The following is a 230,686-nucleotide window of genomic DNA, read 5'->3' as shown; positions in this document are numbered from 1 at the left end:
TTAAAAGGAATAGATTTGAGTGTAAAAAAAGGAAAATTAGTCTCTTTGCTCGGACCATCAGGCTCTGGAAAATCGACTCTTCTTAATATTTTAGGGGGTATAGAGTCGATTGACGAAGGAGAAGTTATAGTTTTTGAAAACAACTTAGCTAAAATGAAGAAGAAAGACTTGGAATTATACAGGAGAAAGCATGTCGGATTTGTCTTTCAATTTTACAACCTAATAGGAAATTTGACCGTTAGAGAAAATATTTTGACTGGGGCATATTTATCTGACAATCCTTTAGATATTGATTTGGTAAGCGAGAGTTTACATATAAAAGATCAACTCTTCAAATTTCCCAATCAAATATCGGGGGGACAAGCTCAGAGGACATCCATAGCTAGGGCTATGATAAAAAGGCCAGATCTTTTGATTTGCGATGAGCCGACTGGAGCCTTGGACTTTGAAAATGCAAAGAGTGTTTTAGATTTGATTGAATTTTTAAACAATGAATATGACACTACTATCATCCTTGCGACTCACAACACTCAGATTGCAAAGATGTGCGATTTGATTGTAAATTTGAGAGATGGCAGGATTAAAAGTGTAGAGGAAAATGCAAATAAAGTGGCTGCGAAGGAAGTGGTATGGTGATGAGAAATCCCATTAATAAAAGAATCTTTAGATTGTTACTAAAAAAGCCTGCCTCATATTTTCCTATTTTTATAGTATCTCTTATATTTGTGACCTTCACCTCGTCTTTTTTTCTAGCACAAAACTCAGTCGAACCTCTTTACTACAAAGGCTTGGAAGAGGGCAAGGTGGAAGATGGCAATTTCATCATGGATAGGAAATTGACCTCAGATGAGATAAAAGATTTGCAAGAAGAAAATGTAAAGATTTATCCGAGCTTTTATAAGGAGATTTCGTACTCTTATAAGGGAAAGGACAATCAAGAGGCGATTTTAAGAGTTTATCAAAATAGAAAACAAATAAATCTTACATATTTTAACGAGGGCAGAGAACCGAGGATGCCAGGTGAAATAGCCATTTCTGCTAATGCTGGTCTAGTAAATAAGCTAGCCATAGGAGATTTTTTGGACATTTCTAACAAAAAATTTAAGTTGGTAGGGTTTTTTGCAAGCCCTGATTATTCAACTGTTTTAAAAAATCAATCTGACATGGTTATGGATACCAAACATTTTTCCTTGGCCTTGATGACTAAAGAAGACTTTGACAGTTTTGAAAAAATAAAAACTACTTACCAATACTCCTACCACAGCGAGAGCAAATTAAAAGAAGACGACTCGATGGATAAGCTGGAAAATATTATGACAAGAGCTAGCAAGTATGGCCTTGTATTAGGTGGAGTAGATTTTTACAACAATCGCTGCATCCAATACTTTATTGACGATATGGGCGGAGATGTCCCCATGATGACAATTGTAATGGTCATTGTCTTTATAGCCTTGGGATTTATGACAACTATCCAATCTAAAAGTTTGGTAGAAGATGAGTCAGCTGTCATAGGATCTTTATTGGCATCTGGATATACAAGTAAGAGCTTGATTTTTCATTATACACTTGTGCCGGTGTGTCTTGTAAGTTTGGCTGCTGTTGTGGGTAATATAATTTCTTATTTAATTGGTTACAAAATCTATGCCAATCTCTACTATGAAAGCTATAACATAATAAAATTTGTGCCAATATTTTCTTTAAAATCCTTTTTCGTCACAAGTCTTGTGCCAGTTTTGATTGTATCTATTTTGAATCTTTTGGTTTTGAGCAGGTATTTTAGGCTGTCTCCACTCAGGTTTTTGAGAAAAGATTTGAAGAAGAAGAGCAAGAACACCAGGTTCAAATTAAAAAACACAGCTTTTAAAAAAGCCTTTAAAATAAGAGTATTTTTAGACAATTGGGTCAACATTGCCGCACTTTTATTTGGAGTTTTTGTCGCCAACCTACTAATAGTATATGGAATAAGCATGAAGCCCATCATAAAAAATTATGTAGAGCAGATGAAAACGGAGATGAAATATAAAAATATCAGCGTCTTAAAGGCGCCGATGGATGTTTTGCCTGAAGAAATGAAGGGCAAGATAATCGATTTAAAATTCAAATTGCCGGATGAAAAAATTGATGACAATAAAAAACTTGAAATATATGGTCTAGATAAGGGATCACGCTATAATGAGAAAGGTTTGGATGATTTAAAGGATAAGGAAGTTATAATTTCAAATGCCTTTGCAAAAAAATATAAATTATCTCTAGGAGACCACTTCTTTATCAAAAAACCCCATAGTGATACCTATAAAGAAGTAGAGGTAAAAGAGATATTTGATGATATCTATTCTATGAAGGCCTTCATGCCCCTCGCAAACTTGAACAAAATTCTAGAAAAGGCACCAGATGATTTTAATGTTTATTTTAGCGACAAAACTCTAGATTTACCAGAAAATTTACTCCTTACTGAAATCAATCAGAAAAAAACTGGAGACTATCTAAACAACTTCATAAATAATTTTGATGGAGTCTTTAAATCAATACTGGTGGTGGCTTTTGTATTTTATATAGTCTTGGTATTTACAGTAAGCAAACTCATCTTAGAAAAATCCAGACTGAATATATCTTATCTAAAAATTTTCGGCTACAAGGACGATGAGATTACTAAAATTTATATGAGAGGCATAATTTTTGCCTTGCTCTTGTTTGAAATAATAAGTCTACCCATCTTTGACAAACTCATGGTTTATATGTTGATTTTGGCATTGTCAAAAATAGATTTTTATATAGTGGCAGAGATTCCAAAAATAGCTTATATTTACATGATATTGGCAGGAGTTTTGATTTTTATCATAGTCCAATTTTTGCAAAGAAGAAAAATTTCTAGATTGAACATGGTTGAAGAACTAAAAAATATAAATGGATGAGAAAAAGAATGACTAAAATGTGAAAAATATCTAAAAAATGCAGACGTTTAAAGTATATAGCTTGTAAAAATTAATGGAACTTGATACAATAAATGGGAACAGTAAAAACCATGCGGGATAAATTCGGAGGTAGTATGAAAAAAGTTGCCATTATGGGCTTTGGAAGAATAGGAAGAGATATATTAAGAGAACATCTCTTAAAAAGAGATGATAAGTTTGAAATAACTCATGTAGTTGATATTTCAGCCAAGGGAAAGATTGACTTTTTTGCCAATCTATTCAAGTATGATTCAATCTATGGAAAATACCAAGGTCAAGTTAGCTCGGATGCAGAACATTTGATAGTTGATGGTAAAAAGATTAAATTCTTATCTGAAGGTGACCCCTTAAAGATTAATTGGGCAAAAGAGGGGGTTGATCTTGTAATAGATTCAACAGGTGTTTTTAGAACAAGAGAAAAGGCCCAACTGCATTTGGATGCTGGAGCCAAAAAAGTAATCATAACAGCTCCAGGGAAAAATTCTGATGCCACAATAGTTATGGGAGTAAATGACAAGGATTATGACCCTAAGAAGCACAACATAATTTCAAATGCATCTTGCACGACAAATTGCCTTGCACCCATAGTAAAGGTCTTGAATGATAACTTCAAAATAAAAAGAGGTTTCATGACAACTGTCCACGCCTATACAAACGATCAAAACATTCACGACTCCTACCATTCTAGCGATTATAGAAGGGCAAGAGCGGGAGCTGTAAATATTGTGCCCACATCGACAGGAGCAGCCGAAGCGGTTGCCTTGGTTGTGCCTGAAGTGAAGGGAAAATTGACAGGATATGCCTTGAGAGTGCCAGTTATAACGGGTTCTATTGTGGACTTGTCAGTCGAACTCGAAAAAAATGTGAGCGTTGAAGAAGTAAATGCCGCTGTGAGAAAGGCTGCAGAAGGAGAGATGAAGGGTGTCTTGGAATATTGCGAAGATCCGATAGTTTCTTCCGATATAATAAAAAATGACCACTCAAGCATCTTTGATGCAAAACTTACTAAGGAAATTGATGGACTAATCAAAGTCGTATCATGGTATGACAACGAGTGGGGATACTCTAGAAGAGTAGTAGACCTTACAAATTTGGTTGTAAGCAAGATGTAGTAAAAAGGATTAAAGTGCAGACTGAGAAGTCTGTACTTTTTTTATTTTTACGATGATTGCAAATAAAATGGGGACACTAAGCTCATGTAAAAATAATTTAAATGAAGTTCGATAATTTAGGAATTTTCTAGGACTTTTATCAAAACCCATTAAATTTTTAATAACATCTATAGACAGTTCTGCCAAATCCGTCTTTTTTGGATAATACTCTCTTAGAAAATTATTAGAATTTTTATTACTTCATCTTTGCCATGCTGAATATAAATAAGCGAAGCAAAAGTCTATTCCGAGTTTTTCAACTTCATCAAAGAAAGCAAATTCTACCTCTATCAGATGCGAAGCTTTTTAAAGATTCTTTGGGTAATGAATTATTAGTTTACTAATAGTTTCAAACATAGAATTTTAATAGATGTAGCTATGTTGAATCTTCCTCTTTTCTCTTTGTTTTTTCTAGATTTACCTTTTCTTCTTAATTTGGACATATAAAAGTTTATTATTCCCGAATATCACCAATTATATATTGTTTTAAAGCTTAATTTGCCTTTATAAATAGTGCCTGCTATTTGCTTTGGTGACCACCTTATACTCAAATTTTCTGGATTTTGGCTGCAGTCTTTCGCTTTTTGAAACGCTTGGGATATGTTAAAATGTTTTCCATGAAAAGAGTGTACTATTTTTTTGGATTCATCTTGCTTATGTCTATTATTGCAGGAATTTACTATCCCAAATATAAGAATAAAGAGATTATAGAAATTGAAAACAAAAAATTAAAATTGCTAGACCAAGAAAATTATGGCAAACTTTGCAAGCTAGATAATTTTCCTAACGCCAAAATTTTTGCTGACAAGGATGTATATATCTTTGTTGTAGATGGATTTTCAAAGGATAAAGAAGACAAATGTAAATTTTTTAAAGAATTAAAAAAAACTGGTACTTACTTCAAAAATTATTATCAGGCTTCTTCTTTGGGACATATAGATGATGTTAATATGTCAATCCTCTATTCCATTTATCCGAGAGTAAAAAGTGACAACAAAAACATAATAGCGGCTTCTTCCTACAAATCTCTGGCTACTTATTTAAGAGATATGTCCTATGAAAGTGCTGGATTTTTACCTGAAAAAGACTATTTGAATTATGAAGATTTAAAGTTTGACATCTTGCTAAAGCATGAGAAGGAAATTTTAAATTTTATAAAAAATGGCAATAAGAAAAAATTTCTCTATGCCAATTTCAAGGTGAAAGACTCCAAGTCCATGGCAGATTTTGACAAGCAGATGCAAGACATAATTTCAAATCTCAAAGAACATAAAAAATTGAACAGCTCTCTTATAATATTTCTAGGAGCAAGCTCTAAAAAAGCGAATGAAGAAAAAGATGAGAACTTAAACATGCCTTTAGTTATGACAAGTTGTCCGGCATATGTTAAAAATGATTACATATCAAATCTGGATTTGCTTCCAACTATCCTTGGAGGTATGCAAGTTAAAGAAATCTACCCATTTTTTGGCAAGTCAATATTTTCGAAAGATTTCAGAGCCTTGACAATTTTAAAGTCTTATAAAAAAAGAGAGATCTATTCTAAAAAGTTTAAAATATCTTCAAAAGCTTGTCTGGGGAAAACTCAAATAGAAGCAAGAGACGCCAAGGGGCAAGAAATCAATTTAGCTGAAAATGAAGTTTTCTTGAGGGCATCTCACTATATGACTGATCTATCGGAATATCTAACAAGTGGTAAGGCGGCAGAGCAGGTCTTTAAAAATAGAAATAGAGCCATCTCTTTTGATAAAATAAAAGATGAATTTATAATAATGCATGCAGGTGGAGAGATTGCAGGTATTAGCTATTGCAATTTAAAAGAAGCAATAGACAAGCACTATGATCTTGGAAAAAGATATTTTGAGCTGGATTTTCAAAGGAGTAAGGACGGAAAAATAATTTTATTGCACGATTTTGGAGGTTTTGTAAAAAAGTTTTTTGAAGTAAAAGAAGATGTACTCTATTCAGAGGCAGAATTTATGAATTTCAAGTCAACTCATGGCTACAAGCAGATGAATATCTATACTTTAAAAAAATGGCTGGAAAATCATAAGGATGCCTATATAGTGACTGATATGAAAAATGATAATATAGCCATGCTTAAAGAACTAAAGGAAAAGCTCGGCAATGCTTGGGTCAATATACTTCCTCAAGTCTATTCTTTTAAAGAATATCAAGAAGCAAAAAATCTTGGATTTGAAAAAATAATCCTCACCATGTACAAATTAAACGAAAAATCCAGTAGTATATTAAATTTTATAAAAAGAGAAGATCCCTTTGCCATAACAATGAATGTGAAACTTGTTGACACATACCTGGGGCAAAGCATTCTAAAAACGGCAAAAAGAGTCTTTGTCCATACAGTAAATGATAAAAAAGAGTTAGAGAAGCTAAAAGATATGGGAGTAGATGGATTTTATACAGATAGACTTTGAAAAACGTTAAAATGTGATTGAAGTCTTTGAAATATTCAATTTTAAAATTAAAATATTTAAAATATCAAGACAAATTATAAATATTAGTCTAAATACATGGCAAAAACAAGCCTTTTAACTTGAAATCAATACCTATATATGCTAGAATACATCTGTTATAAATAAGTGAGGGGGAAGAAAATGAACACATTACTTTCAATTATAATTGTAATTACAAGCATAATAATTATAGTTGCTGTGGCAATGATGGAAAGCGAACAAGCTGGTCTAGGCACTCTAGACGGCAGCGTAGAATCTCTCTGGGGCAAGAATAAAGGCTCAGGAAAAAAAGAGATTTTAAACAGGACTACCATAGTAGCATCCATAATCTTTGCGATTGCTCTAGTTGTCATGTCAGCAATCTAAAAAAGCGGGAGGATTAGATGATAGTAGAAAATATTTTGTATGTAGCTCCAATTGTTGGTGTTATTGCACTTCTATTCGCTCTTTTTAAGTCAAGTTTTGTAGCAAAACATGATGCAGGAAATGAAAGAATGAAGGAAATTTCATCATATATACATGATGGGGCTATGGCTTTTTTATCAAGAGAATATAAGGCATTATTAATTTTTGTAATCGTATTATTCGTTATACTGACTCTTGGTATTAACCTAAAAACAGCTATTTGTTTCATTTTTGGTTCCTTATTCTCTGCAATCGCAGGCTATATAGGAATGCAAGTTGCAACAAAGGCAAATGTTAGAACTGCTCAAGCAGCAAAGACTCATGGCTTGGGAAGAGCACTTGATGTTGCTTTCTCGGGTGGCGCTGTAATGGGCATGTGTGTAGTAGGACTTGGAATCATAGGTATTTCAATTGCTTATTGGATTTTTAAAGATGTAAATATAATAACAGGCTTCTCCTTGGGAGCTTCTTCAATCGCTCTTTTCTCAAGAGTTGGTGGAGGAATCTATACCAAGGCAGCAGACGTTGGAGCAGACCTTGTAGGTAAGGTTGAATCAAACATCCCTGAAGACGACCCTAGAAACCCAGCTGTAATAGCCGACAATGTTGGAGACAATGTTGGAGACGTTGCAGGTATGGGAGCTGACCTTTTCGAATCTTATGTTGGAGCTCTTTTATCTGTAATAACACTTGGTGTTGCAGCCCATGAAGCCATAGGTGTAGCTTATGGATTGGGAATTGCAGCTGTCGGAATATTGGCATCAATAATCGCAGCCTTCTTTGTAAAGGGCGACAAAAACCCACAAAAGGCTCTAAACGGGGGAACTTATATAGCTTCTATTGTAACAATTATAGTAGCTTTCTTCATGTCCAAACATTTATTTGGAGATTTCAAGGCTTTCGTACCTGTAATAGCTGGTATTTTGGTAGGTCTTTTGATTTCTAAATTCACTGAATACTATACATCAGATGAACATAAACCAGTAAAGCATATAGCGGAAGAATCTGAAACTGGCCACTCAACAAATATAATAGCTGGTCTTTCGGTTGGTATGATGTCAACAGTAGGCCCTATAATAATGGTTGCAATCGGCATTATCGTAGCCTATGCAGGTGGTGGCGGAACAAGCAATCCTATAGAAGGTCTATATGGAATAGCACTTGCAGCAGTAGGTATGCTTTCAACAGCTGGTATGACAATTGCAGTTGACGCTTATGGTCCAATAGCAGACAATGCTGGTGGTATAGCTGAAATGTGCGAGCTTCCAGAAGAAGTAAGAGAAATCACAGACTCTCTTGACTCAGTAGGAAATACTACTGCAGCTATTGGAAAGGGATTTGCAATCGGTTCAGCCGCTTTGACAGCCCTTGCTCTTTTCGTATCATATATCGAAGCAACTAAGCTTCCAAATATAAACATAGTAAAACCTGAAGTAATAGCAGGAGCTTTTATAGGTGGTATGCTTCCTTTCGCATTCTCTGCTATGACCATGAGCGCTGTTGGTAATGCAGCCTCAGCTATGATTGACGAAGTAAGAAGACAATTTAGAGAAATCCCAGGCATCATGGAAGGAAAGGCTAAACCGGAATATGCTAAGTGCGTTGACATTTCTACATCAGCAGCTCTTAGAGAAATGATTGTTCCAGGTCTTATAGCAGTAATTGTTCCAGTTTTAGTAGGAATTCTTTTGGGAGCAGAAGCTCTTGGAGGACTTCAAGCCGGAGCTCTTGTAACGGGCGTTCTAATGGCAATCTTCATGTCAAATGCCGGTGGAGCTTGGGACAATGCTAAGAAGTATATAGAAGGTGGCACTCACGGCGGAAAGGGCTCTGATGCACACAAGGCCGCTGTAACAGGAGATACAGTCGGAGATCCATTTAAGGACACTTCAGGTCCTTCCTTGAACATCCTAATAAAACTTATAACTGTAGTTTCATTAGTGTTCGCACCCCTATTTATAAAATTTGGAGGAATACTCCTTAAATTCTAAAAAACAGAAAGAGGCCTTCGGGCCTTTTTTGTTTCCGAGATAAAATTGTAGTTGAGGCTTGATTTAATATAATAAAGCGTCTATCCAGAGGTGTTACATGAAAATAAAATTTGATTTAAATAGTGCAATTCTACTCTTCATAGGTGCCATAATATGGGGATTTGCTTTCGTTTTCCAAGCAAGAGGGATGAATCATATAGGACCTTTTACCTTTACCGCTCTAAGGTCTATAATAGCGTTCCTATTCTCCTTGATAGTAGTAGTGATGCTGCCAAGCTTATCCAAGACCCAAAGAGAAAAGACCAAAGAAAATTATTTGAGTAATATAGCAGCTGTGAGAGGCGGAATTTATGCTGGTATTGTAATATTTATTGGAATGAGTTTCCAACAAGTTGGTATTATCTATACAAGCGCCGGCAAGGCTGGGTTTATAACTGCCCTTTATATTGTAATGGTTCCCATTCTCGGGCTTATTTTCAATAAAAAGATGCTTCCCATAAAGGTCTGGTTATGCCTTTTGATTTCAATTATAGGCTTTTATCTTATAAGCATAAGAGGTAAAGTGCACATATCAAAGGGGGATCTCTACGTCTTTATAGGTTCTTTGTTTTATGCCGTTCACATATTGATTCTTTCACATTTCTCCCCGAGAACAGACGGTATAAAGCTAAATGGTATGCAATTTTTAGTGGCAGGGATTTTATCTCTTTCTGTTGCCGTCTTTAAAGAAAAAATAGATATAAAGTCCATATATGAAGCAGGTTTAGACATCCTCTTTGTGGGGATTTTATCTTCTGGTGTAGCCTATACCCTTCAAATTATCGGACTAAAGAAAATGGATCCGACCTTGGCGACTATGATATCTTCTACCGAGTCAATTTTTGCGGTGGTGGGAGGAGTTTGGATTCTAAAAGAAACTCTTACAAGTACAGAGTTTATAGGATGTTTTTTGGTATTTTTTGCGACCATATTCGCCCAGCTGCCAGAAGGATTTTTAAAGAAAAATAAAATTTCTAAATCAGCAGATTAGATTTTCGATCTGCTGATTTTTTATTGAAATGGCAGTACAATTTATATAATATAAAGCTAGAAAGGAGCAAGAAATGGAATTTACTAAAATAGAAAAAGCCTACGAAAGGATAGGCAAAAAGGTTAAAAAAACGCCTTTGATACCTTTAAAAACCATAGGACAAGACGCTTATATAAAAATGGAATCACTTCAAATTACAGGCTCTTTTAAAATAAGGGGAGCTCTAAATAAGATTTTAAGTCTTTCAAAGGAAGAACTGGAAAAAGGAGTTATCGCTTGCTCTGCAGGAAACCATGCTCAAGGGGTCGCCATGTCTGCTAGAGAGCAAGGCATAAAGTCTACAATTTGCATACCAAGCATAGCGCCAATTTCAAAAATTGAAGCGACTAAGGCCCTAGGAGCCGAAGTTGTTTTGGTGCCAACGACCTTTGATGATGCCAAAAAAAGGGCATATGAACTTGCAAAAGAAAATGGATATACCTTTATTCACCCTTTTGATGACGAAGAAGTAATTGCAGGTCAGGGGACTATTGCGATAGAAATTTTGGAGCAACTTTCTGATGTTGATATAATAGTAGTACCCATAGGTGGTGGAGGACTTATATCTGGAGTTGCTCTTGCAGCCAAAACTTTAAAGCCAGAAATTCAGATAATAGGTGTTGAGGCTGCAACAGCTGCATCCATGAATGAGTCAATAAGACTTGGAAAAATTATAGAACTTACAAGTGCCTCTAGTATGGCCGATGGGATAGCTGTAAAAAGACCAGGAGAGCTTACTTATGCCATAACCAAGCAATACGTCGACAAGATTGTCTTGGTATCCGAGTCGGAAATTTCAGGAGCAGTCTTGGCTCTTATGGAACAAGAAAAAATAGTAGCCGAGGGTGCAGGAGCTACTAGTGTGGCTGCTCTTATGTATAATAAATTCGATTGCAAGGACAAAAAAGTAGTCTGCCTTTTATCCGGAGGCAATATTGATATGACGAGAATTTCCAAGGTAATAGAAAAGGGACTTTATAAGACCAAGAGGACTATGGAAATCATAATAAACTTAAATGACTATCCCGGTGAAATGAATAAGCTCACTAAGCTTTTTGATGATATAGGAGCCAATATTGTAGGAATAAATCAAGAAGTGGACTTGTTTGGAGATTTTATAGATACAATGAGGGTAAGAGTTAAGCTAGCAACAAGAGATCTGACCCACCAAGATGAGATTAAGCTCGCTCTTAGCTCGGCAGGATATGAATTTTCTTGACAAATAAAAATAAAGCGGATATACTTTTAATGTTAATTATCCTTGCACTGGTCTATTTGTGTAAAGACAAATTGGATGGTGCCATTTAGTCCATAGGGAGGTGAAGAGATGAAACACTACGAAGTTGTTTTAATGTTTTATCCTAAGTTTGAAGAAGAAAAGAGACAACAAGCTTTCGACAGATTGAAATCTATTCTTGAAACTGAAGGCAAAGTAAACAAAGTTGACGACTGGGGTATGAGAAAGTTAGCTTATGAAATTCAATATAACAAAGAAGCCTACTACACACTTGTAGACTTTGAAGCAAATGCTCAAACAGTTAAGGAATTTGATAGAGTTGCTAAAATTCTTGATCCAGTTATGAGACACATGATTGTAAACTTAGATAAATAAGGAGTCTAAAATGAACCTTGTAGCCTTATTCGGAAGATTAGTAAGAGATCCAGAGCTCAGATATACTCAAAGCCAAATGGCATATTGCAGATTTACTGTAGCTGTGGATAGAAGAATGTCAAGAGAAAAAAGACAAGAAGCGGAATCAAACAATCAGCCAACAGCAGATTTTATAGGCTGTGTGGCATGGGGAAAAACAGCAGAAATCATTTCACAATATTTTCAAAAGGGCTCTCAAATTGCCGTAGATGGCAGGATCCAAACTGGGTCTTATGAGAGAGATGGAAGAAGAGTCTACACAACTGATGTTGTTGTCAACAATTTCAGCTTTATAAACTCTTCTCAACCAGGACAAGCTGGAGGCCAAAAGCCTCAAAGACAAAATCCAGCTCCACCTGTAAATTCTGCCTATGATCAAGGCGGAAGCTTCGGAGATGACGACATGAGTGGTTTTTATCCCGTTGACAATGATGAGATTCCATTCTAAGAGCATAGAAAGGATTTTAAAATGCAAAGAAGATTTAGATCTAGAAGAAAAGTTTGTGCATTTTGTCAAGATAAGGAAAAAGAAATCGATTATAAAGACGTGCAAACTCTAAAGAGATTCATTTCTGATAGAGGAAAGATTCTTCCAAGAAGAATCACTGGATCTTGTGCTAAGCACCAAAGAAAGATCACTCAAGAAATTAAAAGAGCAAGACAAATCGCACTTTTACCATATAGTGCTGAATAAAAGTAGATTCAAAGCCAGGTCTGATAAATTCGGGTCTGGTTTTTTATTTGTTTAAAGTCATAAAAACAAAAGATGCTTTTTTAAAAATAAATTAAAGAGTATAAAATAAAAATAAAATGGACTTACAAAGCTTAGAGCCATAAGAGGTGAGTTTTGTTTTATATAAAAATTGCTCAAGATGTGTTAAACTTAGTATGAGGTGATAGATTGGAATTTTTTAGCAAAAATTTGAGAACGAATCTTTTAATAATTCTCAAATCTATTATGATTGCAATCGGGGGAATGTTTTTCCCTATTTTATACATTTTCTTTCCCAATGACATTTTATATGTCGGGGTCAAAGAAGGAATAGTAAAAGGAGTATTCGTATTTATTTGCGTAATGGGTTTTGTCGGAGTAAGTCTTGGCGTAAATTTTGCTATGACCTTGATGACTATATTTTTGCCTGCAATAATTTTAATGCATTATATGATTTCAACTAAAAGAAAGGCTAAAAACACCATCTTGGTAGGAGCCTTGAGTATATTTGTCTGCACAGGTCTTGTACTTTATTCAAGTGGACTTAAACCCGAATACTTTTCATCTGGAAAGGCTTTGGAAGATTTTTTACATTTAACTGAGTCTGTGAATTTGAAAAATTTTAAGTTAAATGCCTCAACTCAGCTGGCTTTAACCGAGCTTTTTAATGCTTTTGTTTCAACTCTTCCTGCAACTTTACTGTGTATGGCTCTTCTAATATCTTATTTGAGTTTGAGTTATACTGGAAGGAAACTTCTAATTGAAGGGCAAGCAATAAATCAGCCACATAAGTTTAGTTATCTAAAGTTTCCAAGAGCCTTGGGCTTTATCGGCCTTATCATTGGCATCTTGAGCCTTGCTTTTGCTGATAGCTTAAAAGCTTATGAGACTTATGTTTTGAATTTAACCTTGATTTTGAATTTTATATTTATAGCTGAAGGGTTGGCTCTTGCTTTTTTTCAATTGGACAAGATAAGAGCACCAAGATTTGTAAAATTTGTACTTTTTCTGCTTATAATTTATTTCAACCCTTTGCAGATAATGGTAGCTTTTTTGGGAATGCTTGACTCCGTTTTAAACTTTAGAAAGCTTCCCGATGAGGTGATTTGATATGGATGAAGATTTAAAACTTAAAGACTTTATAGGATATTTTATAGCTAGCGGAATTTTGGTTGTAATTTTAATTATATTAAAGCCAATTCTGGGTCTTGTAGGTCTTATAGCCTATGTGGCTGGCATTTTTTATGTTGCTAAGACCATAGAAATAAAAAACAAGCTCAGTAAGGAAAATCAAAAAAGACTTGTGAAGGGGACGGATTCTCTTGCTAAAAAGGCTGTCTTTAATATGCCTTTTCCTCTTGTAGTAACTGACAACAAGGGCAAAATCCTCTGGCACAACACAAATTTTCAAAAAATTTTTGGAGAAGATTCCCTAGTGGGTATGGATTTTAAAAGTCATATAGATTTGGGCGGGGATGATACAGAGAAAAAACTAGACCAGGGCAAGGCTGCGGATGTGGTGATAAAGGACAAGCACTACTTGGTATATCCTGCCTATTCCAAAGATTTAGAAAATGACCAACTTGGTATGTCGCTTTTTTATTTTATAGATCAAGACGACTACGAGAATTTGAAAGAAACCTTTGATGCCTCATCTCCAATAATTGCAAAAATTCAAGTTGACAATTATACAGAGGCAATAGATTCTTGCGATGAAATCAAACAACCGATTTTAACAGCTGAAATAGATTCCACTATTAGACTTTATTTTTCCGAGTACAATTCCCTTGTAAAAAAAGTAGACCAAGATGAATTTTTAGTTTTGATGAATGCTTGGGGCTTAGAACAAATAAAGGCCAAGAGGTTTGACATACTCGATGATATGAAAGAGCTTTCGGTTGGCAACTCTATACCTATTACTCTTTCGATAGGCGTTTCTTGTAAGAGCTTTGATTTTAAAAGTGCCTACGAAGAAGCCGACACATCTTTAGATATAGCCCTTGCAAGAGGTGGAGATCAGGCAGCTATAAGAAGCGGAGAGTCATACGAGTATTTTGGGGGCAAATCCAAGGCTGTTGAAAAGAGAAACAAGGTAAAGGCTAGAGTCCTAGGCACAGCCCTTAGGCAACTTATAGATCAGGCGAGTGATGTTTACATCATGGGTCACAAAAATGCTGACATGGATGCAATAGGATCTGGGATAGGGGTCTTGGCTGCAGTTAGAAATAGGCAGAAGAAGGGATACCTAGTACTGGACAAGTCTAATCCTTCAATAGATAATTTAATTTCCAGAATGCAGCTTGAAGAAGCAGACCTTTATACAAGAATCATAACTTGCGAAGAAGCAATAAACAATATAAGCTCCAATTCACTAGTTATAATGGTAGACAACCACAAACCGTCATTTACAGAATGCCCAGAGATTACAAATATGGGAAACAAGATCGTAATTATAGACCATCACAGGAGAGGCTCGGAATTTGTAATTGACCCTGTGCTTACCTATATAGAACCTTACGCATCATCAACCTCTGAATTGGTTACAGAGATGCTCTCATATATGGCAGATGACTTTGTGCTTAGTCAATTCGAAGCTGATGCCCTTATGAGTGGTATAGTCGTAGATACTAAAAACTTCACCTTCCAAACGGGAGTAAGGACATTTGAAGCGGCATCTATTCTAAGAAGATATGGGGCTGATATGCAAAGGGTAAAGGCCCTTTTTCAAGATGACTATGACACCATAAGGATGAGGGCAGAGGTTGTAAATGCTGCTCAAATTTATAAAAATGACATAGCAATTTCAACTTTAGAAAGGGAGTCTGGCAACTCAATCTTAATAGCAGCTCAAGCAGCCGATGAACTTTTAGATATAAATGGAGTGATGGCATCTTTTGTCATAACAAGAGCCAAAGACAAAAACCACATCTCGGGCAGATCTAAAGGCGAAATCTCGGTCCAACTTATCCTAGAAAAGCTGGGTGGGGGCGGACATTTTAACATGGCTGGGGCCCAAGTTGATGGAAGTATAGAAGAAGCTAAAAAAGCGCTCATAGGCGCTATTGACCAATACTTATTAGAAGGTGAGGAAAAAGCATGAAAGTAATATTATTAAAAAATATAAGTGGACTTGGAAAAGAAGGAGACTTGGTGGATGCTAAGGATGGCTATGCCAGAAATTTTTTATTTCCTCGCAAGGCTGCCATAGAAGCAAATCCAGAAAATCTGGCAAAGTGGAAAGAGGACAAGAAAGAAGCCGAAGCCAGAGAAAGACAAAATATAAAAGAGGCCCAAGAGCTAAAAAAAGTGCTTGAAAAAAATATTGTTCACATAGAAGCCAAGGGCGGCGAAAAAGGCAGACTTTTTGGTGCTATCACATCTGCTGATATAGGAAAAAGACTAGAAGAAGAATATAAGATAGAAGTCGATAAAAGAAAGATAGAACTAAAAGACAATATAAAACAAGCTGGAGAGTATAAAGTTCCATATAAAATTTATCAGGGAGTAGTTGCAGACTTAAGAGTACACATATCGGTGAAATAAGATGGACGATTTAGCACTAAAGATACCACCACATTCAGAGGAGGCAGAAGTTTCTCTTTTAGGAGCCATGATGCTTTCCAAAGAAGCTATTACATCCGCTGTCGAGGTACTAAGAGCAAAGGACTTTTATTCAGGAGCACATTCTGATATCTATACAGCTATGGTGAGTCTTTATAATTTAAACATGCCTGTGGATATAATCACAGTTTCCCAAGAACTAAAAAAGTTTAATGCTCTGGAAAAAGTCGGTGGCTTTACCTATCTATCAGATTTGTGTTCAAGTGTAGGAGCTGTTGGAAATGCTCCCTACTATGCAAAGATTATAAAAGAGAAATCTACCCTAAGAGAACTTATAAAAACTGGAGACGACTTGGTTAGCTCATCTTATGATCCGGCATCCACATCCGAGTCTGTACTTGAAAGAGCAGAGCAGAGTCTTTTTAACATAACACAAGATGCGAACAAGCAGGGTCTAGTTCCAATAAAAGAAGTTCTACTGCAAAACTTTTCGGAAATGCAAGAAAGAGCCAAGAATAAAACGGGGCTTACAGGTCTGACAACAGGATTTGCAGATTTAGACCTAAGACTATCGGGGCTACAAAAATCAGACTTGATTCTCTTAGCCGCAAGACCTTCTATGGGAAAGACTGCTCTTATGGTAAATATTGCATCAAATGCAGCTCTAAAAGCAAATGCCAAGGTTGCCATGTTCTCGCTCGAAATGAGCAAATCACAACTTACTCAGAGAATAATATCATCCAACACCCATTTGAATCTACAAAAAATCATATCGGGAGATTTGAATAGCGAAGAATGGACCAAGGTAGTGGACATCTTGCCAAAACTTTCCACCTTGGATATAGAAATAGATGACACTTCGGGCATATCGCCTATAGAACTAAAGGCAAAATGCAGAAGACTTAAAATGGAAAAGGGCTTGGATTTAATAGTAATAGACTATTTGCAACTCATGCAAATGGGAGGTAGAGTCGAGTCTAGACAACAAGAAATATCCGCCATATCCAGAGCCTTAAAAGGAATAGCTAAAGAGTTGGAAGTGCCAGTCATAGCCCTATCACAACTCTCAAGACTACCGGAAACAAGAGCAGACCACAGACCCATCCTCTCTGATTTAAGAGAATCGGGAGCCATAGAACAAGATGCTGACGTAGTCATGTTTTTGTATAGGGACGAGTACTACAATGCAGATACAGAAGAACCAAATGTTGGCGAAGTAATAATAGCCAAGCATAGGAACGGCCCAACAGGGACAGTCAAGTTAGTTTTTTTGCCAGAATTCACCAAATTTGTAAATATGAAAAAACAATAAACTAGCGACAAAGATACTCGCTAGTTTATTTTATAATCTATTAATTTATTTAAAATTTTAGAAATCAGTCATTTTTATAACCCAAAAAATTTGCAAACTTTTTAAGTTCATCGGGATGAGCTTGAAAAACTTTGTTTATTTTCATGTAATGGACTTTATAAAAGAAATCTCTAATCTTACTAAGAAGTGGCAGTTGTTCAAAAGAAAATATCAACTTATCTCCCAAATCTTTTTTAACCACAAAATCAGTAATAATAACCTCGTAATCAGAGTTTTTGATTTCTTCAAAATCAATTTGAAAATTACCATAAACATCTGTGTGTATATAGTTTGGCGACATAGTGTTTATAAGATCTGCAAGAGTCCTCGCATAGTATTGATCATAGCGACTCACAATCAAAGCCTTTGTAACAGATTGTGCTTTTATAAGCTGGGGTATAAGATTTGGCCAGAGCGTATAAACTGTGTAGATAAGGTTTTGGACCTTGTGCTGTGCTTTTGGATAGAACCTACACATATATTCTGTCAAAAAGACTTTAACATCATTATGGAAATCTATATTAAAGAATTTTAGATAATTCAATGAGTACTCCGAGTGATCGAGGAAAAAGTCCTCAGCGTCTACATTTGAAATTTTAAATCTGAAAAAAGTTGCTAGATCCTTATAGAATTCTAAGGAGTCTGGGATTTCCAGATTATATTTTTTTTGAAGGAAGGAAATTTTTTCCAGATAAAATTCATAGTTAGCCTTTGCCTTCATAAAATTTTTAAGCCGGTAGTCCAAATCATAGAAAAAGAAGAAGAATTCCTCATTCAAGAAGTAGGACATAATCTGATATGCTGTAAAAGTTTTATTTGCTCTAAACTCTGGGAAGGCCCTTTCTAAAAAGGCGCTAATCTCAGGCTTTTTGGCCAACTCTTCGATTTTTTGATACAAGTCATCATCTGTGGAGCTGATAGAAATTTTGTGAGATTTTTTTAAACGGATTGACGCAACTGCAAGCACAACCTTTATATATTCAAATTGGTCAGGATATATGCGATTTTGCACATAGTTTGTTATATGCCTTGCAAATGCGTTAGCCTCTTCTTCTCTCATAAAATCTTCAAATGGCCAATAGAGAGGATCTGGATTTGTTTCAATAAAAAGATTTACATAAAATTTTTGAATTTCACTTTCAGAACCTTCAAATTGCAATTTTGAATAAGAAAAAGTCAGATCATAAAAATCTGGAAGGCCATTGTTTAAAGTTTGTATAGCTCGAAATATAGAAGATTCACTAGTATTTAGATCAATTGCCAGATCTAATTTCGATTTATAGTCGCAGAAAAAAGTGCGTTTCAATATTCTGACAATAAGTGACTTATCAAGGAAAATCCTTTGCATAGTGACAAGACCGAAATTTGAATCAAATTTAACTCTTACCATAGACCCAGTATAATCAAATTCACACAAGTCGAAGAAAAGATCGTGCAATCGGTCTATATATGAACGAAGTGTTTTTTTGGATGTTCCAATATATAAGACAAGCTCATTATATTTCAACCACTTTCCGTTATTTCTATAAAAACAAGTTATAAGTTTTATAATCTTTTTTTCCTGTTCAGTAAACAACATGTTCATACCTCCGTAAAATGGTATCATAATTATTTTTCTATAATTTTAAAAAAAAATCAATTCAAAAATGTTTTTATTATGGAAAAAATTGAAAAATAAAAGTACATAAAATTTGTGCAAATATCACAAATAATTAAACTTAAATAAAAAATCTTTTATGATTTTTAATATTCTTCAGTAGAATAAAAAATATTTTATGCTGTTTCATATTTTTTAGTAAAATAAAAAATCTCTTATAATTTCTCGCATTCTTTAGTAAAGTAAAAAAATTTTCAAAAAAAATTCTAGCTAGACTGCTAGAATTTCATATTATAAGTTATAAACCTTTATTTAGTCAAGAAGTCCACCCTTGGTGTAAAGTTTATAGTAATATCCCTTTTTGTCCATCAACTCGGAGTGCTTGCCTCTTTCTACAATGCCATTTTCAGTCATGACTAAAATCAGATCTGAATTTTGGACTGTGGTAAGCCTATGGGCTATTGTAAGAGTGGTGCGACCCTTGGAGAGTTCTTCTAGAGATTTTTGTACTATCATCTCGCTCTTGTTATCCAAGGCTGATGTGGCTTCATCCAAAATTAAGATGGGTGGATTTTTCAAAAACACTCTGGCTATGGATATTCTTTGTTTTTGTCCGCCCGATAGTTTCACGCCTCTTTCTCCACAGTAGGTGTCAAATCCATTAGGCAGGTCCATAATAAAATCGTAGGCACCTGCCATTTTGGCAACTTGGATGACTTCTTCAAAGCTTGCATCTTGACGACCATAGAGGATATTATCTCTTATGGTTCCGGAGAAGAGGTATACATCTTGTTGGACTATACCTATATTTTCACGCAGAGATTTGATGGTCACATCTCTTATATCCTTTCCATCTATTAGAATTTGTCCTTCATCTATATCGTAAAATCTTGGGATTAGGTTACAAATTGTGGTCTTGCCAGACCCTGATGGGCCTACCAGGGCGACATTTTGTCCGGGTTTTATCTCGAAGCTCAAATCTTTAAATACATAGTCCAAGTCTTTTGAATATTTGAAAGAAACATTTGAAAAAATCAAATCCCCCTTTACATTTTTTATGTCTTTGGCATCTTTTTTGTCTGTGATATCTGGCTTTATGGCCATAATCTCTGAAAATCTTTCGATGCCTGTTATGCCTTTTTGGAACTGCTCTGTAAATTCGACCACTCTTCTAACAGTGGCAAGCATAGAAGATACATACATTACATAGAGAATCATATCGGATGGATGAAGCCTATTTCTGTACATGAAGTAGCCACCAGTCAATATAAGCGCTAGGTACATAAGCCCGTCAAATGTTCTAGTGACAGTCATAAAACCTGCCATGGACTTGTAATAATCTTTTTTTATGCCGAGAAAATACCTGTTGGACTTTTGGAATTTTTTGCGCTCCAAATCTTCGTTAGTAAAGGAGCGAACAACTCTAATGCCAGATATGGAATCTTCTATTTCTGAATTCAGATTGCCTATATGAATCCTCTGATTTTGTTGGGCATTTTTCATCCTCGTTCTGTAAGTTGATGCCATTATTATCATAAGTGGGATGATGGCATAGATTATAAGTGTCATAGGAAGATTTATACATGCTAAGATTATAAAAGATGCCAAAATTTTTAAAAATCCGATGAAGTATTCCTCTGGGCAGTGGTGGGCAAACTCTGTTATATCGAAAAGATCGTTAGTTATCCTAGACATGATTTGACCAATTCTACTTTCATTATAGAAAGAATCGGACAGCCCTTGCAAGTGGGAGTAGATGTCCCTTCTCATATCAGTTTCGATTTTGGCACCCATTATATGACCTATGGATGCCATGTAGTATCCAGAGATTATGTCAATAATTTTTATAAAAACAAAAATTGCTGCGAGTTTTAAAATGTAGGATATACCAAAAGCTGACGGATCATTTATGGCTTTTGATGATAGGGCTCTTAAAATAAGTGGCAGAACAATTTCTGCTATTGTCGTAAAACCGGCACAGCCTAAGTCCAAAAATAGAGTCTTTTTATATTTTTGGAAATAAGGCAGAACTTTTTTAATCGTCTTAATCATTTAATTACCTCCAAATTACAATTATAGCATAAGAAAAAGCCATTTCGTTTGACAAAGACGGCAAAAATTAATATACTCTTATTTGAAATTGGAGGAAATATGGAAAATTCAGCTAAGAAAATTGCTAGGTCAACCTTTGCAATTGTTTTTTTTGCTCTTATCGGGAAAATCCTGGGGCTTTATAGAGAAATAAAAATAGCGTCGATTTTCGGCTCGGGTATAGAAAAAGATGCCTTTACCCTTTCACAATCAGCGACAGCTATCATATCCGCCCTTATAACAGCCGCAATAGCTACGACCTTTATACCAGGTCTTCAGAGAATGGAAATGGAGCTTGGAGAAGGACACAAGCTTAAATATACCAATAATATGCTCTCGACAGTGACAATAATTTCTGGACTTGTCACTATTATAGGAATCGTCTTTGCAAAATATGTATCCATGTTGACAGCCTTTTTGGCGCCAGAAGAAACATTCAACTTAACTGTAATACTTACAAAAGTGGGCATGCCTGTTATGATTTTTTCTGCAATAGTTGGAGTGTTTACAGGCTTTTTGCAATATCAAGGAAGGTTTGCCGCAGCAGGTGCCATAGCCATCCCCCTAAATATAGTCTATATTGTGTATTTGGAAATATTTGCCAACCATAAAGGGGTCATAGGTTTGACTGTGGCTGGGGTGCTTGGAATTTTGGCTCAAATTATATTTTTGCTGCCAGATGCTATAAAAGAAGGATACAGGCCACAGCTTGTTGTAAATTTCAGAGATAAGTATGTAAAAGAAGCCTTGATACTATCTATCCCCGTTCTCATATCCACATCTATAAATGATTTGAATGTAATTGTAAATAGGACAATAGCAGGTGGACTAGGAAAAGGGGCTCCGTCTAATCTGGACTATGCCAACAAGCTCAATTTGATGATACTTGGCATATTTATAACAGCCATAACAGCTATTATATTTCCAATTTTGAGTAGGGAATTTGGATCTGGCAATATGATCCATGGAAAGAGAGTCATGAATGCCGGCATTAAGACAGTTTTATTTATAACTGTTCCTGCTACTGTGGGCCTTATTATTTTAGCAAGACCCTTTGTAGATATAGTCTATCTAAGAGGAAGATTCACCTTAGAAGATGCAAGAGAGGTCACATCTACTTTAAGATGCTACACCATAGCTTTGATTTCAATTTCTGTGTCAAATGTCTTAAATCGGGTCTACTACTCCCTTCACGACACCAAGACGCCCTTTGTAATTGGAGCTATAAATGTAGTTGTAAATGTGCTTTTGAATCTTCTTGTCGCTCATAAATTTGGCATTCAAGGTCTGGCATCATCAGTTTCTATAGCAACTACTATTGCAGTCTTTATATCTTTTGTACTATTGAAGAAAAAAATTGGCAATTTGGGGACCAAGTCTTATGTCAGGGCTTTGATTAAAACAATCATGGCATCCTTTGTCCTTGGCATAATCTGCCTGGCATATTTCCCCTTGGAAGCACCAGTTGTTGCAGTTTTAGGAGGAATTTTGGGAGCTAGAATAGCCAAACTCTTCCTCTTGCTTGCTCTTGTTGTGCTTGCTATGATAGCCTATGCTGGCACCTTATACATCCTAGGAGTAAGAGAAATAAAAGACCTTGTTAAGATAGCAAAGCTTAGAATGGCAGAAAGAAAAAATAAAAAACAAAAATAAGAACAAAAATAAAAAACAAAGATAAAAAACAAAGATAAAAAAGCCTCTCCATACCAAAAGGGTAGTGGAGGGGCTTTTATTATATTAGATTTCAAATTCCTGACCATCGTTTTTAATTACATGAATTTGACAAAAGTCGTAGTCTGATTGGAGCTTGTTTTTGAATTTTTCAGATATGGAAAATTCGCCCCACATATGCATAGGAAAAAAATGCTTGGGCCTTAGGGTCTTGATGTAATAATCGCCAGCGAGCCAATACGCATCCTTCATACGGGGGTCAACTGGAGCCATTACAAGGTCGAAGTTTTCTTTCTTAAACTTATCCACTTCGCCCTTGAACCAAATCTCCATCCTCTCGTGTTCTTCTTTAGAGTACCTATCCCAGACCCACCAATTGTGGTCGCCAGCAAAGAGGATATGTCTTTTCTCAACTTCCAAGCTCAAAAGGACTCCCTCATCGGTGGACTCTTCAAAGTGAAGTTTTAAATCATCCAGCTCGATTTCATCTTGAGGCTTTACTAGACGGATATTTTTTGGAAAAGATGAATCCACTTCTATATCGTCGCTTAATATATAGCACTTGGCATCATAATCAAAGATGACCCTGTCAAAGTGGTCTGCGTGCCTATGAGATGAGATAAAATAAACCTTTTTATCTCTAGGTAGACGGAGATTTCCCTTCCCAAAATAATCAAAGACCAAAAAATTATCCTCCAGTTCAATCGTAAAACAGGAGTGGTGAATGAATTTTACTAGCATATTTCCTCCAATTAACATTTATCTATCTTATAATTTATAATTTTTCATCACAACTATTACACATATACCCATTAAAATGGGTACCATAGATATGAAAGGGGAAAATAAAATGGAAGATCAAAAAAATGATTTACAAAATTTTGAATATACCTACAAAAAAAAGAAAAGAGAAAAGGGCAAAGTAAGCGTGATATTGGCTCTGGTACTCTCTCTTATCGGAGGAGCAGTTGGAGGCTCGCTTGGATATTTTGCAGCTGCAGAAAATTTCAAATATAAATATCAAGTAACAGAACAAAATATACAAAGCGCCGCTGCAAAAGATGAGTCTAAAAAACTTGTGGTCAACACATCCACAAGCCCGGTATCGGCAGTTGCCAAGAAGGCTATGCCATCAATAGTAGGAATCACAACCACTATGATAGAGGAAAAAGACACCATGTTTTTTGGAAGGGTAACTCAAGAAATCCCTGCTACTGGCTCTGGAATAATATTAAATAAAGAAGGATACATCTTGACAAATGCTCACGTGGTAAATGACGGAAAGGTGACAGATTGCAAGGTAATGCTAGATGATGGCACCTATGTAGACGGAAAAGTCGTCTGGACAGATAGGACCTTGGATGTGGCCATAGTAAAGGTAAAAACAGATCATGAACTTGTGCCAGCAAGCCTTGGAGATTCGGATAAAATTTCCATAGGTGATTTGGCAGTAGCAATAGGTAATCCAATAGATCCTGCTTTTCAAAGATCTGTAACATCAGGAGTTATATCTGGTCTAAATAGAGTTGTCGGTCAAGTATCAGGCGGAGGATATATGACAGGGCTTATCCAAACAGATGCAGCCATCAATGGAGGAAACTCTGGCGGAGCCTTGCTAAATGCAAATGGCGAGGTGATAGGTATGAATACTGTCAAAGTGTCAACAGCAGAAGGTCTTGGATTTTCTATTCCAATAAATTCAATAAAACCAATAATAAAAGAAGTGCTAGAAACAGGCACCTATAAGCCACCAGTTCTAGGCATTGACCAATACGATGTCGAAGATGCCCAAAGATTTATGAGAAAGGATTTGGGAGCGGAAAAAGGCGTTTTGGTAATAAATGTTTACAAGGATTCACCAGCCCACAAGGGCGGTATCAAGCCAGGAGACATAATCACCAAAGCAGGAGATGTGGATGTAGTAAATACAGACTCCCTAAAAACGGCAGTCTACAAGGCCAAGATAGGCGACACCATGAAATTTAAAGTTCTAAGAGACGGAAAAGAAGTTGAACTTGAAATAAAATTTGAAGAATATCAAATTTCTAAAGACCAAAACAAGGACCAAGTCTTTACAATAAAATAGTTAAAGGGTCTATAAGGACATGCCCTCTTTACCGAAAAAATGGTGAAGAGGGCATTTTTATATTTTTATATAATTTATAAGCCATCTTCATGATATAATTAAAAATACTGACAGATTAAGAACTTGAAGATGCTATTTAAAATTTTTGCAGGTTTGTAAAAAAGCGGATTCAGCAATGAGTGTAAAATGAAAGTAAGGTGATTTAATGAATGATAAAATTCAAAACTTTTCAGAAATTGGAAAACTAAAAAAGGTCATACTACATCGCCCAGGCAAGGAGTTGACCAATCTGGCACCTGATCACATGGATGAGTTGCTTTTTGATGAGTTACCATTTTTAGATGCGGCCATAAAAGAGCATGATTATTTCGCCAAGGTATTGGAAGATGAGGGAGCGAGAGTTTATTATCTCGAAGAGCTCGCAGCAGATTCCATAAAGGATGAGGAAATAAAAAAAGAATTCATTGAAGAATTTTTAGAGCAAGCCGATATAGAGGTCAAAAGAGAGAAGGCCTTTCTAAGAGATATGTTAATGGAGCTTTCCCAAGAAGACTTGGTACTCAAAATGATGGAAGGCACGAGAAAATCAGAACTTAAGCCCTATGAAAAAAGATATCTACACGAGATTTTGGATCAGGACGCATTTTTTGTGACAAAACCAATGCCCAATCTTTACTATACCAGGGATCCATTCTCACTTGTGGGAAATTCGGTGGGCATTTTTAATATGTGGTCCAAGACTAGAAAGCGGGAAAGTATTTTTGGCAAATATATCTTCAAATACCACGATGAATTTAAAATTGCAGATCAAGATTTGCTCTATACCCCAGATATGCCAGCCTCAATAGAAGGAGGGGACATACTCATACTATCAAAAGAAGTAATAGCAGTGGGGACATCTCAAAGGACTGGAGCAGTTGCCATAGAAGAGTTTGCAAAAAGAGTGCTAAGACATTCAGACTTCAAAAAAGTTTTGGTATTTTCCATTCCCAAGAAAAGAGCCTTTATGCACTTGGATACGGTATTTACTATGGTCGACAAGGATTTATTTACCCTGCATCCAGAAATCGAAGAATCCCTTTGCATCTATGAAATAAGTCTAAAAGACGGAGAAATAAGCGTAGTAAAAGAAGAATCCAAGATAGAAGATGTCTTGAAAAAACATCTTGAAATCGACAGAATTGATATAATCCGTCAAGGAAAAGGAGGACTTCTTGATGCGTCAAGGGAACAATGGTCTGATGGCTACAATACCCTTGCAATAAGCCCGCGTGAAGTTGTGGTATATGATAGGAATGTAGTTACCAATCAAATCTTAGAATCTTATGGAGTAAAACTTCACATAATAAAATCTGGAGAGCTCTCAAGAGGAAGGGGAGGCCCCAGATGCATGTCAATGCCAATTGTAAGAGAATAAAAAAAAGACTACTTTTAAATAAGTAGTCTTTTTTTACATACTCAAAAAATTCACCAACAAAAAAACATTGGTCTTTGGTTTTACGTGCATACGAGGTATCGCCAAGGGATTGATTTTATTTATCTTTCCAGGAAGCTTCTTGGCACCGACAAAGCCAAGCTCAAGGCCGGACTCTCTAGTCGCCTTAAAGATAATGTCATTTACCATGGACCCTGGATAGGCAATAGCAAAAGGAAAATCAGAAGTGCCATATCTATAAATCACTGAGTTATTCCAGATTAAATCATTTTTCAACTTCAAAAAATAATGCTCGTCACTTTCCCCGTCTAGAGGAGCACTCATGAGAGTCTTGCCCTTGTTGGGGCCATCATAGAAAGGATCGTGAAGATTGTAAGAATGAGACTCTATGTCAAAACATCCACTCTCATACATCTCTCTTATATCTTGCCATGACAGATATCCCGGCGTGCCGACCTTGGAGCCAATCACAAAAACAGTAGCTCTTGCCTTGTACTTTTTTAAAATAGGCAGGACATTAGTATAATTATCCTTGTAGCCATCATCAAAGGTAATTAGCAAGGATTTTTTATCAATAGACTTTTTAGAAAGGGCATCTTTTACATCTCTCATAGAAAGAAATTTAAAAGATCTATTCGAAAGAGCCTCTATAATTTTTTCAAATCTTTCAGGCTTCATAACATACTCATTAAACTCATCGCTATCCCTTACGCTGTGAAAAGTGATGACTTTCAAAGTCGAGTCCATCCTAAATTTCAAAGCGATAAATCCCAATAAGATGACTACAATAAAGCCAAATAAAAATTTCTTTTTCAAAATATCACCTAAAATATCCTATCATATCGGTTTAATAAAATCACCTAATAATATACAATTGTCATATGAAGAAAAAAAATAATATCCAAGTAAAAGTAGAAAAAATTGAATATCCAGCGTGGGGTTTTGGCACATTCGAAGATAGGGAGTACAAATTTAAAGGAGCCATACTAGGACAAAAAGTCGAAATAAAAAGAACAAGGGGAAAAAAGGCAAAACTCATAAAGATTTTAGAAAAATCAGACCTAGAAGAAAAATCATCTTGTCCTCACAGCGATTTGTGTGGAGGATGCAGCTACCAAACTCTTTCCTACAAGGCGGAAAATAATTACAAGAAAAAACTCCTAGAAGACTTGCTAAAAAATAACTCAATAGAAACAGACCTAGACTTTCAAGAAAGCCCAGAGCATGAAGGCTACAGAAACAAAATGGAATACACCTTTGGAGACGAATATCTGGGTTCAGACTTAGCCCTGGGCCTGCATAGAAAAGACAGATTCTATGAAGTAGTAAACACTGACGGATGCAAGATAGTTCATAGAGATTTTGACATAATAAGAGAAAAAGTCAGAAAATATTTTGACGAAAAAGGCTTTAGCTTCTACAACAGGAAGACCCACCAAGGGATTTTAAGACACCTTGTAATAAGAAGGGGATTTTCTACAAGAGAAATAATGGTAAATCTAGTAACCACAAGAGAGGCTGAAATAGAAAAAAGCTTCATAAACTACCTCTTATCACTCGAATTAGAAGGACAAATAAAAACAATCATCTGGACCAAAAATGACTCCTGGTCAGATGCTATAATCCCACAAGAAGTAGAAATACTATATGGCGAAGGATATATAAAAGACAAAATAGAAGACAACATCTACAAAATATCCCCCTTCTCCTTCTTCCAAACCAACACCCAATCAGCAGAAAAACTATTTAGAATGGCAATAGATATGATTGACCCCAAAGACAAAACAATCTATGACCTTTACTGTGGCGCAGGCACCATAGGCATATCCATAGCAAAGCACGCCAAAGAAGTAATAGGATGTGAAATAGTAGAAGAAGCAGTAAAATCAGCAAGAGAAAATGCCATCTTAAACGGACACGAAAACATAAGCTTCTATGCAATGGACGTAGGAGAATTTTTGCAAGAAAAGGGAACAGGCATGGACCTTGCAATAGTCGACCCACCAAGAGAAGGCCTCATGAAAAAAGCCATAGAAAATTTACTAAAATATAAGCCAAAAGAAATCCTATATATATCCTGCAATCCCGAAACCCTTTGCGATAACCTAAAAGACTTCAAAGAAGCAGGCTACGAAATAAAAGCCTTAAAAGGCCTAAACCAATTCCCCCGCACCCGCCATGTTGAGAGTGTAGTATTGATGTCAAGAAAATAATATAAGAGGTTATAAGACTGTTGAAATCAATGGCTTTTGGGGTTTTAGAAGAAATCCTAAAAGCCATTTTTCTATTTGAAAAATACCTTGTGGGAACATATTAATAGTAAAAATCGTAGGGGTGTGTAGACAGGATAGATATTTATAGGGAGAGTGAACAGAATAGATATATAAAATATATTAAAAAAAGAGCTAGCCAAAAATAAATAGGCTAGTTCTTTTAGTTAGAAAGGAATCTGATCATCACTTGGAAAATCAAATCCTGAATTAGAATCATCAGTAAAATCTTTATTGTATTCACTGTGGTCGCATAAGATTCCATCTATAAAAAATCTTGTTTTAGCCCCACAAGTTTCGCAGTATCTGGCATTACTTGGGTTATGATGTATTTCACCAATATCATCAAAGCCATTAAAATTCTGAGTATGAATTCCTTCACAATCATTATATAAGTTCGTTCCACATATTTTGCAAAATAATGCATCATCACTAAATTCTTCGTTTCCACATTTAGGACAAATTTTTACTTTCATTGTTGATTCATCAAATTCTACACCATCTTCATAAAGCATATCTCTTTCACCTCTTTTTTCTGTAATCTCTTTAATATAATCTTTCATTGTAGTGGGACTTCCACATGTTGAGCAGTAATAATCAGTTAATTTAACATCATGATCCTTGTTATCAGAACAAGAGTTATATATAGGAACCCCACATATAGGACAAAATTTTGCATGACGATTAAAGTTGTTATGACCACATATAATACAAGTACTATACTTAATAGAATTGTTACTATCAGATAAACGCTTATATTTAAATCCAAAAGCTAAAGATTTAGAACCACAATTAGCACAATAGTCTGTTCCTTTTTCGTGTTCAACACCACATTCAGGGCAATATATACTGAGAGGATTAAATGTGTTTTTAAAGAAAGAAAGCATAGAATTAGAAAAATCTCTTAAGTCTCTTGAAATATATTGTAATCTAACCTCAGCAGCTGGGACAGTTATGCTAAATAAATCAGATAGTGTGCTAGGATTTTTCTTTTTTTCAAACATAACAACTTGTTCAGCAAGAGGTGCAGGTGATAATAGATTCCTAGCAAAATTATTTGCTTCTTTTTCAAGTTCTTCGTATTTGTGTTTACCAACACCTTTTCTGGATAGAACATCAACACCATACATTTGGTGATGACCAATAAAAATATGTCCTAGTTCATGAGCTATGGTAAATCTAATCCAGTTATCAGTTTTATCTACGTCATTATAATAAATAATATACTTATTTGTATCGTGCCTATAACTACAGGCACCTAAATCGCTATCGAAAAAATCAATCACATCTTGTAAAGAACAGTTAGCATCATTCATATATTCAGAGTAAGTTTTTACACTGATTTCATTGCTAAAGCAATCAATAATTTTATTTAAATCAATAGGAATTTCAGAGATTTCGGCATCTTCCAATAATTCATATGATTTCTCTAGGGAAATCTTGTAATCTGGAGCATACCTCACTATTACATATCTCCATTTGCATCGCCAAATTCTTCTTCAAAATGCTTCTTTAATACCTTTAACATCTCTTCTTTTTTTCCTTGATCCATGTTTCTTGCTGCTCTTTGAATAATACGAATTTCTGGTTCATCATCTATTTGCTTATTTAAGGCAAGCAGATAGTTATAGTCGACTTGTAGAACTTCAGATATAGCCTTAAGAGTGTTATTATCTGGAGTTATTTTATCATCGTTTTCAATTCTCGAAACAGTAGAATTACTAATTTTTACTTTTTTTGCCAATTCACGCTGAGAGATTCCTAGTTCTTCACGTCTATTGGATATAACCTTTCCCAAAGTATCTTTCATAAAACTTCCTCCTTGTAATAAAATTATACCACAAGTGTTGCACGAAATCAACACTTGTGGTATAATTTATGTTGAATAGATGGAACGAGATAACTTCTATATTTTTTTAAGCTGTGCGTTCCATTAAATCAACAATAAGGAAGAAGTTATTTTATCACAAGCCAAAATATAAAGAAAGGAAGATGCCTATTAAAGAAATTCAAGAAGTAAAAGATGCAAATAATAAACTTATTTGCAAAATTGAAGCGGAAACTGGGATATTACAAAATATCTATAAAAAACAAGAAATTAAAGTTAGACTTGAAGTAGGACAAAGTATTCAACTAGCTAGAGGTGGATGTATCACCTTAGTTAAAAGAATAGATAAAACAGAGTACGACATAAAGAGTTACAAAAAATCAGCATAAATTTTTAAGAGCTGCAAGACGGCCTAATTTATCTTAACGGATGAATTAGGCTTTTTTTATTACAAATTATATCAAGCCTGATTAGCTATAAGGGCGTGAGATACACATATAAACTAATTTCAATCAATTTTGAAAGAAGTATATGGAGTACCTCTAGTTTCTTATAGCCTTTTTTAGGTCAAAGACAACTATGCTCCATAAACTGTAGGTAATATTTGTATTTCTCGCTCCTTGCTATCAGGCAAGAAAGCGAGGAATATTTTGAAAATTAGAAAGACTAGATCGGACGAAAGAACCACGTATGTTTATAGGTTTGCAGATGAAACAAAATTGGAATTAAAGCCAGGCGAAGATGGGATTACAGAAGTGGACATCAAAAAACTACATGCTTTAGATGATAGTGAAGTTTACTATAACAACAAGAATCTAAGACCTGGACGAAGTAAAGAAGAGAAAGCTGGAATAGATGCGTGGAAACAAGAATTTATAAGCGACTTTAAAAAGAGTCATGGATATGAACCTAATGAGGACATGTTAAAAGGAGAAGTGGAGGAAAGATTCCCAAGAAACTATAACTTATCTCTTGATTTCGATAACGATGGGGATATTGATCCAGATAAAAGATTAATAGCAACTATTAAATTCAAAGACATGAATGAAGAATTTGAATGGTCGGAGCATATGGAAGATATACTTTCTTTATTAACGGATAAACAGCGATTAGTAATCAAGTTGATGTATGTAGACGGATACAAGCAGTCAGAAATTGCAGATTTAATGAACATATCTTCAGCTGCGGTTAAGAAACATTTGGACAAGGCGAAGGAGACAATTAAAAATAATTTTTAAATATTTTAGGACGAGGTTAAAAACTCGTCCTTTTTCTTTGCCTGTGATTTGTAAGGGAGATGACCCTTTCAGAAAGGAGGCAAACATGAGGCACAAAATAATCATCAATGTAACAAATGAGAAAGGACAAAAGACAAATGTCCTTAAAGGTGCAGTCGGAAAAATTCCAAACAGATTAATAAAATTTTTGTTTGGAGACTACAGACAAATTTATCTATTAGACCCTGGTATGACAGTTGATTCAGTGGATGTTAGAGAAATCGAGAAAGGAGAAAAAAGTGTCAAGAATAAAGCTACTGATGGAAATCAAAGAAGATGCAGAGAATCTTGCATCTAGTATAGGTGTCCTTCTCACAGCATTAGAAAGTGATGAGGAACTGCCTAAAGAAGAAAAGGTAAAGCAAGAAGAAAAGACATATGAGATTGAAGATGTTAGAAAGATACTAGCCGATAAATCAAGATTAGGTCATACAGCTAAAATAAGAGAACTCTTAGAAAAGTATGGGGCTAAAAAGTTATCTGAAATTGATCCAAGTAAATATAAAGACTTGGTAGCAGATGTGGAGAAACTCTAATGAGTGCTCACGCAATATTGTCTGCCTCAAGTAGTTCACGTTGGATTCACTGCCCACCAAGCGTTAGGCTTTCTCAAAAATATGCAGATGAGGTTAGTCCTTATGCGCTTGAAGGCACATCGGCTCATGCCTTAGCAGAGTATAAACTAAAGAATTTATTAGGCTTGAATATCAAAAATCCTACTGATGACTTGGATTTTTATGATGAAGAAATGGATGAGCTAACTGAAGGATATGCCTCATACGTAGCAGAAGTTATAAGTAGATACGAAAGCCCAGCCGTCTTTGTGGAAGAAAGACTTGACCTATCAGACTATGTTAAAGAGTCATTTGGAACAGCTGACTGTGTAGTTGTTGGAGGAAAAGAACTTCATGTAATAGATCTAAAGTATGGTCAGGGAGTTTTAGTAGATGCTAAAGATAATTCACAACTCATGTTATACGGACTTGGTGCATTGACTCTCTTTGATGGAATTTATGATATCGAGAAAGTAGTACTTCACATCTATCAACCAAGAAGATGCAATATCTCAACTTATGAAATTAAAAAGATAGAACTTTATGAGTGGGGAGAATCCGTACGAGAGATAGCGGAGAAAGCATATAGAGGCGAAGGAGAATTCTCTTGTGGAGAATGGTGCATATTCTGTAAAGCTAAGAATAAATGTAGGAAGAGGGCAGAAGAGAATCTGAGACTAGCACAAGAAGAATTTACCCTACCACCAGAACTATCAGATGAAGAAATTGAAGAGATTCTACCAAAACTAGATGAACTGGAACAGTGGACCAAAGACATTAAGGCCTACGCTTTGGAAAGAGCGATGAAAGGTCATAAGTGGAAAGACCTAAAACTTGTCGAAGGTAGATCTAATAGAAAATACCGAGATGAAGATGAAGTTATTAACAAAGTAAAAGAACTGGGATTTAATCCCTTTGAAGAAAAGTTACTTGGCATCACAGCTATGACTAAGTTACTAGGTAAGAAAGTCTTTGATGAAAATATCAGCGACTTATTAGAAAAACCAAAAGGAAAGTTAACCTTAGTAAGCATTGATGACAAGCGAGAAGAAGTAAAAATTGACAATGTTAAAGAAGAATTTGGAGGTAAATAATATGTCAAATATGAATAAAACAAAAGTAATTACAGGTGAAGTTAGATTAAGCTATGCAAATGTTTGGGAACCAAAGTCAATCAATGGTGGTAAAGAAAGATACTCAGTATCCGTCATTATTCCAAAGAGCGACCAAAAGACAATTGAGAAGATTGAAAAAGCAGTAGATGCTGCTATTGATGAAGGACTTTCTAAATTCAATGGAAAGAAGCCAAATAAAAAGTCAATCAAACTTCCATTAAGAGATGGTGACACAGAAAAAGATGATGAGGCTTATGCAGATGCATACTTCTTAAATGCCAACTCTATGACAGCACCTCAAATTGTGGATAGAAATGTAGAACCAATTCTTGATAGAAGTGAAGTTTACTCAGGAGTTTATGCGAGGGTATCTCTTAACTTCTACGCCTACAATGTAAATGGCAATAAAGGCGTAGCGGTTGGGCTAGGGAATATTCAAAAACTAAGAGATGGTCAACCTCTAGGAAATAGGTCTAATGCAGCAGATGACTTTGACGCCATGGACGATGATGACGAAGATTTCTTAGCATAGGAGGAAGAAATGGACTATTTAATTACAGCGATAGTTTTAGCTATTTGGTCCTTTTTATGGTATAAGCTTGGATTTTTACAAGCTCAGCTAAAAGAACTAGATAGAGATATCAGAAAAATAGAAAAACAAATAAAAGAAGATAGAAAAAATAATTTAGCAGAATTAACAAAGCTTAGTGATAGCTATGAAGAGATTGTCCATAGATCTTGAGACCTATTCTTCATTTGATTTAGGCAAAAGTGGTGTATATAAATATGCCGAGAGTGAGGATTTTGAAATCCTCCTCTTTGCCTATTCTATTGATGATGGAGAAGTTAAGGTAATAGATTTGGCAAGTGGAGAGATTATTCATGAAGAAATATTACAAGCATTAAAGGATGAATCTATTGAAAAGTGGGCATTTAATGCAAACTTTGAAAGAGTGTGCCTATCAAGATTCCTTGGCGAAAGGCTAAAACCTCAAGGTTGGTACTGCACCATGATTTGGTCAGCCTATCTAGGGTTACCTCTATCGCTTGAAAAAGTAGGAGAGGTTTTAAAACTTGATAAACAAAAGATGAATGAAGGGAAAGCTCTCATAAGATATTTCTCTATTCCTTGTAAACCTACTAAGACCAATGGTATGAGGACAAGAAATTTACCACATCATGATTTAGAAAAGTGGTCTACCTTTATGGAATATAACCAAAGAGATGTGGAAACAGAAATGGCTATAAAGAAAAAACTATCAGCCTTTCCTATGCCTCAATCAGAATGGGAAAACTACTGTATAGATCAGAATATCAACGATAGAGGAATTTTAATTGATGAAGTTTTAGTTGATTCAGCAATTAAATTCGATGAAATATTACGAGAAGAAAATATGGACAGAGCCATAGAATTAACTGGTCTTGAAAATCCAAATTCTCCCTTACAGCTAAAAGAATGGCTAAATAAAAAGGGATTAGAGATAGATTCCTTAGCTAAAAAAGATGTAGAGTCTGCTCTTAAAAATGCTGAAGGAGACATAAAAGAAGTATTGGAACTTAGACAAGAATTATCTAAGTCCTCAGTTAGAAAATATGATGCTATGAAAAATGTAAAAGGAAAAGACAATCGAGCAAGAGGTCTGATCCAATTTTATGGGGCAAATAGAACTGGTAGATATTCAGGCAGACTTATTCAAGTTCAAAACTTAAGGAGAAACAATCTAAAGGATTTAGAGCTTGCTAGGAGTCTTGTAAAAAATGGAAATTACGAAACTTTGGAAATTCTCTATGAATCCCCGTCTGATATTTTATCCCAATTAATAAGGACAGCCTTTATAGCAAAAGAAGGCACAAGGTTTATTATTTCAGACTTTTCAGCAATAGAGGCCCGTGTCCTTGCATGGCTTGCAGGAGAACAATGGGTACTAGATGCATTTGAAAATGGAGAAGACATTTATTGCAGAACAGCATCAAGAATGTTTGGAGTGCAAGTTGAAAAGCACGGAATAAATGGACATCTTAGACAAAAAGGAAAGATAGCGACTTTAGCCTGTGGTTATCAAGGGGCCTTAGGCGCTCTAAAAGCAATGGGTGGTATTGAGATGGGTTTATCAGAAGATGAACTTCAATCAATAGTTGATTCCTGGCGAGAGGCTAATCCAAATATAGTGTGTCTTTGGTGGGACATAGATTCAGTCGTAAAAAGAGTTGTAAAGACTAGAACTAAGGAAGAATATAAGAGCCTAGTTATCAGCTATGAAAAAGGCATCCTATTCATAGAACTACCCTCAAAAAGACGACTTGCTTATCCAAAGGCAAAAATCGGGATGAATCGATTTGGTGGAGAATCAATTGTCTATGAAGGAATTGTAGTAGGAAATAAATGGGACAAAATAGAATCCTATGGTGGTAAATTTGTAGAGAATATAGTTCAAGCAATAGCCAGAGATATTTTAGCAGAGGCTATGATGAGACTTGAGAAGAAAGGATTTAATATCGTCATGCATATCCATGACGAAGTTGTAATAGAAAGTGATTCATCTAGTATCGAGGAAGTAAATGAAATCATGTCCGTTGTTCCAGAATGGGCGGATGGACTTATCTTGGATGCAGATGGATTTGAAAGTGAATTTTATAAAAAAGATTAAAGAGGGGGTTAAAAATCTCCTCTATTTCTTTGCCTGTGATTTAGGAGGGAAACCTCGAAAAAATTTACAGGAGGTAATTCAATGAAGGAATTAATACCAAAGAACGATTATGGAATATTTGCAGATCACAATGATATTGCTAGAGTGGACAGTAGATTTGTAGCAGAATTTTTTGAAAAAAGGCACTCTCATGTTATAAGAGATATACAAACAATCACTCAACCCAAATCTGGGCTCAGTGAAGAATTTATTGAACTCAATTTTGAGCTCAGCAGTTATAAGGATGTAACTGGAAGAAATCTACCATGTTATTTATTAACTAGAGATGGATTTACTATTTTAGCTATGGGTTACACGGGCAAAAAAGCCATGAAATTTAAAGAGCTCTATATTAAGAAATTTAACGAGATGGAAGAATTCATAAAGACTCTAGTATCAGCTAGAAATGAGTTCCCTCTTTTAACTGAGAATATAAGATTGCTTCATGACAATCCAAAAGCTTATCACTTTAGTAATGAGTGTAACATGCTGAATCGTATCGTTTTAGGTAAGAGTGCAAAAGAATTTAGACTAGAAAATGATATACCAAAAGGAAAAAGTATAAGACCATATCTGAATCAATCACAAATAGAGATGATTGAAACCTTGCAAAAGGTAGATATTGGTTTATTAGTAGCATTTCCTAATTATAAAGATAGAAAGAAACACCTTGAATGGTACAAGCAAAAATTGGAGGTACAAAATGTTTTATGTGAAAGAAAAAATCAATGATTCTATGGAAATAAGCATTGAAATAAATGATGAGAATGTCTTTTGCACCTGTCCAAAGTGTGGAAAAGAAGTTCGAGTCGATTTAGTTGAAGTATTGGAAGATGGCGATTTATTTTCTACTCAAGTTTGCTGTAATACTTGTAGTGAAACAATGAGGGATATTTATGAATAAAAAACTATACAATAGGAGTGGGTACAAGGATCCCACTCCTTATCAAGCAATTAAAAATACAGAGAAGAGATATTATCCCTTGGTATATATCTGCAGTCCATTTTCTGGAGATGTAAAAAATAATGTCATCAAGGCAAGAACTTATTCTCGCTATGCCTTGGATAGAGGAAATATACCAATAGCACCACATCTTTTATTTCCTCAGTTTATGAGTGATGAAAGTGAGAGAAGACTTGCAATGCATTTTAATTATGTCCTTCTTGGAAAATGCGAAGAAATCTGGGTCTTTGGTGACAACATAAGTCCTGGAATGGCTGAAGAAATAAGAGTTGCTGAGAAGAGAAAAATGAAGATTCGCTATATAAAGGAGGTATCCTAATTGAAAATATACACCTCAAATTTAATAGGAGTTGAGTCAAATTGTGTTTATCCAAATGAGGTCAATGCAGTAGATGTTAGGTCTTTTGAGAAAGCTGCGAGTTTTGACCATGTAATGGCTAAGTATAAAAATTCCTACAGGTCCAACGATAATTTTATAGAGTCAGAATGTGTTCCCATGGATATAGACAACGACCATTCAGAAAATCCAGATGATTGGATTTCAGCTAATGATTTAAAGAGAATATTTGACGGAGTTAAATTTGCCATAGTTTATAGCAGAAACCATAGAAAAGAAAAAAATGGAAAAGCTGCAAGACCAAGAATGCACATATATTTTCCAATTCCAAAGGTCACAAATTTAGCTGAATATGTAGGCATCAAAGAAAGATTGTCAGAGACTTATACTTTCTTTGATGGCAATGCCTTAGATGGAGCGAGGTTTTTCTTTGGAGTTAAGAATCCTGCTGTTGAAATAATTAGGGGGAAGAAATATATAACTGATATTTTAAAAGATAACTTTGAAAATTTTGATAACTCTCAAGACTTGATTCAGGAAGGCTCTAGAAATTCAACCATGAATCATTTTGCAGGTAGGATTCTAATTCGATATGGAAATACAGATGAGGCAAGAGAGTTATTCGATAAAAAAGCCAGCCTTTGTTCTCCACCATTAGCAGATGAGGAGTTAGAACAAATCTGGAGGTCAGCTTGTAAATTCTATAAAAAGGTAGCAGCAAGTGAAGATTATATACCACCTGAAGAATACACTGAAGGAATAAATTTGAGACCTTCTGAATTTTCAGACATAGGTCAAGCAGAAGTTTTTGTTAGAGAATACCAAGACAGAATTCGTTTTTCTCCTTCTACAGGTTTTCTTGTTTACAACGACTCTTACTGGGAGGAATCTGAACTAAAAGCACAAGGATACTCTCAAGATTTAGTTTTAAAACAAATAGAAGAAATAGACAATGAACTTTTGAAAATGGATGAAGACATTAAGAAATCAGGAATTAGGGATATTATGTCTTCTATGAGTGAGAAAAAGGCAATGGAGGTTTTTGATAAAAATCAAAAATCTATTTATTATAAATTAACTTTGCTTGAGGCATATAAGAAATATGCTGTAAAACGAGGAGACACCAGAGCCATCCATGCAACTTTAAAAGAATCAAAGCCAATGCTTGAAATAGACCAAAGAGAACTTGATGTGGATGAGTTTTTGTTAAACACTCCGTCATTTACAGTAGATTTGAAAACTGGAGAGTGTAGAGAGCATAAGGCAGATGACTATATAACCAAAGAAACCTCTGTAGATCCAAGTAATGAAAATATGGATATATGGCTTGATGCCTTGAATACCTTTTTTGTAAATGATAAAGAACTTATAGAATATGTGCAGAAAGTGGCTGGTATTTCTTTAATCGGAAAGGTCTATATTGAGGCTCTAATTATAGCTTATGGTGATGGAAGAAATGGCAAGTCCACATTTTGGAATACTATCTCAAGAGTTCTAAATCTTTACAGTGGGTCAATCTCTGCAGATATTCTTACAGTTAATTCTAAGCGAAATGCTAAACCAGAACTTGCTGAAACAAGAGGCAAAAGGCTTTTAATTGCAGCTGAACTTCAAGAAGGATTAAGGTTAAATACTTCAAACGTAAAACAGCTTTGTTCTACGGATGAAATTGTAGCAGAGAAAAAATATCGAGATCCGTTTAAGTTCATACCTTCTCATACCCTTGTCCTATATACTAACCACCTACCAAAGGTGGGTGCCTTAGATGAAGGAACCTGGAGAAGACTCATTGTAATTCCATTTGAGGCAAAGATAGAGGGCAGTAGTGATATTAAAAACTACACTGATTATTTAGTAGATAAGGCTGGGGGAGCAGTTCTCAAGTGGTTAATCGAGGGTGCTAAAAAGGCTATTGATGAAGATTTTAAATTCAGCCTACCTAAAAAAGTAGCAGATGCCATCAATGAATATAAGGAATCAAATAACTGGTTCAAGCATTTCTTAAATGAGTGTTGTGAGATTGATTCATCCTATGAAGAAAAGTCTGGAGAAGTCTATCAAGAATATAGAGCCTATTGTTTAAGAACTGGAGATTATGTAAGGTCTACAACAGATTTTTATTCTGCTCTTTCATCCAATGGATTTATGAGGAGAAAAACTAATCAAGGAATTGTGATTAATGGACTTAAATTAAAGTCAGATTTTGTGTAAAAATACAAGAAGTGCAGGTCGTGAATGTCATATATATAACTATTATATAGTAAGTAAATTAAATTTTAGTTATATATAAAGGTTATATAATAGAGTTTCACGACTTGCACAATGTCTAAAAATAGAGGTTTATATGTTAGAAAATGAAATAGAAAAAGCATTGGTAGATAAAGTGAAACTCCATGAAGGTCTTTGTCTTAAATTTACATCTCCATCAATGACGGGAATACCAGATAGGATAATACTTCTACCTAAAGGTAAAATCGGATTTGTTGAAACAAAAAGACCTGGAGGAGAACCAAGACCAATTCAGAAAAAGAGAATAAGGCAATTTAAAGATTTAGGTTTTAAGGTTTATGTTCTTGATTCAAAAGAAAACATTGATGAAATAATGAAGAGAATCGGAGGTGACTAATTGGAATATACTCCACATAAATATCAAAATTATGCTACTGAATTTATAAAAGAAAATAAGGAATCTGCACTTCTACTGGACATGGGTCTCGGCAAGACGGTTATAAGCTTATCAGCTATAAAAGATTTACTCTTTGATTCTTTTGAAATTTCTAAAGTTTTAATCATAGCACCACTAAGAGTTGCCAGGGACACTTGGAAGGAAGAAATAGAAAAATGGTCTCACCTTGATATCTTAGAATATTCAGTAGCAATAGGAAGTGAAAAAGAAAGAATAAAAGCATTAGAAGAACAAGCAGATATTTATCTAATCAATAGAGAAAATGTAGACTGGCTAATAAATAAGAGTGAAATACCCTTTAACTACGACATGATCGTAATTGATGAACTATCATCCTTTAAATCTCATAGGTCAAAGAGGTTTAAAGCTTTGATGAAAGTTAGACCAAAGGTAAAAAGAATAGTTGGTCTTACTGGAACTCCATCATCTAACGGCCTAATGGATTTGTGGGCTGAGTTTAGGCTCCTTGATATGGGAGAGAGACTTGGAAGATTTATTGGTCAGTACAGGGAAATCTACTTCAAACCAGATAAGAGAAACGGACCAATCATTTATTCCTATAAGCCACTTCCTTTTGCTGAAGATGCAATCTATGAAAAGATATCAGATATCACAGTTTCTATGAAAGCTGAAGACTATCTAAAAATGCCAAAGAAGATAAACAATGAAGTTTTTGTAAATCTATCAGATAAAGAAAGAGATATCTACGAGACCTTAAAAAAAGACTTGGTTGTTAATATTAAGGATAAAGATATAGATGCAGTTAATGCTGCTGCACTTTCTAATAAGTTACTTCAAATGGCGTCAGGTTCTGTTTATGATGAAGATAAAAATATGATTCATATTCATGATAGAAAGCTTGATGCCTTGGAAGATTTAATAGAAGGCGCAAATGGTAAACCAGTATTAATAGCTTATTGGTACAAGTCAGATTTGAAAAGAATAAAAGATAAGTTTGATGTAAGAGAACTTAAGACAAGTGAGGACTTTAAAGAATGGAATCAAGGTAAGATTCCAGTTGCCATTATCCATCCAGCATCTGCTGGTCATGGACTTAACCTACAAGCGGGAGGTTCAACACTTATTTGGTTTTCTCTTACTTGGTCCTTAGAACTTTATGAACAAACCAATGCCAGACTTTATAGACAAGGACAGAAAGAAACAGTTGTGATTCATCATATCTTAGCAAAAGGAACTATTGATGAAGATGTTATGAAAGCATTAGAAAATAAGAATAAAACACAAGCTGCACTTATTGATGCAGTAAAAGCAAATCTAAAATGAGTAGAGGTTCTATAGAGAACTTACCTCAATACTTATGGAGGTAAGAAATGAATGCAAAAGAATATTTAAAACAAGCTTTTTATTTAGACAAGAGAATTAACAGTAAGCTAGAGCAAGTTGAAAGTTTAAATGCCTTAGCTACAAAAGCTACATCGACCTTATCAGATATGCCCAAGAGTCCTAGTAGAGGAACATCTAAACTTGAAGATACTATTGTTAAGATTGTAGATCTTCAAGAAGAAATTAATAGGGATATAGATAAACTTGTAGATTTGAAAGCAGAGATGGTTGGAACAATTAAACAAATTCAAAACAAGGAACTTCAAGTCATTCTTGAAAAAAGATATCTTTGCTTTGAGACTTGGGAGAAGATAGCAGTTGATATGAATTATGATATTAGACATATTCATAGACTTCACAATCTGGGGTTAAAAGAAACTTCAAAGCTAATCAAATCCTGTCATGAAATGTCATAGAATGTCACTATGGAGTTGTAGTATTATTAAAATAGCAAAAGAATAATTAAAAGAGCCTTGGAGATTTAATCTTCAGGGCTTTCTTTATGGAGTGATAAAGTGCCGAGAAAACCTAAGAGACCATGTTCACATCCAGGTTGTCCTGAATTAGTTGATGGACGATTCTGCAAGAAACATGAGAAAGAATACAACAGAAACTATGAAAAATATAAAAGAGATCCTAAAACTCATAAGCGTTATGGAAAAGCATGGAGACTTATACGAAAAAGATATGTAGCAGAGCATCCACTTTGTGAGATGTGTTTAAAAGAAAATAGAATGACAAAGGTAGAGGAAGTACATCACATACTTCCTCTTTCACTTGGTGGAACTAATGACGAGGACAATCTTATGAGTCTTTGTAAATCTTGCCACTCAAAGATTCATGCAAGGAGTGGAGATAGATTTGGAGGATAGTTTTACGTGGGGAGGGGGAGTCTTAATCTCTACGACTTATTTCCCTACCAACGGTGCCGCCCTCTCACGCACAAAAAAACGGGTTCAAAGGCCCTATTAAAGAAAATAATAAACATAGGAGGTGATAGTATCGCTAAAGACGGAACATACAGAGGTGGAAGACGAGTAAAAGCAGGAGGGAAACCACAGCCTGCTGTTGAAAAAATAGAGAAAGGTAAAAAAGTAGAAATATTAATGAATGATATTCCAACATTTACTCCAGAAGAAATAGATGCTGTTGACTTACCAGACGGAGCAGTCCTTGATGGAGCAGATATGCCAACACCTAGTGACTATCTATCTGCAAAACAAAAGAATGGCATACCATTAGGTGCAGATGAAATATATAAAGAGACTTGGAGTTGGTTAAAACAGAGAAACTGTGAAAACTTAGTAAATCCAAGATTATTAGAATCCTACTCCCAGGCTTTTGCAAGATACATTCAATGTGAAGAGGCAATAAGTCAATTTGGACTTTTAGGAAAGCATCCTACAACTGGTGGAGTTATTGCATCTCCATTTGTGCAGATGTCTAGTCAGTTTCAAAAAACAGCTAATCTTTTATGGTATGAGATTTACGACATTGTAAAAGAAAACTGCACGGAAGTCTATGAAGACTATGGAGAAGATATGATGGAAAAATTACTTAGAAGCAGAAAGTGAGGTAAAGATATTGTTTGAAAAAGTAAATCCAAAGCATCCAGATAAATTGTCGGATTGCATCGCTGGTGCAATTGTAGATTTAGCATATAAAGAAAAGGACAATCCTAAAATAGCAGTTGAAGTATTGCTAGGGCATGGAAATTGCCATGTCATTATTGAAACGGACTGCAAGTTAAATAAAAAAGAAATTGAAGCAGCGATTAGGAGAATAACGGGAGAAGTAAAAGTCGATGTAAAAATTGTAGAGCAAGACATTCACTTATCGAACAATCAAAAAGAAAAGATAAGATGTGGTGACAATGGAATTTTTAAGGGAGTACCCACATCAGATGAAGAAAAGAAACTATCTTTAATTGCTCGTGAAATTTATTCTAATTATCCCTACGATGGGAAATACATCCTTGATGGAGATAAACTCATCATCTGTCAGTCAAATGTACCAACAGAAATTTTAAAATCGATTTATCCAAGAGCAATTGTAAATCCATTGGGGGATTGGACTGGGGGATACAATGTTGATACTGGAGCGACCAATAGGAAACTCGGATCTGACATGGGAAGAGCAGTAACTGGTGGAGGTCTTCATGGTAAAGACCTATCCAAGGCTGATGTATCAGTCAATATTTATGCCCACCTAAAGGCACAAGAGGAAAATAGAGAGGTTGAATTATCCTGTGCAATCGGGGATGAAACTGTTGATGGTAAACCATATTCAGAAATTGTAGAAATTGCTAGAAACTACATTAACTCTATTGGTGGTTTTGAGGAATTTGCTAAGTGGGGGCTAATATGATTACAACAAAAGAAATGAAATTAGTTGATATCGAAAAACTTGTTCCCTATGTAAATAATGCAAGAACTCACTCACAAGACCAGATTAATAAACTACGCTCATCAATTCGAGAGTTTGGTTTCATCAATCCTGTAATTATTGATAAAGACTATGGAGTTATTGCAGGCCATGGAAGAATTATGGCAGCAAAGGAAGAAGGTGTAAAAGAAGTACCTTGTGTCTTTGCAGACCATCTAAATGATGCACAAAAGAAAGCATATATCTTAGCTGATAACAGAATGGCTCTTGATGCTGGTTGGGATGAAGAACTATTAAGGGTAGAAATTGAATCCCTAGAAGATTATGGTTTTAATGTAGAACTTACTGGTTTTTCACCAGATGAACTATCTAATATTTTTGACTTAGGAAACGATACAGAAGATGATGACTTTGATGTAGATGAAGAATTGGAAAAACCTACTTTTTCAAAGGTTGGAGATATATGGACTTTAGGTAAGCACAAACTTATTTGTGGAGATTCTACAGATGAGACTATTTATGAGAAATTAATGGGAGAATCACAAGCAAATCTTATCATCACAGACCCTCCATACAACGTAAACTATGAAGGATCAGCTGGAAAAATTAAAAATGACAATATGGAGCAAGGTAAATTCTATGAATTTTTACTAAGCTCCTTTTTAAATATGGAAAAGTTCCTCGCAGATGATGGCTCGATATATGTTTTTCATGCAGATACAGAAGGACTTAATTTTAGAAAGGCATTTCAAGATGCTGGATTTTATTTATCTGGTACTTGTATTTGGAAGAAACAGTCCCTTGTACTTGGAAGAAGTCCCTATCAATGGCAACATGAACCAATCCTCTATGGCTGGAAGAAAAAAGGAAAACACAACTGGTACACAGGAAGGAAAGAGTCTACCATTTGGGAATTTGATAAACCAAGAAAAAATGGCGACCATCCCACTATGAAACCTATCCCACTTTTATCTTATCCAATTAAAAATTCATCAATGACAAACTCCGTTGTACTTGATCCATTTGGTGGAAGTGGAAGTACACTAATAGCTTGTGAACAGACTTATAGAATTTGTAGGATGATAGAACTTGATGAAAAATTTGTAGATGTCATTGTAAATAGGTTTATTGAATTGGTTGGCAGTGATAAAGATGTAAGCCTTTTAAGAGATGGAAAAGAGTATAAGTATGAAGATGTTTTTAATCTGACTTGATATAAATCCTAGATTTAGTGATATATGTATGTGAGGGGATTAGATGATTTCAAGGGAAATTATACAAAAATTAAAAGAGACATATCCAGTAGGTACAAGAGTAAAACTAATCCAAATGGAAGATGACCAAGCACCTCCAGTTGGAACTTTAGGCACAGTTTATGGGGTGGATGCCATTGGATCAATCCTAGTAAAATGGGATAATGGTTCGATGTTAAATGTAATTTTCAGAGTGGATAGAATAGAAAAAAATATCGAGTAAAGGTTGAGATATAGCCATTATATTCTCTAATTAACTTGACTTATTTTTGACAGTACGGTTATATGTACATACAAAAAAAGGTAAGGAGAAAAATATGGCATACAAATACATGAAAACACAGGAAGATTTAAATGAGTTAATCAACTCTTCAGCAATTACAATGCTTGGACTTTATGAAGGAGAAAATGGAGACTTAGCTTTTCAAGATTATTTAAAAGACTACCTTGAAGATGACACAATTTACATCACGATGGGAAAAACAATCAACGAATTTTATGGAACTAGCCTTCCTGAAGACTTAAGGATAGTAAGTTTAAAATACAATAAACTTGGAAGACTTCCAATGATAAGGATTGAGATTGGAGCAAAGTGGTTTGACGACTTTATAGATAATCTCCAAAAGAAAAAGAAAATAGGAGTAAGATAAATGACAAACCAAGAATTGAAAAGACAATGCTTTTTAGAAGCCACCAAAAGAATTAATGAAAGAAGAGATCGAGCACTTTTAGAAATTGCAAAGACAATGCTTTTTAGAAGCCACCAAAAGAATTAATGAAAGAAGAGATCGAGCACTTTTAGAAATTGCAAAGAAACATTCTTATGCAATAGAAGAAAGAGGAGACTTAGAAAAAAGAAACAATGATTCAGAAGACTTTTTAGAAGTTTCAGTATGGTCATTAAAAGAAATGTTAAAAGAGGCTTATGAATTAGGAAAACAAAATAATTAAAAACCAAGAAATTGAGCGAAGGCTCTTTTTCTCGTAGTGAACTAGCTAGGGCTAGTATTTTTTATATTCAGTTTTAGAGGAAGGAGGTCAAATGAAATATAAACCAACAAAATTTATGCTACCTACATCTCACTATGATAAAAACAAAGCAGATTATGCCGTTACCTTTATAGAATGCCTTAAACACACAAAAGGTAGATGGGCAGGTAAAGACTTCAAGCTTATTGACTGGCAAGAAGAAATAATTAGAGACTTATTTGGAATTGTAAAAGATACAGGATACCGACAATTTAATACAGCCTATATTGAAATACCAAAGAAGATGGGAAAGTCTGAACTTGCAGCTGCCATAGCACTCCTCCTTACTTGTGGTGATGGAGAAGAAAGAGCAGAGGTATATGGATGTGCTGCCGATAGACAGCAAGCAACTATTGTCTTTGATGTTGCAGCTGATATGGTAAGAATGTCTCCAGCCCTTTCTAAAAGAGTAAAGATTCTAGCATCACAAAAGAGAATGATATATAAACCGACAAATTCTTTTTATCAAGTCTTATCTGCAGAGGCTTATTCTAAACACGGATTTAATATTCATGGTGTGGTCTTTGACGAACTTCATACCCAACCTAACAGAAAGTTATTTGATGTCATGACAAAAGGGTCTGGTGATGCGAGAACCCAACCCCTATATTTTCTTATAACAACTGCTGGAACAGATACAAAATCAATCTGCTACGAAACACATCAAAAAGCAGTCGACATACTTGAAGGCAGAAAAACTGATCCAACTTTTTATCCTGTTATTTATGGAGCAGATAGAGAAGACGATTGGACAGATGAAAAAGTATGGCATAAGGCAAATCCGTCTCTTGGAATCACAGTTCCAATAGAAAAAGTAAGACAAGCCTGTGAATCTGCTAAGCAAAATCCAACTGAAGAGAACTCCTTTAGACAGTTAAGATTAAATCAGTGGGTCAAACAAGCAATTAGGTGGATGCCCATGGGAAAATGGGACTTATGTAACTTTGCTGTTAATGAAGAAGAACTAAGAGGAAGAGTTTGTTATGGAGGTCTTGACCTATCATCAACAACAGATATTACGGCCTTTGTTTTAGTCTTTCCTCCATTAGATGAAGATGATAAATATCAAATATTACCCTACTTTTGGTTGCCAGAAGATAATCTTGACCTAAGAGTAAAACGAGACCATGTAAACTATGACATATGGAAAAAACAAGGCTACATTCAGACAACAGAGGGTAATGTAGTCCATTATGGCTTTATTGAAAAATTCATAGAAGACTTAGGTGAGACATATAACATCCGAGAAATAGCCTTTGATAGATGGGGAGCAGTTCAGATGGTTCAAAACTTAGAAGGGATGGGTTTTACAGTAGTTCCCTTTGGTCAAGGATTTAAAGATATGTCTCCACCAACAAAAGAATTAATGAAACTTACCCTTGAAAGAAAAATAGCCCATGGAGGACATCCCGTTCTAAGATGGATGATGGATAACATCTTCATACGAACAGATCCTGCTGGAAATATTAAGGCGGACAAGGAAAAATCTACAGAAAAGATTGATGGTGTAATTGCTACAATTATGGCACTTGACAGGGCTATAAGGTGTGGTAATGATATAAGTGAATCGGTCTATGATGATAGGGGATTACTTCTGATATAACCAAAATAGAGTTTAATAACAATTATGATTTGATATAATGGAATAAAGATGAAAATACAAAATTCAGGAGGCACAAATCATGAGACCAAAGTTCAGTTATTGGATTATTTTATATCCTTTTATTAAAAGTTATTTAAAGTCTCGATTTCCGAAAAACCAAGTTCGTGAGATATTTAAAAATGCAAAGCGAGAGTATAAAAATTTGATGGTAAAATCTGAGGATATAGGTGAAGATAATCCTATGGCATCAAATTTATATTACTCAATCTTGTTTTTTTCATTCTTGTACGGAAATCCATCTTTAATAAACAAAAGCATTCTGGCAGAATTAATGGAGTATGTTATCACTCATCCAATAATAAACAAATTGAATAAAAAGGATTTCAATAATAGTAAAGACATGGAAAAGTTTAAAGAAAAGATGATAGAAAATTCGAAATGGGCAGATGAAAACCTAATTAAATATCCAAGTACATGGAAGTTTAACTTTGATGATTCTCATCAAGACGGTTGTTATTATTATTTTACAAAATGTCCAATTGCTAAATATTTTAAAGATAATGGTTTAGAAGAATATACACATCTATTTTGTGAGCTGGATTATTTGACTATAAAGGCATGTAAGGGTAAGTTAATTCGACATAATACATTAGCAGATGGTGATGAAATATGTGATTTTTGGATTTTAGGAGACCAAGCAGATTATCCAAATTAATTTATAATCTTTAGAGCATCTACATTAGTAGGTGCTTTTTTCATACCTACTTTTAGGAGGTGGTAATATAAACATTTTAAATTTAATATTCACCCATAAGGGCACAGGTAAGTCGAGAGACAAACCTAAAGACGGGGAGAGGATATCTTCATCGTCTTTTTTATTTGGGAGAACAACGGCAGGAAGGAATGTAACCGAATTTACTGCTATGCAAATGACGGCAGTTTATTCATGTGTGAGGGTTCTTGCTGAAACCTTAGCAGGACTTCCACTTCATCTATATAAAAGGGGAGATTCTAATTCAAAGGAAAAAGCAAAAGACCACGCCATATATTTTCTCTTACACGATGAACCTAATACTGAGATGACTTCATTTGTATTTAGAGAAACACTAATGACTCATCTTCTTTTATGGGGTAATGCCTATGCTCAAATAATTCGCAATGGAAGAAATGAGGTCATCGGACTTTATCCACTAATGCCAAATAAGATGACTGTTATGAGAAGTGAAGATGGAGAAATCTTTTATAAATACAATCATAAATCAGAAGAAGTTTATCTTTTAAAAGAAGATGTTCTTCATATACCTGGACTTGGTTTTGATGGTCTTATTGGTTACTCGCCAATTACCATGGCCAAGAATGCAATTGGTATGGCTATGGCTTGTGAAGATTACGGCGCTAGCTTTTTCCAAAATGGAGCACAACCAGGTGGGGTTTTAGAACATCCAGGCATAATTAAAGACCCAGAGAGAGTAAGGGAGTCATGGAATGCAGCCTTTCAAGGGCCTAAGAACGCCAACAAAGTGGCTGTACTTGAAGAAGGGATGAAATACCAACCGATTGCTATTGCACCAAGTGAAGCCCAGTTTTTGGAAACTAGAAAGTTTCAGTTAAATGAGATAGCAAGAATATTTAGAATACCACCTCATATGATTGGTGATTTAGAGAGGTCGTCATTTTCAAATATAGAACAGCAGTCACTTGAGTTTGTTAAATACACACTTGATCCTTGGATTGTTCGTTGGGAACAATCTTTGGAAAGAGCACTGCTAACAAAAAAAGAAAAAGAATCCTACTTTATTAAATTTAATCTTGATGGACTTCTAAGAGGAGACTATGAATCAAGGATGAATGGATATGCTGTAGGAAGACAGAATGGCTGGATGAGTGCAAACGACATAAGAGAACTGGAAAATTTAGATAGGATCTCGGCTGAAGAAGGTGGAGACCTATATCTTGTAAATGGAAATATGCTACCACTTGATAAGGCAGGTAGTTTTTATCAGCAGAAAGGAGAAGTGATAAGTCCTAATGAAGAACAATAAAATATTTTGGAATTGGAAAAAGGATTCAAATGAACTCTATATAGATGGAGTTATTGCAGAAGAGTCTTGGTTTGATGATGAAATCACACCAAGGCTCTTTTTTGAAGAATTAAAAAACAAAAGTGGAGATATAACTGTGTGGATCAACTCCCCTGGTGGTGATTGTATAGCTGCATCGAGAATTTACACCATGCTTTTAGAGCACAAAGGAAATGTGACAATTAAGATTGATGGGCTTGCAGCATCAGCAGCATCTGTCATTGCCATGGCAGGAACTGAAGTATTGATGAGTCCAACATCATTAATGATGATTCACAACCCTTTAACTGTAGCTATTGGTGACTCAAAAGAAATGCAAAAAGCCATAGATATGTTAAAGGAAGTTAAGGAGTCAATCATCAATGCCTATGAGATTAAGACAGGTTTATCCAGAGAAGAGATTTCTAATCTAATGGATGGAGAGACTTGGTTTGATAAGAATAAGGCCATCGAGATGGGTTTTTGTGATGGAACTCTCACTGACAAAAGAAAAGATGAAAAAGTTACGAACATGGTCTTTTCAAGGCGAGCAGTTACAAACTCCCTTTTAACAAAGATAAATAAAGAAGTGAAAACTCACTCAATGAGTGAGGTCGAAGGCAGATTAAACAATATTAAAAATACTTGGAGGTAATTATGAATATTAAAGAACTTTTAGAAAAGAGAAGTAAAGCTTGGGATGAGGCAAAAGCATTTGCTGAGTCTAAGACAGATGAAAAGGGTCTAATGTCTGACGAAGATTTCAAGACATATGAAGAGATGGAGAGAACTATCGAGAATTATACTCGTGAAATCGAAAGAAAGAAGAGGGAAGAAGAAATGGATAAATCCTTGGAAAAACCTACTACTCAAGCACTAACAAATGAACCTGCTACTTTTAATGAAGAAGAAAAGCCAATGAGAGCAAGAAATACCTATAAGAAATCCATGATGAAGGCATTAAGAACTAACTTTAGAGATATTTCCAATGAATTAAAAGTTGGTACAGATGAAAGTGGTGGATACTTAGTTCCTGAAGAGATGGAAGCAGATATTGTAAACGGTCTTGAAGATGAAAATATTGTAAGAAAATTAGCTACAAAAGTTCAAACTTCTGGTCTTCATAAAATTAATATTGCAGCTACAAAGCCTGCTGCTCTATGGGTAGAAGAAGGTGGTCAACTTACCTTTGGAGATGGTACATTCGACCAAGTATCTCTTGATGCACACAAACTTCATGTTGGTATTAAAGTAACTGAAGAACTTCTCTATGATGCAGCCTTTAATTTAGAAAAATACATCACTGAAGAATTTACTAGAGCACTAGCAAATGCTGAAGAAGATGCCTTCTTAAATGGCGATGGAGTAAATAAGCCTACAGGAATTTTTGACTCTAAAAAGGGTGGAGAACTTGGTGTGACAACAAAGGCTCAAACAATTACTGCTGATGAATTAATTGATTTAGTTTACTCTCTAGACAGACCGTATAGAAAGAAAGCAGCCTTCATTTTAAATGATGCAACAGTTGCTCAAATTAGAAAACTTAAGGATGTTAATGGTGCATATATTTGGCAACCATCACTTAAAGATGGAGAACCAGATAGACTTTTAGGATATCCTGCTTATACATCTGCCTTTGCTCCTAAAGCTGAAAAAGGAAAACTTGCAGTAGCCTTTGGCGATTTTTCTTACTACAAGATTGGAGACAGAGGAAATAGGTCATTCCAAGACTTAAAAGAATTATTTGCTGGTAATGGAATGGTTGGTTTCTTAGGTAAAGAAAGAGTAGATGGAATCCTTGTATTAAGAGAGGCAGTTAAACTATTAAAAATTGGTGCTACTGCCTAAGGAGTAGATTATGATTACTCTTGAGGAGGCAAAGTCATATTTAAGGGTGGATTTTGATGATGAGGATGAGATGATTGAATCTCTCATCCAATCATCAATAAAGCACTCCATGGATGTAGCAAGGGTTGATAGTGAAGAAGACCTTTCTAAAAATCCAAATGGAAATATAGCTGTCTTATATATGACTGCTTATCTTTATGAACACCGAGAAGAGGCAGATTATTCTGAATTAAACTTAACTCTAAGGGCTTTATTATTTGGAATGAGAAAGGCTGAGTTCTAATGAAAATATCGGATTTAAATAGAAAAATTACCTTTCAAAATAAAAATGTTGAGGTGGATGGAATTGGTAACCATAAATCGGTATGGGCAGATTATCTAGAAACATCAGCCTATATATCATTTCAAGGTAAAGGAGAAGAAGTTTTTCTTGGGATGGAAGTAGATAGGTCAGACATTTCTTTTACTGTAAGATTTCAAAATAGGTTGAAGAAGATTAACACTTCAGAATATAGAATTCTATTTGAAGACGAAATTTACAATATCATCTCTATTGACTTTATGAACTACAAAAATAGATTTATAAAGTTTAGGTGTAGGAAGGTGAGTAGATGAATGTAAAAATTGAAAACCTCACCAGTGAAATAATGAAGGGCTTAGAAGAATATTCTGATATGGCAACAGATGAAGTCAAAAAGGAAGTAAAAAAAGCTGGTAGCAATATTAGAAAAGACATACAAGAAAATGCACCTGTAGGAGAAACAAAGAAATATTCTAAATCTTGGTCTGTTAAAACAATGAAAGAAACTTCAAACTCAATAGAACTCGTAGTCCATTCAAGAAATAGATATCAACTGGCGCATTTGCTTGAGAAAGGGCACGTCCTAAGACAGGGTGGAAGAGTATCTGCTAGGCCTCATATTGGACCAGCTGAAAAGAAAGGATTCAGAGAATTGGAAGAAAATATAATGAGGAAATTACAAGATGGATAGGTTATTAAAGATAATTGAAAAGATAGGACTTCCATTTGCCTACTCACATTTTGCTGAAGGAGAAAGCCCTGCTCCACCATTTATGGTCTATCTATTTCCAAAGAATAAACACTTTGGTGCAGATGGAGTAGTTTTTTACAAAAACACCCAGATTGACTTAGAACTTTACACTGATAAGAAAGATTTAAAACTAGAAGAAAAGATAGAAGCGATCCTTGATAGAGAAGAAATCTATTATGAAAAATCTGAAGTTTGGATTGAATCAGAAAGACTCTATGAAGTTTTGTATGAATTCACACTTAATTTAAAAATTACGGAGGTAAATAACAATGGCTAATAAAGTTAAATTTAATATTTGTAACGTACATTACGCTCTCTTTGATAAAACCGAAGAGGGCGTTATTAAATATAAGACACCAGTGCCAATGCCTGGTGCTGTTTCGATTTCATTAGATCCAAATGGAGAACCTGAAAGCTTTTATGCAGATGGAATTGAATACTACACTATTTCAAACAATATGGGCTATGACGGAGATTTAGAAATCGCCCTTATTCCAGAGTCCTTTAGGACTGATGTTTTGATGGAAAAATCAGATTCTAACAAAGTTCTAATTGAGTCATCAAATTCTGAAACTGCAAACTTTGCACTGTTATTTGAGTTTGATGGCGATCAAAAGAAAATCCGTCATGTCATGTATAACTGCTCAGCAGCAAGACCTACTCTCGAAGGAGAAACTAATGAAGAATCAAGAGAAGTTCAACCGGAAACCTTGTCAATTCAAGCAAGACCACTTCCAAATGGAAATGTAAAGGCTAGAACAGGTGAAGAAACTACGAAGGAAACTTACGATGGTTGGTACAAGTCGGTCTATATGCCAACAGAAACGACAGTAACACCTTCAAGAGCAAGTGTTGGAGGTAAATAAATATGGCACTAACCAAGAAAATTCAAATCGATGGGAAAGAAGTTGTTTTCCGTGCATCAGCAGCTATCCCAAGAATCTATAGGCTTAAATTTGGAAGAGATATCTTCAAAGACTTAATGGAATTAGAAAAGTCCATGAAGAAAAATGATGAAGATAAATCTAATCTTGATATAGGTTCACTTGAGTTATTTGAAAATATAGCCTATGTAATGGCTAAACATGGAGATAAATCTGTGCCAGATAGTCCAGAAGAATGGTTGGATAATTTCTCAACCTTTTCAATTTATCAAATTCTACCTCAGCTAATTGAGTTGTGGGGACTTAATATAAAATCGGAAGAAGTCCCTAAAAAAAAGTAAGACCAACAGAAAGACCAATGACCACACCCTTGTTTCTATTAAGGGCTGTAGAATTGGGTCTTTCTGTTTCTGATTTATCTCTACTAACAATTGGACTTGTAAATGATATGTTCACAGAAAAGAATAATGACGACTATAAATACAAAGAAGTAGCTACGCAAGAAGACTTTGATAAGTTTTAAGTCATTACGAATGATATTGACAAACAAAAATTATTGTTTTACAATAATAAATAAAGATAATTATCGTTTTACAATAATTCAATGGGGAGGATCATAATGAGAAAAAGATTTTTAATAATGGCTATTTTTCTTGTTTTTTCTATAGTTTTAACTTCTTGTAGTCCAAATACTACAACAGAACAAACAAGTAGTAAAAAAGAAGAAAAGATTGAAATATTTGATTCTAACAATAAAAAAATTGTTGAAACAGAAGAACAAGAAGTTTTAGACTACTTTGGCAATTTAACAGGAATGAGCGTAGCAAATATTAATGATAAAAACTTCGACAATTATTTTAAAGAAATACCAGATGATGCAATAGAGTCTTACCATTTCATATTAACCAGCAAGAGAGAGGATAAAAAAGCTACAAAGATAGATTTTTATATTTATGAAAATTATCCATATATTACAATGGAGGGAATGCCCTTGATGCCATCATCATTAACCTGGGAACTTTCTAAAGAAGATTTAAATGATCTGAAAGATAAAGTACAAGAATGGAAAGATGTAGATGATAATAGATAAACGAAAGTGTTGAGGAGAAGTTATGAAGAGTTTTATTTTTAAAATAGCGATTATATTATCTAAGGTTTTAAGATATATTTCATATTTAGGAGCAGGTTTTACCTTGCTTGGAAGTGTATTAACTCTGATTTTTAAAGATGATGTAATACAAGTAGTTGAATCTAATCAATTTAATCTACAAGAAGTTTCACTTCCTTTTATTATTTATTCATGCTTGAGTGCTCTTATGATATTCATTATTGCTGGTTTCTCATTGGATAAATTTGAGAAGATTTTAGTGAATTTAGAGAAGAAAGATTATTTTTCAGACTTAAATTCAAAATATTCGAGAGATATATTAATAGCACTTATAATTCTGACGATTTGTCAAATTATTTCTATGCTAGTTTTCAATTATCTTAAAGTGGACAATATTAGCAGTGTTTTTAATTTAACTATTAAGGATTATTTAACGAATATAATTTTGATGGTTATAGCATTTTCATCAATGATGATATTTAATTCGGGAAAATCCTTAAAAGAAGATTCGGAAAGTATAATTTGAAGATGAAGGCTCAAATAATTATAAATCTGGATCAAGTATTAAAAAACAAAAATATGACATCAAAAGAGCTCGCAGGAAGGATAGGAATAACCGAAGCAAATTTATCAATATTAAAAACAGGAAAGGCCAAAGGTATCAGATTTAATACTTTAGCTAGCATTTGTAAAGAGCTTGATTGTCAACCAGGTGATTTATTGGAGTACGTTTATAACGAAGAGTAATAACGTATTCAACGTATAATATAATGACAATGTGTTGACTACGCACGAATTTAGTCATATAATAATCTCAAAGGAGATGATGAAATGGCTACAACAAATTTGAATATAAGGACAGATAAAGAAATAAAAGAAGCAGCAGAAAAAATATACTCTAGTTTAGGTTTAAATATGACCACTGCAATTAACATGTTTTTAAGGGCGAGTATTAGAGAAAGTGGCATTCCCTTTGAATTAAAACTTGATGTTCCTAGTGATGAAACTATAAAAGCGATTGAAGAAGGAAGAATGATAGCTAAAGATACGAATGTGAAATCCTATGACAATATGGATGACTTGAGGAAAGCCCTTGAAGTATAAAATAAAGTTTACAAAGAGATTTAAAAAAGACCTAAAGCAGGCTAAAAAACAAGGGAAAGATATTGAAAAGTTGTTTGATATTATTGAAAAAATAGCTAGAGATGAAACTCTTGATGAAAAATATAGAGATCATTCATTAACGGGAAATTACAAGGGGACTCGTGAATGTCATATAGAGCCAGATTTTTTATTAATATATGAAAAAATAGAAGAGGTTTTAGTATTATCTCTAGTAAGGACTGGCTCACACTCTGAATTATTTAAGTAACAACGATGAATTTAAAAAGATAGTGATGGAATTAAATGGTAAAAAAGAAATTATGGTTGATACTAGCAATAATTGCATTTGTCACACTTATATTATCAATATACATGTCACATAAAACTGGAAAAACAGAGTATGCGTGGATAATTGGTTCTATGCTTTTTGGTATAGGGTGTGGTAGCAAATACGCCAATGAGAAGAACACTAAATAACTACTAAAGACTATAAGCATCTATCAAAATGGTAGGTGCTTTTTTGATGCTCAAAATTAAGGAGGTGAGATATTGGCAAATAGAATAAAAGGGATAACTGTTGAGATTGGTGGGGATACTACCAAATTACAGACAGCTTTAAAACAAGTTAATACAGAGATTAAACATACTCAATCGGAACTGCGTGATGTTAACAAACTTCTTAAACTTGATCCTGGAAATACTGAACTTATCTCCCAAAAGCATAAGCTATTAGGACAGACCTTAGAAGAAACAAAAAATAAACTAACATCATTAAAAGAGGCACAAAAACAAGCTGAACAGGCTCTTGCAGAGGGTAAAATTTCACAAGAACAATATGATGCCCTTAAACGAGAGATTATTGAAACAGAACAAGCTCTTAAATCTTTAGAAAGGCAAGGGGCAACCACTAATCAAACTCTGCAAAACATAGCTATTACTGGAGAAAAATGGCAAAACACAGGGCAAAATATAGAAAATGTAGGAAGAAAAATGATGCCAGTATCTCTTGCAGTAGCAGGTCTTGGGGTAGCGGCAGTAAAGACTGCATCAGATTTTGACTCTGGCATGTCAAAGGTAAAAGCAGTATCTGGTGCAACAGGGTCTGACTTTGATGCTCTGAGGGAAAAGGCTCGTGAAATGGGAGCCAAAACAAAGTTCTCAGCATCTGAAGCGGCAGAGGCTATGAACTACATGGCCATGGCTGGTTGGAAAAGTAAAGATATGATTAGTGGTATTGAAGGAGTCATGAACCTTGCTGCAGCTAGTGGTGAGGACTTAGCTACTACTTCAGATATCGTAACAGATGCCCTTACAGCCTTTGGTTTAAAAGCAGAAGACTCTTCTCACTTTGCTGATGTTCTTGCTGCTGCATCATCTAATGCCAATACCAATGTTTCATTAATGGGTGAAACCTTCAAATATGCTGCGCCTATTGCTGGGACACTTGGCTATTCAGTTGAAGATACAGCAGTAGCTATAGGTTTAATGGCTAACGCAGGAATAAAAGGCTCACAAGCAGGGACAGCTTTAAGGTCTGGACTAACAAGACTCGCATCACCAACTAAAGAAGTTATTAATGGAATGTCCATGTTGGGATTATCTATTGAAGATGTACAGGGGCTTTCACTTGATGAGACTCTAAGCACCTTTAGAGTTGCCTTTGCTAACTTAGACGGAACTCAAAAAGCACAAGCAGCATCCATGATATTTGGTAAAAATGCCATGTCTGGAATGTTGGCAATTATAAATGCCAGTGAAAAAGACTATAACAGTTTGAGTGATGCCATTTATAACGCAGATGGAACAGCAGAAAAAATGGCTGCTACTATGCAGGATAACTTAGCTGGTCAATTAAAGATTTTACAATCTGCCTTAGAAGAATTAGCTATATCCTTTGGAGAACTTTTAATGCCTGCTGTTAGAAAAGCAGTAGATATATTAACAAAACTGGTAAATGGACTTAATGCCCTTCCAGGACCAGTAAAAGGTATTATTGCAGGTATCGGTCTTTTTATAGCTGCTCTTGGTCCAGTTCTTATGATTGTAGGAAAGCTTGTCTGGTCAATAGGAACTATTATGACCAAAGGACCTCTAATAATAGGAGGAATTACTAAGATAGTTGGAATATTTACAGGCACACTTATACCAGCAATCACTGCAGTAGTATCAGCCATTGGTATTGTTCCTATTGCTATTGGTGCAGTAATAGCGGGTCTAGTTCTTTTATGGAAGAAGTGCGACTGGTTTAGAGAAGGACTTATCTCTATTTGGGATACTATCAAAGAATCAACAGTTGCTATTTGGAATGGAATAAAAGAATTCTTCGCCAATCTATGGCAAGGAATATCTGATTCATGGACAAGCACTTGGACTGAAATTACTACTTTCTTATCAGAATTCTGGTCTGGATTTATTGAAGGTGTTAAGACTACTTGGAAAGGCATCAAGGACTTCTTTGCCAACCTATGGAATGGACTTTCTGAAGGATGGAATACTATCTGGACATCTATAACAACTTTTCTAACTGAATCTTGGAATACCTTTATTGAGGGAGCCAAGAGTTTATGGCAAAGTTTAGGAGAATTCTTTACAAGCCTTTGGACAGGAATTAAAACTATTTTTACCAATATATGGACAGCTATTTCAACTACAACTACAGAAGTATTTACAGCAGTTAGTGAGTTTATCAGGACTACTTGGGAAAGTATTAAGACTTTAATTTCAACAGTTCTAGATGCAATCAAAGTAAAAGTAGAGACTATTTGGAATGGACTAAAAGAGTTTTTAACAACAGTTATTACTGCTATTGGAGAATTTATTTCTACATCCTGGACAAACATAAAAACTACAATTGAGACTATCTTGACTTCTATTAAGGCAGTTCTTGAATCAGTCTGGAACGGGATAAAGACCTTTATGTCATCAACAATGAATAACATTAAGTCCTTTGTTTCATCTGCTTGGAACTCCATAAAGTCGACTATTTCATCTGCAGTGAATACTGCAAAGTCAGCAGTATCATCTGCATTTAATTCCATGAGATCAAGTATTTCATCAACCATGTCAAATATTCAGTCCACTATTAGAAATGGATTTAATAATGAAGTTAATCACATTAAAAATTTGGCATCCCAAGCTTATACATGGGGAGCCGATATGATTAACGGAATTGCTAGAGGGATTAGAAGTGCAATTAGCAATGTTACATCGGCTGTATCGAATGTAGCATCAACTATTAGGTCTTACCTGCACTTCTCTGTTCCAGATGTTGGTCCACTTACTGACTACGAATCATGGATGCCTGATTTTATGGAAGGTCTATCTAAGGGGATAGAAAAGAGCAGAAGATTAGTTCAATCTTCGATGGAAAATGTAGCAAGTGATATGGTTTTAAGTCCCAATATATCATCTCTAGGTATTGGGAGACACGATAAAGAACCTATTGTAAATGGAATTGATATAGGAAGACAAATATCCGATGCACTTGCAAACATCAATTTAAAATCGGAAAATTCTGGAGATATAGTCATACCAGTTTATCTTGGAGGGACTCTCCTTGATGAAGTTATTGTTAATGCATCTATGCGTAAGAATTTAAGAAGTGGAGGTAGATAATGACCTAACCCAAAATCTGTGATTTTGTTGGTAGGTCAGATGCAGTCTCACCCCATGAACAAGGAGCAAAGCGACGCAGTGAATGGAGGTGTAGTCGTATAATGAAATATCAATCATATTTAATTATTGAAGGAGTAGACCTACCTCTACCAAATTCTTATGATTTGGAGTTTAGAGATATTGAGGCAGATACTGGAGGAGAAACAGAGGCAGGCACTATTCAAAAGGATATTGTTAGAAATAAAGTAGCAAGTATTTCTGTAAGTTTTTCTTGTAGTCCTAAACTTGTAAAGACATTGAGTAGTTTTGCTAATAATTCTAATCTTAAAGTTAAATACTTAGATACAGAAACACTAGAACTAAAAGAGTCACAAATGTATATAGACAAGTTTCAAGTCAAACTAATAAAAGATACTTCTTATAAAGGATTGTGGGAAGTATCTTTTTCATTGGAGGAGTACTGATGCATCCAACAAGCAATGAATATAAAACAGCAATCAAAAAGAATTCTCGTAAATTTTATTGGACGGGAAATATCATCTTAAAAGATGAAACCATTATTCCCTTTACCAATAAAGATATTCTTAAAGGATCTGGATACATTCATCGTTCATGTTCTGGATCTTCTGAACTTGAAATAGGTACAGTTTATGCTGGAGAGTTTGGAATTAGCCTTTTTTCAAATATAGATAGGTATTCTTTAGAGGATTCAAAGCTAGAACTTTTTTACCATCAAGAATTAGAAAGCAAAAAGATAGAAACTATACCAATGGGAATCTTTGATGTTACTGAGGCAAATAGGTCTAAGAAGATTTTAGAACTAAAAGGCTATGACTATATGCTTAGATTTGATAAGAACTTCCCTGTAACCGATACCTTTGGCACAGCCTTTGAATTACTAAGTCTTTCATGTGAGAAGTGCAAGGTAGAACTGGGTATGACAGAAGATGAGGTAAAAGCTTTTGTAAATGGAGAGGAAGTTCTGGCAATTTATCAAGACCATGATATAGAAACTTATAGGGATTTTATTCACTATATAGCATCTACCCTTGGTGCTTTTGCGGGGATTAGTCGTGATGGGAAATTAATTTTAAAGAAGTATGCAGAAAGCATATCAACTGAAATTAAAACGAGAGAAAGATTTTCTTCATCAATATCAGATTTTAAGACAAGATATACAGCCATCAACTCAACAAACGCAAAGACTAAAATAGCTGAATACTATGCTTTAGAAAATGATGATGGGTTAACTATGAATCTTGGAATAAATCCTTTAATGCAATTAGGACTTCCAGAAAAAAGAAAAAGAATGTATGAGGCTCTTCTTACTGAAATTTGCAAAATTCATCACACACCTTTTGATATGGTAACAATAGGAGACCCAAGTCTTGATGTAGGAGACAGAATAGCTATTTCTTACGAAGAAGAAAAGATTGAAGGACTTATTACTGACATAGAGTACAAGATAAATGGTAAGCACAGGATTTTAGGAGTTGGAAAGAATCCATATCTATCAAAGGCCAAAAGCAAGAATGATAAAAATATAGTAGGACTTTTAAATCAGATTGAATCGGAAAAGTTGGTAGTTCATGCCTATTCAAATTATTCTGCCTTTAATCTTTCTACTACAGACACGTCGATAATTCGTATAGAATTTGCCTCTAATAGAGAAACGGAGGCAATTTTTAATGCCTCTATCTTGTTAAATATAATTTGTGACACTGAAGAAAAAACAAGAAAGATATCAAGGAAGGTTAAGAAACAAGTAGAGATTTTAAATAATGATAGGAAATCCTATGATCCTCCAAGGTTTGAAGAAAAAGAAGAAGTAGAGGAATTAGACTTTATTGAAAACATAGAAATACCAACAAGGATAGTTATTACTTATGTTTTTAATGATACGAAAATAGAACATCACATTCCAAAAGAAACCTACTTAAGTGGTGACCACATTCTAAATCTTTTTTATCCATTAACCAAACTTCAGGAAAAGACGATGAACAACTTTTCAGTGCTTATTAGACTTGAATCAGGACAAGCTATGATAAGTAAAGATAATGCTATCGCAGCTATATCTGGTCAGTCTCTTGGTTCTACAGAGGCTTGGGATGGAAAGATTAAGATTGATGAATCCTGGAAGAGAATAGAACTTAGTCATTCATTTCTACTTAGGAAGTTGAAGGATGAATACAAAGTAGAAAAACAAGTCCCAAGACCACTAGTATTTAATGAAAAGGTAGGAAGATTTAAATATCGAGGATTGATGCTAGGAAAACATACAGAAGAAATTACTACAGAATTTAAAGATAAGGAGGAAGGAAATGCTCAAGGGTAAATCAGTCATCGAACTAACTGATGTGAGGACAAATAAGAAGGAGATTTATGAAGATGAAAACCTAATAACCAATGCAGTCCCAGATTTATTAAGACTGAATCCATCAGGACTTATGTATCCCTTAGATAATGGAACAGTTAAGTTTAAAGATGAAATATTTCCCATAGCTAATAAATGTTATGGTGGGATTCTGCTATTTGAAAATCCTTTAGAAGAGGATCAGAATAAGATAATTGCACCCTCAGACAATCCAATTATTGGTTATGCATCAAATGACGTTAATGAAACTGACAATGCCAAAGGAGGATCTGCGAACTTGACGGAATCCAAACCAATAGATAGAGGATATAAATTTGTATGGGACTTTTCAACTTCACAAGGAAATGGAAGGATTTCATCCTTAGCTTTAACTCATTATAGAGGAGGCAAAAGCTTTTATGGGAACTCTTATGACAGAGAATCAGGAATTCTTATGTTAAATAAGGTTAGTACAAAAACAGACAAGGCTGTTCTATCTTATTATGCAGGTCTTGTTGAAGTAAACTTAAAAGACCAAAGTTTTTATTCTATTTGGCCTATGCCCGATAGACAAATTCAAATAGCTAAAATTAGGGAGTCATTTTTTAATTTAGGACTTAATGATACGATTCTAGATATGCCTACACAAGATATTGAAGTAAATTACATTAAACCTGAAAAATTTTTCCCTAGTAGATATAGCATTAACTGTTCTTTCCATGATGGGGAAGATGGATATTGGTATGGATTTTCAACGGTAGGGGAAACGAACAGCAGGGGAAATGCTGAAATATATACGATAAAGATTAAGAAGGAAGATTTTTCATTTACAGAAGATAAGTGGGTGTTAGAAAATGTACAACTGCAAATAATAGGTAGATATCCAAGTTCTGAAAATGAAAGCCATTATAGGACGATAGGGAGTGTGGTTAGAGGTAAATATTTGTATTGTTTAAATTACAAAAAAAATGGTGTTTATAAAATAAATATTAATAATCCAGTGGACATTACATTGATTAATTTGGAAAGCGAAGTTGATATATTAAGAGGAGAATATACAAATCAGTATTTTTACAAATATGGGGATTATATAGGAACCAGACAATTTTTAATTGATAAAAATGATAATGTTATTTATACAGCTACTGTTGATATGAAGTTTTTAACTTCACCTTTAATTAATATTGGTCCATTTATGATTGGTTTTGATACAGATTCTGGTTATGGGAGTTATACTCTTTATAAACTTCTATTCCTTCACACGCAATATCTTGGAACAATTAATAACCTATCAAGTCCAATATTAAAAACGGCAGATAAGACAATGAAAATAACTTATACATTAACTGAGGAGGAATAAAATGAACAAATTCTTTGAAATACTAAAAGTATGTTTTACAGCTATCGGAGGATGGTTGGGATTTTATCTTGGAAGTGTAGATGCTTTTATATACACACTACTTGCTTTTGTGATTGCTGACTATCTAACAGGAGTTTTAAGAGCAGGGGTTGAAAGAAAGCTATCCTCATCCATAGGATTTAAAGGGATAGCTAAAAAGATTATGATTTTTATAGTTGTAGGAATAGCAAACCTATGTGATGTAAATTTAATTAAAGGTGATGGAACAATGATAAGAACAGCCATCATCTTTTTTTATATAGCAAATGAAGGTCTTTCTATTTTAGAAAATTCTGTAGCTTTAGGTTTGCCAGTACCAGAAAAATTAAAAAGAGTATTGGAACAATTCAAGGAGGAAAAATAAATGAGTAATAGCCCATTAGTACAAGCAACAATTCTCTCACCTAACCATAGCGGTAGAAGAAATCAAAAGATTACTAAAATAGCTATCCACCACGCAGCTGGAGTTATAAATGGTAGAAATCTTGCTGGAGTATTTGTGCCAAGGTCAAGACGAGCATCAGCTAACTACAACTTAGGTTCAGACGGAGTTATTGTTTTAGGGGTTGATGAATCTAACAGAGCGTGGACAACCTCATCTTCCTGGTGTGATAACCGAGCAGTCACAATTGAAGTAGGGAACTCTACAAGAGGTCCTCAGTGGTTAGTTTCTGATTATGTTTTAAAAAGACTAATTGATTTAGTAACAGACATCTGCAGGAGAAATGGAATCTATCCTTGTACCTATACAGGAGGTAAGGATGGCGTTCTTCAAAAACACGAGTGGTATAAAAACACTAACTGTCCTGGTCCATATCTAGGAAGTAAGTTTCCATATATAGCAAATGAAGTTAATAAAAGACTAAGAGGCAATAATACTGTTAGTAAACCAACAGATGGACTATATAGAGTTAGAAAATCTTGGTCTGATGTAAAAAGCCAGAAAGGTGCATTTAAGAATTTAGAAAATGCCAAAAGATGTGCCGATAGATTCAGATTAAAAGTATTCGATGCTAATGGCAAGATAGTATATCCAGTCGGAAAGACAATCGACCAATTAGCAAGAGAAGTTATAAGTGGAAAATGGGGGAATGGAGAAGAGAGAAAAAGAAGGTTAACTAATGCTGGATATGATTATTATGTTATTCAAAAAAGAGTAAATGAATTAATTTAATACAATAATTAAAGCCTGATAGATTTCTAATTTAGAAGTTTATCAGGATTTTGCTTTTTTAAAAATGATAAAACCCTATTTTCGACCAGTGTATTGAAATTAATTATCTACTGAGTCAAAATAAAACTGACTGTAGCGTCGGAATTATTTACTGACAGGAGATAAAGTTTTGAATGATAAAAAATTGAAAGTAGGAGAAAAGAGTAAGTTAGTCGCATAAACTATTAAAAGTGTTGCCTCAAAAAATGAAAGTATATGAGGCTTGTTTGCTATGCACATTTTTTAAGTTTTGTTACTTGAAAAAATTTTAGAAAATTTTTAAAAATAACTATTGACTTCCTTAGTTGGTCTACAAAAGAATAATTAGAGTAGCAAGCGTTAAGCGTGTATTAAAATTATTAATGATTATATCATAATTAAGTATGATTTTCTATTATTCATATTGACATAAAGAAGATAAGTGTATACAATGATAACAAAGTTATCATTGTTCCGCAAAATTATAAATTGAGCAATTAGTCGAGGCGGTGAGGATATGACAGAAATTACTGGTTATGATTTAACACATAAAAAGATTATGGATAGTGGCAAAGTTAATTTTTTAAATGATGGCTATGAACGAGCTAATTTAAGAAAAATTTGTAAAGATGCTGGAGTTACAACGGGTGCTTTTTACAGGCATTTTAATGATAAAGAAGATTTATTTATCAGTTTAGTTGATCCATTGGCAAAAGAACTTTTGGGTTTTTATAACAAGTTTGAAGAGGAATCTTTTCAAAACATAGAAAAAAATTGTGGAGAAGATTTATCAAAAATTAACATTGAAGGGTCAATTGAATCTGCATTATATATGTTTAGCAAAAAAGATTTATTTAATCTCTTAATATATAAATCATATGGTACGAAATATGATAATTTTATAGAGCTTCTTGTGGAAAAGGAAGATATAAATAGACATAAAGCGTTTCATATTATTTCAAAGAAAAAGAATATAAAATCAGAAGTCCCTAAAGATGCAATGCATTTGTTAAACCATGCTTATATTAATGCATTGTGTGAAATTATAATGCATTCTCAAACAGAAGAAGAAGTAAAGTTAAACACAAGAATAATTTCGAAATTTTTTTATGATGGATGGGAGAAATTGAGAGGTTTTTAAATATAAGGGAAAGGGTATTAAACACCCTTATATTTTTTAAAGTAAAGATAACTAAGTTAGCTAATATAGTTATCTATCATATGGAGGTGTTAAAGATGAAAGAAAAAAGGAAAGGAGATTTCCATTGAAAAATAATTATATGAAACGCCTATGGCAGCTGGCAGAAGGAGAACATAAAGGCCTCAAGCTTTCCATTTTCTTGGCAGTTATTGGGGTTCTTTTAGGTATGTTGCCTTATTTTGGCGTAAGCAAAATTGTTTATGGTTTGTTTGTTGGAAATAAAGATTTTTCCTTCTACCTACCTTGGTGTTTTCTAATCTTGATTGGCTATTGCTTAAAACCAATTTTTTACGCCAAGGCCTTGGCAGAGTCCCATAAAGCAACCTTCTCTGTTCTAAGAAATGTACGAATCATGCTCTTGGAAAAGCTGCCTAAAATGCCTCTTGGTACGATTATTGACACCCATAGTGGTGATTTAAAGACAACCATTGTTGATCAAGTAGAAAAAATGGAACGACCTTTGGCTCACTTATTGCCTGAGATGACGGCGAATATTTTAGGGCCTGTATCCATCTTCATCTATCTATTAATTTTAGATTGGAGAATGGCTTTATTGTCACTCGTTTCAATTCCGGTAGGTATGTTTTTTATGTCATTAATTATGAAAGGTTATGCAGAAGATTATAGTAAGTCGGTTGCGACCAATACCGAAATGAATAAAACAATTGTTGAGTATGTTGGCGGAATTGAAGTGATTAAAACTTTTAATCAAGGCGAAAAATCCTATGGGAAATTCACCGATAAAGTGATAGCTAATGCTTCATTTTATTATCATTGGATGAAAAAATGTCAAATGCCAGTGTCCTTATCCAAGAACATTTCACCAACAACTTTGATTACGGTATTACCTGTTGGTTGGATCATGTTTATTAATGGAAGTTTAGAGATGTCAACCTTTATTACGGCCATCATCCTTTCTCTTGGTATAGCCGGTCCCTTACTAGCTGCTATTAACTTTGTCGATGCCTTAGCTCAAACAGGGACAACTGTCGGACGAATTGATGAAATCTTAAATGGGACAGAACAAGTTCATCGTAGAGAAAGAGTTCATTTAAAAAATCATGACATTGCTATCAAGAATCTACATTTCTCCTATGAACCAGGAGAAGAAGTTATTAAAGGAATCGATATGGTAATTCGAGAGCGAAGTTTAAATGCCTTTGTTGGTCCAAGTGGTTCAGGAAAGTCAACCATTGCCAAGTTAATTGCTGGTTTCTGGGACGTAGAACAGGGAGAAATATCGATTGGCGGAATTAATTTATTCAATATTCCACTTGAACAACTCTATGATTTAGTTGCTTTTGTTTCGCAGGATATTTTCCTTTTTAACGATACCATCATGGAAAATATTCGAATGGGCAAGCCTTCGGCTAGCGATGAAGAAGTGATTGAAATTGCCAAAGCTTCTGGTTGTCATGATTTTATTATGGCTTTAGAGCATGGATATCAGACCAAAGTAGGGAGTGGAGGAAACCATTTATCAGGCGGTGAAAAACAGAGGATCACCATTGCTAGAGCCATGATAAAAGATGCTCCAATTATCATATTAGATGAAGCGACGGCTTATATTGATCCTGAAAATGAGCAAGTTTTACAAAAAGCAATTAATAAGCTTATTCAGGGAAAAACTATCATTATGATTGCTCATAGGTTATCAACAATAACCAATGCAGACCAGATTTATCTCATTGATCATGGCAAACTTGTAGCAAGTGGCAATCATGAAGAACTTCTTAAAGAAAATAAGCTTTATCAAGCCATGTGGGAAGCACATATCGGTGGAAAGGAGGTGGCTTAGATGTTAAGTGGACTTCGAAAGATATGGGCATTTGCAGATAAGGAACGAATAAATTTAAACAAGTCTGTTATTTTTGAATTTGTGTATGCCATCTTCAATATGTTGCAAATAGGAGCCATTTACTTTGTGCTCCAAGCCTTGGTGACAAAAGATTTTAATTCCTTTATAGCACTGAAGGTTTTTCTTATGCTGTTGGTAAGTATTGTCGGAAGGTCTTATGCCAACTATTTTGCTCAATTAGATCAAACGCATGCTGGGTATTTTATGGTAGCTAATCGAAGAATAAGTATAGGAAAAATGCTGAAGACGGTTCCAATGGGATTCTTTAATGAAAATAATATTGGAAAAGTGACTGGTGTTTTAACAACTGTTCTAGATGACGTTGAGAACACAGCTCCTATGGTTTTAGTTGTTATGATGAGTGGCTTCATTAACTCATTTGTGTTCACCCTGATGATTTTATTTTTCGAGTGGAGAAATGGGCTGATTGTTATAGCAGGAACGGTTTTATATCTATATATTACTTCTGTCATGGAAAAAAAGTCGAGGACACTTGCTCCAAAAAGGCAAGAGGCACAATCTCTTTTAGTAGAAACGATCTTGGAATATATCCAGGGAATGCCGATCATTAAATCCTTTAATTTAACAGGAAAAGGAGACCAAACCGTACGCTCGGCACTAGAAGAAAGTCGCTCAGCCAATCTAGCCTTGGAGAAATTATTTACACCCTATACCATCGGGCAAGAGCTCGTTTTAAGAATTTCCAGTGTTGCCATGATTGTCCTTTCACTTTATTTTTATATCAATGGCACCATGGATTTATTGAAAGCAATTATGTGTATCATCATGTCATTCCTGGTGTTTGCAAGTATTCAATCCGCAGGATCCGCCATGGCGACATTAAGAGTTGCAACAAGTTCTATAGAACAAGTAGAAACAACAGAAAATATGCCTCAGATGGATATTGAGGGCCAGAAGATTACGCCTCATCATACAGATATTGAATTCAATAATGTTAGCTTTTCTTATGATAAAATACCTATTTTAAGGGAGGTTTCCGTTCATATTCCGGAAAAGGCTATGACAGCCATTATTGGACCAAGTGGATCTGGTAAGAGCACCATGTGTTCGCTTATTTCTAGATTTTGGGACGTGGATCAAGGCAGCATATCGATTGGAGATGTCAATATTAAAAACTACACGCTTGAATCCTTAATGGATTTAATTAGCACCGTATTCCAAAATGTTTATCTTTTCCAAGATACCATCGAAAATAATATAAAATTTGGCAAACCACAAGCTAAGAAGGAAGAAGTCATAGAAGTGGCAAAAAAAGCCCAATGCCATGACTTTATTATGAATTTGCCAGAAGGCTATCAAACCATCATAGGCGAAGGTGGCACATCTCTTTCAGGCGGAGAAAGACAAAGAATATCAATAGCAAGGGCTATGATAAAAAATGCCCCGATTATTATTTTTGACGAAGCTACAGCAAATGTTGATCCAGAAAATGAGGATAAACTTCAACAAGCCATAGAAAGTTTAACAAAAAACAAAACGGTTATAATGGTTGCTCATAGGTTAAAGACTGTTAAAAATGCGAATCAGATTATAGTTCTTAAAGACGGAAAATTAGAGGAGGTGGGGAAACATGAAGATTTAATTAGAAAAGAAGGCACTTATAAGAAATTTATAGAAGCAAGAGAAGAAACAGAAAGCTGGAAGATTAAACAAAATAAGGAGGATTTCAATGAAGAATCGATTAACAGCAAAGGATTTAATTAACGTAGGAATTTATACGGCTATTTATTTAGTCATATTTTTCGTAACAGGAATGCTAGGGGCTGTGCCAATACTTTATCCTACCATATTTATATTAATCCCAATATTAACAGGTATTCCATTTATGCTATTTCTAACCAAGGTAGAAAAGTTTGGAATGGTATCTCTAATGGGAATCATTTTAGGAGTATTTTGGTATTTTATGGGTTACACTTGGTTAGCACCAGCCGTGTATATTCCAATGGCAATTATTGCTGATGTAGTTATGAATACTAAAAAGTATAAAAGTTTTAAAGTTAATACAATAGGATTTTGGTTGTTTTCATGTGCTGAGTTAGGCTGTCAGATGCCAATGTGGGTTATGGCAGATACCTATATGGAAGGAGTAAAACAACAAATGGGTGAGCAATTTGCGACCGATTTAGCGAAATATATGCCACCATGGATGGGAATTGCTGCAATTGGCATCATGTTTGTTGGAGCAGTGATAGGTGCTAATCTAGGCAAGAAAATGTTGAAAAAACATTTTGAAAGAGCTGGAATTGCTTAATGGAGGCTTACAAAACTTATGTTCCCCCAATAAAGAAAGGCTTTTATTTAGATCCGAGAACAAAAATATTATTTATGGTATTCATTAGCACTATAATGTTTTTTGTCTATGACAATATAGGTATAGATATAGCGATAGTTTCTATCGCTATATTCTTGCTTGTATCTAATAAAAATTACAAAGCTGCAACCATATATGGAATTTTATTTGTTTTGGCTGTTATTTCAAGCAAAACTAAAAATATGTATGAATTACCATCCATATTAAACATGATTAATGTATTGCTCAACTCATTAGTCATAAGGCTTTTTCCTATTTTCATGATGGGATACTATACGATTAGTTCCACCAAACCAAATGAATTTATAGCAGCTATGGTAAAGTGGAAAATTCCAAATGCGTTTATTATTCCTGTTTCTGTAGTATTTCGTTTCATACCTACTCTAAAGGAAGAAAATAAGGCTATATCAAATGCTATGCGAATGAGGGGGATACGATTTAATAGTAAAAAAACAAAAGCCAATCCATCATTGTTTTTAGAGTACAGAATTATCCCGCTCCTGTTTTCTGTTGTCAAAATAGGTGATGAACTTTCTGCATCAGCATTAACAAGAGGATTAGATAATGTTAAAGGCAGAACGAGCCTTGTTGAGGTTAAATTTAGCAAATATGATTTTTTGATTTTTCTATTGATTATAGGATTGATAGTTTGGTCTTTAGTATGAGGGGGAAAGAGATGATAAAATTTAACAATGCTAGCTTTACCTATAAGAGCAAAGAAAGACAAGGTGGCGTTTTTAATATAAGTTTATCCATTGAAGAAGGAGAATTTGTGCTACTAACAGGTGAGTCTGGATGTGGGAAAACTACTCTTACGAGACTAATTAATGGCCTTTCCCCTGAATATTATACTGGAGATTTACAAGGTGAAGTGGAGATTAATGGAGAAAAAGTAGGACAAACTAGCATTCAATCACTTTCAAAGGTAGTCGGCTCTGTATTTCAAAACCCAAAATCACAATTTTTCAATGTGGATTCTACAAGTGAAATAGCTTTTGGACTTGAGAATATGGGTGTTGATAGAATGGAGATGCTTGACAGGATAGGAAAGATAGCTTATGCATTAAACATTCATGAACTGTTAGATAGGAATCTATTTAATTTATCAGGTGGTGAAAAGCAAAAAATTGCTTGTGCATCTACAGCTGTGATGGAAGCCCCTATTTTAGTTTTAGATGAGCCTTCATCAAATTTAGACATTGAAAGCATTGATGATTTAAAAAATATACTTAAATATTGGAAACAACAAGGCAAAACAATTATCATAGCTGAACATAGGTTATATTATTTAATGGACTTGGTCGACCGAGTTATTTATATGAAAGATGGTCGAATTAGCAAGGATTATAGCATTGAGGAATTTAAGGATATTTCAGACAAGAAGTTGCACGAGATGGGATTAAGATCTTCTCATATTCCTAAGTTTGAGAGTAAAGACATTGAGTATACCAATGAAATAGCACTTGATAATTTTTGTGTATATTACAATAAAGTGGTTGGATTAGAAATCAATCATCTAGATCTTCCTAGAAAACATATAATAGGAATTCTTGGGAAAAATGGTGCTGGAAAATCTACCTTTGCCAATTGTCTGTGTGGTATTGCAGAAGAATCAACAGGGATAATGACCTTAGAAGGAAAAAGCTACGATAGCAAAGAAAGGCTTGAGATTTCTTATATGGTCATGCAAGATGTGAATAACCAACTCTTTACAGAGAGTGTCAAAGAGGAAATTTCAGTTAGCCTTAGTTCAGATGAAATAAGTGGACAAGTAGATGAGATTTTAGCTCAATTAAATTTGCTGGAATTAAAAGAGCTCCATCCCATGTCGCTATCTGGAGGACAAAAGCAAAGAGTAGCTTTAGCTAGTGCCCTTGCTTCAAATAGTCGCATACTAATATTAGATGAACCTACCTCTGGTCTGGATTATCATAATATGTTAGATGTGGCTCAAAGTTTAAAGCAGATGAAAGATAAAACTATTTTCCTCATCACTCATGATCCTGAATTACTAAAGGAGTGTTGTGATTATTTTATTTTTTTGGAAAACGGATATGTGGAATGGTCAGGAAACTATACTGAAGAAAATATTCACAAATTAAATGATTTCTTTAAAACATAAAGACAAAAAAAGAATGTAAGAAACATAAATGACAAAATAATATTACCTTTATGTCGGTGGGCGAAAAATCAAAGTAAGCGAGCATATATACAAAGTCTACTGGCAAGAAAGAGAACATGAAAAATATTTAGAGCAGGTGGACAAGAAAAACCACCTGTTTTTTCTTTTCCTATTTGGATCATGATGGATATTTTATAGATAACATCACTGATGAAAGCGTTGATGTAGAAAAGATTGTTGAAATACAGATGATGATTGAGGCAGTCAGAAATGCTATATCAAAACTAAACGATGAGACGGTAGCTAGTAATACAGGCCCTTTGGGCCGCATGAGAAAAACCTACGGCTAGGCCGGGGGATATTTATTTTGTTTCAAAATATGCTATAGAATATGATCTTTCGTGTTTTCATAAATTGAATATGGGCAGTAGATGGATGACATCTAAATGAAGATACCAAGATTTTTTTCATCATTTTTTTCACTCTTGGTAATATAATATATTGCCAAATTTGGAGTTGATTCAATTTTATTCTTGCAAATAACACCAGTTGTATTAGTAGCTTTTGCAATCTGGTTTATTTTATTTGTTACATTTGAAAGCACCATTGTAGGTTTCTAAATGGTTCTAAATCTACTACATAAATTTCTTTTTCTAATACGCACTTTCTAAGAAAGTGGGACATTGTTTTGCGATTTGCAAGTTTAATTTTCTTTTCAAAAACTTCTTTTTCTTCTTTAGTTAGCTTAATTTCTATTCTTTCATTTCTAAATCTATTTGTCATTTTATTCTCATTTATAAAATATATTTTGAGGTCTTAGGGTTCTCCCTAACAAGGTAAAAATTAAAAAAATGGAGCATTCCGTAAATGATGTGTACCCAGAAAACTGGACACATTAATATTTAGTTTACATTTATGGATGCTAACCTATACAAAGTAGGTGGCATCCATTTTGTTTTCTTCTGAATCCTTTCGTTGTTGTAGTAGTATATATATTCATCAATTGCTTTTGAAAACTCTTTACTCAAAAATACTCTCTTTGTCCTAAGGAATATAGAGGAAAGAAAATTAAGGTTAAAAATAGCCTTAATTTCTTTGCCTGTGATATAGGAGGTGGAGCATGAGAGTAGAAAAGCTTGAAGGTAGAAAAGAAATTTTAAAAACTGAATACACTGATAGGGATTTAAAGGCAGAGCTTAATTTCTATCTATCGGATAAGTTTATCCAGGATCTCTTTCTTTTAGATGAAATTAGCCTTGAAGAATATAGGAAAATCAGGAGAGAAAATATTAAAAAATTTAGACCTATTCTTTCAAAATTAATGCTATAAGACTTGATATATACTAATTTGTACGGGAATATAGCACTGAGAGAAATAGAGGTGAGACAATGAAAAAGATAACAAAAATAGAAGCAAATCAAAAAGAAGAATCTATATTAAGAGTAGCGGCCTATGCAAGAGTATCGACAGATGAGGAAGCTCAGCTTGTGAGTCTTAAAACGCAAAAGGCACACTACGAAAAGATGATATCTGAGAACAAGTTATATAGTTTTGCAGGCCTATACTTTGATGAAGGCATCACTGGAACAAAGAAAGAATGTAGAGACGGACTCTTAAAAATGTTAAAAGACTGTGAAGACGGAAAAATAGATTTTATTCTAACCAAATCCATCTCAAGGCTTGCAAGAAATACAACAGACTGTTTGGAAATAGTAAGAAGACTCCTCGATTTAAACATTGGTATCTATTTTGAAAAAGAAAACATTGATACCAGAACCATGGAAAGTGAGTTGATGTTATCCATTCTGTCATCCCTTGCAGAAAGTGAATCCAGGTCTATTTCAGAAAATAACAAGTGGTCCATAAAGAAGAGATTTCAAAATGGAACTTTTATTATATCAAGCCCACCCTATGGCTATGAGAATGTAGATGGAAAGATGGTAGTGAATGAAGATGAAGGAAAAATAATAAAAGAAATATTTAAAAAGTATCTTTCAGGTAAGGGAACGCATAAAATTGCAGAAGACTTAAATAAAAGAAAGATTAAAGGACAAAAAGGAGCAAGATGGCATGGATCAACTATAAACGGCATCTTAAAAAATGAAAAATATATAGGCGATGTCATCTACCAAAAGACCTATACAGATGAAAATTATAATAGACATAAAAATAATGGGGAAGAAGACCAGTATAAGATTATAGATAACCATGAAGCTATTGTAAGTAGAGAGGACTTTGAGAAAGTACAGGACTTAATCAAGATAAGGGCTATAGCGAAAGGAAATGGAAAAAACACTAAAAAATATCAAAATAGATATAGTCTATCGGGGACAATAAAATGCGGCGAGTGTGGATCAACCTTTAAAAGAAGACATCACTATAATGGCAAAGATAAATATATAGCTTGGACTTGTAGTGAACATCTAAAAGATATCAATAAGTGTTCTATGAAGTTTATTAAAGATAAGAATATAAAACTAGCTTTTGTGACTTTAGTAAACAAGCTAGTCTTTGGAAAAGATAGTATTCTAATTCCACTCTTAGAAACATTAAAGAGAGTGGACAGCAAGGAAGAAGTCGAGAAGATAAATAAAATAGAAGAAAACCTAGAAAAACTAAAGGATAGAAAAGAGGTTCTAAGCAAACTAATAACTTCAGGAGTTTTAGATGCAAGTATTTACGCAAAAGAAAGCAGTGAAATTTCAAGTGAAGAAAGTTATCTAGTCAAAGAAAAGGAAAGATGTAAAAAAGCCATTCTTGGAAATGATGAAGAAATAAGAGAGCTTGAAAAACTAATAGGAATTTTAGATAAAAGTAAAATGCTAGATCACTTTGAAAGTGAATTGTTTGTAGAAATCATTGACCACATACAGGTAATTAATAGAGAGATTCTGGATTTTTATTTAAAGTGTGGACTTGTACTTAGAGAGGAAGTGAAAAATAATGTCTAGACTATGTTATGGCTATACCATAATAGACGGAAGATTAGAAGTTAAAGAAAAAGAAGCTGAGAATATAAGAAAAATCTTTAAAAACTATCTTGCAGGTAATGCCCTTATAAAGTCTGCAGAACTTGCAGGTTTAAAGAAAAATAGTTCCAGCGTTAAAAGAATATTAACCAATAAAAAGTATTTAGGCAATGACATCTATCCTAAGATAATAGATGAAGAAAGTTTTGAAAAGGCAGGTCAAATGCTAAAGGAAAGGGCAGTGGCTATGGGACGAGTTTGGGAAAAGGAAGAAGAGATTATTAAAGTTCCCTGCAAGTTTAGGTATAAAGAGGAAGGAGTTCTACCAATAGATCCCCTTGAACGAGCAAGCCACCAGTACAATTTAATCGAGGTGATAGATGATGAATAGTAAGGTTATAGTCATACCAGCGAAAAAGAAAAAAGGAAACTCCATCAAGGAATCAGAAAAGAAAAAACTAAGAGTGGCAGCTTATGCGAGGGTATCAACAGATAGCGATGAACAAGCAACCTCTTATGACACTCAAGTAGACCATTACACAAACTATATTAAGAAAAATCCAGAATGGGAATTTGCGGGGGTTTTTTCTGATGAAGGAATCAGTGGAACATATACCAAGAAAAGAGCTGGATTTAATAAAATGATTGAAGAAGCCATGGAAGGAAATATCGACTATATCATCACAAAGTCTATATCGAGGTTTGCTAGAAACACATTAGACTGCTTAAAGTATATACGTAAACTTAAAGAAAACAACATACCAGTCTATTTTGAAAAAGAAAACATCAATACAATGGATGCCAAGGGAGAAGTCCTACTTACTATTATGGCATCTCTTGCTCAACAGGAAAGTCAGTCTTTATCACAAAATGTGAAGTTAGGCTTTCAATATAGATTTCAACAAGGTCAAGTCCAAGTAAACCATAATAGGTTTTTAGGCTATACAAAAGATGAAGACGGAAAACTTGTCATCGTTCCTGAAGAAGCAAAAATAGTAAAAAGGATCTACAGAGAATACTTGGAAGGGTCAAGCCTACGAGACATAAAGGTAGGACTTGAAAAAGACAAGATAGTAAATGGTGCAGGAAATAAGAAGTGGCATGTATCAAACCTCAATCAAATTTTAACCAATGAGAAATATATGGGGGATGCCCTATTACAAAAGACTTATACAGTGGATTTTCTAAATAAGAAAAGAGTAAAAAATGATGGAATAGCACCTCAATATTATGTAGAAAATAGCCATGAAGCCATCATACCAAAAGAAATCTTCATGCGAGTTGGAGAAGAAATGTACAGACGAACTAATATGGTAAGTGGCAAAGGTAAAAGAAGAATTTATTCAAGCAAATACGCTCTTTCAAGTATTGTCTACTGCTCTAAATGCGGGGATATTTACAGGAGAATAGCATGGAATAATAGAGGAAAGAAATATACTGTTTGGAGATGTTGTACAAGAGTAACTCATGGACCAGATGCCTGCTATGCAAGAACCATAAAAGAGACTGATCTACAAGAGGCAGTTGTAGAATCCATTAATCAGCTTATATCTGAAAGCAGTGAATTAAAAGAAATAATAAAAGAAAATATTGAAAAAGCCATCACAGGTGATGGAAGTAGCCAGATAGATGAAATAGACAAAGAAATGCTGGAGGTTCAAGAAGAGCTTTTAAAAGTTGCTAATGCCAAGAAAGACTACACAGACCTCGCAAAAAGGGTTGAAGAATTAAGGAATGAAAAGGAAAAGATACTCTTGAGTATTGCAGAAGAGAAGAATATACAAAGCAGGCTAAAGGAATTAGAAGAGTTTTTAGATAATCAAGAATTAGAAATAGAAAGCTATGATGAAGATTTGGTAAGGAAACTTATAGAGAAGATAGTGGTTTATGAAGAGAAACTGAAAGTAATATTTAAATCTGGACTTGAGGTTGAAATAGAAAATTGACAAAGATAAAAAGTAAATATACAATAAAAATAACAGTACCCGACACGCCTCTTAGTAAAATGCGGACCAAGTCGGGTCTTTTTATAATGACACATATAGAAAAAGTATGCATCTAATAATTATATTCAAAACCATAAATTTTTTTATAAGCAATATATTTTTTCTTCAAAATGTGGTATAGTTTAGATAAGAGGAGGTATTAAAAATGGATGCTAAGAAAATTGCAAAATGGTTTTTAAGTAAGGAATCAATGTCTCCTAAGAAGATACAAAAATTAGTGTATTATGCGTATTCATGGTATCTTACTCTAATGAATGATAGCGTTGAATATTTAAATAATAAATTATTTGATGAAGAAATCAAAGCCTGGGTACATGGTCCTGTTGTAAATTCAATTTATCAAGAATATAGAGACTATAAATTTAATGAAGTTCCAAAGCAAGAAATTGATGAAAACGAGTTTGATGAGGATACTCTTGATGTGCTCAATCAAGTATGGGATGTGTATGGTCAATATAATGCAAACGAACTTGAAAGTATTACCCATCAAGAAGAACCTTGGATAAGTGCAAGAGGGGATTTGAGTCCACTTGAAAATGGTTACGATTCTATTGATGATAGAATTATATTTGAGTACTATTTAGGCCAAATGGAAGAGGACTAAATTGGGCAAGAAAAGTAAAAGAATTAGAAATAATACAAGTCCTAAAAACAACGTTAAAAAGGTAAAAACGCCTTTGAAGAAAGAAGAATTAGTTATTTCTATGTCTTATAAAAATTGGATAAGAGGCTATAGAGGAAAAGATATAACAACTTATACAGAAACAGAAGAGGAATTTGTAAATAATTTAATGTATATAATATATACGTTAATACCTTATGTTTATAAAAACTGGGGTCAGAGAATGCCGCATTGTCATTCTATAAATGAAGAAAATGGTAAAGAAGCTCAGGGTAAATATATTGAAGTTATCAAAAATATTCATCCTGAGCTGTTAAATTTATCAGAAATTAAGTCTGAAGCAGATAAGTCTAAAAATAATATAGATAGAATAGAATATGGAACTGGACAACTTGAAGATTTAGAGTTATATCAATTAGGATTAAATGGTTCAGTAAGAGTTATATGTGGGAAAGTAGGTAATACACTTTATCCATTATTGATAGATCACCATCACTTAGGCTATGACAGTCAAAAATATAATCAGCGTGATACAAATAATTTTGATTATTGCCCTATTAGTTGTGGATTAACTAAATAAATTATTAGTCATGTAGTCTGTTTTAATAGGCTACATTTTTATTATATAGTTATTAACATATTCCCACATACGAGGCTTTTAAAAAATAGCAAGTTTTATCCATACTGACTACTCAAGCCATGTGGAAGCTATAGCGTTGATACAAAAGATGCAAATTTAGAAATCCTGCATTTTAAGCAGTTTTATAAGCATTTTGTCTTCGATAAAGATGAATAAGGATACGTCAAAAAGACCCAAAAAAACTACATGGACGTAAGAGTAGTTTTACAACTGGTATGAGGAAACACAAAGAAAAATTTAATAAGATAAACCCGTTTTGTACTTTCTATAAGAGTGGCTTAAAAGGCTGCTCTTTTTTTATTAAAGGGAGTAAGGATTCGTTACATCCTTTTCAAAATATGAAACAATCACAACCTAACTTTACATATTCGCTTTAATAATATATAATAAAAGCGTAAACGAGAGGAGACGGACTATGAATACACTTAAAGAATATATACAAGAAAATTTAGTAATAACTAACAAAGAAGCAGAAGAACTTGGATATACTAGGCATAATCTATCAGAATTAACAAAAATAGGACAACTAGAAAGATTAAGACCAGGACTATATCAATTAAAAGGAAAAGTAATAGACGATTTTGTTTTAATATCATCTAATAGAAATCGAATTATATTTTCCCATCAAACAGCCCTATACCTCCACGAACTATCCGACAGAACTCCAAATGTATTTCATATATCTGTACCCCAAGGCTACAATGCAAGCCATATAAAAAAGCGATATGAAGATTTACAAGTTCACTATGTAAAAAAAGACTTATACGAAATTGGAAAGACAGAAATAAAATCACCCCAAGGCAATCTTATACCAGTTTACGATATCGAAAGAACAATTTGCGATATCATTATCGACAGAGAAAAAATAGATAAGCAAATTTTTACAGAAGCCATAAAAAGATACTTTAAATTATCAAATAAAAATCTAAGACGACTCATAAAATACAGCAGACTATTTAAAATAGAAGATGAAATTAGGAAATATATGGAGGTATTATCGTGATTAATATCGAGAGCATAAAGGGTAAGATAAGAAGTCTGGCGGAGAAGAAAAATTTGAAGTCGCAAGAAGTTTTGCAAATATATTTCTTTGAAAGATTTTTAGAAAGGCTATCTACATCAAAATACAAAAATAATTTCGTAATAAAGGGAGGATTCCTTATATCATCCTTAATTGGCATTGAAAATAGAACAACTATGGACATGGACACAACCATTAAAGGTATAGCTCTAAAAGAAGAAAAAATAAAAGAAATAGTTCAAGAAATTATAAATATCAATGTAGATGATGGAATAAGATTTGAAATAAAAGACATTAGTTATATTAGGGAAGAGGACGAGTACGAGAACTTTAGAATATCACTAATAGCAAATGTTGGAAAGACCAAAAACCCGATGAAACTAGACCTAACAACAGGAGATGCAATAACACCAAGGGAAATAGAATATACCTATCCATGTATCTTTAGCAAAGAAAATATAAAAATAATGGCATACCCATTAGAAACAATTTTAGCTGAAAAATATGAAACCATAATCAGAAGAAATATAGCAACGACACGAATGAGAGACTTCTACGACCTATACACTCTCTACAAGCTAAAAAAAGATGAGATAAACTATAAAATTTTAAAAGAAGCAATACAAAGAACCTCAAAGAGAAAAGGAAGTCAGGAGATAATTCAAGACTATAAGGAAATAATCGAGGACATAAAAGAAGATTCATACCTAATATCCTTATGGGAAGTATATCTCAGTGAAAATAAATACATTGGAGATTTGACCTTTGATAAGGTTGTTGGTGTGGTTACAATTTTATCAAATAGAATTTATGAGATGTAATTTAACATACATTGTCTGGTAAATCATAGACAATAAAATATTAAGTAAAAGAGAAGTGGAATTATTCTACTTCTTTTTTATAATTCAAATATTACTTTGAAAGAGACTATTTTCAGTCTTTAAAAAAGATTTAATGGTATAATATAATAAATATAATTTTTCTACGGAGGGTATAGTGAGAACTTTTAGTTATAAAAGATTATTTAAAAAACTCATTGATTTAGATATGACAAATAATGAATTGATGGAAAGGGCAAAAATAAGTAAAAGCACATTTTACAAAATGAAGAATGGGCAGAATATAACGACGGATGTTTTACTTAGAATTTGCAATACTTTGGATTGTGGTATTGAAGAAATTATGGAGTGTAGTGATGAATATAGATAGTGAAGAATTTGAACCAATATTTATGGATATTAAGGAACGATACCTATCAGGTGTAAATTTCCCCAAATTAATAGTTGGAACAGGGCTTTCTATTGCAATGAATATTCCGGGAATGTCAAAATTGGCTGAAAAATTGGAGGAATCGTTTGAAAGTATCGGTGATTTAGAGTTACAGAAGCAGTGGAACAAATATAAGGGGAAGATCAAAGATGAAGGATTAGAAGCAGCCTTATTAGATGTTTCAATAAGTGAAGAATTGTTTGTGGAAATAATTCGAGAGATAACGAGTGAATTTATTTTAGATGAAGAATATAATCAGCATAGTGATATATTAAATGAAATTTCCGGATTTGAAAAATTATTAAAGTACTTATTGGGAACTGTAAGTGTAAATAATCAAGTAATCGATATAATGACTCCTAATTATGACAGAATTATAGAACTAATTTGTGATAAATTAAAACTATCAACTACATTAGGATTTTCGGGGAATATGTATCAAACTTTTAATGAAAATATACTAAAGCAACCTTATGATTTTTTTTCTAAAAGCGTTCCTTTAGTAAGATTATTTAAGCCACATGGATCAGTTAATTGGATAAAAAAGAATGAGAGAGAATATCAGATTAATGATTATAAGTTACTAAAAGATAATAAGTGCTATATAGATATTATTACACCAGGCAGTATGAAATATAAGTTAGGAATGATTAACGGTATTTTTAGATGTCATAGGGAAATTTTTAATGAATTGATAACAGACTCTAAAAAGAATTTTTCTATATTTATTTATGGATATGGATTCAATGACCAGCATTTTAATACAGTATTCGAGGATACTCAAAAGGATGTGATTGTCTTGACAAGGACTATTAAAAAATCATTTTTAGATAGAGCAATGAAAAACGAAAACTGGACTTTATTTTATAAATATGAAGATAAAGAAGAAAATACAGAAGAAAATACAGAAGAAGGAAATTATATGGTATATAAAGGTAAAAAATATAATATAAATAAGGAATTATGGGATATAAATGTATTTTCGGAAACTTTTTTAGGATAGGAGAAAATTATGGAAGATATTCAAAATTATTTAAATCAAGAAGTTGGAGTTGTTCAAAATGTTGATACCAAGAAAGTATCTGTATCAGTAGAAAAGGAAGAAATTTTAAATAGGCTAAAAATAAATGATATAGTTGTTTTATCTGGAAATAATGCAGATGAAAAACTAATTGGAATAGTAACTAGGGTGAGCAAAAAGAGAATTGATATTGATGACGAAGAAACTGAAGAACAAGAGTATTCATATAACTTTTGCAATATAACTTTAGTAGGTACATTTTATAAAAAATTGTCTTCAACTAAACAAAATATTTTCAAAAGAGCAGTTAACACTTATCCTGAAATCAATAGCAAAGTTTATTTGGCAGATGGTAAAGCTCTATCTATTATTATGAACTCTCTTGAAAATGAGATATCTTCAGAAAAAAGATTAATTATTGGCAAATATGCAAGTAATAAAACTGTTGAAGCTATTTTGGATGGAAATAGATTTTTTCAAAGACATGCAACAATAGTAGGAAGTACTGGAAGTGGAAAATCTTTTACTGTAGCAAATATTCTTGAAAAAGCAAATGAGTTGGAGCACGCTAATTTAATTGTTTTTGATTTGCACGGTGAATACAATGAATTAAGTTATGCTGAACAGATAAAAATTTGTGACTCTGAGGATGGGTTACATATTCCTCTGTGGTTTTTCAATTATGAGGAAATTCATTCATTGTTTATTGAATCTTCTGAAGGGACATCTACAAATCAAAGGGCAGCAGTAATTAAATATATTTTAGAGCATAAGAAAAGGTATCTTGAAGAAAATATGACTGAATTTTCATCCGAAATAATTACAGCAGATACGCCGATTCCTTTTTCAGCAAAAGGGTTAAAAGCATATTTAGAGGATGAAAATATAAAGGAAGAAACAACAGGTGAAGTATATAAAACCGGAGACAAAAAAGGACAAGCAAAGACGAAACAAGGTCAATACTATGGGAAATTAACAAACCTTATTACGAGACTTCAGACAAAAATAGATGATAAAAAATATGGGTTTGTATTTAATGAAGATAATACTGTAAGAGCTGACTATCTGAAAGAATTTGTTGATAAAATAATGGGACTAGATAAAAAGATAAAAGTAATAGATTTATCAGAAGTCCCATCAGATATGTTACCTATAATAATAGGGATTGTTACAAGACTGGTATATGAAGTCCAATTTTGGATGTCGCCTAAAACAGATGAGACTAGGCATCCTATAGCCTTTATTTGCGATGAAGCACACTTATATATGCCGAGAGATACAACGAAATTGAAAGCGGTTGAGAATAAATCGCTGGAGATATTTGAAAAAATATCTAAAGAGGGGAGAAAATATGGTGTTTCATTGGTGATTGTTTCTCAAAGACCTGCAGAATTAAATTCTACTATAATATCTCAATGCAATAATATTATAAGTTTGAAAATTACGAATGATAGAGATAAATCGGCAGTAGCAACTATGTTAACTGATTCATTGGTAGGTTTGGTTGAAACATTACCTAATCTTGATGTTGGAGAATGTATTGTTATTGGAGATTCAATTAAATTACCTACTAAAATTATTTTAGACAAACCTAAGGAAGAGCCCAAAAGTTCAACTATTGATTTTTGGGACAGATGGATAGATGGAAAAGGTACAGTTTTCAATATTGATGAAGCAATTAAATGTATGATTAAACAGACAAGGTAGGGGGAGAAGAGAATATAGGAAACTATCTCTCCATCTCCTTACCCATATAAATTCCATAGTTCTTTCGTATTTGATAAAGCTCGTCCATTGTAGGTTTTGTAGAAGAATACTCTTGCATAAGGGTATTCTTTTTATCTTGTAATTTATCAAGATTAGCTAAAATATCCTTTGAATTTGGGAGTTTGGAATAAGTCGTTTTAAGTTCAGAAAGAGCATTTTCATAGGGGGTAATCTGAGCTTTATATTCCTCGAAAAATGCCCTATCAGACGGATTCACCTTATATTCCTTGTAATAGGCACGATATTTTTTGACAATATGAACTTGCTCCATTGTAGTGGATAACTGTTCCATTTTCTTATCAATCGCCTTGATTTTATCCTGCAAATTTTGTCTTTCATCAGCAGTTTTTTGAATAAATTCATCAAGTTGCTGGACAGATTTTATGCCATGTTCTCTGATAAAGATAACGGATTCTGCCATTGTATTCAGATTATGTTTCGTCGCCCAGTATTCATAGCCTTTGCTTTCCTTTACCTTTGCATTGGTGTTCATGTCAATAACATTGCCGATGCGTTTTTTGACGGTGGGAGTATTGATAAACTCTCTTTCTGCAATTCGTTCTTTTAATCTTTCTTCGGTATAATCTTCTCCGATAGTCTTTGCTCTTGTAAATCTTTGCTTATCTTTATGTCGAAAAGCAATGTGTTTACCAAACTTAATTTCATAATCAAGAGATTCCATATTTTCTAAAAATTCTTCCCACGATTTAGACTTATTAATCATTCTATCTATATCAAATTGTAGTTTAGCTTTCCAAGAATTTCCTTTCTTGTTTTGGTCATATTCGTACCAAGACTTACCAGCAGTTTTATATTTTCTTTTGTAAGCTTCATAATATTCATCAATGACTGAGAGCTTATTTTCTTTACATAATTCATCACTTTGATACCTAATTTTGTGGTAAGATTTTTTGTTAGATTGATAGCATTTACCAGTCTTGTAATTAACATTATTAAAGATTATATGGTTGTGGATATGCCCTCTATCTATATGGGTTGCAAGAACAAATTCATAATCTTCCTTTAAAATTTTCTTACATAATTCCATTCCAATTTCGTGAGCTTTTATAGGATCAACCTCTCCTGGTAGAAAAGATTGGATTAAATGCCTAGCCAAAACTGTACCTTTAGTATCATTATCTTCTCGTGTTTTAATAAATTGAATATGTGCAGTAGATGGATGACATTTGAATGAAGATACCAAGACTTTTTCATCAGTTTTTTCACTCTTAGTTATATAGTCTATTACCAAATTAAGAGTTGATTTTATAGGATGTATTTTTGTAATTGCAATACTAATCACCAGAACTTTCTTTTGATTTATTAAGAAGTAGGGAATGAATCTGTCATATTTCTTTTGATAATTTTTCTATCTGTTTATTAATTGATTCGATTTCATTTTTGTAAATAACACCAGTCGTATTAGTTGCTTTTGCAATCTGATTTATGTTATTTGTTGCATTTGAAAGTAACCATTGTAGATTCCTAAATGGTTCTAAATCTACTACATAAATTTCTTTTTCTAACACACATTTTCTAAGAAAGTGGGACATGGTTTTGCAATTTACAAGTTTCATTTTCTTTTCAAAAACTTCTTTTTCTTCTTTAGTTAGTTTTATTTCTATTCTTTCATTTCTAAATCTATTTGCCATTTTATTCTCCTTTATAAAATATATTTCGGGGTCTTAGGGTTCTCCCTAACAAGGTAAAAATAAAAAAATGGAGCATTCCGTAAAGGTATGCTCCATTAATTTTTTCGTAAGTGTCCGTACACTTACTGTGCTTGCTACATAAGAATAAATTAGATATCAATCGTTAAGCAAGTTTTGAATTTATAGCTATATTATACCAAATTATAATGGTGTATTCAATTTTAAGCCATCTGTGAATATAAAAAATAATATTCATTGACATATATGGGAAGAAGAGTTACAATATCTATGAATAAAAATTATAAGATTCATAGACAAAAAAACCACTCTCGGAGGATAAAAATATGGGAAAGGCATTTACAGAAGAAGAAAAGATAAAAATCAAAGAAAGTATTATGGAAACAGCTCTTGATTTATTTCATGAGAAAGGGACAAAATCACTTAGCATTTCGGAATTGACAAAAAGAGTCGGAATAGCTCAAGGGAGTTTCTATAATTTTTGGAAAGATAAAGAATCTCTTGTCATTGATTTAATGGCATATAGATCAATACAAAAATTGGAGAACATTGAAAAAGAATTTTCAAATTCACTTACGAATCCTAAAAAATTCCTTTCAGAGGTAATTTTTAAGTATTCAATAGACATGACTGAGAAAATTAGAAATCAGCAAATTTATCAAGAGGCATTTAGAATATTTGCGAGTCAAGATTCAAAGAAAGTGAATAGAGTAGAAAATCTATATGGGGATTTTTTGGATAGGTTAATAGATTATTGGTACAAAAACAATGTAGTAAAAAGCGTAGATAAGCAAGGTTTATCAAATGCCTTTGTTGGAAGCTTTGTTCTATGTTCAAATTATTTCCATTTTAATGAAGATACATTTGAGGAAGTACTTAATATTTATATACAAAGCATTGTTTTTAAATATATAAAAATTTAATTGTAAAAAGGAAGGTGATAGAAATGATTCTGGATTTTAATGAGATAAAAAAGGAAGATGTATTAATTGTTGGAGGTAAGGGAGCTAATCTTGGAGAAATGACTTCGGCTAAAATAAATGTTCCAAGTGGTTTTGTTATAACAGCAGACGCATATAGAGATTTTTTAAAAGTAAATGCTATTGATAGCCTCATTGAAAATGGAATTAAAAAATCAGCAGATGATGAAAACATACTTCTAAATGAAGCTGAGCATTTTAGAGGAAAGATAAAGTCTGGGAAATTTCCTGAGCAATTGGAAAATGCAATAAGAGAAAAATATTTTAATCTTGGAAATAATACAAGAGTTGCAGTGCGTTCTTCAGCAACGGCAGAAGATTTACCGGATGCCAGTTTTGCAGGGCAACAAGAAACTTATTTAAATGTTCAAGGTATTGAAAGTGTATTAAATGGGGTGCGTAATTGTTATGCTTCACTTTGGGGGAATAGAGCTGTAAGCTATAGATTTCATCAAGGTTATGATCAAACTTCAGTTTCTATTGCAGTTGTTATTCAAGAAATGATAGAGAGTGAAAAATCAGGAGTTTTATTTACTGTAAACCCAGTAAACAAAAAAGAAAATGAGATGCAAATAAATGCAAGCTTTGGCTTAGGAGAAAGCGTTGTAAGCGGAAGAGTTACAGCGGATAGCTACATTATTGACAAATCAGGAAATATAATCGAAGTAAATATTGGAAGCAAGGAAACTCAGATTATATACGGGGATAAGGAAACTGTTGAAGTATCGGTAAACTCTGATAAAAGAAAAACTCGTGCATTAAATGATAGAGAAATACTTGAACTTATGAAGTGCGGTTTAGAGATTGAAAAACACTATGGTATGCCTATGGATATTGAATGGGCTATCAAAAATGATATTGTCTATATTTTACAAGCGAGAGCGATTACCACATTAAAAAATTCCAAGAATGATATAACTGACAATGATTTAATAGAGAAGTATATAAAGGGTAAAAAAATCAAAAAGGATACACAAGAAGTAATGTCATTCTTTTTAGAAAAAATGCCTTTTGCACATAGAGTCCTTGATTTCGATTATTTGATGGCAATTAATGATCAGAAAGTAAACATTTTGTCAGAAGGTGGAATTATTTTACCAAGAAATCCAATTATAGATGATGATGGTATACAAACTTTTTCTGATGACGGAAAGCGAATTGGAAAGAATATTTTTAAATTTTTTAATATTTTAAAGAACATGAAAGATTTTGAGTTCTGTTATAAGAAGTGCAAAGATTTTATGAATATATATGAAGTTGAAATAGAAGAAATCAAGCACTTAAATTTTGAAAATATGACATTAACGGAGTGTGGAAATTTCTTAGAAGAAAGTTATGTTCTTTTGCAAAAGCTTGCTTATGATAGATTCAAATATGCATTATTTCCATCAGTTTTAAATAGCAAGAAATTTACCAAAATAATAAAAAAAGTAAATAGCAATTATTCATCATTTGATTTTTATTGGGACTTAGATAATAAAACATCAGTGGTTACAAATGATGTCTATAAAATGGCTCGTGAGATAAGAAAAAATGAAGCTTTAAAAAAAGCAATAATCTCCGGAGATAATTTTAAGGAATTATATAAAAAGTATAATGATTTTAAGAATATATCAGATGAGTTTATGAAAGATAATGGTTTTAAATCTGATTATAATTGTTATTGTTTATCTGCAAAAACATTTCTTGAGGATCCTGATAGGCTGATAAATATATTACGACCTATATTAAATGAAAATAGTAATGAAAGTAACGATATAAAGGATTTTTCTAAGCTTATGGAGAGCGTAAAGGAAATCTATGGTAGAAAGTATCAGGATGTAGAAAAACAGATAAAATATTTTAGATATTTTCATGTGGTTCGTGAAGAAAGTCAATATTTGTGGGAAACACTATTTTATTATGTGAGAAAGTGTGTTAGAAGAATTAACTTTATACTCTTGGGTGATGAAAACATAGAAACTGGAGTGGCTAATCTTTTTCATAAAGAACTGTTGGAAGTAATTAACAGAGGTAATTTAAATGAATCAGATAAGGAAAAAATAAATAGGAGAAACGAAAAATTTCCTTTAGCAGTGAAAGCATGGGAAGCTTCAAAGTTATTGATTTTTAAAACGGATGGTGATGTCTTAAAAGGAGTAAGCGGAAGCACTGGTATTGCAGTTGGAAAGGTGTGCCTGATAAATAGTCCCAAAGAATTTTATAAAATGAAAAAAGGAGATATATTAGTTTGTCATCTTACAGATCCTGAATGGACTCCATTATTTAAGCTGGCAAGTGCTGTTGTGGCAGATACAGGTTCTGCTTTGAGCCATGCTGCAATTGTTGCAAGAGAATATAATATACCGGCAGTTCTTGGAGTTGGTTTTGCAACTACCAAATTCAAAGACGGAGATACCATACAAGTAAATGGTAATATCGGCGAGGTCAAAGGTTGCTGATATGAAATCAAAAAATCAAATAGATCAAAAAGAATTGAGAAGGCAAAAGATTTTAAGTGAACCACTTTTACCTTTGATAGTAAAAATGTCTGTTCCGACAATTGTTGGTATGCTAATTATGGTTATTTATAGTTTGACAGACACATTTTTTGTCGGACTTTTAAATGATAAATCGATGACAGCCGCTATTGGTATTGTTTTTAGCTTCGTGAGTATTATTCAGGCTATTGGTTTTTGGTTTGGATATGGTAGCGGTAATATTATGTCTAAAAAACTTGGAGAACAAGATGAAGAAGAGGCAACAATTATTTCTTCTATAGGAATAGCCTTTTCTATTATAAGTGGATTTTTGATAGCTATACTGTCGTGGATTTTTATATCAGACTTGACAAAGTTCATTGGTGGGAATGCTTCTGTTAATTTATTTAAATTTACTACTCAGTATATAAAGGTGATTATAATAAGCGTTCCATTTAGTCTGTATTCAATTACTATTTATAATCAATTACGACTTTGTGGAAATGTAAAAGATGGAATGATAGGTTTGCTTTTAGGAATGTTTAGCAATATGATTCTTGATCCTGTATTTATGTTTATATTCAAGTTCGGGTTTGTTGGAGCTGGATATGCAACTTTGACAGGTCAAATAATTGCTTGTATTTCACTTACTATGTTGGCAAAAGGAAATGGTAATATTCCTGTTTCTTTGAAAAATGTCAAATGTAGTAAAGAACGCATATACCATATTCTTGTAGGAGGAATGCCTAACTTTTCAAGGCAAGTAATTACAAGCGTTTCTCTCATTTTATTGAATAGAGTTGCAGCGAACTTTGGGGAAAGTATTATTGCAGCATTAACCGTTAGTTCAAGAATAGTTGCCATAGCTTATATGATTATGATTGGATGGGGGCAAGGGTTTCAACCTATTTGTGCAATGAATTATGGTGCAAAAAAATATGGCAGAGTTAGATCAGCATTTAATTTGACAGTTGTTGTTGGAACTATATTTTTGATTATATCAGCAGTGGTGCTATATATTTTTTCGGAACATTTTGTTATTGCGATGTCTAAAGATAGTGAAGTTATTTCTATAGGAGCGCAACTACTTAGAATGCAATGTATAACAATCCCATTGTTAGCCTATTATGCGATAAGTAGTATGTTGATGCAAAACATAGGTAAATATTTTTGTTCGTTGATAATTTCGATTTCAAGGCAAGGTATTTTCTACATCCCTCTTTTATATTTACTTACTAATTTATATGGGAAGTTTGGGATATATTTGCTCCAACCAATAGCGGATATTTTGTCATTTGTTTTAGCTGTTATTGTTGTTTATAAAATAAAAAATGAACTAAAAAACGAAGGGAATATACATTATATGAATTAGCAACAGGTTGAATAGTTGGAGGAAATTACTATGTATTATTTTAGGTCTAATGCTTATATAGAAAAAATTTACAGATCTTTTTGATATTAGTAATTATAATAAAAAATTAAATACAAATAACAATCGAAAAAGTTTCTTTCATTTTAGAGGATTTATGCCTAGTAGCATAAGTCCTCTTTTTATGTCCAAATTAATAAATAAATAAAACTCAAATATTATAAAAAAATATAAATCTGGTTACCAAAGAAGGCGAATTTCACTTTATAAAGTGAGTGGTATTTTGTCATCTTTCTATAAAAATCTAAATTCTTTGAAGTGTGAATATTTCTAAATTTCTTAGGTGAGATTAGTATTTTTCAAATTTAATCCATCTATCAAAGTAAAAAAATTAACTTACATAGGAGGTTAAAATGCAAGCAATAAAGATTTATAGTATGAGAGTTGCTATGTTATGCAGACTTTATGAGCTTAAATTAATTAATGATAAGGAATATGCAAAAATAAAAAATAGAATAGAAAATGATTATAAGAAGATGGATAGAAAGTAATTGCTCTTGCGATATAATAACACTGTAGAAAGATATAAATGGGAAGGAGGTAAAATGAATACTAAAGCAAGAGTAATAAAAGCTTCAAATACAAGAGCAAGAAATAGAAATGCACTACATTTAGATTTAAAACGTGTTGCAGCATATTGTCGATTAAGTACAGATAGTAAAGACCAACCTGAATCATATAAATCTCAAGTTGATTATTATACAAATCTAATAAAAAATAATAAGAACTGGACTTTGGCTGGCATATACGCAGATGAAGCAACCACAGGGACAACTGCTACTAAAAGAGCTGATTTCATGAGACTAATTAGCGATTGTCAAAATGGAGATATAGACATGATAATTACTAAATCTATATCAAGATTTGCTAGAAATGCATTAGATACCTTAAAGTATGTAAGACTATTAAAGGAAAACAATGTTGGTGTAGTATTTGAAGAAGAAAATATAGATACTTTGACAATGGATGGAGAGTTACTATTAACAACATTAAGTTCAGTAGCTCAACAAGAAGTAGAAAATACCTCAGCCCATGTGAAAAAAGGACTGAAAATGAAAATGGAAAAAGGAGAACTTATTGGTTTTCAAGGTTGCCTTGGATATGATTATGACCCTACAACAAAAAGCATCTCTATAAATGAAGAAGAAGCCAAAATTGTTAGATATATCTTTAAGAGATATTTGGAGGGTAATGGTGGTTCAGTCATTGGTAGGGAACTAGAAGAACAAGGATATCTTACCCCTAGAGGTAAAACAAAATGGTCTGATACTACAGTGTTAGGAATAATTAAGAATGAAAAGTATATTGGAGATATATTAATGGGAAAGACTTTTACAGTTGATCCCATAACAAAAAGAAGACTAGCAAACTTTGGTGAATCTGATAAATATCAAATTGAAAATCATCACGAGCCAATTATATCAAAAGAAGATTTTGAAAAAGCACAGGAGATTAGACTCAGAAGAGCACAAAACAGAAACACAATTGCTAATAAGGATAGGAAGAGAGAAAAACTATCAAGGCAATACGCTTTTTCAAGTATGCTGGAATGTGGATTTTGTGGAGATATACTTTCAAGAAGAACTTGGCATACAAGTTCAATTTATAAAAAAAATAATTGGCAATGTGTAAAGTCAACAAAAAAAGGTAAAAAATATTGTCCTCATTCAAAGGGAATACAAGAAGCAGCAATAGAAAAAGCTTTTGTTGAAAGCTACAGACAATTATGCCACACAGATTCAACAGTAATAGATGACTTTTTAAAAATTGTAGAAGAAGAAATAAATGATAATACTTTAGTCAAAGATTTGAAAAAGTTAGAAAACCAATTAAGCAGAATCATTAGTCAAGAAAGAAAGTTAGTTGATCTTCATTTAGAAGATAGTATAGACGAAGAAGTTTATGCTAAAAAGTATAAAAAACTTACAAAACAAAAAGAAGAATTAATTGATGAAAAGAAAACACTAGAGCTAACTATCAAAGATGAAAACTCTATTAAAGAAAGACTAAAGCAATTTAAAAAGGTCTTAGAAAATAGAGAAATTATAGAGGAATTTAACAGAACAGTGTTTGAAAGCATAGTTGATAAAGTCGTGGTTGGAAGAATTGACAAAGACGGAACAGTTCATCCATATGACCTGACATTCTACTTCAAAACAGGAATTAAAGATAGTCAAGATTCTAATAACTTTAAAGATAAAAGAAAAAATGCCAAAGACAATGACAGTGATAAATTGTGCTCCTACAAGAAAGACGAGGATAAAAAATTATGTTCCCAAGCAAAAGACAACGCACGTTGAAGCCCTAGCCGTACTTATCAAGGAGCGAAGCGACGCTGAGAAGTAGAGGCAGGTCTCATGCAAAGATTTCCCAAGGGAAGCGACCGATTAGGGAGCTTCGATTGGCAGAAATCGACTGCTGAGTGTGTGTTTGATGGAAAGAAAATAAAAAGTTTAAAAATTACTATAGGAAGTGAATATGGAAGGCAATTTTTTAGAAAATGTATGGATAGATTCAAAGATTATTGAAGATTGTATTATTGGCAGGGTTGTAAATGTTGGTAAAATTTATGGGTTAAATAGTGCTTATGAAATATGGAATGAAGCAAATAATACTATACTAAATTGTAATGATAATAAAGAAAAGCTAAACCAGGGATTCTTATCTCTAAAAAGAGCCTTTAATGTAACGTCAATGGAGTTAAGAAAAAATTTAGGGATTGACAATATAAAATACAGTTCTAAAAAGAAAACCAAAGATTTTTTAGAGGATTTAGAATATTTTGAAATTATAAAAACACTGACATTAAATAAGTATCTTAATCTTAGAAATCTTATAGAACATGAAAATCATTCTCCACCTTCAGTTGAAGATTGCTTATCTTTATCAGAATATATATGGAATTATATTGGAAATACAGCTAATATTCTTAATCAATTTACAGAATATATTAGTATTACTAGCGATAATAATAAAATTTTATTTGAATATATTATAGAAGAAAAGAACAATATGTATTTTCCTCATTTGTATGTTACAGCTTTTGTAGAATCAAAATTTGTTTCATATCTTTATAAAGAGAACTCAATAAATGTAGAAAAAATAAACTTGTTAAACAAATTTGATTTACAGAAAGAAATAGAGTTTGAAAAAGGATCTGAATATATAGACGATTTAAGGCATATTGCTATTAAAGGAGAAATTCTTGATCAAGATATCATTGCTGAGTACATTAAAGTATTGATTTTACCAGAATATGGAGGTTTAGATGACATATCAATTCAATCAATTTTCTCAAAAGCATGAGATAATTGATTTTGAAATTTTTTTAACGTCTGATTGTGAATATGATGATATTATGCTAGGAAGAATAGATTTTTTCGAATATTTATGGCAAGACGAGGTAGAAGTTAAAAAGTTTATAGCTAGTATAAGCTTTTATATTTTTAATATTTATAATATTGAAGATATGTTATTATTAGCTGATAGTATTTCTGGTGATTTAGAATATGTAGCAAGTGCTTATAATACCTATTGTAATGAAGTTAGAGGAATAGGATCCGTAGCTATAATAGACGAATTTAATTTAGCAGATGAGGCGGAAGATTTTTATGGTAAAATACAAATTATTAAATACTTTTTAGTAAAAACAATAGAGAAATTACAAATAATAGGTACAGGGACATTGCTTTTTATGTCCAAGGCTTTGATTTTAGATATTAACAAATCAGATAGAATATACTTAATAAATGAATTACTAGATATTAATTGCATACCAATATATCAAGATGAAAGCGATGTTGTTTTAGCTAGAAATTTAGACTTAACAGTATAAGCTCAACAAATATTGATTGACACCACATATATAGACTAAAATAAAATTTATCACGTGAAACTTAGCATAGCAAGAGAAGCAATGATTTAAGAACTAATATATTTCTACAAGATTAAGTTGAAATAATAATCGACTTGAAATACAATGGTGAATTTAAAGTAGTATATAAATAAGTGGAGAGTAAATATGACTAAAGAAATTAAAACAACGAAAGAAGATATATATGAGTACTGGTTTTCTAGAGTTGATGAAAGCAACTTAAGAGTCGATGCATCTGAAGCATTAGAAAGATGTTGGAGATGTGGATCAAAAAGAAGTCTGGAGAGATGTCATATAATTCCAAGATCCTTGGGTGGTAAAGATATTCCATCGAATTATGTGCTACTTTGCAAAAGATACCATTTAAAAAATCCTAATGTTTATAACCCTGAAATTATGTGGGATTGGTTAAGAGCATATAAGGAATGTTACTATGATACATTTTTGATAAACCTAGGGTTGGAAGAATACGATAGAATCTATAAAAGTAAGTTTAAAAATGATATTGCCATATTTAATCAATATTTAACTGAGAAGTAAGTTAAAGAAATTTTAGTAGATGATATAGATGGATATGCTACGCATCATTTTGGTCAAGCATATTTGAATTCTGCCACTATAGCTGGATTAATGAGAATCTCAATAAAAAAATTAAGAGCAAAGTATAAAATTGGCAAATAACTTAACGATATATTATATGAGTAATAGTACCCGACACACCTCTTATTATAATGCGGACCAAGTCGGTTTTTTTGATTTTACTTAATAGACTTAATATAATTGGTATAATATTATCATAAGCAATTGAGGATAATCGTGATCAAATAAAAAATAAGTAGTTAACTTAACTACTTATTAGGAAATCCTGAAATTGCAAATATGGCATCAATTGATATACTAGTAAATTTATCTTCATATTTATTTTTGATGGAGCTAATTGATGAGATTAAAGATTGGTATTCTTTTTCGGGAATAACTAGTTTAAGGACCAATATTAAATCATGTAAATTTTTTCCAGTATAATTCTCATCAAAAAACTTTTCAAATATAGCGGTTTGACCAGTTTTATTCAATGAGAAAGAATACATGACTTCATCATGGGCACAAACATTTCTGAAAAAATTACAGATTTTAATTATGTCTATAAGTTCAGTTTTACTAATTTTTTCTTTAGACTGGTAACTCTCTTTATATCTTTCACCAAAATCTCTAGCAATTTTATTTTGAAGAGATTCATCTAGGGAATTATAAAAATAAGATATATTTCCTAAAGTAAGGAAATTTACAAGAACCCAAAGAGGAATATGGTCATGCTTTTTTATATAATGCTTAATAGGTTTCTTGCCATTTGAATTTTTATTTTCTCTACTTATGGCATTGGATAATGTCCCTATATTTTTCAAAACATAATTTAGTTGATGCTTTGATGCAGAATAATTTTCAATTTGTAAGTAAGGATATAGTCCATCTCTGTGTAAGTCTGAAAAATGATAAGCACAGGATGTTTTTAGAAGTTTCTCAAAACGGAGCAGAGAAGAAAAAACCACTTCTTTTAATTCACGATCCATTTCATGAAGGGCATAAATTTCTTCAAAACTACTACCAGATTTATATACATCTTCTTCCCCATTAGAAGAGGTATTATCTAAAAATGGAGTTTTATAGCCATTGATAAGGTTATAATAATTAACTTGTGATAAAATAATTTTAGCATATTCTGGATTATTAATGTCTAAACTTCTATTTGAGAGTATTTCAATTTGTTCATCATAAGTTTTAAACGGTTTACTCATATACACGCCTCATAAAAAAACGCCCCGCCACGTATGGCAAGGGCTTGTTCCTTAACTAAATTGTAGCAGAATTATACTTAAAGTCAAGGATTGTAAGAAATAATTTTTTATGATGTATAATCAGAGATGGATATATTCCCACATACGAGGCTTCCCTAAAAAATTAAATTTTATCCATACTGACCACTCAAACCATGTTGAGAGTGTTGTTTTGATGTCAAGAAAATAAGATAAGAGGCTCTAAGACTGTTGAAATCAATGGCTTTTAGGATTTCAGAAGAAATCTTAAAGGCCATTTTTCTTTTTGATAAATACCTTGTAGGAACATATCGATGGTAAAAATCGTAGGGGTGTGTAGACAGGATAGATATTTATAAGGAGAGTGGAGAAGAAAAACTGAAAGTAATCTTTAAGTCAAGGATTGAAATTGATATCAACAAGTAGTAGATTCGTAAAGGGTCTGTTTTTACTTATAATGGCAATGGTGTTAAACTAAATTGAGTGTATTTTTGTACTTATAATGTATAATCTAACATAGATTAAATGATTTTTAGGAGATTTTATATGAACAAGATATTACTATTAGAAGATGACAAGAGCCTTATTTATGGGTTGTCATTTTCTTTTGAAAAGCAAGGGTTTGACGCTGATATAGCTAGAACTATAAGCGAAGCTTTAGATTTATGGTCAAAAAACAAATACGAATTATTAATTTTAGATGTATCTCTTCCTGATGGATCAGGGTTTGAATTTTGCAGAAAAGTCAGAGAAAACTCTGATGTACCTATTATTTTTCTAACAGCCTCTGACGAAGAAACAAGCGTAATTATGGGTCTGGAAATTGGTGGAGATGACTATATAACTAAGCCATTTAAATTGAGTATTTTAATCTCAAGAATAAATGCACTTCTTAGGAGAACAGAAAAATATAATAACCAAAATATCGAATCAAATGGTATAAAAATTCATTTATCAAAAAGTGTTGCTTATAAAAATAGTCACGCTTTAGATCTAACGAGTGGTGAATATAAACTGCTTTGTTTATTTATGAAAAATCCTGATATTGTCCTATCTAAAGATCAAATTTTAGAGAAATTATGGGATATTAATGATAATTATATAGACAATAATTCCGTAACTGTATATATTCGTAGACTTAGAGTGAAAATTGAAGACAATCCTAGCCATCCCAAAATGATACAAACTATTAGAGGCCTGGGATATAAGTGGAACATATCTTGTTGAGGTAAACAATGATGTCAGTATTTTCAGATGAAAACAATAAAAGATATTTCAAACATATCTTTACAGTGAATATCTTATTCGCCTTATCAATTCAAGTATTTACTTGGAAAGAATTCAAAACTATTTCTACTCCTTTAATTTTTATAAGTCTTATTTTTATTTTTTTGACACCTGGTATATTTTATCTTTATTTAAAACGCCAAGAAAAAATTATAGAAAATGCAGAAGCACAAATCAATATGTATCTTGAAGGCAATCATAATGCTCAGATTGATTCTGACAAAGAAGGGACAATTTATAGGTTATTTAATTCCATAAATCAGATGGTTTCAATATTAAATGCCCGAGCCAAGAATGAATCTAAAGAGAAAAAATTTCTAAAAGACACTATATCTGATATATCTCATCAATTAAAGACACCATTAGCAGCTTTAAACATATATAATGAACTTATTTTTAATGAAGTTGATAAAGATTATCCCATTAAAGTTTTATGTGAAGCGTCAGACCATGAGCTTAATCGAATGAATACATTAATACAAAACCTTTTAAAGTTAGCTAAGTTTGATGCAGGTGTGATTGTTCTTAAAAAATTGAATGAAAATGTGTATGCAATGATTAAAGATGTAGAACTCCGATTTACATACCGTGCAAAAAGTGAAAAAAAACATCTACAAGTTTCTGGAGATGAAAAAATAAATCTTATTTGTGATAGAGATTGGCTATTGGAAGCAATAAATAATATTGTCAAAAACGCTTTTGACCATACTGAAAGCGGTGATGTAATTAAAATTGAATGGGAGCAATTCTCGTCGATTTTACAAATTAAAATTACTGATAATGGCTTTGGTATACATGAGGATGATCTTTATCATATTTTCAAGCGTTTCTATAGAAGTAGACATTTAACAGATTCACAAGGGATAGGCTTAGGACTACCCTTAGCAAAGTCTATCATCGAAGGACATGGTGGCACAATTGAAGTTTCTAGTGAATTAGGTTATGGGACTACTTTTATATTAACTTTTAGAAATCCTACAAAATTGTAGGATTTTAGTAATTTAAGTGTAGGAATGGAGTGTTATTCTTTAATAAATAGAATAGGATCGAGGTGTTTTATGAGTTTATTAGAAGTTAAATCTGTTTCAAAAATATATGGAAAAGGCGACAATGCAGTGCATGCTTTAAAAGATATTAAATTTTCTGTAGATAAAGGAGAATATATAGCTATAGTAGGAGAGTCAGGTTCTGGGAAAAGTACCCTACTGAATATAATAGGCGCGCTAGATACTCCTACTGAAGGTAAAGTTATTATTAATAATAAAGATTTGTTTTCAATGAAAGATAGCGAGCTTACAGTATTTCGCCGCAGAAATATAGGTTTTATTTTTCAGGGATTTAATTTGATTCCAGAGTTGACTGTGGAACAAAACATAATCTTTCCAGTTTTATTGGATTACAAGAAACCAGATAAAAAATATCTTGAAGAACTATTAAATATATTAGGACTACAAGAGAGAAAGAATCACTTGCCAAGTGAACTTTCTGGTGGTCAGCAACAGAGGGTTGCTATCGGTAGAGCACTTATAACAAAGCCTTCTCTAATTCTAGCAGATGAACCAACGGGAAACCTAGATTCTAAAAACAGTTCAGAGGTTATCAGTTTACTAAAAGAATCTTCACAGAAATATGAACAAACTATAATTATGATTACACATAGCCGTTCGATAGCTCAAGCAGCAGATAGAGTTTTAAGAGTTTCAGATGGAATACTATTTGATCATGGAAGTGCTACAAATGAAAAGTTATCTTAGTTTAATTCCAATATCAGCTAAAATTCGTAAAAAACAGAATCATTTAACTATAATGTGCATAGCTATTTCAGTATTTTTGGTAACAGCAATTTTTAGTATGGCTGAAATTGGCTTACGAATGGAAATTGATAGATTGAAGTTAAAGCATACTGGTTTTAGTTTCAACGATGTATTAAAAAGTAACTTGGGGCAAACTTTAATTCCTGTAGTTATGTTATTATTTATTTTGATACTTGTAGCTGGTGCTTTAATGATTTCTGGAAGTATTAATAATAGTGTTGCTCAAAGAACTAAGTTTTTTGGGATGATGCGCTCTCTTGGGATGAGCAAAGGTCAGATTAAAAAGTTTGTAAGGTTAGAGTCACTAAATTGGTGCAAAACAGCTATTCCTATTGGTACGTTAATAGGTGTTGTTTCAACTTGGATTCTTTGTGGTGGACTAAGATATATAGTTGGGGAAGAATTTTCTAACATACCTATTTTTACAATAAGTGTAACTGGTATTCTAGCAGGTGTTCTGGTAGGACTTGCAAGTGTTTTAATTGCCGCACAAATACCTGCGAAAGAAGCCTCTAAGATTTCTCCAATTGCGGCTCTTTTTGGAAATACAGAATCTAATATAGGAAATAAACAATTAGTATATAATAGATTCTTTCATATTGAAAAATCACTAGGAATAAATCATGCTATAGAAAATAAAAAGAATTTATTTCTAATGTCAGCTTCCTTTGCATTAAGTATTATCTTGTTTCTAACATTTATAGTTTTCGGACAATTTGTAAATTATATAATGCCACAATCTTCTGCCAGAGCAGATATAGAGATTACAAGTAAGGATATTTCAAATAATATTGATCCAAATTTGTTGAATAAATTAAAAGAAGTAGATGGAGTAAAAAATGTATATGGTAGAAGAAGCGCTTTTGATGTAAATGCAATTTTAGAATCTGAATCTAACCGTAGAGAAAAAATAGATATTATCTCATATGATGATTTTGATTTAAAAAGTCTAAAAAAAGATAAAGCCCTAAAGAGAAAAAGTGATTTATCGAATGTATTTGGCAATAGCCATTATGTTTTATCTACTTGGGATAGAGATAGCAATAATAAAATTGGAGATAAAATAAAAATTAAAGGAGAAGATTTTGAAATAGCTGGACTATTGAAATACGATCCATTTACTAGCGATGGTGAAACTGGAGGTAAAACTACAATAATAACTTCAAATGAAACATTCAAACAGATAACAAATGAAAATGGATATAACTTAGTCATGTTACAGACTGATGAGAATTTTTCAAATGAAAGTATAAATGAAGTTCAAAAGATTATGGGGAACAAGAATACAATAAATGATCGTAGAGAACAAAAGACAACAGGAACATATATGGCATTTATGTTTTTTGTATATGGTTTCATAGCGATTATCGGTCTTGTAAGTCTATTAAATAGTATCAACAGCATATCCATAAGCGTATCATCAAAAATAAAACAATATGGAATGATGCGTGCAGTCGGTATGGATAAGCTTCAAATTAAGAGAATGATTAAAGTAGAATCAGCAACCTATGGTTTCTTTGGCTGTTTTATAGGGATTATTGGTGGTGTTTTGCTGAATAAAATTATATTTACAAAATTGATAGAAAATCATTTTTCCTATGCCATTTGGCAGTTTCCAATTTTGCCGGTAATAATTTCGATAGGTTTTATATTGACTTCAGTAATCATTTCAACATATAAACCTATTAAAAGAATTAATAAGATGTCCATAACTGACAATATAAATGAATTGTAAATTATTCTTTCTTATAGCTATATTTGCAGTTCATCTTAGTAGTATTATGACTAGTTCAATTAGAGGGTTTAAACAGCTCTTTTATGGGCTGTTTTTTCTTAACTCTAAAATGATATAATGAATTATAAGATGTTTATTGATTAACATATTCCCACAAACGAGGCTTTTGAAAAACTTTGAAATTTATCCACACTGACCACTCAAGCCATGTTGAATGTATAGTATTGATGTTAAGGAAATAAGTTCAATATAAATGTGCTTATGATAATATATATTAAAAGGAGTGTTGAAAGTGATTGATAAAAGCAATAAAAAATTTTGGGATAGATTTGCAAAGCTATATGCTCCATTTATGAAAAAAGATAAGGGGGTTTATGATAAAGTTTGCGAATACATTCGCCCTCATTTGAATAAAGATATGGATGTGCTTGAAATAATCATACCGAAATGGATACAAGATGTAGGCAAAATTAAAATGTTTGCCTTTGCGGTGTAAAAGCTGCTCTTGCGGTGTAAACGGAAATCCGGGGTTTGCCCGGTTATTTGGTTGCCGGTGTATTTAAAGGATCACAAGAAGTCATAGGAGGGGCATAATTAAATTGAAGTGGACAAATGAGATGATAAAGAAGATAGCTATGCAGCAATCTGCTATAGATTCCAATTGCCGTGTCGAGGATTTTATTTGCGGTAAGAACGTTGTGGCAATTTCAAAAGAAAACAAATCAGCAAGAAAATATTTAAATCTTCCGCACATATGCAACTTGATATCCTATGGAGATAATATTGTTGCCAGCGTTTCAGAAAAATATAAAGACGTTGTAGAATACTATATCAATAAATATCCGATCGAGCATTGTTTTGAAACACCGAATATGCACGTGTTAAATGATGCTTTTCAAAAAGAAGGATCTCGTGTGTGTTTTATGGCTGAATATTTTTTGCCTGATATATCTGTTTTGACTCCGTTGCCTTGCGATCATGAGTTAAAGATATTATATCCGGAAGATTTTAAAGGGCTGTACACAGAAACGTGGAGTAATGCTTTATGCGAAAAACGCAAGGAGTTAGATATTCTTGGAGTTGGAGCATATCGTGATGGCACATTGATAGGGTTAGCGGCGTGCAGCGCAGACTGTGAAACTATGTGGCAGATCGGAGTTGACGTACTTCCTGAACATCGAAGGAAGGGAATAGCATCGGCATTGACCAGCAGATTGGCAATAGAAATATTAGAAAGCGGTAAGGTTCCATTTTATTGTTGTGCATGGTCAAATCTGAGATCTGCAAGAAATGCAATAAAAAGCGGATTTCGTCCGGCTTGGGTCGAAATGACAGTAAAACCTGCTTCAACGGTAAATGAAATGAATATGTGATCGCAAGATATAAATGAATAATTAAAGGAGAACAAATGATTATCAGAAAATATCAGCCGTCAGACTGCAAAGAATTGGCAGACCTGTTTTATAATACTGTCCACACAGTCAACGCAAAAGATTACACAAAAGAACAGTTAAATGTATGGGCGACAGGACAGGTGGATTTAGAGCAATGGAATAAGTCGCTTCAAGAACATTTCAGTGTTGTTGCGGTTGATGATGAAATCATTGTGGGTTTTGGGGACATAGATAAAACAGGCTACCTTGACCATCTATTTGTTCATACCAGTTATCAGAGAAAATGTATTGCAAGTGCTATTTGCAATCAACTGGAGCAAGCTGTTCAAGGAGATATTACTACCCACGCTTCTATTACAGCGAAACCTTTCTTTGAAAAAAGAGGTTACAAAATTGTCAAGGAACAGCAGGTAGAACGACAAGGAATTTTTCTTACAAATTTCTGTATGAAAAAAACCAGATGAAATTAAATGTATAGAACTTGCTTGTGGATCGGGGCAATTTTCTTTTAGTCTTTCGAGGCTTACTAAAAGTTGGATTGGTACAGATTTTTCCGAACAAATGATTATGGAAGCGAAAAAGCATGAAAAACACGAAAGCCTCACATTTGAAGTAGCCGATGCAAGTTCGCTATCTTTTGCTGATGAAAAGTTTGATAGCGTTCTAATTGCTAATGCACTTCATATTATGCCTAATCCGGATGAGGCAATGAAAGAAATATATCGGGTGCTAAAGTCTAATGGCACTTTGTTTGCCCCTACTTTTCTATGGAAAGAGGGAAAACAAAATTATTTTATAAAAAAGTTGATGTCTATTTCAGGTTTTAAGATGTATAAAGAATGGAATAAAAAGCAATTTGAAGATTTTATTGAAGGGCATGGATTTTTGATACGTGAAATGAAATTGGCCTATGGGGGTCTTGCGCCGATTGGTGTTATGATTGCTCAAAAGGTATCTTAAAAGATTTTGTTTTTTGAATTTTAAAATAGAGAAAAGCCAAGTTTTATAGTCGGAATTTAAAAATATAAAATTGCAAAATCTCCTTGATTAATCTTCGTTATGCAAAGTTTAGTGTTTAAATAGTCCTCGAAAAAGAATCCAGATGTAGTTTTTTCACTTCTTTTATCAAGTTGTAAAAGTCAAAAAATATGGTGGATTTTTGGGGGTCTATCATCTTTTTGTGCTTATTACGTCATTGCAGGTATTTTTCTAGAAGTCAAGAAAATGAAATAATAAGTTTACTAATATAAAAGTCTGATTCAAAAATTTTAAAGTGTCTATATTTTCCCGCAAATAAAAAGAGTCCAGTTTCCCGAACTCTAAGTTTTTAATATTTGGTAAAATAATATCCGCTATCTAAGCTTTTAAAGTACAGTTTAGTTCCAGATTTATCTAAAACCCATTCCTCATTAGGTAAATATGGTGTTTGACCTTTGAAATATCCCGTGTCTCCATAAATTATTTCTGATTCATCAGGAAATTCTATAATATTTGTTGAATTATTAAAGTATCCAATTTGCTCGCAATAAAATTCTGAACTAGGATCACTAGATAGAATAATTCTAGTTGTTATTTTGTATAAATTGTCGCCCAGACTTTCGATATATTTGTAATTTCTAACATTAACAGTAGAACCATTGAAAGTAAGCTTACCAGATGAATACCAAGTTCCTACAAGTGGATCTGATGATGGGCTTATATATTTTGCATCCTTAAGTTTCATATCATCTGGGACATTTGATTTGTTTGCATTCGCTTTTGGTTTACTTGTGTCAGTTTTTGGTTTACTTGTGTCAGGTTTTGTCTTAGAAGAGACATCGTTAGAATTTGAACCGATAACTGAATATAAGCTGTCGTAAACAGAATTTACAAGTTCATTTATTGTTTTATACTCTTTTTTATTACCATCTATATCCTCGCTCTTCTTAGCAATATTTATAGTATATTGCGACATCATTTTGTCTTCTTTTCCATAATAGTAAACGATTTTGTAGAAGGCATCATATTTTGGATTATCACCAATATATACAGTTCTATACTCATTCGAATAATCTACCTTTTTGCCAAAAGCTTCTGCTATTGCACGAAGGGGCACAAAGGTTCTGCTGTTTTTTATTTCAGGAGATGAATCCAGCTTAACATCTTTGCCATTGACCTTCATATTATCTGAACCTATTTTAAGCTCCACACTAGTTTCTGATGAATTCATGGTAACCATTTTTTCTTTTGAATCCCATTGAACATCGTAGCCAAGTTCTTCAGCTATAAATCTAATAGGCACATAAGTTCTGCTATTTTTGATATATGGCTCTGCATCGCTGTAGACTATGTGATCATTTACGATGATTCCATTTAGTGCTGGATTTTTTCTTTCGTTTTTTGCTGCATAAACATTTACAGATGAAAGCATCAGCATAACTATTAGTGCAAGACTAGCGACTGTCTTATTTTTTTTCATTTAATCCTCCTTATAACCTTTTGATTCTCTAAACTCCTTGGAAATAAAATAAATTTCAAATCTTTTGGATAATTGTGGCGAATATGTACTGCAATTTTATTTCCTAAAATACATTCTCTCTTAAATAAATAATATCATAACTATATTGCTTTATCCATTACTTTTGATGCAGTAATTTGTTTTAAAAAAGACTAAAATAAATTTGAAATTAAGTATAATAATCAATGTGCAATTAAACTAGAGTGTCCCCTTTCGCCTTCATAGCCTTTATGAGTTATGCTGGGGTTTTAATCTTAGCCCGAAAAATTTCGGGTTCTATCTATAAAAAGCTCAGCATTACCTTAAATAAATAGGTAGCTTATCAAATTGTAAAATAAGATGAGACTTAATTAAGTTAAATCATACGCAATTTATCAAGTCTAAATATCAGTATCTAGTTTTATGTGATTTACGGATTCCAAGTAAGACTTTATAATAAAATAAAGAAAAGAGGACGAAAATTTGATAAATGAGAATTTGAAAGGATATTGACATGATGGAGAAGTTAAAAAAGAACATAGTTTTCTATTTGCTATTTTTGATAGACTTTTATATCATTCCTTTATTCATAAAAGACACAGCAAGTGCAATGGCTCTTATGCTAGTAATTATCCCACTAATATGTTTAATAATTTCTGTTTTTTATGGCATTAGGGAGGGGTTTGATTTTTGGTATATTTTTAGTGTAGCAATTATATTTATCCCATCTATATTTATATTTTATAACTCAAGTGCATGGGTCTATGCAGTGGGATATGCGGTGATTGCATTGTTTGGAGATTTAATAGGATTATCATTTAGGGAAGATAAATAATGTAAGTCGATAGCTGTTTTTTATAAATATCAAATTAATGGGGAAATTAATATGTTATAAAATTTGCGAGAAGAGATTTTTTAGATAATTAATAAAATGAGTAATACAAACTTACAATTATAGATTATTAAATTTTAGCATCTACAAAAGTAGGTGCTTTTTTGTAGTTGGAATGTTAAATTTAGCATTAAATCAAAAAAGCTGAATCAAGCCGGATAAGATAATAAGGGGCGCTGGAAAATTTTATTCCAACAGCCCCTTTTTTTATTTGTTTTCGTATTTTAGAAATCTATTTGAAAGATATAGAAAGATTATTAATTCGCCTAGAGCAAATAGGACCAATAATGCCAAGTCGTGTGCATTTATAAATCTAAAGTTGTTTGCTTCTATTGCTAAGAAGCTTATGCCTATTATTTTTAGAGATTTGTAAGCTGAAGCGAAGCCGAGTATTGTAAGGATGGTGGATAAGAGGATTATTACTCCAAAGGATTTTATCCTTATGGCGAGGGCTCCAAAAATTCCTATAATAGGAAGTGACAATAATATGCTAAGAGCTATATAGTAAAAATATATACTAAAGTCTATGCTTGAGAAATGTCCTATAAATTTTCCGCCTGCATAAAATAAAGCTAAAAAATATATCTGACAAAAGCTAACTATTATAAAAGCTAAAATTAACTTAGCTAGTACAAATGCCATATTTTTCTTGGGGCTTAGTCTAATGAATTTAAGTCCTGCTTTGTGTTCTGGTGACCATAGACTAGCTGTTACGATTGCTATAAGGGGCACATAGAAAAATGAAAAGTAGAACAGACTTACTTGGGTCCACAATGATTGCCATTCGTGGGTCAAGGTCTCCCTATTTCCCATATAATTTATAAGGCCAAAGGCGTTGGCTAGTAGGGGAATTATCAGACTTACTAGCAAGATATTTGTAAATTTTATTTTTTTAAATTCTAATTTTAACATAAGTCCTCCTAGTCCTTGTATAGATTATAAGTTTTCATTGCCTTTAAGTAGCCAAGGCAGACTATTAAAAGAATAAGGGCAATTATTAAGGTATAGAAATTTGTTGGGTTTAGCACTTGGATAAATGAGCCTTCTTCTTTTATATAAGAAGTGTTTAAAAGGCTTGCCATCCAAGCAAAGGGATTCAAATAAGTGAGAATTTTAGATGTGAGCATACATATTACTCCTGTGAGACCTCCTATTATTGAAATAAATGATAGGGTGTAGACTTTTTTGCTCTTTATCTCGATTATCATAAATAGCCCCAGAAAAAATAAATTTATTATTAAAGCCGATAAGTTTACTGTCACAAATCTCAAAAGCATTTCGCTATTTAGGCTAAAATGATCTGAATGCATGGCTATTTTAATAAATCCTAGAGCTTCTATAATTTGCAGTACAATTAGCTTGAAAGATAAATTTTTAAACTTATAAAGAAGAATAGAATTGACTTTTTCGCCAAGGATTATTTGCATCTGCCACATCTTGTTTTTTTCTTCAATTTCCATTACTTTTTTTACAAGCGATGATATTAATATTGGATTTATAAGTAGAGATATAAATAAATATGTGTCCAATATCTGAGCGAGGGGATAGGGACTTTTTGAAAAAGAATTAGAAAAGCTTACACCTTTTACCATCAGCATTTGAGCAACAAATACTAGTAGTATCAAGAAATTTATTCCCAGTCTTTTATATTTTTTTCTTTCTAAGTTTTTCATATCAAGACCTGCTTTCTTCGATAAAGAGCTTTTCTAGACTTTCTTTTTCTTCCTCTACCCTATATATATCTACTTTGCCATTTAAAAAGTTTACGATATCTGCAATCTCTTGGTTAGATTTTTTGCCTAAGATTATCTTTTTTCCGTTCATCCTATCCTCATCAAGGTCTAAAAGTTCTAAGGCTTTTTTGTTGTCTGATGTGCGTAGTGATATAAATGGTGGATGAAGCCTTCTATAATCTTCTAAGCTGCCATTGTAGGTTAAATTGCCATCTTTAAGAATTCCTATATGAGTAGATATCTTTTCTATTTCGTCAAGGATGTGAGAAGAGATTAAGATGCTTGTGGAAGAGTTTCTTACAATATTTCTAAATAGATTTCTCATTTCTTCGATTCCTTGGGGATCGAGTCCATTTATAGGCTCATCTAATATTAAAAGCTTGGGACTTCCTATCAATGCCATAGCTATGCCAAGTCTTTGCTTCATACCTAGTGAATATTCCCTAGATTTCTTTTTCCCTACATTATTTAGACCTACAAGATTTAAAGTTTTTAAAATTTCTTCTTTTTTTATGCCCTTTAACTTACATATTATTTCCAAATTTTCATATCCAGTTAGATGATCATAAAATGAAGGGTTTTCAATCAAAGCGCCGAGATTTCTATTGAATTCTTTTTGATTTTTTGAATTTATTTCCTGTCCAAAGACTTTGATAAGGCCATCATCTTTTTTTACAAGACCGAGTATGAGTTTCATAAGAGTGGACTTGCCAGCACCATTTTTGCCTATTAAGCCATAAATAGAGCTCTCTTCGATATCCAAAGAGTCGATATCCAAGACCTTTTTATTGTTATATGATTTTTTTAGATTTTTTATTTCCAATATTTTTTTCATAATCATTCCTCCTAAAAATAAGATAGCAGGTAGAGATAAAAATAAAGTTTAAACAAGCTCACTTTTACATCACAAAGACAAATAAATTAAAAAACTTGTGTATAATAGGGTTAATGAGGTGGCACAAATGGATTTTAGGGAAAAATTTTCTATATTAATAGTTGATGATGAAAAAAGCTTGTTAGAAAATTTGTACAACTTTTTAAAGAACAATGGGTTTAAGGATGTCTATACTGCAAAAAATTTAAAAGAGTCTAGATTCAAATTAAAAAATTTTAAAATTGATTTAATAGTTTTGGACGTGATGCTTCCTGATGGAAGTGGTTTTGACTTGTTGAAGGAAGTTAGACAGAATTCTAATGTGGCAGTCATAATTCTATCTGCCCTCGATGGGATAGACGATAGAAGAGAAGGGTTTGAGAACAAGGCGGATGACTATTTAGTAAAGCCTTTTTTCCCGGATGAGCTTCTCTGGAGAATTGATGCAGTTTTAAGAAGAAGTAAGAAGATTAAAAGTGAAGAAAAGATAAATTTTGGCAAGGTGATTTTCTATAAATCAAAGGGTATTCTCGAAAAAAATGGCAAAGAGATAGCCTTGACAGCCACCCAATTTAAAATCTTAGACTACTTATCTGAAAATATGAATAAGATAGTTTCAATAGATAGGATTTTAGAAAATATTTGGAAAGATTCTTATGGTTATGAGAACACACTGATAACTCATATTTATAGATTAAGAGAAAAGCTAGAGGATAATCCAAGAGATCCTAAAATCTTGATAACTATAAAGGGGCTTGGATACAAGCTTGTCAAAGAGGATTAAGAATGTTTAATTATATTTTAAAAAGGTTTAAAAAAATTGTCATTAGAATACTCGCCTTGATGTTTTTCCTGATATTTTTTCTTATGATCTTTCTCTACCTAAACTATAGGTTAAATAATAAATATCCAAATCCTAATTCTGTTTATTCCTATGTAGAAAGTAATAAAACTGATGAATACTTAAATGAAAATAATAGAGAGTTTTTAAAAGAAAAAGATATTTGGGCGATAAGGCTTGATAAAGACGGGAAAGTCATAGAAAGTTTTAATAAGCCCAAGGAAGTAAAAGACAAATTTGATCTTACAGATGTCGCAAGATTTAGTAGATTTTATTTAGCTGACTATCCAGTATTTACATACATTGTAGGAGATGGTCTACTCATATTTGCCTATCCCCAAAACTCCTTGGATAAGTTCCCATCAAATTATTATAATTACAACAAGTTCCTTTTTAATCTGGGCCTAGTTTTGTTATTTTTTATTTTATTTTTGCTCTTTGTTTATATAATTTATAGTATTGACATAAAAGCCATAGTAAAAAATCTATTGCCCTTTCAAAAAGCGATAGATACTCTATATGAAAATGATTATGAAAAGTTAGACGAATATGGAGAATTAAAAGATTTGGCATGTAGCATAAATAAGGCAAATGAAAAGTACAACAACTTAAAGGCATCTCAAGGTAAGTGGATTAGAGGTCTAAGCCATGATGTGAGGACTCCTCTTGCAAAAATTTCCTGGGAACTAAATAAAGAAGCTCCCAATAGGAAAGATATAAAAGACCAAGTCTTGAAAATTTCAGATATCCTCGAGGGACTAAATCTCACCCTGTCCCTCTCCAATCTAGACAAGGAAGATTTTAAAGAAGAAAGTCCCATAAAAGTAGCAAGAAAACTTATAGTAGATAAACTAAATGAAAATCCAGATAGAGAAATTATTTTTGAAAATATCATAGACAATCAAGATGTAAAGATTAAAATGGAGCCAAACTTATTTTACAGAATGCTCGAAAACATTTTAAAAAATGCTCTCATCTACACCAAATCCAAGATCAGACTTAAAATTTCAGACTCTAATGAAAGCTTAATTATTACAATATTAGACGAGGGCAAAGGCCTATCTGAAAATATTATAAAAAAAGTCGATGAAGAAGATCTGACCAATATTACAAGCCATGGCTTGGGCATTTTTATTTCTAAGCAAATAGCCGAACTACATGGTGGTGTCTTTAGCATAAAAAATAAGTATCCAGGACTAGAAATATCTTTCATCTTTTATAAGGAAAATTAAAAGTTAGTAAGAATAACTAATATTTTAAGAATAACACAGGTTGCCAAGATGGATTTACCACACTAATAAGCAGTGTTTCATAAAGAGATGGCACAATAATACAGGAAAATGCAAGAAAAATATATAGAGAAACCTTTTATTATCGTCAATATTGAAAACTGAAGCAAGAAGAAACGACAAACACTATGTTATAATAAGGAACAAAAGCCAAGTGATTTTAAATTTTATATTGATCTAAATAGTTATATCAGAAATCCATAGATGGATATTATAAAGATGTGTATGCTATGAAAATCTTAAAAGACAGCAAAAGATGAGCATTACAAAAATAAATAGTATAGCCACAAGAAAACCGAGAGATAGAAAAGAGGCTATATTTTTGGTATGATTATATCGATTAGACTTTGAAAATATGATGGAGATTTAGCTTACAAGCTGTAAGCCAAATGAAATAATCGATTGGAATTTATTATATAAATATAGAGGAGATTTCATGAAAAAATTAATATGGTATATTTTAGCGGCATGTATTTGGACAATTGTATTTCCTGTTACTGCAATAACTGCATGGGCTTTCATGATAAGCGGGCCTCTTGTTGTAGTGGCAATTATTTTAAAAGTTATTTTAATAGTACTTGGAATAGATGCGACTTGGATTAGGACTTCATCTTTTAGTTTTGGAACCTTTCCCGATTTGATCATAGCTTTAAGTCTAGGACTTGTCTTAGCTATTTTGGGATTTTTACTCTGGAAACTCACAAAGAAAATATATAGATGGCTAGACTCTCTAAATCCAAGCAATTATCAAAAACAAGCTGGTGAATGAGGACAAGCTCTATGAGCTTAAAATTTTTAAAAATATAAATTAGGCTAGGTGTCTTATGTATATGATTTATTAAAAGCTCCTATTTATGAGAATTTCTTAGAAAAGTTTGAGTAAACAAAGGATAATTAGGCGGATAAATACTAGTTTTTTAAATCCACATATCAAAAATACTATTTGAATTTAATAAAATTTTGAAACATATATTTTAAATTGATATATAATAACAATAAGAAGTATCAAGTAAATGGTTTTGTTTGAAATGGCTTTTAATACATACAAGATCTTAGCTATATTAAAAGGCCTCTCATTTTTCGAGGTGCATATGCTTTTAGTTGAAATAGTTATTTTATGTTTTTTATTTTTCATCTTGTGTCTTGCGGGAACGGGGACAGATGACAAAAATTTAAAAAATTATGAGTCTTATCCCGATGAAGTTCAAAAGAGAATACGTGAGATACCTGAGTACGCTATAAAGATTAAAGAAAAAAGCAAATGGGCAACATTTGTTATGAACTTAGTTTTATTTTTAGTATTATTTTTTATTTGTGGAATTTTCATAAGAGAAAAATATTTTTGCCACAACTTTGTATCTATTTTGATACTTGGTCAGGTACTAAATGTCTTTGATTTATTGGTGATTGATTTATTTTGGTGGCGCAAGACAAAAAGAATCAGATTTTCAAAAATACCGCAAAAAAAATTCTATCAAAATCCTAGGAAGCACATCGAATCTTTTTTTAGAGCTCTTGTTATGTATTTTTTAGTTGCAGTGATAGACGGGTATTTGTTGACTTTGTTTTGAAAATTTTGTAAGAGTAGTTATTAAATAAAAGGACTTTTGAAATTTTTGATTTCGAAAGTCTTTTTTTGTAAAAGTTGGAACTATTGTTATAAATGAGGTTCTTAAAAGGCCGGGCATAAATTGCATTTTAGGCTTATTTAATTTGAAAGCTATAAAATAAAAAGAGAGACCACCCCTTGAGGTGGTCTATGAATTCTCATTTTCTATTTTTTTTATCTTTTACTTTTTTTAGCCTAAAGAAGTCTTCTCTTTCTTTTTCCTGCAAGATGTTTTCGATTTCTTTTACTATTTTTGTGTACTTGGGGATTTGTATTTTGTCCAAGGCATTGGCTCTTTTTTGTGTTTTTTTAATTTCTTTTGCCAATTTGAATACTGAATTTTCAACTTCTGCCAACTCATAGATCATATACTTTACTTCATGTAAATCTATGCTCGCCTTATCGAAGGCTGATGTAGTTCTGTGAAAGGAGTACTCTGCTCGATTTTCTTTTTCCTTGTATTTCACCTTGGGAAGCTCTACACCCATGACAGATCTAAATTTAACTTCATAGTCTTCTTCTAGGGGGACTGCCTTTGATATTTCGAAGATTGACTCTGTTCCCATTGTGATGGTTGCATCTTCAAGGGCCCGATAGGTCTTTTCGAATTCTACTACTATTTTATTTTGGATTTCAGCAGCTTTTTTATTAAGGTCCATCATTTCTTTTATGAGGACGGTCCTTTTTTTATCTAGTAGGTCGTAGCCTTTTTTTGCAAAGTCCAAGGACGATTTTGTTTGTAAAAGATTTGCTTTTGTAGGTATTACTTTTGTTGCCATTTTTTCCCTACTTTCTCTATCTCTATATGCTATCTTTTATTTCTTCTTGCAATTTATCGTTTGAGCCATCTTTTTTTAGATATTTTTTCTTGAGTTCAGGATCTATTCTATCTAGGCTTTCTTCGGGCAGTATCTTTAAAAGTTCCCATCCTAGATTCAAGGTTTCTTCTATATCTCTATTTTCATCAAATCTTTGGCGCAAGAATCTTTTTTCGAATTCGTCTCCAAAATCCAAGATTTTTTTATCCGAGTCGGAAAGGTCCTCTCTACCTATTATTTGAGACAGGGCTCTTACTTCTTGGACTTTTGAATAGGATGCGAAAAGCTGCGAGGACAAGTCTGCATGGTCTTGTCTTGTATATCCTTCTCCTATGCCGTCTTTCATAAGTCTTGACAAGGATGGCAGTACATTTATTGGAGGATATATTCCAGAGCCGTGAAGGTCTCTTGAGAGTACGATTTGGCCTTCTGTTATATATCCAGTTAGGTCGGGGATGGGATGAGTGATGTCATCATTTGGCATGGTAAGGATGGGAATCAATGTAACTGATCCGTCTATGCCTTTTATCATTCCGGCTCTTTCATATAACATGGCAAGGTCTGAGTAGAGATGACCAGGATAGCCTTTTCTGGAGGGGACTTCTTCTCTTGATGAGGATACTTCTCTTAGGGCTTCGCCGTAGGAAGTGATATCTGTCATGATAACTAGAACATGCTTATGGCATTCATAAGCCAAGTATTCGGCGCAGGTCAGGGCGCACTTTGGAACGATTAGTCTTTCCATTATTGGGTCATCGGCATAGTTTATATACATGACTACATTTTCTGATACTCCTGCACTGTTGAACTCTTCTCTAAAGTAGTCGGCTTCGTCATGTTTTACTCCTATTGCAGCAAATACTATTGCGAAGTTGTCTTCTTTTTGAGCGTTGGATATTTTTGCCTGTCTTACTATTTGGGCAGCTAGTTCATTGTGAGGTAGGCCTGATCCTGAGAAAATGGGCAATTTTTGTCCACGAATCAAGGTCATCAGAGCATCTATTGCCGATATACCTGTTTGGATAAAGTTTCTCGGATAGAGTCTTGCTACTGGGTTTATGGGTCTGCCATTTACATTGTAAAATTTATCTGCATAGATTTGTCCGCCCTTGTCGATAGGTCTTCCAAGTCCGTCAAAGACTCTTCCCAAGACTTCGTCTGTTAAGGGTATCTCAAAAGGTCTTGCCTCAAATGTGACTTCCATATTTTTGGTAGAGCTACCCAGCAAATCGCCAAAGACTTGAATAGTGGCCTTGTCTTCATCTACTTTTACAACTGTTCCAACCATAGATTTTTTTCCATCTCTGGTTTTTATTTCTACTACTTCATCGTAGGAGACATGATGAAGGTTTGAAAGGTCAATCAAGGAACCTTCTATTTTATCTAGTAATAAATAATTCTTTTTCATCTATTCACCTACATTTTCATCCATGAGTTTTCTGTAAAACTCTTTGATTTCGTTATTTATCTCTACTATTTTAGATAGGTCATCGTTGGGGATGTCATATTTCATATTGATTACTTTGCCATAGAGGGCGTCGTTTTTTATTTGAGATATGGGTATTTGTTTTTCGACTGCTTGACATCCCAATTCATAGAGCAAATCTATGGTCTTTAGCATTTCGAATTGCTTTTCAAGGGGGACATAGGTATCAGTTGGATTAAAAGCATTTTGTTGTAAGAATCCAACCTTGATTACTCTACAAATTTCTAGCACCAATCTTTGATCATCTGGCAGCACGTCTTCTCCAACTAGCATTACAATTTCGTTTAGCTTGGCTTCTTTGTGAAGCAGGTCTAAAAATTTGGCCCTAAGCTCTGGAAGGTCCCCGTCTAGATGCATGTCATAGTAATTTTTTAGCATCTTCACATAGCCTGAATAAGAGTTCATCCAATTTATGGCTGGATAGTGTCTTGCGTAAGCCAACTCTTTATCCAAGGCCAAGAATACATTTACGAATCTTTTAGTATTTTCTGTTACTGGTTCGGAGAAGTCTCCGCCTGCAGGGCTTACTGCTCCTATCAAGGTTACTGAGCCTTCATTACCAGAAAAAGTTTCTGCGTAGCCAGCTCTTTCATAAAACTCTGCAATTCTAGATGGAAGATATGCTGGATAGCCTTCTTCTGCAGGCATTTCTTCAAGTCTTCCTGAAATTTCACGAAGAGCTTCTGCCCATCTTGATGTGGAGTCTCCCATCAGAGCCACATGATAGCCTTGGTCTCTAAAATATTCAGCTATGGTGACACCTGTATAGATAGAAGCTTCTCTAGCCGCAACTGGCATGTTAGAAGTATTGGCTATTAGGATTGTCCTATCCATCAGAGGCTTTCCTGTGTGGGGGTCGATTAGTTTTGGGAAGTCTTCTAGGACTTCTGTCATTTCGTTACCACGTTCTCCACATCCGATGTAGACGATTATATCCGCATCACAATATTTTGCGATTTGGTGTTGAGTCATGGTCTTTCCCGTACCAAACCCTCCAGGTACTGCTGTCGTACCACCCTTAGCAATAGGGAAGAATACATCGAATACTCTTTGACCAGTTACAAGAAGTCTATCAATTGGCAACCTATTTTTAACTGGTCTTGGAATTCTGACTGGCCATTCTTGGTACATCTTGACTTTGTGGATTATACCATCCTCGTCTTCTACCTCTAAAAGGTCTGTTTCTATATTATAGCTACCGTCTGGAAGTATGGATTTTATTTTACCATTCACATCCAAGGGAATTAGTAGTCTATGAGTGATGATTTCTGTTTCTTTTACGCTGCCAAAAATCATGCCACCCTTTACAAAATCTCCTAATTTGACTTCGAATTTGACATTCCACAGCTTTTCTTCGTCAAGGGATATAAGGCCGATGCCTTCAGGCATAAAGTTGCCATAATCGTCTTTTATTTTTTGCAGAGGTCTTTCTATACCATCAAACATATTTGATATTAGTCCGGGACCCAATTTAACTGAAAGTGGCGATCCTGTTGGTATTATTTTTTCGTCCCTTTTCAAGCCCGATGTTTCTTCATAGACTTGGACGGTTCCCAAATCTTTTTCAATGGTTATGACTTCGCCTATAAGTTTTTTGTCGCCGACTACAACCATTTCTCTCATTTTAAAATCCGCCATATTTTTGCCAACAACTACTGGACCATTTATTGATTTAATTAATCCTTCTTTCAAAATATCACCTAACCTTCAGTGCGAAGTGAAGCATTTTGCCAATTTCGTACTTATTGTCTTCAAGTATTTTATAAAGAGATTTATCTATGCTATAAGTCATGGCTTCGTCTAGAATTATAAATCCGCCCAATTTTTTGGGATTGAGGGAAAGAAATTCAAGTTTGATGCCCTTTTCTTTTGCCAAATCTTCCATAGCTTGTCTAAGTTCCTTATCAGAATCAAGAATATGGATGATGTAGCTACCTTCATTCAAAGTATCCAGAAGAGCTTTAAATCTCTTTATTTGTTCTTTATTGTAAGAATCTTCCTTAACATAAGACTTTATTTTTTCACAGACACCATCTATTAAAAGTCCCACCAACTCATCAGCTTTTTCAAGCTTCTTGATCCTTTTCATTTCGTTGGTCTTGCCAATCATTTCATATTTTTTCTCCTTGGCAAGGTGGATACGTCTTTTGATGAGGTCTGTTTTCATATCTTCGAGTTCTTTTTTCTTCTTTTGCAGGGTAGATTCTATTTCTTCTTTGCTAGCCTTTATCCTAGCTTCACAGTCTTTTTCTCTTTCCAAGTATACGATTTTATTAAAAATCGCAATTTTATTTTCAAGTAAAATCATATTTCCCCCTTTAGAGTTTGATGCCTACGGATTCTTTGACATACCTCAATATGAAGTCCTTGTCTTCGATTCCCTTAGGACCAGGGATAGTAACAACTAGGGGAAGAGTGCCGCTTAATTTTTTTTCTATGACATCTTCTTTTATTTCATTAGAGTCTCTCTCAGTTAAGATTATTATACCGAGGTCTTCTCTGTCTTTATTTTTTTTAAATAAAGATTTAAGCTCAGCTGTATTTTTACAAAACAATCCGTCTATTCCAGATAGCCTAAGCCCTGTTGTCACATCTCTATTTCTAGAAATCACAAGAGATTTCATTATAGTCTACCCAGAATCATAATTGAAATGATAAGTCCATAGATGGCTATACCTTCTGATAGACCGAGGAAAATCATGGTTTTACCAAGTATCTTAGGATCTTCTGAAACAGCACCTATTGCAGATGAACCTACATTTGCAACTGCAAGACCAGCACCTAGAGCTGCAAGACCTGTTGAAAGTCCTGCTGCTATAAAGCCTAGACCTTGAGAGGATCCTCCTTCAGTTTGAGCGCTTACAAAGCCTGGCACAAGAGTAAAGACGGTCATGAACAAAAGAGGCAAGAAAAATACCATATTAAATCTTAAAAACATACGAAGCTTTTTTTGATTTGTAGTGGTTCCCTTGTACATGTAATAAACTCCTGTTGTGATTGTCGAAAGCACAAATATAAGTGCTATAATTATTAATTTTTCCATTATTTATCCTCCAAACGTATTGTTGTTGGGACGAATTCGTATCCGTCTCCTGTGTAATATTTACTAAACATTTCATAGTATTCAAGTCTTAGACTTTGAATAAATACTATAAGTCCTTCCAGACCTATTATTACTATATTTCCTACTATAAGTGAGATGAGTTTTGCACTTGGTGTGCCTATCATCTGACCGATTGTTTTAAATGCTATGAATAGACCAACGTGGTTTATTGCAAATGCACCGACCCTGATAAAGGAGATTATATTTGAAACGACACTTAATATGGTTTCAAGTAGTCCGAACACAGCTCCTATATAGTAGCCGCTTTCTGTCTTAATCTTTTTCTTAGTTACAAAAGACATGATGACTTTTGAAAGTATCATGGCTAGAAGTGAAAGCACTATTATGCCGATACATAATTTTGTCGGAATTATGTTTACATTTAAAACTTTTGATGCTGCCAAATTCACAAAGCTCAAAAACACCAAAAAGCCCGCCAGACCTTCCTTGCCCAAGAAGGCTTCTTCATATTCTTTATTTGTGATTTTATTTATAAATCCTAGCCCGTAAGAGATTATTAAAAACACAATACCAGCAGCTATTGCAGCACCAAGGGTAGTATTTATGTTTTCAAAGGGTCTTATCAAAAATGGCTTTATTAAATCTTCAATGCCAAAAACTGATCCATATAGAAGACCGAATATAGCAGAGCTAAAGCCAAGTCGTTCCAGGAGCCCTCCAAAGCCTTTGTTTTTCTTAGATAAAAATATACCCGCTAAGAAAAATACTGCCCCTTGTCCAAAATCACCAAACATGGCGCCATAAAGCAGCATATAGGTAATTGCAAATAATGGGGTCGGGTCTTTTTCTGTATAATTTGGCACCCCATACATGTTTACTAAAAGTTCAAAGGGCTTAAAAAAATTTGAGTTTCTAAGCTTTGTCGGTGGCTTGATGCCCTGCTCAACAGGATCTTTAAAACTTGTGATAAGTCCATCGTACTTGGACAAGATCTTTTCAACAGGCTCTTTATCTCTAAGACTTATCCAACCTGATAGATAGAAGTATTTATTTGACTTTGCCATAAACCTCTTAACCTCTTCTATATTTTCTGAGATTAACATAGATGTTATGGCACCCTCTACTTCTTTTCTATTGCTATTTAAGAACTTGTCCCTGTATTCTAAAATGTCATTTTCTTCTTTTTTTAGATTCTTCTTTTCCGCTTCAAAGTTTTCAAGGATTTCTTTGGCAGTTCCTTTATATCTTCCAAGGATTTCTACATCTTCCCAATTTAGGCTTTTTAATATTCTGTCAATTTCCTTTTCTACTTCCTTAGGAAAGATTGCAAGGTAGACTTCTCTTTGATCTATTGTCGCTGTATGAAATATCATGGCTAGGATATTTCCATAATTTTTTTTCAGCCTAAATCTGGCCTCTTTGTCCAATATACCAAATCTTACCTTGAAATACTTTAAATCTGAAAGCTTCGACAAATCGATGTTTACATTTTTAAAATAGTCATAGTTTTCTTCTATGCCATTTATAACCTTTAAATCATCTCTTATTTCTTTGAGTCTTTTGGATTTATGTTTTATTTCGTCATAGAAGACCTCATAATCTGCTCCCATATCAATCAGATCATAGTCAACCTTTAAATCTTTTATGCCAAAAAACTCTTCCATTTCTTTTGCCTTTTCAATGGTGGCCTTTAGCATGGAGTTTCTTTCAAAAGGAGCTATATGATTAAGTTCGATAGCCCTTTCCAAGTTGTTTTCGTTTTCTAGATTGAAAGTGAAGGCGTTGTTGTCTATCTGATTTTGCGAGTTTATTATGCTAACAGCGCCCGTCTTTAAAATATCGACAACCACACTCTCCATTTTATCTAGGGGAGCGACAACATTCATTATTCTCATTTTTTCTACAGCCAAGTATATTCACTTCCTTTATAGCTTCTTACCAAGTAGTTGAGAGTTTCGCCAGTAGATAGGTTAAATCTCGTTGCCTCCATAATCGCCCTTACATCCTTGACTTCAAAATCCAAGATATAGATAAAGGCGACGAATTTTGAAAAATCGAAAAAGTATTTTTTGAAAACTTCTCGACAGGTATAGTAGATAAACCTCGAGCTTCTCCTATCCATGTAGATATCTTGAGACTCACCTTGAAACAAAAAGGCATAAGGTGAGTTTAAAATATAGGGGACGAACTCTTTTTCTATATCCATATAAACCATTTCTTTTAGCTTATCGAAGTTGAAAGATTTTCCTCCAATAATTGCAAAATTCAACAGCTCTTCCGGCATAAGACCATAATACTTGATACCACGATATATCCAAGTCACATTCAAAAGATCAATCTTTACTCCCAAAACCTTGCCCACATTTTCTTTTTCGTATTTAGAAAAGGTGTTTGCAATTTCAATTAGTTGTTGGTAGTAGAGCTTGTCCAGATTCATCTCCATATAAAAAAGTACTACATCCTCTGCATCGTCTACGTATTGGCGTAGGACTTTGTAGTACTTCGTTCCCTTTAATTTCTCTACAAAAGTTTTAATGGTATCGGCTTCATCTATTAAGTTTTCAAAATTTAAAACAATAAGCCGATCCCTTAAAGTTCTTTTGCCATCCTTTGTCTTTAAGTATCTGAGGACTCTTTTGATATCGTCTATTTCAAATTCAGAAATAGCTGCATTTACAAATGCAAGGTGTTTGCCCTTGTAGTAGTGCCTTAACTTTTCTAAAAGATGTAGCCTATAAAGGTCTAGCTTTCTTTCTGCTTCATATGAATCTTCGTATCCATCGAAGTAGGAAGACAACTTTGTGCTTTCTTTCATATAGGCGATTATTTCGGAAACGGTTTGAAATCTGGACATATTGATGTAGTCTTCATCAGTTAAAAATTCAGAGGTCATCTTGCTCATTTTAGCTGATACTGCATTAAATTCTCCCATTTCTATCCCTTCAATATAAATTTTTTAAAGGCTTCTTCAACAAGTTCCTTTTTTTGAAGTCTAAAATTTTCATCGATTTGAGAAAGTTCATTTTGAATCTCCTCCTGCCTCTTTTTGACCTCTTCATCTGCAGATGCCATAATCTCAGAAAATTTTGCGGAAGCGGCATCTTTCGCTTCTTTTGTGACTTCACTTTCCATTTGAGAGAGCTTTTTTTGCAAGTCTTCCTTCATGGAGGTGATTTTTTGATCTGTTTCTTCCATGACAGCCTTGGTTCGCTCCTCAATATCTAAGATGCTATTAATAGTATCTTTCATTGCATCCCTTCTTTCCAACCATATAATATACTCCCAAAATAAAATATATACAAGAACCTTCTTATATATATGTTGGTAAATATCTTATATTTTTTATTCTACCCATTTTTTTATTGGATAATAAATAACAATTATTAATATTTAAAAATTAATAAAAATATTTATAACTACATATCTATAGAAAGGGGGATGTAAGCCTAAAAATAACAATAAAATAAGGCTATTTAAAATAGCCTTATCTCAGTTCATCACCTAAATTTTTCAGCTTGTCAACTTGTTCTTCTCTTCCGAGGACTATTAGCACATCACCTATTTTAAAAGTATAGTCGATGGGAGGATTAAAGAGTAAACTTTCATCTTCAATCTTTTTTATTGCAAGCACAATTAGACCAGTTTTTTTAGGTATTTGCGCCTGAATTAAATTTTTGTTTTCCAAATAAGAGTCTTTTTTTACTATGACCTCCTCCAAATCTAGCTCAAGATCTCCTATTCTTGTGACCACATCTAAAAAAGAAATTATATTTGGTTTTATCATAAGAGATGCCATTCTCTTACCACTAATCTCCGTTGCTGATAGGGTCTTGTTTGCTCCGACCTTTAATAATTTTTCGCTGCCAGACTTGCTAGTGGAGTTGGATATAATATATATTTCTTTGTTGAGATTTCTAGCAGTAAGCACAGTAACTATGTTGTCCACCTCTGTATCCAGAGTGGATATGAGCCCCTTGGCTTTTTGGATGCCGGCGTGAGTTAGCACACTTTCTTCAGTAGAATGGCCTTCTACTACCAAGATGTCATGGTGACTATAATTATCAAGGTCTTCACGCTTATCAGTTATAACGACGAAATCTAACTTTTCAGCCATAAATTTTTCTATTATGACCTCTGCCAGCTCTCCAGAGCCACATATTATGTAATGATTATTCAAGGCAGAAATTTTTTTCTCCATTTTATTTCCCTTCCATAAATCCATGAGTTTGCCTTCTACTAACATAGCTACAAATGTTGTAAAGGCATATCCGACTATACCGACACCTGCAAATATCATAATTATTGAAAAAATTTCCGACCCCATATTGGGCTTGCCGACTTCGCCAAAACCAACAGTAGATATTGTTATGACAGTCATATATAAGGCATCGACAAAGCTTAGCTTCAATAAAATCATATAGCCTAGCACGCCTGTTAGCAGCAGAAGAACAAAAGCAGACAAAATAAATTTGAGTTTTCGTTTTTCTTCCATAAACATCACCTCATCTATTTGATTATAGCCTACTTCACAATAAAAAACTATGAATAAGGACTTGGCAGAGATTTTTATAAAGAGCGAAAGTGAAATTTACAAGATAAATTTTAAGACTTTAAAAATCAAAAAACCACCGACTTTGCGGTGGTTGTACATTCTAGATAGAGAGTTTTCCGACATTGTAGGTATAGGCGGCGATTCTTTCGAATGCGACCAGGCATTTTTCAAACATAATACCACTTTCTGGATTGCATATGCCCTTTTTCATCCTATCCACATGAAGCTTTCTATAAATTTCAGCATTGTTTTCGACTCTGGCATAGGCAAGTCTTAAATCATTAACTCTGTGAGGTTTTGCTATATCGGTTTCAATTGATTTGAACATATCTTCTATTATAGATTCCAGAGAGTCAAATTCTCTTATGGCCTCATCAGTATAAGGAAGATCAGAATTATAAGAATATTGAGAATTTTCTGCTATGCTTTTAGTATGGTCTCCTATCCTTTCAAGGTCTCTTACTATTCTAAGATAAGCTGTAAATAGAGAAGAGAGAGAAGTGTCCATAGGCAGGTTGACATTTTCTATAATATGTTTTGAAATTTGTGAGTTCAAATAATTTATTATGACCTCGTTGTGAAAGCACAGGTCAAATTTTTCTTGATCAAAGTTGTGAAATAAACTCACACTCATCAGAAAGTTATTTCTAACTAGAGTAAGCATCCTTTCGCTTTCTGCCCTTATTCCTGCAAAAAGTGTTGTTGGCTCTTTGATGTTGGGATTTATATATATAAGTGATTTTTCATCTTTTTCAGCATCTTCACCACTTATTACTAGCTTAGAAATTTGAGCTATTTTATTACCGAAAGGAAAGAGCATAACTGTTGCGAAAATGTTGAAAAATGTGTGCATATTGGCGATTTGAGCAGCTGGAACACTTCTTGACATAAAGGCTATATATTTTTCTACCGGAACAAAAAATGCTAAGACTACAAATAAAACAGTTCCCATTATATTAAAAAGCACGTGGCAAGCTGCAGTTCTTTGAGCATTTTTGCTAGCACCTATTGATGAGAGAACAGAAGTTATACAAGTGCCTATATTAAAGCCACATATTATAAACATACTTGCCCTAAGACTTATCAAGCCCATATTAGCAGTTGCCTGCAAGATACCAAGAGAAGCTGCCGAAGATTGCAAAACGGAGGTGAAAATAGTTCCTGCAAAAATTCCCAAGATGGGATTTTTAAATGTTGCCATCAAGTCGATAAACTTGGGGTCTTCAGCAAGAGGCGACATAGAGCTTGACATAATTTTCATACCCATAAAGAGAAGACCTATGCCCAAAAAAATTTGCCCTGAATATTTAAGCCCCTTATTCTTCTTAACAAACTTTGCAAGTATAAAACCGACAAAACAAAAAAGAGGAGCGGCTGCTACAATATCAAGAGCCACAATCTGACCAGTAATTGTAGTACCTATATTGGCCCCCATAATGATACCTATGGTTTGTTCAATGGTCATTATGCCTGCATTTACAAAACCGACTAGCATTACAGTTGTCGCAGAAGATGATTGGATGACTGCAGTAACCAAGGTACCAATTAAAAGACCCTTAAATCTACTTGAAGTAAATTTTTCAATAAGGCCCTGCAATTTGTTACCGGTTGCCATCTCCAGCCCTTGGCTAGTCAGATCCATCCCATATAGAAACAGAGCCAGCCCACCTAAAAGGCCGAGCAAGTAACTTAATTTCATAAAAACCTCCAAATTATACTAGATTAATTTTACTCTATAATCCTATTTAATAAAAGACAAAAAAGCATACCAAGGCTCTTTAAAAAAATGTGCTAAAAAATTCAAGATAAACTACAGCGATTTAGATTTGAAATTATCATTTAGAAGGTGTTTTGATCCAGCGATACGAAATTTTATTTAAGTTAAAATCGAAAAAAATTTAATAATAAAGGCGGGTAAGGCGAATATAAAATAAATAATAAAAATTTTAATAAAATAAAAATAAAAACATAAAAAAATGATATGAACCATAAAAAAGTGTATATTATAAATTTTTGTATAAATATGTAAGAATATATAAAGTTGATTGAAAAATAGGAAAACGCATTCAAATTATTAAAAAAATATAAAAAACTACATTATTTTTTTGAAAAAAATAAATTAAATATTAACAAAAAAGTTTAATGAGAAGTAAAACAAATGAATTGGTTTATCACTTGATGGAAAAAAGCAAAATTTTTTTAAAATACTTAAACATAAATTGAAACGTCTTAAAACAAGTGATAGAGCAATTTAGCAACATAAAGTGATAGCAAATAATTTTATTTTTGAAAAATCAAGGCTTGCAAAGTTTCGTGTTAAAGAATATAATACCTCATAATAAAAATTTAGCTGGATAAAGTACGATATGTAATATTTTAGCGAGAATGAAAGGAAGTGGAAATGAAATGGGAAAATACATTCTCAAGAGGGTGCTTCAAGCAATCTTTGTACTCTTTATAGTCATATGTATAACATATGTCTTGATGCACCTAATTCCGGGAAGTCCATTTTTAAACGAAAAGGCACCAAGTCCTGAGGCTATCAAGGCTCTAAATGAGAAATATGGTCTTGATAAACCGCTTTGGGTTCAAGTGAAGATGTATATAAGAAACATCTTAAAAGGGGATTTCGGAGTTTCTTTAAAAATGCAGAAGAACAGACCTGTTCTAGATATTATAAAAGAGATGTTCCCTACTTCGGCTAAGATTGGTCTTATGGCACTTGTAAGCTCGGTCTTATTTGGTGTTCCGATAGGCTGCATAGCTGCATACAATAGAGGTAAGTTTACAGATTCAGCCCTAAGAGTTGTGACAACTTTGGGTATATCAGTTCCTTCATTTGTTGTGGCGACCTTGCTCTTGCTAGGCTTGGGAGTAAAATTAAAAATTTTACCGACAATGGGACTTCAATCTTGGACTGGATATATAATGCCAGTCATAGCCCTTTCATTTTATCCGGCTTGTTATATAGGAAGATTAAGTAGATCATCCATGCTCGATGCAATAAATCAAGACTATATGAGAACTGCAAAGGCCAAGGGCGTATCCTCGGGAAAGAGAATATTTAAACACGCTTTGAGAAATGCCTTTATACCAGTTTTGACATATCTGGGACCCTTGACAGCGGGTATACTTTCTGGCTCTTTTGTAGTAGAAAGTGTGTTTTCACTTCCGGGTCTTGGAAGATATTTTATTCAATCAATATTAAATAGAGATTATCCGATTATAATGGCGACGACCATATTTTTTGCATCACTTGTAATTATCATGAATTTAGTAGTCGATATCCTATATAAGGTAGTCGATCCTAGAATAGACGTGCTTAAGGGGGGAGAATAATGCATGACAACAAATCGCAGTTTAAAAGAAGTAAACTCTCCTTGCAAATAGATAAGGACTTGTTTCCGGATTTGGAAATTCTTCCTGACGACTTTGAACTAGCCAGTGAAAGTGAAAAAGAAACCTTTATAATGAAGGCTCCATCTGTCTCCTACTGGAAAGATGCCTGGCGTAGACTCAAGGCAAACAGAGTTGCCATGGTGTCTTTGGTATTTATAATTGTCGTGATATTATTTGCATTTGCCGGACCTCTGTTTAGAAATGGTGATTACACAACTCAATACAGAGGAATGGAAAATCTCCATCCAAATGCAAGCTTCCCCTTTGGCACTGATAAATTGGGAAGAGATCTCATGGTAAGGACTATGTATGGAACAAGAGTTTCTCTTATAGTTGGAATCTTCGCTTCTATAATTGTTTTGATTATAGGTACTCTTTACGGAGCGATATCAGGTTATATCGGTGGAAAAGTGGACAGCATAATGATGAGATTTTTGGATCTAATCTACTCAATCCCAGACATACTTGTAATAATATTGCTTTCGATAACAATAAAGATGCCCATGGAACAATGGGTAAACAGCTCTGGCTCCAAGTTTGCTCTTAGAATAGCGACAATAGGACCCGGATTGATTTCTATATTTATAGCCTTTGGACTCTTGTACTGGGTTTCGATGGCAAGGATAATAAGAGGTCAAGTTTTGAGCTTGAAGCAACAAGAATTTATCACAGCCGTAATAGCTCTTGGTGGAAATAAGAAAAGGGTAATTTTTTCTCACTTATTTCCCAATGCAATAGGTCAAATAATCGTAATGACAGCTATGCAAATTCCATCAGCAATATTTTTGGAAAGCTTCTTATCCTTCTTAGGAATAGGTGTTTCAGCTCCTATGACTTCTCTTGGAGCTATGGCATCAGATGCCCTTGGAGGAATATATTCATACGCATACAGGCTAATAATCCCATCGGCAATATTGAGTCTTATGATTCTAAGTTTAAACTTGTTCTCAGATGGACTCAGAGACGCCTTTGATCCAAGACTTAAAAAGTGAGGTGTAAAATGGAAACAAAAAAATTATTAAAGGTAAAAGATTTAAAGGTTTCCTTCTTCACACCAGCTGGCGAAGTCCAAGCGGTTGGAGGAATCTCTTATGAAATGGGCCACAATGAAATCATGGGAATAGTTGGAGAATCTGGCTCTGGGAAAAGTGTTGAAGCTTACTCTATAATGGGACTTTTAGCTGACCCTGGTAAGGTTGTTGGCGGATCCATAGAGTTTGAAGGCGAAAATATTCTTGAATACGACAAGAAACAGATGGAAGACTTTAGGGGAAACAAGTGCTCAATAATTTTCCAAAATCCTATGACTTGTTTAAACCCCGTTTATACGATTGGCAATCAGCTTATGGAGGCTTTGCTTTGCCACAAGTCTGTATCAAAAGAAGAGGCCTATAAAAAGGCGGTTAAGATGCTAGATCTTGTTGGTATATCCAATCCAGAAAAAAGGATGAAACAATATCCTCATGAGCTTTCAGGTGGTATGCGTCAAAGAGTAATGATAGGAATGGGGCTTATAAATGAACCTAAACTCTTGATAGCAGATGAACCTACAACTGCGCTAGATGTTACCATTCAAGCACAAATTCTAGAGCTAATGAAGAGGATTCAAGAGAAAAATGAGATGTCTATCATATTTATAACTCACAATTTGGGAGTTGTGGCATCTATATGCGATAAAGTTTCTGTAATGTATGCAGGAAAAATAGTTGAACAGGGCAGCGTTGATGATGTCTTTTATAGACCATCTCACCCCTATACTCATGGTCTTTTAAAATCCATGCCTAGAATAGATTCTGAAGGCTATGAAAGACTTGAGAGCATAGAAGGTAGCCCAGTAGATATGTTAAATCCACCAGAAGGATGCGGTTTCGGTACCAGATGCGAACATTGCATGAAAATTTGCCTTAGAAAAGATCCTCCAATGGTTGAATTGGGAGATGGACACAGGGCAAAATGTTGGCTTCTTGCGATGAAAGAAGGTGAAGCTTGATGGAAAAAATAGTAAAAGAAAATAAATCAAGTTTAAATAATCCTGACAGGTACGAAATCAGAAGAGAAAAATTAAAAACGGCGGACAAACTCTTGGAAATCACTAACCTAATAAAGAGATTCAAGGTAAAAGGCTCTTTTGGAAAGACTAAAGAAGTCCACGCAGTTGACGATGTCAGCCTATATATAAAAAAGGGAGAGACTCTTGGGTTAGTAGGAGAATCAGGATGTGGCAAGACGAGCTTAGGAAGGACTATTTTAAGACTTCATGAACCGACATCTGGCAAAATAGTCTACGAAGGTGAAGCCATATATGATTCATCAGCCAATGTAGCGAAAAATATGGTGCCATACAGGCGAAAGATGCAGATTATATTTCAAGACCCATCTGCTTCGCTAGATCCCAGAATGACGGTCGGCGAAATTGTAGGAGAGGCTCTTGATATTCATAAACTATACCAAGGAAAGGCTGAGAGAAAAAAGAGGATAAGTGAACTTCTTTCTACTGTCGGTCTAAATCAAGAACATGCCAATAGGTATCCTCATGAATTTTCAGGAGGACAGCAACAAAGAATAGGTATCGCAAGAGCCCTAGCCGTAGAACCTGAATTTATAGTTTGCGATGAGCCTATATCAGCCTTGGACGTTTCAATCCAAGCTCAAATAGTAAATATGCTGGAGGACATGCAGGATCAGTTGGGACTTACCTACCTCTTTATTGCCCATGACCTGTCAGTTGTTCGACATATATCCGATAGGATTGGTGTAATGTATTTAGGAAAGTTGGTTGAACTTGTAGATGCTGACAAGCTTTACAAAAGACCACTTCATCCTTACACCAAGACTCTACTTTCAGCTATACCCGTTCCAGATCCTGAAATTAGCAGGAACTCAAACAGAATAAAGCTCGAAGGAGAAATCCCATCAGCAATAAATCCGCCTTCTGGCTGTCGTTTTCATACGAGATGCCCCAAGGCTACAGAAAGATGTAAGACAGAAGTACCTAAATTTGTGGAAGTAGAAGATGAACACTTTGTAGCTTGCCACAATATTGAATACTAAGACATATATCCCTAAGGGGTGTATATAAAAATTATTTTTTAGGAGGGAGATTCTTTTGAAGAAGAAAACAATTAGCCTTTTGGCACTCTTACTTGCAATGGCAACTTTGCTAGTTGGTTGCGGCGGAAATAAGGCACCAGCAAATGGAGAAAAGAAAGAAGGAGAAGCAAAAGCGCAAGCTATAGATGATCCTGCAAAGAAAGACGGCGTACTAGACGTTTGTATAGCATCTGAACCAAGCTCAGTAGACCCTGCAATCAATTCAGCAGTTGATGGAGCAATCATACTTCAACATGCATTTGAAGGACTTGTAAAATGGGTAAATGACGGAAATGGCAATGCTAAGTTGGCACCTGGTCAAGCTGAAAAATGGGATGTTTCTGAAGACGGTTTAAAATGGACTATCACACTTAGAGACGGAATAAAATGGAGCGATGGCCAACCTGTAAAGGCTCAAGACTTCGAATATGCTTGGAAGAGATTAGTAGATCCTAAGACTGCTGCCGACTACAGATATATGCTAGATATGGTAAAAGGATATGAAGAAAATAATCTTGCAGTAAAGGCTCTTGATGACAAAACTTTAGAAGTTGAATTGGCAGTTAAGTGTCCATATTTCGAAGAAATAATGGCATTCCCAGCAACTTTCCCAGTAAGAGAAGATATAGTTAAGGATGAAAAGTGGGCACAAAATCCTGAAACTTTCATAGGCAATGGACCATTTAAGATGGTGGAATGGAATCACAATCAAAACATCCTACTTGAAAAAAATCCTGACTACTATGATGCTGCTAATATAAAAGCTGAAAAAATTAACTTCCACCTAAAAGATGATATAAACTCAATATATGCATCTTATAGATCTGGAGAACTTGACTTTATAGAAAGTGTTCCATCAGAAGAAACTACAAACTTACTTGCATCAGGCGAACTTCAAGTTAAACCTTATGTAGGAACTTACTATGTATCATTTAACAATCAAAAAGCACCTTTTGACGATCCAAGAGTTAGAGAAGCATTTTCTCTTGCAATTGACAGAAACTTTATCGTAGAAAAAGTTACAGCATCAGGAGAAGTTCCAGCTCCAGGATTTGTTCCAAAGGGAGTAAATGATGCAGAAGAAGGAAATGACTTCAGAACAAACGGTGGAGACTACTACTCAATTAAGCCTGAAGATTATGAAGCAAACTGCAAAAAGGCTAAGGAACTTTTAAAAGAAGCTGGCTACGAAAATGGTGAAGGATTCCCTGTTGTGGAATATCTATACAACACTTTGGATTCTCACAAGGCAATAGCAGAAGCTCTACAAAATATGTGGCAAGAAGTTCTTGGCGTACAAGTAACTCTTCAAAACCAAGAATGGAATGTATTCTTAACTGAAAGAAAGAATGGAAACTATTCAATAGCAAGAGATGGATGGATTGCAGACTATAATGATCCTATGTCATTCTTAGATATGTTCATGACTGGCGGAGGAAACAACAATCCTAAATATTCAAATCCTGAATTTGACAAATTGATCAAGCAAGCGAAAGCAAGCACAGATGCAAAAGAAAGATTTGAATTGATGCACAAGGCAGAAGAACTTGCATTTGGCAAGGATGTATGTGCGGCACCTCTATACTATTATGTAAACAAATACATGATGAAATCTAACATCGAAGGTATGTACTACACACCACTTGGATTCTTCTTCTTTGGACAAACAAGCGGATATTAAAATTTAAAAAGAGCCTCAGCATTTGCTGAGGTTTTTTTATTGCAATAAATTATAGACATTGGTCTTTAAGTGCTTTTAAAAAATAAAGTTCATATTTATATAAATCAATAGATAAAATTTAAACATGTGCATAAGTGAATATAGATTTATACTCTTGGGTAAAATATAGGTGGAAGTCAATATCATTTTATATATAAATTTAATTTGGAGGTAAAAGATGACTAGACCGAATATAAAACTAAAAGATTCATACGGGCTTTTTATAGGAGGCCAATGGGTTAAATCTTCAGATGGAAAAGAATTCGAAGCTAAATGTCCAGCAGACGGCTCGCATCTTGCAAATGTAGCAGAGGCCACAAGAGAAGATGTGGATAAGGCTGTAAATGCAGCTTGGGCAGCCTTCCCAACGTGGAAAGAAACTACAGCCAGTCAAAGAGCAAAAATTTTAAATAAAATCGCAGATATAATTGATGAAAATGCTAAACACTTAGCGATGGTAGAAACTTTAGACAATGGAAAACCTATAAGAGAAACTAGCAATGTGGACATACCTATGGCGGCTGAACATTTTAGATATTTTGCAGGAGCAATTCTAGCAGAAGAAGGCGCAGCCAATATGTTAGATAGAAACACCCTATCTATAATTTTAAGAGAGCCAATAGGAGTTGTAGGTCAAATTGTGCCTTGGAACTTTCCTTTCTTGATGGCAGCTTGGAAACTAGCTCCAGTTTTGGCATCTGGTTGCTGCACAGTTTTAAAACCATCTAGCTCAACATCACTTAGTGTATTGGAACTTATGGATCTTATAAAAGATGTAGTACCCAAGGGAGTCATAAATATAATAACAGGCGGAGGTTCCAGATCGGGACAATGGATGCTAGAACACGAAGGATTTAGGAAATTGGCCTTTACAGGCTCCACAGAAGTCGGTTATGAAGTTGCAAAACAAGCTGCAGAAAAATTGATACCAGCAACTCTTGAATTGGGTGGCAAATCTGCCAACATCTATTTTGATGACTGTGACCTCGACCAAGCCATAGATGGACTTCAACTCGGCATTCTTTTTAATCAAGGTCAAGTGTGCTGCGCTGGCTCAAGAGTTTTTGTGCAAGAAGGAATTTATGATGAATTTGTAAAAAGAGCAGTTGAAAGCTTCAACAAGGTAAAAGTTGGTTTGCCTTGGGAAGAAGACACTCAAATTGGGAGTCAAATTTCAGCAGGTCAAGTGAGAAAAGTTTTGAGCTATATTGAAAAGGCTAAAGAAGAAGGAGCAGAGATTTCTGCTGGAGGATGCCAATTAAAAACAGACAAGCTTGCAAATGGATTCTTTACGGCACCTACTTTGATTACAAATGCTAGTAATGATATGACAGCAGCAAGAGAAGAAATATTTGGACCTGTTGCAGTTGTAATAAAATTTAAAGATGTTGAAGAAGTTATAAAAATGGCTAATGATTCTGAATACGGTCTAGGCGGAGGAGTGTGGACTAAGGATATTGATAAGGCTATAAAAGTTTCGAATGCTCTTGAAACAGGTAGAGTGTGGGTGAACACTTACAACTCAATACCAGCTGGGGCGCCTTTTGGCGGAGTGAAAAAATCTGGCATAGGACGTGAAACTCATAAAGTTATGTTGGATCACTATTCTCAACTAAAAAGTATAATTATAAATCTGTCTGGAAAGACTTCTGGTCTTTACGGACTCTAGAATCTAATTAAATTACAAAATGGATGCTCAAATTTAAGTGGGGCATCCATTTTTTTTATTTAATTTAAAAAAAATAATGAGATATAAAAGAAAAGATGGACTAGCCATCAATCCATTAGCACAAGCTTGATTTGTATTTATTTTCATATAAAAATGATATAATCAGATTGCGTTATTTAATGCAAATTATGATTTTTTAATAAATAGGAGGAAGTAGATGAAGGGATATTTAGCATCTCATTTTTTTAATGAGGGTATGTTTTTATGGACAGAAATGATTGCCAAAAAAATAAGAGAAAATACTTGCTTGGAGCTTTATGTGCCACAAGAAAATGCCGATATAAATGACAAAAAAAACAATGATGCAAGCATTACAGATATAGCTATTTCAAAAGCGGACACTGCTAAATTAAAAGAAGCTAACATTTTGATTGCTTGTTTGGATGGGCTCACAATTGATGACGGTGTGGCTGCTGAAGTAATGGCACATGGTGTAATGGCTGAGTTTGAAAAAGAAAGAGGGATAGATTTTCCTCGATTGATACTTGGAATAATAACAGACATGAGATATCAAGGCACAGGAGAAAATAAACTTTATAGAAATCTCATGATAATGGGAAAGGTCAAAGAACATGGCAAAGTTTTGGTGGGCTATCCCAAAGATGAGGTCTATATAAATGAGATGATTAGTGAAATTAATTCTTTTATTGAAAAAAATAAAAAATAAAAAAGCTTTAAAGTTTTTTAATATTTTTTGAATTTGTAAGTAGATTAAGTAAATGATAAAATGACAACTTGTTTTTAGTCTAAAGGGCGTATTTGTAAATTTGCCAAGGGGCTTTAGTTTGAAATTTTTGTTGAGGTTTTTAAATGCTAGTTAATAGAGTTTTAAGATATGGTAAATTTAATACTAAGGATGAAGACAGGATGGCAATCAGCTTTTTGGCATCCTTAATTGGACTTTTGTTAAATGTCTTTCTTGCAATCATAAAGTTGGTCATAGGCCTTATCACAGGTTCTGTCTCTATCCTTGCTGATAGTTTAAACAATATGACGGACTCAGCCTCCAATATAATCACAGCCCTTGGCATCCACTATGCAAAAAAACCGGCCGACAAGGAGCATCCCCATGGGCATGGAAGAGTTGAATATATAGCCTCGCTTGTGGTATCTAGCTTAGTTTTGAGTGTGGGTATTATGTTTTTTAAATCTTCATTTTTAAAGATTAAAAATCCTGAGAGAGTTTTTTATACTAATTTTCAAATTTTTATTATGATTTTTTCTATTTTTGCCAAGCTGGGGCAGGCGCATTTTTACAATGAAATCGGCGAGAAAATAAAATTTAGTCCCCTAAAGGCTCTTGGCAAGGATTCCCTAAACGCTGTTTTGTCGACAGGAGTTGTTGTAGTTTCTATAATCATAGAGAAGTTTTCCTCTTATCCAATAGATGGTATCGGAGGCATTTTAGTATCCATTTTTATTATCTATTCAGGCTTCGAATTGATAAGAGATTGTGTGAGCGAACTAATAGGTAAAAATGCTCCGAGAGAATTTATAGATGAATTAAAAAGAAGGGTCCTTTCATATGATGAGATTTTGGGAGTTCACGATATTATAATAAATAATTTCGGCCCTCAAAATGTAATAGTTGTGATGGATGTGGAGGTGCCATTTACTATGGAGCTTGTAGCAGTTCATAGCCTTATAGAGAGAATACAAAGGGAAGTAGGAGAGGCCTTGGATGCTCATATAGTAATTCACATTGATCCGATTGGAGACAAGAATCCAATATATTATGATCTTTCAAGAAGTATAATGAAAGTCTTAAAAGATTTTGATTGGGTAATTAGTTTTCACGATCTTTTGATAAACAAAGACGTGATTCACTTAGACATTGTGCTTGATGGAGAAAAGATAAAAAAAGAGGAAGATGTTGATTTAAAGAAAAGAGAAATCATATCCAAACTTTTGGAAGAAAGGCCGGGGTATAGATTTGATGTAAATATTGACAGGAGGCTTGCACCATGAAAATTTTGATAGTTGGAGCTGGTCGTTTGGCTCAAAGAGTAGTAAGGATGTTGTCTTTAGAAAACCACAAGCTGACAGTTGTGGATGCCAATGCAGAGAAATTGGGCAAGCTAAGGCGATTTAAAAACCACACATATATAGAAGCGGATCCTCTTGGCTTGGATTTTTACAAGTCGGTTAATTTGGGTGATTTTGATGTAGTTGTATGTTTAACTAGATCGGACAAGACCAACATAATAATTGGATCTGCAGCCAAGCGGCTAGGAGCTAAAAAAACTATAGCCCTCTTTAAAGAAGTTTCACCGATTGAAGATTTGGAAGATTTGAAATCTAGCATAGGCATAGATGAAGTGGTTTCTTTAAATAGGGAGTCGGCTCAGGCCATTGCCGATTTGGTCTTTGATGATTTTTCTGGCAAGTCAGATTTTTTTGCCAAAGGAAAGATGCAAGTCTTGAGTTTTAGGGCAAATAATAGTCCTGACCTTATAAATAAGACAATCGAAAAAGTCGGCGCACTTATGCCATTTTTGATTGTGGCTTTGGCAAGGGACAACAAGGTCTTTATTCCTAATGGCAATACAATAATAGAAAAAGATGATTTGATTTATATAGCTGGGTTGACAAAAGACATACAAAAATTTAGGCACATATATTTTCCCGCTAAGACACAAGTTGAAAGCAAAAATATCATGATTGTAGGCGGAGGAGAAGTCTGCGAGTATGCTGCTGAACTCATGTCCAAAAAATCTTGTAATATAAAATTGATTGCAAAAGATGAAAAAAATGTTAAAAGATTAAGAAGAAATCTTTCTGATGCTCTTGTCGTAAGGGGCGATTTTGAAGATTTTAGAGTCTTGGAGGGTGAAGATATAGAAAAGCAAGATGTCTTTATAGCTGCGACAGATTCTGATGAGTTGAATATAGTTACTGGACTTATGAGCAAAAAGTATAAGGTGGGCATGGCAATTTCAAAGGTAGAGGGCCTTTCCTACAGTTTGCTCTTGGACGAACTTTCGATAGATCAATTTGTAAATCCTATCGGCATATGTGCAAATAGGATTGTCGAAATTATAAGAGGTAACAAGGGGCTTAACACCTTTGTAAGCTTTTCAGGCAGGGCAGAAATGTGGGAAGTTAAGCTAAGACAAAAGCTACCTATCATAGATAAAAAGATAAAAGATTTAAACTTGGCTGATGGGATAATAATTGCCGGCATAGAAAGAGAAGACGGACTCATTTTAGTGCCAAGAGGGGAAACTGTCATTAGACAAAATGACAAGCTAATAGTTTTTTGTAAAAATGAAAGTTTGAAAAATTTGTGCAAGGTTGTAAACCCTGAATCGACTCCGACCTTTTTTGGAGAAATATTCAGATGAGAAGATATTTTGATAAATCATGGTGGGACATATTAGAAGGAGAATTTCAAAAGCCCTACTATCTAGAGCTTAGAAAACTTTTGGTTAATGAATACGAAAATTTTGAAGTGTTTCCTCCAAAAGAAGAAATTTTTACCGCATTTAGCTTGACTGCTTATGATAAAATTAAGGTTGTCATTTTGGGTCAAGATCCCTACCACAACCCTTCGCAGGCACAAGGTCTTGCTTTTTCTGTAAAAGACGGAGTGAAAATCCCCCCATCACTTGTTAACATCTACAAGGAGCTTCATGATGATTTGGGGATTGAGCCTGCTAAGACGGGCAATTTAAAAGCTTGGGCGAGACAAGGGATTTTTCTTTTGAACACAACTTTGACAGTTAGAAAAAATCAACCCATGAGCCATGAAAAAATTGGCTGGGAGATTTTTACAGATAGGGTAATTGAGCTTATAGATAAAAAGGAAGAAGCCCTCGTATTTATCTTGTGGGGAGGACATGCCCGATCTAAAAAGCGACTTATAAAAAATAAAAAACACTTGATAATAGAAGGACCTCATCCATCACCGCTTTCAGCATATAGGGGATTTTTCGGTTCACGCCCTTTTTCTAAAGCGAATGAATACTTAAATAAATGTGGAATAGAGGCACCTAGATGGGAGATTGAATGACATATTTTATAGACGGTTTGAAAATTATATTTCCTATATTTTTCATTATGGCACTTGGATATTTTGCAAGGAAAAGAAAAATAATAGATGAAGGTTTTATAGAAGGGGCGACATCCTTGGTATTTTATTTTGCCTTGCCCATTTCTCTATTTAATGACATTACAAAAGAAGAGAGCTTAAAGATGAATCCAATCTATGTTGCATATGGAATGGCGACTCTTTTGGCATCATTTTTAATAGCATTGGCTATAGGAAAAATTTTTATAAAGGATGATAGAAAACTCACAGCATTTGTCCACGCAGCCTTTAGGGGAAATTTTGTATATATAGGATTTCCTATAATAAGAGGCATTATGGGCAATCTAGCTCCATCTTCATCTGTTCCCATAATCATGTTTGTAGTTTCCTTTCAAAACATATTGGGAGTTGGTCTGTTGACCTACTACCACGGGGGCAAGATGAACTTCAAGAAATTATTTTTACAAATTTTAAAAAACCCCATGACCCTGGCTTGTATTTTTGGATTTTTAGCAAGAGCAGTGTCATATAGACCTGAGGGCTTTATAGGTGAGACGATGGGCATGTTATCTAAGCTTTCAACTCCGCTTGCCCTTATTTTGATAGGCGGCTCACTAAACTTCCAAGGCATAAGAGAAAACGTGGCGACCATATTTTCCGCAGTATTTATAAAGGAAATTCTCTTGTCAGCCATCTTTATACCTCTGGGAGTGCTAATAGGATTTAATAGAGAAGAGCTGATAGTTTTATATGTATTTTACGCAGTGCCATCAGCCCTTAATACATTTTTATTTGCAAAGAAGATGGGATCTGATCATGAACTCACATCACAGATTATTTCGGTAGGCTATACTTTTAGTATCTTGAGCTTCCCTCTTGGAATAGCAATACTTTCAGAGCTGGGTATTATTTAAGGAGAAGACATGAAATATTTAAAAAATGATTTTTTTGACACTGATAAAATTAAGATAGGATCAAGTCCCTGCCTTTTGATAAGGCCTAAAATCAAAGCGGATAAATACAAGACCATAATCTTTTATCATGGCTGGTCATCTTCTGCTGATAAGCAGGCTTTTAGAGGAGGCATTTTTGCATCTTATGGCTATCAGGTTTTGTTGCCAGATGCCAACTATCATGGAGAAAGAATCATAGAAGGTTTCGACTACGACAAAAAGGATCTAGAAAGAATATACCTGCCAAAGACTTTAATGTCTAATATAATAGAGGCTCCGCAAATTTTTGAAGGGCTTATAAAAGATTACAAGGCAGACGAAAATGAAATTGCCGTGGCGGGTCATTCTATGGGAGCCATGACAGCGGGATGCCTTTATTCATTTAACAAGAAGTTAAAACTGGCTCTTTTATTTAATGGGACAATGAATCTAGAACCCATGATTTGCGAATACATGAAGATGGGTGAAAATTCAGAAGAATATCTTAGAATTTATGAATTTTTAAAATCCATAGATCCAATAAAACACATAGAAAATTTTCCCGACAGACCTCTTTTGATGCTAAATGGAGCAGAAGATAAGTCTATAAACCCAGCTTGGCAAGAGGCATTTTATACTAATATAAAAAAGAGCTATAACCACAAAGACTTGATAAAATTTGAAAAAATGGACTACACGCCCCACATACTCACGACTCAAATGCTAGAAGAAGCCATCAGATTTGCAAGAAAAGTTGGATTTTAAATATTAATACAAATAAGAATTTCCTAATAGAATTTTAAAAAATTTATATTAAGCAAAAATAAAAAAATCAAGTCAACCAAGACTTGATTTTTTATTTGCATTAAAGGTCTTATTTTTCTAGGACCAACTTATTTAATTCTAAAGGTGGAATATATTCATCGCCTTTAAAGACTCTCATATTGCCACCTGATATCTCATCAATTAATAAAATGTTATTATTTTCATCTAGACCGAATTCCAACTTTATGTCATAAAGGTCGAGGCCTTTTTCTTTCAAAAGGTCGAAAATAATTCCACAAATTTGTCTGCTCAAATTGGCAAGCTCATCGTATTGTTTGGGTGTCATGATATTTAAGATTTGTAGACAGTCTTTACTTATTGTAGGATCGCCTGCCTTGTCATCTTTTATAGTTATTTCAAAAAAAGCATCGAGGTCGCTGCCAAATTCTATATACTTACCATATCTCTTATGAAAAGAACCAACAGCCTTATATCTGATGATAAACTCCAAACCATGTCCAAAAACTCTGGCCTTTTTGACCTCCATAGAGTTATTTTCAAGGTCGCTTTTAACATAATGAGTCGGAATATTCTTTTCTTTCAATTTTTCGAAGAAATATTCAGTAAGCTCAAGGCCCGCTCTTCCAGAGCCTTCAATTGATAGCCCAACTTGGTTTTCGCCTGGGTCAAACACACCATCTTTTCCTGTAACATCGTCTTTAAACTTCATCAAGATATTACCGTTGTCCAAAGAATAAATATTTTTGGTTTTGCCTTGGTATATTAAATTCATCATTCTCTCCTTGTGTTTGCAAAATATATGAAATTGAAATAACTACAAGCTAATTTTATTAAACTTGTTTGTGAAAGTAAAGAAAAAAATTAACCCCGATAAATGAAAATTTTTAATTTTGATAAAAAAATATTGATGTTGAAGAAATATGATAATTTGATATACTTATTTTATCAGAAAAATTTAAGGAGCGGTCATGTCAAAAATAGCTGTAATAATGGGGTCACTCTCAGATTATGAGACGATGAAAGAAACCTGTGCTCTTTTGGATGAGTTTGGAATCGACTACGACAAAAAAGTCATAAGTGCACATAGGACGCCAGAGTATATGATTGATTTTGCAAAGAATGCAAGAAAAGAGGGATATAGTTTAATTATAGCCGCTGCTGGTGGGGCTGCCCACTTGCCGGGTATGGTGGCATCTGTGACTACTCTACCTGTGATTGGGGTGCCTATAAAGTCATCAACTTTGAATGGTGTTGATTCTTTATTATCAATTGTTCAAATGCCTTATGGTGTGCCAGTTTCTACAATGGCAATAGGGCTAGCGGGTGCTAAGAATGCAGCTATCACAGCCTTGTCTATACTTGCCATAAATGACAAAGAGTTAGAAAAAAAGTATAGAGATTTTAAAACTAAATTAGAGAATATAGTAAAGGAAGATATGAAAATATGATTAAGACTATATTACCAAAAAGCACTATCGGTATAATCGGTGGCGGTCAACTCGGACGAATGCTTGCAATGAGCGCAAAAGAAATGGGCTATAAAATTGCAATCCTAGATCCGAGAGAGGATGCCTGCGCAAAGAAATTTGCAGATTATTTTATCCATAGTGCTTTTACTGATTTTAGGAGCATTGAAAAACTTTGCCAAATGAGCGATGTCATAACTTTCGAATTCGAAAACATAGACATAGAGTCCTATAAAAAACTAGAAAAAAAATATAATTTTGTTCAATCATCTCGTGTGCTTGAAATCTCCCAAAATAGACTTAGAGAAAAAGAATATGCAAGATCTCTTGGAATAGAAACTGTAAAATATTATGACCCGGCAAAAGATGATATAAAAATCGACAAGCCTTATCTCATGAAGACTAACAGGCTAGGCTATGATGGTAAGGGACAAAAAATTATATCTACAAAAGAGGAAATAGAAAAAGATACAATCTTGGAAGAATTGATAAAACTTGATAAGGAAATCTCGGTAGTTGCTGTAAAAGATAGAGATGGCATAGAGATTGTAGCTGTTGTTGAAAACGAACACAGGAACAATATTCTCTTTAGATCTAATATACCTGCTAATGTTTCCAAAGAGCAGGAGCATCAAGCCATAGAATATACTAAGAAGATATTAAACGACAATGACTATTATGGCGTGCTTACTGTGGAATATTTTATAAGCGATGGCAGGGTTATTTTCAATGAGATAGCACCAAGAGTTCACAATTCAGGTCACATAACTATGCAATCGGCAAACAAGTCACAGTTTAGGGCTCACATTGAAGCAATTTGTGGGCTCAAAGTTGGGAAAATAGAAAATAGAGAAGCCACACTTTACAATATTTTAGGTCAAAATGAAAAATATTTTATAAATCTGATAAGCAAAAGACAAGGTTACTTACACCTTTATGAGAAGGAGGGTAGATTAAATAGAAAAGTCGGTCATATAAACTTTTTGGGTGATGTGCATTTGGAGGGAGAATTTGAATAAGAGAATATTTGTAAGAAAAAGAGATGGCTATGATAGGGAATCGGACAATTTGAGGGAAAAGCTAAATAGAGATTTTGATTTAGCTTTGAAAAATTTAAACATATATGTAATTTATGACATTTATGATATAAGCGATGACCTATATGAAAAGGCAAAAGACAGAGTGTTTTCAGAGGTCATGATAGATGAAGTTTTTGAGGATATAGACCTTAAAAATAAATGCTATATAGCCTATGAAACTTTGCCAGCTCAATATGACCAAAGGTCGGATTCGGCTATGCAAGCAATAAGACTAATTGACAAAAATAGCAAGACATTTGTAAGAAGCGGCAAGCTTGTAGTCATAGATTCCGATATTAATCTAGAGAAGTTTTCAAAGGTCAAGAAATTTCTTATAAATCCAATAGAATCAGTGGAAAAAGATTTGTCTAAAATGGACTTTAAAATTGATTCAGACAAGAAAGAATTAAGGGATTTTAGTGGATTTAGAACTTATACAAAAGAGGATTTCGAAAAGATTATAAAGGATTTATCCTTGGCTCTGGATGTAGAGGATCTTGAGTTCATCCAAAAATATTTTATAAAAGAAGATAGAGACCCGACAGAAACAGAAATTTATGTCCTTGATGTGTTTTGGTCAGATCATTGCAGGCACACAACTTTTGAAACAACTCTTGACGATATAAAAATCAAGTCTAAATTATTCCAAAAAGAATTACAAGATGCTCTAGACTACTATATTTCACTTAGAAAAGAGCTAAATATCACAAAGCCAATAAGGCTCATGGACATGGCATCCATAGTAGGAAAATATCACACAAAGGTGCTTGGAGATGAAAATATAGAAGTTTCCGATGAGATAAATGCCTGTTCATTTTTTACAGATATAGAAAACAAGGGGAAAAAGGAAAGATGGTTGGTTCAATTTAAAAACGAAACTCACAATCATCCATCGGAGATAGAACCCTTTGGTGGAGCATCTACTTGCATAGGAGGAGCCATAAGAGATCCCCTATCGGGAAGGTCATATGTCTATCAAGCTATGAGAATATCTGGATCTGGAAATATACTGCAAAAAGTGGAGGACACCCTGGAAAATAAATTGCCTCAAGTAGAAATTTCCAAGGGCAAGTCCCAAGGGAACTCTTCTTATGGAAATCAAATAGGTTTGGCTACAACTTATGTAAGAGAGATTTATGATGATTCCTACTTGGCAAAAACTATGGAAGTGGGCGCTGTTGTTGGCGCTGTCAAGGAAGGAAATTATAAAAGAGAAAAATTAAATCCAGGAGATATAGTTCTTTTAATAGGTGGAAGGACTGGAAGAGATGGCATCCAAGGGGCGAGTGGGTCTTCTGTTATTCACAATGACAAGTCTCTTACAAGTGCGGCAAGCCAAGTTCAAAAGGGAAATCCTGTTGAAGAAAGAAAGATTCAAAGATTATTTAGAAAGCCTGAGGTCACCAAGTTAATAAAAAAATGTAATGACTTTGGAGCTGGTGGCGTTTCAGTTGCAATAGGAGAGTTATCCGAAGGTATAGAAATATTTTTAGACAGGGTCAAAACCAAGTACGAGGGACTAAATCCGACAGAAATAGCCATAAGCGAATCGCAAGAAAGAATGGCAATAGGTCTTGCAAAAGAGGATTATGAAAAATTTGCAGAAGAATGTAGAAAAGAAAATTTGGAATATGTCCATGTGGCAAATATAACTGATAGAAATAGACTTGAAATGTACTATAAAGAGGAGAAAATAGTAGATTTCAAGGCTGAATTTTTAGCAACTGCGGGAGTTAGAAAGCATGCCAGAGTTGAAATCTATGACAATGAAGGACAAAATCCTTTCACCCACAAAGAAATCACAAAAGAGGCAATAATAAACGAACTAAAAGATTTGAATGTGACCAATCAAAAGGGCATGGTGTCTCAATTCGATTCGTCAGTGGGAGCTATGACTGTTTTGATGCCCTTTGCTGGGAAAAATAAAATTACACCAGTCCAAGCGAGCGTAGCAGCTTTGCCGACTCTGTATTCAACATCTGACACGGCGACGATTTTAAGCTATGGATTTGTGCCTAAAATTTCAAAATACTCACCATTTCTATCAAGCATGTACGCAGTTTTAGAATCTGTTGCCAAGGTGTATGCAGCAGGAGGCAATAAGCAAAGCTTGTACTTCTCTTTTCAAGAATATTTTGAAAAACTTTTGGACGATCCAAAAAAATGGGGCAAGGTAAGCCAAGCCCTTCTCGGCTCCATAATTGCTCAAAAAGAAATCGGAAGACCATCTATTGGAGGAAAAGACTCCATGAGTGGAAGCTTTAACGATATAAATGTAGTCGAAACGCTTATTTCTTTTGCCTGCACACCAGTTAAGATAAAAGACGTAATAAGTCCGGATTTAAAGGCTCTTGAAAATAAGATTTATTTAATAGATATAAAAAAGGACGAAAAAGGCTACCCAGATATAAAAAAAGCCATGATAGATTTTGAAAAATTGAACACCTACATCAAAGAAGGCAAGGTTGTATCAGCCTATGTTCAAGATTTCGGATCTGTTGGTGCATCACTTCTAAAAATGGCAATGGGAAATTCTCTTGGATTTACAATTGATTATGACAAGGCTTTAGACTTTAATCCAGCCTCAATAGTTGTAGAGGCCAAGGAAGATTTGGACTTTTATTATCTGGGTCAGGTGACAAAAGATATTTCTATAAATGGAATAAAAATAGATTTAAATGAAGCTCAAGCTGCATATTTTTCAACTCTAGAAGAGATTTATCCAACCTATTACAACAAGAATGGCGGCAAGGTAGAAAATATTAGCATAAGGGGAGAGCAAAAAGTTTATTACAAGCAAAAAGTTGACCAAGTTAAGGTGGTCATACCTGTTTTCCCGGGCACCAATTCAGAATATGATACTCAAAAAGCTTTTGAAGAAGCTGGGGCAAGTGTCAAGCAGGTAGTATTTAAGAATACAAGAGAATATGACATAGAAAATTCCATAGAAGAGCTAGTAGAAGCTATTTATGATTCACATATAGTTGCTTTTCCTGGAGGATTTTCTGCAGGAGATGAGCCAGATGGTTCGGCTAAATTTATAGTAAATGTGCTAAAAAATGAAAAGGTAAAAAAAGCGATTCACGCTCACCTAAAGGACAAAAAACTTATTCTTGGCATCTGCAACGGCTTTCAGGCTCTTATAAAATCAGGACTTTTACCCTATTCAGAGATTAGAGATCTCGACAAGAAAGACTTGACCTTGTTTAGGAATGTGGGCTTTAGACATATTTCAGATACGGTTATAACAAGAGTAGCAAATACCAAATCGCCCTGGACTCAAGATTTTGAAATAGGAGATCTTCACGAGATGATTCTAAGCCATGGTGAAGGAAGACTAGTGGGTGAGAATATAGAAAAATTTAAACATCTAGCAGCTTTTCAATATGTAGACTTTGATGCGGATGCAAGTATGGATGGCAGATTCAATCCAAACGGTTCATCTTATGCAATAGAAGCAATGATTAGTGAAGATGGCTTGATTTTAGGTAAGATGGGTCACAGTGAAAGGTCTTATGATTGGCTTTACAAGACAAATACAATAAAAGGCAGACAAGATATTTTCGCTAATGGCGTAAAATATTTTACAAGATAATTTGACAATAGATTGGAGTACTTATGTTTGGAATTTGGAATTATGAAAATGCGTCGAATATAACATTTTATGCTCTGCACTCCTTGCAACACAGGGGACAACAAGGAGCAGGGATTGTGTCAAGTAATGGACTAAGGTTAAGAGGTTATAGAAACAACGGGCTTTTAGCAGAAGTTTTCAAAGATGATGAAAGATTAAAAAAACTTGAAGGTAAGGCTGCCATAGGAGCTCTTTGGTATTCAAGCAATAATTCAAGCAATGTTCAAAATATTGAACCCCTACTTTATAAATTTCACGATGGTCATATCGGCATAACTATGAATGGGAATTTGACCAATGGAAAATGGTTAAGAGAGGAACTTGAAAATGATGGAGCAGTCTTTCATTCAGCATCACATGCCGAAATAATAATTCACCTTATTAGGAGAAGCAATAAAGAAACTTTTGAAGATAAAATAAAGGATGCTTTATCTAAGTTGCAAGGTTCATTTTCTGTCATGATTTTGACCCAAGATGCTCTTTACGGAGCAGTTGACAAGCACGCTAGAAGACCTCTTGTCATAGGAGAACTTGGAGATTCTATATGTATGGCTTCGGAGTCTTGTGCCCTCAATGTAATAGAGGCAAAATTTTTAGAAGATATATCAGCAGGTGAACTTGTCAAGGTAGATGATAGCGGATATAAAAAGACTCAATTTACAGAAGCACAAAACATAGCAATAGAGAGTATGGAATTTATTTACTTTGCAAGACCTGACTCCACAATTCTAGGAAGAAATGTCCACAAAGTCAGAAAAAATTCAGGCAGAATTTTGGCTCAAGAATACCCGGTGGATGCGGATATAGTAGTTGGTGTTCCAAACTCATCCCTATCTCTTGCCAGTGGTTATGCAGAAGAAATAGGACTTCCTTATGAAATGGGTCTTATAAAAAATCAATATATAGCCAGAACCTTTATTCAACCAACAAAAGATTTGAGGGATATGGGCGTAAAGATGAAACTATCAGCTCTTCCAGATGTAGTAAGAGGAAAGAGACTTGTCTTATTAGATGATTCCATAGTAAGGGGAACAACATCAAAAAGAATTATAAAAATTTTAAGAAAGGCTGGAGCCAAGGAAATTCATATTAGGATAGGCTCCCCTCTTATAATTTTCCCTTCATATTCGGGCATAGACATATCAAACTCCGATGAACTTATAGCAGCCAATATGAGCAAGGAAGAAATCAGAAAAGAAATAGGAGCAGATTCACTAGAATTTATAAGTATAGAGGGGCTTAAAAAGTCTGTAGGTTTTAATTTTGACAGCGAAAACAAGGGCATATCCTTGGATATATTTAATGGCAAGTATGAAGATGGTTTGGGAAGTTATGAAGAAGAATTTTTTGAAAACATTACTGAAATACAAAAAAATATTTTAAATCTGGAGAGGTATAAATGAGCGAAAAATATAAAGAAGCTGGTGTGAGCCTTAACAAGGGATATGAAGTTGTTGAAAGAATCAAAAAACATGTGAACACTACAAGAAACAAGGGCATGATGGATATGATAGGTAGCTTTGGAGGGGCCTTTGATTTGGGAGCCTACAATTTCAAAAATCCAGTTCTTGTAAGCGGTACAGATGGAGTTGGAACAAAACTAAAACTTGCATTTGAAATGGACAAGCACGATACAGTTGGCATTGATGTTGTGGCAATGTGTGTAAATGACATCTTGGCTCAAGGGGCGATTCCACTTTTCTTTTTAGACTATATAGCTGTCGGCAAAAATAATCCCGAGCAAATAGAAGAAATAGTTAAAGGCGTAGCCGATGGTTGCAGACAAGCTGGAGCTTCTTTGATAGGAGGAGAAACTGCAGAGATGCCGGGCTTTTATAAAGAGGGAGAATATGACATAGCAGGCTTTGCTGTTGGAGCGCAGGAAAAGGAACTGCTAATAGACACTAAAAATACAAGAGCGGGGCAAGTTGTAATAGGCCTACCCTCAACAGGTTTTCATTCAAATGGATTTTCTCTTATAAGAAAAGTTATAAAAGACAATAACATTTCTCTTGATGATAAGTTTGAGGACACTACCATTGGAGAGGCCCTTTTGAAACCTACAAGAATTTATGCAAAAGAAGTCCTGACACTTCTAGAAAATGTCAAAATATCTGGCATTTCCCATATAACAGGTGGAGGATTTTTTGAAAATTTACCTCGGGCCCTCAAAAAAGGTCTTGGAATGAAAATCTATAAGGACTCCTACCAAGTACCATCTATTTTTAGATTCATTCAAGAAAAGGGACAAATACCAGATTTAGAAATGTATCAAGTTTTTAATATGGGAGTTGGACTTGCAATCATAGTAGAAAAAGAGGATGAGCAAAAAGTTTTAGACTTAATATCTGATAGCTTTTTATTGGGAGAAGTTGTGGATGGAGAAAGGATAAGTCTTGTATGAAAAATATAGCCGTATTTGCAAGCGGTAATGGGACAAACTTCGAGGCTCTAGCCGATGATAAAGAGATTAGAAAATTAGCAGAGATAAAAATTTTAATCTGTGACAATCCTAAGGCTAAGGTCATAGAAAGGGCGAAGAAAAGAAACATAAATGTGTTTACTCTAAATCCTAAGGACTATGCTTCAAAAGAAGACTATGAGAAAGAATTTTTAGATCATCTAGTAGATGTGGATTACATTTTTTTGGCTGGCTATATGAGGATTTTATCTCCTTATTTTTTGGAAAATTTTTCTGGAAAAGTCATTAATATCCACCCTTCTCTGCTGCCTCTTTATAAGGGCAAGGATTCTATAAAAAGAGCCTATGAGGCAGGGGAAGAATACATTGGAGTGAGCATACATTTTGTAAATGAAGAAGTTGATGGGGGCAAGATAATAATTCAGGACAAGCTAAGGGTTGATTATGACAAATCCTTGGATGAAGTGACAGAAGAGATTCACAAGCTGGAGCACAAATTATATACAAAGACTGCAGCGAAAATTTTGAGGGAGGAATTATGAGAAAGGCTTTAATAAGTGTGAGCGACAAGACGGGAGTAGATGAGTTTGCAAGAGGACTTATAGAAAACGGATTTGAAATCATATCTACGGGTGGCACCTTGAAATATTTGAAGGATAAAGGCATAGCCTGCATGGACATAGCAGATTACACAGGATTTTCTGAAATACTAGAAGGCAGAGTAAAAACTCTACATCCCAAGGTGCATGGTGGGCTTTTAGCTAAAAGAGATCAAAAAAGTCACCAAAAAGAATTAAAAGACAATAACATAGACTACATTGATTTGATTTGCGTAAACTTATATCCATTTTTTGAAACTCTAAAAAAAGCTGGTGTTAGCGATGAGGAAATTATAGAAAATATAGATATCGGCGGTCCGTCTATGCTAAGGTCAGCTGCAAAAAATTATAAATTTGTAACAGTAGTAACAGATATAAAGGATTATGAAAAAGTCCTTAAAGAGCTTAGAGAAAATAAGGACACTTCGCTTGAAACAAGACAAAGACTAGCTTTTAAAGTATTCAAAAAAACTTCTGAATATGACGCTATGATTGCCAAGTATTTTGAGAAAAAAATAGGCATAGAAGATACAGATTTAAGTCTACATTTCAAATTAAAAGATGAATTGAGATATGGCGAAAACCCACACCAAAAAGCAAGACACTATATTTCAGACGAAAAAGTTTCTTATGCAATGCAAGATGCCATCCAACTTCATGGCAAAAAGATGTCCTATAATAACATCCAAGATGCATCGGCAGCTCTTGATATCCTTCAAGAATTCGATCAAACAGTTTGCGTAGCTCTAAAGCATATGAATCCTTGTGGAGTTGCCCTTGGGAAAGATGTCTACGAAGCCTATACTAGAGCCTATGAAGCAGATCCAGTTTCAATTTTTGGCGGCATAGTTGCAATAAATGGCAAGATAGACAAAAAAACTGCTGAAAAAATGCACGAAATTTTCCTTGAAATTATTTTGGCAGAAGACTATGAAGAAGAGGCTCTAGAAATTTTAAAAGAAAAGAAAAATCTAAGAATATATAAAATACCTAAAAAAATAGACAAAGAACCCCTGCTTATAAAATCTGTAAGAGGTGGCATTCTGGTACAAGATTATGATGACAAATTGTACGACAAGTTTGAAGTAATAACCGAAAAAAAACCAAACGAGGCAGAAATAAAGGATATGGAATTTGGTTACAAGATAGTAAAGCACATCAAATCAAACGCTGTTGTTGTAGTTAAAAATGGCCAAACTCTAGGAGTGGGGGCAGGACAAATGAACAGGGTCGGTTCATGTAAGATTGCCTTCGAACAAGCGGGTGCCAAGGCCGAGGGAGCAGTGCTTGCATCTGATGCTTTCTTCCCATATTCTGACAGTGTTGAGCTTGCAAGCAAGTACAAAATATCGAGTGTAATCCAACCTGGTGGCTCAATTAGAGATCAAGAGTCAATAGATGCGTGCAACCGTCACAACATCGCCATGGTATTTACAGGCATGCGCCATTTTAAACACTAATGGGTAGGGTTTTAGTTTTAGGCAATGGTGGGAGAGAGCATGCCATTGCAGATAAGTTATATAGAGAAGGCCATGAAATATTTATGCTCGGTGAAAATCCCGGCCTTGCTAGTTTTGGAAAATGTGTCAATTTAGAAAAAAATGAAATTGTAAATTTTTGCAAAGAAGAGAAAATTGACCTTGTTTTTGTTGGCCCTGAAGCCTATCTAGTAGATGGCATAGTAGACCTTTTAGAAGAAAATGGCATAAGGGCTTTCGGAGCGAGAAAAAATGCTGCCATATTAGAAGCGAGTAAGTCTTTTGCAAAAGATTTTATGAAAAAATACAATATACCTACTGCAAAATACGAAACTTTTACAGACTACAAGAAGGCTCTTTCATATGTGGAAAATACATCCTTTCCAACAGTCATAAAGGCTGATGGCATAGCTGCAGGCAAAGGCGTTTTGATTTCAAATAATCTTGATGAGGCAAAGCTTGCTTTAAAAGAGATTATGCTTGATAAAAAATTTGACGAGGCTGGTTCCAAGGTCGTGATAGAAGAATTTTTAGAAGGGGAAGAGTTTTCACTTTTGGCATTTGTATCAGGAGAAAAAATTGCCCCGATGAAGATTGTGCAAGACCACAAAAGGGCCTACGACAATGACAAAGGCTTAAATACTGGTGGCATGGGAGCTTATATGCCAATTAAGCACATAAGCAAAAAAGATATAGACGAGGCGATTGAAAATATTATAAGACCCACAGCCAAGGCCATGATAAAAGAAAAAAGACCCTTCAAGGGTGTGCTTTTTGCCGGACTTATGAAGACTAAAGATGGAATCAAGACAATAGAATACAATGTTCGCTTTGGAGATCCTGAAACAGAAGTTTTATTGTTATCACTTAAATCAAGTCTTTATGATTTAGCAAACAAGGTAATAGATGGAGAAGACTTTGATTTGCAATGGGATGATAAATCTTATATAGGTGTAGTCATGGCATCTAAGGGATATCCAGAGTCTTATGCCAAGGGTTTTGAAATTTCAGGTCTTGATCAAGTAGAATCAAAAGTTTTTCACATGGGAACAAAAATAAGAGATTCAAAATTATTAACAAATGGTGGCAGAGTGCTTATAGTCTGCGCAGAAGGCAACAGTTTAGAAGAAGCTAGAGCCAAGGCCTACAAGGACATAGAAAAGATAAAATGCGAAAATCTTTTTTACAGAAAAGACATAGGACACTTATCTTTAGACTGATCTTGTAAGATAAAAACATAAAATAAGAAAATATAAGATAAAAGGCTCGCAAGCAGATAGATTTTAAAGTAAAAGCATGGACTAAAATCTTCTCTTGAGGGCCTTTTTAAATGCTAAAAATTTTAAAAAATTATAAGTCATATTTGGGATGCTAAAAGTGGATGAAAGTTTAAATAGTAACCAATAGTCACATATGCTATCATAGCAATATAAAATAAAAAGGAGTTTATATGGCAAATATTTATGGCTATGTCTACTTAATAATGGCATTTTTTCTAATTTTGGGAACACTGGTAGATGATTTTTCAAAAAAATATAAAAACAAGATCCTATCCTACATATCAAATGCCTTTGCGATTTGTGCTCTTATAAGTTTGGGCATATATTTAATGAACCTAAAGATGGAATTTCTATACAAAGAAAAGGTCTGGATTGCGATTTTTATTTGGATGGCAACAAATACTATAAAAAGACTTTTTTTCAGCAAAAACCCTGAGAAATATGAAAATTATTTTATTGCCATCGAGTGTTTTCTCTTGATATATTGTATGAGCATACCCCTTATGTGACTTTTAAATTATGACTTAAAAAACTCATAGTTTAAAATTCTATGAGGGCGAATTTTATGACGATTTAATTAAATTCTCAATATTTTGCAAAAATTCTATTGACAACATTTTGAATATACCTTAAAATATTGTGCGTTTTTGCAAAATTTTCCTACTTGTGCTATAATAAATATAAATCTCATGGTAGGAAGGGTGATTCTGTGAATCAGGTGGAAGCTATAAGACGTGAGCTAAGGGATAACCTTGGAAAGAGAGTCATTATAAAGGCTGACAAGGGAAGGAAGAAAATTATTACAAAAAGGGGTGTGCTGGAAGCAGTTTATCCGTCACTTTTTGTAGTGAATGTAGAAAGCAGAGAAGAAAGACCGAGAAAGACCTCTTTCACTTACTCAGATGTGCTGACCCATACAGTAGTGTTGACAATTTTAGAAGAAGCATAAAGAAGAAGCATAAATATAAGAAGGCTAAGCCTTCTTTTTTTATTGCGATTTATTATATATAATCTACTTAGGTGATTGTATGAAAATTTTTGCTCCTGCCAAGGTAAACTTTGGCTTGAAAATTGTAAATAAGAGATCGGATGGCTACCACAACATAGACACAATTATGCAATCCTTGGACCTGTATGACGAGCTTTGGCTAGAGAAAAAAGATGCTGACATTGAGCTAAGTGGTATGGATAACTTATCTCTTGAGGACAACTTAATTTACAAGGCCTGGAAAAAAGTTTGCCTTAAATTAAATAAAAATCTTGGTGTGAGAATAAAGATAAATAAAAAGATTCCTATGGCAGCTGGTCTTGCCGGGGGCAGCAGCGATGCAGCTATGGCAATAAGAGGGCTAAATGAAATGTATGGCCTTGAACTTTCTAAATCTGATATGGCAGATATCTTAAAAGGAATTGGAGCAGATTTGCCTTTTTGTATTTACACAGGAACTTATAGGGCAGGTGGCATAGGAGAAAGGCTTAAAAAATTAAAAAACCCAAACTTTAATATCCTTTTATTAAATCCGGGATATGAGGTCTCCACTAAAAGTGCCTATGAAAATTTAGAAGGTGTATTTGAGAAAAGCCGCATGGATGATTTGGAAAAGGCCCTTTTAAATAGAGATTTTAAACTTCTAAAAGAATCAATGGCAAATGATTTGGAAACTTATGTATTGAGGATGCACCCGGATTTGTCACAGATAAAGGAGAGAATGAGGGCTTATAAAGGAATAAGCCTCTTGTCAGGGTCTGGGCCCACAGTGTTTGGAATATATGAAGATGAAGTGAGCTTAAATGCAGCCTACACGGATCTGAAAAGGGATTATAAGCTTGTCTTCAAGACAAGGACAATAGATGAGATATGAAAAATAATAAAATTGCGATTTTAGATTCCTCTCTTGGAATCTTGGCAAATGAAAAATTTGTAAGAGAAAATATAAATGAATATTTTGATTTTTATGTGGATAATGAAGGCTCCAGATTTGGAAACTATAAGGATCTAGATTTTTTGCTTGCGAGGTGGGATGAACTTTTTAAAGCTTCTTATAAGCAAGTTTTGATTTCTGATTTTGATTTGGCATTTCAAGCTTATGGGATTTTAGATGAAGTGACTCTTGGCATAGAGTCTTTTATAGAAGATGCTAAGTCTGGCAAAAATTTGTATTTATCTAGCAGAAATTTCAAAGACAGATTATCTTACAAGGGACTTATTATAAAAAAAGATGACTTGCTTGATGCGACTCTTTTGGCAAATGCAGTAGAAGATGGCATTTTTCAAGGAAATATAATAGATAAAATCTTAGAAGACCTCTTTAGTTTTGATATGGATGCCTACGACAAGGTCTATCTTTTGTCTTCTAATCTTGTGCTTATAAAGGATCAAATAGAAAAAAAATTACAAGCTAACAACTTTCATGGTCAAGTGAAAACATCGATTGAATTTTTAGAAAGAGAAGCTAATAATTTCAAAAAAAGCATAAAGAAAAGCACTGGGCCTAAAAATTTTCTAATAACGGGCATAAGACCAGACTTTTATATACCGGCGGAAGACTATTTAAAAACTTCTAAACCACTAACAGTGAGATCTTATGATTTTGGAAGAGGCAAAGAAAACTTTCTAAAGACCCTAGATGCCATAGCCAAAGGACTAGATAGGGCGATAGAACAGATGGGTCTTATAGATGCAAGACTTGAAGATGAAAATGCATCAAAAAAATCTAAAAAAGAAAATAGGGGCGACATATTTACGAATCAAAAATAAAATTAAATGTATAAAAACACCCTCCTTACTGGATAAACTAGTAAAGAGGGTATTTTTTATATTTCCTTATTTTCTTTAGCTGCATAACAAAAACTTATATAGCCAAAGATAAAAAGGGCAGCTATGGCAAAGATGCCCTTGTTTTGATCTCCTGTGAGATGCGATATAAGACTTACAAGAAGAGTGCCGATAACAGATGCTCCCTTGCCAAAGATATCCATAATACCGAAGTATTCGCCAGATTTCTCCTTTGGAATAATCTTAGCATAATAAGATCTTGAAAGGGCTTGGATGGCACCTTGAAACATGCCGACACCGACTGCCAACACCCAAAATTCATATAATTTATCCAGCTGAATGGCATAAAGCGCAATTAAGGTATAGGCAAGGATACATATCTTCAAAAGAGATGAGGTCTTTTTGCGCTTGGAAATCCTACCGAAAAAGATTGCACAGGGAAAGGCTACCAGTTGTGTAACTAAAAGCGCAATCATAAGTCCGTTTGAGGACAGACCAAGGGAGGAACCGTAAGCTGTTGCCATGTTTATAATTGTGTAGACTCCGTCTATATAGAAAAAGAAGGAGATGAGAAAATATAAAATTTGTTTGTTAAGTAGGATCTCTTTTATTGTGCTTTTTAGATTTTTAAAGACATTTATGTGGACGCTTTCTTCAAAATACTTTTGCTCATAAGATTTGAAAAGGGGCATAGTAAAAATAAGCCACCAGATTCCAGTAAGAAGAAAGGAAAATACTATTGCATAGGAAAGCTTTAGTCCAAATTTTGGGAAGAGACTTAAAGCGGCTATGGAGATCACAAAGGGAATACAAGATCCTATATAGCCCCAGGCATATCCCAGAGAAGAAACCTTGTCCATCCTATCTTCTGAAGTTATATCGGTAAGCATGGAGTCATAAAAGACGAGTGAGCCATTGAAGCCTACCTTGGCAAGCACATAAAGTCCCAAGAAAAGTAACCAAGACTTTGAAAATGGAAGCAAAAAGCAACCCAAAAGACCGAGAAAGACAAAGACGGAAAAAATTGCCTTTTTCTTTTTACGTCTATCGGCTATGGAACCCAGACTAGGACCAAGTAGGGCAACGATTATAGTGGATATACTAACAGCATAACCCCAGTAGGCAAGATAAGTGGAGTCGGAAAGTTTCCCCTTTGCCAAGGCTTTAAAGACTATGGGGATAACTGTGGTAGCTAAAAGTATAAAGGCGGAATTACCTACATCGTACATAATCCACTTTTTTTCAAGTGAGGTCAATTTTTCTTTCATATTTTAACTCCGTTATAATTTAAATTGAACTTATCATCCAAGGTCTTGTCATGGAAGATAAAGTCCAGAGCATTTTTTAAAAGTGATGGTGCTTCTAAGAGTGTATTGTCAAATATTTTTGTCAAAATCTCATTGCTATTACTAGCTTCTTCAAAGGGGACTTGTCTTAAAACTTGACCATTAAACATACTAAGGCCAGCAAGTTTAAGTAAAGTCAGAAAGAATTTTTCCTTTGCAAGGCTTGTTGGCTTAAAAATTCTTTTTATTCTTTTAAAATTGGCGATTGCTTTTTCTGTAGACTTCAAAGTCACATGGGGATAGCCATCGTAAAAGGAAAAGACATATTTTGCCAAAGAGTTTGCAGGTAAAAGCTTGTCCAGATCGAATTTAAAAGGATCAAGACCATCTTTTAGCATATAGTACCTATCCAGTTCTGATTCTATATCAAGATGGGAGTAATCACCCTTTATAAGGGCGTTGACATAAGGATGGATGTGAGAATCCAAAATAAAATGGCAGATAGAACCCATCATATAAGCTCCGTATGGAGAATCAAGACCCTTGTCTTTTAATAAATTTTTATTCTTTGCTATAAAATCTTTACCCGGTCTATCATGAATATAGGTGCCGGGGGCGTCTTTTTTCATCCCTTCCAAAACATTGAAAAAGTAAAGATCCGGCCCTTGGTTTCCAAATAAAAAAAGATCCCTGTAAGTATTTGCAATTGACCTTAAATTATCATTTAGACTCTTAATAATTTCTATGCCGAATCTATTGTGTGTATAAATACTAGCCATTATTCACCTCTAGATAATTTATACCATAAAATGTAAGACAGGTGGTAAAATAATTGTAAGAATATATATTCCAAAAGGTGAGATTTTATGAAAATAATAATAATATGTGTTGGAAAAATAAAAGACCAATATATAAAAGACGGAATTGAAGAATTTAAAAAGAGATTGACTCCTTATAGCGAATTAGAAGTGGTTGAAGTAGCAGACGAGCCTTGCCCAGAAAATTACAGCACTTTGCAAGAACTAGAGGTAAGAGCAAAAGAAGCTGACAGGATTTTGGAAAAACTCTCTAAGGATTCTTATGTAATGGCCCTAGATATAAGAGGAAAAAAATATAACTCGGTTGAATTTGCCAAAAAAATAAAAGCTATTCAGCTAGGAGGCAAGTCCTCCATAGATTTTATAATAGGCGGCTCCACAGGGCTTCATGAAAAAATAAATCAAAAGGCAAACTCGGACATATCTTTTTCAGATATGACCTTCCCCCATGGTCTTATGAGATTGATTCTTGTAGAACAAATTTATAGAGCATTTAGGATTATAAATAACCATCCATATCACAAATAACAAAACCAAGTCCATTAAAGACTTGGTTTTGTTATTTTACAATACCATTTACAGTCACATAGGGTTTGCCGAGCTCATCGTTTAGGTCATATCTGGATAAAAAAAGCTCAGCCACCTCATCTTCGCCCCGCACCTTGCTAAGTTGGTAGGGCTCGTAGGATGACAACTTTTCAAAGAAGTAATAGTCCTTTCCTTTTTTAAAAAGAAGACCTGCATGACCTACAAATAGGGACTTGCTATCCTTGTCGTGAAGGTAGGCAAGCATCAATTTTACTTGGCCATTTTTGTAGACTATATTTTTTTTATCCAAAGCTTCCTGTAAATATTCTTTCACAGCTTTTGGATCTTTTATTGTATCTGGCACTTCTATTTCATTAAAAAGAGCATAAAATTTTCTCTTGTTTACATTTTTTAGCTCTGCACAAGTTTCTAAATCTTCCTTATCAAACATCAGATAAGATCCTTTTACATCGGCTTCTTTTATGTCTATTGAATTTAAAATACCAAGAGCTGCGACCTCTCTACAATTTAACTTGCTAGATTTTTCAGAGTAGTCCTCATTGTACTTATAAGGGTCTGTTGGACCCATTTTTAGGTCTTCCCAACCCTTTACTATAGCCTCTTCATTTGTCGAGTTAAAATTTTTTAAATTATTAATTATCACATCAAAATTGTCGATTTTATTAGCCTTAAAAAGCTCTTCAAGCTCTCCTTGTACTCCTTCATCTCCTAAATTGGAAAACTTTGCTTCAAACTTTTTGCATGCGAATAGAAATAAAGTTAAAATTATAAGTAAAGATATTTTTTTCATAAGGCTAATTATAAAACAAGAAGGATAAAAAAATGTTACAATCAGTTTAAAATAAATAGAAAAATTTTAAAAATTACATAAAAAAAGACCTCCAACTTTGGGAGGTCTTTTCTTATTTTAGAGTTCTATATAAAATAACTGCATGTAAGCCAAGGGTGATTAGGGGTGCGATGTAATAGAAATAAGTATTTGTAAAGGCAAAAAGACGTTTTAGTCTATAAACTGCTGCAATATTTACAATCCCTGCCAAAAATGGGATGACTAATAGATAGATACTTGGTCTTAGATAGCCATTAGGATTTCCCGCATCATCAAAGTGGACTGCTATTTGAGCGGGTAACTTTGAGTAGAAGATTAAAATTATTAAAAAATTCAAAACAAGGCTTGCCAAGGTAGTTTTTATCAAAATTTGTTTCATATGAGACCTCAATTTGTGTATATTTTATATCTCTTGATATATAAAAAGCATACTATATCTGCCAAGATGATGACAAGAGCTAGACCAAACATAGTTGCAAATAAACTCTTAGTACAATAGTATATGCCAATACCTATTGCTGCGGGGATTATTGTGGCAAGCAGGGATAAGATCATGGCAAATCTTTGCTTGACAATTTCTGTAACATTTATCCAGTCGTATTTTGCAAATTTAAAATCCAAAATAGCTGAGAAAAGTGTATTTAAAAGCATAAAAGATAAAGGCAAGAGGATATAAAAGGGAAGTAGTTTATATGGCACCTTAAACTTTACTATCAAACCACTTATAAAGATTACAAGAGGAAGGATTGATATGCTAAGGGACATAAAAATTTTGGGCAGGGCTATGTCCAAGGTGGACAAGGGAGCTGTGTAGGGTATCCAAGCATTTTTTCCTTCGACAGAAAAAGCCGCATAAGTCGTAGCTGATGAAGAACCCAGCCAAGTAGCTATAAAGATACCATAATTTGCCAAAATATTAGATAGATTATAACCAGCCATAGCATCTATGCCCTTAGCATCTACAAGCCAAATCACTATGCCACCAGCAAGAACTGCGAAAGAGGGGATTATAGTGTTTGAAAAGTAGACTGGATAAGAAAGATATAGCCTCCATTCCTTTTTGTAGTTTGCCATAAATTTGGACTCAGCCTTGTAGCCCTTATTCTTGTAAGCTCTTTCTTTTTTAGAAGATTTCGATCCGCCCGATTTTAAATTTTCATAGATGGCAAAATAATTTTTTGCGACATAGGTCATGATAAATCCGGCAATGACAATCGAGATAGCTATAAATATAAAAAAGCTTGCAAATGAAGCCTGAAGAAGAATTTTTTGAAATAAAATATTTTGAGGCGTCAAAATTTTTGCAGCAATTTGAAACTTTTCTATTAGAAGCGGTAGACTCGTAGCCAGTGCCTTCTTAAAGACATAAATGCCAAGATAAACAATGACAAGAATAACGCCTAAAAGTCCAGACAGCAGTTGGGATTTGTATTTGAATTTTACATATTTTCCAAAAATTGTAGCTATTAGAAAACTTACAACCAAGGGAATCCAATGGAAAAATATAAGAGTGACAAGCCCCAAAATTCCTCCGACTACATTGTGACCTTTGACTATAAATATATAAATTATAGGAAATGCCATAAAAGTAAGTACGGTAATAAAATTAGAAACAAGTAGACCAAGAAGCTTGGACCAGACGAGTTCCTTATTGCTAAAAGGAAGAGGTACGAGGATGTTGATTTCGCTTTGTCCAAAAAGACTAGTAAGACCTGTCATAAATACGCCCACAAGAATCATAAGCACAGTCAAAAAAGAAAAAATTTTCATGGTGAGATCGGGATTTTTTGATCCTGCAACAGAGCCTAAGATAACATAAAATTCCAGGATTATAAAACCGAGAATTAGTCCCCACAATTTTGTAGCTTTTTTCTTTTTTATCGTGCCATTAAGTAGGTCCTTTTTCATCTCCATTTTAAAAAGGAGCATCAGTTTGTCAAATCTCATTTTTCATCAACTCCATGAATATGTCTTCTAGGGAGGCTTTTTCTGTGACCTCTTTGGTATCGCCTTGGGCAATGATCCTTCCGTCTTTTAATATGGATATTTTATTGCAAAGGCTTTGAGCCACTTCCAGAACATGGGTAGAGAAAAATATGGCTGCACCAGATTTTACCATCTCCTTAAATTCTTCTTTTAAGTAGTGAGTGGCAGTAGGGTCTAGACCGACAAAAGGCTCATCTAGAATTAGAAGTTTGGGCTCATGCATAAGAGCAGCTATAAGAGCAAGCTTTTGTTTCATACCGTGAGAATATGACGAGATAAAATCTTTGATGGCATCTTCGAGATCAAAAATTTTCAAGTATTTTTCTATATTGGACTTGCGTTTTTCTTCGGACAAATCATAGACATTGGCTATGAAGTTTAGATATTCAGTTCCCCTCATAAACTCATAAAGTTCGGGGTTATCAGGGATATAAGCCATTACACTTTTCGCCTTTAAGGGGTCTGTTTTTATATTTATGCCATTTACATAAATCTCGCCTTTCTTATAATCATTTAAACCAACTACACATTTTATAGTTGTAGTCTTGCCAGCACCATTTTTGCCAATAAATCCGTAGATGTCACCAGCTTCGATATCTATATTTACATCATAGAGGATTTGTTTTTTTCCGTAGGATTTGTTCAGATTTTTTATACTTAACATAATAGCCTTCCTTCTCTTTAGTAAAAAATAAAAATTCATTTGCATAAAACTGCAAACAATATTTTGATATCAAAATTATATCAAAAACTTATTTTCCAAGCAATCGAGAAATATATAAAAATTTTCATTGGGCAACAATTATTTTTAATTAAGAAAATTTGTATATATACTGTGATATAATATCTCTTATTAGGAGGACTTATGCACCAATATAGAGGAAGATTAATTGTACACACAGGCTCTATGTTTTCAGGTAAGACATCAAGCCTTGAAAGAGATATAAAAAGATTTAGAATAGCGAACTATAAGTGCGTTGTTTTTAAGCCAGTAGTAGATACAAGATTTGTAAATGACAAAGTAATCACTCACGACAAGACGGAGCTTGATGCTGTAAGTATAAGTACCATAGGAGATATTTTAAACTATATAAGAGAAAACCCTGTTGATGTTTGTGGAATAGACGAGGTTCAATTTTTAGAGGGAGGACTCGATGAGATTAAGGCAGGTCTAAAAACTCTCTTGGACTCACATGTCACAGTTGTGGTTGCAGGTCTTGATATGGACTTTTCTGGAAAGCCTTTTGAAGTTGTAAAAGAGCTTATGCCAATCTGCGACTACCTATACAAGCATCATGCAGTCTGCACAATGTGTGGAGCCGATGCCTGGGTTTCACACAGAAAGACGGAATCTAAAAAGAGGTTTGTGCTTGGTGCCAATAAGGAGTATGAGCCTCTTTGTAGGGCTTGCTACAACAAAAAGTTGAGAGAGGAGGACGAATGAAAACTTGTGTAATCGGGGGATGTGGAATTGATATTGTAGGCTTTCCCAAGAACAAATTGATTTTCAAAGATTCTAATCCGGGATTTATAAGACACTCCATGGGTTGTGTTGCAAGAAATATTGCCGAGAACATTTTTAGACTTGGAGAGGATGTCAAAATCTTATCTCTTGTCGGAGACGACCACAATGGCAGGATGGTGCTTGAGGGTCTTAGAAAGCTTGGCATGGATCTAAACGGCATCGAAGTTGCAAAAGATCAGGACACAGCAACCTATCTTGCTCTTTTAAGCGAGGATGGGGATATGGAGATAGCCCTTTCCCAAATGGAAATCATCACAGAGATTTGCCCAACTCATCTTGAAAGATGGAGAAGTGACTTGGAAGAAGCTGATGCGATTGTAGCCGAAACAAATCTTTCAGCAGAATGTCTCCACTACCTATTAAACAATTTCAAGGGCAAATTTTTCGTAGACTCTGTTTCAGTAACCAAGAGCAGAAGGCTTAGAAATGCCTTGGATAATATTTATTTTTTAAAAACAAATACTCTTGAAGCTGGAGAAATTTTAGAGATGCAGGTCGAGGATGACGAGCAAGTCATAGAGGCTGGGAATTTGTTTTTACAAAAAGGAGTAAAGATTGCAGCCATCACTAGAGGATCTAAGGGAGCTTATATCTTCACTGAAAATGGCATCTATGATATGTGGGCTCAGAAGGTAGATGTAGTAAACACATCTGGAGCTGGGGATGCTTTTCTTTCTGGCTTTGTAAAAGGAGAGCTGTCTTCTTGTCCTATCGAAGAGAGCCTTAAAATGGCAATGGCAGCGTCCTTACTCACTATACAAAATGAACAGACTATTTCAAATAAATTGACAATGGAAAATATTAAAGAGGAGATGAAAAAAGTATGCTTGAAAAAAATTTGAGAGAAAAATACTTAGACTTTGCGCCAGAGGTGGCAGACGCTTTAAAGAATAATAAGCCGGTGGTGGCTTTGGAATCCACAATCATATCTCATGGCATGCCTTATCCTAAAAATTTGGAAACAGCAAAAAATGTAGAAAAGATTATAAGAGATGCAGGCTGTGTGCCAGCTACAACTGCTATAATCAATGGCAGAATCAAGGTGGGCTTGAGTGAGAAAGAATTGGAATTTATGGCGACTGATAAAAATATAATCAAGTGTTCAACAAGGGACTATGCCCATGTTGTAGCAAATGGTTTAAATGGAGCAACTACAGTGGCAACTACTATTGTAACTTGTTCCTTGGCTGGCATAAAAGTCTTTGTCACAGGTGGCATAGGCGGAGTGCATAGAGGAGCTGAAAAGACCTTTGATATCTCAAGAGACTTGCAAGAATTGGCAAATAGAGATGTGGCAGTTGTGTGCGCAGGAGCTAAATCTATTTTGGATATAGGACTTACACTTGAATATCTTGAAACATTTGGAGTGCCAGTTCTTGGCATAGGAACTCAAGAGATGCCGGCATTTTTCACAAGAGAGTCGGGATTTAAATTAGACTACAAGGTAACACCAGAAGAAGTGGCAAAAACTATGAAAGCAAAGTGGGATTTGGGTCTTCATGGGGGACTTGTGGTTGCAAACCCAATCCCTGAAGCTGATCAAATGGACAAAAAACTCATAGACAAGGCCATAGAGGATGCTCTTGAAGAGGCCAAAGAAAAGGGAATCCACGGCAAGGAATCGACACCATTTTTACTTTCAAAAGTTTTAGAAGTTACAAAAGGAAGCTCACTTGAAGCCAATATAAAACTTGTCGAAAACAATGCCAGAGTGGGTGCCGAAATCGCCAAGGAATTTTATGCAAATTAAAATATTAGCTTAATTAAATCCGACTAAAATCAAATCCGATTGAGGTCGGATTTTTTGTTAAATAGGGACTTTACTATGTGTTATAATGACAAAAGGTGATAAATTGCTGGTAGGTGTATGTGAACTTAGCCTTATGATATATGAGTCTTATTCTCTTAAAAAGAAAAGATCCGTAATAAAGAGCTTGCTTTCAAAACTTAGTAATAAATTTAATATTTCTGTGTGTGAATCGGGAGATAATGATGACAAGTCTTTTGCTCGTATTGGGATAGCTGTTGTCGGCAATTCTAAGGCTTTTTTAAATGACTGTATAGATGCTGTGATAGATTTTTCGGACTGCCAAGATGAATTTGAAATCATAGATATTTACAGGGAGGTGTATTGATGGCAAAGCTTTCAAAAAAGAAAGTTGTAGAGGTCTTGGACATCTTAGATAGGACTTATCCCGATGCTAAATGTGAGCTCAATCATAAAAATGCCTTCGAGCTTTTGATTGCAACGATACTTTCTGCCCAATGCACCGATATAAGAGTCAACCAAGTCACAGAAGGTCTTTTTCAAGAGTGTAAATCGCCAGAGGATTTTATAAATCTTGGGATTGAAGGTATAGAAAAGAGGATATACTCTCTTGGATTTTATAGAAACAAGGCCAAGTCTATCATGGGCACATCTCTTGCTTTAAAAGATATGGCTGAGATTCCAAAGACAATAGAAGGACTTATGAAATTGCCAGGCGTTGGCAAAAAGACTGCCAATGTCGTTGCCAGCAATTGCTTTGGAGTACCGGCGATTGCAGTCGACACACATGTGTTTAGAGTATCTAATAGAATAGGCTTGGCAGAAGCCAAAAATGTAGAGGATACAGAAATGCAACTGCAAAAACAGATTCCAAAAAAAAGGTGGACTCAGGCGCATCACACCTTGATTTTTCATGGTAGGAGAATTTGCTCTTCTAGAAGCCCCAAGTGCGAAATATGTCCAATAAATGAATATTGTAAGTATTATGAGAAGATGAAATGAAAAAGAAAAGAAAAAAAACTAAAAAACTTTATTACATCTTGCCGCTTGTATGTCTTATTTTTGTAATTCTAGTAAGCCTTATAAGCATGGGCATATATATTGGCAAAAAATCTGGCGACAAAATCTTTAGAGGCATTTCTGTTGGTGGAGTAGACATTTCAGAACTAAAAAAAGACAAGGCCAGAGAAAAACTTGAAGAGGAGTTTTTAAAAAACTTGGATCAGAAATTTCTCTTGTTTTTTAATGGAGACGAGGTCTACAAAATTTCCTATGCAAATCTGGGCTACACAATCAATCTCGATGAGCTAATAGAAAAAGCCTATGCCATAGGCAGAGAAGGAAATATAATTAAAAACATAATAAAGATAGGCTCTTTACCAGTGGATAGAGAAAATTTGCGGGTGGAAGAAAATTTTGACAAAGAAAAGCTTGAAAAAAATCTAAAAGAGCTTGAAGAAAAAATAAACAGAAGCCCTAAAAATGCCATCCTTGTATATGAAAATGGCCAAATAAAAATAATAGACTCTGTAGAAGGAAGGCGCCTTGATTTAGAAAAGACGAGACAAGAAGTAATAGATTATCTTTCAGTAAAAAAGCGGATAGAACTTCCAATTGAAGTTGAAAAGGCTGAAGTAACAAGCGATGACTTCAAAGATATAAATGGGCTTTTAGGAGAATTTACAACTCAATATAGCAAAAGCGGCTCTGGCAGAAAGCACAATATAGCCTTGGCAGCATCTAGAATGTCCAACTTCATCATAAAACCGGGTCAGGAAGTGTCCTTCAATGACCACTTGGGAGACATATCAAAAGAAACTGGCTATGAAGATGCCGGTATAATTGTAAATGGAGAATTCGACAAGGGAGTCGGAGGAGGAGTCTGCCAAGTATCAACTACATTTTATAATGCTCTTTTAAGGGCGGATGTAAAAGTTACTGAAAGATCTAGTCACTCTCTGCCAGTTGGATATGTTCCCATGGGGACAGATGCAGCCATATCAACTGGTTACAAGGACTTGAAATTTAAAAACAACTATCCAACTAATATCTATGTATTAGCTACGACAGACGGAGATTATTTGAATTTTAAAATTTTTGGAGACAGCAGTAAAAAAGACTATGAAATAAGACTAAGACCGGTAGAAGTTGAGAGTATAGATCCAGCCATAAAAGAAGAAAAGTCTGATGAGCTTTATGAAGGAGAGCAAGAGGTAAAGAAAAAAGGCAGCAAGGGCTATCGCTATGAAACCTACAAGCAAGTAGTAAAAGATGACAAGATATTGAAGGAAGAAAAAATCTCCAAATCCTATTATATACCGCAGGATGAGCTAGTTTTGGTAGGCACCAAAAAAAGAGAAGAACAAACAGAACAGATTCCTAATGAGAAAAATAAGAATGAGTTAAAAGAAAAAAGTGCCGAAAAATCTAAAAAAACAAGCTCTAAAAAAGATAAGAAGGAAGAAAAACAATCAAATAAAAAACAAGTGAAGAGAAAAAAGACCGCGCGATAGGAGCAAGAGTGTTAAAAATATTTGGGAAACTAAAAAAGAAAAAAACTATATATGAAAATGTCCTAGAATGGCTCAAGACAAAAAATGACAAGACCATCGAAGAAGTAAAAGCCCCAGGCGATATGGAGCTAGAGTATATGAGAAAAGGAATGGAAAAAAGAGAGTCAAATGATCTCAACAAGGCCCTCATGGATTACTATAACAAGGACAAGAAAAGCCTAGATGAGATTGATGAATTTTTCCAAAATCATTTGGCACTTGAAGTGTTTGAAAAATTTTCCAACTTCATCTTTGGACAAGATAACTTTTCAGAAGACAAATTGCCGGGCCTATCAATCCTTCTTATGAGAGACTCCTTTCAAGTAGAAAGCGTTAAATTTGGCATCTTGCTTGCCGAATATTATAATCTCGACAATTATTATAGGGCACTTGAAATAATAAAAAATCTCTCCGTCTTTCCAAGCTTCACCTATTATGGGGTAAGAGTATTGAAAAACACAGAAAAAGGAGAAGAATTGCTAAGAATGATATATAAAGATGGCAACTCAAAAACAAGAGAAATAATAGAGGTAATGAAATGAAACTGGGGAAAATACAAAAGCTAAAAGTCTTAAAAAAAGAAAATGGCAGAGCAATTTTAGAAGATGAAAAAGAAAAAATTGCCCTGACAAGAGAAGAATCCAAAAATGTAAGAGAAGGACAGACCTTGGAAGTCTTTGTTTACAATGACAAAGAGGGATTTTCTGCAACTCTAAAAAAACCCTTGGCAGAAGTTGGAGAATTAAAAAAATTAACCCTAGTTGCCAAGTCTAAATACGGTTATTTTGTAGATATAGGAATAGATAAAGATATCTTTTTACCATTCAAAGAAGCTGTTGGTAGACCGATAGAAGGAGAATCCTATCTACTCTATTTATATGAAGATAGATCCAAAAGAATCTGTGCCACTATGAATATCAAAAAACATCTCTCGGTCGAATCTCCCTACAAGGTAAATGACAATGTAGAAGGATTAATCTATGGTATAGACCACAAGATAGGAGCATTTGTAGCAGTTGATGGTAAGTATGACGGCTTGATTTTACAAAGAGAAATAAAAGGAATCCACAGAGTAGGAGAAGAAGTAAGGGCCAGAGTCCAACGCATACTGCAAGATGGAAAATTGACCCTTACCTTTAGAGAAAAAGCCTATAAACAAATGGGCATAGACGCCGAAATGCTTTTAGATTTGATAAAAGAAAATAAGGGCATATTGGAACTATCGGACAAGTCCAGTCCAGAGGAAATTTTAGAAGAAACCGGACTTTCAAAAAAGGCTTTCAAAAGGGCACTTGGAAATCTTTACAAAGAAAAATTAGTAAGACTAGAAGATGACAGGGTGATTTTTATTGGAAAAGCTTGAGCTTGAAATAATAGACTATACTCACGACGGACTAGGACTCGGAAGAGACCAAAACAAGGTTGTCTTTTTAGACGAAGGGGTCATAGGCGACAAGGTTATCTATGAGACATTAAAAGAAAAGAAATCTTTCAAAAGAGGGCGTGTTTTAGAAATAAAAAAGCCCTCTGTTTTTAGGCACCCATCTCCCTGCCCCTATTTTGAAAACTGCGGTGGCTGCAGCTTTTTAAATGTGGACGAAAAAGTAATAAATAATTGGAAAGAAAAAAGGATAGAAAAAAATTTATCCAGTCTAGCAGACGACACCACCAAAAAAGGAAAACTCATAAAAGAAAACAGCCTTTATTACAGAAATAACATTCAGCTAAAAGTACAAAATGGACAGCTTGGTTACTATTCAAAAAAAACCAACAAGCTAGTTAAAATAGACAAATGTTTGTTGGCAAAAAAAGAAATAAACGAAATAATAACCCTACTTATAAAACAAGATCTAAGAGGATTAAAAAACATCTATATAAGGCAAAACTATAAAAATGATATTATGCTCATCCTAGAAGGCGAAAGAATAAGCAATAAAATAATAGCAAGCATTTGCGAAAAAGTGATAAGCCTCTACGAAAAAAAGAATAATGAATTCAAGCTAATCTATGGGAAATCCTACTTAGAAGAAAAAATTGGAGAAATAAAATTCAAATTAGGACCAGGCTCCTTCTTTCAAATAAATCATCAAGTGATGAATAAAATCTACGAACTAGCAATAGAAAAACTAGACCTGAAAAAAGAAGACAAACTCTTAGATCTCTATTGTGGAATAGGCACTATGACCCTAATAGGCGCCCAAAAATGTAAAGAAGCCCTGGGGATAGAATATGTAGAAGAAGCAGTTTGCTTGGCAAGAGAAAATGCAGAAGAAAATAAAATAGAAAATACAAGCTTCATAGCAGGAAAAGTCGAAGACCTTCTAAATAAAATAAAAGACTTCAACAAAGTCCTAGTAGACCCACCGAGAAAAGGCATGGACAGAAAAGTCATAGAAAAACTTTTAGATTTGCAGCCCGAAAAAATAGTCTACGTCTCCTGCAACGTTGACACCCAAAAGAGAGACTTAGAAATATTAAAAGAAAAATATAAAATAAGTTATATCCAAGCAGCAGATATGTTCCCTATGACCCCACATGTTGAGAGTGTCGTATTGATGACAAAGGTTGCACCCACTAAGTAAAATAAAGTGTAGAAATTATAGGCTTCTTCCAGTGCTATCGTTAAAAGGTATAGGTGGGCTGGAATAAGCCTTGTTTTTTGGACTATAAAATAGGTGTGTGGAAACTTATCGACAGTAAAAGGTCGACAAGACAGAATGGATATTTGCAAAAATGCACCCACCTGCACCCACCTTTAAAAGATAATAGTAGGTTGATAATAGACTAAAAATAGGTTAAAATAAGACTAAATAAAGGAGGCGTATTTATGAAGGGGAAATGTATATTTTTAGATACATATGTCTTACAGCAGGATATGCGAATAAGGTTACCTAAAGCAGTTTTATCCAATTTGAATATTCAAAAAGGAAAAACAAAGTTTGATATATATTTAGATTCAGAAAGTGAATGTTTATTGCTAAAAATACATGATGAGGATGGTGAAAATTAGTGGATAAAATTCAAGCGATTTCGTTATTTAGCGGTGCAGGAGGAATGGATGTAGGATTTGAGAATGCAGGAGTGTCTGTGTTACTGGCTAATGAAATTGTAAGTGATGCTAGTGAAACATATCGTGCCAATCATCCACATACAAGGATTATTAACGATGATATTAACAACATAATTAATACTTTAGATAAGTATTATGGGATTGATCTTGTTTTTGGTGGACCGCCGTGCCAAGGGTTTTCAGTGGCGGGGAAAATGAATCCTTCTGATGAGAGGAGTAAGTTAATTTTTACTTTTTTGGATGCCGTAAATAAAGTACAACCTAAAATGTTTGTAATGGAGAATGTTAAAGCTTTAGGTAAGTTAGACAAATGGAGTTCGGTTAGAACAAAATTTTTAGATAAAGCCAAAGCAATGGGGTATAGATGTGAGCTTTATATTTTAAATGCAATTGAATATGGGGTGCCTCAAAAACGTGAAAGAGTGTTCTTCATAGGAATAAAAGATTGTAAAGATGATAATTTTGAATTTAATATTCGAAATCTTTTACAGAAACAAAAAAATCAAGCTCCTTTCATAAGGGAAACTCTAAAGGATCTTGGTAAAGCAGGAACTAAGGTTAATCCAAATACTTGTACGGCAAAAATTACTTTTGCTACTAAGCCGATTATGAGAAAATCTCCATATGCAGGTATGTATTTTAATGGTCAGGGAAGACCTATAAATGTTGATGAATATTCGAATACACTCCCTGCCTCAATGGGAGGAAACAAAACCCCTTTTGTAGATGAAGACTATTTATATGGAAACTCGGAAAGTGATTGGGTAGTAAATTATCATAAAGGGCTTATGGAAGGAACTATAGAACCTGAATTTGTGGAAGCTCCCAAAAGATTGAGAAGAATTACGATCAAAGAAGCTGCTAGAATACAAACATTCCCAGATGATTATATTTTTTGTGGAAACAAAGGTAAGATTTATACTCAAATTGGTAATGCGGTTCCTTGTAAATTAGCTGAAGCTGTCGCCAAAGCGATAATGGAGTATTTTAAAAAATATTGCTAGTGTTATAGAGGAGCATAAAAAATGCTCCTCTATTGATATAAAGAGGCTGTAAAAAATTTACTGATGTAATTCTTGCCATTTTATTTTTACAATTTCCGCAGTATTTATATCAGATATATAATTGTTCAAGTCGGAATAGAAATTTTTCCTGGCTAGAGGTGTCATTCGTTGTAAAGTATCTGACATCCACTCAAAAATATTCCAATAATAGTATACTATGTCTTGATAATTATAGTTTCCCATATATAAAGATAGATTACTTTTTGTCATTTCTTTAGGACAATCTTCTTCACGGCAGATCACAATTACCTCATTTACATTATTTCCATTATTATCATTATATATATGGATGCAGTCATATGAATCACGGATTCTAGCTATGTCAAAAGGTTTAACGGTGATTTCATAGACTTTATAAATTATGCCGTCAATAGATTCTTCATTAACATCACCAGGTTTTTTGCTAGTGGTACTTGTAACAGAAGCTCTATCTTCTTCTCCAGTAACTATTACTCCAGTATTCATAGCAAGATGAAAGTTTTTTAGAAGATAAGCTGCTATCTTTTGTGGAGTATTTCCCGAATCAGGGACTTTTGTAGTTAATTCATAACAAAGCTTATATAGAAATAGAGGATCAGAAGAAGGTTCCACATTAACACTAAGGGCTTCTATGCGTTTGGATTCTCCAATTAATTTACGAATCAATGAAACAGAAACATCATCAATTATTGTTTTATCTGATTCGAGTAAATTTACCAAGTTAACAACTTCTTCAGCGACATTAGAAGGTCTGCGCTGAGTAGCCCAAGTCATGTCTAAGCCTACAGTTGCTTTAGCGACATTCAAAGGACCAGACTTTCTATGTGGAATTTCTTTATTGATTAAAAATTCTTTTATAGGTCCTTCATATATTGCTCTGGGATTACAATCATATAAGCCCACAGAGGCTTTGAATGATGAATCTAATTTCATTCCTACAATTACTACGAGTAAAATTTCTCTGAATCCCCATGCACTTGTGGTAAATAGCTTGTTTAATGAATTGCTATATTTCGATTCATCAACTAAATAATCATCATTGATTGCATTTGCATAAATACTATCTAAAATAGATGATACTTTTTTATTTCTTTCATTTGTCGCGCTCATTTTATTTAACTCCTTAACGATTTTTTGTGTATTAGGTTAGTGTTTAATAATTACCTTAAAGTGATGACCTTATTTAATGCAGATGCATAATAGCCATTGATTGGATGTTACTGTTCATCTTCCTCATCTATAAACTTTGTTTCTAAAATATCTTCAATGCCACATTTAAGAACTTTACATATTTTTAGTAAAACATCTGTTGTTAGATTATCTCCACGACCTAGTTTTGCAATTGTGTTAGAACTAACGCCACTTTGTATTCTTAAATCTTCACGTGTCATGTTTTTAGTTAGTAGTATGTGCCATAGTTTTTCGTAAGTTATTTTCATATTGTCTCCCAATCTATTTATGTTCAGCGTTTACAACGTCATTAAGAAAACCATATCTCCCAGAGTTTGGATTTCTTGTAAATTCTATTACATTGATGCCTTTATCAGGACAATGCTCTGGTATGAAAGGTAACTCATCCTTCTGTTCAATCATAATTATTTGTCTATTATGATTCTGTTTGAGAATAAATTCTAGGAAACCTCGCTTAACTGAGTTAATTGCTTCCACGTATTCTGCTTCAGATAATTGAGTTAAGGCAGAGTCAATTGCAAAGAAGTTAGGGGAGTACCCATTTATTTCTAATATGAAGCTATGCATTGAATAGGATACTAAAGCATTTAGTATTGCACAGTATCCACCACCCATACTAGAAGCTTTGTTTATATTATCAATTTCAATGTCGAATGATTTCATGTTAAGTCTAGCTGAAGAAGCGCCTCCAATTTTTGATTTTTCTAGAGCGTATTTTAATTTTTCTTCAAATGCTTGTATTAACTGAAGGTCAAATTGACTAAATATGTTGTACTTGTTGATTGCTTCATCTTCTTTAGTTTCTTGAATAAATAAATCTGTACCAAATTCAGTTTCAATCTCCTTTAATGAAGCTAATTCAAAATGCATTTGCATTATTTTTAGATGTTTATTTAGTTCTTCATTAAAGGTATCTAATTTCGGTTTTAAAGAAGAGTTAATATAATCATCCAAATCAGCTTTTGATTTTTCTAATTCAATAATTTTCTTTTCAACAATTTCTTTTTTCTTTAAAGCACTGCTCTGTGCAATTTCCAGATTAACAAGGTGCGATTTTAGATTGTTTAATTCTGAAACAGCAGATTCAATGTAATCCTTTTTAGGAGGATTTTTTAATTCATTATTGCAGAAAGGACAGTTTTTATGAGGTGTTATGTCTATAGATGCAGTTTGACCATCTATAATAAACTCCAACCTTCGTATATCTGATTTATACTGGTTATTTAATGACTCAAAGTTTCTGAGTAATGTATTAGTTTCAGAAAGTAATGAGTTATTATTGTACAAGTCATTTAGTAATTCTTTACCTTTATCATTTGCTTCATTTAATTGTTCTTGAAGAATACTTATCTCTGCTTGCAGAGAATCAACTAGTCGTTTTGAATCTTGTACATCATGATTGGGTAGTTTCTTTTCTATAGATTCCTTTTTAGCAATTAGTTGATCCTTTTTGGAACGAATATACATAATTATTGCTTCACGTTTGGCCTTGCTTATAGTAGGGTCTTCTTGTTTTTTTACATCATTGGCATCTAATCCTGTTAATAGAAATAGAAGGGCAGAAGCTGATGGAGTTCTACCTCTTTGATCGGGCATTAAAAGAGCAGAAGTCTCTCTATCAATATCCTTTTGTTTCATAAGGAATAGATGTAATATAGTTCTCCAAGTTAATTTTTGAGTTTTACCTGCTTGAGATGCTAATACTTTATGAGTTGTATCAATACCTATTAAATAAAGTAAAATATCACTAATGTTTTTCTTTGCTTTGTGATCAGCGCTATAAAATCCACAATCAATATTTGATATACCACTGATAACTTCAATTTTGGTAGAACCAATTTCTCTTTTAAGTGTTAGACTACCATTATCCGAATCCAGTAACAATTCAATATGAGTATATCCGTTATTGTTATCTACAATTTTTGATGGTTTATCTGACTTAGGTGTAAATCCAAAAACATAATCAATACAGTCCATGATTAAACTTTTACCTGTATTAGATGGGCCTATGATTAAATTAACTCTGTCTGAAAAATCAATAGTAGAAGGAGAATGGCCTCCTCCAGATACTGTTAATCGTTTTATTATGAATCCATTCATGTTAATCCTCCAATGAATCAATAGAGTTATAAAGAATAGTAGAATGTAGTTCTATAAAATTCAGATTAGGATACTCACTCATTATAGATTTTATTGCATTTCTATATTCATTACTGTATCTATCGTTGATGGCATCTGCTATTCTTTTCCCTTGGGGTGAGATGGAATAGCTGTATCCGTTATTATTAGAAATAAAATCTACGGATGATTCTAAAACTAATTTTTTTAATGCTAGAGAAATGGACCTTGATTTTGCAGAAAACTCGCTATGTCTAAATATTCCATACCCATGTAAATTTTCATCAGAAATTCCATAATCATTACCATATATGGCCATGAAATCAATAGATGTAATTTGTGATTCATTCAATGGAATATCATTGAGTACATCCAGTAATAACAGTATACGAAGAGAAGATTCAAAAACAGATCCAAATAGTTCTTTTTTAGCCATTTTATTTCACCCACCTAAGCTTGCCGTCATTTACTAAATGATGACAAACGCCTTTCTGTATTTTATTACTTATCCAATAAGGTGACTGGCTTAGTAAATAATTTCTATATTGTAGAGTTGAGGCTTGCTCCATGACAGATAGCATTTTTTCATATCCGTTAGCATACTTTTTCCTATTTGTATCTTTAACTCCATCAAGCGTTTCTTCCTTTAGAACGTCAAATTGATTGGACAGATTATCAGCATCCAATTCTAATAAACTGCGTTCAATAGAAACTGCGGCATAGAAATCAATCCTGCGATCATTTAAATCGTCTTCGTAGTCAGGATAATGCGGAAGATCCTTATTAGAAAAATTTTTAACTGCTTCTGCATCACCATATGCTGCATAAAGTTCCTGAATATATGGTGATTCGATGGGAGAGGCAATATCTGGTACTTGAACAAATATTGGGCGGGGTAAAGAGGCAACTTTTGTATTAATATCCTTTATTAAATTAAGACTTTCTTCGAAGGGGGAGGAGGTCTTTTTTTTCGCTTTGGATTTCTTAGTAATAGACAGAAAAATCGATGCTAAAAGCTCATAACATTCGATGTCGGGAGCAGAACCAGTTAAACCGTTATTTTGTAACCATTCACATATGTCTGTATAAGAATCAGATTTTTCAATGCATTCATGAACCCACTGAATATATTTGTCAATATCTTTATTTTCAAAGAGAAACAAGGCATCCTTTTTACTGATAGAGTTTCCATTTATATATCTTGCCTGAGTATCAGGCATATTGTCTAAAATTTTACAATTATCCATAACAGAGTCTTTTATAAAATTTCCAATCATGTCTACAAAAAAATCTGCATCGTTTTTTCCGAAGGAAAAATATGGTTTTAGTCCTTGTGCATAATCTTTGAATTCCACGAAATAACCTCCTTTCATTATTTCTTCCGCAAGCTTCCGAATGCTTCCGTAAGTTCCTGAATTCAAATAGGTCGAATTGGTAGGATATAGGTATAGAAATTCTCATATTTTCTATTAAAAATATTATATCAGAATTCTTGGCAATAAACAAGAAACTCTGTGCAAAGAGGGAGGTGACATATATGGCAAAGAATTCAAAACAGACTTCTAAACGAGTTGCTTCTAAAGCAAGTTCAATTCTTAGAGATGGTCGTTATGGAAGTAAAGCAAAGTCTGTAGCTGGTAGTGCACTAGCACAAACCAAAAAAGGCAGGTAGGTGCCTAAAAGTACTAGTAACTCTTTTATAAATAGTACTTTGCAAATTAGGGGGTGGGTTTTAGAAAACTCACTTACTAAGCAGTGACTGATTAATAATCGGCCTGCACAACTAAATTATCACAGAGCCTGATTAGCTATAGGGCGATGGGATACATCATACGGCATTCACGGATTTATTCGTGAGGTGCTTTGTGAGGTACCTCTATTTTTCTATGGCTATTTTTAGGCAAGAGAGTCGGTGCTTCATATAGCATCGGCTCTTTTTGTATCCTTTCGTCTTACTGCAATCGGCAGAAAGGAAAGGGATTTTTATGAAAATCAAAATACGTTATGAAAAAGAGTTTACAACATTTGAACTAAACCTATCTGAAATCAAAGGTTGGTTAAATATTGACTTATTACCAGATGAATCAGAAGAAGAGTTTGAAAAGCGAGCACAAGAAGAGGTTGATAAAGAGTACAACCGTCCAGAATACAATGTCATGCATAAGCAAGAAAGGCATAAAGGATTTGCTATTTCAACAAAGGATGAAGATGGTGAAAAAACCGGTGATTTTGAACCAAGTATGAGTGAAGTGGTGGATCCTTCTATATTCCTTAAAGACGAAATAAATAGGAATAGACAGGAAACATATGAAGCTGTTAAGGAGTTTGTTTATTCAGTTTTGAAGCCAGATGTAGCTGATTTATTCATGTCAGTGAGAATTGGTGGAATGCTAATCAATGAAAAAGCGGAATCTATGCTAAGCCGTGATGCATTTGAATCTGAATACGAATATAACGAGGCAGTTTCAAGACTTGCCAACTCCATTACACAAAAATTAAAGAGAGCGAATAAAAATTTAGAAAAAAGTTTTTCAAAAGCGTCAGATTTTGGACTCTCCCAAGGCTACCAAGTAGAAGGCAGTAGTTCCTTCAAAGAAATTTAAGGAGGTAGCTAATATGAAAGAGCTAATCAAAATTGACTACAACAGTGAACGTCCTACTGTAAATGGACGAGAATTGCATGAATCTTTACAGATTAAAACAGCCTACAAGGATTGGTTTCCTAGAATGTGTGAGTATGGATTTGAAGAAGGAAAGGACTTTTGCTCAATTTTGAGCGAAAGTACTGGAGGAAGACCAGCTACGAATCATCAGCTGACAATCGATATGGCTAAACAGTTATGTATGATTCAAAGAACTGAATTGGGTCAAATGTTTAGAAAGTATTTCATTCAAATTGAAGAGCAATGGAACTCTCCGGAAGCAGTAATGGCTAGAGCCTTACAATTTGCCAATAAAAAACTGGCGGTTGTTGAAAAGGAAAACTTGAAACTTCTAAATACAGTAGCACTTCAGTCGCAACAAATTGCAGAGATGAAACCAAAGGTTAGTTATTACGATGTTGTCCTTAACTGTAAGGATCTTCTTTCAATGAGAGCAATAGCAAAAGACTATGGGAAATCTGCTCAATGGATGAATAATTTCTTACATGATTTGGGAGTTCAATTCAAGCAGTCAGATATTTGGCTATTGTATCAAAAGTATGCAGAGGAAGGTTATACCAGTACTAAGACTCATAACTATCTTGGAACAGATGGAGCAAATCATTCTAAGGTTCATACTTACTGGACTCAAAAGGGAAGACTATTTATCTATGACCTAATGAAACAAAACGGAATCTATCCACTTATTGAACAGGAGGCAGACCATGAGTAAGACATATAAGAAACACCTTGAAAATCCAAACTTTAGACCACTTGCATATATCTGCGCTCCATATAGTGGTGATAAAGATTTAAGCATTAAGAAAGCAATTCACTATGCAGAGTTGGCATACAAGAATGATGCAATTCCTGTAACTCCACATCTATTGTTTCCCTTTATGGATGATAGAGATTTAGAACAAAGAAAGGATGCACTTTTTATGGATATCATACTTCTTGGTAAATGCCAGGAAGTATGGGTGTTTGGCAGTCAAATGACTGAAGGCATGAAAAGAGAAATTGAAATTGCTGAAAAAAGAAAACAGGTTATTAAGTATTTTACAAGTGAGGGTTTGGAGGTTAAGACAAATGCTAAATTTTAATTGTTATGATGCTACTTGCATCGGAAATAAGAATAACTGCCTTTATCCTAATATGGTAACAGTTGTTGATAGGGATAGCTTTATAAAAGCTATCTCTTTTGACCATGTTACAGCAGAGTTTCAAGGCAGTTATAGAAGTAAAGATAAGTTCATAACTTCTAATTGCATACCTATGGACTGTGATAATGACCACTCAGATGATGAAAAAGACTGGGTGACACCTTTTGACGTGGCATTAGCCTTTCCTGGAGTATGCTTTTTTGCATCATATAGCAGAAACCATATGAAGGTAAAAGGAAATAAGTCAGCAAGACCAAGATTTCATGTCTATTTTCCAATTGAAGAAATAAAGGATGCTGGAGAATATTCAAGTTACAAAGAACAACTTTATAGAGAGTTCTCATATTTTGATGATAATGCTTTGGATGCTGCCAGATTTATTTATGGCATTCCAAATCCGAAAGTAGAACTTTACGATGGCAAGTTTTCAATTATTGAATTTCTACAAGAAGATGAATTTGCAAAGCTGGATGAAAATGTTATTGAAAGTGGCAGTAGAAATAACACTATGAGCCATATTGCCGGCAAGCTAATAAAAAGGTTCGGTGCAACCGATGAGGCACATGAGAAATTTTTAGAACAGGCAACTAGATGTGATCCTCCTCTATCTGATGAAGAACTCTCAACCATTTGGAATAGTGCTAAAAAATTTGGAGATAAGGTTTCAAACCAAGAAGGATATATACAACCGGAGCAGTACAATCTTGAACTTCAGCTTATGCCAGAAGATTTTTCAGATGTTGGCCAAGCGATAATTTTAGCAAGGGAGTATGGGGATAAACTTCGTTATTCTCCTGCAACAGATTTTCTTGTATATAATGGATGCTTTTGGGAAGAGTCACAGCCTAATGCTCAAGCAATAGCACAAGAGCTGACAGCAAGACAACTTGAAGAGGCGGAGATTGAAATTCAAAAGGCAATAAGTGAGATGAGCAAAAATGGGGCATGGGCACTTATTGCTGCAATGGGTCCAAAGAAAGCAAGTGTCCAGTTTAATAGAGAACAAGCAAGGTCTTTTGAAAAATATGAGCAGGCTGAAACCTATCGTAAGTACGCAATTAAAAGAAGAGATACAAAATATATCTCTGCTGCACTTAAGGAAGTAAGGCCTATGGTTCAAATCGAACAGTCGATGCTTGATGCAGATGAATTCCTATTAAATACACCGCTTGAAACTATAAATCTTGTAACTGGTAGTAAAAACAAACATGAGGCATCTGACTATATTACAAAACAAACAACGGTATCACCTAGTGAAGTTGGTAAAGAAATCTGGGATGATGCACTTAACACTTTCTTCGTAAATGATGATGCCCTTATTTCCTATGTTCAAAAAATAGTGGGACTTGCATCAATAGGAAAGGTTTATGTTGAGGCTCTTATTATCGCATATGGTGAGGGAAGAAATGGTAAGTCTACTTTTTGGAATGTAGTATCAAAGGTGCTTGGAACATATAGTGGGAATATGTCTGCAGATATGTTAACTGTTGGATGTAGAAGAAATGTAAAACCAGAACTTGCTGAGGCAAAGGGTAAAAGACTGCTCATTGCTGCTGAACTTGAAGAGGGTATGCGAATGAATACATCAAATGTAAAGCAGCTTTGTTCTACTGATGAAATCTTTGCAGAAAAGAAGTTCAAATCTCCGTTTAGTTATGTTCCTAGCCATACCCTTGTTTTATACACCAATCACCTGCCACGAGTAGGAGCTGTTGATAAAGGAACCTGGAGAAGATTAATAGTCATTCCTTTTGATGCAAAGATTGAAGGTCAAAACGATATAAAGAACTTTACAGAATATCTATATGAAAATGCTGGTGGTGCGATTCTTTCTTGGATTATCGAGGGAGCAAAGCAGGTTATTGCAGATGAATATCATATTGATCCCCCCAGAAGAGTGGAAGACGCCATAAAAGCATATAGAGAAAACAATGACTGGATGAATCATTTCTTAGATGAATGCTGTGAAATTGACAGTGCTTTTACAGAAAAGAGTGGTGAGCTATACACTGCTTATCGAGCATATTGTCTTAGAACAGGTGAATTTACCAGAAGTGCAGCCGATTTCTATTCCGTTTTAGAGCTTGAAGGATTCAATAAGAAAAAGACTAAAAAAGGCATAATTGTCTTTGGTATTCGTCTTAAATCGGAGTTTGAAGATTAAAAGGTGCAGGTAGGTGAAGGGTATTTACTATTATTGTCTATATAGGTAAAAAATAAGTATATATATTAATATGGGAAAATACCCTGCATATCCCTGCACCTCTACTAAAAATGGAGGTTTTCATGTTAGAAAAAGAAATAGAAAAAGCTTTAGTAAAAGAGGTTAAAGCACTGGGTGGCTATTGCATAAAACTTACTAGTCCAAGTATGAATGGTCTCCCTGATAGAATGGTATTTTTATCAGATGGGAAGTTTGCTTTTGTTGAGCTAAAGGCAAAAGGCAAAAAGCCTAGACCTCTTCAGTTAAAAAGAATGGCTGATTTTAGGAAGTTAGGATTTAGGTCATTTATGATTGATGGTAAAGAGCAAATCGGAGGTGTTATTGATGAAATATTCTCCTCATGATTATCAAAGGTATGCAACGGACTTTATCATAAATAATCCAATATCAGCAGTTCTATTGGAAATGGGTCTTGGAAAAAGTGTCATAAGCCTTAGTGCAATAAATGAACTTATGCTTGATTTCTTTGATGTATCAAGGACTCTTGTTATCGCACCATTAAGAGTTGCAATTTCTACATGGCCAGAGGAGATTAAAAAATGGGAACATCTAAAATATCTTACCTATTCTGTAGTAACTGGAAGTGAGAAAGAAAGGCTTGATGCATTAAAGAAATCAGCACACATTTATATCATTAACCGTGAAAATGTAGATTGGCTTATTACAAAAAGTGGATTTAAGTGGTTCTTTGATATGGTAGTCATTGATGAACTATCCTCTTTTAAAAGTTATCAGGCAAAAAGGTTTAAGTCACTTCTTAAAGTAAGACCAAAGGTAAAGAGAATCGTAGGACTTACAGGTACACCATCCAGTAATGGACTTATGGATTTATGGGCAGAGTTTAGGCTCCTTGATATGGGAGAAAGGCTAGGAAGATATATCACTCACTATAGGCAGAATTTCTTTATACCGGATAAAAGAAACCAGCAGATGATATTTTCATATAAACCTAAAGATGGTGCAGAGAAACAGATATATAGTTTAATATCTGATATTACGATTTCTATGAAATCAAAAGATTTTCTGAAGATGCCAGAGTGTGTACTAAACGAAGTTGAAGTTTACCTATCTGAAAAAGAACGAAGATTATATGATAGGTTAAAAGCTGATATGGTTTTGAAACTGGAAGATGAAGAAATTGATGCTGTAAATGCTGCGTCACTTTCCAATAAACTCCTACAAATGGCAAGTGGAGCTGTCTATAACGATGATAAGGAAAGTATTCATATTCACGATAGAAAACTTGATGCACTTGAAGATTTAATTGAAGGTGCTAATGGCAAACCTGTTCTGATAGCCTATTGGTATAAGTCAGATTTAAAAAGAATAAAAGACAAGTTTGATGTAAGAGAACTTAAGACAAGTGAGGACTTTAAAGAATGGAATCAAGGAAATATTCCAGTAGCTATTATCCATCCTGCATCTGCTGGTCATGGACTTAATTTACAAGCTGGAGGTTCAACACTTATTTGGTTTTCTCTTACTTGGTCATTAGAACTTTATGAACAAACCAATGCCAGACTATATAGGCAGGGTCAGAAAGAAACAGTTGTGATTCATCATATATTAACAAAAGGAACTATTGATGAAGATGTAATGAAATCATTAGAAAATAAGAACAAGACACAAGCTGCACTCATTGATGCAGTAAAAGCAAATCTAAAATGAGTAGAGGTTCTATAGAGAACTTACCTCAATACTTATGGAGGTAAGAAATGAATGCAAAAGAATATTTAAAACAAGCTTTTTATTTAGACAAGAGAATAAACTCAAAGCTGGAGCAAGTTGAATCACTCAACGCTCTAGCAACAAAAGCTACATCGACCTTATCAGATATGCCTAAGAGTCCTAATAGAGGACCATCAAAACTTGAAGATACTATCGTAAAGATTGTAGATCTCCAAGAAGAGATTAATAGAGATATAGATAAACTTGTAGATTTGAAAGCAGAGATGGTTGGAACAATCAAACAGATTCAAAATAAGGAACTTCAAGTTATCCTTGAAAAAAGATATCTTTGTTATGAGACTTGGGAGAAGATAGCAGTGGATATGAATTACGATATTAGACATATTCATAGACTTCACAATCTGGGGTTAAAAGAAACTTCAAAGCTAATCAAACCTTGTCATGAAATGTCATAGAATGTCACTATGGAGTTGTAGTATTATTAAAATAGCAAAAGAATAATTAATAGAGCCTTGAAGATTTAATCTTCGAGGCTTTCTTTATGGAGTGATAAAGTGCCAAGAAAACCTAAGAGACCATGTTCTCATCCAGGTTGTCCTGAATTAGTTGATGGACGATTCTGTAAGAAACATGAGAAAGAATACAACAAAAACTATGAAAAATATAAACGAGATCCTAAAACTCATAAGCGTTATGGAAAAGCATGGAGACTTATAAGAAAAAGATATGTAGCAGAGCATCCACTTTGTGAAATGTGCTTAAAAGAAAATAGAATGACAAAGGTAGAGGAAGTACATCACATACTTCCTCTTTCTCGTGGTGGAACTAATGACGAAGATAATCTTATGAGTCTTTGTAAATCTTGTCACTCAAAGATTCATGCTAATATTGGAGATAGATGGGGTATATAATATCAAAAGGAGATTGTGCTATGAAATGGAAATACAATGGAACTGATATTGAATTTACAATTAATGAATATAAACCAATCAAGAATTTTTGGTGTGATGTTACTTTAAAAGTCAATAATAAATATTTTAATTATTTAGAAACAGGAGAGATATTAGAAAGCCAAGATGTTGATTCTATTTTAGATTGTATTGAAAGACTATTAGATAGAAAAATGTATCATCCAGAAGAAATTTTCTTTACAGAACCTTATATATCATTTGTTTTTTATCCTCCAAGATTAGAGAGAGAGGTTTGCAAATTAATACCACTGGATAATGTAGATGCGTTGACTGATATATATGCTAAGATGATTTTTGAATTAGAATTAGATGAAGGTTTTGGAGGGCATTACTATATTTTAGAGTTATGCGAAGAAGAATTAAAAAATTTAAAAAATTATTTAGTAAAAGTTGTAAATAAATAAATCTTGAAAAAAGCACTTATTTAATAAGTGTTTTTTTATTGTAAAAAATTTCTGAGAGGAGGGGGAGTCTTAATCTCTACGATTGATTTCCTTACCAACGGTGCCGCCCTCTCACGCACAAAAAAACGGGTTCAAAGGCCCTATTAAAGAAGATGATAAATTAGGAGGTGATACTATCGCTAAAGACGGAACATACAGAGGTGGAAGAAGAGTAAAAGCAGGAGGGAAACCACAGCCTGCTGCTGAAAAAATAGAAAAAGGTAAAAAAGTAGAAATACTAATGAATGATATTTCAACATTCACTCCAGAAGAAATAGATGCAGTTGACTTACCAGATGGAGCAGTTCTTGATGGAACAGATATGCCTACACCAAGTGATTATCTATCAGCAAAACAAAAGAATGGTATACCACTCGGGGCTGATGAAATATATAAAGAGACTTGGAGTTGGTTAAAACAGAGAAACTGCGAGAACTTAGTAAATCCAAGATTATTAGAATCATACTCACAGGCATTTGCAAGATACATTCAATGTGAAGAGGCAATAAGTCAATTTGGACTATTAGGCAAGCATCCTACTACTGGAGGAGTTATTGCATCTCCATTTGTACAGATGTCTAGTCAGTTTCAAAAGACAGCCAACCTTTTATGGTATGAGATTTATGACATAGTTAAAGAAAACTGCACTGAAGTTTATGAAGACTACGGAGAAGATATGATGGAAAAATTACTAAGGCAGAGGAGGTAATAAATTTGCACCCTTCCGATGAAACAAGACGAAATCATAGATTTCTTTGTTTCTATCGTTGGGCACGAGTACATTTTCATTATTTAAAGAAAGAGAGGAAGAAAATGTTTGAAAAAGTAAATCCAAAGCATCCAGATAAAATAGCAGATTGCATCGCTGGTGCAATTGTAGATTTAGCATATAAAGAAAAGGACAATCCTAAAATAGCAGTTGAAGTATTGCTAGGGCATGGAAATTGCCATGTCATTATTGAAACGGACTGCAATCTAAATAAAAAAGAAATTGGATCAGCAATTAAGAGGATAGCAGGAGATGTCATAGTAGATATTAAAATTGTAGAACAGGATATCCACCTATCAAATAATCAAAGAGAAAAGATAAGATGTGGAGACAATGGAATTTTTAAGGGAGTACCCACATCAGATGAAGAAAAGAAACTATCTTTAATTGCTCGTGAAATCTATTCTAATTATCCCTACGATGGAAAATACATTCTTGATGGAGATAAACTTATCATCTGCCAGTCAAATATATCTACAGAAATCTTAAAATCAATTTATCCAAGAGCAATTGTAAATCCATTAGGAGATTGGACTGGGGGATACAATGTTGATACTGGAGCGACCAATAGGAAACTCGGATCTGACATGGGAAGAGCAGTAACTGGTGGAGGTCTTCATGGTAAAGACCTATCCAAGGCTGATGTATCAATTAATATTTATGCCCACCTAAAGGCACAAGAAGAAAAAAGAGAGATTGAATTATCCTGTGCAATCGGGGATGAAACTGTTGATGGTAGACCATATTCAGAAATTGTAGAAATTGCTAGAAACTACATTAACTCTATTGGTGGTTTTGAGGAATTTGCTAAGTGGGGGCTAATATGATTACAACAAAAGAAATGAAATTAGTTGATATCGAAAAACTTGTTCCCTATGTAAATAATGCAAGAACTCACTCACAAGACCAGATTAATAAACTACGCTCATCAATTCGAGAGTTTGGTTTCATCAATCCTGTAATTATTGATAAAGACTATGGAGTTATTGCAGGCCATGGAAGAATTATGGCGGCGAAGGAAGAGGGGATAAAAGAAGTACCATGTGTATTTGCAGACCATCTAAATGAGGCACAAAAGAAAGCCTATATCTTAGCTGATAACAGAATGGCTCTTGATGCTGGTTGGGATGAAGAACTACTAAGAGTAGAAATTGAATCGCTAGAAGATTATGGCTTTGATGTAGAGCTCACAGGTTTTTCAACAGATGAACTATCTAATATTTTTGACTTAGGAAATGATACAGAAGATGATGGTTTTGATGTAGACAAAGAATTAGAAAAACCTACTTTTTCTAAAGCTGGAGATATTTGGACATTAGGTAAACATAAAGTTATCTGTGGAGATTCTACAGATGAGACCACTTACGAGAAATTAATGGAAGGATCAAAGGCAAATCTTATCATCACAGACCCTCCATACAACGTAAACTATGAAGGATCAGCTGGAAAAATTAAAAATGACAATATGGAGCAAGGTAAATTCTATGAATTCTTACTAAGCTCCTTTTTAAATATGAAAAAGTTTCTTGCAGATGATGGTTCGATTTATGTTTTCCATGCTGATACAGAAGGACTTAATTTTAGAAAGGCTTTTCAAGATGCTGGATTTTATTTATCTGGAACTTGTATCTGGAAGAAACAATCCCTTGTACTTGGAAGAAGCCCTTACCAGTGGCAACATGAACCCATCCTTTATGGCTGGAAGAAAAAAGGAAAACACAACTGGTATACAGGAAGGAAAGAGTCTACCATTTGGGAATTTGATAAACCAAGAAAGAATGGTGACCATCCTACTATGAAGCCTATCCCACTTTTATCTTATCCTATTAAAAATTCATCAATGACAAACTCCATTGTACTTGATCCTTTTGGTGGAAGTGGAAGTACAATAATAGCTTGTGAACAGACTGATAGGATTTGTAGGATGATAGAACTTGATGAAAAATTTGTAGATGTCATTGTAAATAGATTTATTGAATTAGTTGGCAGTGATAAAGATGTAAGCCTTTTAAGAGATGGAAAAGAATATAAATACTCAGAGGTATTAAAAGATGAATAAAGAACTAACATTAGGTTCACTATTTGACGGCAGTGGAGGATTCCCTTTGGCTGCTATTTTTTGTGGGATAAAACCAATATGGGCATCGGAGGTTGAGCCTTTTCCAATAAGAGTTACGCAGAAAAACCTACCTCAAGTTAAACATTTAGGAGATATAAAAGATATCGACGGGTCTGAAATCGAACCTGTTGATATCATTTCCTTTGGTAGTCCTTGCCAAGATCTATCAATCGCAGGTAAGAGGGCAGGACTTGAAGGGAAAAAATCTAACCTTTTTTATGAGGCGATAAGAGTTATAAAAGAAATGAGGTGTAAAAGTAATGGTGAGTATCCAAGATACCTACTATGGGAAAATGTGCCAGGAGCCTTTTCATCAAACAAAGGAGAGGACTTTAGATGCGTCCTTGAAGAAATTACAAGAATTAAAGATTCCACAGTTAAACTTTCTCGACCACCGAGATGGCACAGTGCAGGAGAAATCCTGGGAGATAATTTTTCCCTTGCTTGGAGAGTCCTTGATTCTAAATACTTCGGAGTGCCCCAACGAAGGAGAAGAATCTTCCTTGTCGCAGATCTTGATGGAGGAAGTTCCAGAGAAATATTATTTGAGCAAAAAAGCTTGTCAGGGGATACTTCAGAGGGCTGCAAGAAAGGAAAAAGAAATACCAGAGCCATTAAAGAAAGCTTTAATAAGACAATCTGTTTAAATGACCAAGGTGGGGAGAGGATGGATTTTTATAATGAGCAAAGTGGAACCTTGAGAGCAAGTGGAGGAATTGCACCATTCGTTTTTGAAAATCACAGTCAAGACTCAAGGTATAAAGGACCACTAAAAGAAACACAAACACTTGCATCAAACTTAGGACAAGGTGGAAATAACCAACCATTTGTAGTCTACGATATAAGACAAACTTCAGAAAACACTAAAAATGAAAGACATAATATTTATGAGTGTGACGTTTCAAGAACCATTGACACATCTGGAAATACTCCTACAAGAAATCAAGGTGGAGTTGCAATAGTTGAGGATATCTACACCATGAGCAAGAATTCTCATTTTACAAAAGCAGACAAGAATATATCGTCTTCTTTAGTTGCCACTGATTATAAAGATCCTCCGCTTGTTAACCAGAGACTTGTAAGAAGATTAACACCAAAAGAATGTGGAAGATTACAAGGATTTCCAGATTACTGGTGTGATAACTTAGGAATAGAATGTCCAACAGACGAAGACTTGTCCTTTTGGAGAGAAGTTTTTGATAAGGATGCTGAAATAAAAGGTCTTAAAAAGAAGAAAACAGATAAGCAGATATTAAAGTGGCTTAAAAATCCTCATACAGATTCTGCAGAATATAAAATGTGGGGCAATGGAATTGCTCTTCCATGCGCTATATATATTTTCAAAAGACTTATAAATACTGCAAATAAGACTTGATATAAATCTTGAATTAAGTGATATATGTATGTGAGGTGATTAGATGATTTCAAGGGAAATTATACAAAAATTAAAAGAGGCGTATCCAGTAGGTACGAGAGTGAAACTAATCCAAATGGAAGATGACCAAGCACCTCCAGTTGGAACTTTAGGCACAGTTTACGGGGTGGATGCCATTGGATCAATCCTAGTAAAATGGGATAATGGTTCAATGTTAAATGTAATTTTCAGAGTGGATAGAATAGAAAAGATATCCGATAAAGGTTGAAATATAGCCATTATATTCTTTTATTAACTTGACTTATTTTTGACAGTACGGTTATATGTACATACAAAAAAAGATAAGGAGAAAAATATGGCATACAAATACATGAAAACACAGGAAGATTTAAATGAGTTAATCGACTCTTCAGCAATTACAATGCTTGGACTTTACGAAGGAGACAATGGAGACTTAGCTTTCCAAGATTATTTAAAAGATTACCTTGAAGATGACACAATTTATATCACAATGGGAAAAACAATTAACGAATTTTACGAAAGCAACCTTCCTGAAGACTTAAGGATAGTAAGTTTAAAATATAATAAGCTTGGAAGACTTCCAATGATAAGGCTTGAGATTGGAGCAAAGTGGTTTGACGACTTTATAGATAATCTCCAAAAGAATAAGAAAAGAGGAGTAAGATAAATGACAAACCAAGAATTGAAAAGACAATGCTTTTTAGAAGCCACCAAAAGAATTAATGAAAGAAGAGATCGAGCACTTTTAGAAATTGCCAAGAAACATTCTTATGCAATAGAAGAAAGAGGAGATTTAGAAAAAAGGAACAATGATTCAGAAGATTTTTTAGAAGTTTCAGTATGGTCATTAAAAGAAATGTTAAAAGAGGCTTATGAATTAGGAAAACAAAATAATTAAAAACCAAGAAATTGAGCGAAGGCTCTTTTTCTCGTAGTGAACTAGCTAACGGCTAGTATTTTTTATGCCTATTTTTCAAGGAAGGAGGTCAAATGAAATATAAACCAACAAAATTTATGCTACCTACATCTCACTATGATAAAAACAAAGCTGACTATGCTGTCACTTTTATAGAATGTCTGAAACATACAAAAGGTAGATGGGCAGGTAAAGACTTCAAGCTTATTGAATGGCAAGAAGAAATCATAAGAGACTTATTTGGAATTGTAAAAGATACGGGATACCGACAATTTAATACAGCCTATATTGAAATACCAAAGAAGATGGGAAAATCAGAACTTGCAGCTGCTGTAGCACTCCTCCTTACTTGTGGCGATGGAGAAGAAAGAGCAGAAGTTTATGGATGCGCTGCTGATAGACAACAAGCAACCATTGTCTTTGATGTTGCAGCTGATATGGTAAGAATGAGCCCAGCCCTATCTAAAAGAGTAAAGATTCTAGCATCTCAAAAGAGAATGATATATAAGCCTACTAATTCTTTCTACCAAGTTTTATCTGCAGAGGCTTATTCTAAACACGGATTTAATATTCATGGTGTAGTCTTTGACGAACTTCATACTCAACCTAACAGAAAATTATTTGATGTTATGACAAAAGGGTCTGGCGATGCAAGAACCCAACCACTATATTTTCTCATAACAACTGCAGGAACAGATACGAAATCAATCTGCTACGAAACTCACCAAAAGGCAGTGGACATACTTGAAGGTAGAAAAACTGATCCAACTTTTTATCCTGTTATTTATGGAGCAGACAGAGAAGATGATTGGACAGATGAAAAAGTATGGCATAAGGCAAATCCTTCTCTTGGAATTACAGTTCCTATAGAAAAAGTAAGACAAGCCTGTGAATCAGCTAAGCAAAACCCAACTGAAGAAAATGCCTTCAGACAGTTAAGATTAAATCAGTGGGTCAAACAAGCAATCAGGTGGATGCCTATGGAAAAATGGGACCTATGTAATTTTACTGTTAATGAAGAAGAACTAAAAGGAAGAGTTTGCTATGGTGGACTTGACCTATCAAGCACAACGGATATTACAGCTTTTGTTTTAGTATTTCCTCCAATAGATGAAGATGATAAATATCAAATATTACCTTACTTTTGGTTGCCAGAAGATAACCTCGACCTAAGAGTAAAAAGAGACCATGTAAACTATGACCTATGGAAAAAACAAGGCTATATTATGACAACAGAAGGCAATGTAGTTCATTATGGTTTTATTGAAAAATTTATAGAAGACTTAGGCGAAATATATAACATCCGAGAAATTGCCTTTGACAGATGGGGAGCAGTTCAGATGGTTCAAAACTTAGAAGGTATGGGATTTACTGTTGTTCCCTTTGGACAAGGATTTAAAGATATGTCTCCACCAACAAAAGAATTAATGAAACTAACTCTTGAAAGAAAAATAGCCCATGGAGGTAATCCAGTTCTAAGATGGATGATGGACAATATTTTTATACGAACTGACCCTGCTGGAAACATTAAGGCAGACAAGGGAAAATCTACTGAGAAGATAGATGGAGTAATTGCCACAATTATGGCACTTGATAGAGCTATAAGATGTGGAAATGATACAAGCGAATCTGTTTATGATGATAGAGGGTTAATAGTATTCTGAATTTGGTATAATGACAATAGGAGGATTATATGAAAAGGTTGAATACTCCATTTGGAGATATATCTATAAAAATCAACGACAAAGAAATAAGCTACGAATATAAAAAGTGTGCTAATGATAGAACTTGTCCTAATTTATTAGGTAGGTACTTAATAGAAATAATATCTAAACCAACTGGTGAAGAATATAGCATTTCTTGTGAAATTATAAAAAATCAATCCTTAAAATCTGAAATAGAAACTGGGGAGATGCTAGAATGTATAGGTTTTTATGGGGAAGAAAGGATAAAGCTATCCATTGGAGCCTATGGAGAAAGTTGGGGATACATAGGAAGTAGACTAATGGAAATAAGTAATGATTACGATATAGAATATAAACCTAATGGTCTATCTTATTTGATATTAAAAGAAACTAAAACAGAGAAATATTACTTTGCTATATCATGGATTGACGATGTAGGGTACGAGGATCCTATAAATAATGATGACCATGATAGGGATGTAGAGACTTGGTTTGGCTCAGATCCTATTTTGTTAATATAAATTTCTAGCATCTACAAAAGTAGGTGCTTTTTTCATGACTAAATTAAGGAGGTGGTAATATAAACATTTTAAATTTAATATTCAAGTCGAGAGACAATCCTAAAGACGGGGAGAGGATATCTTCATCGTCTTTTTTATTTGGGAGAACAACAGCAGGTAGGAATGTAAATGAATTTACTGCAATGCAGATGACGGCAGTTTATTCATGTGTGAGAGTCCTTGCTGAAACATTAGCTGGACTTCCTCTTCATTTATATAAAAGGGGAGATTCAAACTCAAAAGAAAAAGCTAAAGACCACGTCATATATTTTCTTTTACACGATGAACCAAATACTGAGATGACATCATTTGTATTTAGAGAAACATTAATGACTCATCTTCTACTTTGGGGTAATGCCTACGCTCAGATAATTCGTAACGGAAGAAATGAGGTAATTGGACTTTATCCATTAATGCCAAACAAAATGACTGTTATGAGAAGTGAAGATGGAGAAATCTTTTATAAATACAATCACAAATCAGAAGAAGTTTATCTCTTAAAAGAAGATATCCTTCATATACCTGGACTTGGTTTTGATGGCCTTATTGGATACTCGCCAATTACAATGGCAAAGAATGCAATTGGTATGGCTATGGCTTGCGAAGATTATGGAGCGTCATTCTTCCAAAATGGAGCACAACCAGGTGGAGTTTTAGAGCATCCAGGAATTATTAAAGACCCAGAAAGAGTTAGAGCGTCATGGAATGCTGCCTTTCAGGGACCTAAGAACGCCAACAAAGTGGCTGTACTTGAAGAAGGGATGAAGTATCAACCCATAGCTATAGCACCAAGTGAGGCCCAGTTTTTGGAAACAAGAAAGTTTCAGTTAAATGAGATAGCAAGAATTTTTAGAATACCACCTCATATGATTGGAGACTTGGAGAGATCGTCATTTTCAAATATAGAACAGCAGTCACTTGAATTTGTTAAATACACTCTTGATCCTTGGATTGTTCGTTGGGAACAATCCTTAGAAAGAGCACTACTAACAAATAAAGAAAAAGAATCCTACTTTATTAAATTCAACCTTGATGGACTTCTAAGAGGAGACTATGAGTCAAGAATGAATGGATATGCTGTAGGAAGACAGAATGGGTGGATGAGTGCAAATGACATAAGAGAATTAGAAAATCTTGATAGAATCTCGGCTGAAGAAGGCGGTGACTTATATCTTGTAAATGGAAATATGCTACCACTTGATAAGGCAGGTAGTTTTTATCAGCAGAAAGGAGAAGAAACAAGTCCTAATGAAGAACAATAAAATATTTTGGAACTGGAAAAAGGATTCAAATGAACTCTATATAGATGGAGTTATTGCAGAAGAGTCTTGGTTTGATGATGAAATCACTCCAAGGCTCTTTTTTGAAGAATTAAAAAACAAAAGTGGAGACATAACTGTATGGATCAACTCCCCTGGTGGAGATTGTATAGCTGCATCAAGAATTTACACCATGCTTTTAGAACACAAGGGAAATGTGACCATTAAGATTGATGGGCTTGCAGCATCAGCAGCATCAGTCATTGCCATGGCAGGAACTGAAGTGCTGATGAGTCCAACATCATTAATGATGATTCATAACCCCTTAACTGTAGCTATTGGTGACTCAAAAGAAATGCAAAAAGCTATAGACATGTTAAAGGAAGTCAAGGAATCAATCATCAATGCTTATGAGATTAAGACAGGTTTGTCCAGAGAAGAGATTTCTAACCTAATGGATGGAGAGACTTGGTTTGATAAGAACAAGGCTATTGAGATGGGTTTTTGTGATGGTACTCTCGCCGACAAAAGAAAAGATGAAAAAGTTACGAACATGGTCTTTTCAAGACGAGCAGTCACAAACTTGCTCTTAACAAAGATAAATAAAGAAGTAAAGACTCACTCAATGAGTGAGATAGAAGAAAGATTAAACAAAATTAAAAACACTTGGAGGTAATTATATGAATTTAAAAGAACTAATGGAAAAGAGAACTAAATCTTGGGATGAGGCAAAGAAATTTGCTGAATCTAAGAAAGATGAAAATGGTCTAATGTCTGATGAAGATTTTAAGACATATGAAGAGATGGAAAGAACTATAGAGAATTATACTCGTGAAATCGAAAGAAAGAAGAGGGAAGAAGAAATGGATAAATCCTTGGAAAAACCTACTACTCAAGCACTGACAAATGAACCTACTACTTTTAATGAAGAAGATAAACCAATGAGAGCAAGAAATGTCTATAAGAAATCTATGATGAAGGCATTAAGAACTAACTTTAGAGATATTTCTAATGAATTAAAAGTAGGCACAGATGAAAGTGGTGGATATTTAGTTCCAGAAGAAATGGAAGCAGATATTGTAAATGGTCTTGAAGATGAAAATATTGTAAGAAAACTTGCTACAAAAGTTCAAACTTCTGGACTTCATAAAATTAACATTGCAGCTACAAAGCCAGCAGCCCTATGGGTAGAAGAAGGTGGCCAACTTACTTTCGGAGATGGTACATTCGACCAAGTAGCACTTGATGCGCATAAACTTCATGTTGGGATTAAAGTTACTGAAGAACTTTTATATGATGCGGCCTTTAATTTAGAAAAATACATCACTGAAGAATTTACTAGAGCACTAGCAAATGCTGAAGAGGATGCTTTCTTAAATGGCGATGGAGTAAATAAACCTACAGGAATCTTTGACTCTAAAAAGGGTGGAGAACTTGGCCTAACAACAAAGGCTCAAACAATTACGGCAGATGAACTAATTGACTTAGTTTACTCCCTAGATAGACCATATAGAAAGAGAGCAGCCTTCATTTTAAATGATGCAACAGTTGCTCAAATTAGAAAGCTTAAAGATGTTAATGGTGCATATATTTGGCAACCATCTCTTAAAGATGGAGAACCAGACAGACTTTTAGGATATCCTGCCTATACATCTGCCTTTGCTCCTAAAACTGAAAAAGGAAAACTTGCTGTAGCCTTTGGCGATTTTTCTTATTACAAGATTGGAGATAGAGGAAATAGGTCTTTCCAAGACTTAAAGGAACTATTTGCTGGAAACGGTATGGTTGGTTTCTTAGGCAAGGAAAGAGTTGATGGAATCCTTGTTTTAAGAGAGGCAGTTAAACTTTTAAAAATTGGTGCTACTGCCTAAGGAGTAAATTATGATTACTCTTGAGGAGGCAAAGTCCTATTTAAGGGTGGATTTTGATGATGAGGATGAGATGATTGAATCTCTCATCCAATCATCAATCAAGCACTCCATGGATGTCGCCAGAGTTGATAGTGAAGAAGACCTTTCTAAAAATCCAAATGGAAAGATAGCTGTCTTATATATGACTGCTTATCTTTATGAACATAGAGAAGAGGCAGATTATTCTGAACTAAACTTAACTCTAAGGGCTTTATTATTTGGAATGAGAAAGGCTGAATTCTAATGAAGATATCAGATTTAAATAGAAAAATAATCTTTCAAAATAAAGATGTTGAGGTGGATGGAATTGGTAACCATAAATCAGTATGGACAGACTATCTAGAAACCTCAGCCTATATTTCCTTTCAAGGAAAAGGCGAAGAAGTTTTTTTAGGAATGGAAGTAGATAGGTCAGATATTTCTTTTACTGTAAGATTTCAAAATAGGTTGAAGAATATTAATACTTCGGAGTACAGAATTCTATTTGATGATGAAATGTACAATATCGTCTCAATTGACTTTATGAACTACAAAAATAGACTTATAAAGTTTAGGTGTAGGAAGGTGAGTAGATGAATGTAAAAATTGAAAACCTAGCCAGTGAAATAATGAAGGGCTTAGAAGAATATTCTGATATGGCAACAGATGAAGTCAAAAAGGAAGTCAAAAAAGCTGGTAGCAATATTAGAAAAGACATACAAGAAAATGCACCTGTAGGAGAAACAAAGAAATATTCTAAATCTTGGTCTGTAAAAACTATGAAAGAAACATCAAACTCAATAGAAATTGTAGTCCACTCAAGAAATAGATATCAACTGGCTCATTTACTTGAAAAAGGTCATGTTCTTAGACAGGGAGGAAGAGTATCTGCTAAGCCACACATTGGACCAGCTGAAGAGAAAGGAGTTAGAGAATTGGAAGAAAATATAATGAGGAAATTACAAGATGGATAGGCTATTAAAAATAATTGAAGATATAGGACTTCCTTTTGCATACTCCCACTTTGCTGAAGGAGAAAGCCCTGCTCCACCATTTATGGTCTATCTATTTCCAAAGAATAAAAACTTTGGTGCAGATGGAGTAGTTTTCTATAAGAACACCCAGATAGTCTTAGAACTTTATACTGATAAGAAAGATTTAAAACTAGAAGAAAAAATAGAAGAGATACTTGATAGAGAAAAAATCTATTATGAAAAATCTGAAGTTTGGATTGAATCAGAAAGACTTTATGAAGTTTTGTATGAATTCACACTTAATTTAAAAATTACGGAGGTAAATAATAATGGCCAATAAAGTTAAATTTAATATTTGTAACGTACACTACGCTCTCTTTGATAAAGCTGAAGAAGGTGTTATTAAATATAAGACACCAGTGCCAATGCCTGGTGCTGTTTCAATTTCATTGGATCCTAATGGAGAGCCTGAAAGCTTTTATGCAGATGGAATTGAATACTACACTATTTCAAACAATATGGGATATGACGGAGATTTAGAAATCGCTCTTATTCCAGAATCCTTTAGGACTGATGTTTTGATGGAAAAATCAGATTCCAATAAGGTTCTAATTGAGTCTTCAAATTCTGAAACTGCGAACTTCGCATTGTTATTCGAGTTTGATGGTGACCAAAAGAAAATCCGTCACGTCATGTATAACTGTTCAGCAGCAAGACCTACCCTTGAGGGAGAAACCAACGAGGAATCAAGAGAAGTTCAACCAGAAACCTTGTCTATTCAAGCAAGACCACTTCCAAATGGAAATGTAAAGGCTAGAACAGGGGAAGAGACTACGAAGGAAACTTATGATGGTTGGTACAAGTCAGTCTATATGCCAACAGAAACTACAGTAACACCTTCAAGAGCAAGTGTTGGAGGTAAATAAATATGGCACTAACAAAGAAAATTCAAATTGATGGACAAGATGTTGCTTTCCGTGCATCAGCAGCTATCCCAAGAATCTATAGGCTTAAATTTGGAAGGGATATCTTTAAAGACTTAATGGAACTAGAAAAGTCCATGAAGAAAAATGATGAAGATAAATCTAATCTTGACATAGGTTCATTAGAACTATTTGAAAATATAGCCTATGTAATGGCCAAGCATGGAGACAAAACTGTGCCAGATAGTCCAGAAGAATGGTTGGATAATTTCTCAACCTTTTCAATTTACCAAATTCTGCCACAGCTAATTGAATTATGGGGGCTTAATATAAAATCGGAAGAAGTTCCTAAAAAAAGTAAGACCAACAGAAAGACCAATGACTACACCCTTATTCCTATTAAGGGCAGTGGAGCTTGGTCTTTCTGTTTCTGATTTATCCCTATTAACAATTGGACTTGTAAATGATATGTTCACAGAAAAGAATAACGATGAATATAAATACAAGGAAGTAGCCACACAAGAAGACTTTGATAAATTTTAATCTACTTATGGTATAATTACTGTAACAGAGGTGATACTGTGGGTAAAAAGAAAAACAAAGGTCGAAGTCCAAAAATCAATATCAACGAAATTCCAAAAAGTGACAGAGAAGAGGCTGTTAGAAAATATAATAAGTCTCCCGACACGGTAAGAATATATTACAATCAAAAAGATTCAACATTACTGGCTATAGATTCTTCAATTGAAAAAAAAGAAGTAAACTTTGATGAGGGAAATATCTTTTTTATTATTGGCGGAAGAAAAAACAAAAAAGACAAAATAAATCAAGCAGATATTATTAAGGCAATTAATGATGAATTAGAATTTTGGTTTTACACTGACGATGATATTTACAGTGAATATTAATTTTTAGCATCTATCAAAAGGGTAGGTGCTTTTTTGATGCTCAAAATTAAGGAGGTGAGATATTGGCAAATAGAATAAAAGGGATAACTGTTGAGATTGGTGGGGATACTACCAAACTTCAAACTGCATTAAAACAAGTTAATACGGAGATTAAACATACTCAGTCTGAACTTCGTGATGTCAATAAACTTCTAAAACTTGACCCTGGAAATACAGAACTTATCTCCCAAAAGCATAAGCTATTAGGACAGACCTTAGAAGAAACAAAGAATAAATTAACCTCTTTGAAAGAGGCACAAAAACAAGCTGAACAGGCTCTTGCAGAAGGAAAGATTTCCCAAGAGCAATATGATGCCCTTAAACGTGAGATTATTGAAACAGAACAAGCCCTTAAATCTCTAGAAAGACAAGGGGCAACCACTAATCAAACTCTGCAAAACATAGCTATTACTGGAGAAAAATGGCAAAACACAGGGCAAAATATAGAAAATGTAGGAAGAAAAATGATGCCAGTATCTCTTGCAGTAGCAGGTCTTGGGGTAGCGGCAGTAAAGACTGCATCAGATTTTGACTCTGGCATGTCAAAGGTAAAAGCAGTATCTGGTGCAACAGGGTCTGACTTTGATGCTCTGAGGGAAAAGGCTCGTGAAATGGGAGCCAAAACAAAGTTCTCAGCATCTGAAGCGGCAGAGGCTATGAACTACATGGCCATGGCTGGTTGGAAAAGTAAAGATATGATTAGTGGTATTGAAGGAGTCATGAACCTTGCTGCAGCTAGTGGTGAGGACTTAGCTACTACTTCAGATATCGTAACAGATGCCCTTACAGCCTTTGGTTTAAAAGCAGAAGACTCTTCTCACTTTGCTGATGTTCTTGCTGCTGCATCATCTAATGCCAATACCAATGTTTCATTAATGGGTGAAACCTTCAAATATGCTGCGCCTATTGCTGGGACACTTGGCTATTCAGTTGAAGATACAGCAGTAGCTATAGGTTTAATGGCTAACGCAGGAATAAAAGGCTCACAAGCAGGGACAGCTTTAAGGTCTGGACTAACAAGACTCGCATCACCAACTAAAGAAGTTATTAATGGAATGTCCATGTTGGGATTATCTATTGAAGATGTACAGGGGCTTTCACTTGATGAGACTCTAAGCACCTTTAGAGTTGCCTTTGCTAACTTAGACGGAACTCAAAAAGCACAAGCAGCATCCATGATATTTGGTAAAAATGCCATGTCTGGAATGTTGGCAATTATAAATGCCAGTGAAAAAGACTATAACAGTTTGAGTGATGCCATTTATAACGCAGATGGAACAGCAGAAAAAATGGCTGCTACTATGCAGGATAACTTAGCTGGTCAATTAAAGATTTTACAATCTGCCTTAGAAGAATTAGCTATATCCTTTGGAGAACTTTTAATGCCTGCTGTTAGAAAAGCAGTAGATATATTAACAAAACTGGTAAATGGACTTAATGCCCTTCCAGGACCAGTAAAAGGTATTATTGCAGGTATCGGTCTTTTTATAGCTGCTCTTGGTCCAGTTCTTATGATTGTAGGAAAGCTTGTCTGGTCAATAGGAACTATTATGACCAAAGGACCTCTAATAATAGGAGGAATTACTAAGATAGTTGGAATATTTACAGGCACACTTATACCAGCAATCACTGCAGTAGTATCAGCCATTGGTATTGTTCCTATTGCTATTGGTGCAGTAATAGCGGGTCTAGTTCTTTTATGGAAGAAGTGCGACTGGTTTAGAGAAGGACTTATCTCTATTTGGGATACTATCAAAGAATCAACAGTTGCTATTTGGAATGGAATAAAAGAATTCTTCGCCAATCTATGGCAAGGAATATCTGATTCATGGACAAGCACTTGGACTGAAATTACTACTTTCTTATCAGAATTCTGGTCTGGATTTATTGAAGGTGTTAAGACTACTTGGAAAGGCATCAAGGACTTCTTTGCCAACCTATGGAATGGACTTTCTGAAGGATGGAATACTATCTGGACATCTATAACAACTTTTCTAACTGAATCTTGGAATACCTTTATTGAGGGAGCCAAGAGTTTATGGCAAAGTTTAGGAGAATTCTTTACAAGCCTTTGGACAGGAATTAAAACTATTTTTACCAATATATGGACAGCTATTTCAACTACAACTACAGAAGTATTTACAGCAGTTAGTGAGTTTATCAGGACTACTTGGGAAAGTATTAAGACTTTAATTTCAACAGTTCTAGATGCAATCAAAGTAAAAGTAGAGACTATTTGGAATGGACTAAAAGAGTTTTTAACAACAGTTATTACTGCTATTGGAGAATTTATTTCTACATCCTGGACAAACATAAAAACTACAATTGAGACTATCTTGACTTCTATTAAGGCAGTTCTTGAATCAGTCTGGAACGGGATAAAGACCTTTATGTCATCAACAATGAATAACATTAAGTCCTTTGTTTCATCTGCTTGGAACTCCATAAAGTCGACTATTTCATCTGCAGTGAATACTGCAAAGTCAGCAGTATCATCTGCATTTAATTCCATGAGATCAAGTATTTCATCAACCATGTCAAATATTCAGTCCACTATTAGAAATGGATTTAATAATGAAGTTAATCACATTAAAAATTTGGCATCCCAAGCTTATACATGGGGAGCCGATATGATTAACGGAATTGCTAGAGGGATTAGAAGTGCAATTAGCAATGTTACATCGGCTGTATCGAATGTAGCATCAACTATTAGGTCTTACCTGCACTTCTCTGTTCCAGATGTTGGTCCACTTACTGACTACGAATCATGGATGCCTGATTTTATGGAAGGTCTATCTAAGGGGATAGAAAAGAGCAGAAGATTAGTTCAATCTTCGATGGAAAATGTAGCAAGTGATATGGTTTTAAGTCCCAATATATCATCTCTAGGTATTGGGAGACACGATAAAGAACCTATTGTAAATGGAATTGATATAGGAAGACAAATATCCGATGCACTTGCAAACATCAATTTAAAATCGGAAAATTCTGGAGATATAGTCATACCAGTTTATCTTGGAGGGACTCTCCTTGATGAAGTTATTGTTAATGCATCTATGCGTAAGAATTTAAGAAGTGGAGGTAGATAATGACCTAACCCAAAATCTGTGATTTTGTTGGTAGGTCAGATGCAGTCTCACCCCATGAACAAGGAGCAAAGCGACGCAGTGAATGGAGGTGTAGTCGTATAATGAAATATCAATCATATTTAATTATTGAAGGAGTAGACCTACCTCTACCAAATTCTTATGATTTGGAGTTTAGAGATATTGAGGCAGATACTGGAGGAGAAACAGAGGCAGGCACTATTCAAAAGGATATTGTTAGAAATAAAGTAGCAAGTATTTCTGTAAGTTTTTCTTGTAGTCCTAAACTTGTAAAGACATTGAGTAGTTTTGCTAATAATTCTAATCTTAAAGTTAAATACTTAGATACAGAAACACTAGAACTAAAAGAGTCACAAATGTATATAGACAAGTTTCAAGTCAAACTAATAAAAGATACTTCTTATAAAGGATTGTGGGAAGTATCTTTTTCATTGGAGGAGTACTGATGCATCCAACAAGCAATGAATATAAAACAGCAATCAAAAAGAATTCTCGTAAATTTTATTGGACGGGAAATATCATCTTAAAAGATGAAACCATTATTCCCTTTACCAATAAAGATATTCTTAAAGGATCTGGATACATTCATCGTTCATGTTCTGGATCTTCTGAACTTGAAATAGGTACAGTTTATGCTGGAGAGTTTGGAATTAGCCTTTTTTCAAATATAGATAGGTATTCTTTAGAGGATTCAAAGCTAGAACTTTTTTACCATCAAGAATTAGAAAGCAAAAAGATAGAAACTATACCAATGGGAATCTTTGATGTTACTGAGGCAAATAGGTCTAAGAAGATTTTAGAACTAAAAGGCTATGACTATATGCTTAGATTTGATAAGAACTTCCCTGTAACCGATACCTTTGGCACAGCCTTTGAATTACTAAGTCTTTCATGTGAGAAGTGCAAGGTAGAACTGGGTATGACAGAAGATGAGGTAAAAGCTTTTGTAAATGGAGAGGAAGTTCTGGCAATTTATCAAGACCATGATATAGAAACTTATAGGGATTTTATTCACTATATAGCATCTACCCTTGGTGCTTTTGCGGGGATTAGTCGTGATGGGAAATTAATTTTAAAGAAGTATGCAGAAAGCATATCAACTGAAATTAAAACGAGAGAAAGATTTTCTTCATCAATATCAGATTTTAAGACAAGATATACAGCCATCAACTCAACAAACGCAAAGACTAAAATAGCTGAATACTATGCTTTAGAAAATGATGATGGGTTAACTATGAATCTTGGAATAAATCCTTTAATGCAATTAGGACTTCCAGAAAAAAGAAAAAGAATGTATGAGGCTCTTCTTACTGAAATTTGCAAAATTCATCACACACCTTTTGATATGGTAACAATAGGAGACCCAAGTCTTGATGTAGGAGACAGAATAGCTATTTCTTACGAAGAAGAAAAGATTGAAGGACTTATTACTGACATAGAGTACAAGATAAATGGTAAGCACAGGATTTTAGGAGTTGGAAAGAATCCATATCTATCAAAGGCCAAAAGCAAGAATGATAAAAATATAGTAGGACTTTTAAATCAGATTGAATCGGAAAAGTTGGTAGTTCATGCCTATTCAAATTATTCTGCCTTTAATCTTTCTACTACAGACACGTCGATAATTCGTATAGAATTTGCCTCTAATAGAGAAACGGAGGCAATTTTTAATGCCTCTATCTTGTTAAATATAATTTGTGACACTGAAGAAAAAACAAGAAAGATATCAAGGAAGGTTAAGAAACAAGTAGAGATTTTAAATAATGATAGGAAATCCTATGATCCTCCAAGGTTTGAAGAAAAAGAAGAAGTAGAGGAATTAGACTTTATTGAAAACATAGAAATACCAACAAGGATAGTTATTACTTATGTTTTTAATGATACGAAAATAGAACATCACATTCCAAAAGAAACCTACTTAAGTGGTGACCACATTCTAAATCTTTTTTATCCATTAACCAAACTTCAGGAAAAGACGATGAACAACTTTTCAGTGCTTATTAGACTTGAATCAGGACAAGCTATGATAAGTAAAGATAATGCTATCGCAGCTATATCTGGTCAGTCTCTTGGTTCTACAGAGGCTTGGGATGGAAAGATTAAGATTGATGAATCCTGGAAGAGAATAGAACTTAGTCATTCATTTCTACTTAGGAAGTTGAAGGATGAATACAAAGTAGAAAAACAAGTCCCAAGACCACTAGTATTTAATGAAAAGGTAGGAAGATTTAAATATCGAGGATTGATGCTAGGAAAACATACAGAAGAAATTACTACAGAATTTAAAGATAAGGAGGAAGGAAATGCTCAAGGGTAAATCAGTCATCGAACTAACTGATGTGAGGACAAATAAGAAGGAGATTTATGAAGATGAAAACCTAATAACCAATGCAGTCCCAGATTTATTAAGACTGAATCCATCAGGACTTATGTATCCCTTAGATAATGGAACAGTTAAGTTTAAAGATGAAATATTTCCCATAGCTAATAAATGTTATGGTGGGATTCTGCTATTTGAAAATCCTTTAGAAGAGGATCAGAATAAGATAATTGCACCCTCAGACAATCCAATTATTGGTTATGCATCAAATGACGTTAATGAAACTGACAATGCCAAAGGAGGATCTGCGAACTTGACGGAATCCAAACCAATAGATAGAGGATATAAATTTGTATGGGACTTTTCAACTTCACAAGGAAATGGAAGGATTTCATCCTTAGCTTTAACTCATTATAGAGGAGGCAAAAGCTTTTATGGGAACTCTTATGACAGAGAATCAGGAATTCTTATGTTAAATAAGGTTAGTACAAAAACAGACAAGGCTGTTCTATCTTATTATGCAGGTCTTGTTGAAGTAAACTTAAAAGACCAAAGTTTTTATTCTATTTGGCCTATGCCCGATAGACAAATTCAAATAGCTAAAATTAGGGAGTCATTTTTTAATTTAGGACTTAATGATACGATTCTAGATATGCCTACACAAGATATTGAAGTAAATTACATTAAACCTGAAAAATTTTTCCCTAGTAGATATAGCATTAACTGTTCTTTCCATGATGGGGAAGATGGATATTGGTATGGATTTTCAACGGTAGGGGAAACGAACAGCAGGGGAAATGCTGAAATATATACGATAAAGATTAAGAAGGAAGATTTTTCATTTACAGAAGATAAGTGGGTGTTAGAAAATGTACAACTGCAAATAATAGGTAGATATCCAAGTTCTGAAAATGAAAGCCATTATAGGACGATAGGGAGTGTGGTTAGAGGTAAATATTTGTATTGTTTAAATTACAAAAAAAATGGTGTTTATAAAATAAATATTAATAATCCAGTGGACATTACATTGATTAATTTGGAAAGCGAAGTTGATATATTAAGAGGAGAATATACAAATCAGTATTTTTACAAATATGGGGATTATATAGGAACCAGACAATTTTTAATTGATAAAAATGATAATGTTATTTATACAGCTACTGTTGATATGAAGTTTTTAACTTCACCTTTAATTAATATTGGTCCATTTATGATTGGTTTTGATACAGATTCTGGTTATGGGAGTTATACTCTTTATAAACTTCTATTCCTTCACACGCAATATCTTGGAACAATTAATAACCTATCAAGTCCAATATTAAAAACGGCAGATAAGACAATGAAAATAACTTATACATTAACTGAGGAGGAATAAAATGAACAAATTCTTTGAAATACTAAAAGTATGTTTTACAGCTATCGGAGGATGGTTGGGATTTTATCTTGGAAGTGTAGATGCTTTTATATACACACTACTTGCTTTTGTGATTGCTGACTATCTAACAGGAGTTTTAAGAGCAGGGGTTGAAAGAAAGCTATCCTCATCCATAGGATTTAAAGGGATAGCTAAAAAGATTATGATTTTTATAGTTGTAGGAATAGCAAACCTATGTGATGTAAATTTAATTAAAGGTGATGGAACAATGATAAGAACAGCCATCATCTTTTTTTATATAGCAAATGAAGGTCTTTCTATTTTAGAAAATTCTGTAGCTTTAGGTTTGCCAGTACCAGAAAAATTAAAAAGAGTATTGGAACAATTCAAGGAGGAAAAATAAATGAGTAATAGCCCATTAGTACAAGCAACAATTCTCTCACCTAACCATAGCGGTAGAAGAAATCAAAAGATTACTAAAATAGCTATCCACCACGCAGCTGGAGTTATAAATGGTAGAAATCTTGCTGGAGTATTTGTGCCAAGGTCAAGACGTGCATCAGCTAACTACAATTTAGGATCCGATGGAGTAATTGTTTTAGGGGTTGATGAATCTAACAGAGCGTGGACGACCTCATCTTCCTGGTGTGACAATAGAGCAGTAACAATAGAAGTAGGAAACTCTACGAGAGGACCTCAGTGGTTAGTTTCTGATTATGTTTTAAATAGACTAATTGATTTGGTGACAGACATCTGCAGAAGAAATGGAATCTATCCTTGCACCTACACTGGAGGTAAGGATGGTGTTCTTCAAAAACACGAATGGTATAAAAGCACTAACTGTCCTGGTCCATATCTTGGCAGCAAGTTTTCATATATAGCAAATGAAGTAAATAAGAGACTTGCAGGTGGAAGTAATGGCTCATTAAATACAGGCACATCATCTCTATATAGAGTAAGAAAGTCATGGGTTGATGCAAAGAGTCAAAAGGGTGCATTTAGAAATTTAGATAATGCTAAAAAGTGTGTCAATGCAAATCCAGGATATGCTGTCTATGATGTAAATGGTAGATCTGTTTATCAGGTAGCAAGTGCTCCATCAAAGAGTGTTGATACCTTAGCAAGAGAGGTAATTGCAGGAAATTGGGGAAATGGACAGGATCGAAAAAATAGACTTGAAAGAGCTGGATATGACTATAACGCAGTACAAAGACGAGTAAATGAAGTCTTATAACTAATGACAAACAATGCCTACTTTAGAGAAATCTAGGGTAGGCATTATTTTTTTTGAAATTTTTTATAAATACCGTCAGATTTCACCTTCTCCCAAGGCTACCTAATAGAAGGGCAAAAGAAAAGTCCTTCAGAAACGGAGGTAGAAAAATGAAACATAAACTTCTAATCAGTGTTTCAAAAGAACCAAAAGCAGATGGCTATGCAAATTGCAAGACCATTAAGCTAAGGGAAAGATTTATCAGATTCTTTCTTGGAAAGAAATCAGACATTATGGTTTTTATTCCAAGCAATAGAATTGATGAAATTTCCATTCAAAATCAAGGAGGTGAGAGATAGTGAGTACCAAACAAAAATATGACTTAATGATGGATGCGTCAAAATTGCTTAAGTCATTGGCTGATGTAGTAGAGTCAATTGCAATTGCCAATAAGGATACTACTTATATTGAGGCAGATGCAAAAGTTATTGAGGAAAAGCAAGCAAAGGCTTTAGTGGAAGATAAGAAATTGAACCTTGAAGATGTAAGGGCAGTGCTTGCAAAACTAAGTCAACATGGGAAAACTGCAGAGGTTAAAGAGCTGATTGTTAAGTTCGGTGGAACGAAGTTATCAGATGTTCCAAAGGAAAACTACAGTCAGCTATTAAAAGAAGCGGAGGAAATCAAAATTGACTAAACATTCAATTTTATCTCCATCAAGCTCACATAGGTGGCTTAACTGTACACCAAGTGCTGTGCTTGAACTAGAGTTTGAAAATACCAGTTCAGCAGCAGCCGAGGAAGGAACGGCAGCACATGACTTTTGCGAACATAAGCTAAAAAAAGCATTAAAGATGCGAAGTAAAAGACCTGTATCTGATTATGACTCAGACGAAATGCAAGAATGTACTGATGCCTATGTGGATTTTGTTTTGGAGCAATATGAATTAGCCAAACAGAAATGTAAGGATCCGGCTATTTTGATTGAACAGAAAGTGGATTTTTCAGAGTTTGTCCCAGATGGTTTTGGAACTGCCGACTGCTTGATAGTTTCAGATGATACGCTTTCCATAATTGACTTTAAGTATGGACAGGGAGTTCTTGTTGATGCCTATGATAATTCACAGATGAAATGTTATGCACTTGGAGCACTTTCAATTTATGAGAGCCTATATGACATAAAGGAAGTCAGTATGTCAATCTTTCAGCCTAGAAGAGAAAATGTGTCTACTTGGATAATTTCTGCAAGCGAACTAAAGAAGTGGGCAGAGGAAGTTCTAAAGCCTAAAGCAGAGCTTGCTATTAAAGGTGAGGGAGAATATTGCTCAGGTGATTGGTGCAAATTCTGTAAGGCTGCAGTTAGGTGTAGAGCAAGGGCTGAAGAAAAACTGAAACTTGCAAAAGATGAGTTTAAACTACCACCACTTTTAACGGATGCTGAAGTAGAAGAAATCCTAATTGTTATTCCGGATTTGACATCATGGGCAAATAGCGTCTTAGCTTATGCAACAGATATGGCAGTTAATCACGGTAAAGAGTGGGATGGCTTTAAGGTTGTAGAGGGTAGGTCGGTAAGAAAGTATAAGGATGAAAATGCAGTAATAGAAAAGGCGAAAGAAAATGGCTATTCCGATATTTTCAAGACCAGCCTAATCACACTTACTGAAATGCAAAAACTGATGGGAAAGAAGAAATTTGAGGATATTCTAGGCGACCTCATTATCAAACCACCTGGAAAACTGACACTTGTACCAAACTCAGATAAGCGTCAGAAAGTAAATGTATCAAATGTAAAAAACGAATTTAATGAAATAATGGAGGAAAATTAAAATGGCAAATATTAGTAGAACAAAGGTAATCACAGGAAAAGACACAAGACTTTCATATTTTAATGGTTGGGAGCCAAAATCAATCAATGGAGGACCTGAGAAGTATAGTGTATCTCTTCTTATTCCAAAGGATGATAAAGAAACAATTACGGCAATTGAAAAGGCAATTGATGCTGCAATCGAAGAAGGAATAGGTAAATTTGGAGGAAAGAAACCAAACAAGGCAGCCATTAAACTTCCACTTCGTGATGGGGATATTGAGCGTGATGATGAGGCATATAAAGGTCATTATTTCATCAACGCAAATAGCGTGACAGCACCTCAAATTGTAGATAAAGCTGTAAAACCTATCCTTGATAGAAGTGAAGTATATTCAGGTTGTTATGCTCGTGTATCCATTAGCTTTTATGCCTTTAACTCAAATGGAAATAAAGGAATCGCCTGCGGACTTGGAAATATTCAAAAGATTAGAGATGGTGAGCCACTTGGTGGAAGAAGTAATGCTTCTGATGATTTTACAAGTCTTGAAGATGATGACTTCTTGGCATAGGAGGTCATTATGACATTAATTGATTGGTTTATCACTATTTTTATCGGCACATGGCTCTTCGATTTTGTAGCAAAAACACTGGTAAGTCTTTATCTAGACATCAGAGAAAAGATAAACGGAAAGTAACATGGTGGGTGGCACTAATCTGCCACCCTTATTTTTATTGGAGGTGAAGAAGATGGAAACTATCAGTATTGACATTGAAACATATAGCAGCATAGACCTTAAAAAGTGTGGTGTATATAAATATGCCGAATCCGATGATTTTGAAATACTCTTATTTGCTTACAGCATTGATGGCAGTGAAGTTAAAGTCATAGATTTAGCAAAAGGAGAGGAAATCCCTGCTGAAATATTGGATGCACTCACTGATGAGAAAATAAGTAAATGGGCATTTAATGCACAATTTGAGAGAGTTTGTTTATCAAGGTATTTAAGGGATAAAGGTATCAGTCTAGATCCTTTTTATGATAATCATGAACTTAGTACATCAATGGCGATGTTTTTAAATCCGACTTCTTGGAAATGCACCATGATTTGGTCTGCAACACTAGGACTTCCATTGTCTCTTGAAGGAGTAGGTGCTGTACTTGGACTTGATAAGCAGAAACTAAGTGAAGGTAAGAGCCTAATAAAGTATTTCTGTGTGCCTTGCACTCCGACAAAAACTAACGGAGGAAGAACAAGGAATCTGTACTTTCATGATGAAGAAAAGTGGGAACAATTCAAATCATATAACAAGCGTGATGTGGAAGTAGAAATGGGAATTCAAGGAAAACTATCAAAGTTTCCTGTTTCAGAAGATATATGGGATGAGTTTTATTTAGACCAGGAAATAAATGATAGGGGCATTGCTATTGATCCTGTACTTGTTGAATCAGCAATCAAATTAGATAGCGATGTAAAGGCTAGTCTTATGCAAAAGCTAACAGAAATTACTGGACTTGAAAATCCTAACTCAGTTCTTCAGATGAGAAACTGGTTATCGGAGCATGGACTTGAAATGGAGTCTCTAGGCAAAAAGGAAGTAGCAAAAGAAATAAAGACTGCATCAAAAGAACTTGCTGAGGTTCTTACTTTAAGACAGCAGTTATCCAAGTCTTCTGTTAAGAAGTATACAGCCATGAAAAATGCTGCCTGTACAGATAATAGGGAAAGAGGAATGTTTCGATATTATGGTGCGAATAGAACCGGAAGATTTGCAGGAAGACTTGTTCAATTGCAAAACCTACCACAAAACCATCTACTAGACTTAGCTGAGGCAAGAGCACTTGTAAGAGAGAAAAATGTAGATTCACTTGAAATGCTATATGAAGATATCCCAGATACTTTATCTCAACTGATTAGAACTGCCTTTGTGCCACAGAACAATAACAAATTTATTGTAGCTGACTTTTCAGCTATTGAAGCGAGAGTCCTTGCATGGCTTGCAGTGGAAAAATGGAGAATGAAAGTCTTTGAAGAAGGTAAAGATATCTACTGTTCATCGGCAAGTCAGATGTTTGGAGTTCCTGTTGAAAAGCATGGTGTAAATAGTCATCTTAGGCAGAAAGGTAAAATTGCAGAACTCGCACTTGGCTATGGTGGTTCGGTAGGTGCCTTAAAAGCTATGGGAGCACTTGATATGGGACTTACTGAAGAAGAACTTCAGCCACTGGTTGATGCTTGGAGAAACTCAAATCCTATGATTACTAGCCTTTGGTGGGATGTTGATAGAGCGGTCAAAACTTGTATAAAGCAAAGAATAGATACTAAGACTCATGGCATTACATTCTCATGGGAAAGTGGATTTTTATTTATAGAACTTCCTTCAGGAAGAAAACTTGCCTATGTAAAACCTAGAATTGGCGAGAATAAATTCGGTGGCGAGTCAGTTACTTATGAAGGTGTCGGTAATGCTAAAAAGTGGGAAAGACTGGAAAGTTATGGTCCTAAATTTGTAGAAAACATTATTCAAGGGACTGCGAGAGATATTTTGCTTTTTGCTATGAAGACATTAAGAAACTGCCAGATTGTAGCACATGTCCATGATGAAATAATTATAGAGACTGATAAAAGAATGAGCCTTACTGCAGTATGTGAGCAAATGGGAAGAACACCACCTTGGGCGAAGGGATTACTTCTTCGTGCAGATGGTTACGAATGCGAATTTTATAAAAAAGATTAATAGAAACGTCAGATTTTGACCTTTCCCAAGGCTACCTAATAGGAGGTAGCCTTTATGAATTTAGAAGAAAAAGAAAAGATAAAGATATCAAGAGAAAAGGGATCTGGATATACAGAAATAGCTAAGCATATGAACATTTCCGTCAACACTATTAAGAGTTTCTGTAGGCGTAATGGGCTAGGTGGTATGAAAAGTAAAGATGAAAATATTTCTGTCTGTGGGTATTGTGGTAAGCCTATAAAACAGATAGTAGGAAGAAAAAAGAAAAGATTTTGTTCAGATAAATGCAGAAATAACTGGTGGAATAAAAATAGAGAGTTAGTAAGTAAGAAAGCCAACTATGAGTGTATCTGTGCTAACTGTGGTAAAACCTTTATTTCTTATGGCAATAAAAACCGTAAGTATTGCAGTCATGAATGCTATATTTCTGCTCGTTTTGGAGGTGAGTGCCATGAAGATAACTAGCAATAATCAAATTAGATCTGATACACCATCAAGGGAATTTACAGAAGAAAGTATGCAAAAAGACTTTGAATATGAAGTGGCACAAATGCTGACAAAGAGGCTAGTAGATAATGGATTAATTTCAGAAGATGAAGCGGTGCAGATTAGCGAGCTTAATAAGCTCAATTTTGAGCCGTTTTATAAGGAAATACTAGATTAATAACTTGATAAATAGTGTCTTTAGAGTGATATATAGTACTGACCAAAAAGGAGGTGAGACGATGGCAAAGATAACAAAAATAGAGAAAAGACAGCAAAATAACAGAGTTAAGAAAATGCGAGTAGCAGCCTATGCTAGAGTTTCAACAGAAAGTGCAGAACAACTCCTTAGTCTTGAAGTGCAAAAAGAACACTATGAAAATTACATAAAGGCAAATCCTTACTGGGAATACGCAGGGCTATATTTTGATGAAGGTATCAGTGGAACAAAAATAGAAAAAAGGGAGAGCCTGCTGAAATTACTTGATGATTGTGAAAAAGGAAAAATTGATAGGGTTATTACAAAATCTATCAGTAGATTTGCAAGAAATACAGTGGACTGCCTTGAAATGGTAAGAAAACTTACAGGGCTTGGAGTAGCCATCTATTTTGAAAAGGAAAATATAGATACTGAGCATATGAGCTCAGAACTTATGCTTTCAATTCTAAGTTCTATTGCAGAAAGCGAATCAAGATCTATTTCGGAAAATAGCAAATGGTCGTTAAAAAGAAGGTTTGAAAATGGGACTTATGTTATTTCCTCTCCACCCTACGGCTATGAAAATGTTGATGGAAAGATGGTTGTTGTTCCTAGTGAAGCTGAGATTGTGAAGGAAATTTTTAGAATGGCAATATCAGGATTGGGATCATATCTAATAGCGAATGAACTAAACAAAAGAGGCATAGCTACAAAGAAAAACAGCAAATGGCACTCTTCAACAGTTCAAGCTATTTTAAAGAATGAAAAATATACAGGAGATGTTATCTTTCAAAAAACCTATACAGACGAAAATTTTAACAGACATCAAAATCGTGGAGAAAAGGTCAGATATATGATGAAAAATCACCACGAACCTATTATTAGCCATGAGGATTTTGAACTGGTAAAAACAGTAGTAGGTCAGAGAAGAAAAGAAAAAAATATAGATGGTTCAGATAACAAATATCAAAAAAGATACGCTCTTTCCGGAAAGATATATTGCGGAGAATGTGGTTCAAAAGTAAAAAGGTGTATGAGATATGCACAAAGTGGAGACTATGCTGTATGGACCTGCGTTAGGCATATTGAAGATAAGAAAAGCTGCAACATGAAGTATATAAGAGAAGAACATATCAAAGCAGCATATGTTCAAATGATGAATAAGCTTATAGCAGGCAAAAATACTATGCTGAAGCCTTTTGTAGACACTTTGCGAGGTGGCAATAACAAGGATCGGCTAAGGCATATTTTAGAACTTGATGAAAAAATAGAAAAGCTGAATGAACAAGCTCAGGTACTAACAAAGCTATTAAGTAGTGGTTATATAGAGCTAGATGTATTTTACGCAGAAAACAATAATATTTCCTTGGAGCTTGATGAACTTGAAAAGGAAAAAGCAAGTCTTTCATCAATTGTTAGTGGAGATCTAACTCATCTAAATGAAGCCCAAAAACTACTAAGATTTATAAACAAAAGTGATTGTATCAAAGATTTTATTGATGATACTTTTTCGGAATTTGTTGAGAAGATCACGATAGAAGATAGATTTAAATTCACCTTTCATCTGAAGTGCGGCTTAAATTTAACAGAGGAGGTGATAGTAAAGTGACACACATACCATATGGATACCGAGTAGAGAATGCAAAAGGTATTATCTATATACCAGAGGCTGAGAAGGTGATTGCTCTATATAAAAAATATCTTGAATGTAACTCAATGAGGGCATCAGCAAAAGCTGTAGGAATAGATAAAACACATAGTTCCATTGGAAAGATATTAAGAAATACGGTATATCTTGGAACAGAATTTTATCCAGAATTGATAGATGAAGATCTATTTAATAAGGTTCAAGAAGCTAGAAAAAATAATACGATTCAAAGGAACAGAATCAAAGAAATTAGTCCTTCAGAAGCGTTTGTGCCTGTTACGGAATTTAAGTGCTGCAGAGCAGAGCTGAAATTTGATGATCCATATAAGCAGGCAGAATATGTATATAGTTTGATTAGGGAGGGATAGAGTTGAATGAGAATGTAATGCTTATTCCCGCTAGGAAAAGACCGGGGAATTCGATAAGTAATCAAAAAGAAAAACCTAAGTTAAAGGTAGTAGCTTATTGTAGAGTTAGTACTGATAGCGAGGAGCAAGCTGGAAGTTATGAAATGCAGATGAAGCACTATACGGACTATATTTCTAGAAATAGTGATTGGGAATTTGCTGGAATTTATGCGGATGATGGTATATCGGGCACAAATACCAAAAAGCGTGAAGGCTTTAATGAGATGATTAATGACTGCATGACAGGTAAAGTGGATATGGTTATAACTAAATCCATCAGTAGATTTGCAAGAAATACCATAGACTGCCTGAAGTATGTAAGGCAGCTAAAAGACAGCAACATACCTATCATATTTGAGAAAGAAAATATAAATACTATGGAAGCAAGCGGTGAACTTCTTCTTACCATTATGGCATCACTTGCTCAGCAAGAATCAGCTTCATTATCTCAGAATGTTAAGATGGGTCTACAGTTTAGGTATCAAGAGGGAAAAGTACAGATTAACACAAACTGGTTTTTAGGCTATACCAAAGATGCAGATGGCAATCTGATTATCGATGAGGAAGAGGCTAAGGTTGTAAAAAGAATCTATCGTGAGTATCTAGCTGGATCAAGTCTAAGAGAAATTGCGACAGGACTCCAGAGGGATAAAATAAAAAATGGAGCAGGACATCTTAAATGGCATGTTTCTAACATAAAAGGAATTCTGGAGAATGAAAAGTACATTGGTGACGCACTACTGCAAAAGACAATTACAACAGATTTTATCAATAAAGTTCGTATAAAAAATGATGGAACAGAGCCACAATATTATGTGAAAGATAACCATGAAGCCATTATTCCAAGAGATATATTCATACAGGTGCAGGAAGAAATGCTAAGGCGCGCTAATATGTTTAGTGGAGAAGGGAAAAAGAAAAAGCGAGTCTATTCAAGTAAATATGCGCTTTCTAGTCTTTGTATTTGCTCAAAGTGCGGTGATATTTACAGGCGAGTCGCTTGGAATAATCGTGGAGAGCGTTTGGTGGTATGGAGATGCTGTACAAGGGTTGAGCATGGGCCAAAAAGCTGTGATGCAGCTACTATACCAGAGGAAGAACTACAAAAAGCAGTTGTAAAAGCCATGAATGATGTTTTGAAAACTTCTGATGATACTGAAAAAATTCTAATAAAGAATATTGAAAAAGTAGTTGCTGGAAGTAACGATGAAGAAATAGAAGCCATCAATAGAGTAATTGCGGTAAAACAAAAGGAACTCCTTGCACAGGTAAGAGCTAAGAAAGACTATACGGACATTGCTAATGAAGTTGATACCCTAAAGGGTGAAAAACATAAGATGCTTGTTCAAAAGGCTCTTGATGAAGATGCCAAAAGACGCATCAAGGATATGGAGAAATTTCTCAAAATTCAAAGCAGAGAGATAACAGAATATGATGAAGAACTTGTGAGGAAATACATCAAACAGATAAAAATATTTGATGATAAATTTAAAATTACCTTCAAATCAGGGATAGAAATAAATATTGATAGAATAAGGATTGATTAAATCCGTTGAATGTATTTCGAGTTCTTAGGGTCTCCCTAACAAGTTAAAAATTGATAAAAAAAAGAAGCAGATCCCAAGGGGCTGCTTCGTCAATTTTTCGTAAGTGTCCGTACACTTACTGTGCTTGCTACAAAAGAACGATTAAGATAGCAAGCATTAAGCATATTTTCAGAACAGTATATCAAATTTAACAAGAGATGGGAAGAGGGAGGCTCATATTTATGGTATAATAGCAAAAAATTATCAAGAAGCGAGACAAAAGGTATGGAGTTAAATAGAAAGAGTATTATCGAAAACGCCTACAATGGGTATATTTTTTCGGAGAAGAAAAATGTTGATAATGCGAAAGTTTATCGTTTTAGAAACGAAACGGGTACAGGAGAAATGCGTTGTTATGATTTGCTTGAAGGAATTCAATTATCTTATAACAACTTAAATATGGAAACAACACATCAAAAAATAACACCTAAAGAAGGAATCTTACAAATTGATCATTGCCTTGAAGGGTGCTATGAATTTAAGCTGGAAAATAATGAACGCGCATTTATTAGGAAAGGAGATTTAAGTGTTTTAGAACTTGGGAAAGTACCGTTTGAAAACTCTTGTATTCCCATGAAAAAATATGTTGGGCTTTCTCTTTTTATTGATATGAGTATAGCACAAAAGTCCATTTCAAAATATTTTCCATATGGAAATATAGATTTGTTTGAAATGCGGGATAAGGTGTGCAAAAATGGGGCGGCGTTAATTATCCGCTCTCGTCATGAAATCAATCATATTATTGGTGAATTATATAGGGTTGATGAGAGGATACAGCTTCCATATTCAATAATTAAAACAATAGAACTATTACTATTTCTGAGTTTAGTTGAAAGTAAAGACACACATAAACTTCCATCCTTTTCTGAGCCTGTGTACGAAGCAACTCAAGAATGCTACAAAGCTCTTATGGAAAATTCTTTTGACAGATATTCTATTTCTGAACTGGCAAAAAAATATGCAATTTCTGAATCAAGTCTTAAAAGATGTTTTGCTTATATAACCGAAAATTCAATAGGCAGTTTCATTAAAAAAACTTGTCTTGAAGCGGCAGCAGAGTTACTAATTCATAAGTCAAGTATGTCTATCGGAGAAATAGCGGATTTAGCAGTATACTTAAATCAAGGCAAGTTTTCTTCAGCTTTTAAAAAACATTTTGGAGAGCCACCACCGGAGATAGGCACTATAAGGGCCTATCTCCGGTGGTGGCTCTCTAAAGAGGGCATTATTGCCCCCCAGTTGAACTGGGGGATTTTATCATTCCTATTCGGTGCCATAAAATGGGCGCCAGAGAAAAATTCCCTGACGCTCGCTTCTTGCCCAACTAAACATGATTGCTATTATGTAGAAAAAAGCAAGGGGATTTTCGAATATGTCGAAATATTTTCCTTCTGCTCTGCTAAGCACAAGAGAAAGAAGATGATATTTCAATAGTTTATAGAGGAACTTCTCTAAACAGAATGATTTGTTATATCGTTTTTATTGATTTTTTTTTTGCTGTGCCCACTTCCGATATTCAGAAGGATATAGACCAGTACTTTTTTTGAAGTCTCTTGAAAAACGACCAGCATTACTATATCCAACAGCCAGAGCAATTTGCTCAATTGAAAAATCGGTGGAGCAAAGGAGATTTTCTCCCTGAGATAAACGCCGCTGTTGAATATATTCCGTAATGGTGCAGCAATAGACCTGCTTAAATGTAATTTTCAACTTTGTTGTTCCCATGCAGGCAATGCGCGCTAGTTTATCTAAAAGAATTTCTCTGTTGTAATGATCGTTGATATACGCAGCGACATTTTCAAGAGATTTTATATCCTGTGATGAAATACGGACTTTCCCTCTTTCTGGACTCCTTTTGTTATGTTCGAGAATCAAAGCTACAGCCTCGAAAACTTTACTTTGGAAGAATAGTTTTGCGGCCATTCCATCTCCATTATAATTCCAGATTTTGCGTAACAGAGAAACCATTTCAGGGAAATCATTTGTTTGATCAATCTCGCGAAATGCTTCATCTGGATTTATATATTCATCTGGAAATGCTTCTTTTAGATACTTTTCATAGTAAGCAGGCATAATCTCTATACCAATCGTCCGAATTGGTATGTTTTTATGAAAAATTGCCTTGTATGGGTGCTGGCCTCCAAAGAATGTTTTTATACATCCCGCGGTAAGGCGCCGGTAAGGCATGATTTCTTCACCAGATACAGATTCGTAATAGGTGATGCTTAGGCTCTCCGGCCAGTTTAGGCTTTCCTGATCGAAAAATTCATCCTCGTAAAAATAGAAATCATGTATTTTGATATTAAATAGGTTTTTTTCACCGTATATCCAATAAATTCCCTCTCCAAATGATTCAGGCAAACAATAAAAGTTTCCAATAGAGCTAAATTTTCCATTTGGTGGCATTTCCTGAAAACCACTTTTTATCAACATAGTATTGAATTGAGCAGCAATATCGGACATAATCATCCTCCTCAGACACATTAGACATACTTTCAGACACATCGGACGACAATGGGCTGAATGTGTTGCGAAAGAAAATCAGTTCATGTATAGTTTTTTACAGCGGTTAGCTGGAACTAATCAAAGCCTACCACATTGATTTTAGAAAGTCAAATGTGGAATATATCAAAATGGAGGAACAAAAAATGTCTAACACGAAATCCGGTCTTTCTGTCAAAGAACTTATCGTAACAGGTGTCTTTTCCGCAATTATCTTTATCTGTATCAGCCTTAGCGGTGGTGTGTTTGCGATGATGCCAGCACTCACTTTCTACTATCCTGTCGGTGCTGCTCTTCTTGCTGGTCCAGTGTATTTGCTTATGGTTGCGAAAGTACCAAAGAAAGGCCCCATTTTTATTGCAAGTGCGCTTATGGCAATCTTTTGCTTTGTAACAGGTATGCACATTGGAATGACAATCGGCTATTTAATTGGTGGAGTACTTGCAGAAATTGTCGCACACACTGCAAATTATAAAAGCAAAAAAATGAATATTCTTTCGTATGTATTCTTTTGCTTGGGTGGAACTGGCACATATATTGCATATTTTATTAACCCGCAAACATGGGTAAATACTATGCTGGAAAAAGGAACGACACAGGAATATCTTGATAGTATGCTTGCATCTACCAGTTGGATCGTACTTGTAACAATGTTGATCGGAACAATAGTGATTGCTTTGCTCAGCGGTTTTGTTGGAAGCAAGCTATTAAAGAAACAGTTTGAAAAAGCGGGTATCACAGCGTGAATATACAGTACACAAAAATTCATAGTGGATTGTGTACGTTTGATCCACGCACAAAAATCTTGTTACTTGCAATCACTGTATTTGCCGCAACGATGGCTCCATCGTTGCGGCATGTATGGCTATTAGTGTTATTCATCACACTTTTTGGATGCACATGCGGGAAAGCCAAACGCTCTTTATGCCATCTGATCTTTTTTGCTTTATTTTATTTACTGACCCTTTACGTTCTCTCTCTTGATACGGGTGTTGTATATACGATGTTTGTCGCATGGATGGGGCTTTTCTACAAAGTGTATCCTTGTGCAATGCTCGCTGGAATCATACTGTCCACAACGAGAGTAAATGAATTTCTGACAGCAATGAATAAAGCACATCTTTCTAAAGGAATATACATTCCGTTGGCGGTTATGTTGCGATATATTCCGACAATTCAAGAAGATTGGCACTATATCAAAGACGGTATGCGTTTAAGAGATGTATCACTTTCTTTTAAGGGTTTTATTCATCACCCTGGGATGACAATTGAGTGTTTGTATGTCCCGCTTTTAATGACTGCGTCCAAGGCAGCTGATGAACTTGCAATTGCATCTGTAACAAGAGGCATTGAAAATCCTCATTCACGGACCTGTCTGATACAAATCAAATTTAGAATACAGGATATTTTGGTAATCATTTGTTTCTTGTTTCTTTTGGCGTTGAACGCAGGTGAGATTGGAGGTGCGGTATGATCCAATTCAAAAATGTTGGCTTTGCCTATGCAGGGACAACCGCTTCCGAAATCGGAGTAAAACATATTGACCTATTTGTAGAAACAGGAGAATGCGTTTTGCTTTGCGGTCGTTCTGGGTGTGGTAAGACAACAATTACAAAATTGATTAATGGACTTATCCCTAATTATTTCCCTGGCGAGTTAAATGGCGATGTACAAGTGGATGACCTGAAGGTTTTTGAAACACCTACATATCAACTTGCTGAAAAAATCGGATCTGTATTTCAAAATCCGAGGACCCAGTTCTTTAATGTAGATGTGGACAGTGAAATCGCATTTGGAATAGAAAACGCGGCTGTCCCACCGGAGGAATTGCATCGTAGACTTGGAAATACTCTTGATGTCTTACATATCCGTCATTTGCAGGGCCGAAATATATTTGAATTATCCGGGGGCGAAAAACAAAAAGTTGCCTTTGCGTCTGTGTATGCAATGGACCCGGATATTTACTTGTTGGATGAGCCGTCTTCTAACTTGGATATGGCCTCAATAGCGGACTTAAAAAAATATTTGCAGCTTCTGAAAAAAGCGGGAAAAACAATTTTAATTGCTGAACACCGCCTTTATTATCTTCTTGATATAGCAGATCGCATTGTATATTTGTCAGAAGGGGAAATCCAGGCAATTTGGACGTCAGCAGAACTCAGAAAGCTCTCGGATGTTGAAAGAAAGAATATGGGGCTGCGCGCTGTGGCGTTAGAAACTGTGTATCCCGTTGTTGCCAATGTTCCAATTCAAAAACCTGTACTGGAAATACAAGATGTATCACTATTTTACAAAAAGCAGATGATTATCAGTCACATCTCAATGCAGGCTTCTAAAGGTGAAATCATTGGCGTTGTCGGATGCAATGGAGCTGGGAAAACGACATTCCTTCGTGCTTTATGTGGGTTGCATAAAGGATCCACAGGGAAATTCTTGTGGCAAGGCAATGCACAAAATGAAAAGGAACGCATGAAGCGATCTTTTATGGTTATGCAGGATGTTAACTACGAATTGTTTGCAGATAGTGTAGAAGCTGAATGTACGTTTGGAATCAGATACACTGATCCTGCGCTGGTGAAAAGAGCATTAGATGATTTGGACCTTCTTTCTGTCCGTAAACGGCATCCGAACACACTTTCCGGAGGACAAAAGCAGCGGGTTGCTGTAGCCGTTAGTATGATATGCGGTAAGGAAGTGGTGGTTTTTGATGAACCAACTTCGGGTCTTGATTATGACAGCATGGAGCAAGTTAGCAAATTGATTCAGGACCTTGCAAAAAATAAAGTCATATTTGTTGTCACTCACGATTATGAATTTGTCTGCCAAACATGCTCGCGTCTGATTCGCTTTGATTGTCACGTTTTGGCAGATGATATTCCCGTTTGTATAGAAAACAAGGAAAGAATTTATGCACTTATGGAACAGGGGGAGAAAAAGTGATATGGAGCAGAAACAAGAAAACCCAATAAAACTTCTTTTGTCATGGTCGGGGAAAAGTAAACGGTATCTTTTTGCGTCCGTCGCCTGTGCTTTTGCAAGCGGCTTATTTGTAATAGGGCCGTATATTGGCATTTATAACCTTATGGATGCGATTTTATCCGAAAATATAACACAACGGTTATTGGTGAATAATATCGTACTGATTTCTGCAACAACTATCCTGCGTATGATTACTTTGGCTTGTTCAGGCGTTCTTTCTCATAAAGGAGCTTATGGTGCATTATATCGTGTACGTTGTATGATAGTGGAACATTTGGCAAAAGTTCCGTTAGGCGTACTGGATGATCATAGCACGGGAGAAATCAAAACTGTTTTAAATGAGGATATTGAAAAACTGGAACTATGCCTTGCTCATAATATTCCAGAGTTGGTAAGTTATCTCACTGGTCCGATAGTCATTTTTATTTATTTAATGACAGTAAACATTCCATTAGCGATAATTTCTTTGATTCCCCTTCCGATTGCAGGAATTGTTATGATACATCTTTTTAAGGGTATGTCAAGTATCATGCATGATTCAAACCAATCTCTTATTGCATTTAATTCGATTATGATTGAGTACATTCGCGGAATGCGGTTAATTAAAGCCTATAATATGGGAAGTAAATCGTTCAAAAAATTCTCGGATGCCATTAAAGAGGAAAGCAGAGTATGGAATTTGATCTCGCGTAAAATGGGACCTCCCTTTGCAATTTTCATTATTATTCTGGAATGTGGAATGGTTCTTTTGGTTCCTATTGGTGGAATGCTGTTTTTAAGAAATTCTATCACTTCCAGTGTGTTTTTGCTTTTCGCTTATGTTGGTTCTCTATATTTAACTGAGCTACTTCCACTTCAGCAGTTAGGAACAACCTTTGCACAGGCATTGAATGGAGTTACTAAGACAAAGGAAATACTGGAGTTGCCTGTTTATGAAAGCGATGGGGATTTTCCTACACATTGTGATATTGCCGTTAAAAACATTTCCTTTTCATATGATGGGAAAAAGAATGTTCTGGAGAATTGCAGTTTGTATGTAACTGAAGGAGAGAAAATAGCTCTGATTGGTGTTTCCGGTGCTGGTAAAAGCACAGTCATTGAGCTGATCTCCCGATTTTACGATGTGCAGGAAGGTCAGGTATTAATCGGCGGTATAAATGTAAAAAACATAAACTATGAAAAATTGCTTCAAAACATATCCATTGTATTTCAAAAGACGTTTTTGACCCGCGACAGTGTTTTGGAGAATATCCGAATGGGCAGTAACGCCACTCTGGAAGAAGTGAGGGCAGCCGCAAAAGAGGCACAGATTGATGATTTCATCATGTCTTTGCCAGATGGATATGATACGAAAGTAGGCAGTTTTGGCTCCCGTTTCTCTGGCGGAGAAAAACAAAGGATAGCGATTGCAAGAGCTATTTTAAAAAATGCTCCTATTCTGATATTAGATGAAGCCACAAGTGCAGCCGATCCCGAAAATCAGTTGGAAATAGATCGGGCAATTGAGAATCTTTGCAAAGGGAAAACCGTTTTGATTGTCGCACATCGTTTGGGTGCAGTTAAAATGTGTGATAAAGTGGCAATTGTCGAAAATCACACGATAACCGATGCAGGCACCCATGAAGAAGTCCTTTCCAGAAATAATTATTATAGAAAGGCATGGAGCGATTACAATGCTTCAAGAAAAATCGTCTATGGCGGGAAAGGAGATGAAGCATAATGAAAGAAACAGGGCCATTGCATAAAAATATCCACTTTAATATAGGCGTGATATTCACGGTTATTGAAGGTTTTCTTTCTGGATGCAGTTATATGACGATTTACCTAGTCATTCAGATCCTGCTCGGCAAGAAAACAACTACAACAGACATCTTAACGATCACAGGAATTCTGTGCGTAGTCTATGCTTTGCGAGTGCTTATTTACAGTATAGGTTATACACAGAACCAGATCGGCGGGGCTGCCGTTTCAAAAAATCTTCGCCTTTTCCTTGGAGATAAATTTAAGAGGATTCCTCTCTTTCGCTTCACACATGGGCAGGTGGGGCAATATGTAAATACAATGACATGCGATGTAAATAGTTATGAACAAATATTGACACACAAGGTAAGTAACTTGACCAAAAATATTGCTCTGGCCGTTATGGTTATTGTATTTATCTGTTATTTGTATCTGCCCGCAGGAGGGATCCTTTTGCTTTCTACTTCCATGCTGATTCCTGAAATGTGGCTTTCTTTCCGAACGGTAAAAAAGTATGGAACCAGAAAAAATAAGGTTTCATCTGAAACAGTAAGCAGCATTGTGGAATATATAGAAGGTATTCAGACGTTTCGTGCATACGGCGTGGCTGGCACAAAAAATAAGGCAACCACAGAAGCAATGCAATTGTTCAGTCAGGTCAGCTTTGAATATGAAGCACATGGTATTCCCATAAACTTTGCTTTTAACATTATTAACTGGCTTATGGTTCCTTTTATTATGTTTATTGGGATTTCTCCGTGGATGGCAGGAGAAATTCAGACGATTGATTTTCTGCTTTTATGTATGCTCCCTATGTTGCTGGCAAAGCTAATCGGGGCAATTTCAGTAGATTTGTTTAGCTACAAAAACCTTGTGATTTCAAAAAACAATATTTTAAAAGTAATCCATGAGCCAGAAGAAAACGGCAGTACAGAACTGTTCACAGTTAAGAATTATGAGATTGTTTTTGATAATGTGGACTTCTCCTATATTCCTGGCGAAGCAGTTTTGAAGGAAACTTCCTTTATAGTTCCAAATCAGAAATTGACTGCAATTGTTGGTGATTCCGGTTCCGGTAAATCCACCATCTTGAACCTGATCGCCAAATACTATGAGCCGACTGGCGGCGAAATCCGTATCGGCGGTAAGCCAATCAGTCCTATATCCGCTGAGCGTGTGTTGGAACAAATTTCGATGGTAGATCAGGATGTATTTCTCTTTGATGATACCATTCGTGAGAATATCCGGCACGCCCGCCCCAATGCCACGGACGAGGAAATCGAGGCTGCCTGCCGGGAGGCTAATTGTGACGGCTTCATCCGCAAGATGGAAAAGGGATACGATACGCCGACCGGCGAAAACGGAAACCTTCTCTCGGGTGGTGAGCGTCAGCGAATTTCAATCGCCCGCGCTATCCTGAAAAACAGCCCGATCCTGCTTTTGGATGAAGCAACGGCGTCCCTTGACATCGAGAACGAACTGGCAGTAAAGCAGGCCATCGCCAATCTGCTGAAAGAGAAAAAGACTGTGGTAATGATTGCTCATACCCTTTCCATCGTCAAAAATGCAGATCAAATCCTTGTGGTATCTGGCGGAAAGATTGCTGAAGCCGGTACTCACGATGAATTGCTGGCTAAAGGCGGAAAGTATGCGGCCATGTGGAACGCCGAACAGAAATTATCTGCATAAGGGAGGTCTTAATGAAACTTCATGCGTCCGGGGAGGACTATCTGGAAACCATTCTTGTTCTTCAAAAGAAACTCGGTATGGTACGCTCCGTAGATGTGGCTCGGCACATGGAGGTGTCAAAGCCCAGTGTGTGCCATGTAGTAGCAACCCTGCGGGACGGTGGCTTTCTCACGATGGACAGCGACTATTTCCTGCACCTGACCGAGATCAAAGCTTATGGTATCAGATACCTAAGAGTAATCTTTATCGGTTCCCTCTTTGTAAATTTTACACAGTCCGCAAACATGGTTATGCGTGGCGAAGGTCTAATGAAAAAAGCCATGATGATAATGGGACTTGGAGCTTTACTGAATATCATTCTTGATCCGATTTTAATGACAGTTATGGGTGAATACGCCATTGAAGGTGCTGCCCTTGCAACGATTACAGCACAGTTTGTTCAGGCGGTTGTAACGCTGCACTACTTCCTGAAAAAGAGTAAAGTCGTTAAAATTCATAAGATTAAGTCCGATGAAGAAATAAAAAAAGAAATGTTTGGAGTAGGCTCATCAGCTATGATGATGCAGCTTCTGTTCATGATTCAACAGACTATGCTTTATAAAATGGCATTTAAGTATGGCGGAGATCCAAATGGAATTTTGATGGCAGCATCGCTTCGTGTATATGCCTTTTCGTTCATTCCACTTTGGGGAATGAGTCAAGGATTGCAGCCTGTTATCGGAACAAACTTCGGAGCAAAGCAATATGAAAGAGTAAGGCAAGCAATGAAGGTATTTTCTATCGGAGGACTTGTGCTTGCGGCAATCTTTTGGATTCCATCATTATTGCTATCAAGTCAGATACTTTCTTTGTTTGGAGTAGAGACAAATATCATAGAACAAGGGGTAGGAAATTTCAGACTGTTCTATTCCGTATTTATTTTATATGGAGTAATGGTCATGAGCATTACATTTTTCCAATCTATTGGAAACGGAAAGAAAGCGGGGATTATTGTTATGCTTAGACAGCTATTCCTGTTTGTCCCTGCAATGATTCTTTTGCCAATGGTATTTGGAGTAAAAGCTGTTTGGTTCACACAGCCCCTTGTTGATTTCATTATGATTGTTGTTGGAATCTTCATGATGCTTGGAGAACTAAATAAGATGAGCAAAGAAAAAGTACAAGCATAAAAATTCTTATTATGTGCGTGGACACCTGAAATAGTAGAAGGGCTTAATTTATGAGGAATAGTTAGTTGTAAAATGGAGGGACAGGATATGATAAAAGCTATATATTTCTTTGAAGTTATAACTCAAAACAAAATCCTTCCTTTTTCTTATAAGATTTACAGTTGTCTGTCTTTCCATATTCTCGTCTAAATAATTAAATATAGTAAAAGAAAGAACAGGTTTCTTTCATTTTAGAGGACTTCTTATGCCAAGATGCAGGAGTCCTCCTTTTTTGTCTGAAAAACAAATAGACAAAAAAGAAATGGAGGAAACTTTATGGCAAAAGAGTATTACCTTTATGTCAGAGGGCAAAAGGTAAAAGTCAGTGAAGATATTTATAAAGTCTACTGGCGAGAAAAAGAACACGAAAAGTATTTAGAGCAGGTGGACAGAAAAAACCACCTGCTTTTCTTTTCCTCTTTGGATCATGATGGACATTTTATAGATAACATCGCTGATGAAAACGTTGATGTAGAAAAAATAATTGAAACTCAGATCTTAATTGAAACAGTCAGAAAGGCTATGTCAAGGCTGAATGATGAAGAAAGGGACATCATAGAGCGTTTGTATTTTAATGATGAAACATTATCGAGTGTAGCAAGAAGTAAGAAAGTAAGCTATCAAGCTATACAATGGCGAAAAAACAATATTCTTAAAAAGCTAAAGGTGCTTTTGAAAGAATTTATAAAGTAAACGCCTTGTAGATGGGGGCAGATTTTCCTTTATAAATTGAAGGGAGATCTGTCCTTATATTTTTTTAAAGAAGTGATGAAAACAATAAAGTTGAAGAGAATCTCTCTTAAAGCCGTTAGGCTATTGTTCCTTGAAAACTGAATAGACCATGACGGGACTTTTAATTACTTAGTGAGCGTAAGGAATTTACGCCATGACTTTCCTGCTGAAGAAATTCGGTTTAAATGAATACTGTCAAAGACAAGGATAGAAGGAAACGAGCGATAAATAAATTTTCTTAAAGCAAAGAACGAGGATAACTTTGCGAGCGATGACCTAAGTAATGATAATGATACTTCTTTAGTGAAAGCCGGCTCATCTTAACAGGGGCGGTGGTGAGATTCCAATGTTGCTTATCCTAAGCACCCGTTAATGTCATAAAACTTTAGATAAAATTATATGAGGAGGATTTAGAATGAATAATGAACTATTAAGATATAGCCTCCAATTATCTATGCTGTCTATGTTACTTTCTAAGCACTTGCTCAGTGATATTGAATATAAAAAGATAAAACTAAAGCTGATGAAAAAGTATAATATCTCTACAGAATTATATTTATAATGTTTTGCAAGTGTGGTATAATAGAACTGCATAGAAAGATACAAAAAGGAGGCAGTGCAGTGAAAAAGGATGTTAAAGTTATTAAAGGTGATACCACACTGAAAAGAACTGCATCAGGGTGTGTTCAACGCTCAATAAAGAGAGTGGCAGCTTATTGCAGAGTTAGTACGGATACTGAAGATCAGATTAATAGCTATAATTCTCAGGTAGAACATTACACAGAATTTATACAGAAAAATAAAGAGTGGACTCTTGCCGGAATATATGCTGACGAGGCGATAACAGGAACACAGGTTGATCGAAGAATTGACTTTCAAAGATTAATAAATGACTGTATGAACGGCGATATAGATATGATAATTACAAAGTCTATATCAAGATTTGCAAGAAATACATTAGACACCTTAAAGTATGTAAGAAAGTTGAAAGAGTTTAATGTTGCGGTCTTTTTTGAAGAGGAAAACATAAACACCTTAACAATGGACGGAGAGTTGCTTTTAACAATTTTAAGTTCAGTTGCGCAACAGGAAGTAGAGAACATTTCAGCCAATGTCAAAAAAGGTTTGAGAATGAAGATGGAAAGAGGAGAAATGGTAGGCTTTCAAGGGTGTTTAGGCTATGACTATGATCCGGAAACTAAAAGCATTTCTATCAATGAAAAAGAAGCTGAGATTGTAAGATATATTTTCAGAAGATATATTGAAGGTGTTGGCGGTATGGTAATCTCCAGAGAACTTGAAGAACAAGGATATTTATCGCCAAGAGGAAATAAAAGATGGACGGAAACAACAGTTTTAGGAATCATAAAAAATAAGAAATATAAAGGGGATCTTATGATGGGAAAGACCTATACGGTTGATCCTATTTCAAAGAGAAGATTGGATAATTTCGGAGAACAGGATAAGTTTTATATAGAGAACCATCACGAGCCAATCATTTCGGAAGAAGATTTTGAAAAAGCTCAAGGTATTAGATTAAGAAGGTCAAAAAACAGAAATACCGTTGCTAATAATGGCGGTAAGAGAGAAAAGTATTCAAGAAAATATGCTTTTAGCAGTATGCTTGAATGTGGATTTTGTGGTCATAATCTTTCAAGAAGAAATTGGCATTCGAGTTCAGAGTATACAAAAGTTATATGGCAGTGTGTCAATGCTACTAAAAACGGAAAGAAGTATTGTCCGCATAGTAAAGGGATTGAAGAAGAAGCCATAGAAAAAGCATTCATGGAAAGTTATCGTCAGGTATGCCACAATAATGTTGAAATTACTAATGAATTCCTTAAAACTGTGGAAGAAGAATTGAAAGACAACAGTTTAGCTAAAGACCTGAAGAAGATAACAAATCAACTTGATAAGATACTAAAGAAAGAAAAGGATCTTGTTGAGTTAAGGCTGAATGAGTCAATCAGCATGGATATATATCAGGATAAGTATAATGAAATAGCTATTAGTAAAGAGAAATTACTTGCAGAAAAAAGGACTTTAGAAGTAACACTCACTGATGAAAAAGCGTTGAAGAAAAGGCTCGAGGGGTTTAAAAAATTACTTGAGTCCAATAAATATCTTGAGGAATTTGATAGGGCAGTATTTGAAAGTATAGTAGATAAAATCATCATTGGGGGAACTAACGATGAAGGTGAAATTGATCCTGCAATGATTACTATCATATATAAGACTGGAAAAAAAGATTCTCAGGACGGAAGATTATTCAAGAGCAGAAGAAAAAATGCCAAGAAAGTTAATGAGGAAACTGACAACAAATTGTATCCTCATTCAAGCGACGAGGTTAATAATTTGTATTCCTATCCTATTGACAACACATGTGGAGACGGTAGCTCTGTTGTCCAAACTAAATACAGAACATCATTTAGATATAGAAATAGGGGAAGATGAATTATCTGAAATTGACTTTTCAAAAGACGCAACTTATGGAGAAATTAAAAAGTATGTGTTAGATAAATACGGACTAAAAGTTTCAAGCCTATATATTGCACAAATAAAAAGGAAACATGGTCTAATAGAGAGAGAAAATTATAATTTTAGTAAGAAAGAAAATCAAAGAGTGCCAAATTGCCCAGAAGAAAAAGAAAAAGCAATCGAAGATGCTTTAGAGCATTTTGGAATGATTTAAATAATATCTAAGATTGAAAATTTTAGATCATTGTGCAGGGTTTCGTGTCATAATAGTGATAGAGGCAAATAGTTATGTAAATATAAAGAGTTCAAGACTTCTACCAAAGTTTAAAACTCAAAAAATAAATAGTTGGTGTGCTGCTTAGAGTAACCATTTTGATAATGTGGATGCGAAACAAAAAGAGATAATCAGACTTCGTAAAAAATTGAAACAGGTTGAAATGGAGAATGATATTTTAAAGCAAGCTGCACTACTGTTAGGCAAAAAATAGACCTCATTATCTCGAACCGAGATAAATATAGCATTAGTGCAATGTGTAGACTACTTGGGGTCACAAGAAGTTTAGTCTATTATCATTTGAACAAAGAAAAAGATGTGAAATTAGATGAAGATGAAAAACTAATAGAAGAAATAAAAGAAATATTCAGAAGAAGTAGAAACAACTATGGAACACGCAAAATAAAAAAAGAACTAGGGAAAATTGGATATAAAATATCGAGAAGAAAAATAGGCCGAATAATGAAGAAAAATGGCCTAGTCTCAAACTATACAGTAGCACAATATAAAGTAATAAGATCCAAATGCAACGAAGAAGACATCCCTAACCTTTTAAATAGATAATTTGACAATAGAGACTATTTAGAAGCAATAGTAAGCGACCTAACATATGTAAGAGTAGGAAAAACATGGAATTATATATGTTTAATAATAGACTTAAACAGCCGTGAAATAATAGGATACTCATCAGGTAAAAACAAAGATGCAAATCTAGTAGCAGAAGCATTTTACTCAATAAGGCAGCCACTAAATCGTATAAAAATATTTCACACAGACAGAGGAATAGAATTTAAAAATATAAAAATAGAAGAAATATTAAAGGTATTTGGGATAAAAAGATCGCTAAGTAAAAAAGGAAGCCCATATGATAACGCAGTAAGCGAAGTAGTCAATAAAGTAATGAAGACAGAATTCATATATCAGGAGAACTTTACTAATTTCCAAGAACTTAATCTAAAATTAGCAGAATACGTATATTGGTATAATAACCTAAGAATTCATGGATCTTTAGGATATAAAACACCAGTAGAATATAGAAAAGCAGAATAAAAAGCTCTGGAAGTTTCATAAATTAAATAAAATATATGAACAGACTGTCAAGGGCAAATTTCAACGAAATTTGGGCGAAGCCTTTACCCTTGATTGTCTGAGAATATATTTTATAATCTAAAGAAACTTTCAAGCTTGATAATGTTCGGTTATAAATTGTCTAAAAAAGGGTTGCCATTCCATGTATTTGGGTTCATTAGAAGAATGCCGAGCAATGGGTAACATGACGCTGATGTGTTTATACACAAAAAAGCTACACGTGCGTTGGCTGACAACAGGGAGCTAAGTAAATTAACACCAGCTAAAATGTTTGACGCTATTAATAAATGACAAGTATATGAAATTGGTTTTACCTAGTTTAAAAAAGAAATTATAATGAAAATATGGAGGCTAAGAATATGAAGATTAATAATGAATGTTGTTGTGGATGCAAAACAGAAAAGCCGGATCAAATTAAAGACAATTGTCCTGTATGTAATAATGAAGGGATTTCCGTTAGTAAAGTAACTGTTGAACATCTAGTGGTAGATGATTATCGTAATGCTGTTAACGGAGATCAATATAAGATTTGCATGAACGAGGACTGCGACGTTGTTTACTATAACTTAGATAATGAAATAAAATTCTTGAAAGACCAAGTTAGAGTTCCTATCTGGGTTAAGAAAGATGCAGATCCTAAGTATGCTTGTTATTGTAGCGAAGTCACAGAAAATCAGGTAATTGAAGCAGTTGTAAAGCATGGCGCGAAATCCGTAAAAGAAGTAAATGTCATCACTGGGGCAATGAAAAATTCTAATTGTAAAGAAAACAATCCGTTGGGAGTTTGTTGTCATAAGATTATTCAGGAAGCTATCGATAAAGGCTTGAAAATGAAATAATTACAGTCGATATGTTCCTACAAACGAGAGCCAATCTTTGATATGTTTCCATCTACGAGCGTGGATATGTTCCCCATAACCATAGGGGTTGAGACGGTAGCACTTTTGTCCAAACTCGATGTCGATAAGCATATAGACGTTGAAATTGAGCTGGATGAGCTTGATTTGACCAGTGCGGAGAGCAAAGCAACATATGCTCAAATCAAAGAATATGTTGGGAATAAATTTGAATTAAAAGTTTCGACATTATATATTGCACAGATAAAAAGGAAATGTGGAATAGAATTACGAGAACATTACAACAAGTCTAAAAAGGAGAAACAAATTATTCCACAGTGTACACCTGAAAAAGAAGAAGCCATCATGGATGCTTTGAGGCACTTCAAAATGATTTAATAGGAAAGAATGCCAGCATATGACTTTCTGCATTTATGACATTCCTACTTGGTATAGGAACAGCTATTATTCTTTTCTTGCAAGGTATCAATTAGAAAATAGGCTAAATATAAAGATTGATAGGACCATTTTTATATTTAAAGAAGCGTTGAAATGATTGATAAAAGCAATAAAAAATTTTGGGATAAATTTGCTAAGCTATATGCTCCTTGTATGAAAAAAACAAAGGAGTATATGATAGAGTTTGCGAATACATTCGTCCTCATTTGAATAAAGATATGTAGGTGCTTGAACTTGTTTGTGGAGTAAGATCTTTCTTATCTTATAAATTCCATATTACAAAGCATAAGAATTACAAGTTGCTGGAAGATTATGATGAGAGAAATGGTTTTGATATTGAAAAGTATATTACACGAAAGGGTAAAACTAAGATAAATGGTAATACAGTGATAACAAGATTGTAATATTTACTGTAAGAGTCTACACGGGCGAGGGATTATTTAAAAATAGTAGACTATTTGATATAATAGAATTAGATAAATTAGAATTTATCGGGATAAAAGAGAGGACTGCAAGGCCATATGAAGCATGAAGAAATAAGAGGAAAAAAAATTATACTGCGCAGGCAAAGAGAAGAAGACGCTCCGTTTTTCGCCTATTGGTTTAATCAGCCGCAGGTTATGTTTCAATGCGGATTTGAGAAGACAACCGATGAAGAAGAGGAGAAAAGAACTATTAACGTCAGCCACAAATCGGAAGACTCGGTTTGGTTTACGATTACTGATTTTGACGGTAATATTATTGGCGAGACCGGTTTGCTCCGTATGTTTCCCGCGTGGCACCAAACAGATCTGACGATTATTATTCCAGACCCTGAAATGCAGCATAAAGGATATGGTTCGGAAGCAATCCGCATCATGCTGGACATGGCATTTCATGATTATGAGATGCATCGTGTCTCGATCGGCGTGGTAGGGTTGAATACAGATGCACTGGAATTCTACAAGAAAATCGGTTTCAAGCAGGAAGGTATTTTAGAAGAGGCATATTATTATAACGATGAGTACAGCGATTTTATAATGATGCGAATCCTTAGCCAAGAATGGAAATAAGCGACAAATTCCAGTTTGTCGAGTCAAATAATTAAATAGAAACGAAAGAGATGATAGATAATTAAACTCTATCGTCTTTTTTTACTCAAAATAAGGACGGAATAACACAACAAATTCTCTAAAACAAATCACTAAATCAATGTAAGATTGAATGAAATCAATATTTATACTATAATTAAATAAATCTAATGAAGAGAAAAAGAGGGATATTATGGCACTTAACTATAAACCATTATGGATACAGTTAGCAAAAAAAGGATTAAAGAAAACAGATGTAATAGCTATGGCGGGACTAACAACAAATGTTATGGCACAAATGGGCAAGGATAAACCAATTACATTTAAGAATTTAGAAAGAATATGTAAGGCTCTATCTTGCACTCCTAATGATATTATTAGTTTTGAAGATGAATTTGAAAAAGAGATTTAAATTCTTATAGTTCTTTACACTTGATTTACAAGGGATCAAAGAAAATCTTAATAAGGGTTTCTAAAATTTTATTGAAATAATGTATAATTTGTGATAGCTTACTTACAATTTTAGAATTGTAATCTTTATATAGGGTGTTTTTATATCTTGTCAATGATTTTGTAAATATCTTTTAGATTGGAATCCAAAGTTTTGTGAGTAATTTATTTGAGAATTTACAAAACTTCTTAATACATGACCTGTATGCGTATAATGACATTGACAATAAGACATCTGTGATTATAGATTTTAAATAACTATATAAATTGTAAAAAAGTATAGCACTAATACTAGCAAGAAAATTTATACGAATTTAGTTGACACAACTAAGAAAAATTGCTCCCATTTACGAAATGGTTTATACTTCAAGAGAGGAGGTAAACTAAATTGATGAAAACACTTGGTATGTTAACAATCATCTGCTTAACAGCATCAATTATGATGGTGAATTTTATACTTATTATACCGAAATTTGGCTCGAAGCATTTCGGCGCACCTGATGATATCAAAGTTATGATGAGTAAGTTGCCAGATAAACCGATTTGGGTCAATATAATCGGCGGACTTATCATGATACTTGGATTGCTAGCCATTGCAGCTGTTCTAGGCTGGGCAATTGTTGATACAGTAAAATTTAGTTTAACTTTTCAGCAAGCCTTTGTTAGATTTTTAATACTATTTGAAGGATATAAGCTTTTTGATATTATCTTTTTTGATTATCTCATGCTTACCAAGTTAAAATTGCCGACTAAAGTTTACCCAGAGACGGTTGGTGCTAAGGGTTATGATAATTTTGGTTTTAATGGGAAAAGTCAGATTGCAAAAATTATAATCTTCTTTTTCGTGAGCCTAATTTTGGCATATTTACTGACCGTTTTGGTTTAACTAAAAATTCATAACTTGTAATGTTCAATTCAACTTCTTGGCTATTTGTTTTAAGGGGCTGTAGCTTAAAAAGAACCAATTATCAGAAATAGATAGAAGCCATGAACAGTTGTATGAAGATGGGTTAGAGTGAAATATAAACGAAAGAAACTTCAATCTAATGAATGTGAGCATATCTTAAAAACAAGACAAGAACCATTCCTATACAAATATCTATACATGCAAATTCATATAAGATAAAGGCGTATGATATTAGATGAAGCGACATCTAGCATAGATCCAGAAAATGAATATTTAATACAAAGAGCCATATCTAATTTAAGTAAAGGAAAAACTGTAATTATTATTGCCCATAGAATTGTAACAATAGAGGATGCAGACCAAATACTTGTATTGGACGATGGGGAAATTGTTCAAAGAGGAAAACACAGAGATTTAATAGAAGAAGAGGGACTATATAGAAGTTTTATGAGAATCAGGGGTAAAGTAGAAAATTGGAAAATATAATAAGGAGATAAAATAAATGTTAAAATTGAGTCACATATCATGTAGGGTTGATAATTTACAAGAGGCTTGAAAAAAATCACTGAAATGGGCTTTAAAATTGAGTGGGGCTCTAATAATATAAATAAAAATGGCAGAAGAATTTATCTACTAATAGCCTACATCTTTTATCTTTGTGAGAAAAATATGATAAAAAAGATAAACAAAAAGTTATAACATTCCAGATTGGGATTACATGGAAAGATATATAGAAAACGTAAAACTAAAATGTAATATAGAAATGTATAACATTTAGAAAAAAGACGATTAGAAAAATAAAAATCTAGTCGTCTTTTTTATTGTAGGAAAGGATATAAGTATGAAAAAATTAGATCAGATAAGACAAGAATCAAAAGAAATAAAAGATAAAATTGATGATAAAGAAGAAAGATTAAGGCAACTAAAAAATCAAGAAAAGAAGATATTAAAACAAGACATAATAAAAAGAAGAAAAGAAAGAACTCATAGGCTCATAACAAGAGGAGCAATCTTAGAAAGCCTTATAGAAAATGCAGAAGAACTAACAGATGAAGAAATAAAAATCCCACTAGAAGAAGCAACAAAGACAAAAGAATTTAAAGAAACACTAAGAATAATGAGAGCAAATTAAGAAAAATAAAATAATCAAATCTCCCTTAGATTTTCTAAGGGCGCAATTATACACCCTAAAGGGTGTGTGCGTTCTCCGAAGGCTCTTGCAGAGAGCATATCAGCTAAACACTGATACATGGGAGCTACACTCCTAAAATTAAAATAATAGTATGATACTAAACGAATTTTTGAGTGAAGAAATATGAATAAATATTGCGCGCATGGTGAAAAAATAAGATTGACATTTTGTATACAAAGATATATAATTTATACGTAATTTTGTGCTTAAAATTAGATATACATTAGTATCATTAATGTACTTTAAGGACGGTTAATTTTGGAGAAAATATATAGAAGAAGCCTAGTTGCGTTTATTTATAATTTAATAATAATGATTTTTGGAGTGTTTGTTGCATTTTTAATTTCCGGAGTAATTGGAGGATATAAAGTTGCAATTATTATATCTTCTATCATCATTATTTTGGTTGTAATAAGTATATTTAGGCAATTGAGAACTAAAATAATTATAAATGGAAATGGTTTATTAATAAACGATGGAAAAAAGGAATTTAACTATAATCTAAATGAAGTTCATATTTCTTCAGAACAAAGAAACAACGACTCGTTTTTCTTATATCTTTATACAGAAGATGGTAATAAGGAAATGTTTGATTTATCTTCGCTAGGAAAAAGAAAATATAATGAACTTATTGAAGATTTAGGAGTGGTTGGAGTAAAAAGCAAAACAATTAAATTAAATGATGTTAATAAAAATAATTAAAAAGGAGGATGAAAATGGAGAAATATTTAGAAGCATTTTTTTCAATGGGAGTATATGCTTATGTTGTGATTGCAATCTTTATATTAGTGGCTGTTTTTTCGTTTGTGTCAATTAAAATGAACAAAAATGCCTTGACTAAATGGTTAGCTGTACATCCTAATGCGGTGAAAATTGAGCTTTCTTCCGGAAATAATGTAATCACTCAAAAACAATTATATGCTAGAGTAATCAGTGGTGAAGCTGCTATTTTTAATGAAAAAGCAAAATATATAGTTTGTGCAGATCCAGGAGATATTGTTTTAGAAGTAACTTACACATATACTAGACCAGGAGTGTTACATAAAAATGTTACTACAACATGGGGACCTGCAAAAGTGGAGCTTAATGTTGAAAGAGGAAAAGACTATTTACTAAGTTTTGATAAGAAAGAAGAGCAATTTAAGTTATCTAGTAAATAATTATTTGATTGACTTGAGTTGAAGGAATAGCTATCGTTCAAAAATTTTGTATTAAAGACAGATATCATTTAATATTATGTATCGGTTTAATTAACAGCAAATCAAACAGGTTTGCTGTTTTTTGTTGTTCAAAATAAGGCGTCAATAAATAAGAAAAGGTACTTGACAAAACGCTTCATGCGGAGCCAAACCCTTGCAGGGAGCAACAACCATTCGCTTTTTAAAAGTCAAGGGTAAATAAACTCGCTAAGGCT

General features: G+C 34.2%; 237 protein-coding genes and 6 pseudogenes (1 of these 243 running past the window's edge). 204 read left to right on the top strand and 39 right to left on the bottom strand.

Annotated features, from left to right (window positions below):
- The 15 genes from LV469_06260 to dnaB form a co-directional block, all read left to right on the top strand.
- Positions 1–636, top strand: the 3' portion of a protein-coding gene (locus LV469_06260; protein ID UHR02245.1) for an ABC transporter ATP-binding protein. It extends 60 nt beyond the left edge of the window; 636 of the gene's 696 nt are visible here — the last part of the coding sequence; its start codon lies off the left edge, out of view; it ends in the stop codon at positions 634–636.
- Entirely contained in the window at positions 636–2,912 is a 2,277-nt protein-coding gene (locus LV469_06255) for an ABC transporter permease (GenBank protein ID UHR02244.1), read from the top strand. Before LV469_06260 ends, LV469_06255 begins: the two co-directional genes overlap by 1 nt.
- A gap of 134 nt (positions 2,913–3,046) precedes the next feature.
- Positions 3,047–4,063 (top strand): type I glyceraldehyde-3-phosphate dehydrogenase, encoded by a 1,017-nt coding sequence (gene gap / locus LV469_06250; protein ID UHR02243.1) that lies wholly within the window; start codon positions 3,047–3,049, stop codon positions 4,061–4,063.
- 647 nt (positions 4,064–4,710) lie between these two features.
- Positions 4,711–6,537 carry a hypothetical protein gene (locus tag LV469_06245; protein ID UHR02242.1) on the top strand — a complete coding sequence of 609 codons (1,827 nt, stop codon included), beginning with the start codon at positions 4,711–4,713 and terminating at the stop codon, positions 6,535–6,537.
- A 180-nt stretch (positions 6,538–6,717) separates the two neighbouring features.
- Positions 6,718–6,942: a preprotein translocase subunit SecG gene (secG, locus tag LV469_06240; GenBank protein ID UHR02241.1), complete on the top strand. Its 225-nt coding sequence runs from the start codon at positions 6,718–6,720 to the stop codon at positions 6,940–6,942.
- Positions 6,943–6,959: 17 nt separating this feature from the next.
- On the top strand, positions 6,960–8,972 hold the full coding sequence (locus LV469_06235; GenBank protein ID UHR02240.1) for a sodium-translocating pyrophosphatase: 2,013 nt from the start codon (positions 6,960–6,962) through the stop codon (positions 8,970–8,972).
- 97 nt (positions 8,973–9,069) lie between these two features.
- Positions 9,070–10,002, top strand: a complete 933-nt coding sequence (locus LV469_06230) for a DMT family transporter (GenBank protein ID UHR02239.1) — start codon at positions 9,070–9,072, stop codon at positions 10,000–10,002.
- 73 nt (positions 10,003–10,075) lie between these two features.
- Positions 10,076–11,260: a threonine ammonia-lyase gene (gene ilvA, locus LV469_06225; GenBank protein ID UHR02238.1), complete on the top strand. Its 1,185-nt coding sequence runs from the start codon at positions 10,076–10,078 to the stop codon at positions 11,258–11,260.
- Between the two features lie 108 nt (positions 11,261–11,368).
- Positions 11,369–11,653 (top strand): 30S ribosomal protein S6, encoded by a 285-nt coding sequence (gene rpsF, locus LV469_06220; protein UHR02237.1) that lies wholly within the window; start codon positions 11,369–11,371, stop codon positions 11,651–11,653.
- 10 nt (positions 11,654–11,663) lie between these two features.
- Entirely contained in the window at positions 11,664–12,140 is a 477-nt protein-coding gene (locus LV469_06215) for a single-stranded DNA-binding protein (GenBank protein UHR02236.1), read from the top strand.
- 21 nt (positions 12,141–12,161) lie between these two features.
- On the top strand, positions 12,162–12,386 hold the full coding sequence (rpsR, locus tag LV469_06210; GenBank protein UHR02235.1) for a 30S ribosomal protein S18: 225 nt from the start codon (positions 12,162–12,164) through the stop codon (positions 12,384–12,386).
- A gap of 207 nt (positions 12,387–12,593) precedes the next feature.
- Positions 12,594–13,514, top strand: coding sequence for a YybS family protein (locus LV469_06205; GenBank protein ID UHR02234.1), 921 nt, complete (start codon positions 12,594–12,596; stop codon positions 13,512–13,514).
- Between the two features lies 1 nt (position 13,515).
- Complete coding sequence (locus LV469_06200) at positions 13,516–15,504, top strand: DHH family phosphoesterase (protein ID UHR02233.1); 1,989 nt, start codon at positions 13,516–13,518, stop codon at positions 15,502–15,504.
- Positions 15,501–15,947 (top strand): 50S ribosomal protein L9, encoded by a 447-nt coding sequence (rplI, locus tag LV469_06195; protein UHR02232.1) that lies wholly within the window; start codon positions 15,501–15,503, stop codon positions 15,945–15,947. Before LV469_06200 ends, rplI begins: the two co-directional genes overlap by 4 nt.
- A 1-nt stretch (position 15,948) precedes the next feature.
- A complete protein-coding gene (gene dnaB / locus LV469_06190; GenBank protein ID UHR02231.1) occupies positions 15,949–17,277 on the top strand; it encodes a replicative DNA helicase in 1,329 nt (442 codons plus the stop codon).
- Positions 17,278–17,341: 64 nt separating this feature from the next.
- Here the strand turns inward: dnaB and LV469_06185 are convergent, their stop codons facing one another.
- Positions 17,342–18,895: a helix-turn-helix domain-containing protein gene (locus tag LV469_06185; GenBank protein ID UHR02230.1), complete on the bottom strand. Its 1,554-nt coding sequence runs from the start codon at positions 18,893–18,895 to the stop codon at positions 17,342–17,344.
- Between the two features lie 330 nt (positions 18,896–19,225).
- A complete protein-coding gene (locus tag LV469_06180) occupies positions 19,226–20,965 on the bottom strand; it encodes an ABC transporter ATP-binding protein/permease (GenBank protein UHR02229.1) in 1,740 nt (579 codons plus the stop codon).
- 99 nt (positions 20,966–21,064) lie between these two features.
- Here LV469_06180 and murJ point away from each other — a divergent pair, with 99 nt between their 5' ends.
- A complete protein-coding gene (murJ, locus tag LV469_06175) occupies positions 21,065–22,657 on the top strand; it encodes a murein biosynthesis integral membrane protein MurJ (GenBank protein ID UHR02228.1) in 1,593 nt (530 codons plus the stop codon).
- Between the two features lie 84 nt (positions 22,658–22,741).
- Here murJ and LV469_06170 read toward each other — a convergent pair whose 3' ends face one another.
- Complete coding sequence (locus LV469_06170; GenBank protein ID UHR02227.1) at positions 22,742–23,416, bottom strand: MBL fold metallo-hydrolase; 675 nt, start codon at positions 23,414–23,416, stop codon at positions 22,742–22,744.
- 109 nt (positions 23,417–23,525) lie between these two features.
- Between LV469_06170 and LV469_06165 the strand changes: the two genes are divergently transcribed.
- Both LV469_06165 and LV469_06160 read left to right on the top strand, forming a co-directional pair.
- Positions 23,526–24,761, top strand: coding sequence for a trypsin-like peptidase domain-containing protein (locus tag LV469_06165; protein UHR02226.1), 1,236 nt, complete (start codon positions 23,526–23,528; stop codon positions 24,759–24,761).
- A 205-nt stretch (positions 24,762–24,966) separates the two neighbouring features.
- Positions 24,967–26,178, top strand: a complete 1,212-nt coding sequence (locus LV469_06160; GenBank protein ID UHR02225.1) for an arginine deiminase — start codon at positions 24,967–24,969, stop codon at positions 26,176–26,178.
- A gap of 33 nt (positions 26,179–26,211) precedes the next feature.
- Here LV469_06160 and LV469_06155 read toward each other — a convergent pair whose 3' ends face one another.
- Positions 26,212–27,012 (bottom strand): polysaccharide deacetylase family protein, encoded by an 801-nt coding sequence (locus LV469_06155; protein UHR02224.1) that lies wholly within the window; start codon positions 27,010–27,012, stop codon positions 26,212–26,214.
- A 65-nt stretch (positions 27,013–27,077) separates the two neighbouring features.
- Here LV469_06155 and rlmD (LV469_06150) point away from each other — a divergent pair, with 65 nt between their 5' ends.
- Positions 27,078–28,409: a 23S rRNA (uracil(1939)-C(5))-methyltransferase RlmD gene (rlmD, locus tag LV469_06150; protein UHR02223.1), complete on the top strand. Its 1,332-nt coding sequence runs from the start codon at positions 27,078–27,080 to the stop codon at positions 28,407–28,409.
- A gap of 224 nt (positions 28,410–28,633) precedes the next feature.
- On the opposite strand, the gene LV469_06145 is transcribed toward rlmD (LV469_06150), so the two are convergent.
- Together LV469_06145 and LV469_06140 are read right to left on the bottom strand one after the other, a co-directional pair.
- Positions 28,634–29,929: an ImmA/IrrE family metallo-endopeptidase gene (locus LV469_06145; GenBank protein UHR02222.1), complete on the bottom strand. Its 1,296-nt coding sequence runs from the start codon at positions 29,927–29,929 to the stop codon at positions 28,634–28,636.
- Positions 29,930–29,931: 2 nt separating this feature from the next.
- Positions 29,932–30,276, bottom strand: a complete 345-nt coding sequence (locus LV469_06140; protein UHR02221.1) for a helix-turn-helix domain-containing protein — start codon at positions 30,274–30,276, stop codon at positions 29,932–29,934.
- 182 nt (positions 30,277–30,458) lie between these two features.
- On the opposite strand from LV469_06140, the gene LV469_06135 reads away from it, so the two are divergent.
- The 52 genes and pseudogenes from LV469_06135 to LV469_05880 all read left to right on the top strand — a co-directional run bounded on the left by LV469_06135 (position 30,459) and on the right by LV469_05880 (position 71,946).
- Positions 30,459–30,683, top strand: a complete 225-nt coding sequence (locus LV469_06135) for a hypothetical protein (GenBank protein ID UHR02220.1) — start codon at positions 30,459–30,461, stop codon at positions 30,681–30,683.
- A gap of 261 nt (positions 30,684–30,944) precedes the next feature.
- On the top strand, positions 30,945–31,532 hold the full coding sequence (locus LV469_06130; GenBank protein ID UHR02219.1) for a sigma-70 family RNA polymerase sigma factor: 588 nt from the start codon (positions 30,945–30,947) through the stop codon (positions 31,530–31,532).
- Between the two features lie 85 nt (positions 31,533–31,617).
- Entirely contained in the window at positions 31,618–31,869 is a 252-nt protein-coding gene (locus LV469_06125; protein ID UHR02218.1) for a hypothetical protein, read from the top strand.
- Complete coding sequence (locus LV469_06120; GenBank protein UHR02217.1) at positions 31,811–32,107, top strand: hypothetical protein; 297 nt, start codon at positions 31,811–31,813, stop codon at positions 32,105–32,107. Before LV469_06125 ends, LV469_06120 begins: the two co-directional genes overlap by 59 nt.
- Positions 32,107–33,219, top strand: a complete 1,113-nt coding sequence (locus tag LV469_06115; protein UHR02216.1) for a DUF2800 domain-containing protein — start codon at positions 32,107–32,109, stop codon at positions 33,217–33,219. The genes LV469_06120 and LV469_06115 overlap by 1 nt, the downstream gene beginning before the upstream one ends.
- A 1-nt stretch (position 33,220) precedes the next feature.
- Positions 33,221–33,772, top strand: coding sequence for a DUF2815 family protein (locus LV469_06110; GenBank protein ID UHR02215.1), 552 nt, complete (start codon positions 33,221–33,223; stop codon positions 33,770–33,772).
- A 9-nt stretch (positions 33,773–33,781) separates the two neighbouring features.
- On the top strand, positions 33,782–33,982 hold the full coding sequence (locus LV469_06105) for a hypothetical protein (protein UHR02214.1): 201 nt from the start codon (positions 33,782–33,784) through the stop codon (positions 33,980–33,982).
- Positions 33,957–35,888 carry a DNA polymerase gene (locus LV469_06100; GenBank protein UHR02213.1) on the top strand — a complete coding sequence of 644 codons (1,932 nt, stop codon included), beginning with the start codon at positions 33,957–33,959 and terminating at the stop codon, positions 35,886–35,888. Before LV469_06105 ends, LV469_06100 begins: the two co-directional genes overlap by 26 nt.
- Before the next feature lie 81 nt (positions 35,889–35,969).
- Positions 35,970–36,659: a Rha family transcriptional regulator gene (locus tag LV469_06095; protein ID UHR02212.1), complete on the top strand. Its 690-nt coding sequence runs from the start codon at positions 35,970–35,972 to the stop codon at positions 36,657–36,659.
- The gene (locus tag LV469_06090) at positions 36,631–36,831 is read left to right on the top strand and encodes a hypothetical protein (GenBank protein ID UHR02211.1); all 201 of its coding nucleotides are present in this window, start codon (positions 36,631–36,633) and stop codon (positions 36,829–36,831) included. The genes LV469_06095 and LV469_06090 overlap by 29 nt, the downstream gene beginning before the upstream one ends.
- On the top strand, positions 36,824–37,210 hold the full coding sequence (locus tag LV469_06085; GenBank protein ID UHR02210.1) for a DUF4406 domain-containing protein: 387 nt from the start codon (positions 36,824–36,826) through the stop codon (positions 37,208–37,210). Before LV469_06090 ends, LV469_06085 begins: the two co-directional genes overlap by 8 nt.
- A complete protein-coding gene (locus LV469_06080) occupies positions 37,211–39,439 on the top strand; it encodes a phage/plasmid primase, P4 family (GenBank protein ID UHR02209.1) in 2,229 nt (742 codons plus the stop codon).
- Positions 39,440–39,572: 133 nt separating this feature from the next.
- Positions 39,573–39,854 (top strand): VRR-NUC domain-containing protein, encoded by a 282-nt coding sequence (locus LV469_06075; GenBank protein UHR02208.1) that lies wholly within the window; start codon positions 39,573–39,575, stop codon positions 39,852–39,854.
- Positions 39,855–41,198, top strand: a complete 1,344-nt coding sequence (locus tag LV469_06070) for a DEAD/DEAH box helicase (protein ID UHR02207.1) — start codon at positions 39,855–39,857, stop codon at positions 41,196–41,198.
- A 47-nt stretch (positions 41,199–41,245) separates the two neighbouring features.
- Positions 41,246–41,674 carry a hypothetical protein gene (locus LV469_06065; GenBank protein UHR02206.1) on the top strand — a complete coding sequence of 143 codons (429 nt, stop codon included), beginning with the start codon at positions 41,246–41,248 and terminating at the stop codon, positions 41,672–41,674.
- A gap of 99 nt (positions 41,675–41,773) precedes the next feature.
- Complete coding sequence (locus LV469_06060) at positions 41,774–42,130, top strand: HNH endonuclease (GenBank protein ID UHR02205.1); 357 nt, start codon at positions 41,774–41,776, stop codon at positions 42,128–42,130.
- A 129-nt stretch (positions 42,131–42,259) separates the two neighbouring features.
- A complete protein-coding gene (locus LV469_06055; GenBank protein ID UHR03595.1) occupies positions 42,260–42,832 on the top strand; it encodes a P27 family phage terminase small subunit in 573 nt (190 codons plus the stop codon).
- A gap of 10 nt (positions 42,833–42,842) precedes the next feature.
- Positions 42,843–43,625: an S-adenosylmethionine synthetase N-terminal domain-containing protein gene (locus LV469_06050; GenBank protein UHR02204.1), complete on the top strand. Its 783-nt coding sequence runs from the start codon at positions 42,843–42,845 to the stop codon at positions 43,623–43,625.
- The gene (locus LV469_06045; GenBank protein ID UHR02203.1) at positions 43,622–44,857 is read left to right on the top strand and encodes a site-specific DNA-methyltransferase; all 1,236 of its coding nucleotides are present in this window, start codon (positions 43,622–43,624) and stop codon (positions 44,855–44,857) included. Before LV469_06050 ends, LV469_06045 begins: the two co-directional genes overlap by 4 nt.
- Before the next feature lie 43 nt (positions 44,858–44,900).
- Positions 44,901–45,119, top strand: a complete 219-nt coding sequence (locus LV469_06040; protein ID UHR02202.1) for a DUF4314 domain-containing protein — start codon at positions 44,901–44,903, stop codon at positions 45,117–45,119.
- A gap of 94 nt (positions 45,120–45,213) precedes the next feature.
- A complete protein-coding gene (locus LV469_06035) occupies positions 45,214–45,546 on the top strand; it encodes a hypothetical protein (protein ID UHR02201.1) in 333 nt (110 codons plus the stop codon).
- A gap of 85 nt (positions 45,547–45,631) precedes the next feature.
- Positions 45,632–45,847, top strand: a complete 216-nt coding sequence (locus tag LV469_06030) for a hypothetical protein (protein UHR02200.1) — start codon at positions 45,632–45,634, stop codon at positions 45,845–45,847.
- A gap of 91 nt (positions 45,848–45,938) precedes the next feature.
- The gene (locus LV469_06025) at positions 45,939–47,528 is read left to right on the top strand and encodes a terminase large subunit (GenBank protein UHR02199.1); all 1,590 of its coding nucleotides are present in this window, start codon (positions 45,939–45,941) and stop codon (positions 47,526–47,528) included.
- 79 nt (positions 47,529–47,607) lie between these two features.
- Positions 47,608–48,243, top strand: coding sequence for an L-2-amino-thiazoline-4-carboxylic acid hydrolase (locus LV469_06020; protein ID UHR02198.1), 636 nt, complete (start codon positions 47,608–47,610; stop codon positions 48,241–48,243).
- Positions 48,244–48,274: 31 nt separating this feature from the next.
- Entirely contained in the window at positions 48,275–49,570 is a 1,296-nt protein-coding gene (locus LV469_06015) for a phage portal protein (GenBank protein ID UHR02197.1), read from the top strand.
- A complete protein-coding gene (locus LV469_06010; protein UHR02196.1) occupies positions 49,557–50,243 on the top strand; it encodes a Clp protease ClpP in 687 nt (228 codons plus the stop codon). The genes LV469_06015 and LV469_06010 overlap by 14 nt, the downstream gene beginning before the upstream one ends.
- Positions 50,244–50,245: 2 nt before the next feature.
- Positions 50,246–51,436 (top strand): phage major capsid protein, encoded by a 1,191-nt coding sequence (locus tag LV469_06005; GenBank protein UHR02195.1) that lies wholly within the window; start codon positions 50,246–50,248, stop codon positions 51,434–51,436.
- Positions 51,437–51,446: 10 nt separating this feature from the next.
- Positions 51,447–51,719: a head-tail connector protein gene (locus tag LV469_06000; protein UHR02194.1), complete on the top strand. Its 273-nt coding sequence runs from the start codon at positions 51,447–51,449 to the stop codon at positions 51,717–51,719.
- Entirely contained in the window at positions 51,719–52,051 is a 333-nt protein-coding gene (locus LV469_05995) for a phage head closure protein (GenBank protein ID UHR02193.1), read from the top strand. Before LV469_06000 ends, LV469_05995 begins: the two co-directional genes overlap by 1 nt.
- On the top strand, positions 52,048–52,428 hold the full coding sequence (locus LV469_05990; GenBank protein UHR02192.1) for an HK97 gp10 family phage protein: 381 nt from the start codon (positions 52,048–52,050) through the stop codon (positions 52,426–52,428). The genes LV469_05995 and LV469_05990 overlap by 4 nt, the downstream gene beginning before the upstream one ends.
- Positions 52,421–52,765, top strand: coding sequence for a hypothetical protein (locus tag LV469_05985; GenBank protein ID UHR02191.1), 345 nt, complete (start codon positions 52,421–52,423; stop codon positions 52,763–52,765). The genes LV469_05990 and LV469_05985 overlap by 8 nt, the downstream gene beginning before the upstream one ends.
- Entirely contained in the window at positions 52,758–53,354 is a 597-nt protein-coding gene (locus tag LV469_05980) for a phage tail protein (GenBank protein ID UHR02190.1), read from the top strand. The genes LV469_05985 and LV469_05980 overlap by 8 nt, the downstream gene beginning before the upstream one ends.
- 2 nt (positions 53,355–53,356) lie before the next feature.
- Positions 53,357–53,713 carry a hypothetical protein gene (locus tag LV469_05975; protein UHR02189.1) on the top strand — a complete coding sequence of 119 codons (357 nt, stop codon included), beginning with the start codon at positions 53,357–53,359 and terminating at the stop codon, positions 53,711–53,713.
- Between the two features lie 17 nt (positions 53,714–53,730).
- Positions 53,731–53,895, top strand: a complete 165-nt coding sequence (locus LV469_05970) for a hypothetical protein (protein UHR02188.1) — start codon at positions 53,731–53,733, stop codon at positions 53,893–53,895.
- 96 nt (positions 53,896–53,991) lie between these two features.
- Positions 53,992–54,462 (top strand): hypothetical protein, encoded by a 471-nt coding sequence (locus LV469_05965; protein UHR02187.1) that lies wholly within the window; start codon positions 53,992–53,994, stop codon positions 54,460–54,462.
- Between the two features lie 22 nt (positions 54,463–54,484).
- On the top strand, positions 54,485–55,006 hold the full coding sequence (locus LV469_05960) for a DUF2975 domain-containing protein (GenBank protein ID UHR02186.1): 522 nt from the start codon (positions 54,485–54,487) through the stop codon (positions 55,004–55,006).
- A 2-nt stretch (positions 55,007–55,008) separates the two neighbouring features.
- Positions 55,009–55,227 (top strand): helix-turn-helix transcriptional regulator, encoded by a 219-nt coding sequence (locus LV469_05955; protein UHR03594.1) that lies wholly within the window; start codon positions 55,009–55,011, stop codon positions 55,225–55,227.
- An 84-nt stretch (positions 55,228–55,311) separates the two neighbouring features.
- Complete coding sequence (locus tag LV469_05950; GenBank protein ID UHR02185.1) at positions 55,312–55,584, top strand: type II toxin-antitoxin system RelB/DinJ family antitoxin; 273 nt, start codon at positions 55,312–55,314, stop codon at positions 55,582–55,584.
- Entirely contained in the window at positions 55,574–55,852 is a 279-nt protein-coding gene (locus tag LV469_05945; GenBank protein ID UHR02184.1) for a type II toxin-antitoxin system YafQ family toxin, read from the top strand. The genes LV469_05950 and LV469_05945 overlap by 11 nt, the downstream gene beginning before the upstream one ends.
- 281 nt (positions 55,853–56,133) lie before the next feature.
- Positions 56,134–59,199, top strand: coding sequence for a phage tail tape measure protein (locus tag LV469_05940; protein UHR02183.1), 3,066 nt, complete (start codon positions 56,134–56,136; stop codon positions 59,197–59,199).
- A gap of 101 nt (positions 59,200–59,300) precedes the next feature.
- Positions 59,301–59,663, top strand: coding sequence for a hypothetical protein (locus LV469_05935; protein UHR02182.1), 363 nt, complete (start codon positions 59,301–59,303; stop codon positions 59,661–59,663).
- On the top strand, positions 59,663–61,534 hold the full coding sequence (locus LV469_05930) for a hypothetical protein (GenBank protein UHR02181.1): 1,872 nt from the start codon (positions 59,663–59,665) through the stop codon (positions 61,532–61,534). Before LV469_05935 ends, LV469_05930 begins: the two co-directional genes overlap by 1 nt.
- Positions 61,521–62,912, top strand: a complete 1,392-nt coding sequence (locus tag LV469_05925; protein ID UHR02180.1) for a hypothetical protein — start codon at positions 61,521–61,523, stop codon at positions 62,910–62,912. Before LV469_05930 ends, LV469_05925 begins: the two co-directional genes overlap by 14 nt.
- Before the next feature lies 1 nt (position 62,913).
- On the top strand, positions 62,914–63,315 hold the full coding sequence (locus LV469_05920) for a phage holin family protein (GenBank protein UHR02179.1): 402 nt from the start codon (positions 62,914–62,916) through the stop codon (positions 63,313–63,315).
- The gene (locus tag LV469_05915; protein UHR02178.1) at positions 63,316–64,125 is read left to right on the top strand and encodes an N-acetylmuramoyl-L-alanine amidase; all 810 of its coding nucleotides are present in this window, start codon (positions 63,316–63,318) and stop codon (positions 64,123–64,125) included.
- Positions 64,126–64,660: 535 nt separating this feature from the next.
- Entirely contained in the window at positions 64,661–65,284 is a 624-nt protein-coding gene (locus LV469_05910; GenBank protein UHR02177.1) for a TetR/AcrR family transcriptional regulator, read from the top strand.
- A gap of 139 nt (positions 65,285–65,423) precedes the next feature.
- Positions 65,424–67,142 (top strand): ABC transporter ATP-binding protein/permease, encoded by a 1,719-nt coding sequence (locus LV469_05905; protein ID UHR03593.1) that lies wholly within the window; start codon positions 65,424–65,426, stop codon positions 67,140–67,142.
- On the top strand, positions 67,143–68,927 hold the full coding sequence (locus tag LV469_05900; GenBank protein ID UHR02176.1) for an ABC transporter ATP-binding protein/permease: 1,785 nt from the start codon (positions 67,143–67,145) through the stop codon (positions 68,925–68,927).
- Positions 68,893–69,474: an MptD family putative ECF transporter S component gene (locus tag LV469_05895; GenBank protein UHR02175.1), complete on the top strand. Its 582-nt coding sequence runs from the start codon at positions 68,893–68,895 to the stop codon at positions 69,472–69,474. The genes LV469_05900 and LV469_05895 overlap by 35 nt, the downstream gene beginning before the upstream one ends.
- On the top strand, positions 69,474–70,199 hold the full coding sequence (locus LV469_05890; protein UHR02174.1) for an energy-coupling factor transporter transmembrane protein EcfT: 726 nt from the start codon (positions 69,474–69,476) through the stop codon (positions 70,197–70,199). Before LV469_05895 ends, LV469_05890 begins: the two co-directional genes overlap by 1 nt.
- Before the next feature lie 11 nt (positions 70,200–70,210).
- The gene (locus tag LV469_05885) at positions 70,211–71,656 is read left to right on the top strand and encodes an ABC transporter ATP-binding protein (GenBank protein ID UHR02173.1); all 1,446 of its coding nucleotides are present in this window, start codon (positions 70,211–70,213) and stop codon (positions 71,654–71,656) included.
- 67 nt (positions 71,657–71,723) lie between these two features.
- Positions 71,724–71,946: pseudogene (locus tag LV469_05880) on the top strand (sigma-70 family RNA polymerase sigma factor).
- Between the two features lie 227 nt (positions 71,947–72,173).
- Here LV469_05880 and LV469_05875 read toward each other — a convergent pair.
- Positions 72,174–72,439: pseudogene (locus LV469_05875) on the bottom strand (plasmid mobilization relaxosome protein MobC).
- Positions 72,440–72,558: 119 nt separating this feature from the next.
- A pseudogene (locus LV469_05870) lies at positions 72,559–72,666 on the bottom strand (IS3 family transposase).
- Positions 72,667–72,776: 110 nt separating this feature from the next.
- Here LV469_05870 and LV469_05865 point away from each other — a divergent pair.
- The 11 genes from LV469_05865 (at position 72,777) to LV469_05815 (ending at position 82,912) form a co-directional block, all read left to right on the top strand.
- Positions 72,777–72,986 carry a hypothetical protein gene (locus tag LV469_05865; protein UHR02172.1) on the top strand — a complete coding sequence of 70 codons (210 nt, stop codon included), beginning with the start codon at positions 72,777–72,779 and terminating at the stop codon, positions 72,984–72,986.
- A 59-nt stretch (positions 72,987–73,045) separates the two neighbouring features.
- Complete coding sequence (locus LV469_05860; protein ID UHR02171.1) at positions 73,046–74,608, top strand: recombinase family protein; 1,563 nt, start codon at positions 73,046–73,048, stop codon at positions 74,606–74,608.
- Positions 74,601–75,017: a recombinase family protein gene (locus tag LV469_05855; protein UHR02170.1), complete on the top strand. Its 417-nt coding sequence runs from the start codon at positions 74,601–74,603 to the stop codon at positions 75,015–75,017. Before LV469_05860 ends, LV469_05855 begins: the two co-directional genes overlap by 8 nt.
- Complete coding sequence (locus LV469_05850) at positions 75,010–76,572, top strand: recombinase family protein (GenBank protein ID UHR03592.1); 1,563 nt, start codon at positions 75,010–75,012, stop codon at positions 76,570–76,572. The genes LV469_05855 and LV469_05850 overlap by 8 nt, the downstream gene beginning before the upstream one ends.
- 205 nt (positions 76,573–76,777) lie before the next feature.
- The gene (locus LV469_05845; GenBank protein ID UHR02169.1) at positions 76,778–77,236 is read left to right on the top strand and encodes a DUF4065 domain-containing protein; all 459 of its coding nucleotides are present in this window, start codon (positions 76,778–76,780) and stop codon (positions 77,234–77,236) included.
- A gap of 1 nt (position 77,237) precedes the next feature.
- Entirely contained in the window at positions 77,238–77,834 is a 597-nt protein-coding gene (locus LV469_05840) for a hypothetical protein (GenBank protein ID UHR02168.1), read from the top strand.
- A 475-nt stretch (positions 77,835–78,309) separates the two neighbouring features.
- Positions 78,310–78,897, top strand: a complete 588-nt coding sequence (locus LV469_05835) for a type IV toxin-antitoxin system AbiEi family antitoxin domain-containing protein (protein ID UHR02167.1) — start codon at positions 78,310–78,312, stop codon at positions 78,895–78,897.
- Complete coding sequence (locus LV469_05830) at positions 78,894–79,736, top strand: nucleotidyl transferase AbiEii/AbiGii toxin family protein (protein UHR02166.1); 843 nt, start codon at positions 78,894–78,896, stop codon at positions 79,734–79,736. Before LV469_05835 ends, LV469_05830 begins: the two co-directional genes overlap by 4 nt.
- Before the next feature lie 175 nt (positions 79,737–79,911).
- Positions 79,912–80,124, top strand: a complete 213-nt coding sequence (locus tag LV469_05825; GenBank protein ID UHR02165.1) for a helix-turn-helix transcriptional regulator — start codon at positions 79,912–79,914, stop codon at positions 80,122–80,124.
- Positions 80,111–81,187, top strand: coding sequence for an SIR2 family protein (locus LV469_05820; GenBank protein UHR02164.1), 1,077 nt, complete (start codon positions 80,111–80,113; stop codon positions 81,185–81,187). Before LV469_05825 ends, LV469_05820 begins: the two co-directional genes overlap by 14 nt.
- Before the next feature lie 9 nt (positions 81,188–81,196).
- A complete protein-coding gene (locus LV469_05815; GenBank protein UHR02163.1) occupies positions 81,197–82,912 on the top strand; it encodes an ATP-binding protein in 1,716 nt (571 codons plus the stop codon).
- A 22-nt stretch (positions 82,913–82,934) separates the two neighbouring features.
- Here LV469_05815 and LV469_05810 read toward each other — a convergent pair whose 3' ends face one another.
- Together LV469_05810 and LV469_05805 are read right to left on the bottom strand one after the other, a co-directional pair.
- Entirely contained in the window at positions 82,935–84,266 is a 1,332-nt protein-coding gene (locus LV469_05810) for a relaxase/mobilization nuclease domain-containing protein (GenBank protein UHR03591.1), read from the bottom strand.
- Positions 84,267–84,318: 52 nt separating this feature from the next.
- Positions 84,319–84,624, bottom strand: a complete 306-nt coding sequence (locus LV469_05805) for a MobC family plasmid mobilization relaxosome protein (protein ID UHR02162.1) — start codon at positions 84,622–84,624, stop codon at positions 84,319–84,321.
- Between the two features lie 344 nt (positions 84,625–84,968).
- Between LV469_05805 and LV469_05800 the strand changes: the two genes are divergently transcribed.
- The 8 genes from LV469_05800 to LV469_05765 all read left to right on the top strand — a co-directional run bounded on the left by LV469_05800 (position 84,969) and on the right by LV469_05765 (position 93,924).
- Positions 84,969–85,565, top strand: a complete 597-nt coding sequence (locus LV469_05800) for a TetR/AcrR family transcriptional regulator (GenBank protein UHR02161.1) — start codon at positions 84,969–84,971, stop codon at positions 85,563–85,565.
- A 23-nt stretch (positions 85,566–85,588) separates the two neighbouring features.
- Positions 85,589–88,063, top strand: coding sequence for a phosphoenolpyruvate synthase (locus LV469_05795; GenBank protein ID UHR02160.1), 2,475 nt, complete (start codon positions 85,589–85,591; stop codon positions 88,061–88,063).
- A gap of 1 nt (position 88,064) precedes the next feature.
- The gene (locus LV469_05790; GenBank protein ID UHR02159.1) at positions 88,065–89,453 is read left to right on the top strand and encodes an MATE family efflux transporter; all 1,389 of its coding nucleotides are present in this window, start codon (positions 88,065–88,067) and stop codon (positions 89,451–89,453) included.
- Positions 89,454–89,863: 410 nt separating this feature from the next.
- Positions 89,864–90,001 (top strand): hypothetical protein, encoded by a 138-nt coding sequence (locus tag LV469_05785; GenBank protein ID UHR02158.1) that lies wholly within the window; start codon positions 89,864–89,866, stop codon positions 89,999–90,001.
- A 54-nt stretch (positions 90,002–90,055) separates the two neighbouring features.
- Positions 90,056–91,810 carry a recombinase family protein gene (locus tag LV469_05780; protein UHR02157.1) on the top strand — a complete coding sequence of 585 codons (1,755 nt, stop codon included), beginning with the start codon at positions 90,056–90,058 and terminating at the stop codon, positions 91,808–91,810.
- A gap of 178 nt (positions 91,811–91,988) precedes the next feature.
- Entirely contained in the window at positions 91,989–92,816 is an 828-nt protein-coding gene (locus LV469_05775) for a hypothetical protein (protein ID UHR02156.1), read from the top strand.
- Positions 92,779–93,345 (top strand): hypothetical protein, encoded by a 567-nt coding sequence (locus LV469_05770; protein UHR02155.1) that lies wholly within the window; start codon positions 92,779–92,781, stop codon positions 93,343–93,345. The genes LV469_05775 and LV469_05770 overlap by 38 nt, the downstream gene beginning before the upstream one ends.
- 186 nt (positions 93,346–93,531) lie before the next feature.
- Positions 93,532–93,924, top strand: a complete 393-nt coding sequence (locus tag LV469_05765) for an HNH endonuclease (GenBank protein UHR02154.1) — start codon at positions 93,532–93,534, stop codon at positions 93,922–93,924.
- A gap of 308 nt (positions 93,925–94,232) precedes the next feature.
- Here the strand turns inward: LV469_05765 and LV469_05760 are convergent, their stop codons facing one another.
- Complete coding sequence (locus LV469_05760) at positions 94,233–95,177, bottom strand: Abi family protein (protein ID UHR02153.1); 945 nt, start codon at positions 95,175–95,177, stop codon at positions 94,233–94,235.
- A gap of 564 nt (positions 95,178–95,741) precedes the next feature.
- Between LV469_05760 and LV469_05755 the strand changes: the two genes are divergently transcribed.
- The 8 genes from LV469_05755 (at position 95,742) to LV469_05720 (ending at position 102,385) form a co-directional block, all read left to right on the top strand.
- Positions 95,742–96,422, top strand: coding sequence for a response regulator transcription factor (locus LV469_05755; GenBank protein UHR02152.1), 681 nt, complete (start codon positions 95,742–95,744; stop codon positions 96,420–96,422).
- Positions 96,423–96,430: 8 nt separating this feature from the next.
- Positions 96,431–97,471, top strand: a complete 1,041-nt coding sequence (locus tag LV469_05750) for a HAMP domain-containing histidine kinase (protein UHR02151.1) — start codon at positions 96,431–96,433, stop codon at positions 97,469–97,471.
- A 69-nt stretch (positions 97,472–97,540) separates the two neighbouring features.
- On the top strand, positions 97,541–98,236 hold the full coding sequence (locus LV469_05745; protein UHR02150.1) for an ABC transporter ATP-binding protein: 696 nt from the start codon (positions 97,541–97,543) through the stop codon (positions 98,234–98,236).
- Positions 98,220–100,031: an ABC transporter permease gene (locus LV469_05740; GenBank protein ID UHR02149.1), complete on the top strand. Its 1,812-nt coding sequence runs from the start codon at positions 98,220–98,222 to the stop codon at positions 100,029–100,031. The genes LV469_05745 and LV469_05740 overlap by 17 nt, the downstream gene beginning before the upstream one ends.
- A 292-nt stretch (positions 100,032–100,323) precedes the next feature.
- Positions 100,324–100,527, top strand: coding sequence for a class I SAM-dependent methyltransferase (locus tag LV469_05735; GenBank protein ID UHR02148.1), 204 nt, complete (start codon positions 100,324–100,326; stop codon positions 100,525–100,527).
- A 103-nt stretch (positions 100,528–100,630) separates the two neighbouring features.
- On the top strand, positions 100,631–101,404 hold the full coding sequence (locus LV469_05730) for a GNAT family N-acetyltransferase (GenBank protein UHR02147.1): 774 nt from the start codon (positions 100,631–100,633) through the stop codon (positions 101,402–101,404).
- Positions 101,405–101,439: 35 nt separating this feature from the next.
- Positions 101,440–101,889 carry a GNAT family N-acetyltransferase gene (locus LV469_05725; protein UHR02146.1) on the top strand — a complete coding sequence of 150 codons (450 nt, stop codon included), beginning with the start codon at positions 101,440–101,442 and terminating at the stop codon, positions 101,887–101,889.
- 10 nt (positions 101,890–101,899) lie between these two features.
- The gene (locus LV469_05720; GenBank protein UHR03590.1) at positions 101,900–102,385 is read left to right on the top strand and encodes a class I SAM-dependent methyltransferase; all 486 of its coding nucleotides are present in this window, start codon (positions 101,900–101,902) and stop codon (positions 102,383–102,385) included.
- Positions 102,386–102,752: 367 nt separating this feature from the next.
- Here the strand turns inward: LV469_05720 and LV469_05715 are convergent, their stop codons facing one another.
- On the bottom strand, positions 102,753–103,883 hold the full coding sequence (locus tag LV469_05715) for a copper amine oxidase N-terminal domain-containing protein (GenBank protein ID UHR02145.1): 1,131 nt from the start codon (positions 103,881–103,883) through the stop codon (positions 102,753–102,755).
- 532 nt (positions 103,884–104,415) lie between these two features.
- On the opposite strand from LV469_05715, the gene LV469_05710 reads away from it, so the two are divergent.
- Positions 104,416–104,736 (top strand): hypothetical protein, encoded by a 321-nt coding sequence (locus tag LV469_05710; protein ID UHR02144.1) that lies wholly within the window; start codon positions 104,416–104,418, stop codon positions 104,734–104,736.
- Between the two features lie 264 nt (positions 104,737–105,000).
- Here the strand turns inward: LV469_05710 and LV469_05705 are convergent, their stop codons facing one another.
- Genes LV469_05705 through LV469_05695 form a run of 3 tightly spaced genes read right to left on the bottom strand, consistent with a single transcriptional unit; the run spans position 105,001 to position 107,361 of the window.
- Positions 105,001–105,705: an ABC transporter permease gene (locus LV469_05705; GenBank protein UHR02143.1), complete on the bottom strand. Its 705-nt coding sequence runs from the start codon at positions 105,703–105,705 to the stop codon at positions 105,001–105,003.
- 8 nt (positions 105,706–105,713) lie between these two features.
- Positions 105,714–106,466 (bottom strand): hypothetical protein, encoded by a 753-nt coding sequence (locus tag LV469_05700; GenBank protein ID UHR02142.1) that lies wholly within the window; start codon positions 106,464–106,466, stop codon positions 105,714–105,716.
- 1 nt (position 106,467) lies between these two features.
- Positions 106,468–107,361, bottom strand: coding sequence for an ATP-binding cassette domain-containing protein (locus LV469_05695; GenBank protein UHR02141.1), 894 nt, complete (start codon positions 107,359–107,361; stop codon positions 106,468–106,470).
- 127 nt (positions 107,362–107,488) lie between these two features.
- On the opposite strand from LV469_05695, the gene LV469_05690 reads away from it, so the two are divergent.
- From LV469_05690 to LV469_05675, 4 genes are all read left to right on the top strand, one after another.
- Positions 107,489–108,184 (top strand): response regulator transcription factor, encoded by a 696-nt coding sequence (locus LV469_05690; protein UHR02140.1) that lies wholly within the window; start codon positions 107,489–107,491, stop codon positions 108,182–108,184.
- A gap of 2 nt (positions 108,185–108,186) precedes the next feature.
- On the top strand, positions 108,187–109,473 hold the full coding sequence (locus LV469_05685) for a HAMP domain-containing histidine kinase (protein UHR02139.1): 1,287 nt from the start codon (positions 108,187–108,189) through the stop codon (positions 109,471–109,473).
- Positions 109,474–109,966: 493 nt separating this feature from the next.
- The gene (locus tag LV469_05680; protein ID UHR02138.1) at positions 109,967–110,299 is read left to right on the top strand and encodes a hypothetical protein; all 333 of its coding nucleotides are present in this window, start codon (positions 109,967–109,969) and stop codon (positions 110,297–110,299) included.
- A gap of 322 nt (positions 110,300–110,621) precedes the next feature.
- A complete protein-coding gene (locus LV469_05675; protein ID UHR02137.1) occupies positions 110,622–111,101 on the top strand; it encodes an ABC transporter permease in 480 nt (159 codons plus the stop codon).
- A 196-nt stretch (positions 111,102–111,297) separates the two neighbouring features.
- Here LV469_05675 and LV469_05670 read toward each other — a convergent pair whose 3' ends face one another.
- The 11 genes from LV469_05670 to LV469_05620 form a co-directional block, all read right to left on the bottom strand.
- Positions 111,298–111,918 carry a V-type ATP synthase subunit D gene (locus tag LV469_05670; GenBank protein ID UHR02136.1) on the bottom strand — a complete coding sequence of 207 codons (621 nt, stop codon included), beginning with the start codon at positions 111,916–111,918 and terminating at the stop codon, positions 111,298–111,300.
- A 22-nt stretch (positions 111,919–111,940) separates the two neighbouring features.
- Positions 111,941–113,365 (bottom strand): V-type ATP synthase subunit B, encoded by a 1,425-nt coding sequence (locus LV469_05665; GenBank protein ID UHR02135.1) that lies wholly within the window; start codon positions 113,363–113,365, stop codon positions 111,941–111,943.
- Positions 113,366–115,135 carry a V-type ATP synthase subunit A gene (locus LV469_05660; protein UHR02134.1) on the bottom strand — a complete coding sequence of 590 codons (1,770 nt, stop codon included), beginning with the start codon at positions 115,133–115,135 and terminating at the stop codon, positions 113,366–113,368. It lies immediately after the preceding gene.
- A 4-nt stretch (positions 115,136–115,139) separates the two neighbouring features.
- Complete coding sequence (locus LV469_05655; protein ID UHR02133.1) at positions 115,140–115,751, bottom strand: hypothetical protein; 612 nt, start codon at positions 115,749–115,751, stop codon at positions 115,140–115,142.
- Positions 115,752–115,761: 10 nt separating this feature from the next.
- Positions 115,762–116,067, bottom strand: a complete 306-nt coding sequence (locus LV469_05650; GenBank protein ID UHR02132.1) for a V-type ATP synthase subunit F — start codon at positions 116,065–116,067, stop codon at positions 115,762–115,764.
- Positions 116,067–116,486: an ATP synthase subunit C gene (locus LV469_05645; protein ID UHR02131.1), complete on the bottom strand. Its 420-nt coding sequence runs from the start codon at positions 116,484–116,486 to the stop codon at positions 116,067–116,069. Before LV469_05645 ends, LV469_05650 begins: the two co-directional genes overlap by 1 nt.
- A complete protein-coding gene (locus LV469_05640; protein UHR02130.1) occupies positions 116,486–118,417 on the bottom strand; it encodes an ATPase in 1,932 nt (643 codons plus the stop codon). The genes LV469_05645 and LV469_05640 overlap by 1 nt, the downstream gene beginning before the upstream one ends.
- Complete coding sequence (locus LV469_05635) at positions 118,408–119,439, bottom strand: V-type ATPase subunit (GenBank protein ID UHR02129.1); 1,032 nt, start codon at positions 119,437–119,439, stop codon at positions 118,408–118,410. The genes LV469_05640 and LV469_05635 overlap by 10 nt, the downstream gene beginning before the upstream one ends.
- A gap of 2 nt (positions 119,440–119,441) precedes the next feature.
- Positions 119,442–119,756 carry a hypothetical protein gene (locus tag LV469_05630; GenBank protein ID UHR02128.1) on the bottom strand — a complete coding sequence of 105 codons (315 nt, stop codon included), beginning with the start codon at positions 119,754–119,756 and terminating at the stop codon, positions 119,442–119,444.
- Positions 119,757–119,991: 235 nt separating this feature from the next.
- A complete protein-coding gene (locus LV469_05625; protein ID UHR02127.1) occupies positions 119,992–120,999 on the bottom strand; it encodes a potassium channel protein in 1,008 nt (335 codons plus the stop codon).
- A 160-nt stretch (positions 121,000–121,159) separates the two neighbouring features.
- The gene (locus LV469_05620; protein ID UHR02126.1) at positions 121,160–122,758 is read right to left on the bottom strand and encodes a Na/Pi cotransporter family protein; all 1,599 of its coding nucleotides are present in this window, start codon (positions 122,756–122,758) and stop codon (positions 121,160–121,162) included.
- Between the two features lie 707 nt (positions 122,759–123,465).
- On the opposite strand from LV469_05620, the gene LV469_05615 reads away from it, so the two are divergent.
- The 12 genes from LV469_05615 (at position 123,466) to LV469_05560 (ending at position 136,724) form a co-directional block, all read left to right on the top strand.
- On the top strand, positions 123,466–124,398 hold the full coding sequence (locus LV469_05615; GenBank protein UHR02125.1) for an ABC transporter permease: 933 nt from the start codon (positions 123,466–123,468) through the stop codon (positions 124,396–124,398).
- On the top strand, positions 124,398–125,450 hold the full coding sequence (locus LV469_05610; GenBank protein UHR02124.1) for an ABC transporter permease: 1,053 nt from the start codon (positions 124,398–124,400) through the stop codon (positions 125,448–125,450). The genes LV469_05615 and LV469_05610 overlap by 1 nt, the downstream gene beginning before the upstream one ends.
- A gap of 8 nt (positions 125,451–125,458) precedes the next feature.
- Positions 125,459–126,448 carry an ABC transporter ATP-binding protein gene (locus tag LV469_05605; protein ID UHR02123.1) on the top strand — a complete coding sequence of 330 codons (990 nt, stop codon included), beginning with the start codon at positions 125,459–125,461 and terminating at the stop codon, positions 126,446–126,448.
- On the top strand, positions 126,448–127,509 hold the full coding sequence (locus LV469_05600) for an ABC transporter ATP-binding protein (GenBank protein UHR02122.1): 1,062 nt from the start codon (positions 126,448–126,450) through the stop codon (positions 127,507–127,509). The genes LV469_05605 and LV469_05600 overlap by 1 nt, the downstream gene beginning before the upstream one ends.
- A 97-nt stretch (positions 127,510–127,606) precedes the next feature.
- Positions 127,607–129,229, top strand: coding sequence for a peptide ABC transporter substrate-binding protein (locus tag LV469_05595; GenBank protein UHR03589.1), 1,623 nt, complete (start codon positions 127,607–127,609; stop codon positions 129,227–129,229).
- A gap of 217 nt (positions 129,230–129,446) precedes the next feature.
- Positions 129,447–130,937: an aldehyde dehydrogenase family protein gene (locus LV469_05590; protein ID UHR02121.1), complete on the top strand. Its 1,491-nt coding sequence runs from the start codon at positions 129,447–129,449 to the stop codon at positions 130,935–130,937.
- A gap of 217 nt (positions 130,938–131,154) precedes the next feature.
- Positions 131,155–131,664, top strand: coding sequence for a nucleoside 2-deoxyribosyltransferase (locus LV469_05585; GenBank protein ID UHR02120.1), 510 nt, complete (start codon positions 131,155–131,157; stop codon positions 131,662–131,664).
- A gap of 143 nt (positions 131,665–131,807) precedes the next feature.
- A complete protein-coding gene (locus LV469_05580; protein UHR02119.1) occupies positions 131,808–132,965 on the top strand; it encodes a cation diffusion facilitator family transporter in 1,158 nt (385 codons plus the stop codon).
- The gene (gene trkA / locus LV469_05575) at positions 132,962–134,341 is read left to right on the top strand and encodes a Trk system potassium transporter TrkA (GenBank protein ID UHR02118.1); all 1,380 of its coding nucleotides are present in this window, start codon (positions 132,962–132,964) and stop codon (positions 134,339–134,341) included. Before LV469_05580 ends, trkA begins: the two co-directional genes overlap by 4 nt.
- Positions 134,338–135,009, top strand: coding sequence for a uracil-DNA glycosylase (locus LV469_05570; protein UHR02117.1), 672 nt, complete (start codon positions 134,338–134,340; stop codon positions 135,007–135,009). The genes trkA and LV469_05570 overlap by 4 nt, the downstream gene beginning before the upstream one ends.
- Positions 135,006–135,941, top strand: coding sequence for an AEC family transporter (locus LV469_05565; protein ID UHR02116.1), 936 nt, complete (start codon positions 135,006–135,008; stop codon positions 135,939–135,941). Before LV469_05570 ends, LV469_05565 begins: the two co-directional genes overlap by 4 nt.
- Before the next feature lie 9 nt (positions 135,942–135,950).
- Complete coding sequence (locus LV469_05560; GenBank protein UHR02115.1) at positions 135,951–136,724, top strand: prolyl oligopeptidase family serine peptidase; 774 nt, start codon at positions 135,951–135,953, stop codon at positions 136,722–136,724.
- Positions 136,725–136,833: 109 nt separating this feature from the next.
- Here LV469_05560 and LV469_05555 read toward each other — a convergent pair whose 3' ends face one another.
- Positions 136,834–137,517, bottom strand: coding sequence for a phosphoribosylaminoimidazolesuccinocarboxamide synthase (locus tag LV469_05555; GenBank protein UHR02114.1), 684 nt, complete (start codon positions 137,515–137,517; stop codon positions 136,834–136,836).
- Between the two features lie 196 nt (positions 137,518–137,713).
- Here LV469_05555 and purE point away from each other — a divergent pair, with 196 nt between their 5' ends.
- The 12 genes from purE to LV469_05495 all read left to right on the top strand — a co-directional run bounded on the left by purE (position 137,714) and on the right by LV469_05495 (position 151,461).
- The gene (gene purE / locus LV469_05550) at positions 137,714–138,193 is read left to right on the top strand and encodes a 5-(carboxyamino)imidazole ribonucleotide mutase (protein UHR02113.1); all 480 of its coding nucleotides are present in this window, start codon (positions 137,714–137,716) and stop codon (positions 138,191–138,193) included.
- Positions 138,190–139,230, top strand: a complete 1,041-nt coding sequence (locus LV469_05545; GenBank protein UHR02112.1) for an ATP-grasp domain-containing protein — start codon at positions 138,190–138,192, stop codon at positions 139,228–139,230. Before purE ends, LV469_05545 begins: the two co-directional genes overlap by 4 nt.
- Positions 139,223–142,885, top strand: a complete 3,663-nt coding sequence (locus LV469_05540; GenBank protein UHR02111.1) for a phosphoribosylformylglycinamidine synthase — start codon at positions 139,223–139,225, stop codon at positions 142,883–142,885. Before LV469_05545 ends, LV469_05540 begins: the two co-directional genes overlap by 8 nt.
- 23 nt (positions 142,886–142,908) lie before the next feature.
- Positions 142,909–144,327 (top strand): amidophosphoribosyltransferase, encoded by a 1,419-nt coding sequence (gene purF / locus LV469_05535; GenBank protein UHR02110.1) that lies wholly within the window; start codon positions 142,909–142,911, stop codon positions 144,325–144,327.
- The gene (gene purM / locus LV469_05530) at positions 144,324–145,328 is read left to right on the top strand and encodes a phosphoribosylformylglycinamidine cyclo-ligase (protein ID UHR02109.1); all 1,005 of its coding nucleotides are present in this window, start codon (positions 144,324–144,326) and stop codon (positions 145,326–145,328) included. The genes purF and purM overlap by 4 nt, the downstream gene beginning before the upstream one ends.
- Positions 145,325–145,888 (top strand): phosphoribosylglycinamide formyltransferase, encoded by a 564-nt coding sequence (gene purN, locus LV469_05525; GenBank protein UHR02108.1) that lies wholly within the window; start codon positions 145,325–145,327, stop codon positions 145,886–145,888. Before purM ends, purN begins: the two co-directional genes overlap by 4 nt.
- A complete protein-coding gene (gene purH / locus LV469_05520; GenBank protein UHR02107.1) occupies positions 145,885–147,405 on the top strand; it encodes a bifunctional phosphoribosylaminoimidazolecarboxamide formyltransferase/IMP cyclohydrolase in 1,521 nt (506 codons plus the stop codon). Before purN ends, purH begins: the two co-directional genes overlap by 4 nt.
- Complete coding sequence (gene purD / locus LV469_05515; GenBank protein ID UHR02106.1) at positions 147,405–148,643, top strand: phosphoribosylamine--glycine ligase; 1,239 nt, start codon at positions 147,405–147,407, stop codon at positions 148,641–148,643. The genes purH and purD overlap by 1 nt, the downstream gene beginning before the upstream one ends.
- Positions 148,644–148,873: 230 nt before the next feature.
- Positions 148,874–149,212 (top strand): hypothetical protein, encoded by a 339-nt coding sequence (locus LV469_05510; protein ID UHR02105.1) that lies wholly within the window; start codon positions 148,874–148,876, stop codon positions 149,210–149,212.
- Between the two features lie 200 nt (positions 149,213–149,412).
- On the top strand, positions 149,413–149,652 hold the full coding sequence (locus LV469_05505) for a Veg family protein (protein UHR02104.1): 240 nt from the start codon (positions 149,413–149,415) through the stop codon (positions 149,650–149,652).
- A 79-nt stretch (positions 149,653–149,731) separates the two neighbouring features.
- Positions 149,732–150,565 (top strand): 4-(cytidine 5'-diphospho)-2-C-methyl-D-erythritol kinase, encoded by an 834-nt coding sequence (gene ispE, locus LV469_05500; protein ID UHR02103.1) that lies wholly within the window; start codon positions 149,732–149,734, stop codon positions 150,563–150,565.
- Entirely contained in the window at positions 150,562–151,461 is a 900-nt protein-coding gene (locus LV469_05495) for a hypothetical protein (GenBank protein UHR02102.1), read from the top strand. Before ispE ends, LV469_05495 begins: the two co-directional genes overlap by 4 nt.
- A 56-nt stretch (positions 151,462–151,517) precedes the next feature.
- Here LV469_05495 and LV469_05490 read toward each other — a convergent pair whose 3' ends face one another.
- Both LV469_05490 and LV469_05485 read right to left on the bottom strand, forming a co-directional pair.
- Positions 151,518–152,747, bottom strand: a complete 1,230-nt coding sequence (locus tag LV469_05490; GenBank protein UHR02101.1) for an MFS transporter — start codon at positions 152,745–152,747, stop codon at positions 151,518–151,520.
- On the bottom strand, positions 152,744–153,544 hold the full coding sequence (locus LV469_05485; protein ID UHR02100.1) for a zinc dependent phospholipase C family protein: 801 nt from the start codon (positions 153,542–153,544) through the stop codon (positions 152,744–152,746). Before LV469_05485 ends, LV469_05490 begins: the two co-directional genes overlap by 4 nt.
- 87 nt (positions 153,545–153,631) lie before the next feature.
- Here LV469_05485 and rlmH point away from each other — a divergent pair, with 87 nt between their 5' ends.
- On the top strand, positions 153,632–154,111 hold the full coding sequence (gene rlmH / locus LV469_05480; protein ID UHR02099.1) for a 23S rRNA (pseudouridine(1915)-N(3))-methyltransferase RlmH: 480 nt from the start codon (positions 153,632–153,634) through the stop codon (positions 154,109–154,111).
- Positions 154,112–154,142: 31 nt separating this feature from the next.
- Here rlmH and LV469_05475 read toward each other — a convergent pair whose 3' ends face one another.
- From LV469_05475 to LV469_05460, 4 genes are all read right to left on the bottom strand, one after another.
- On the bottom strand, positions 154,143–154,922 hold the full coding sequence (locus LV469_05475) for a DUF4300 family protein (protein ID UHR02098.1): 780 nt from the start codon (positions 154,920–154,922) through the stop codon (positions 154,143–154,145).
- A 112-nt stretch (positions 154,923–155,034) separates the two neighbouring features.
- Entirely contained in the window at positions 155,035–155,340 is a 306-nt protein-coding gene (locus LV469_05470) for a DUF1648 domain-containing protein (GenBank protein UHR02097.1), read from the bottom strand.
- A gap of 8 nt (positions 155,341–155,348) precedes the next feature.
- Entirely contained in the window at positions 155,349–156,908 is a 1,560-nt protein-coding gene (locus tag LV469_05465; GenBank protein ID UHR02096.1) for a hypothetical protein, read from the bottom strand.
- Positions 156,898–157,611, bottom strand: coding sequence for an ABC transporter ATP-binding protein (locus tag LV469_05460; GenBank protein ID UHR02095.1), 714 nt, complete (start codon positions 157,609–157,611; stop codon positions 156,898–156,900). Before LV469_05460 ends, LV469_05465 begins: the two co-directional genes overlap by 11 nt.
- Positions 157,612–157,812: 201 nt before the next feature.
- Between LV469_05460 and LV469_05455 the strand changes: the two genes are divergently transcribed.
- The 11 genes from LV469_05455 to LV469_05405 all read left to right on the top strand — a co-directional run bounded on the left by LV469_05455 (position 157,813) and on the right by LV469_05405 (position 166,866).
- Positions 157,813–158,391, top strand: a complete 579-nt coding sequence (locus LV469_05455; protein ID UHR02094.1) for a thymidine kinase — start codon at positions 157,813–157,815, stop codon at positions 158,389–158,391.
- Positions 158,388–159,314 carry a carbohydrate kinase family protein gene (locus tag LV469_05450; GenBank protein UHR02093.1) on the top strand — a complete coding sequence of 309 codons (927 nt, stop codon included), beginning with the start codon at positions 158,388–158,390 and terminating at the stop codon, positions 159,312–159,314. The genes LV469_05455 and LV469_05450 overlap by 4 nt, the downstream gene beginning before the upstream one ends.
- The gene (locus LV469_05445; GenBank protein UHR02092.1) at positions 159,296–160,222 is read left to right on the top strand and encodes a pseudouridine-5'-phosphate glycosidase; all 927 of its coding nucleotides are present in this window, start codon (positions 159,296–159,298) and stop codon (positions 160,220–160,222) included. Before LV469_05450 ends, LV469_05445 begins: the two co-directional genes overlap by 19 nt.
- A gap of 85 nt (positions 160,223–160,307) precedes the next feature.
- Positions 160,308–160,607 carry a DUF503 domain-containing protein gene (locus LV469_05440; protein UHR02091.1) on the top strand — a complete coding sequence of 100 codons (300 nt, stop codon included), beginning with the start codon at positions 160,308–160,310 and terminating at the stop codon, positions 160,605–160,607.
- Positions 160,607–161,242: an endonuclease III gene (gene nth, locus LV469_05435; GenBank protein UHR02090.1), complete on the top strand. Its 636-nt coding sequence runs from the start codon at positions 160,607–160,609 to the stop codon at positions 161,240–161,242. The genes LV469_05440 and nth overlap by 1 nt, the downstream gene beginning before the upstream one ends.
- The gene (locus tag LV469_05430; GenBank protein ID UHR02089.1) at positions 161,239–162,753 is read left to right on the top strand and encodes a VanW family protein; all 1,515 of its coding nucleotides are present in this window, start codon (positions 161,239–161,241) and stop codon (positions 162,751–162,753) included. Before nth ends, LV469_05430 begins: the two co-directional genes overlap by 4 nt.
- 8 nt (positions 162,754–162,761) lie before the next feature.
- Positions 162,762–163,334, top strand: coding sequence for a hypothetical protein (locus LV469_05425; protein UHR02088.1), 573 nt, complete (start codon positions 162,762–162,764; stop codon positions 163,332–163,334).
- Positions 163,331–164,155: a S1-like domain-containing RNA-binding protein gene (locus LV469_05420; GenBank protein UHR02087.1), complete on the top strand. Its 825-nt coding sequence runs from the start codon at positions 163,331–163,333 to the stop codon at positions 164,153–164,155. Before LV469_05425 ends, LV469_05420 begins: the two co-directional genes overlap by 4 nt.
- A complete protein-coding gene (gene rlmD / locus LV469_05415) occupies positions 164,142–165,374 on the top strand; it encodes a 23S rRNA (uracil(1939)-C(5))-methyltransferase RlmD (GenBank protein UHR02086.1) in 1,233 nt (410 codons plus the stop codon). The genes LV469_05420 and rlmD (LV469_05415) overlap by 14 nt, the downstream gene beginning before the upstream one ends.
- Before the next feature lie 245 nt (positions 165,375–165,619).
- Positions 165,620–165,802, top strand: coding sequence for a sucrose-6-phosphate hydrolase (locus LV469_05410; protein ID UHR02085.1), 183 nt, complete (start codon positions 165,620–165,622; stop codon positions 165,800–165,802).
- Positions 165,802–166,866 (top strand): DNA cytosine methyltransferase, encoded by a 1,065-nt coding sequence (locus LV469_05405; GenBank protein UHR02084.1) that lies wholly within the window; start codon positions 165,802–165,804, stop codon positions 166,864–166,866. The genes LV469_05410 and LV469_05405 overlap by 1 nt, the downstream gene beginning before the upstream one ends.
- A gap of 57 nt (positions 166,867–166,923) precedes the next feature.
- Here LV469_05405 and LV469_05400 read toward each other — a convergent pair whose 3' ends face one another.
- The 5 genes from LV469_05400 to LV469_05380 all read right to left on the bottom strand — a co-directional run bounded on the left by LV469_05400 (position 166,924) and on the right by LV469_05380 (position 171,569).
- Positions 166,924–168,015 (bottom strand): hypothetical protein, encoded by a 1,092-nt coding sequence (locus LV469_05400; GenBank protein ID UHR02083.1) that lies wholly within the window; start codon positions 168,013–168,015, stop codon positions 166,924–166,926.
- Positions 168,016–168,122: 107 nt separating this feature from the next.
- Positions 168,123–168,344, bottom strand: a complete 222-nt coding sequence (locus LV469_05395; GenBank protein UHR02082.1) for a helix-turn-helix transcriptional regulator — start codon at positions 168,342–168,344, stop codon at positions 168,123–168,125.
- 13 nt (positions 168,345–168,357) lie between these two features.
- Entirely contained in the window at positions 168,358–170,196 is a 1,839-nt protein-coding gene (locus LV469_05390) for an AAA family ATPase (GenBank protein ID UHR02081.1), read from the bottom strand.
- A 1-nt stretch (position 170,197) separates the two neighbouring features.
- The gene (locus LV469_05385; protein UHR02080.1) at positions 170,198–170,650 is read right to left on the bottom strand and encodes a hypothetical protein; all 453 of its coding nucleotides are present in this window, start codon (positions 170,648–170,650) and stop codon (positions 170,198–170,200) included.
- A 1-nt stretch (position 170,651) separates the two neighbouring features.
- Entirely contained in the window at positions 170,652–171,569 is a 918-nt protein-coding gene (locus tag LV469_05380) for a hypothetical protein (protein ID UHR02079.1), read from the bottom strand.
- Between the two features lie 630 nt (positions 171,570–172,199).
- Between LV469_05380 and LV469_05375 the strand changes: the two genes are divergently transcribed.
- From LV469_05375 to LV469_05155, 45 genes are all read left to right on the top strand, one after another.
- Positions 172,200–172,817, top strand: a complete 618-nt coding sequence (locus LV469_05375) for a hypothetical protein (GenBank protein UHR02078.1) — start codon at positions 172,200–172,202, stop codon at positions 172,815–172,817.
- Between the two features lie 13 nt (positions 172,818–172,830).
- Positions 172,831–173,589 carry a phage antirepressor KilAC domain-containing protein gene (locus LV469_05370; GenBank protein UHR02077.1) on the top strand — a complete coding sequence of 253 codons (759 nt, stop codon included), beginning with the start codon at positions 172,831–172,833 and terminating at the stop codon, positions 173,587–173,589.
- Positions 173,582–173,959 (top strand): hypothetical protein, encoded by a 378-nt coding sequence (locus tag LV469_05365; GenBank protein UHR02076.1) that lies wholly within the window; start codon positions 173,582–173,584, stop codon positions 173,957–173,959. Before LV469_05370 ends, LV469_05365 begins: the two co-directional genes overlap by 8 nt.
- On the top strand, positions 173,946–176,183 hold the full coding sequence (locus LV469_05360; GenBank protein UHR02075.1) for a phage/plasmid primase, P4 family: 2,238 nt from the start codon (positions 173,946–173,948) through the stop codon (positions 176,181–176,183). Before LV469_05365 ends, LV469_05360 begins: the two co-directional genes overlap by 14 nt.
- A gap of 122 nt (positions 176,184–176,305) precedes the next feature.
- The gene (locus tag LV469_05355; GenBank protein ID UHR02074.1) at positions 176,306–176,587 is read left to right on the top strand and encodes a VRR-NUC domain-containing protein; all 282 of its coding nucleotides are present in this window, start codon (positions 176,306–176,308) and stop codon (positions 176,585–176,587) included.
- Positions 176,568–177,911: a DEAD/DEAH box helicase gene (locus tag LV469_05350; protein UHR03588.1), complete on the top strand. Its 1,344-nt coding sequence runs from the start codon at positions 176,568–176,570 to the stop codon at positions 177,909–177,911. Before LV469_05355 ends, LV469_05350 begins: the two co-directional genes overlap by 20 nt.
- A gap of 47 nt (positions 177,912–177,958) precedes the next feature.
- Positions 177,959–178,387 (top strand): hypothetical protein, encoded by a 429-nt coding sequence (locus LV469_05345; protein UHR02073.1) that lies wholly within the window; start codon positions 177,959–177,961, stop codon positions 178,385–178,387.
- Positions 178,388–178,486: 99 nt separating this feature from the next.
- Entirely contained in the window at positions 178,487–178,843 is a 357-nt protein-coding gene (locus LV469_05340) for an HNH endonuclease (protein ID UHR02072.1), read from the top strand.
- 20 nt (positions 178,844–178,863) lie between these two features.
- Positions 178,864–179,307: a hypothetical protein gene (locus LV469_05335; protein ID UHR02071.1), complete on the top strand. Its 444-nt coding sequence runs from the start codon at positions 178,864–178,866 to the stop codon at positions 179,305–179,307.
- A 175-nt stretch (positions 179,308–179,482) separates the two neighbouring features.
- Entirely contained in the window at positions 179,483–180,055 is a 573-nt protein-coding gene (locus tag LV469_05330) for a P27 family phage terminase small subunit (GenBank protein UHR03587.1), read from the top strand.
- 104 nt (positions 180,056–180,159) lie between these two features.
- Complete coding sequence (locus LV469_05325) at positions 180,160–180,942, top strand: S-adenosylmethionine synthetase N-terminal domain-containing protein (GenBank protein ID UHR02070.1); 783 nt, start codon at positions 180,160–180,162, stop codon at positions 180,940–180,942.
- A complete protein-coding gene (locus LV469_05320) occupies positions 180,939–182,174 on the top strand; it encodes a site-specific DNA-methyltransferase (protein ID UHR02069.1) in 1,236 nt (411 codons plus the stop codon). Before LV469_05325 ends, LV469_05320 begins: the two co-directional genes overlap by 4 nt.
- Positions 182,167–183,609: a DNA cytosine methyltransferase gene (locus LV469_05315; GenBank protein UHR02068.1), complete on the top strand. Its 1,443-nt coding sequence runs from the start codon at positions 182,167–182,169 to the stop codon at positions 183,607–183,609. The genes LV469_05320 and LV469_05315 overlap by 8 nt, the downstream gene beginning before the upstream one ends.
- A gap of 43 nt (positions 183,610–183,652) precedes the next feature.
- Positions 183,653–183,877 carry a DUF4314 domain-containing protein gene (locus tag LV469_05310; protein ID UHR02067.1) on the top strand — a complete coding sequence of 75 codons (225 nt, stop codon included), beginning with the start codon at positions 183,653–183,655 and terminating at the stop codon, positions 183,875–183,877.
- Positions 183,878–183,964: 87 nt separating this feature from the next.
- On the top strand, positions 183,965–184,297 hold the full coding sequence (locus LV469_05305; GenBank protein UHR02066.1) for a hypothetical protein: 333 nt from the start codon (positions 183,965–183,967) through the stop codon (positions 184,295–184,297).
- The gene (locus LV469_05300; GenBank protein ID UHR02065.1) at positions 184,298–184,528 is read left to right on the top strand and encodes a hypothetical protein; all 231 of its coding nucleotides are present in this window, start codon (positions 184,298–184,300) and stop codon (positions 184,526–184,528) included. It begins immediately after the preceding gene.
- Positions 184,529–184,620: 92 nt separating this feature from the next.
- Entirely contained in the window at positions 184,621–186,210 is a 1,590-nt protein-coding gene (locus LV469_05295; protein UHR02064.1) for a terminase large subunit, read from the top strand.
- Positions 186,211–186,239: 29 nt separating this feature from the next.
- Positions 186,240–186,752 (top strand): hypothetical protein, encoded by a 513-nt coding sequence (locus tag LV469_05290; GenBank protein UHR02063.1) that lies wholly within the window; start codon positions 186,240–186,242, stop codon positions 186,750–186,752.
- Positions 186,753–186,940: 188 nt separating this feature from the next.
- Positions 186,941–188,053 carry a phage portal protein gene (locus LV469_05285; GenBank protein UHR02062.1) on the top strand — a complete coding sequence of 371 codons (1,113 nt, stop codon included), beginning with the start codon at positions 186,941–186,943 and terminating at the stop codon, positions 188,051–188,053.
- On the top strand, positions 188,040–188,726 hold the full coding sequence (locus LV469_05280) for a Clp protease ClpP (GenBank protein ID UHR02061.1): 687 nt from the start codon (positions 188,040–188,042) through the stop codon (positions 188,724–188,726). Before LV469_05285 ends, LV469_05280 begins: the two co-directional genes overlap by 14 nt.
- Positions 188,727–188,730: 4 nt before the next feature.
- Positions 188,731–189,921 (top strand): phage major capsid protein, encoded by a 1,191-nt coding sequence (locus LV469_05275; GenBank protein UHR02060.1) that lies wholly within the window; start codon positions 188,731–188,733, stop codon positions 189,919–189,921.
- Positions 189,922–189,931: 10 nt separating this feature from the next.
- The gene (locus LV469_05270) at positions 189,932–190,204 is read left to right on the top strand and encodes a head-tail connector protein (protein UHR02059.1); all 273 of its coding nucleotides are present in this window, start codon (positions 189,932–189,934) and stop codon (positions 190,202–190,204) included.
- A complete protein-coding gene (locus LV469_05265) occupies positions 190,204–190,536 on the top strand; it encodes a phage head closure protein (GenBank protein ID UHR02058.1) in 333 nt (110 codons plus the stop codon). The genes LV469_05270 and LV469_05265 overlap by 1 nt, the downstream gene beginning before the upstream one ends.
- Positions 190,533–190,913 carry an HK97 gp10 family phage protein gene (locus LV469_05260; protein UHR02057.1) on the top strand — a complete coding sequence of 127 codons (381 nt, stop codon included), beginning with the start codon at positions 190,533–190,535 and terminating at the stop codon, positions 190,911–190,913. Before LV469_05265 ends, LV469_05260 begins: the two co-directional genes overlap by 4 nt.
- Positions 190,906–191,253, top strand: a complete 348-nt coding sequence (locus LV469_05255; GenBank protein ID UHR02056.1) for a hypothetical protein — start codon at positions 190,906–190,908, stop codon at positions 191,251–191,253. The genes LV469_05260 and LV469_05255 overlap by 8 nt, the downstream gene beginning before the upstream one ends.
- Positions 191,243–191,839 carry a phage tail protein gene (locus tag LV469_05250; protein UHR02055.1) on the top strand — a complete coding sequence of 199 codons (597 nt, stop codon included), beginning with the start codon at positions 191,243–191,245 and terminating at the stop codon, positions 191,837–191,839. Before LV469_05255 ends, LV469_05250 begins: the two co-directional genes overlap by 11 nt.
- A 2-nt stretch (positions 191,840–191,841) precedes the next feature.
- Positions 191,842–192,270 (top strand): hypothetical protein, encoded by a 429-nt coding sequence (locus LV469_05245; protein ID UHR02054.1) that lies wholly within the window; start codon positions 191,842–191,844, stop codon positions 192,268–192,270.
- A 147-nt stretch (positions 192,271–192,417) separates the two neighbouring features.
- On the top strand, positions 192,418–192,744 hold the full coding sequence (locus LV469_05240) for a hypothetical protein (protein UHR02053.1): 327 nt from the start codon (positions 192,418–192,420) through the stop codon (positions 192,742–192,744).
- Positions 192,745–192,806: 62 nt separating this feature from the next.
- The gene (locus LV469_05235; protein UHR02052.1) at positions 192,807–195,872 is read left to right on the top strand and encodes a phage tail tape measure protein; all 3,066 of its coding nucleotides are present in this window, start codon (positions 192,807–192,809) and stop codon (positions 195,870–195,872) included.
- Positions 195,873–195,973: 101 nt separating this feature from the next.
- Positions 195,974–196,336 carry a hypothetical protein gene (locus LV469_05230; GenBank protein UHR02051.1) on the top strand — a complete coding sequence of 121 codons (363 nt, stop codon included), beginning with the start codon at positions 195,974–195,976 and terminating at the stop codon, positions 196,334–196,336.
- Entirely contained in the window at positions 196,336–198,207 is a 1,872-nt protein-coding gene (locus LV469_05225) for a hypothetical protein (GenBank protein UHR02050.1), read from the top strand. Before LV469_05230 ends, LV469_05225 begins: the two co-directional genes overlap by 1 nt.
- Positions 198,194–199,585 carry a hypothetical protein gene (locus tag LV469_05220; GenBank protein ID UHR02049.1) on the top strand — a complete coding sequence of 464 codons (1,392 nt, stop codon included), beginning with the start codon at positions 198,194–198,196 and terminating at the stop codon, positions 199,583–199,585. The genes LV469_05225 and LV469_05220 overlap by 14 nt, the downstream gene beginning before the upstream one ends.
- Before the next feature lies 1 nt (position 199,586).
- On the top strand, positions 199,587–199,988 hold the full coding sequence (locus LV469_05215; protein UHR02048.1) for a phage holin family protein: 402 nt from the start codon (positions 199,587–199,589) through the stop codon (positions 199,986–199,988).
- Positions 199,989–200,819 carry an N-acetylmuramoyl-L-alanine amidase gene (locus tag LV469_05210; GenBank protein ID UHR02047.1) on the top strand — a complete coding sequence of 277 codons (831 nt, stop codon included), beginning with the start codon at positions 199,989–199,991 and terminating at the stop codon, positions 200,817–200,819.
- Between the two features lie 149 nt (positions 200,820–200,968).
- Positions 200,969–201,157: a hypothetical protein gene (locus LV469_05205; GenBank protein ID UHR02046.1), complete on the top strand. Its 189-nt coding sequence runs from the start codon at positions 200,969–200,971 to the stop codon at positions 201,155–201,157.
- A 44-nt stretch (positions 201,158–201,201) separates the two neighbouring features.
- Positions 201,202–201,495 carry a hypothetical protein gene (locus LV469_05200; protein UHR02045.1) on the top strand — a complete coding sequence of 98 codons (294 nt, stop codon included), beginning with the start codon at positions 201,202–201,204 and terminating at the stop codon, positions 201,493–201,495.
- Positions 201,488–202,627: a DUF2800 domain-containing protein gene (locus LV469_05195; protein ID UHR02044.1), complete on the top strand. Its 1,140-nt coding sequence runs from the start codon at positions 201,488–201,490 to the stop codon at positions 202,625–202,627. Before LV469_05200 ends, LV469_05195 begins: the two co-directional genes overlap by 8 nt.
- 1 nt (position 202,628) lies before the next feature.
- Positions 202,629–203,177, top strand: coding sequence for a DUF2815 family protein (locus LV469_05190; protein ID UHR02043.1), 549 nt, complete (start codon positions 202,629–202,631; stop codon positions 203,175–203,177).
- Between the two features lie 178 nt (positions 203,178–203,355).
- Positions 203,356–205,344 (top strand): DNA polymerase, encoded by a 1,989-nt coding sequence (locus LV469_05185; protein ID UHR02042.1) that lies wholly within the window; start codon positions 203,356–203,358, stop codon positions 205,342–205,344.
- 54 nt (positions 205,345–205,398) lie between these two features.
- The gene (locus tag LV469_05180) at positions 205,399–205,809 is read left to right on the top strand and encodes a helix-turn-helix domain-containing protein (protein ID UHR02041.1); all 411 of its coding nucleotides are present in this window, start codon (positions 205,399–205,401) and stop codon (positions 205,807–205,809) included.
- Complete coding sequence (locus LV469_05175; GenBank protein ID UHR02040.1) at positions 205,796–206,008, top strand: hypothetical protein; 213 nt, start codon at positions 205,796–205,798, stop codon at positions 206,006–206,008. The genes LV469_05180 and LV469_05175 overlap by 14 nt, the downstream gene beginning before the upstream one ends.
- Before the next feature lie 61 nt (positions 206,009–206,069).
- A complete protein-coding gene (locus tag LV469_05170) occupies positions 206,070–207,635 on the top strand; it encodes a recombinase family protein (GenBank protein UHR02039.1) in 1,566 nt (521 codons plus the stop codon).
- The gene (locus LV469_05165; GenBank protein UHR02038.1) at positions 207,632–208,042 is read left to right on the top strand and encodes a recombinase family protein; all 411 of its coding nucleotides are present in this window, start codon (positions 207,632–207,634) and stop codon (positions 208,040–208,042) included. Before LV469_05170 ends, LV469_05165 begins: the two co-directional genes overlap by 4 nt.
- Before the next feature lie 17 nt (positions 208,043–208,059).
- On the top strand, positions 208,060–209,628 hold the full coding sequence (locus LV469_05160) for a recombinase family protein (protein ID UHR02037.1): 1,569 nt from the start codon (positions 208,060–208,062) through the stop codon (positions 209,626–209,628).
- Between the two features lie 264 nt (positions 209,629–209,892).
- Complete coding sequence (locus LV469_05155) at positions 209,893–211,101, top strand: AraC family transcriptional regulator (protein ID UHR02036.1); 1,209 nt, start codon at positions 209,893–209,895, stop codon at positions 211,099–211,101.
- A 45-nt stretch (positions 211,102–211,146) separates the two neighbouring features.
- On the opposite strand, the gene LV469_05150 is transcribed toward LV469_05155, so the two are convergent.
- Positions 211,147–212,130 (bottom strand): AraC family transcriptional regulator, encoded by a 984-nt coding sequence (locus tag LV469_05150; GenBank protein UHR02035.1) that lies wholly within the window; start codon positions 212,128–212,130, stop codon positions 211,147–211,149.
- Between the two features lie 185 nt (positions 212,131–212,315).
- Between LV469_05150 and LV469_05145 the strand changes: the two genes are divergently transcribed.
- The 20 genes and pseudogenes from LV469_05145 (at position 212,316) to LV469_05050 (ending at position 230,432) form a co-directional block, all read left to right on the top strand.
- Positions 212,316–212,915, top strand: a complete 600-nt coding sequence (locus LV469_05145; protein ID UHR02034.1) for an MptD family putative ECF transporter S component — start codon at positions 212,316–212,318, stop codon at positions 212,913–212,915.
- A gap of 92 nt (positions 212,916–213,007) precedes the next feature.
- Positions 213,008–213,643 carry an energy-coupling factor transporter transmembrane protein EcfT gene (locus tag LV469_05140; GenBank protein ID UHR03586.1) on the top strand — a complete coding sequence of 212 codons (636 nt, stop codon included), beginning with the start codon at positions 213,008–213,010 and terminating at the stop codon, positions 213,641–213,643.
- Positions 213,640–215,109: an ABC transporter ATP-binding protein gene (locus LV469_05135; protein ID UHR02033.1), complete on the top strand. Its 1,470-nt coding sequence runs from the start codon at positions 213,640–213,642 to the stop codon at positions 215,107–215,109. The genes LV469_05140 and LV469_05135 overlap by 4 nt, the downstream gene beginning before the upstream one ends.
- 1 nt (position 215,110) lies before the next feature.
- Complete coding sequence (locus tag LV469_05130) at positions 215,111–216,868, top strand: ABC transporter ATP-binding protein/permease (GenBank protein UHR02032.1); 1,758 nt, start codon at positions 215,111–215,113, stop codon at positions 216,866–216,868.
- A complete protein-coding gene (locus tag LV469_05125) occupies positions 216,868–218,577 on the top strand; it encodes an ABC transporter ATP-binding protein/permease (protein UHR02031.1) in 1,710 nt (569 codons plus the stop codon). Before LV469_05130 ends, LV469_05125 begins: the two co-directional genes overlap by 1 nt.
- Positions 218,578–218,654: 77 nt before the next feature.
- Positions 218,655–218,690: pseudogene (locus LV469_05120) on the top strand (hypothetical protein).
- A gap of 24 nt (positions 218,691–218,714) precedes the next feature.
- A pseudogene (locus LV469_05115) lies at positions 218,715–219,746 on the top strand (polysaccharide biosynthesis C-terminal domain-containing protein).
- Between the two features lie 315 nt (positions 219,747–220,061).
- Complete coding sequence (locus tag LV469_05110; GenBank protein UHR02030.1) at positions 220,062–220,478, top strand: sigma-70 family RNA polymerase sigma factor; 417 nt, start codon at positions 220,062–220,064, stop codon at positions 220,476–220,478.
- A gap of 660 nt (positions 220,479–221,138) precedes the next feature.
- The gene (locus LV469_05105) at positions 221,139–222,971 is read left to right on the top strand and encodes a recombinase family protein (protein ID UHR02029.1); all 1,833 of its coding nucleotides are present in this window, start codon (positions 221,139–221,141) and stop codon (positions 222,969–222,971) included.
- Positions 222,919–223,209 carry an RNA methyltransferase gene (locus tag LV469_05100; protein UHR02028.1) on the top strand — a complete coding sequence of 97 codons (291 nt, stop codon included), beginning with the start codon at positions 222,919–222,921 and terminating at the stop codon, positions 223,207–223,209. Before LV469_05105 ends, LV469_05100 begins: the two co-directional genes overlap by 53 nt.
- 175 nt (positions 223,210–223,384) lie before the next feature.
- A pseudogene (locus LV469_05095) lies at positions 223,385–224,319 on the top strand (IS3 family transposase).
- Positions 224,320–224,717: 398 nt separating this feature from the next.
- Entirely contained in the window at positions 224,718–225,197 is a 480-nt protein-coding gene (locus LV469_05090; GenBank protein UHR02027.1) for a (2Fe-2S)-binding protein, read from the top strand.
- Positions 225,198–225,263: 66 nt separating this feature from the next.
- Positions 225,264–225,593: a 23S rRNA methyltransferase gene (locus LV469_05085; GenBank protein ID UHR02026.1), complete on the top strand. Its 330-nt coding sequence runs from the start codon at positions 225,264–225,266 to the stop codon at positions 225,591–225,593.
- A 581-nt stretch (positions 225,594–226,174) separates the two neighbouring features.
- A complete protein-coding gene (locus LV469_05080; GenBank protein UHR02025.1) occupies positions 226,175–226,705 on the top strand; it encodes a GNAT family N-acetyltransferase in 531 nt (176 codons plus the stop codon).
- A gap of 211 nt (positions 226,706–226,916) precedes the next feature.
- A complete protein-coding gene (locus LV469_05075) occupies positions 226,917–227,135 on the top strand; it encodes a helix-turn-helix domain-containing protein (protein ID UHR02024.1) in 219 nt (72 codons plus the stop codon).
- Between the two features lie 429 nt (positions 227,136–227,564).
- A complete protein-coding gene (locus LV469_05070; protein UHR02023.1) occupies positions 227,565–228,059 on the top strand; it encodes a hypothetical protein in 495 nt (164 codons plus the stop codon).
- Positions 228,060–228,305: 246 nt separating this feature from the next.
- Entirely contained in the window at positions 228,306–228,566 is a 261-nt protein-coding gene (locus LV469_05065) for a hypothetical protein (protein UHR02022.1), read from the top strand.
- A gap of 355 nt (positions 228,567–228,921) precedes the next feature.
- Positions 228,922–229,212: a DUF3847 domain-containing protein gene (locus tag LV469_05060; protein ID UHR02021.1), complete on the top strand. Its 291-nt coding sequence runs from the start codon at positions 228,922–228,924 to the stop codon at positions 229,210–229,212.
- A 318-nt stretch (positions 229,213–229,530) separates the two neighbouring features.
- Positions 229,531–229,974, top strand: a complete 444-nt coding sequence (locus LV469_05055; GenBank protein ID UHR02020.1) for a hypothetical protein — start codon at positions 229,531–229,533, stop codon at positions 229,972–229,974.
- A 14-nt stretch (positions 229,975–229,988) separates the two neighbouring features.
- Entirely contained in the window at positions 229,989–230,432 is a 444-nt protein-coding gene (locus LV469_05050; protein ID UHR02019.1) for a hypothetical protein, read from the top strand.
- Positions 230,433–230,686 lie beyond the last annotated feature (254 nt).

The sequence above is a fragment of the Peptoniphilus sp. GNH genome, from assembly GCA_021307325.1.
GTDB lineage: Bacteria > Bacillota > Clostridia > Tissierellales > Peptoniphilaceae > KA00134.
This window is presented reverse-complemented; position numbering and strand designations above follow the sequence as displayed.

What these genes read in the sequence shown, in the direction of transcription:
- LV469_05090 (UHR02027.1), top strand. Translation starts at nt 224,718, where the DNA reads ATGAAGATTAATAATGAATGTTGTTGTGGATGCAAAACAGAAAAGCCG.
- LV469_05145 (UHR02034.1), top strand. Translation starts at nt 212,316, where the DNA reads ATGTCTAACACGAAATCCGGTCTTTCTGTCAAAGAACTTATCGTAACA.
- LV469_05400 (UHR02083.1), bottom strand. Translation starts at nt 168,015, where the DNA reads ATGAGCGCGACAAATGAAAGAAATAAAAAAGTATCATCTATTTTAGAT.
- LV469_05275 (UHR02060.1), top strand. Translation starts at nt 188,731, where the DNA reads ATGAATTTAAAAGAACTAATGGAAAAGAGAACTAAATCTTGGGATGAG.
- LV469_05075 (UHR02024.1), top strand. Translation starts at nt 226,917, where the DNA reads ATGGCACTTAACTATAAACCATTATGGATACAGTTAGCAAAAAAAGGA.
- gap (UHR02243.1), top strand. Translation starts at nt 3,047, where the DNA reads ATGAAAAAAGTTGCCATTATGGGCTTTGGAAGAATAGGAAGAGATATA.
- rpsF (UHR02237.1), top strand. Translation starts at nt 11,369, where the DNA reads ATGAAACACTACGAAGTTGTTTTAATGTTTTATCCTAAGTTTGAAGAA.
- LV469_05215 (UHR02048.1), top strand. Translation starts at nt 199,587, where the DNA reads ATGAACAAATTCTTTGAAATACTAAAAGTATGTTTTACAGCTATCGGA.
- LV469_05975 (UHR02189.1), top strand. Translation starts at nt 53,357, where the DNA reads ATGGCACTAACCAAGAAAATTCAAATCGATGGGAAAGAAGTTGTTTTC.
- LV469_05495 (UHR02102.1), top strand. Translation starts at nt 150,562, where the DNA reads ATGAAAAATAATAAAATTGCGATTTTAGATTCCTCTCTTGGAATCTTG.
- LV469_05665 (UHR02135.1), bottom strand. Translation starts at nt 113,365, where the DNA reads ATGAAAAAGAATTATTTATTACTAGATAAAATAGAAGGTTCCTTGATT.
- LV469_06065 (UHR02206.1), top strand. Translation starts at nt 41,246, where the DNA reads ATGAATGCAAAAGAATATTTAAAACAAGCTTTTTATTTAGACAAGAGA.
- LV469_05065 (UHR02022.1), top strand. Translation starts at nt 228,306, where the DNA reads ATGATATTAGATGAAGCGACATCTAGCATAGATCCAGAAAATGAATAT.
- LV469_06165 (UHR02226.1), top strand. Translation starts at nt 23,526, where the DNA reads ATGGAAGATCAAAAAAATGATTTACAAAATTTTGAATATACCTACAAA.
- LV469_05460 (UHR02095.1), bottom strand. Translation starts at nt 157,611, where the DNA reads ATGTTAAGTATAAAAAATCTGAACAAATCCTACGGAAAAAAACAAATC.
- LV469_06095 (UHR02212.1), top strand. Translation starts at nt 35,970, where the DNA reads ATGAAGGAATTAATACCAAAGAACGATTATGGAATATTTGCAGATCAC.
- LV469_05790 (UHR02159.1), top strand. Translation starts at nt 88,065, where the DNA reads ATGAAATCAAAAAATCAAATAGATCAAAAAGAATTGAGAAGGCAAAAG.
- LV469_05985 (UHR02191.1), top strand. Translation starts at nt 52,421, where the DNA reads ATGGATAGGTTATTAAAGATAATTGAAAAGATAGGACTTCCATTTGCC.
- LV469_05365 (UHR02076.1), top strand. Translation starts at nt 173,582, where the DNA reads ATGAGTAAGACATATAAGAAACACCTTGAAAATCCAAACTTTAGACCA.
- rlmH (UHR02099.1), top strand. Translation starts at nt 153,632, where the DNA reads ATGAAAATAATAATAATATGTGTTGGAAAAATAAAAGACCAATATATA.
- LV469_05715 (UHR02145.1), bottom strand. Translation starts at nt 103,883, where the DNA reads ATGAAAAAAAATAAGACAGTCGCTAGTCTTGCACTAATAGTTATGCTG.
- rlmD (UHR02223.1), top strand. Translation starts at nt 27,078, where the DNA reads ATGAAGAAAAAAAATAATATCCAAGTAAAAGTAGAAAAAATTGAATAT.
- LV469_05865 (UHR02172.1), top strand. Translation starts at nt 72,777, where the DNA reads ATGAGAGTAGAAAAGCTTGAAGGTAGAAAAGAAATTTTAAAAACTGAA.
- LV469_06020 (UHR02198.1), top strand. Translation starts at nt 47,608, where the DNA reads ATGAGACCAAAGTTCAGTTATTGGATTATTTTATATCCTTTTATTAAA.
- LV469_05245 (UHR02054.1), top strand. Translation starts at nt 191,842, where the DNA reads ATGGCACTAACAAAGAAAATTCAAATTGATGGACAAGATGTTGCTTTC.
- LV469_05325 (UHR02070.1), top strand. Translation starts at nt 180,160, where the DNA reads ATGTTTGAAAAAGTAAATCCAAAGCATCCAGATAAAATAGCAGATTGC.
- LV469_05750 (UHR02151.1), top strand. Translation starts at nt 96,431, where the DNA reads ATGATGTCAGTATTTTCAGATGAAAACAATAAAAGATATTTCAAACAT.
- LV469_06085 (UHR02210.1), top strand. Translation starts at nt 36,824, where the DNA reads ATGAATAAAAAACTATACAATAGGAGTGGGTACAAGGATCCCACTCCT.
- LV469_06105 (UHR02214.1), top strand. Translation starts at nt 33,782, where the DNA reads ATGGACTATTTAATTACAGCGATAGTTTTAGCTATTTGGTCCTTTTTA.
- LV469_05070 (UHR02023.1), top strand. Translation starts at nt 227,565, where the DNA reads ATGAAAACACTTGGTATGTTAACAATCATCTGCTTAACAGCATCAATT.
- LV469_05295 (UHR02064.1), top strand. Translation starts at nt 184,621, where the DNA reads ATGAAATATAAACCAACAAAATTTATGCTACCTACATCTCACTATGAT.
- LV469_06025 (UHR02199.1), top strand. Translation starts at nt 45,939, where the DNA reads ATGAAATATAAACCAACAAAATTTATGCTACCTACATCTCACTATGAT.
- LV469_05180 (UHR02041.1), top strand. Translation starts at nt 205,399, where the DNA reads ATGAATTTAGAAGAAAAAGAAAAGATAAAGATATCAAGAGAAAAGGGA.
- LV469_05320 (UHR02069.1), top strand. Translation starts at nt 180,939, where the DNA reads ATGATTACAACAAAAGAAATGAAATTAGTTGATATCGAAAAACTTGTT.
- LV469_05805 (UHR02162.1), bottom strand. Translation starts at nt 84,624, where the DNA reads ATGGCAAATAGATTTAGAAATGAAAGAATAGAAATAAAACTAACTAAA.
- LV469_05250 (UHR02055.1), top strand. Translation starts at nt 191,243, where the DNA reads ATGGCCAATAAAGTTAAATTTAATATTTGTAACGTACACTACGCTCTC.
- LV469_06160 (UHR02225.1), top strand. Translation starts at nt 24,967, where the DNA reads ATGAATGATAAAATTCAAAACTTTTCAGAAATTGGAAAACTAAAAAAG.
- LV469_05595 (UHR03589.1), top strand. Translation starts at nt 127,607, where the DNA reads ATGGCAACTTTGCTAGTTGGTTGCGGCGGAAATAAGGCACCAGCAAAT.
- LV469_05060 (UHR02021.1), top strand. Translation starts at nt 228,922, where the DNA reads ATGAAAAAATTAGATCAGATAAGACAAGAATCAAAAGAAATAAAAGAT.
- LV469_05850 (UHR03592.1), top strand. Translation starts at nt 75,010, where the DNA reads ATGAATAGTAAGGTTATAGTCATACCAGCGAAAAAGAAAAAAGGAAAC.
- LV469_05635 (UHR02129.1), bottom strand. Translation starts at nt 119,439, where the DNA reads ATGGGAGAATTTAATGCAGTATCAGCTAAAATGAGCAAGATGACCTCT.
- LV469_05755 (UHR02152.1), top strand. Translation starts at nt 95,742, where the DNA reads ATGAACAAGATATTACTATTAGAAGATGACAAGAGCCTTATTTATGGG.
- LV469_06000 (UHR02194.1), top strand. Translation starts at nt 51,447, where the DNA reads ATGATTACTCTTGAGGAGGCAAAGTCATATTTAAGGGTGGATTTTGAT.
- LV469_05450 (UHR02093.1), top strand. Translation starts at nt 158,388, where the DNA reads ATGAAAACTTGTGTAATCGGGGGATGTGGAATTGATATTGTAGGCTTT.
- LV469_05175 (UHR02040.1), top strand. Translation starts at nt 205,796, where the DNA reads ATGAAGATAACTAGCAATAATCAAATTAGATCTGATACACCATCAAGG.
- ispE (UHR02103.1), top strand. Translation starts at nt 149,732, where the DNA reads ATGAAAATTTTTGCTCCTGCCAAGGTAAACTTTGGCTTGAAAATTGTA.
- LV469_05490 (UHR02101.1), bottom strand. Translation starts at nt 152,747, where the DNA reads ATGAAAGAAAAATTGACCTCACTTGAAAAAAAGTGGATTATGTACGAT.
- purH (UHR02107.1), top strand. Translation starts at nt 145,885, where the DNA reads ATGAGAAAGGCTTTAATAAGTGTGAGCGACAAGACGGGAGTAGATGAG.
- LV469_06090 (UHR02211.1), top strand. Translation starts at nt 36,631, where the DNA reads ATGTTTTATGTGAAAGAAAAAATCAATGATTCTATGGAAATAAGCATT.
- LV469_05650 (UHR02132.1), bottom strand. Translation starts at nt 116,067, where the DNA reads ATGAAATCTCTTGTGATTTCTAGAAATAGAGATGTGACAACAGGGCTT.
- LV469_05960 (UHR02186.1), top strand. Translation starts at nt 54,485, where the DNA reads ATGAAGAGTTTTATTTTTAAAATAGCGATTATATTATCTAAGGTTTTA.
- LV469_05555 (UHR02114.1), bottom strand. Translation starts at nt 137,517, where the DNA reads ATGAATTTAATATACCAAGGCAAAACCAAAAATATTTATTCTTTGGAC.
- LV469_06100 (UHR02213.1), top strand. Translation starts at nt 33,957, where the DNA reads ATGAAGAGATTGTCCATAGATCTTGAGACCTATTCTTCATTTGATTTA.
- LV469_05980 (UHR02190.1), top strand. Translation starts at nt 52,758, where the DNA reads ATGGCTAATAAAGTTAAATTTAATATTTGTAACGTACATTACGCTCTC.
- LV469_05920 (UHR02179.1), top strand. Translation starts at nt 62,914, where the DNA reads ATGAACAAATTCTTTGAAATACTAAAAGTATGTTTTACAGCTATCGGA.
- LV469_06215 (UHR02236.1), top strand. Translation starts at nt 11,664, where the DNA reads ATGAACCTTGTAGCCTTATTCGGAAGATTAGTAAGAGATCCAGAGCTC.
- LV469_05855 (UHR02170.1), top strand. Translation starts at nt 74,601, where the DNA reads ATGTCTAGACTATGTTATGGCTATACCATAATAGACGGAAGATTAGAA.
- LV469_05645 (UHR02131.1), bottom strand. Translation starts at nt 116,486, where the DNA reads ATGGAAAAATTAATAATTATAGCACTTATATTTGTGCTTTCGACAATC.
- LV469_05630 (UHR02128.1), bottom strand. Translation starts at nt 119,756, where the DNA reads ATGAAAGATACTATTAATAGCATCTTAGATATTGAGGAGCGAACCAAG.
- LV469_05290 (UHR02063.1), top strand. Translation starts at nt 186,240, where the DNA reads ATGAAAAGGTTGAATACTCCATTTGGAGATATATCTATAAAAATCAAC.
- LV469_05800 (UHR02161.1), top strand. Translation starts at nt 84,969, where the DNA reads ATGGGAAAGGCATTTACAGAAGAAGAAAAGATAAAAATCAAAGAAAGT.
- ilvA (UHR02238.1), top strand. Translation starts at nt 10,076, where the DNA reads ATGGAATTTACTAAAATAGAAAAAGCCTACGAAAGGATAGGCAAAAAG.
- LV469_05370 (UHR02077.1), top strand. Translation starts at nt 172,831, where the DNA reads ATGAAAGAGCTAATCAAAATTGACTACAACAGTGAACGTCCTACTGTA.
- LV469_06135 (UHR02220.1), top strand. Translation starts at nt 30,459, where the DNA reads ATGCCTATTAAAGAAATTCAAGAAGTAAAAGATGCAAATAATAAACTT.
- LV469_05230 (UHR02051.1), top strand. Translation starts at nt 195,974, where the DNA reads ATGAAATATCAATCATATTTAATTATTGAAGGAGTAGACCTACCTCTA.
- LV469_05285 (UHR02062.1), top strand. Translation starts at nt 186,941, where the DNA reads ATGACGGCAGTTTATTCATGTGTGAGAGTCCTTGCTGAAACATTAGCT.
- LV469_05835 (UHR02167.1), top strand. Translation starts at nt 78,310, where the DNA reads ATGAATACACTTAAAGAATATATACAAGAAAATTTAGTAATAACTAAC.
- LV469_05545 (UHR02112.1), top strand. Translation starts at nt 138,190, where the DNA reads ATGATTAAGACTATATTACCAAAAAGCACTATCGGTATAATCGGTGGC.
- LV469_05205 (UHR02046.1), top strand. Translation starts at nt 200,969, where the DNA reads ATGAAACATAAACTTCTAATCAGTGTTTCAAAAGAACCAAAAGCAGAT.
- LV469_05925 (UHR02180.1), top strand. Translation starts at nt 61,521, where the DNA reads ATGCTCAAGGGTAAATCAGTCATCGAACTAACTGATGTGAGGACAAAT.
- LV469_05725 (UHR02146.1), top strand. Translation starts at nt 101,440, where the DNA reads ATGATTATCAGAAAATATCAGCCGTCAGACTGCAAAGAATTGGCAGAC.
- LV469_05615 (UHR02125.1), top strand. Translation starts at nt 123,466, where the DNA reads ATGGGAAAATACATTCTCAAGAGGGTGCTTCAAGCAATCTTTGTACTC.
- LV469_06110 (UHR02215.1), top strand. Translation starts at nt 33,221, where the DNA reads ATGTCAAATATGAATAAAACAAAAGTAATTACAGGTGAAGTTAGATTA.
- LV469_05740 (UHR02149.1), top strand. Translation starts at nt 98,220, where the DNA reads ATGAAAAGTTATCTTAGTTTAATTCCAATATCAGCTAAAATTCGTAAA.
- LV469_05700 (UHR02142.1), bottom strand. Translation starts at nt 106,466, where the DNA reads ATGAAAAACTTAGAAAGAAAAAAATATAAAAGACTGGGAATAAATTTC.
- LV469_05860 (UHR02171.1), top strand. Translation starts at nt 73,046, where the DNA reads ATGAAAAAGATAACAAAAATAGAAGCAAATCAAAAAGAAGAATCTATA.
- LV469_06140 (UHR02221.1), bottom strand. Translation starts at nt 30,276, where the DNA reads ATGAAAGATACTTTGGGAAAGGTTATATCCAATAGACGTGAAGAACTA.
- LV469_06075 (UHR02208.1), top strand. Translation starts at nt 39,573, where the DNA reads ATGTTAGAAAATGAAATAGAAAAAGCATTGGTAGATAAAGTGAAACTC.
- nth (UHR02090.1), top strand. Translation starts at nt 160,607, where the DNA reads ATGGCAAAGCTTTCAAAAAAGAAAGTTGTAGAGGTCTTGGACATCTTA.
- LV469_05270 (UHR02059.1), top strand. Translation starts at nt 189,932, where the DNA reads ATGATTACTCTTGAGGAGGCAAAGTCCTATTTAAGGGTGGATTTTGAT.
- LV469_05395 (UHR02082.1), bottom strand. Translation starts at nt 168,344, where the DNA reads ATGAAAATAACTTACGAAAAACTATGGCACATACTACTAACTAAAAAC.
- LV469_06045 (UHR02203.1), top strand. Translation starts at nt 43,622, where the DNA reads ATGATTACAACAAAAGAAATGAAATTAGTTGATATCGAAAAACTTGTT.
- LV469_05955 (UHR03594.1), top strand. Translation starts at nt 55,009, where the DNA reads ATGAAGGCTCAAATAATTATAAATCTGGATCAAGTATTAAAAAACAAA.
- LV469_05565 (UHR02116.1), top strand. Translation starts at nt 135,006, where the DNA reads ATGACATATTTTATAGACGGTTTGAAAATTATATTTCCTATATTTTTC.
- LV469_05600 (UHR02122.1), top strand. Translation starts at nt 126,448, where the DNA reads ATGGAAAAAATAGTAAAAGAAAATAAATCAAGTTTAAATAATCCTGAC.
- LV469_05765 (UHR02154.1), top strand. Translation starts at nt 93,532, where the DNA reads ATGACTAAAGAAATTAAAACAACGAAAGAAGATATATATGAGTACTGG.
- LV469_05390 (UHR02081.1), bottom strand. Translation starts at nt 170,196, where the DNA reads ATGAATGGATTCATAATAAAACGATTAACAGTATCTGGAGGAGGCCAT.
- LV469_05590 (UHR02121.1), top strand. Translation starts at nt 129,447, where the DNA reads ATGACTAGACCGAATATAAAACTAAAAGATTCATACGGGCTTTTTATA.
- LV469_05260 (UHR02057.1), top strand. Translation starts at nt 190,533, where the DNA reads ATGAATGTAAAAATTGAAAACCTAGCCAGTGAAATAATGAAGGGCTTA.
- LV469_06255 (UHR02244.1), top strand. Translation starts at nt 636, where the DNA reads ATGAGAAATCCCATTAATAAAAGAATCTTTAGATTGTTACTAAAAAAG.
- LV469_05140 (UHR03586.1), top strand. Translation starts at nt 213,008, where the DNA reads ATGGCTCCATCGTTGCGGCATGTATGGCTATTAGTGTTATTCATCACA.
- LV469_05910 (UHR02177.1), top strand. Translation starts at nt 64,661, where the DNA reads ATGACAGAAATTACTGGTTATGATTTAACACATAAAAAGATTATGGAT.
- LV469_06115 (UHR02216.1), top strand. Translation starts at nt 32,107, where the DNA reads ATGAGTGCTCACGCAATATTGTCTGCCTCAAGTAGTTCACGTTGGATT.
- LV469_05170 (UHR02039.1), top strand. Translation starts at nt 206,070, where the DNA reads ATGGCAAAGATAACAAAAATAGAGAAAAGACAGCAAAATAACAGAGTT.
- LV469_05775 (UHR02156.1), top strand. Translation starts at nt 91,989, where the DNA reads ATGGAAGGCAATTTTTTAGAAAATGTATGGATAGATTCAAAGATTATT.
- LV469_05125 (UHR02031.1), top strand. Translation starts at nt 216,868, where the DNA reads ATGAAAGAAACAGGGCCATTGCATAAAAATATCCACTTTAATATAGGC.
- LV469_06125 (UHR02218.1), top strand. Translation starts at nt 31,618, where the DNA reads ATGAGGCACAAAATAATCATCAATGTAACAAATGAGAAAGGACAAAAG.
- LV469_05135 (UHR02033.1), top strand. Translation starts at nt 213,640, where the DNA reads ATGATCCAATTCAAAAATGTTGGCTTTGCCTATGCAGGGACAACCGCT.
- LV469_05360 (UHR02075.1), top strand. Translation starts at nt 173,946, where the DNA reads ATGCTAAATTTTAATTGTTATGATGCTACTTGCATCGGAAATAAGAAT.
- LV469_05675 (UHR02137.1), top strand. Translation starts at nt 110,622, where the DNA reads ATGCTTTTAGTTGAAATAGTTATTTTATGTTTTTTATTTTTCATCTTG.
- LV469_05705 (UHR02143.1), bottom strand. Translation starts at nt 105,705, where the DNA reads ATGTTAAAATTAGAATTTAAAAAAATAAAATTTACAAATATCTTGCTA.
- LV469_05210 (UHR02047.1), top strand. Translation starts at nt 199,989, where the DNA reads ATGAGTAATAGCCCATTAGTACAAGCAACAATTCTCTCACCTAACCAT.
- LV469_05375 (UHR02078.1), top strand. Translation starts at nt 172,200, where the DNA reads ATGAAAATCAAAATACGTTATGAAAAAGAGTTTACAACATTTGAACTA.
- murJ (UHR02228.1), top strand. Translation starts at nt 21,065, where the DNA reads ATGGAAAATTCAGCTAAGAAAATTGCTAGGTCAACCTTTGCAATTGTT.
- LV469_05745 (UHR02150.1), top strand. Translation starts at nt 97,541, where the DNA reads ATGAGTTTATTAGAAGTTAAATCTGTTTCAAAAATATATGGAAAAGGC.
- LV469_05770 (UHR02155.1), top strand. Translation starts at nt 92,779, where the DNA reads ATGACATATCAATTCAATCAATTTTCTCAAAAGCATGAGATAATTGAT.
- LV469_05465 (UHR02096.1), bottom strand. Translation starts at nt 156,908, where the DNA reads ATGAGATTTGACAAACTGATGCTCCTTTTTAAAATGGAGATGAAAAAG.
- LV469_05690 (UHR02140.1), top strand. Translation starts at nt 107,489, where the DNA reads ATGGATTTTAGGGAAAAATTTTCTATATTAATAGTTGATGATGAAAAA.
- LV469_05305 (UHR02066.1), top strand. Translation starts at nt 183,965, where the DNA reads ATGGCATACAAATACATGAAAACACAGGAAGATTTAAATGAGTTAATC.
- LV469_06010 (UHR02196.1), top strand. Translation starts at nt 49,557, where the DNA reads ATGAAGAACAATAAAATATTTTGGAATTGGAAAAAGGATTCAAATGAA.
- LV469_05155 (UHR02036.1), top strand. Translation starts at nt 209,893, where the DNA reads ATGGAGTTAAATAGAAAGAGTATTATCGAAAACGCCTACAATGGGTAT.
- LV469_05585 (UHR02120.1), top strand. Translation starts at nt 131,155, where the DNA reads ATGAAGGGATATTTAGCATCTCATTTTTTTAATGAGGGTATGTTTTTA.
- dnaB (UHR02231.1), top strand. Translation starts at nt 15,949, where the DNA reads ATGGACGATTTAGCACTAAAGATACCACCACATTCAGAGGAGGCAGAA.
- purN (UHR02108.1), top strand. Translation starts at nt 145,325, where the DNA reads ATGAAAAATATAGCCGTATTTGCAAGCGGTAATGGGACAAACTTCGAG.
- LV469_05455 (UHR02094.1), top strand. Translation starts at nt 157,813, where the DNA reads ATGCACCAATATAGAGGAAGATTAATTGTACACACAGGCTCTATGTTT.
- LV469_05440 (UHR02091.1), top strand. Translation starts at nt 160,308, where the DNA reads ATGACAAAAGGTGATAAATTGCTGGTAGGTGTATGTGAACTTAGCCTT.
- purE (UHR02113.1), top strand. Translation starts at nt 137,714, where the DNA reads ATGTCAAAAATAGCTGTAATAATGGGGTCACTCTCAGATTATGAGACG.
- LV469_05280 (UHR02061.1), top strand. Translation starts at nt 188,040, where the DNA reads ATGAAGAACAATAAAATATTTTGGAACTGGAAAAAGGATTCAAATGAA.
- LV469_06200 (UHR02233.1), top strand. Translation starts at nt 13,516, where the DNA reads ATGGATGAAGATTTAAAACTTAAAGACTTTATAGGATATTTTATAGCT.
- LV469_05895 (UHR02175.1), top strand. Translation starts at nt 68,893, where the DNA reads ATGAAGAATCGATTAACAGCAAAGGATTTAATTAACGTAGGAATTTAT.
- LV469_05965 (UHR02187.1), top strand. Translation starts at nt 53,992, where the DNA reads ATGAGAAAAAGATTTTTAATAATGGCTATTTTTCTTGTTTTTTCTATA.
- LV469_05580 (UHR02119.1), top strand. Translation starts at nt 131,808, where the DNA reads ATGCTAGTTAATAGAGTTTTAAGATATGGTAAATTTAATACTAAGGAT.
- LV469_05785 (UHR02158.1), top strand. Translation starts at nt 89,864, where the DNA reads ATGCAAGCAATAAAGATTTATAGTATGAGAGTTGCTATGTTATGCAGA.
- LV469_05605 (UHR02123.1), top strand. Translation starts at nt 125,459, where the DNA reads ATGGAAACAAAAAAATTATTAAAGGTAAAAGATTTAAAGGTTTCCTTC.
- LV469_05950 (UHR02185.1), top strand. Translation starts at nt 55,312, where the DNA reads ATGGCTACAACAAATTTGAATATAAGGACAGATAAAGAAATAAAAGAA.
- LV469_05820 (UHR02164.1), top strand. Translation starts at nt 80,111, where the DNA reads ATGAATATAGATAGTGAAGAATTTGAACCAATATTTATGGATATTAAG.
- LV469_06040 (UHR02202.1), top strand. Translation starts at nt 44,901, where the DNA reads ATGATTTCAAGGGAAATTATACAAAAATTAAAAGAGACATATCCAGTA.
- LV469_05130 (UHR02032.1), top strand. Translation starts at nt 215,111, where the DNA reads ATGGAGCAGAAACAAGAAAACCCAATAAAACTTCTTTTGTCATGGTCG.
- LV469_06170 (UHR02227.1), bottom strand. Translation starts at nt 23,416, where the DNA reads ATGCTAGTAAAATTCATTCACCACTCCTGTTTTACGATTGAACTGGAG.
- LV469_06185 (UHR02230.1), bottom strand. Translation starts at nt 18,895, where the DNA reads ATGTTGTTTACTGAACAGGAAAAAAAGATTATAAAACTTATAACTTGT.
- LV469_05355 (UHR02074.1), top strand. Translation starts at nt 176,306, where the DNA reads ATGTTAGAAAAAGAAATAGAAAAAGCTTTAGTAAAAGAGGTTAAAGCA.
- LV469_05470 (UHR02097.1), bottom strand. Translation starts at nt 155,340, where the DNA reads ATGAAACAAATTTTGATAAAAACTACCTTGGCAAGCCTTGTTTTGAAT.
- LV469_05995 (UHR02193.1), top strand. Translation starts at nt 51,719, where the DNA reads ATGAAAATATCGGATTTAAATAGAAAAATTACCTTTCAAAATAAAAAT.
- LV469_05560 (UHR02115.1), top strand. Translation starts at nt 135,951, where the DNA reads ATGAAATATTTAAAAAATGATTTTTTTGACACTGATAAAATTAAGATA.
- LV469_05225 (UHR02050.1), top strand. Translation starts at nt 196,336, where the DNA reads ATGCATCCAACAAGCAATGAATATAAAACAGCAATCAAAAAGAATTCT.
- LV469_05300 (UHR02065.1), top strand. Translation starts at nt 184,298, where the DNA reads ATGACAAACCAAGAATTGAAAAGACAATGCTTTTTAGAAGCCACCAAA.
- LV469_05935 (UHR02182.1), top strand. Translation starts at nt 59,301, where the DNA reads ATGAAATATCAATCATATTTAATTATTGAAGGAGTAGACCTACCTCTA.
- LV469_06180 (UHR02229.1), bottom strand. Translation starts at nt 20,965, where the DNA reads ATGATTAAGACGATTAAAAAAGTTCTGCCTTATTTCCAAAAATATAAA.
- LV469_05335 (UHR02071.1), top strand. Translation starts at nt 178,864, where the DNA reads ATGAAATGGAAATACAATGGAACTGATATTGAATTTACAATTAATGAA.
- LV469_05110 (UHR02030.1), top strand. Translation starts at nt 220,062, where the DNA reads ATGGCAAAAGAGTATTACCTTTATGTCAGAGGGCAAAAGGTAAAAGTC.
- LV469_05265 (UHR02058.1), top strand. Translation starts at nt 190,204, where the DNA reads ATGAAGATATCAGATTTAAATAGAAAAATAATCTTTCAAAATAAAGAT.
- LV469_05915 (UHR02178.1), top strand. Translation starts at nt 63,316, where the DNA reads ATGAGTAATAGCCCATTAGTACAAGCAACAATTCTCTCACCTAACCAT.
- LV469_05760 (UHR02153.1), bottom strand. Translation starts at nt 95,177, where the DNA reads ATGAGTAAACCGTTTAAAACTTATGATGAACAAATTGAAATACTCTCA.
- LV469_05890 (UHR02174.1), top strand. Translation starts at nt 69,474, where the DNA reads ATGGAGGCTTACAAAACTTATGTTCCCCCAATAAAGAAAGGCTTTTAT.
- trkA (UHR02118.1), top strand. Translation starts at nt 132,962, where the DNA reads ATGAAAATTTTGATAGTTGGAGCTGGTCGTTTGGCTCAAAGAGTAGTA.
- LV469_05795 (UHR02160.1), top strand. Translation starts at nt 85,589, where the DNA reads ATGATTCTGGATTTTAATGAGATAAAAAAGGAAGATGTATTAATTGTT.
- LV469_05080 (UHR02025.1), top strand. Translation starts at nt 226,175, where the DNA reads ATGAAGCATGAAGAAATAAGAGGAAAAAAAATTATACTGCGCAGGCAA.
- LV469_05315 (UHR02068.1), top strand. Translation starts at nt 182,167, where the DNA reads ATGAATAAAGAACTAACATTAGGTTCACTATTTGACGGCAGTGGAGGA.
- LV469_05345 (UHR02073.1), top strand. Translation starts at nt 177,959, where the DNA reads ATGAATGCAAAAGAATATTTAAAACAAGCTTTTTATTTAGACAAGAGA.
- LV469_05220 (UHR02049.1), top strand. Translation starts at nt 198,194, where the DNA reads ATGCTCAAGGGTAAATCAGTCATCGAACTAACTGATGTGAGGACAAAT.
- LV469_05990 (UHR02192.1), top strand. Translation starts at nt 52,048, where the DNA reads ATGAATGTAAAAATTGAAAACCTCACCAGTGAAATAATGAAGGGCTTA.
- LV469_05190 (UHR02043.1), top strand. Translation starts at nt 202,629, where the DNA reads ATGGCAAATATTAGTAGAACAAAGGTAATCACAGGAAAAGACACAAGA.
- LV469_05430 (UHR02089.1), top strand. Translation starts at nt 161,239, where the DNA reads ATGAAAAAGAAAAGAAAAAAAACTAAAAAACTTTATTACATCTTGCCG.
- LV469_06245 (UHR02242.1), top strand. Translation starts at nt 4,711, where the DNA reads ATGTTTTCCATGAAAAGAGTGTACTATTTTTTTGGATTCATCTTGCTT.
- LV469_05485 (UHR02100.1), bottom strand. Translation starts at nt 153,544, where the DNA reads ATGGCTAGTATTTATACACACAATAGATTCGGCATAGAAATTATTAAG.
- LV469_05685 (UHR02139.1), top strand. Translation starts at nt 108,187, where the DNA reads ATGTTTAATTATATTTTAAAAAGGTTTAAAAAAATTGTCATTAGAATA.
- LV469_05185 (UHR02042.1), top strand. Translation starts at nt 203,356, where the DNA reads ATGGAAACTATCAGTATTGACATTGAAACATATAGCAGCATAGACCTT.
- LV469_05680 (UHR02138.1), top strand. Translation starts at nt 109,967, where the DNA reads ATGAAAAAATTAATATGGTATATTTTAGCGGCATGTATTTGGACAATT.
- purM (UHR02109.1), top strand. Translation starts at nt 144,324, where the DNA reads ATGAGCGAAAAATATAAAGAAGCTGGTGTGAGCCTTAACAAGGGATAT.
- LV469_05445 (UHR02092.1), top strand. Translation starts at nt 159,296, where the DNA reads ATGCTTGAAAAAAATTTGAGAGAAAAATACTTAGACTTTGCGCCAGAG.
- LV469_05625 (UHR02127.1), bottom strand. Translation starts at nt 120,999, where the DNA reads ATGGAAGAAAAACGAAAACTCAAATTTATTTTGTCTGCTTTTGTTCTT.
- LV469_05885 (UHR02173.1), top strand. Translation starts at nt 70,211, where the DNA reads ATGATAAAATTTAACAATGCTAGCTTTACCTATAAGAGCAAAGAAAGA.
- LV469_05385 (UHR02080.1), bottom strand. Translation starts at nt 170,650, where the DNA reads ATGGCTAAAAAAGAACTATTTGGATCTGTTTTTGAATCTTCTCTTCGT.
- LV469_06235 (UHR02240.1), top strand. Translation starts at nt 6,960, where the DNA reads ATGATAGTAGAAAATATTTTGTATGTAGCTCCAATTGTTGGTGTTATT.
- LV469_05420 (UHR02087.1), top strand. Translation starts at nt 163,331, where the DNA reads ATGAAACTGGGGAAAATACAAAAGCTAAAAGTCTTAAAAAAAGAAAAT.
- LV469_06230 (UHR02239.1), top strand. Translation starts at nt 9,070, where the DNA reads ATGAAAATAAAATTTGATTTAAATAGTGCAATTCTACTCTTCATAGGT.
- LV469_05150 (UHR02035.1), bottom strand. Translation starts at nt 212,130, where the DNA reads ATGTCCGATATTGCTGCTCAATTCAATACTATGTTGATAAAAAGTGGT.
- LV469_06005 (UHR02195.1), top strand. Translation starts at nt 50,246, where the DNA reads ATGAATATTAAAGAACTTTTAGAAAAGAGAAGTAAAGCTTGGGATGAG.
- LV469_05570 (UHR02117.1), top strand. Translation starts at nt 134,338, where the DNA reads ATGAGAAGATATTTTGATAAATCATGGTGGGACATATTAGAAGGAGAA.
- LV469_05160 (UHR02037.1), top strand. Translation starts at nt 208,060, where the DNA reads ATGCTTATTCCCGCTAGGAAAAGACCGGGGAATTCGATAAGTAATCAA.
- purD (UHR02106.1), top strand. Translation starts at nt 147,405, where the DNA reads ATGGGTAGGGTTTTAGTTTTAGGCAATGGTGGGAGAGAGCATGCCATT.
- LV469_05930 (UHR02181.1), top strand. Translation starts at nt 59,663, where the DNA reads ATGCATCCAACAAGCAATGAATATAAAACAGCAATCAAAAAGAATTCT.
- LV469_05350 (UHR03588.1), top strand. Translation starts at nt 176,568, where the DNA reads ATGAAATATTCTCCTCATGATTATCAAAGGTATGCAACGGACTTTATC.
- LV469_05905 (UHR03593.1), top strand. Translation starts at nt 65,424, where the DNA reads ATGAAACGCCTATGGCAGCTGGCAGAAGGAGAACATAAAGGCCTCAAG.
- LV469_05475 (UHR02098.1), bottom strand. Translation starts at nt 154,922, where the DNA reads ATGAAAAAAATATCTTTACTTATAATTTTAACTTTATTTCTATTCGCA.
- LV469_05620 (UHR02126.1), bottom strand. Translation starts at nt 122,758, where the DNA reads ATGAAATTAAGTTACTTGCTCGGCCTTTTAGGTGGGCTGGCTCTGTTT.
- purF (UHR02110.1), top strand. Translation starts at nt 142,909, where the DNA reads ATGTTTGGAATTTGGAATTATGAAAATGCGTCGAATATAACATTTTAT.
- LV469_05845 (UHR02169.1), top strand. Translation starts at nt 76,778, where the DNA reads ATGGATGCTAAGAAAATTGCAAAATGGTTTTTAAGTAAGGAATCAATG.
- LV469_05970 (UHR02188.1), top strand. Translation starts at nt 53,731, where the DNA reads ATGACCACACCCTTGTTTCTATTAAGGGCTGTAGAATTGGGTCTTTCT.
- rpsR (UHR02235.1), top strand. Translation starts at nt 12,162, where the DNA reads ATGCAAAGAAGATTTAGATCTAGAAGAAAAGTTTGTGCATTTTGTCAA.
- LV469_05050 (UHR02019.1), top strand. Translation starts at nt 229,989, where the DNA reads ATGGAGAAATATTTAGAAGCATTTTTTTCAATGGGAGTATATGCTTAT.
- LV469_05695 (UHR02141.1), bottom strand. Translation starts at nt 107,361, where the DNA reads ATGAAAAAAATATTGGAAATAAAAAATCTAAAAAAATCATATAACAAT.
- LV469_05255 (UHR02056.1), top strand. Translation starts at nt 190,906, where the DNA reads ATGGATAGGCTATTAAAAATAATTGAAGATATAGGACTTCCTTTTGCA.
- LV469_05670 (UHR02136.1), bottom strand. Translation starts at nt 111,918, where the DNA reads ATGGCAACAAAAGTAATACCTACAAAAGCAAATCTTTTACAAACAAAA.
- LV469_05510 (UHR02105.1), top strand. Translation starts at nt 148,874, where the DNA reads ATGGCAAATATTTATGGCTATGTCTACTTAATAATGGCATTTTTTCTA.
- LV469_05815 (UHR02163.1), top strand. Translation starts at nt 81,197, where the DNA reads ATGGAAGATATTCAAAATTATTTAAATCAAGAAGTTGGAGTTGTTCAA.
- LV469_05310 (UHR02067.1), top strand. Translation starts at nt 183,653, where the DNA reads ATGATTTCAAGGGAAATTATACAAAAATTAAAAGAGGCGTATCCAGTA.
- LV469_05655 (UHR02133.1), bottom strand. Translation starts at nt 115,751, where the DNA reads ATGATTTTACTTGAAAATAAAATTGCGATTTTTAATAAAATCGTATAC.
- LV469_05085 (UHR02026.1), top strand. Translation starts at nt 225,264, where the DNA reads ATGTTCCCCATAACCATAGGGGTTGAGACGGTAGCACTTTTGTCCAAA.
- LV469_05900 (UHR02176.1), top strand. Translation starts at nt 67,143, where the DNA reads ATGTTAAGTGGACTTCGAAAGATATGGGCATTTGCAGATAAGGAACGA.
- LV469_05780 (UHR02157.1), top strand. Translation starts at nt 90,056, where the DNA reads ATGAATACTAAAGCAAGAGTAATAAAAGCTTCAAATACAAGAGCAAGA.
- LV469_05610 (UHR02124.1), top strand. Translation starts at nt 124,398, where the DNA reads ATGCATGACAACAAATCGCAGTTTAAAAGAAGTAAACTCTCCTTGCAA.
- LV469_05710 (UHR02144.1), top strand. Translation starts at nt 104,416, where the DNA reads ATGATGGAGAAGTTAAAAAAGAACATAGTTTTCTATTTGCTATTTTTG.
- LV469_05410 (UHR02085.1), top strand. Translation starts at nt 165,620, where the DNA reads ATGAAGGGGAAATGTATATTTTTAGATACATATGTCTTACAGCAGGAT.
- rplI (UHR02232.1), top strand. Translation starts at nt 15,501, where the DNA reads ATGAAAGTAATATTATTAAAAAATATAAGTGGACTTGGAAAAGAAGGA.
- secG (UHR02241.1), top strand. Translation starts at nt 6,718, where the DNA reads ATGAACACATTACTTTCAATTATAATTGTAATTACAAGCATAATAATT.
- LV469_06035 (UHR02201.1), top strand. Translation starts at nt 45,214, where the DNA reads ATGGCATACAAATACATGAAAACACAGGAAGATTTAAATGAGTTAATC.